Below are 230,686 nucleotides of genomic sequence, written 5' to 3' on the forward strand. Positions count from 1 at the left end.
AGAGGGGTATAAACGACGTAGCTCGCGAAGTGATAGAGCTTAAAAGGCTTCTTCCGGAAGCGGAGTTGCTGGTGAAAGGTCTCGGCCTGGGAAGAGTTCTCCGGGAAAACATAGGCGGCCCTGGTATCGGAGGAGACAATGACATAGTAGAGGGGATAGCGATTCTGGCCCACTAGGAGGCGATCACGCATCACGCCACAGATAATATGCTCCAGAGACTTAAATATCAAGCGATTGCAGGTCCAGTAATCCGAGTAGATGTGCGTGACATGGATACGCTCAAGGTCCTTCATCAACTCAGCCTCCTGGCGATTGAAGGTCTGCACCTGGGGCACGCCTTTATACTGGTAGACATCCTGGATCGAGTAAGCGTCAGCACGCTGCTCGACAGATGGCGCAGGCGGGTATCCCTGCACAACGCTCCTGGTCCCCAGGCAAAGCACGGCCACGAGCAAGAGAAGCAGGCTCAAACGGGCTAATGCGCTCACACTCAGAGAGAAACGAAGAAAGGACAGCCTCGTTTGCACGCGAGCGGTGGGTATCGAGAGCGAGGAAAGCACCGGGGGTGGGAGGGAGAAGAGCCAGCCCGCGCGCTCCAGACCACACCAGAGCGGCCAGAGCAACGCCGGAGTTGTCATCCAGAGAGCGGAGAGATAGCGCATATCCGCGACGGCGAAGAGCGCGGAATTGGGACTCAATAAGAAAGGGAGCGCCGTCAAAAGGGCATTAAGCAAGAGCGCGAAATGGCCCGCATGGCGAATCAACTCCTCACGCCGCCACGTGCTACCTGCCAGGCGTCCACGCACAAGGCGATAGATAGCCCAGATGCCCATCCCCAGGCTAACCAGCCACAGGAGACAGAGCGAGGCCGACCATCCACTTTGCGTCAGGGTGCAGCGGAGACCATGCAGATTCTCTGTACGTAAGAGATGGGTATCGGCAAGAGAGCAGAGCGGGAAAGAGCCCGTGGCCCCTGGCAAGCTCGTCAAGAATGTGCCCTTGATTTGCAGAGGGAAGAGCACGCCTTTAGGCGGGAGATCAACGCCATTGGCGCTCTGAACATAAAACAGATAGGAGAGCGTATCCTGACCGGGATTGGCGTGGTAGTTATAGAAAATATAAGGAAGCAGGCCAAAGCCAAGGCCCACAACCAGCGCCACCGCACCTCCCCAGATGAGCTCGCGCAGGCAGAAAATAAGCAGCAGCAGCCCCGCGGTCCCCAACAGAGGCAGGATGAGGGCATGGCTCCAAAAGCCGACGCCCGCCAGGACGCCCCAGAGAGCATAGATCAGGAGACGCCAACCATGCAGCATGCGTGAGCGGTCATACGTTCGGGCCAACCAGAGCGAGACCCAGAGCAGGCCAGTCGCACAGACCAGCATCTCAGGTATCCCGCCTACAGCCACCAGTTGCCGCGTTAGCACCGAGGCAGAACCCAGGCTCAAGAGAAGGAGCACAAAAATAGCCAAATTTCTGGTGTAAATTGTGCTGACGAGCAGGTACATACCCAGCAGAAAGAGAGCAAACAAAAAGATCAGGCCCAGACGGAGCGCAAAAAGCGTGGGGCCAAAGAGGGAGAAGAAGGCCGCGCCCAGGTAGGCTTCTAGAGCCCCCATATAACTCTGGCCATAGAAAAAGACCGGAAAATCCTGTCCACGCCAGATGTGGAGCGCCATGATGCCCATCGTGCCTTCATCGCTGTCCATCAGCGGCCAGCCCTGTGCTACCAGGTAGACACGCAAATAGACGGCCCAGCCAATGATCAGCAGGGCTAGCAGGGCGTGTTTCCTCTGCCACGCATATTTCATAGACGTAGCGAATAAACGCTTGCTCCAATGCTGCATACGTACTTTGTAACCCTATCATAAGAAAATTTGGTGCTGCATGCATAATACATACTTTCCCACCAACCAGGCAAGCAGCAGTAGTGCAGCGTCGGTCAACTCATCCGATCTAGTAATACTAGCGAATAGCTGGAAGGAGTAGCCACAGAATAGCCATTTCAGTGTGGGTAGTAATTTCTTTAAGAGGTGTTCTCAGCGTCTGCGACACTTCGCATGGGGAATGTGGTGTGAAATACCTCTGACATTTCACACCACATTCCCCATACTACAATTTATCAGGCGCTGGGGAGGCGCTCGATGTGGCCCTCGGTCACCTCACCGCGTGGATCGATGCGAAACACGCGTGCATAGGGAGGCTCGGGCTGGTATTGCAGCGAAAAAATAATGTAGAGATAGCCGCTACGTTTGGCCCACTCGCGGTCGCGAGCAGAGGGATAGGCCTCGCTGATAGGATGCGAGTGATAGTAGATCATCTCGCCATCATAAGCGTCAATATCGTTAAAGATGCGGACAATATCGCGCTCGCTGATGATCGAGAAGTCGTCGGGATGCTCAGCGACATTCTGGGTTGGGTAGTTCTTGACAACCGTCCCGTCGACGCTGCCAAGGGCGCCACAGGCCTCGTTGGGGTAGCCAGCGAGGACATGGGTCGCCATTTCCTGGTAAATGGTCTCGGGTACACATATGACAAAGCTGGTTGAGGAAGAATGTGTCTCTGCTACCATAGAACCTTCGACTCCAATTCCTCTTCGATGGAATCCAGGCTGCGCGTCCACAGGTCTTCGCTGAGATATTTCCAGCCGCCATCTGCGAGCAGCGTCACGACCTTGCCCTGCTCCATCTGTTCGGCGACGCGTATGGCCGCGTGGAGAGAAGCACCACACGAGGGGCCGGCAAAGATCCCCTCCTGATCTTTCAACTGACGCGTCCGCCGGATCGAATCGATGCTGGAGACGAGGATCTTGCCATCGAGTACGCTCTGATCAAGCACGGGAGGCACAAAGCCATCCGCCAGGCTGCGCAGGCCCTGCACACCTTCGCCCTGCATGGGTTCGGCGGCAATAACTTTGATGGCAGGATTATACTCCTTCAAGCGACGCGCAGTCCCAGTGAGGGTACCACCTGTTCCCAGGCCCGCTACAAAGGCGTCGATATCGGGCAGATCCTGAATGATCTCGACCGCGGTGCCATAGTAGTGGGCGCGGGGATTGCCCTCGTTACCATATTGGTAGAGCATGACGTAGCGCTCATCCTGGCTGGCAAGTTCTTTGGCGAGTTTGACCGCTCCGTTACTGCCAAGTTTTCCATCGGAGAAGATAATCTTTGCGCCATAGAGTTCGAGCAATTGAGCACGCTCCCTGGTAACGTTATCGGGTAGCACAGCGACAAACTGGTAGCCTTTGAGGCGCGCAATCATCGCCAGGGCAATACCGGTATTGCCGCTTGTCGGCTCCAGCAGGATAGCCCCTGGCTGGAGGCGGCCAGCGGCCTCAGCCTCCTCGATCATCCGTTTGGCGACGCGATCTTTGACACTCCCTGAAGGATTGGCTCCCTCAAGCTTGGCATAGATCTCCACACCCGGACGTGGGCTAAAGCTTTTCAATTCCACCAGGGGAGTATTGCCAATTGTCTCTAGTAGACTGCTATAGCGCATATCGTTCACCTGGCTCCTTATTTAGTTACCAACCCCCGGCCCCCGGCCATGGCGGGCAAGAGGATCACGGTATCGCTCGCGCCGACGACGGTCTCAAGACCCTGGAGATAACGAACGTCCTGGTCGTTGACATAGATATTGATAAAACGGCTCAGCTCACCACTGGGCTGGATCTGATCTTTAAGCGCGGGATAGTGCTGATAGAGGTCATTGAGTACCTCGCTCAGGGTGCTCCCCTGTGCGCTTACCTGTTTGGAGCCGCCAGCGCTAGGGCGAAGAACTGGTGCAAGTCGAACGGTTGCCATATTATAATTACTCCTTATGAGTTATATAGTTGGTATGGTTATGTGATAGGGCAAGGTCTGCGACCTTGCCCTATCACATAACCATTTTTATTTAAAGGGCGCAGACGTCGGCATAAGTGGGAAGGTTCTCGGGATTCCCGTTTTCGCCACAGGCCGCGCAGTGTGGATCGCGGAAGAGCTTCAGCTCGTTAAACTCGCCAGCCAGGGCATCGTAGGTCATAAGGCGCCCAACTAGAGGATCGCCAATGCCCAGCAGGAGCTTGATAGCCTCGGTCGCCTGCAAGAGACCAACGATACCGGGGAGCACACCCAGCACACCGGCCTCAGCGCAGCTAGGCGCCAGGGCAGGGGGTGGAGGCTCGGGATAGAGACAGCGATAGCATGGGCCATCATAGGGCTTAAAGACAGTCAACTGCCCCTCAAAACGGAAGACGCTGCCATGGATGACCGGCTTATTCGCCAGTAGAGCCGCGTCGTTGAGGAGATAACGCGTGGGGAAGTTATCGGTGCCATCGATGATTACATCATAGTCAGCGATAATGCGCCGCACGTTTTCTTCATCGAGGCGCTCGATATAGGTCACCACGTTGACATCGGGATTGAGCTTCTGGAGCGTCTCTTTCGCCGACTCAGCCTTGTACTGACCAACACGATCCGTGTTATGCAGAATCTGGCGTTGCAGGTTGCTCTCATCAACGACATCGGCATCAATAATGCCCAGCGTGCCGACGCCGGCCGCGGCGAGATAGTACGCCGAGGGGGAGCCGAGGCCACCCGCGCCGATGAGCAGTACCTTGGAATCAAGGAGTTTGAACTGACCCTGCTCACCCACCTCGGGCACCAGCAGGTGGCGGCTATAGCGGCGGGCCTGGGCATCGCTCATCAAACGAGGCATCTCAAATTCGAAGCCGCTGCCCTTCCATTGGCCGAAGCCACCAGCCATCGAGATGACATTGCGATACCCCATCTGCTGAAGCGTCTTGCCAGCCATTAATGAGCGTACACCACCAGCGCAGTAGAGCACGACGGTCTGGTCTTTATCGGGAATTGCTTCTTCAATTTGAAGCTCTAGAAAGCCACGTGGTACGTGGATAGCCCCTGGGATATGGCCTTCGTTCCATTCATGTTTCTCACGCACATCTACCAGGGCCACGTCCGGGGCTTGCTCCCCGTTCTCACGCTGCTCCGCAAGGCTCTGGCGTACCTGAGAGGCCGACCACTCCGGCACTTCCTGCCTTGCCTGGCGCATGATTTCACGAGATGCCTCGCCCATGTTCACACTCCTTATTGTTGATTAAGTCAATCAAGTTAGTTTTATGATTTCTTACAACAGCTTACAATTGCTCGCACGACTTGTCAAGGATAATTACAGGTTAGAAACGTAGGTTGCAATGGCGATTTCTTGAGGTACATTCGCTTTAATCATCAGAACAGCAAAAGAGGGGGATTTATTCCGGGAGAGTGCGTGCGCTACTGGCGTACGCGCCTACGCCTCCCCGCCTACGATGTAGCCTGAACGGGTAGGCGCGTACGCCAGTAGCACATCGTTTTTATGCAGTAAGCAGGTGGTCGGCGCGTAGTTGCACAAGTGCCTTGCTGGCCAGGGAAGAAACGGCAAGCGTATTCGCAACGCCGCTGAATGCCTCGACCACAGGTTTGAGATAGGGAGTGAGCTTGCTATCGCGCCGGTAGAGCTGGTGGAGAATATAGCAGGAGGTCTCGGCTTGCAGTTGGTTGGGGACACTACTCTCCAACTGGTGCAAGACTGGCTCGAGGCTGGCTTTGCCATAGAGTACCAGGCTCTTCGCGGCCATCCAGCAGACGCCGGTATCGGGATCACGCAGGCCCGCGATCAGGTAAGGGATGGCGCGGAAGTCCTGCATTTCGCCAAAGGCGCGCATACAATGCCAGCGGATCCAGGGAGAGGCGCTGTGCATCTCATGCACCACGGCAGGGATGGCGGGAGGGCCGATCTGAGCCAGGGAGGCAAATACCTGGTTTACCATCTGTTCATCGGCACCTTTAAGCGTTTCCAGTAAAGTTGGCACCACGGAGGGATCACGCAACTTGCCTAACGCGCGAGCGGCCTGCAAACGCACCTGGCGCGAAGGATCGTGAAGCGCCTGGAGCAAGAGCGGCTCCGCCACGCGGTCTCCCATCTTACCCAGGATGGTAATCGCGGTGCCGCGAACTTCCTGGTGGCGATCACGAAAGCCCGCGAAGAGGACACGTTCGGCGCGCTCTCGCGTCACTGGGCCTCCGGCCTGAAACAGGTTGCTCAAACGAATGCGTGCATAGGGCGAGCGCAGCTTGGGCGGAACCACAAATGGCTTCCCGGCCCAGGTTCCCAGGGCAATAAACTCAAGTAAGTGATGGGCCAGGCGATCATCTTCAAGGGAGGCCACCGCCTCTATCGCGCGGGGATCGTCGTCAATAATCCAGAGCATCAAGCGCCAGGCGGCCCCACGCCTTCCTTCTGCGGCATTAATCGCCAATTGTGCTGGAGGAATATCACCCAGAGGAGGGATTGCTTCGGCGTGCGTCGTAGTGGTCGTCGTCTGAGTTACACTGGGCTTCTTTGTCGTAAAGGGATCATCAAATTGAGGCATCGTCTTCTTGTCTCCTTGCGCCTGCGGCGCTCGCCTGGGCGGGTGGTGGTGTGGAGTGTGCTGGCAGCCGTAGGTTGCCAGCACACTCCACACCACCACCTACCTGAAAGAAGTTGCATATGGCATTACCTACTTTCAAGGTACACCTCCACAAAAAAGCAGGCCCTTCCATGTGGAAGAGCCTGCGAAGCGCAGAGATTACTGGATTGGATGCGTCGGTTATGCCTGGTTTGCCTCGTGCAGGGCGTTAAAGATGCGTTCGGGGGTCGCGGGAATCGTCGTCACACGAACGCCAAGCGCATCATGCAGGGCATTGGCGACAGCGGCGGCCACCGGCACCACTGGCGGCTCCCCAACGCCCTTCGCGCCGAAGGGGCCAAGGGCAGAGGGAATCTCTACCAGAATCGGGGTAATCTGTGGCACATCAAAGCTATGCGGCAGAGCATAGTCCATCAGCGTGGGAGTCAGGAGTTGGCCGTTCTCGTCGTACTCATAGCCTTCGAATAAGGCCCAGCCCAGTCCCTGAGTAACGCCACCACTGATCTGCCCTTCGACCTCAGCCGGGTTGATCGCGCGACCGACATCCTGTACAGCCACGTAGTCCAGCACCTTGACATCGCCGGTATCGGGATCGACAGCCAGCTTCACCAGGTGGGCGGCAAACATGGGAGAGGAGGTCGTAATGCCCGCGCGACCACGGCCATAGACCGGCTCAAAGCGCCGTGTGGACATCTTCGCCACCTCTTTGAGATCGACGCTCTTGTTGGGCACGCCACGCACAGCCACCTTGCCCTCGACAATCTCCAGGTCCGCCTCGGCGGCCTCCAGCATGTTGCTGGCAATGTTGAGAATCTGCTGACGTGCATCGCGAACGGCTGAGAGCACAGCAGGCCCCATCGAATAGGTCGTCTTACTCCCGCCTGTGCCACCACTATAGGGCATGGTATCGGTGCTATCATGCACCACATTCACCTGATCCAGTGAAACGCCCAGACCCTCAGCGGCAATTAAGGCCATCGAGGTATCGGAACCGGTCAGATCGACGGTGCCAAGCACCACCGAGAGCGTCCCGTCCGACTCCAGGCGACAAGCAGCAGCAGATGGCTCGGTACCGCCCGGCCAGCCACCGACTGAGATACCAATACCGACCTTCCAACCCTTCAGCTCGGTGGGAAGCTTGTGCTTCTCCTCGGCGCGGTTGACCCACAGAGGGTGCTTCTCCAGCTCATCAATACACTCCAACAGACCAATGCGCGGCCAGCTGCGGCGATCAATGGTGGGATCACCCTCCTTGAAGGCGTTGTGCTTGCGGAATGCCAGCAGATCCATCTCCAGCGCCTCACAGAGCTTGTTGACCGTTGTCTCCATGGCGAAAGTAGCCTGGGGCGCGTTGGGAGCGCGATAGGCGCCCACGCTAACCTTATTGGTCAGGACCTCGTAGCAGTGGAGATCGACATTGGGGCAACGATAGGTGCTTGCCAGCAGATAGCCACCCAGGCCTGCCGCGGCGCCGGGATAGGCACCAGAATCGAAGATAGCCTTGCCCTGGAGGGCCACCAGCGTCCCATCTTTCTTCGCGCCAAGCTTGAGGGTAATAACGGCCTGGGGGGCGGGATTGCCTGCCAGCAGATCTTCCTGGCGAGTAAAGGATAAGCGCACGGGTTTGCGTACCTTATAGGCCACCGCGGCCGCCAGGGGCTCGATCAAACCAAATTTGCCACCGAAGGCACCCCCAATAGGCACCGACTCAACACGAATCTGGCGCTCTGGCAAATTCAGCGCCTCGGAGATGTCCGAGCGCACACCGAGCATACCCTGAGCGCTAGGCCAGACAACGAGTTGATGACCCGAGGGGCTGGGCGAGACAAGGATAGACTGCGACTCCATATAAGACTGGTGGACCGGGCGCGTGCTCACCGTATGCTCGATCACGACCTCGGCCTCGCGCCAGCCAGCCTCGATATCGCCCAGCTTCATATGCGTCTTGCCGCTCACATTGGCGGAGAGCTCTTCCTGCTCCTCTTCTTCGGTATCACCCGAGCCAACGGCTGCGTGCGCACCGCCACCAGCGATCTCACCGCCTTCTTTAGAAGCATGCAAGCGTGTCAGAGGTGAGTCGGGGCGCATGGCCTCGACCGGGTCCAGCACGACGGGTAGGGGATCATAATCAACATCCACGAGGGCCACACCATCCTCAGCCGCGGCCTCGGTCTCGGCCACGACAATGGCCACAGGGTGGCCTGCCCAGCAAGCTTCACCACGGGCCAGGGGGGCCTGTGAGCGCGAAGTGGCATCGGGGTTGGCCATCTCAAGCGTCTCGCTGGTATAGACAGCAACCACACCAGGCACGTTAAGGGCCTCGCTGACATCAATGTTGTTGATGGTGGCATGGGCATAGGGGCTGAGCACGAGGCGCGCATGCAGCAAGCCTGGAGCAGATATATCACCGGCGAAGCGAGTCCGGCCCGTCAGCTTTTCCGGGGCGTCCTGCCTGCGTGTACGCTTGCCAACAAAATTCGTTTCTTGTGCAGTCTGATCTACAGTTTGTGTCATGCAGAGCTTATCTCCCACGATCTCTAGTGAAAAGGAACAACAAGAGGAATGTCGCCTGCACAGTGCTGGCAGGTTGACTGAAAAAAGATAGCCGTGCCTTGAGCACGGATAATATGAGGTAGCCGATTATCTCTATCTATATAAGTTTATCACAATTCTTCGCGTCGCTGTATGCAAGTAGCCGCGTACGCCAGGAGCGGGCCCGCTCCTGGCGTACGCGGCTACTAAGTGAGGCCGCATGGGAGCGAAGGCGTGAAAGTGCTCCGCCTCTAAAGAGTGCCGCGTAGGGCCTGGTCGAGGTCCCAGAGGATATCCTCGACGTTCTCGATGCCGATGGAGAGTCGGATCAGGTCTGGGGTCACGCCGCCCGCGAGCTGGTTCTCCTCGGAGAGCTGCTGATGAGTCGTGCTGGCGGGATGAATGACCAGGCTGCGCGCGTCGCCAACATTCGCCAGGTGCGAGAGAAGCTTCACGCTATTGATCAGCTTTTTGCCCGCCTCGTAGCCGCCTTTGACGCCAAAGGTGAAGATAGCACCCGCGCCACGCGGCAGGTACTTCTGCGCTAGATCATACGAGGGATCATCTTTCAGGCCAGGATAGCGCACCCAGTCCACGGCGGGATGCTCATGCAGGAACTCGGCCACGCGCTGGGCATTGGCACAATGGCGCTCCATGCGCAAAGAGAGCGTTTCGAGGCCCTGGAGCAGCAGGAAGGAGTTGAAGGGGCTAAGCGCGGCACCCGTATCACGCACCGTCTCCACGCGGAGCTTCATACAAAAGCAAAAATCGCCAAAAGTTTCGTAGAAGCGCACGCCGTGGTAACCGGGCGAGGGATCGACGATATGCGCAAACTTCCCGTTGTCCCAGGGGAACTTCCCCGACTCGACCACTACGCCCGCGATAGAGGTGCCATGGCCGCCAATAAACTTGGTGGCCGAATGCACGACGATATCCGCGCCATGCTCGAAGGGACGGCAGAGGTAGGGCGTCCCAAAGGTATTATCCACGACCAGGGGAACACCGACCTCGTGCGCGATAGCCGCCACGGCCTCTATGTCGAGCACATCTCCACGAGGATTGCCGATGGTCTCCCCATAAAAGGCACGTGTCCTGGGCGTAACAGCCCGGCGGAAGTTCTCGGGATCATTACTATCAACAAAGATGGTGTTGACGCCCCAGGCGCGTAGCGTGATATCAAACTGCGTATGCGTGCCGCCATAAAGGTAGCTGGAGGCCACGATTTCATCGCCGGGACGCAAGAGCGTCATCATTGTCGCCATCTGGGCCGCCATACCCGAGGCGGTCGCCACGGCGCCTGTTCCGCCTTCCAGGGAAGCGATACGCTCCTCAAACACAGCGGTCGTCGGATTCATGATACGGGTATAGATATTGCCGAAACGTTGCAGAGCAAAGAGATGCGCGGCATGGTCGGTATCGTCAAAGACATAGGACGTCGTCTGGTAAATGGGAACCGCGCGTGCGCCAGTCGTCGGATCGGGTCGCTGGCCCGCGTGCACGGAGAGGGTATCGAAACCAAAGACGTGATCGCCATCAATCTCAGGCATGAGAGAAACCTCCAATAAGATAGAGAAGCCAATACAATCGTTGTCTTATAGCTGTTCTTCACATCCTACAACTATGCCAGCAACATGAGCAAATCTTTTTCTGACACAAATGGCCATATTTTATACATGCGCTCTATTCTTGTCTAAAACGCTATAGCAGCAAAAACACGATTTCATGTTAAGGAGAAAAATAATGTCACTGGGTATATCCCTTTTCGCGGGTATTGTCGCGCTTATCTATGTTGTCTTTGGACTATTGCTCCTCGTCCTGGTTATTCTGGCGATTCTGGCTTTGCTTAAATATCTGCGCAGTTAATGGGGGTAGCTTGTGATCACTCGCTACGCGGGCTACAATAAGGAGGCGAGATCATACAAACTAGCAAACAGAGAGAGGAGAGGCAGCAGCATGAGCATGGCGCAATCCAGGGAGAACCCCGTTCCCATACCCGATATGTATGAGCGTCTACGCATTTTGCAGCAGTATAAGCATATTGCCATCGTGGGTGTTTCTGCAGATCCCTACCGCCCAAGCCATTTTGTGGCAATCTATATGCAGGCGGAGGGGTACGATATTATCCCCATCAATCCACGCTATGCGGGGAAGACCCTACTTGGCAAGCGCGTGTATGCCTCGTTGAAGGAGGCCAGGGAAGCCGGGGAAACGATTGAGATTGTAGATGTCTTCCGTAAGCCTGCCGACACCCCGCCCATTGCGCGTGAGGCGATTGAGATTGGGGCCAAAGTACTATGGCTCCAACTTGGAGTGCGCAATGATGAGGCGGGCGAGATCGCGCGAGCCGCGGGATTGACCTTTGTCCAGGATCGCTGTGTGAAGATCGAGCACGCACGCTTCTTTGGCGGACTGCATACAGTAGGATTAAACACGGGAGTCATTCTCTCACGCAAACTGGAGGAGCCGAAACAGGGCTAAAGGCCTCAGCCAGAGAGAGTCAGCAGGGATGCATGTTATGTCACGACCCTGAACCACAGAAGGGAGACCTACATGCAACTAGGATATAATAGCATCAGCTCAGTGGATGAGAAGATGATGGCAAGGACGCTGGCATATGCGAACGCCGCCCTGGATAAAGGGAGCGTAGGTATCGCGGCCCTGCTCAGTTGCGGAGACGAGATCCTGGACCTGGAGCATAACCAGTTTCAAGAGACCAGGGATGCGACCGACCACGCGGAGATGGTTGTCCTGCGCCGCATGGCACGCTACCTCTCACAGCTTAGCGAGGAGGGGAAACGCGAATTGACGCTCTATAGCTCGCTAGAGCCGTGCCTGATGTGCATGGCGGCTATCTCATTCGTGGGCCTCAAGCGCGTCGTCTTCTCGGCCTATAACGCCGATGGCACCGACGAGGTGACGGTAGCGCGTGGCTTGACTTCCGAGCAGGTCAACCAGGCGCTCACGCGAGGGCCACTAACCTTACTTGGCGGCGTCCAGCGCGAGGAAGGCAGAGAGATTCTGGCGCGGATGGGAAAACTGCGTGCCAGCGTCCCAGTCGACTAGCCAGTAGCAACGATCGGAGCAAAGGATATGGGCGCGGAACGCTTCTCTGCCGCAGACATGGCGCGTGAACGGCTGGCGCGCCAGGACCAGTTCGAGATCATGCTGCGCCGCCAGGGATGGCACCTCATCAGGCACAAGCCAGTATACACCGATCCACGCGTCATTCGCCTCTACCTCAATCAGGAGCTCGAACCCGACGAACGAGCCAGGCGCTTCTACGAGTCGTTTGGCGATAACACCTTTCGCAAACTATTGCGCCATATCTTCTTCCACAAAAGTAGCTCCTATGCTGACCTCAAACGCATGTGCGCGGGAGAGCAGAAGCTCGAACAAAACCTGGCGCGCTTGCTGGAGGATCACCTGATCATGCATGATGGGATGCTCTATCACAAAAGTCCAGCCTACAAGCACATTGATAATCTGGGGCCAACACTCGAATGGTATATCGCTGAATGGTTTCGCGATTGGCTCCAGGTACCAGCGCGGCATGGCGTCGCACTGAAAGGGGTAGCGGACGGAGGTGACCTGGACGTTGTGGCCTTTGTAGATAGCATCCGTGTAATGGTGGAATCTAAATCTGGTAGCCCCAACCAGATTACAGAGAACGAACTACGCCTGTTTCTACAGCGCGCCGCCGACTTTAATCCAGAGATCGCGGTGCTCTTGATCGACACAGAGAGCAATATCGACCGCCAGGTAGAGATACTTAACAAACTACGGGCAGGCGGTGACCCACTGACACCCCAGGACAACCACCACAGCCTCTTCTGGGGGGCGCGTCACATCTATGTTATCAATGCCCATCCTGGCCTTGGGGACGCGCTCTCGGCGGTGCTACGACTCTATTATTCGCGCATCCGCCACATGTCCTTTTTTCAATGAAGCATGAGAAAAGCCAGGGGTACCTGCCCTGGCTTCTCCCGTTATTTGCAGGATGAAGGAGTACTACAATGATGCATCCGGGTCAGACGAAGAGTCAGTCGGCCCTTGAGCCTGCTGTTCCTGTATCTGTTGAAGCGTCTCGCGATACGCACTAAGCAAATCCAGTAACCCCAAGGCCTCCTGTGCGCTGATATCAAAGGCGATGCCAGATATGTGCCTGAGGGTAACTCCCTGTTCCTGGACCTGAGCGCGATACCGTCCAATAATCGCTTCCATAAATCCTCCCATACTTCGCATAGAGCGAGCGGAGCACCTGCACCAGAAAGGGCCGCTCTTAAATCCAACTACAACAAACTCCCCACTCTATAAGACGAATAAAGTGGCGGAATTTAGCCATTTGATTTGATTAAAGTGTATTTTAATATTTCTGGCTTATAAACTTGCTTTAGATGCACAAGAAAAAGCTTGCGCTTTACTTCACAAGCTTAGTTCAGGGGCATGCTAGCAAAACGATTGGCTATAGGATGGGCCAATCGTGACCGGCTGACTCATAGATGGCCTCTATGGTAGCCATATTCTCCAGAGTCTCGCTCAGGCTGCGTACTGGCTCCTGGCCGTTGCGAATACAGTCGGCGAAGTGCTCGACCTCAATCTGGTATTGATCCACCATGGGGAATTTGCGCTCGTTCATCTGCCCATTCTTCATAGCGAAAACGATGCCCTCCATGTTGCGTGGCGTAAAGGGCACGGGAATGGTAATCGACCCCTCATCACCAATGATCTCCACCGACTGGCGCATGGGCAACTCAAAGCTGGAGTCAATCAGGCCGTAGCGCCCCTCACCAAAGTCGAGAATGGCGTTCATCGCCATATCCACACCACCAAATTTTTCGACATGGACGCGTGCCGCAACGGAGACGGGAGGCTGACCATAGACAGCACGACAGAGATTGACGGTATAGCAGCCTACATCCATGAGCGAGCCGCCAGCCAGTTCGGGCTGAATACGAATGTTCTCCACGCGCCCGCGAATATCAAAGGCAAAGGAGGCTCGCACCAGGCGCACCTGGCCAATCTCACCGGCCTGCACGCGCTCCAGCGTCCACTCAATCTGTGGATGGAAGCGATACATAAAGGCCTCCATGAGCAGACGATCATTGGCCTGAGCTGCCTCAACCATCTCGCGTGCCTCTTCCTCCGTCACGGCCAGAGGCTTCTCACACAGTACATGCTTCCCTGCCTCCAGCGCCTTGATGGTCCATTCAGCGTGCAGGCTATTGGGTAGAGGGATATAGACCGCCTCGATCTCTTCATCATCGAGAATATCCTGGTAGCTGCCATAGATGCGGGTCGTTGGCGAGAAGGCGTAGAGGTCCGCCGCGTGCCGAGGATCACGGCTCCCTACGGCGGCCAGGATGCCATTGCGCGAGGCCTGAATGGCGGGCGAAACGGCTTTCGCGCCGATGTTGGCGGCACTGATCACCCCCCAGCGAACGGGACGGGTGTTAGCAGGCGACTGAGCTTGCTGCATAGTAACGATCTATTCCTTTCAGGGAAACCTATACCTCGGCACCCACAACAAAGATGCGGTCGAGGGCATGGACGACTTCAACGGGAGCCTTATAGAGCTTGCTCAGGTTCTCGCTAGTAATCACCTCGCCAGGCGTCCCAATTAAGCTCTGCCCATTCGCGATATAGACAATGCGGTCCAGCACTGGCAGGAGCGGATTGACATCGTGAGCGACGAGCAGGACCGTAACGCCACGTGAGCGGCAGACGTTGCCCACGAGGGTAACAATATCTTGCTGGCGGGCGATATCAAGGCTGGCCAGGGGTTCGTCTAGAAGCAGGATACGAGGATTAGTTAACAGAGCCTGGGCGATCAAGAGGCGTTGCTGCTCGCCACCAGAGAGCTGGCCAACAGGGGCATTGGCATAGCGCAGGGCATCGACCTCTTCAAGCGCCTGGTCAATGATAGCGTCGCGCTTGCGGCTGGGCAGGCCAAAACCCCAGCGATTCCCGTCCAGGCCGAAGCCGACCAGGTCGCGGGCACGCAGGGCCAGGTCGCCCTCGACCGTGCGATGTTGAGGAGCATAACCGATCTCTTTATTGCCGCTACGAGGTGCACGACCCAGCACGCGAATCTCGCCAGCGGTGGGTTGAATAAGCCCCAGCAGCATCTTGAACAGGGTGCTCTTACCTGCCCCGTTCGGACCTAGCACGACAACAAACTCCCCCTGCTGGATAGCCATATTGGCATCTCGTAAAATAACACGCTTGCCAAAGGATAAAGCAACGTGCTGCAAAGTAATAACTGGCTCCGCTATCGTCACGTCTTATACTCCCGCACATAATTCTAACTGATACATTGTCTCTCTAGCCATAGTAACACATGGGCGGTGGAAGGTCAACAAACGGGGTTGTAGCCTTCGCGCAACAAGCCAAGGCAAGGCCCCAAAGGAATTTTGAAAGCCCCCGGCTGCGAGAAAGAGTTTAAGAAACTTGCGGTCATGCTGGATGTGTGTCTACAATAGATTAGTACCTAAACTACAATTAGAGGAGCTTAAGTAAACATGGCACAGACAAAATATGGCCATCAGATTCGTATCGGTGTGCAGATGCACCCGCAGCATACCAGCTACGAGGACTATGCAAATGGTGTACGCCGTTTCGACGAGATGGGTGTTGATAGTATCTTTAACTGGGACCATTTCTTCCCGCTCTATGGCGACCCACAGGGCAACCACTTTGAGGGCTGGACGCTGCTCACCGCCATGGCGACCCTGACCAGCCGCGCGAAGATCGGCTGCCTTGTGACCTGCAATACCTATCGTAATCCTGCTCTGCTGGCGAATATGGCCAAAACGGTAGACCATATCAGCAATGGGCGTGTCATTCTGGGACTGGGCGCGGGCTGGTTCGAGCGCGACTACAAAGAGTTTGGCTATGACTTTGGCACGGCTGGCAGCCGCCTCCAGGCGCTTGAAGAGGCCGTTCCCACCATTCTGCATCGCTGGGAAGTCGATGAGCCCAAGCCGATCCAGCAGCCCATTCCCCTGCTTATCGGCGGTGGCGGCGAGAAGAAGACGCTGCGTATCACCGCCAAATATGCCAATATCTGGCATGGCTTCGGCGACGCCGCGACCTTGCAGCATAAAATGGAGGTCCTGGACAACTGGTGTAAAGAAGTGGACCGCAACCCCAACGAGATCGAGCGCTCAAGTGCGGTCAGCGCTGACTTCAAAGAAGAGGACCTGGACGCTCTCGTAGAGACAGGTGTCACGCATCTCATCATGGGTATGCAGACTCCCTGGAACTATGAGGCAGTCGAGCGCCTCATTCGCTGGCGCGACAGCCGCCAGGGCCGCTAAAAAGCAGAAATCATAAATGAAGGGGTGGAAATGCCTGCGGCATTTCCACCCCTTCATTTATCCTTGAAGACGCCACAAGCGAGGCCTTCTTCGGCATACGGAGATAGATGCGCAAGAATAAGGCATTATGAGTTACTTTCCTCTGTTTGGGAACGTGTAGATAACGTGCTCAAAGAGTAGATCTTTGCTCTTCGCACTCATGTTGTTTTTTACAGGGCCTACGACAGTTCTCGAAAGAGAGGAGTTTATTATGGTCTGGACAACAAATCGTATTGTCGCACTTGCATTGGGCGTCGTCTTTACGCTTATCGGTATTGTCGGCTTCTTTATTCCAGCCGAGAATAGTACGGGTGTACAAGCCTTGTTTGGCATCTTCGACGTTGATACTGTTCACAACATTATTCACCTTGTGACTGGTGTGCTCGGCATTGCCGCGGCATTTACGGGACAGTCGCGGATCTTCAACCAGGTCTTTGGTATCGTCTATGCACTGCTTGGTCTGGTGGGCCTCATTCCGGCATTGTACCTGCCTGCAGGCTCATATGGACACGACAATGGCCTCTTCCTGGGTCTGACCCACATCAACGCCGCTGACCATATTCTGCACATTGTTGTTGGTGTCGTGGCCGCCGCAGTTGGCTTCTTTGTGAGAGATACAAGCACCTACACCACTCCAACCGATACAGTAGCCTCCTAAGCTTATGGAAAGCGAAAGAGCACGATAGCGAGAAGCGGTCCAGGTTCCCGAGGGAATCTGGGCCGCTTCTCGCCAGCATCAAGCAATCTAGAACAACCTATTTGACCGTTGGGACTGGAGACGGTTCAACCCCACAGAGGCGAGCGGCAAAATGCCCAAAAATGGGAATCTTGTAGTATTTTCCACTTGCCGCCATCACGATACAGACCAGCCAGCCCACAAAGGCCACGACATTGATGAGCAGGAAGGCCAGGAAGATTCCCAGGGCAAAGAAGCCATGGGCATAAGGGACATGGCTCCAGATGCGCAAGCCAAAGCCGCCAAACACAAACATAAAGAAGTCGGCAATGTTGAGAAAGCCGAAGAAGAGCAGGGATTGCAGGGCATGGAAGCGCACATATTTGTTCTCGAAGCCGAAGAAGAACAGCAACAGGCCCGAGAACCAGCCCCCTAGATAGCTGAGCACAGCCGCGAAACGCGAGCCACTGGACTCACCCACCTTTGTAAAGACCGGCTGCCAGCCATAGAGAACGTAGCCCTGTTGTCCCGCTGGCGGAGGCAATGGTTGCATCACCTGGGGACCATCAAACGCTGGACGTGGTGACTCATGCGAGGGAGGAAGGTCACGCATTGTCTGATTCATGGGTGGCACATGGCTCTGATAGATTGGCTCTGGCTGGAGATGCTCCGCTTCGCTCGCATAACCGCTTTCATACATATGCTGGGCTGACGCGCTTTCGCGATATGAGTTTTGTTCCCAAGACATACAATTTGCTCCTGATATTTATACTCACCTGATGTACAAGATTTTGGCTTGGCCACTTGCGCCTACGGCGCTCGCTCTGGTTCGTGGTGCGGGTTGGCAGCCTGCAGCTGCCAACCCGCACCACGAACCAGGTCATTAATGTCTGTCTGGTGCATTGGTGAAAGTATAGTCTGGGGATGTCTCAGGTCTATCGCGAAGATGTCGCAAAATTGTCGCAATGAACGACAAAAAGAGGTAAGTAATTAAAAACCCGAGATAGTGCTTTGACTACCCCGGGTTTCTTGGGGGTGACCGATGGGGCTTGAACCCACAACCGCTGGAGCCACAATCCAGAGCTCTGCCGATTGAGCTACGGCCACCATATTGTGTGCGTGTTTCTCAACACGTCGTCAGTATACTGGAGCACTTGCGAATTGTCAATAGGTTTGCCGCACTTTTTTTACGATATCGAGAGAGAGAGAGAAAATCTGCATCCCCTTGACAAGACCTGACTCCTGCCATACACTCAATTTCAAAGGAAGATCTATCAGAGTTGATAGCACAACCACACATAGCAGTGCCAGATATCGGCAAGCCAGTAGGCATTACAGAACAGGGCAAGAAAGATCTATCCCAAAAAGATTTATCCAGACAGAAAAGGATCAAAATGCTATGTCCCAGGGACCCAGAAGCTTATCGGAGGATACTAAGATAGGTCAGCAGCAGCTATACGAAACTGATTTGTCCCAGTTGCCACAATTGCCCCCAGGCATTGTTATTGCCGCCCCTCTCAGACACCGCGGAGGCGCACCGCCTGGCCTGATGATATTGATGTGATCTTCGAGAAGGATCCAGCCTGCCGTAACATTATCGAGGCATTGACCTACCCTGGTCTCTGGGCTATTTTTTATCATCGTATCGCCCATGCCCTCCACAAGGCACACATCCCCATCTTGCCACGCCTCATCTCGCAGTTTGCGCGCATAATTACGGGTGGTATCGAGATCCATCCTGGAGCCCAGATTGGCAAACGCTTTTTTATCGATCACGGCGCGGGTGTTGTCATCGGCGAGACGGCTGTCATCGGCGATAATGTGATGCTCTATCACCAGGTGACGCTGGGCGCGACCGGCTGGTGGAGACCCAGCCCCGGGCGTAAGCAGAAGCGCCACCCCTCCATTGAGGATGATGTCACGATTGGCGTAGGCGCGGCGGTCCTGGGTCCCATCACGATTGGACGCGGCAGCAAGATTGGCGCCATGGCGCTGGTACTCGAATCGGTCTCGCCGAATTCTGTAGTAGCCGCCAAACCAGCCGAGCTGCTGATGAAAGGGGGTGCTCCCCTTGAGAAGCACGAGGAGCTCACGCAAGGCTGGAACGGCGAAATGGATTATCAAATTTAATGTGTGAAGGGGACGCCCCTTTGACCCCGCTCTCCGGGGGACTTTTCGCGCCTGCGGCGCTCGCTTAAGAAGAGGTCAGATGAGGTTGCCTGGTGCTTTCAGCACCAGGCAACCTCATCTGACCTCTTATCAATTAAAGGGTAAAGGCGGTGTCGATGGTGATATTCCATCACTTCTTCTTATTGATTCACTCATAGGTAAGGATAGTGTTAATGGTGAGGTCCCAGAAGTGGGAGACGTTGAGGCTGTAGCCGACGCGGGCATTGGGTGGGAGTTGGATCTTACCGTAGACATCGCAGATGGTGCGGCCAGCGCTCCACTCCCCTCCAGTCTCAATCTCAACGCGGATATCGTGGCCTTCGATGATGGCTGGATCGATGACGGCGGCAACAGCACAGGGATCATGGACGGGGGCGCAGAGAAGCCGAAGACCTGCTCATAGGTATCCGCAAAGAAGGCCAGGAGATCGGCGGCGAAGTTGGCAACGCGGCGCCCGGAAGAGCGTAAGCGGCGCATGATCTCCTTCGTTGCCAGCGCCTGGTGCGTGACCTCCAGGGGAACCATGGTAATGGGGCGACCACACTGAAATACCTTCTGTGCCGCTTCGGGATCAAACCAGATATTAAACTCGGCGGCTGGGGTCACGTTGCCCAGGCCGATGGCTCCCCCCATAATAGAGATGGCTTTGATGTTGCGGGCAATGTGCGGCGAGCGCTCCAGGGCTGTGGCAATATTAGTTAAGGGGCCGGTTGCCACCAGGGTAATCGGCTCCTCTGCTCTGAGCAGCAGGTCGATAAGCAGGTCGACTGCGTGCATACGCACCAGCGACATAACAGGTTCGGGCATATCAGGACCATCCAGGCCCGTTTCACCATGAATATCGGCGGCAAAGCCGGGGGCGCGTACCAGGGGCTTCTCCATCCCTCTGGCGACTGGAATATGATGCAGGCCCGCCAGCGAACAGACTTTTAAGGCGTTACGCGAGGTCTTCTCGACCGCCTGGTTGCCCGCGACAGTCGTCACAGCCAGGAGTTCTAGCTGGGGATGATGGGCGGCCAGTAAGAGTGCGATTGCATCATCATGGCCAGGATCACAGTCAAGAATTATTTTCTCTTTCACGCGTATTTCCCCTTCTTGCTTAATGGGATCAATGTTTTTCTTTAAGAACGCACCGCAGGTTCCCTCTTTGAATACTAGCATACAAGCAGACAATAGCCCCATACAAAGCCTTTCACTCCTCCTCTAGCACCTGCCTCGGCTCGCTACGCACCTGTGCCCCTTACCCGAAGGGGCACAGGTGCGTAGGCGCTCCAAGTCCAGGAGCCTCATGCGACTTCACAGGGAGAGGGCTACAGGTGCGTAGGCGCTCTCAAGAAAGGAAATCTTCGCGCTCTCTGCCATGAAAGAGGCCATAGACTTAGACCTATCCCCTCGACGCTCGCCCCTGAACTTGTTATAATGGCCTTGCGAGAGGTGCTCAAGCAAGGCATTTCCTGAGTTTAAATGTAAGGTAATCTATTGGGGGTAAGCATTGGTTTCTGGCAATCTGCTTATTGGTCAATCGGGCGGCGCAACCGCCGTTATTAATGCGAGCCTCGTAGGCGCAGTCGAGGCGGCATTGGCAGACACGCGTATCGCTGACATCTATGGGATGCATTATGGGATCGCGGGTCTATTGCAAGAAGACTTTATTGATCTGCGTCAACAAGATGCGGGCCTCTGGCCTCAGCTCCTACATACACCATCTGCCGCGCTCGGCTCGTGTCGCTACAAGCTACAAGAACAAGATATTGAGCATGCTTTAGATATTTTTCGCCGTTACGATATTCGCTATCTCCTCTATATTGGTGGAAATGATTCCGCCGATACTGCGCATCGCCTGGCGCAGGCGGCCCACCATACCGGGTATGAGTTCTACGCCATCAGCATCCCAAAGACCATCGATAATGATCTCCCTTTTACCGATCACTGTCCCGGCTATGGGAGTGCCGCGCGCTTCATCGCAGCGGCAACGCAAGACTCAACCATGAACACCCTCTCCATGCCAGGGCATTATCCCGTCAAGATCATCGAGACCATGGGACGCAATGCGGGTTGGCTGGCAGCGGCCTCAACGCTAGGCAAGCACGACGAGGCTGATGCGCCCCATATCGTGCTCATTCCCGAACAGGCCTTTCACGAGGAGCGCTTCCTGACCCAGGTTGAGGAGGCATATAGGCGTTACGGCTATGTCGTCATCGTGGCCTCGGAGGCGTTGCGTAATGAGAAAGGAGAGGCGCTGGGCGCGGCCGCGCAGGCGGGTGTTGACGCCTTTCAACATCCCTTGCTTAGCGGAACCGCACAAACTCTGGTAGAATTAATAAAGCAACAATTACATCTACGAGCGCGCTTCGACAAACCGGGCGATTTCCAGCGCATGTCTTCGCAGTACGTCTCGCCAACGGATCGGCAAGAGGCGTACCTTGTGGGACAGAAGGCGCTAGAGGCGGCATTGCATGGGGAGAGCGATAAAATGGTGACGCTGGTGCGGCATGATACGCCGGCCTATCACTGTACTACAGGTCTGGTTGAGCTTGGAGAGATCGCGAACGTGCAGCGCCTCATTCCTGATGCCTATTTTGATGCGAGTACAGCAATGGTTACGCGTGCATTTCACACCTACGCGCAGCCGCTCATCGGCGAGTCGCTACCGCGTTATGCACGCCTGGATACGGCAAAGGTGATTTCATTATGAGCATACTCAAACGAGCTGTCGTTATCGTCTTAGATGGTGTAGGAGCAGGAGCCAATTCAGATAGTGCAACCTATGGAGACGAGGGGGCCAGTTCACTGGAGCACTGCGCGCAGGCCATCGGTGGCCTGGAGCTACCCAACCTGGGGCGCATTGGACTGGGCAACATCACGCCTATCCAGGGCACACCACCCCAGGAAAAGGCCCTGGGCGCCTTTGGACGTCTGAACGAGACCGCCGCGGGCAAAGACAGCGTCGCGGGACACTGGGAGCTTATGGGAGCCGTTCTCCAGCGACCGCTACCCACCTATCCCCAAGGTTTTCCGGCTGAGCTTGTCGCTGCCTTTGAAGAGGCCAGTGGACACAAAGTCATTGGCAACAAGGTCGCCTCGGGTACCGAGATCATTAAAGAACTGGGCGAAGAGCATGTGCGTACTGGGCGGCCCATCCTCTATACCTCGGCAGATAGCGTCTTCCAGATCGCGGCCCACCAGGAGGTCATTCCCCTGGAGGAGCTTTATCGCATCTGCCAGGTTGGACGCGATATGCTGACAGGCGAGAACGCTGTGGGCCGGGTCATCGCGCGCCCCTTTATTGGCACATCCGGCAATTTCAAGCGGACCGAGCACAGGCGCGACTTCGCCCTGGAGCCAGTCGGCACCACCCTGCTTGACCTGCTTAAAGAAAGCGGGCGCGATGTGATTGGCATTGGCAAGATTGAAGACCTCTTCGCGGGCCGCGGCCTGACCGCGCGCGATCACACGGAGACGAATCAAGAAGGGATGGCCGCGACCCTGCGCTGGCTTGAGCGAGACTTTTATGGTCTACTCTTCGTGAATCTGGTAGAATTTGATATGTTATGGGGACACCGTCGCGATAGCCAGGGATACGCGCAAGCGCTACGCGATGTAGACGCATGGTTCGACAAGGTGCAGCAGGTACTGCGTCCCGAAGACGCCATCTTCTTCGCCGCCGACCATGGTGTCGATCCCACCTATCATGGTACCGACCATACCCGAGAATGTGTGCCCCTGCTCGCCTACGGCAAGCCAATTCGCGCCGGAGTAGACCTCGGAACCCGGTCCTCCATGGCCGACCTTGGGCAGACATTAGCCGAGAACTTTGGGGTTGACCCACTGGCGGCAGGAACCAGCTTTGCGCGTGAAATCGGGCTGATATAGCTCGCAAGCAGGGCATGGCCCGGCGCTGCTAAAGCACGCGTCTACATATGGGCCATGATATGTAGACGCGTGCTTTAGCAGCGTCGGTCGAGAGGAACTTCGGAGAAACCATGACAGAACTACAACGCGACAATCGAGTAAGCAGCACACCTATTCTGCATGGAGAACGCATTACACTACGCCCACCAATGATGCAGGATGCACGCAACGTCTTTCATTGGGAGCGCGACGACGAGGTATGGCGCTTTGACCCACACCGGCCCTACTCGCGCACCATGGCTGAATTTCTCCCTGTTTTTGAACGCAATTATGTGCGAGGAAATGGGCGGCAATTCTGGTTTATTATTGAAGATGAACAAAAGGCGCCTATTGGCACCATTACGTACTTCAATCTCGATTATCGAAGTGGCCAGGTAGAGGTCGGCCTGGGAATTGGCAATAAACAGAGTTGGGGCAAGGGATATGGGCGCGAGGCGATTTACACACTCGTCAATCATCTCTTTACCCTACCCTTCCTGGCACGCATCTATGCGGAGACGGCTCTTGCCAATCTTCCAGCACGAAAGGCCTTCACCCGTAGCTACTTTACCGAGGTCGGACAGATCTATGATCCGCGCAGTTCTGGCGATCCCTGGGTTCTTGTTGAAATCCTACGCCATGACTGGGAGCGTCTATATACGAAGCAACCCCCCAAATAAACCCAACACAGCGGAGAGTCCTGACATCCAGGCCAATATGCTCCGACGTGATAGATAGAGAAAGGAGACGTGCAGGGCAAATCCATACGACCTCCCTGCACGGCACAATTATGAGCACAAAGACTAATGTCAACCCCTCCATCTTCGGGGCCTATGACATCCGAGGCATCTATGGCGAGGCCCTCACCGATGAGGCCGTCTATGCAATCGGACGCGCGGCGGGCCAGTATCTAAATATTCCTGAAATCGCGGTCGGGCGCGACATGCGTCTCTCCTCACCACAACTGGCGGAGAACCTGATCCGTGGACTGACCGACCAGGGTGTCAATGTTATCGACCTGGGCATGGTGACGACGGACGCGCTCTATTTCGCCGTGGGTAAGTTTAATTATCCCGCAGGCGTCATGATCACTGCCTCGCACAATCCCGGCAAGTACAACGGCATGAAGTTCTGCCGCGCGATGGCTTATCCTATTAGCCGTGACACTGGACTAAGCGATATCCGCGACCTGGCCGTGAGCGGTGAGTTTGCCGAGCCTGCACACAAGGGCGAGGCCAGCCAGCGCGACATCATCGACGACTATGTCCAGCACGCCCTCTCCTTCATCGACGTGAAGAAGATTCGCCCACTCAAGATCGTCGCCGACGCGGGCAATGGCATGGCGGGCCTGGTGCTGCCACGCGTCTTCAAACACCTCCCCTGCGAGCTGGTTCCCCTCTACTTTGAGCTGGATGGCTCCTTCCCCCATCATCCCGCCAGCCCAATCGAGCCAGAGAACATGGTAGATGTGCAGCAAAAAGTACGCGAGACGCATGCCGACATGGGCGTGGCTTTCGATGGCGACGCCGACCGCATGTTCCCCGTCGATGAGCATGGCGACCTGGTCGATGGCTCCATGGTCACCCTGGCCGTGACTAACAGCCTGCTACATAAGTTTCCCGGCTCGACCATCCTCTACAACCTCGTCGTCTCCAAGGCGGTGCCAGAACTGGTCGAGAAACTGGGTGGAAAATCGGGTCGCACCCGCGTGGGGCACTCCTTCATCAAGGCCCAGATGCGCGAAGAGAACGCCATCTTCGGTGGCGAACACTCCGGACACTTCTACTTCCGCGACAACTGGTATGCCGACTCTGGCCTGATCGCCTTCCTGATCATGCTAGAGCTGGTCTCCGTCGAGAACAAACCGCTCTCCGAGAGCATCAAGCCCCTCGACGTCTACTACCGCAGTGGTGAGATCAACAGCACCGTCAGCGACGTCAAGGCCAAGATCGAGGAGGTCAAGGAAAACTTTAGCAAGCAGGCCCAGTCGTTTGACACCCTCGACGGTATCAGCGCTGACTACGGCGACTGGTGGTTTAGCGTGCGTGGCTCCAACACCGAGCCCCTGCTGCGCCTGAACCTTGAGGCAAAGACCCAGGCCCTCATGGAACAAAAACGCGACGAAGTCCTGGCTGTTATCCGGGGATAATTACCTACTCTCTGCATAAAAAAAGGCGCCGGGTGTTTACCCGGCGCCTTTTTTTATGCAGAGAGTAGTTTACTTACTTTCATTTCTCTTGTGGCGGAAGGTTTCATAACGCTGCTGGTGCCAGGCCAGCTCTTTCTCCAGGCGCTCAAGAGCTCCGCGAATGTGTTCAATATCGCGGCGACCACGCGCACAGGTATCGCGATAGGTATTGAGGAACATTTCATAGGCTAGCGCGCGATCCGAGAAACCCTCCCAATCGCGCAGAGATTCCATGGTGATATCGAGATCTTCGATATATTCGCTACAATCTTTTTGCAAGGAACGTGTCATAGGTTTGATCTCCTCTCTAAGAGGTGTTCTCGCCATTACGTGGCTTCCGGGGTTATGAGAGCTTTGTCTCAAGTATGAGAGAAAACGCGTACGATTGCTATGGACTGCCTCACACATTAGCGTGGGTATCACTACGGGGAAGAGAGTCGAGAGGGCATACAAGCGCTTGCAGGCGCAACCCATCCTTGACACCTTTTCTGTGAAGTGCTAGCATAAACTTCAGTTGCATCAACCTACTCCTTGTCTCTCTTCTCCAGGGAGGCAGTCAATATGTGGAAGCAAGCGTATTAAGGAGCAATTATTTTGAAGATCCACGAATATCAGGCCAAAGAAGTCCTGGCTCGTTACGGCATTCCGGTTCAGCCCGGCAAAGTCGCACACACGCCAGAAGAGGCCGAAACTATTGCCCGCGAACTTGACGGGCCCGTTGTCATCAAAGCCCAGGTCTACGTCGGTGGACGTGGTAAGGCGGGTGGCATTCAGTTTGGCGACACTCCAGAAGAGGCTCGCGCCTCCGCGGCACGCGTACTGGGCATGAACATTAAGGGATTGACCGTAGATAAGGTTCTTGTAACCTCCAAGATCGATATTAAAGAAGAGTACTACCTGGGTATCGTACATGACCGCAAGTCACAGACTCCCGTGGTCATGGTCTCGAAAGAGGGCGGTATCGATATCGAAGAGGTCGCTGCAACTCATCCCGAAAAAATTATTAAATATCCTATAGATATGCACTGGGGGCTGCGCCCCTTTGAGGCCCTCAACATCGTCACCGAGGCGGGACTCCCCACGAAGGCCCTCCGTCCCGCAGCCGCTATCCTCGCCAATCTCGCCAAGGCCTATATCGGTTCCGACGCGCAGCTGGCTGAGATCAACCCCCTGGCCCTGACCGCAGACGGCAAGGTCCTGGCCGCAGACGCGAAAATATTGATCGACGATAACGCGCTCTACCGCCAGAAAGAGATTGCCTCCTGGTCCGAGCCAGAAGACGCCAACCCCATTGAGTTCGAGGCCAAGCAGGCAGGCCTGACCTATGTCAAGCTGGATGGTGACGTCGGTATCATTGGTAACGGTGCAGGCCTGGTTATGACCACGCTCGACATGGTCGCCCGTTCCGGCGGCAAGCCCGCGAATTTCCTGGATATCGGTGGTGGCGCCAAGGCCGAGGTCATGTACAAGGCCCTGACCTTCGTCGCACGCGACCCCCAGGTCAAGGGCATCCTCGTCAACATCTTCGGCGGTATTACGCGTGGCGAAGAGGTAGCTCGTGGCGTGATTATGGCGCAGGGAGAGCTGCCCAAGGGTATGCCGATTGTCGTTCGCCTCTCCGGCACAGGCGCCGAAGAGGGTCGCGCCCTGCTGAAAGACGCGGGACTCGACTGGGGTCAGGATATGCGTGACTCCGCGCAGAAGATTGTCGCCGCCATTAACGGGCTTGACAAGTAGAGAAGGGTAGCAGCAATGAGCATTCTACTGGATAAAAGCACGCGCGTCATCGTGCAAGGCATTACCGGGCGTGAGGGTCAGTATCACACCCATAATATGATAGCGGCCGGCACGACCGTTGTTGGCGGCGTCACCCCTGGTAAAGGTGGCCAGGAGGTCGAGGGCGTTCCCGTTTTTGATACCGTGGCCCAGGCCAAGGCCCGGACCGATGCCAATGCCACCTGCATCTTCGTGCCACCCGCGGGCGCGGCTGACGCCATCGAAGAGGCAGCCTACGCAGGCATCGAACTGATCGTCTGCATCACCGAGGGCATTCCAGTTGTGGATATGACCCGCGCGATCCTGGCGGTACGCGAGAAGGGGGCGACCCTGATTGGCCCCAACTGCCCAGGACTCTGCACGCCAGGCCATGGTAAGATCGGTATCATCCCCTACGGCATGTTTACACCCGGACCCGTCGGCTTCATCTCGCGCTCTGGCACCCTGACTTATGAAGTGGTCTCGCTGCTCACCAACGAGGGCCTGGGTCAGTCGACCTGCATCGGCATCGGTGGTGACCCCATCATCGGCTCAACCTTCGCGGACTACCTCAAGCGCTTCGACGAGGATCCTCAGACTGAGGTCGTCGTCATGTGTGGCGAGATCGGTGGTAGCGACGAAGAGGATGCTGCCGAGTACATCAGAACCCAGATGAAGAAGCCCGTGGTGGCCTTCATTTCCGGGCGCACAGCCCCTCCAGGAAAACGCATGGGCCATGCGGGCGCGATTGTCTCGGGCAATACCGGGACCGCCCAGGGCAAGGTTGAGGCGCTTCAGGCCGCCGGTGTTCCCGTCGCGGACACCATCTTTGATGTGCCAGCCCTTGTCAAAAAGGTGCTGAGCAAGTAATATTCCTGAAGGATACTCTTTGCAAGGAGTATTCTATAAACAGAGAATAGCTAACACCATAATAGAACACGCACAAAGCATTCTGTGATGCCCACTATCAGGCGCGCATCACAGAATGCTTCGTCAATGAGGAATGGACTTTATCCTATGACCACGGCCTTTATTTATGATCCAATCTTTTTAGAGCACATTACGCCCGAGCAGCACCCAGAGCGCCCACAGCGCCTCGACGAGTCGATGCAGTTATTGCAGGCCCTCAAGTGGTTTGAGCGTGATGACCTGGTGCAACTCCAACCGCGTGCCGCAACGGTGGACGAGTTGGCGGCAGTGCACGAGCGGGAGTATATCCAGGAGGTGGAGGTGGCTAGCAAGAAAGCAGCGGAAATAGAGGCCTCCGGTGGTCGCAATACGCAATTCTTCGCAACCGATACCTATGTCTCCGCCAAAACCTATGAGGCCGCGCTGAAAGCGGCTGGTGCCCCTCTGACCGCCATCGACGCCCTACTCAAGGGCGAGATTAAAAACGCCTACTGCCTCGTACGCCCTCCGGGCCATCACGCGGTCGCGGAATCGGCGATGGGCTTCTGCATCTTCAATAATGTCGCGGTCGCCGCGCGCTACGCTCTGGAGAAGCATGGGCTGGAGCGCGTCATGATCATTGACTATGATGTGCATCACGGCAACGGCACCCAGGAGATGTTCTACAACGATCCCCGTGTGCTGTACTTCTCCGTCCACCAGGCCCCCTTCTATCCAGGGACCGGCGCCTCAACCGAGCTGGGCGAGGGCGAAGGCCTGGGCACAACGATTAATGTCCCCCTGCCAGCACGCACAGGCTTCCATGTCTATGACTCCATCTTCCGCCAGGTCATGGTCCCCGCCATGGATCGCTTTGATCCACAACTGATCCTTGTCTCGGCGGGCTTTGATGCGCACTGGGACGACCCGATTGGCGACATGTACCTCTCGACCGCGGCCTTCTACCAGTTGAACCGCGTCATTCTGGAATATGCCGAGAGGATCTGTGATGGACGCGTCATCATGGTCCAGGAGGGCGGCTATAGCATTAGCGCGCTTGAGAACTGTGTCACGACCTCCATCAATCAGCTCATGGGTGGCGAGGCCGCCATTGACGACCTGGGACCCGCCCCCGATATGACCTACCAGATCAATATCGATGTCTTGATCTCAGAACTCAGGCGCATCCATAACCTGACCGGCTATCGTGTACGCCGTAAGCCAAAGCCAGATATTGAGCGCCTGCGCCGCGAGGTTAAGGGGCCGTCCGCCGACGAAGAGAAAGCTTGAGGACGCATGTCAACCGACTCCAGGCATATTCGGCTCTTAACACCAGCCGATGTCCCGCAGGTTGAGCGCCTGATTCGCTCCTCCGAATACATCTATCAGCGCTTCACCCCAGAGGAGCTGCCACTCCTGATCGAGCGCTACCCGGCTGTGGGAGACCTGCACAACGCATCACTACATGGCTTTCTCATCTCGCAGATCACCAATCCGCCTATTGCCTGGATAGGCGGATTTGGCGTCAGTTGGAGCGAGAGCAAATACTATATCTCCATCCTCGATAACCTCATTGAAGACCTCAACACACATCTGCGGGCACGGGGAGCGCAGGCGCTGTATTATTCCGGCAATGATATGGAGCAGGACTGGCTCCGCCCCTCCTGCTGGCGCGCGGGTTTCAACCCTACTGCCAGCTCTATGCCTACGACAAGTATGACTATACGACGCCAACCTCCGGGAATACACGCGTCACCGTACGTTCGGTGCAGCTAGGAACTGGACTTGAGGATGATACAGCCGCCCTGCTCGCTATCGAGGAGCGCTGCTTTGATGAGCTCTGGCGCTATGACGCGACCGCCTTTCGCGATATCGCCAATTCGCATCCCTACTTTGTCGTCGCCGAGCAGAATGGGCAGGTCGTCGGCTACCAGTTTAATACCGTGGAGGCCGACTATGGCTACCTGGTACGCATCGCGGTCCACCCCGCCTTTGAACGCCAGGGGATAGGGGCACGCCTGATGGCCGAGGCGGTACGCTTTTTCGCCAGCGAACGCGTCACGCGCATCATGCTCAACACCGAGGAGCAGAACGCGCACGCCCACCGCCTGTATGAGTGGTTTGGTTTTATTCGCCTGGCTCAGCGTGGTTTTGTGCTGCGCCAGGCGCTTTAGTTCGCCAGGTACTCGCCAGAGTAACGAGAGATGCGTTGCCCGCTGCCAGCCGAAGGCTGGCAGCGGGCAACGCATCTCTCGTTACTCTCTATCTGTTTATAGGGGGCCGAGGAGGTAGCGCACGGTCAGGGGGGCGGCTTTGTTTTTGACGGAGAGCTGGAAGGGCTGACCGGTCCTCACGTAGGGATAGACCTGCTGGTACGTGGTATCGTTCAGCAAGATATCATTGTCGGAGACGTTATTCTGCAAGCGCGAAGCCACGTTGACGACGTCGCCAATCGCTGTATAGTTCTGCATGCGCTCCTGGGAGCCGATATTGCCCACCGTGGCCAGGCCCGTGTTGACGCCAATGCCAAAGGAGATAAAGCGCTCCTGGGGATGTGTCTGCTGGTAGCCCTGCACGGCCATGCGCATCTTCCAGGCAGCGCGTACCGCGCGCAGGGCATGCTGCTCCTGTGGCAGGGGCGCGTTGAAGATGGCCATGACGGCATCGCCGAGAAAGGCGGTAATCGTTCCTTCCTCCTCCCAGATGGCCTCGCACATGATCCGCATATAGCGGTTAATCATATCCATCACGGCCTCGGGTGGCATGCTCTCGCTCAGGCGGGTAAAACCGCGGATATCCGCGAAGAGGACCGAGATCTCTTTGGTCTCGCCACCCAGGTTCAGGGCATTCTTATCCCGAATAAGCTGCTTGACGACATTGGGATGGACATAGCGCTCAAAAATGCCGCGAATCTTCTTGGTCTCGGCCTCCGAGCGCTTGATCTCTGTGCGATCATCAATCACCAGAGCCGCCCCGATATGCGCTCCTTGCGTGTCGCGTAGTGACGAGACGTAGAGGTTCAGGCTGAAGGGGCCATTGAGGCGGTTGGGGATGATACAATTATCCACCGAGCTGGGAACGAAGGTTCCGTGGGCATGGAGTTCCGCGTGCTCCAGAGCGTTGCGTAAGAGGTCGACAACACCAATATGGGCATGTGAGGCAAAGGCCTCGGTATAGTGCCGGCCAATGGCCTGTGAATTATTTATTTGCAGAATCAGACCTGCGGAGGCATTAAATGTGGTCACATAGCCTCGAGAATCAATGGTCACAACGCCATTGGCAATAGAGGCAAAGATATTATCCATGTACTGCTTGTCATCTTGTACCTGTTGAATGGCACGGTTGAGATCTGCGAAGAGGCGAGCATTATCGATAGCGATAGCGGCCTGGTTACAGAAGGCGACAAGCAGCTCCAGGTGTTGCTGTCTAAAGAGATTCGCGTTAATGCGACTATCGACATAGACCGCGCCAATGCAGTGATCACGCACCACCAGTGGCGCGCACATCATGGAGCGGATGCCAAAGGTCATGATGCTCTCATGCCCATTAAGCGAGGCGTCGAGCTTGGCATCGTCGGAGACCAGCGGCTCCAGGGTAGTAATTGTGCGCTTAACCACGCCCCGACTGATCCCTGCGGTCGAGAACTCGCTCTCGGGAATGGTGCGAGCCTGCTTATCGCGCGCAATTTTGAACTCCAGGTCTTGTGTCTGCTGATCGACAAGCATGAGGAAGCCGCGTTCGGCGCTGACGAACTCAATGACGCGATCCATGACCAGGCGCAGGACCTCGTCGAACTCCAGGGTGGAATTCAGGGTGCGCGCGATATCGGCCAGGATCCCCTGTTCATCGCGTTGTTTCTTGAGGAAGGTGATATTGGACTGTAATTCAGCACGTTCGCGCTCAAAAACAGCACGCGTGGCGGCGGTATTCCCTTTACCGCTGCTTGTGGAGAGTTGCTGGGTAGTCAAACGTTTGAGGGCCTGGCTGTTGCGTCCCAGTTCCAGGTCGGCCTTACGCGCAACGATCAGAGCATCCATTAACAAGCTCACACGTGGATCACCAGTCTGACCAGCATAGGTTCCCTCGACCGCGACTTCAAGCTTATGGGTATGCTCATGCAGCAGACGTGAAATGCGCATGAGCGATTCGCTAATTTCGTGTATATTGCTCATGTCAAGCGCTTGTGTCACTCAGGTTCCTCCGTCTCTGCACAACCATGATCAGGTGAAATATGTATGCTTTCTGTAGAGAAGCTAATGGGAAAGGAATGCTACAACCTTGCTCGATGCAAAGGGCAGCCTAGACACAATTTACAGCTTGATTTACCAATAGCGAGGATCTTTTCCATTTCTTAGCAGTGCACAAAAAATGATGGGTATGTGTACCACAAGAGGTAGCATATGCCCATCATTATAACACATCAGCGGATGTGAACACGCGCTATTTTACAACACAGCCGCTTAAATTCCGTGCGTCTCCAGGTAGTTGCGAAAGGAGACGGGGGTAAAGCCAAAGTCGCGCTCGACGCTATTGATTGCCGTGGTATTGTCGAAAGAGAAAAGTGCCATGGCCGCACGCGTCAGGGGTGGCTTGGGCAAGACGGCCTCCATTACCGCCGCGCCAATACCGACCAGGGGCATGGGCGCGTAAACCTTGGGACGTGACTTTCCCATGGTCTTGAGCAGGAGATCAAACACCTCGCGAAACGAGTAGTACTCAGGGCCACCGATGGTATAGGTCTTGCCCTTTGTCTGCTCTGGCTCTTTGAGGACATACTCGATGACGCGCACAACGTCATCGACCAGGATGGGCTGAAACATGGTCTTGCCACCGCCAATGAGCGGTACCACGGGGGCGCTGGCGATCAGATCTGAGAGTCCTTTGATGAAAGGCGCTCCCTTGCCGAAGAGGACCGATGGCTGAATAATCGTCCAATCCAGTGTGCTCTCTTTCACCTCCTGCTCGGCCAGGTAACGCCCCTGCATATAGCTGCCAGGCTTATCTGGCTTCGTCCCCAGGCCACCAATCTCGATGATGCGTTTGACGCCCGCCTCCTGAGCAGCCTTGACCAGGTTACGCGTCCCCGTAACATTTGTCTCGTTGTAGTGGTTCTCCGCTGACTCTTTGCGATCAGCGGTCATAAAGGCCGCGTGCACAACTGTATCGATGCCCTGCAACGCCGCCTTGAGGGTCTCGGGGTGTATGGTCGAGCCTTCAACCAGTTCCACATTCGCGCCAGGCAGGCTCTTCTCCGCTTTTTTGCGATCACGCACCAGGCAACGAACCTGCTCTCCTTGCGCTGCCAGGCTCGTGACAAGGTGACTGCCAATGAATCCCGTGGCTCCAGTAACCAGTATCATATGTCCTCTCCTCGTGCCATGTTAACGCTCTCATCAATTGTAAGACGCGCATAGAGGCGTTTTCAGGTACGTCCTGGGCGCGAATCCTGGCGTGAAGGCCAGTTTGCCTGTCACATGGCTCCTCATATTCAGTATAGCGAGAAAAGGGACAACAAGGGAAGAGAGCCAGGCACTGGAATTATTCCTGAGTCTGGCAACCAGGAGAAACGTGAGCGTACTCAGCTACATGATAGAGAGCCTACCAGGCGCAAATGTGCTGGCGGGGAGGACGAGACGTACCGCGACGCCGTGAGATGGCTCACTCTGTATGGTCAGGCTCCCACCAACAATCGCCAGTAAGGCGCTGTGCGTCAGGAGACCGCCCCCGGTTCCCGTTGTTGTGTTGCTGGCGGAGAGGATGCCCACTCCATCGTCGGCCACAATCACTTCTAGATCAGGGTCGCAAGAGGCGCTGAGAGTCAACTTAAGCTTACGGTGGACGTCGGCACCACGCGCATGGCGAGCGGCATTGCGCAAGGCTTCCTGGACGGCGGCGAAAATAAGCTCAGCAATCGCGGGAGGAACCATGTCATCAATGGTACGCGCCGTCTCTTGGGGGACCTGCCACTCCACCTCGTCAAAGGACTGGCGAAAATCCTGCGTAATCAGCGTATGAATGGCCTGCATCATGCCATCCCGCTCCAGGCGGTGAGGAGCGCTGGTGACGGTGGCACGCATCATCGCCGCTAGCTGACGATGGGCGTCGCTAATGATCGTTACGGCATCGTTGAAGGACTGCTCGGCCTGGTGAGAGTTGATCACCTCCTGGCGTCCCATAATGAAGGGGCGCATGGTCTCCAGTTTGAGCAGGGCCAGGTGCATCTGGGGCAGAATCTCATCATGCAACACACGCCGCTGCTGTGCGCCCAGAAGTTTCACATCGACCGTGCGCCGCCGCAGGAGGCCCGCCACGGCCAGCATGGCCTCATGGTCACGCAGGGTATCGAGAATACGCTGCCCACAGGCATGGGCAAGATCCATATCTTCATCGGTAAAGCCCGCACCGTCTTCGCGCGGCCCCAGGTAGAGCTTCGCCACCAGGCCCAGGTCATCATAGATTGGTACGACCCAGCAGAGGGCCTCGCGCCCCTGCAAGCGCAGTTGAATGCGATAGGCTTGCACTCTATAGAGTTTGCGCAGGCGACTGGTACGCCTCTCGTTCGATACACTTACTGCTCGTTGTGGCGTGGTCTGTTGGCGTTCAAGCAAGGGTTTTTCCTGCGTCTCGCTCTCCTCTTCCTCGTGCCAGCGATAGCTAAAGCGACGCTTAATAGGCCCCGCCAGCACATCCAGGCGCGCGCACTCTACAGCCAGAACATCTTTACAGAGATGGAAGAAGAGATCCTCCATATTCTGCTCGGTCTTGCGCAGGTCCGTTTTAAGCCAGTGACTAAGCGTTGTGCTGCGCAGGAAGGGACGGAGCATGCTGATATAGCGGTCGTGGGCGGTATAGTTGCTCCAGGTGAAGAGGGCATAAGTACCGGTCGCAAGCGAAGTCAGAATCAAGAGACCGCTCACATTACTGCGCGTAATGGCCACAAAGCACGCAATACCCACAGCCACCACACAGGAAACGATCACGATACCACGCCACTGCTCAAAAAAGCCACGGCGCGCCAGCGGGCGTTCGATCAAGATCCCATGCCGCACAACAGAATAGCCAATCAGGAGTAGAATACAGGCCACACAGCCAACGGCCAGAATATCAATGATCATCAGATTGAGGGGCAACATCTCGGCCTGGTGCCCGCTGACAGGTAAAGAGGCGGGCTGTATTTTTCCATGCCTGAGCCAGTTGACCATGGACCAGACACCCAGACCCCCCAGACTCGTCGTTAAGGCCACCATCAGCAGCGCGGCCAGGAGCAAACCTGGACGGGCCTGGTGCCACGAGAGCACAGGCTCCTCCAGTTGTTCCGCCTCCATCTTATCCTCCCAGAACGCATCGACAATATTGTTTCCCAGTGAAACTTTGCGTAGGCGCGTGCGCTTTCCAATAAGGAAGAAGAGCAGCACTTTGAGCAGGCGTGCCACCCTGCCTGGCGTAAACCAGGGTCCAATGGCGCAGAACGTCACATAGACCAGAAACATGATGGGCAGCAGGACCAGGGGCGAGAAATAGCCCGTACTGGTGTCCTGGGGAATATCGTCATAGGCAAAGAGGCGGATCGACCTGGCGAAGGTAAAGGTCGCCTGGTTGAGTACAAGCAAGAGCAGGACACTGCCACCCAGCAGCGCGCTGCAGAGCAGCAACAGAGGGCGGCGCCGCTCCCATTTCACATTGATTAGCGAGGCATAGTGCAGCCCGATCATAAACCAGATGTAGGGAACGCCCAGCGCAGGTAGCCAGATCAGGCGCCAGAGGGTATCGGCAGTGACCAGCGAGGCCGATTGGGCGTAGGGACCCGAGATCAGCAGGGCATGGATAAAGAAGAAGAGCGCCGAAAGGATCAGCCCGACCACACCCACGCGCGCGATCATACTCCGCCGGTCGCCATTGAGCCAGACCGTGCAGGCCAGCCATAAGAAAGCCATCAGGTTAAAGATGGAGAGCGCCAGAGAAAATACATGTGTCAGTTGCATAATGTCAAAAAAACCGTTCGTGGTCATGGCTATACAGCTACTTGAAAAGTGGAACCCACTCGCCACGTCGATCCTGCACGAGGGGAGTGCCCTGCTCATCCCACATGATGAGCCGGTTCTGGAGGTAGATCAGGGTCGCCCGAGCGCGAGCTACCTTATCATCGACGGCATTCTCGCTCAGCCCCCAGGCGGCATAGATACGCCCATTGGTCCGGCTGACCGCGCGCTTATCATGCAGATTGAGGCGAGCGGCAATCTGCTCGTTGGTCATGCCCTGGGCCATCAGTTCAGCAACGCGGAGTTCGTTCGGCTCCAACAGGGCGAGTGGCGACTGCTCATCCAGGTCACGCACCTCCTGCACGCGGTCTTCGATCTCCGGGTCCACCAGGCTCCGTCCATTGACGGCATCCTTCAAAAGTGGCACCAGCATGCTGGGAAGCAGGTAATTACTCTTGCGGACATAGGCATAGTGCGTCAAGATGCCCGCGGCACGAAACTCACGATAGTATTCATCGTCATCCTGAATGGAGTAGAAGACCACTGGCATACGGGGTCGTTCACGGCGTATGGCCACGGCGGCGGCGACACCACTCATAGCGTTTCGCCCCACCTGGGGGTCCTGCAACTGCACATCCATCAAGATCACATCCATGTCGAGCTCAAGTGCCTTCGCGACCGCCTCACGACCAGTCGCGGCCTCCTCAACCACCTGGACGCTGCCAGTCGCCTCTAATCCCTCACGCAGCGCCTTGCGCAGCGGTCCATGATCATCAACCAGTAACACCTTTATGCTTGACATTGCTTCCTGCCTTACTCATCGCGCATCACACAAATCAATGCGTCACCAGTATAGCAAGTTTTGTGTCCCTCGCCCAGGGTTCGCGCGCAGCAAAATATGCACACAAGACACAGGGAGAGCGCGAACGCCAGTGAGATGGGACCTCTCTTTTGCGGTGAGATGGCATTCGCGCTCTTGACTAAGATAAGGCCTACAGGGTGTTCAAGCGGGGCTAATAGCCCAGAGTATCCTCAAAAGTTTGCGCGATGACCTGGTAACCCGCATCCTTTGAATGGATATCCTTGAATACACTACACATCCAGGTATAGGTACAGATGTTGGGATTGGGTGTGGTAGTACCCCCAAAGCGCGAAAAGACATCCGCTATTAGCCCATAGCCCGCCACATCCTGTGCCAGATGCTGGTTGACGAGCTGGGTATAGGGCACAGAGTTCGGGCAGATGTTTTGATAGGGATCGTAGTAGTTCATCAGCACAATATCCCCGGTCACGACCCCATTGACCGTCAGGGCAGCGCGGATCTTGGGCAGAATCACCTGTGTCAGGTTGGCATCCAGTTGGGCGAGTTCGGCATTAAAACTGGCAACATCCGTGGCACAGGTCGAGGTATTGAGGCTGCCTTTGATATCGTTGGCGCCAATATCCAGCGTCACCGGACTGACCTTGCCAGGATTGAGGTACAGGTAGAGCAGGGCCGCGTCAAGTTGATCGCCAACATAGGGATACTTGCGCAGGTAGGAATAGGGGCATCCCCCCTTGATCATCGTCGTACTCGTCTCCCCGGGGCAGGCAAAGTTCGCCAGTGACGTTGTCCCATGCCCCTTCAAGTTAGAGTAGAGATAGTCCGCATAGCCATGACTAAAATCCAGGTCGGGCTGGAAACCAAAGGCAAGTGAATCACCCACAGCAAGATAATGCTGTTTGGGTCCAACCAGGGTTACCTGCGCATGGGCAGAGGCAGCACCAACGGAGAATGTGAGGGACAATAACATGGTCAACAGCAAGGAGGTCGCCAGGCGGCGAAGAGGAAACTGTTTACGCAAAAAAGTCTTTTCAAGCACGTCCTTGTACTCCTGTCATATGGACAAGTAGAGAGCTTGTCGTCCGTTCCTTCGTACGTTAAACAGGAGAGAGGTATCCATCCTGAGGTAGAGTATACCTGGGAAGGGCGCGGATTTCAAGCAAGAAATCCGTCGCGATGCGTGCCACGCTGCTTATGGAGCACACGTAGAAGGTTGCTAAACTTCAATGTAGAGAATATACAGTTCTGGGGGTGCTTGGTTTTATAGCACTAATAAGCAGCATCAGGGGAGTTGTAATATATGCCTGTCTACGAATTTGCATGCCCAACATGTCGAACGCACTTCGACGAGTTACGAAGTTTTCTATTGAAAATTAATATAGTCTTACATGAGCATATACACAGATAGGTATAGGCGCCAGGAGTAGCGTTGCTTTCTTCCCCTGGCAACGAGTGCCGTGCATACCGCTTGCATTTGGGTCTAAAATTTCAGAATTCTTGAGATTTCGTCTCATTAGCTATTGACACTTCATCTCAATAAATGGTACCGTAGAGGCATATTGATATCTTGTATCAATAGCTAAAAAACACCGTGTGGCTTCTGGAAACCTTCGTCGAAGATACGTTTCTCAGACAGGGAACAGAAGCGCTTTTATAAGCCAGACAGGTATTTCTGATTACCTGTTGTCCATGGTGCATATTTCTGTTTCGTTCAAGGAGGAATTCTATGTCTCCCTCGCGTCGTGCAGCGTTTCCGTCTGCACTCATCAGTATGTTCTTCCTACTGGTCCTTGCGGCCTGTGGTGGAAGTAACGCTCAGGGGTCGTCTGCTGCAAATAGCAATTCTGGGAAGACGATTGAAGTGGTGGCCGCCGAAAACTTCTGGGGCAGTATCGCCTCCCAGGTAGGTGGGAGCCATGTCCATGTCACCAGCCTGATCGTCGATCCCAATGCCGATCCCCATGACTATGAACCAACCACGGCTAATGCGAGAGTGGTCGCTGACGCGCAGTATGTCATCTTCAATGGCGCAGGCTATGATCCCTGGATGGACAAGCTCTTGAAGGCCAATCCAGCAAGTGGGCGCAAAGAATTGAATGTGGGCGACTTTAATGGCAAACACGAAGGCGATAATCCCCACATGTGGTATAACCCCGATTACGTGACTGCCGTGGCCAATAAGATTCGTGATGACCTGAAGACTCTCGATCCGGGAGATACTGCCGCCTTTGATCAATCGGACCAGGCTTTTCTTACAGACGGGCTGAAGCAGTATCATACGCTGATCGCGGATATTAAAGCGAAGTATGGCGACACGCCGGTCGGGGCGACGGAGAGCATATTCTCCTATCTCGCGCCCGCTCTGGGACTGAAGTTGGTCACGCCGTATTCGTATCTCAAGGCTGTTTCTGAGGGGGAAGATATTTCTGCCGGCGATGAAGCGACCGTTGAGCAGCAGATCAAACAGAAACAGATCAAAGTCTTGATTTACAATTCGCAGAATACGCCCAATAATGTCCAGGCCTTGATCAACCTGGCGAAGGCCAATAACATTCCTGTTGCTACCATCACGGAGACGCTGACTCCGGCGACTGCTTCATTTGAAGCATGGCAATCAGCGCAACTCCAGGGCATCGAAACCACCCTCGCGCAAGCGACGGGCAAATAGCGCATTGGCGCGGCAAGCCAAAACTTGCCGCGCCAATGGAGGTACATAACACAATGGTTAATACATCCTCTTCTCCGTCACCTGTTCCCACTCCTGTCTCACTTACCCCTATTATCCAGGTGGAAGATGCGGCGGTCGTCCTTGGTGGGCGTATGATCTGGCAGCAGGTAAACCTGAGCGTCCAGCCAGGCGAATTTCTGGCGATCCTGGGACCTAATGGCGCGGGCAAGTCGACACTGCTCAAAGCCATGCTCGGGCTGCTTCCCCTTGCGGCAGGAAATATTATCGTCCTTGGGCATCCCGCCCAGCGGGGCCATGTCGCCATCGGCTATGTTCCCCAACGGCGTCATTTTGAGGCCGATGTGCGTGTACGAGGACGGAGTATTGTACGTCTTGGGCTGGATGGAGCTCACTGGGGATTACCCCTGCCTCTGCTTCAGCGCCGTAAGACACGTGAAACTGAGGCCTGCGTGCAGGAGGCCATTGATCGTGTTGGTGCGAGCACGTACGCGGATCGGCCCATTGGTGAGTTATCTGGCGGAGAGCAACAACGCCTGCTAATCGCTCAAGCCCTGGTCAAGCGTCCTCGTATCCTGGCCCTGGATGAACCTCTCGACAGTTTGGACCTGCGTAATCAGCAAGGTGTTGCGGGAGTGATCCGGCAGGTTAGCCGGGAAACGGAGGCAGCGGTGCTGCTGGTGGCGCATGATGTCAACCCCATTCTGTCGGCTGTTGATCGCGTGGTGTATGTCGCACACGGCCAGATTGCCGTCGGGAGACCAGAAGAGGTGATCACGACAGAGACGCTTTCGCGCCTCTACAATACGCCCATTGAGGTCCTGCACGCCAGCGATGGGCGTATTGTCGTGGTTGGGCAACCCGAAGAGGAGGCGAGCTATCATGCACATCGTCTTCGCTGATGCAAACCCCTTCTCCTGGGACCTCATCGCGGATCTCCAGCTTCTCCTGCACTATCACTTCATGCAAAACGCGTACCTCGCGGGTACGCTTGTCGCCATAGCGGCAGGCGTGATGGGCTATTTTATGGTGTTGCGCGACCAGAGCTTCGCGGGTCATAGCCTGGCGAACGTCGGCTTTGCTGGAGCGACGGGGGCCGCTCTCTTAGGGATTGCACCCGTCATTGGACTCTTTCTCGCGGGCCTGCTTGCGGCGGTGGGTATCCAGACGCTGAGTAGTACGGCTCGACAGCATCGCCAGAGCGACATTGCGGTTGGGGCCGTTTTCACTGCCTCACTGGCGCTGGGCTTCCTCTTTCTTCACCTCTCCACAGCCGAGTACGCGGGCGGCGTCTATACGGTTCTGTTTGGGAACGTACTCGGTATTAGCGACGCGGATGTAGGCATCATTGCCTATTCAACACTGCTCCTGCTCGCTGTTATGTTCTGCATCGCGCGTCCCCTCTTTTTTGCTTCTCTTGATCCCAATGTGGCGGCGGCGCACCGGGTTCCTGTTCGTGCGCTCTCCCTTGGATTCCTTGTGCTCCTGGCACTGGAGGTTGCCGTCGCCGTACAGGTCATTGGAGTCTTGCTCATCTTTGCTCTTCTGGTGACGCCAGCAGCGATTGCGCATGCTGTCACGACTCGTCCTGTTGTGGCTGTGCTTGTTGCGATGATCCTGGCGCTGCTCTTTACCTGGGTCGGACTCGCCATTGGCTATGCCACGCCCTATCCAGTCGGCTTTTTCATCACCACCTTTGCCTTTGGCACCTACGTCCTGGTACGCGGCGTACGCTTCATCCAAACGGCTCTTTTACGCCAATACGCTCGCCTACAGAGAGAAGAAATCATATGAGAATTACCATAGCAACTGCACTGCCCCCATTTACCCTCAATCTCTGGCAGGATCTCCAGGTAATGCTGAGTTACGACTTTATGCGCCAGGCCCTCCTTGCTGGAACGCTCTTGAGTATCGTTGCCGGGCTGGTTGGCTATTTTGTCGTCCTGCGCCACCAGGCGTTCGCGGGAGAGTCGCTTTCGGATGTTGCTTTTACTGGAGCGCTGGGTGGTGCGGCATTAGGCATCAACCCTATCCTCAGCCTGATCATTACAACCGTGGTTGTCGCCCTCGCGATGGGAGGATTTGGTGAGCGATTGCGAGGGCGGGATGTAGCCATTGGCACGGTCTTGTCCTGGGTGCTTGGATTAGGCGTCTTCTTTCTGAGCCTGTTTACAGCGCATATGAGCGGGACAGGAACGGGCTTTTCAGGGGTTACCGTGCTCTTTGGCAATATCCTGGGAGTATCGACAGATCAACTGCGAACGATTGTCCTTGTGAGTGGAGGAGTAATGGTTCTTCTCTTACTGTTTGCGAGGCCCCTGCTCTTCGCATCTCTTGACCCCGATGTCGCAGCAGCTCATGGCGTACCGGTGCGCGCACTTGGCCTGGGTTTTATGGTGCTGCTGGCCATCACAGTCAGTGAAGCGACTCTGTCTGTGGGAGCATTACTGGTGTTCGCGCTGCTGCTTTTGCCAGCGGCCATTGCATATCAGGTAGTCAGCCGTCCTCTGGCAGCTCTTGGTCTTGCCGCTATCCTCGCCGTCGCATGTACCTGGGTTGGCATAGCGATTGGCTTCTACACAGGATATCCAAGTAGTGTCTGTATCAGCCTGCTCGCTTTTGTCAGCTATGTTGTAGTTGTTGGAGGGAGTAGTCGCGTGGTACAGGTATGGAGAAAGAAAAAGATCATTCGCGCTTGAGAGTGTCGTATGGACTCATATTTTTCAACAAACCGCCGCAGGAGTCCCCTGTCGTTCACGCGTGGGGACTCCTGCGGCGTTCCTTCTTGGAGAGGAGGAGAGAGGCAAGTTCACACAAGTAATGCATTGACATATATCGGTGAAGATAGGACATTTGTTCGCATAAAATCCGAACACTACTCACCCAGGAACTTACAATCCAGGCAAAGCAGCAGTTAGGAGCCGGGTTCACATCGAGCGGGGAGGTTCACATCACCACCACAGCACAAGGGACAACGACCATACAGGCGACAGGGACAAGCGCATGGGTATATCAGTTCTCCCAAGCTGAGCAGGAGCGCATCAAGGCTAACATTGCAGGCAAGAGCCAAACCCAGGCCAAGAGCCTGTTATTAGCACACACAGGCGTACAATCTGTTTCTTTCTCCCATAATGCGGCCCTTCCAGATACTCAACATATTCGCTTGGTGTTCACTACCAATGAAGGGGATAAACGGTACCAGAAAAGATACAGATATGAGACGAAAAAGATGCGCCTCATTGAGCAGCATATGATTGACAGGCGTGATCCACGATATGCTATTATTGATGAAGCAGCCTTCAAATCAAAGAATCTATATAATACAGCTTTGTACGAGATCCGCCAATCCCTTATCCACAAAGGGAAGTATCTCAACTACAATGAGAAGCAACGGCGAATGCAGCCTCATGAGGCATACAAAGCGCTCCCGGCAAAGGTGAGCCAACAAATCCTGATGGTGCTTGATCACAAGGGGAATCCTATACAAAAGCCAGTTTGCTCGACCTGGACCTGCTGCCAGTGCGTGACCCGTATAATAAAAATGAGAAGCACACGTTTAGTGGGAAGCGGGTGATGCGTGGACTTTACCACGCATCCGATGGTCGCAAGATCAATGCCGACGTGAACGGTGCTGGCAACATCATACGCAAAGTAGCCCCTGACGCCTTTTGGGCAAAGGGGGTAGAGGATGGTAAAGGGATGCTTGCATCTCTGGTAGTCCATCCGGTGAGGATTGTCGTTCCCCTCACGAAACCAGAAAGCAAGCGGAAAGTAGCGAAAGCAAGCGATCAATAGAAAGCCCTCTTTCGTTACAAAACGCTATGTTTTTTTGGAACTATAGTTGAAATAAGGAGATTCACTTTTTCTCGTGACCTCCAGATCACGAGTATTGTGTTTCTACGACCAACAAGGTGAAAGCAAATGCCAACAGGGAGTAACAATCACATCTATTTCGGCCTTCTCCTGCATAATCACCAACCCGTCGGAAACTTCCCCTGGGTGTTTGAAAAGGTGTACCAGGAGGCCTATCTACCCATGCTCAAAGCCCTGGAACTTCATCCGGGGGTACGCGTCTCGCTACACTACACTGGCTCATTACTCGATTGGCTCTTGGAGGCACACCCCGAGTTTCTGCAACGCCTCTCGGAGTTAGTAAAGCGCGGGCAGGTGGAGATTGTCGGTGGCGGCTACTATGAACCAATCCTGCCCTCTATTCCCGACGCGGATAAGGTTGGGCAGATTCGGCATCTCAGCGAGAAGTTGCAGCAGGTCTTTGGCATAACGCCCAGCGGCATGTGGCTGGCCGAACGCGTCTGGGAGCCGGCACTGCCACGTTATCTGCACGAGGCCGGGATACAATGGACGGTTGTAGATGATGTCCACTTCAAGTATGTGGGGCAGGAAGATAGCGACCTCTACGGCTACTATGCCACCGAGGATCAGGGTCACATGCTCAAAGTCTACGCGACCAATAAGATGTTGCGCTACACCATCCCCTGGCGCCCCGTCGCGGAGACCATCGACACGCTCCGCTCGCTTGCCACCCCTGATGGCACCCGTATCCTGGTCATGGGCGATGATGGCGAGAAGTTTGGTAGCTGGCCGGAGACTGATCGCTATTGCTGGGGTACCCAAACAGAGCCAGGCTGGGTCGAGACCTTCTTTAGTGCGCTAGAAGAGCATAGTTCCTGGCTCCATACCATCCCCCTGGGGGAGTATGCTCAGAAGCAACCAGCCCTGGGGCGCATCTATCTCCCCACAGCTTCATATGTTGAGATGAGCGAGTGGGCGCTGCCTCCGCGCAAGGCCTATAGCTTTGGCAAGCTCCTGCATAAATACGAAGAGACACGCCAGGACGAGGCCTTGCAATTTATGCGCGGTGGCTTCTGGCGCAACTTTCTGGTACGCTACCCCGAAATCAATAACCAGCATAAAAAGATGCAGCACATCCATCATAAGGTCTATAAGGCGGGCGCAACCGACGAGCATGGACTCCATCATCTCTGGAAGGCTCAGGCCAACGATACTTACTGGCATGGCCTCTTTGGCGGCATCTACATGACGCATGTGCGCTCAGCCATCTATCATCACCTGATCAAAGCGGAGAACGCGGCTGATCGTGTGTTGCACGGTACCGCACCCTGGCAGCAGTATACGTTCACCGATTTTGACTTTGACACACGCGATGAACTGCTCGTCGAAAGCGATCAGCAGAACCTCTACTTCGATCCCCAGCGCGGCGGCACACTCTTTGAATGGGATATGCGCCGCAGCGCGCATAATGTCCTCAGCGTCATATCACGCCGTGAGGAGAGCTATCACCGCACCCTGCGCGAGCATGAACAGGAGCGCCGCAAGCAGTTGGCTCTGAGCGCGCAGGCCGAGAAGAAAAGCAGTGATGAGAAGAGCAATGTACAGGAGCCAGCCTCACCCCATACCGCGGTCCGCACTAAAGAGCATGACCTGGATCGCCATCTAACCGTTGATCGCTATCGACGCGCCAGCCTGGTTGACCATTTCTTGCCACCAGGACTCCCCATGAACTCCTTCGCGCACAACCGCTATGAAGAATATGGCGACTTCGTAGAGCGCCCATACCAGGCCGCTGTCAAGCAGGATGCCACCGGCACCGAGATCACTCTCTCACGCACCGGAAGCGTACGGCGAGCTGGCGCCCTGAATCCCTTACCGCTTCATCTCAGTAAAAAGATCGTGCTGCCACCGGGGGAAGAAGGCCTCAGTATTCGCTATGAACTGACCAATCAGGGCCAGGTCACCTTGCAGACGCGCTTCGCCTGTGAGTGGAACCTCAACTTCCTGGGTGGTGGCGCAAACGAGCAGGCCTATTATTACCTCAAGCAACGGGAGCCAGCCAGGGTACCTTTTGATGGCACAGAAGAGCTGCACGAGGTCCAGGAGCTGCATATGGGCAATGCCTGGCTGCAACAGGACCTGCGGCTGGAAGTCAGCAAACCTGCAACCCTCTGGCGTTTCTCACTGGACACGATTACCGGCTCAGAGGCCGGATTTGAGCGCACTCACCAGGGAAGCTGTATGGTGCTCACCTGGCCGCTCGAACTGGCACCTGGGGAGACCTGGAGCGTCGAGATGGCCTGGACGGGCCAGCCCGAACTCATGGCAGCCACTGAGTCCTTCTTCTCCAGCGTGGCACGCTAGTCGCGACTCACCGGGGCGGAGTCTCGTCCGACACTGCTAAAGCATGCGTCGGACGAGACTCCGCCCCATTAGTACTAATGCCTACGGGCATATCTGTAAAAAGACGTGATAGAATCATAGAAGCTCTTTATTAGCATAGGGAACGCCATGAGCACGTTCTTTCTGTTTGCTGGTAGTTGCCAGGATGCCACTACACCAACAACCGAGGCGAGCGCCGCAGGCGCGAGGAGTCAGGCCCGGCTGCGGCCCATAGCATCGAATAAATTCAATATAAAAAATAATGTGGCGCAAGGCCACCTGAAGGACTATATACGAATGAAACCAGTTCTGCTTTTACAACATGACAGTGAAGACCCACCTGGTTTCCTGGGAGAATTGCTCCAGGAGCACACTATAGCGTTTGAGGTATGCGACGTGACCCGCTCAAAGCAGTTGCCCACGCTGCATGACTATAGCGCGGTTGTCGCCCTGGGAGGCGCACAGCAAGCCTATGATGAGGTGAGCTACCCCTACTTTATAGAGGAAAAGACCTGGCTACGGGAGCTTGTAGCGCACGAGATCCCTTACCTGGGGCTTTGCCTGGGTGGGCAACTCCTGGCCTCGGCGCTGGGGGCAAAGGTTCGCCAGCACACCCAGGCTGAGATCGGGTTCTTTGATATTCCCCTGACTAAGGCAGGTAGGCAAGATCCACTTTTTGAGGGCCTTCCTGATTTTGAACGCGTCTTTCACTGGCATATGGATGTGTTCGATCTCCCCAGCAAAGGAAAACTCCTGGCAAGTAATACCTGCGCGCCCCATCAAGCCTTTCGTTATGGGCGGCACGCCTATGGCCTTCAGTACCATATCGAGGTCACGCCAGCCATCCTGGCAAGCTGGATGCGCTCGCTGGAGCCTGAAACCCCAACTGAGATCCGCGACCATCTCGCGGCGATCCAACACGATCCAGACGCCTACTTTCCAGCCTATCATGCACACTCACGCCAATTGTTTCGCAACTTCCTACGCTTAAGTGACTTAGTATGAGGTTTAACGATATACGCAGAAACTCTTTTCTTTTCTGCCCTCTTTCTGCTATACTTGCACTCATGACCTATTCTTAGTGCATCTTAGAGGTTTTCTATATGTAAACCAACAGTCGTAAATTGTACAATGCGCTGTCATTCCTGCTCACATAGCAACGCTGTAGAGAGGCTAGCATGCCTCTGTTTAGTACAGCATACATGATCGCTTCTTGCATAACGTAATAATTGATAGTCCTATTGATAGTCCTGTGAGATATACTAGAAAGTATCGCTAGCATCGGACAAGACTATGCATATATTGCTCGAAAGGCCGCATTCGACGAAGATGCCGCAGAATAAAATTCATACTAATCCTTCAATAAAAAATTTTTCTGGGTCTGCACTCCCACCTTTTACTTTTTCTCTTCGTACTATTGCCTGCGAACGACATCCAACGCGGAATGAAGATAGCGTACTCGTGGATGAGCGCACTGGGCTGGTCGCAGTCTTCGATGGCGTTGGAGGAAGTGCCGCTGGTGAGATTGCCTCCCAAACAGCCCACTATGCCGCTCTCCAACAATGGCGACGCCGCCTGCGCCAGTTCCAACCTGGACGCAAGGTTCTGACCATTCCAGAAGCCTCAGCCCAGGCTAATTTCTGCGAGCTATTAGAAGAACTCATCTATGATGCCGATGACCAGGTACGCACCGAAGGAGCACGCCGCGCTGGCACCGACGATCTCGCCACGACGGTCGCGCTGGCAGTAATCTCTCGCCAGGCCAGGGCAGGCCACTACACGCTCTACTATGCCCATGTAGGAGATAGCCGTATCTATCTAGCACGGGAGAAAGAGCCGATGCAGCGCCTCACCAAGGATGATGGTCTGCTGGCCAAACTCGTCGAAAACCGCATCATTGATGAAGAGAACGCGCTCCGTATAGATCAGGCCCAGACGGCTGGACAGCTCTCAGATACCGAACTCAGCTACTTCCGCCTGCGGGGAGGCATCACCCAGGCTCTGGGCGGCCCCTTGCCACCAACTATTCATATCGACGAAATCAGCATTCAACCAGGGGATCGCGTTCTGCTCTGCACTGACGGCGTTCATGATAATCTCACCGATGAAGAAATTGAGCATATTCTACGCAGCACACCCCGCGACACCACGGCACGCGAACTTGTACGCCACTCCCTCAATCGCTCACATGAGAGTCGCAGCGCCACCATTCGTGCCAAGCCCGACGATATGAGCGCAGTCGTCATCACCTGCCGCTTTTAACGCGCAATGCTCTATACTGACCAGGGATAGCTTTTCACGCCTTCCAGCAGACAAAAAGTACTATACCAGCGGCAAATGTATGCATTGATACTCGCAAATACGTTACCCTATAAGAGGCCACGTCTATGGACCGGGCGCGCCTCTTATTTGCGCTTTCGCTGTATGTCTTATTATTGCTGATCCTGGTCATCTATATCGCGAACAAGCAAACAAAAATATTTCATAAAGTCAGAGATTCTCTGGCAAGATTATCTTCGTATTGCGTGTCTTCTTAGGAGGGATAGGTAAGTATCTTGAGTAAGAATACGTCCTGGTTCGTGTTATGTGCTACGGCGTGCTGCCTCTTGTGGAGCAGCATTCTCCTGACCGCCTGTGGATCGCAGGCGCCAGAGGTCAGAGGGAAGAATACACCTCATACCATAGCGCGTGACAATATTGAAGAAAAACACGCCACCCCAACACCTGATACCCCCCTACAAGCTCAAGCCACGACACCCACGCCTACACCTACCCAGAAGCCAGCAGGGGCCGCAGGCGGACCTACCAATATTCCGGCTACCGGCTCGGGCGCCGCTCCATATGGCTCTCCTCCAGGGCTAACCGCGCTCGAACAACAGCTAACACAACAGCTTTTTAATCAGATCAACAGCGACCGGGCAGCGCGTGGACTCTACGCCTATCAGTGGAATACGACGCTGGCAGGGGAGCACGCCTACATAGCTGGAATATGTTCCATTGTGGCTTCAGCCATACCTGCCCCGATGGCCTGGACCAGTGTCAACGCATCGCTAACGAAGGTTTCGCAGGTTATAGCGACTGTGGCGAGAACATTGGCGAGGCGGGACCATCAAGCCCACCCTGGACGAATGTCTACGCCGTGCACATGAGCATGGTCAATGAGCCGCCTACGGGCTGGCACCGCATTCACCTTTTCAGTACAACGCTTCATCGCATAGGCATTGGCATCTACGTTGATCCCAGCGGCTGGGTCTGGTTTACCGAAGACATGGTAAGTTAAAGACGAGAAAAAGCAGCAGAACCGGGAAGCGCCGCTTCCCGGTTCTGCTGCTTTTTCTCACTAACATTAAGCATGTGGTTTTGCCCCTATCAGGGCTTCAAACTGTGCACGATCCAGGGTTTCTTCCTCCATCAGGGTAGCAGCCAGGTGTTGCAATTGCGCATGATGCTCAGTCAGGATGTGGGAGGCGACCGCGCGCCCCTCCGCGAGAATATTCAGTACTTCTGCATCCACAAGAGCATTCAAGCTCAGTCCAACACTCGCTGTGGCAGGCGAGGACTCGACGTTGGCCATGGGCAGTGCAGGCGGAAGGGCGCCTCCTTGTAGCACAGGCTCTCCGTGAGCGTTCAGGGCCAGGTCGCGAGAGTGCAGGTCCGCACGGCGACGCATATTCAGCCCATATGCCCCTTCTCCGGCTTGATAGTCGGCAAAGACCAATCCCAGTTGCTTGCTCATGCCCCAGCGCGTAACCATCTTTCGGGCCAGGTCCGTCACTACCTGAAAATCGTTCTCGGCCCCCGTGGTCACATGCTGCTCACCAAAGGTCAACTCCTCGGCGACTCGTCCACCCAGGCCAATGGCGATCTTCGCGATCAAGTACTCGCGACTATAGTTATAGCGGTCCTCTTCGCTCATGAAGTGTGTCACACCCAGGCTCTGGCCTCGCGGCAGAATGGTCACACGGTTCACCACATCGCCCTCAGGGAGGTAGTGCGCGACCAGGGCATGTCCGCCCTCGTGAATGGCAATGATGCGGCGCTCGCGCTCATTCATCACCAGAGGACGGAGTGCTCCAAGCTGTACACGCGCCAGGGCCTCCTCAAAACAGGGATAAGGAACGCTGGGAAGATTACGCCGAGCCGCACTTAGGGCCGCCTCATTGACCAGATTTGCCAGGTCTGCGCCAGTCATGCCCGTAGTGATGCGCGCGATCCGCTCAAGGCTCACGTCTGCGTCCAGAGGGGTGTTGCGCGTATGCACACGCAGAATCGCCTCGCGACCCACACGGTCGGGTGGCGAGACCATAATGCGCCGATCAAAGCGGCCTGGGCGTAGCAAGGCACTATCAAGAATATCGGCCCGGTTCGTTGCGGCCAGGACTACGACAGCATGGCGTGCATCAAAGCCATCCAGCTCTACGAGCAACTGGTTCAGGGTTTGATCGCGCTCATCGTTGCCGCTCATGCGCATGGAGCGCTTGCGCCCCACCGCGTCTATCTCGTCGATAAAGATGACGCTGGGAGACGCCTGCCGTGCCTGATTAAACAGGTCGCGTACCCGGCTGGCGCCCACACCTACAAACATCTCCACAAACTCCGAGGCACTCATAGAGAAGAAGGGAACCTGGGCCTCCCCGGCCACCGCCCGGGCCAAGAGGGTTTTGCCGGTTCCTGGAGGGCCAACAAGCAAGGCGCCGCGTGGAATACGCGCACCCAGGCGATTATAGCGCTCGGGGCGGCGTAAGAACTCGACGATCTCCTCCAGTTCACTGCGCACCTCGTCAATACCTGCAACGTCAGCGAAGGTGACACGGTTCACTTCAGTAAGGCGCGCCACACGCGCCTTCGCAACTGCCTCTCCACCAGTGACATTGACCGGGCCACGGATCTGCTCTTTGCGCGCCTCGCGTGGCTCATGGCCTGAGCGAGGAACCTCTTTCGCACGCTCAAAGCGGCGCACGCGGTTCTTGCCCATCTGCGTAATACGCTCATCAATCGTTTTCTCTAGGCTGGACCGGTTACGCATCATCGTGTAACCGAGTATGATCAGCGCGCCAATGAGAAAGGGGAGAAATCGCCATAGATACACTAACCAATCAGCCGTTTGTGCCACGGGAATCGTCCTCACCTGCACTTGCTTACTCAAAAGCAAGGCCATCAACTGCTCATCGCCATTTACTGGCATTTGTGTATGTACCGCACGCTCTGTATCAAGTATCTTCCCCCGGGCGAATTGCCAGTGCTGATATAGCGATTCCAGGCCTGTATATCCTGGCTCTTCTGTTCTACGGTCACCTTCGCCGTAGTCGGGGTAGCTGGCGATGTGCTCACCAAAAGTGGTTGATTCAGGAGCGCACTTATCTCATTGCCACGAATATTCACCGCCCAGACATGTCCCACCTCCACTTGCTTCACAAAATCACTATAAGAAAGCACTGTCTCGTTGGCAGGCGTGGTATTCGTGAGTGTCGGAGGTTGGAGCTGACTCGCCACGATATACAAAAGCCCCAGGAGCAACACGATCAATACACCTGTACATAGCACACTGCGTTCTTCAAGAAGCAGCCTTCGGAGCCTGCGCCCAAAGTGTTCAGTTCTTCTCTGCCACTGCCTGGTATTCTCAGACAGTTTGTTACGGCGACCCGCCTTGTCGTCCATTCATGCACCTCGTCGGAAAGACCACACAGCCGGATCTATATGATTGATCCTTCGTGTCCATACAGCACACATCAGCCCAGTTAGAGGGCCATACACACCTATTAACCGTTGAAACACACATCCATCCTGCCATAGAGCAGGAAATAGACCGTAAAAAAAGCATCTGGAAGTAAAAAAGTGTGCATTTGTGGACAATCAACAACAGTGTACTGCTTTCAGCGAGAAAAGCGGCAGGATCGGTACTTTCTTCTCAAAAGCATGAAAATTAATTAATACACCTCTATGTGTATCATTATAAATCAGCACCGAGAACTCAGCAGAATTGCTGACCTCTCTTTAGGGCGCAGCAAGCCATACATTTGAGTTATGAAGATTTTGGCTCTCGCATGCATGGTATAGTCTATACACGTTAGCAGAGACATCTCTTGATACATCTTGAGAGCCTAATTTTACTAGGAATGGGGTGTCGTAAAAAGGCCGCTGGCCTTTTTACGACACCCCATTCCTAGTAAATATCTTAACCTCCCAGGCCGAAGTCGAGGGGAATATGCAGGATATTGAGCAGGGCAACCAGCAAGGGGGCGATCAGCAAAGCTGGAAGCATGTTCGCGACTTTGATCCGCTCCGCCCACAGACTCTGCGACTGAATGCCGAGGATATTGAGCGCCAGGGCGATGAGAATTGTCCCACCTGCGGCGGAAAGCTCGATGACGCGTGGCTGCATTCCCAGCGCCAGGGCGGGATTCGAGATGAGTAGAGGCTTGATCAGGCCCGCCAGCAGTGAGATACCTCCCTGCACGATAAGCACCGTTGCCCCGGCAAAAAGCACGCCTCGTCCAAAGCTGCTGGCAAAAATAATCGCGGAAAAGCCATCCAGGATAGCTTTGATAGCCAGCAAGCGAAAGTCGCCCGTCAGGCCATCCTGTATCGAGCCGAGAACCGTCAAGGGTCCCACACAGAATTGCAGGCTCGCCACTACAAAAGCCGCGGTAAAGTGTTGCTCGCGACCTGTCTTATCGACCCGCCGCTTCAGCGAATCACCCAACCAGTTAATGCCGCCATCAATATTGAGAAGTTCCCCCACTACCACACCAATCACCAGGGCCAGAAGCGGAATCAAGGCGTTCTCCGTCTTCAAGGCACTACTCATCCCGATCACAATCGTCATAATACCAATCACAATAATGACGCCCTGCTTAATCCGCTCGGGGAGGCGATCTCCAATCAACAGGCCAATGATGCCTCCCAGCATGACCGTAGCAAAGTTTAAGAGTGTTCCACGCAGCGGCAAGGCTGCCATATCAGAGAGAAGTGTATTTGCTAGTAGCATTCCTCATAAGTTCCTTATTTTCAAAAGGCATACGCAATGTCAGATGCAAACTTCTGTTAGATTTCCTTAGCATAGCATGCGCTCAAGCATAGACGGTAATCAGTAGCCCAACGCTGCTAAAGCACGCGTCTACATATAACGATGATATGTAGACGCGTGCTTTAGCAGCGTTGGGCTGCAACCTGCACTGCGCGTATCGATAAGCACATGTATACTCTCCCTGGATACTGGCAATAGGAGATTCCCTCCTCCCATTCATCGACCCACGAGGAGCCTGCCACAAACCTGGCCCTCTTCAAAGGCTCCTCCCACTTCTTCATCGCAACCCTCCCCTCTAAGGAACTCAGCCACCATTTTGCTGTGTCTGTATACTGCTAACGAACAAGCAAACAACCTGCCGGCAACACCGGGGAAATGTCATCTCTGTGTCGAAAGGTTAAAGAATTTGACTATCTTCTGCGTGCTATTCCATCTCTATACTGGAACGCATGTGAGAAGGTGAGGAGGGAAACAAACACTTGTGAGCCTTACAACTCACAAGCCTGGCAGGCTGACACCCTGTACGTTGGTCAATCGAAGAGCACTCTTGCCGGCAACATAGTCAACCTCTGTGTATGCATATGGGAACAGAGGCGACCTCTAATCTCCTCTGGCATACCACTTCGAGGAGCTATGTGTACACCAACACAAGGAGTTTGCCTATCATGAGATACCAGACTATGCAATCGCACCAGGCAACTGGCAGCCTGCTTTACCGGGCCACAATCCCCCTGGTGATGCTTGCGCTTGCCTGTGCCTGCGTACTGGGCGTCCGCTCGGCCTCGGCCGCTTCACGCGACAATGACGCTCATGTGCGCATCGTGCATGCCTCGCCTAAGGCGGGTCCCGTCGATATATTCGTAGATGGAAAGAAGCTACTAAGTGACTTCTCGTTTGGCACGGTGACAGACTATAAAACGCTTACTCCTGGCAAGCATGAAATTAAGGTTGCTCCCGCGGGGAAAGGCGAGAACGCAGCGGTCATCACGGCCAATGCCAATGTCAAGCAGCATGGCTACTATACCATCGCGGCTACTGGTAGCAAGCAAGGCGACTTCTCAGTGAAGGGGTTTAAAGATGATAACACCGGCAGTACCAAAGATGCCAAGGTACGCGTCTATCATCTCTCGCCAGACCTGGGCACACTCAACGTCACGACCTCTGACAATAAAAAGGTGGTCAGCGATCTACACTATGAGCAGGCCAGCGATTATATAACCGTTCCCGCTGGAAGTTATACGCTGAATGCGACGGCAAGCAAAACTGATAAGAAACTCCCCATTAAAGCTGATGTAAAAGATGGCAAGGTCTATAGCTTCTTCGTACTCGGAGAACAGAATGGCCAGCCCCCACTGACCTATAAGGTACAGTCTGTCCCTGCGCAGAGCACGACGGCACAGCCAGGTCAGACACCCGCGGGGACCGCGACCAAAACCGTAGCGCCTGCGACGACCAAATCACCAACACGTTAACGATACGCGAACGCGGCTAGTCGTTCGCCACAAATTTGAACATGGAAAGGCTCGCCCTCCTGACGTATGCTCCGGCGGGCCTCTCCATGTTCTCTCCTTCGAGAACACACGTTACCCACAAACAGACGGCCGGCCAGGCGCATGCTTAAGCAGCGCCGGACCACACCCAGATCAGGCAACCGAGCTTATTTGCCAGCTGCGCCTTTTACGTGGGAGTCGAGGAAATCGGCGATGGCGGGATAGGCCTTGAGGCGATTATCGCGCTTGATCAGGCCATGTCCTTCATCCGCGAAGACGAGGTACTCAACAGGCACATTGCGCTGGCGCAGGGCATTCACCACCTGCTCAGCTTCGCCAAGGGGGACGCGTGGATCGTTGGCTCCATGCACGACGAAGAGCGGAGCCGTAATCTTATCTACCGCGTGAATGGGCGAGATCTGCTCCAGAAACGCCCGGTCCTGCTCCAGGCTGCCATATTCGGCCTCGCGCCATTTGCGGCGCCAGGGACCAGTGTTCTCCAGGAAGGTTACGAAGTTCGCGATACCCACGATATCGACGGCCGCCGCCCAGAGATCAGGATAGGTCGTCACAGCCGCAAGTACCATGAAGCCTCCATAGCTACCCCCATAGACAGCGATCCGCTCAGGATCGGCGATGCCGCTTTCGCGCAGCCATTCAACGGCGGCCTTGAGATCGGCCACTGAATCCATCCGCTTGCGCACATCGTCGAGGCTCTGGTAAGTATAGCCATAGCCCGTACTGCCACGGACATTGGGGGCGAGAACCGCGTAGCCACGCGCCACGAGATACTGGTAGATAGGGTTAAACCAGGGGCGCTCCTGGGACTCTGGTCCACCATGCACACTGATCACCACGGGCAGATTTTTCTGCGCGCCCGCAGGCTGATAGAGAAACGCGGGAATATCGCGCTCATCAAAGGAGGGGTAGCGCACCACTGCCGGAGCGACAAAGCTAGCGCGAGGGATGCCTCCAGTTGAACTCAAGGTAGCACGCTGGATATGTCCACCAGCCATGTCCCAGATCCAGATGTCGGTCGGTTCATCCGCTCCACTCAGAGTAATCGCCAGTTTCGCCCCATCCTGGGACCACGCGAGGTCAAGCACGACGCTCTTAGGAAACGTTGGAGCCAGCAAGACATGGCGCGGCTCCCAGCCTTGCGCAACATCAAAGAGTTCGAGACGCGAGATACCATCCTCATTGATCACCATAGCCAGAGATGCGCCATCCCTGGTGACGGCCAGCGCCTCCACATCCCAGGGAATATCGCTGAGATAACGAAGCTCGGTTGTGGCCAGGTCCAGGTAGGCCAGGGAGAGAAAATCGCGCTCCCGATTACAGAGCAAGTAGAGGCCCTTGCGATCCGCTGACCAGAAAGGAGTGGCGTGCAAGGCGGCCCCCTCGCCCAGGTCCGGCGTCAGGTCTCGTGCCTCGCCAGAATCAACATCTATCAATATAAGTGAATTGCGTGATAGCGACTCCACCCGTCTCACCAGCACGTGTTTGCCATCGGGAGAGTAGCGCACTGGCATGTTTGAGCCGTCCTGCTCCAGCAGCAAACGGCTTTCTCCGGTGTTTACCTGCATCTCATAAACATCAAAGAAGCGAGCGTCACGCTCATTGCTGCTATAGACGATACGCTCTCCATCAGGCGACCAGCCACCGAAGGAATGCATGACCTCGGGCTTCTCGGTCAACGCACGAAACTCGCTGCCATCGGCGCTCAAAAGGAAGAGCTGTGCCCGTTCATTGCCGCCGATATCCCCGCTTACCAACAGCGTATCGGCATGTGGCGCAAAGGTGGCGCTAGAGACGCGCTCCCCCCGGAACGTCAACTGCTGTGGCCAGGCTGGCTCCTGCAAATTGGGCTGGTCGATAGAGACGCTCCAGACTTCCGCCACTCCGGTAATATTGGTCAAGAAGCTAATATGCTGACCATCAGGCGAAAAACTGGCCCCTGTGGACGAGCGAACATTGAGATATCGTTCAAAACTATATATTTCTTTTGTCACGTTATAACCTCTCAAGGGCATCGCTATCAAGTTTCATCGTAGAGATGCCTCTATTATAGGACAACGAGGCCCGGCAAGGCCAACAGCAACGGGGCATTCGCGTCTGCGTCGCTCAAAGGGCGAAGGGGGTGTGCATGGAAAAGCGAGCATTGCTCGCTTTTCCATGCACACCCCCTTCCTCTGAAAGTTCGTTGCACGAGAAGGCACTATTGTTTAGCGTTGCGCATGCTAAGCTGGACGCGATTGCGCTTGAGGTCAATACTGAGTACGCGCACAGAGACGACCTGGCCCACTGCTACCACAGTCAGCGGATCCTTGACGAAGCGCTCAGCTAGCTCGGAGATATGCACCAGGCCATCCTGCTTAACGCCAATGTCGACGAAGGCGCCAAAGTCGACGACGTTGCGCACCGTTCCCTGAAGGATCATGCCTGGTTGCAAATCCTCCATCTTTAACACATCATGGCGCAGGATCGGCGCGGGCAGAGCATCACGAGGGTCAAGACCTGGCTTCTCCAGGTTTTCCAGGATGTCATGCAGCGTAGGCATACCCACCCCGATCTGTTTGGCGATGTTCTTCCAGGCCTCGGTTTCGTCACTTGCCTCGCCGCGTCCACGGCTGCTACGCCCAAAGGAGTGCTGCAACTTGATCAATTGCTTGAACTGGGCGATGCGCTCGCTTGGTTTCTGCTTCTGATCGCCTGGAAGCATATTCAGTAGCGCACGCGCCGCTTCGTAACTCTCAGGATGGATAAAGGTATTATCCAGGCTATCGACAGCATTCCCAATCTTGAGGAAGCCTGCCGCCTGGACGAAGGTCGCGGGTCCCAGGCCTGAGACCTTCTTCAACTCGTCACGCGACTTGAAGGGCCCATGAGCCTCGCGATGCTTAACGATGGCGTTGGCGACACGGGTATTGATGCCCGAGACGTGCTTGAGCAGAGCAGAGGAGGCAGAATTGACCTCGACGCCCGCGAAGTTTACGCATGAGACGACCACGCGATCCAGCATCTCAGCCAGTTCTTTCTGATCGACGTCATGCTGGTAGAGGCCGACACCCACCGCCTTGGGATCGATCTTGACCAGCTCAGCCAGGGGGTCTTGCAGGCGACGCGCAATAGAGATAGTACCGCGCTGGGTCGCGTCGAGGGTGGGGAACTCCTCGCGAGCCGCTTCAGAGGCTGAGTAGACCGAGGCACCGGCCTCGTTAACGAGTACATACCCAATCTCGCCATGCTGCCCTCGCTCCTCCTCAATCGTGCCAATCACGCTCGCGACCAGTTGCTCGGTCTCACGCGAGGCGGTACCATTCCCGATGGCCACGACTTTCACCTGGTGCTTAACAAGCATGTCATGCAGGACGCGTTTGGCTTTCTCTTCCTGGTGCAGGTAGACCGTATCTGAGAGAAGGTATTTGCCCGTTTCATCGACAAGCGTCACCTTACAGCCGGTGCGATAGCCAGGATCGAGGCCTAACACCATCTTGCCGCGCAGGGGTGGCTGGAGCAGGAGATTGCGCAGATTGGCGGCGAAGATATGAATGGCGTGCTCCTCCGCCTTCTTGGTCAATTCTACACGTACCTCGCGCTCCATAGCCGGCGCGAGCAAGCGTTTGTAGCCATCCTCCATCGCCTCTTCCAGGGTTCGCTGAAAGGGCGAGGTGGCTCTGGCGGGATAGTGGCGGGTAATCTCGCCTTTCGCCTGCTCATATGCCAGGTTCACGCCCACACGCAAGATTCCCTCCCGCTCTGCACGATTCAAGGCTAGCACGCGGTGAGGCACCAGTTTGGTGACATCCTCATTAAAATCGTAGTAGAGCTGGTAGACGCCCTGGGGGTCCTTGGCCTTCAGCTCTTCCTCGTCGAGCGCTTTGGCTTTGAGCGAGGACTGCTTGAAATACGCGGCGCGCACATCACCACGGACGGAGGCATCTTCAGCGATCATCTCGGCAACGATATCGGCTGCGCCCGCGAAGGCTTCAAGGCTTGTATCCACACCTTTTTCGGCATTCAGGAAAGGCGCGGCATGCTCTTCGAGGATCGCCTCCACATCACCTGAGATCTCAGGCTGCTGCAAAATAATCTCCGCCAGCGGCGCCAGGCCCTTCTCGCGTGCCACGCTCGCACGCGTTTTGCGCTTTTGCCGATAGGGGAGATAGAGGTCCTCAACCGCTTGCAGCGTGGTCGCCTCTTCGATGGCCGTAGCCAGTTCGGGCGTAAGCTTGCCCTGACCATCAATCAAGCGCCGTACATCCTGCTTGCGCTCATACAGTGCCCGCAGCGAGGCGGCCCTATCGGCAATGGTCTGAATCTGCACCTCGTCGAAGCTACCGGTCACTTCTTTACGATAACGGGCAATGAAGGGAATGGTATTGCCCTCATCTAACAGCCCAAGCGTGCGCTCAACCTGGCCACGCTGTAGATTCAATTCGGAGCTCAGTTGTGCGGCTATCTCCTGAGGAGACAACGTCGTCTCTTCCGGCTTCGCGGAATCTATCGTCACAGTCTCATGTTTATCTTCTGTCGTCAACGATTACTCCACCTTCTCTAACAGGTTTCTATCTCTCCTGATAGTACCATAAACATGCGTCTCTTGAGCGAAAATGACCCTTTCTTCTTGGCTCTCGGCTCAGGGTTGCTGGGGGTGCAGCCTGGCCCAGCGGGCCTTGAACTGCGAACGACCAAGCATACCACCGATCCAGCCCAGGGCAAAGGAGATGATCAGGCCACCGACGACGAAGAGTAAAAGGGGACTGGCCCCCTGCTGACCACTGGTCGAGGCCTGCGTCTGACGCTTGAGAAACTCAGGAAAGATTTCCTGCCAGACGCGCGCGGGCGCTCCGGGTGCCACTGAGCCTCTAAGATGCTGCGCCCACTGTACGACCAGGCCTACAAGCAAGACGCACCAGAAGGTAATGGTGCTAGTCACACCCGCCCAGAGGCCCGACCAGGCTCCGCGTAACGAGCGCCCACCGCGATGGGTGGTGATAAAGCCGGAAAAGACATAGAACATAAAGCCCATCAGGATGGCCAGGTAGAAGTACTCTTCGCGTGGATAAAAGAGAATCAAGAGCGCCGAGAGCACGCCCTGAATAATGCCCCAGAGACATCCCTGGCCAAAGGCACTGGGGGCGACTTGCGGTGCATAGGCGGCCTGGGGTGGCTGTATCTTTTGCCCCTGGGGAATAGCCTGTGGGGCACGCCCCTGTGGCTGAGGGGTACGTGGCCATTGTGGTGGCTGCCCCTGGCGTGGGGGTTGTTGCACCTGGTGCTGGGAACCGCGCTGACCAGCCTGGGCAGGCTGTGGTTTAGCCACCTGTGGGGGAGCAGGGAGCTTCAAGGGCTGCTGAGATGATTGTGAACCCGCCGGCCAGGCAGGCGCGGCCAGTGTCTTATCGGAATGCGCGGTCGCGAATTGGGGATCACGAATAGCGCTCGCGAAATCGGCCATATTGGCGAAACGATCTTCAGCGCGCACCGCGAGCGCTTTGAGGAGCACATTCTCTAGTGATTGAGAGAGCGCCGGATTCAACTGGCGGGGAGGGATCAGGTGATCCTGAAAGCTGCGATTGATCGCGGGCGGCGGCAAGCGATTGGTCAGGAGCAGGTACATCGTGGCTGCCATGGAGTAGATATCGGATTGGGGTCCTGTCTTGCCAGTATACTGTTCAAGTGGGCTAAAGCCGGCCGACACCGCCTTCACCAGCGTCTGCGTCTCCTCGTCTGGATGATAGAGCTTGGTCAGGCCGAAATCGACCAGGACCGTAGCCTGAGCTGGCGTCAGAATAATATTGCCAGGCTTAATATCACGATGAATAATAGCGGGCCTACGGCTATGCAGTTCGTGCAACACATCCATAATGGGGAGCAGCCAGTTTACAACCTCTTGCTCGCGACAGGGGCCGTTGCTGGCCTGGTGTGGCTCCTGCTCCCCCACGCGACCGCCGGGGACGCGACTTCGCAGCAATTCCAGCAGGTTCTTCCCCTCGATAAGCTGCATCACCAGGTAGAAACGGCCATTGGACTCGAAGGCGTCATATACCTCGGGCAGGTGCTTGCTACGCACAGTAAAGAGCACACTGGCCTCCATTAGCCCCTGTCGCCGCGCCATCGGGGTGATATCATATGTTTCTTTAATAGCGCAGGGCCGGTTGTTTTCGCTGGTATCGCTTCCACGATAAATGGCCCCAAAACCACCGCTATTGATCAGCGGCCCCACGACATAATGGCCCCCAACAACCGTTCCTTGCGCCAGTGCGAGTGGCAAGCTCATACCAGAGCTTTCTCCCTTTTCTATGACTATTGAACCAGGCGTATGCTCCGCCCTGTTCAGAAAGCAGGCTTTCTCAAAAAGAGAACGTTCCCTGTGGCAAGATCATCGTACAACATTTCCTCTCTATACCTAGAGACGTGCAAAATCTTCTACGATAGAAACAACCTCTCAGTTACATCTTAGCGCCAGGAAACTCTACCAAAAAATGTGCCCTTGTCGCTTGCAATAAGCCATACGTATGATACAATAAGCCATACTGATCTGATCTTACGTACATGTTGCAGGAAGAAGAGAGCAAACATTTGGAACGAAACGTGATGTTTGATGCTGATCATGACCGTGAAAAAACGGCAGACACGGAACGCGAAACCGTCCAGGAAACAGAGCTGAGCAGTCTGGCACAGAGTGACAGTCTCCGCCTCTACCTGCGCGAAATCTCGCGTATTCCTCTGCTCTCGGCCGTAAGCGAGTCCCGCCTTGCTGAACGCGCGGAGAATGGCGAAAAGGAAGCCAGGAACCACCTGATCGAGGCGAATCTGCGACTGGTAGTAAGTATCGCCAAAAAGTACGTTGGGCAGGGACTCTCCCTTGAAGATCTTATTGGCGAAGGGAATATTGGTCTCATTCGCGCAGTCACCAAATTTGACTATCGTAAGGGGTTTCGCTTCTCAACGTACGCAACCTGGTGGATTAAGCAGGCTATCACACGCGCCATCCTGGAGGGCACACGCGTTGTTCGTCTTCCTGTCTACATCATGGAAGAAGTCATGCGTGTCAAACGCACCACGCGCCAACTCTACCAGGAATTGGGACGCGAACCAACGCCTGAGATTATTGGTGAGCGCCTGGGCATGACCGCTGAGCGTGTCAGTGAACTCCTGATCTGGGCCGAGAAAGTCTTCTCCCTGGACGCCCCACTTTCAGAAGAGGAAGAAAATACCCTGGGAGACATCATCGAAGATGTACGCGAACGCGGACCCATGGAGATCACCGATCAACAGCTCCTGCGTGAAGAGATCCGCAAGGTACTTGGGCAGTTGACGGTACGTGAGCGCCAGGTGATTGAGCTTCGCTTTGGTTTGATCGATGATCATGACCATACCCTGGAGGAAGTCGGCAAAAAACTTAAGGTCACGCGCGAACGCGTCCGCCAGATTGAAGAGCGCGCCATTCGCAAACTCCGTCACCCACAGGCGAGCCGTATCCTGAAGGATTACCTCGACTAGAAATTACTTCGACTGTGTCTATATGCTTTTGTAGCGTCGTACTTCAAAGCAATATACCGCAACAAGGGGTAGAGCGCTTCTCAGGTGTAAGAAGTGCCCTACCCCTTGTTGCGTGCAAAAACACTGGCTTTTTTTGCTGGTACGCTCCTTCCAGAGAGATAAGTACCTTTTTCTCTATCCACCACATTTTTAACTTGCATACGTTTATTCTAATAGAGAACATATTATGCATTATCTATCCTTCGACGAAGAAACGGGTTGTAGCGCATGAATGAACTAGCTGGTCAGAGCCTGGGTGGGTTTCTGCTGGAAGAAGAGATTGGGCGAGGCTCCATGGGGGTCGTCTACCGGGGGCGACAGGTCGCTCTCGGGCGGGAAGTAGCTATCAAAGTATTACCCAAGGCGCTGGCACGTGACCCCTCATACATGGCACGCTTTATTCGCGAGGCTCAAATTATTGCCGGACTCAATCACCCCAATATTATTCACATCTACGACGCTGGCGAAGCCCATAAGCTCCTCTACTTCGCCATGGAGTATGTCCAGGGGCCAACGCTGGCCAATCTGCTGCATATGGATGGAGTGCTACCGCAACACCTGGCGGCTGAGTATGCCGCGCAGATCGCGGATGCGCTTGATGCCGCCTATAAAGAGCGTAACGTCATCCATCGTGATATCAAACCAGAGAATCTTATGCTTGATCGCTGGGGCAAAATCAAAGTCACCGATTTTGGCCTGGCACGCGCGCCTGGTCATCAGCAAATTACCGTCACCAAAACCCTGGTTGGCAGCATCTACTACGCCTCGCCAGAACAGGTCTGGGGGCACCAGTTAGATAACCGCAGCGACATCTACGCCCTTGGCGTGGTCCTCTACGAAATGGTCACCGGACACCGTCCCTTCATCGGACGCAACATGCCAGAACTGACGCAGACCATCGTGAAGGGTTCGCCGCCAGCGCCAGGGACCTATAACTCGGCTCTCTCCTCCGAGCTGGAACATATTATCCTCACAGCCCTCGCTCTTGACCGCGAACAGCGCTATTCTAGCGCGGGATTGCTGGCGGAGGCGCTACGTAGACTACAGCTCTCGGCCCCCCTGCCCCCTGTACCACGCATCCAGGCGCCACGCGCCCATATTTCCATCCAACCACCCAAGCGCCCAAGCGCCCAACAGCTAGGCTATACACCCAGTCCACAGCCTCAATTGAAGCCAATGGACACGCCGACGCAGCCAAGCCTGAGCATTCCTTTCACACCCTTGCCACAACCAACCACCGACAAGGTGGCTCAGGCGCGCACGGACCAGGACACATCTCAAAGGGGATAGAAGACCCATACCAGACACAACCAGAACTCCAATCGGAGCACGCAGAACAACGCCCCTGGTGGAACAAACTCTTCCGACCCCCACATCGCTCCTAGCGGCACAATAACTTGGCGCGCATCTGCTCCTGACGCCCTGCTAAAGATACTACGTGCAAGTCTATAGCTTGTGAGAATAGCTATAACTAAAACAGAGTACCACTCCCTTCGCACGAGGATGTCAGATAGCACCAATATGATTACAAAAAGCACACCAGACGATCAGATGCCTTCGGATGCACAGCGTCATGCGTTCCCTTATGACCAGGACAGCGTACCGGGGTCTGCCAGTTCGTCACATATTCTTGAAGAAGCGCTCAGGCTCTTGCTAGCGCCCAATACAGATTATCATGTGCGTGTGCAAGCGACACGGCGCCTGGCTCGCTGTGGTCCGTCCACCTTGCCCCTCGTGCTAACAACCCTGAGCAGCACACCGGAAATCCTGGTGCCCGCATGGCCCTGGTGGCCCCCTCAGTATGAGCATTGCAGTCGCCTGCTCGCTAACCTCTGCCAGAAGGCAGAGCTTAGATTGGATGAACTCTTGAAGCATCCCACACTAAGTGAGCCAGCGGGACCAGTGCTCTGGATCAGTACCATCGAGGCCACCACCCACCTGCCCGGAACCAACTATGAAGACCTGCTGTGTGCCGCGCTGGCCTCTCCCTGGAAGACAGTGCGCTATGCCTCGGCCATAACGCTGGCGACCCGCGCAGGCCGAACCACGCTTGCACCAGCCACTATCAGCGGGCTCTATGCCCGCCTGGATGAAGAAGAAGATTTTCCGGTCCGCCTGACCGCGGCCTATACGTTGCTTCATTGCCGGGAGTACATTGGGCTGGATATTTTATTGCAGTTGCTCAATCCCGAAGCCCCTTTTGAGGTGCGTAAGGCCGTCGCCTTCTTGCTTGCCACGGAACTGCCAGTCCATCTCTCGGTCGCTCAACGCGAGCAGTTAACGACCTGCCTGCTCTATGTCCTGGAAGACCCACTTACCGAGCCTGAGCTAGCCACCCAGGCCTCACATGCCCTGAGCAAGGTCGCACTCCCCTCCTTGCTTCCAACACTTATTGATCTGCTCCAGGCAGAGCGCCCGGCGTTGCAGATTCTGGCCCTCACGACACTTGAAGAGATAGCCGACTCATCCATGATGCGCAGAATGATGCGCCGCCATACACTGCATACTTATATCATGCCTCTCTTACGCTCTCCAGAGAGCGAGGTACGCCGGCAAGCTTGCTATACCCTTGCCTCCTGCGGCGGAGAATACGTTGCCGCTGTTTTTGGCACAATTGCCCTCAATAGGGAACACCCGGCACATATGGAAGCGCTCGAAGGTCTGCGCATGCTGCGAGGAGTCTTACGCGCCTCTATTCGCGAAAACACGGTCCGCTGGCTGCTCCACGCGCTCAAAGATGCCGATGAAGCGGTGCAAGTCACGGCACTAGACTCGCTATCCTATATCCTGGTCCAGGCTCGAACACAGGGGAAACGCCAGGCGCTCCAGGAGATCAGTGGGTTCATCGCGAATGATCCCTTGATCCTGCTCCTACTTAATGTACCAGGCGCCTGGGTCAGACAACGCACCATCGAACTCCTGGGCTTGCTCTGGAGTCCACACACCACCTTTATGCCTCCTCAGAATGAGATGCTGCGCCTCCTCACTGATAGCGATAGCGGCGTACGGGCCTGCGCGGCCTTCGTCTGTGGGCACATCGGCGCACGCTGGGCCGTGCCCGGCCTGATTCAAAGTCTGCTTGATGAGGACCCGCACGTAGCCCAAACCGCCTTTAACGCCCTCTGTCAATTGACGACGACTGCCGATCCAATTTTCTGCGCGGTCCTGCAAGAACTGGCACGCCTGGCGCAGGCCCCCCAGCCATACCCACTCGCGCAGCAGGCGCTACAGATTCTCCATAAAAGTCAGCGACAGAAGCCCTGATCTGCACTCACAATTTGCGCGTGGACACACAACCCTCTATACTATGTATAACTTTGGATAACTTGTATCATCTTTTTATACTCTGGAAGAGAGTTGCGATAGCGTCATGAGTCCTTCTAATTTAAGCATCGGCATCGCATTTATGGCGGGGCTAGTCTCGTTTCTTTCGCCGTGTGTCCTGCCGCTTGTCCCCATCTATCTAGGGCAACTGGTAGGGCAGAGCATCTATCAAGTGGCGGATGAGCAGGCAGGTATGCAACAGCGATTGAAGACTATGCTACATGCCAGCGCCTTTATCATTGGCTTTACCATTGCCTTTGTCGCACTAGGGGCTACCGCCAGCACGCTAGGAAGATTTCTTGTCAGCCAGTTGACACTCTTGCGGCACATCGGGGGAGTTATACTCTTTGTGATTGGCCTGCACCTGGCCGGGATCCTGAAGATCCCCTTCCTCTACTATCAGAAGCGTATTGATTACTTTCCATCACGCCCAAGCTACTGGGTCTCTATCCTCATGGGCATCGTTTTCGCCATCGCCTGGTCGCCTTGTGTAGGACCGATCCTGGCCTCGATTCTCTATATGGCTGCATTCGCCTCGACGCTTCAGCAAGGCGTGCTGCTCTTACTGGCCTATTCACTGGGACTGGGCATTCCCTTCCTGCTGCTGGGGCTGGGCTTGAATCAACTTAGCGCTCTGCTCAAGCGCCTCAAACCGCATCTGGGGAAAATTGAGATCGCGACAGGCATCTTTATGATGGCCGCTGGGGTGGTTGTGTTTTTCAACTTCTTAACGCTGTTCAATTCGTACTTTCGCTTGAGCTAAAGTTAATGTTCTGTAGGGATGTGGTGCGCGCTCGTAGCCTGCGGCTACGAGCGCGCACCACATCCCTACAGAACTTACACTAAGCGGGGAAATAGCATGCAATCGCGAATGGGGGGCAAGGCGGTAGGACTAAACAGGAGACACGGCATACTCTGGCGTATACTGCTCTTCAGCACACCTTATCTCTGCCTGTTCGTGCTCTGCTGGCTAATCCCTGGGCAGACGCTACTGGAGCGCTTGTGCTGGCTAGATAGTGGAATATGCGCGCACCTGCCCACCCACCTGCTCTACGCAGGAACCGAGGCCCTGCCACTGTGTGCGCGCGATACTGGCATCTATCTAGGACTCTGCGTCTCCTTTGCCGGACTCGTGCTGAGTGGCAGAGGGAGAGCGCAACAGTACCCTTCGCGTTGGCTACGCCTTTTCCTGGGTGGAGGTGTGCTCGCCCTGGTCATCGATGGCTGCAACTCGCTCGCGCTTGACCTGCATTTTCCCCATCTCTACACACCAAACAACCTGTTACGGCTGGGAACGGGCTTATTGACAGGATTGGCAATCGCCGTGTTCTTGCTACCAACGCTCAATCAGATGATCTGGAAATACTACCATGACTCACGCAGCCTGGCCTCCTGGCGCGCACTGCTTGGCATCTTTCTCCCCGTCCTGCTCCTATGCTTTGGCAGCATTGCTTTGCATATACCGCTTGCTAGCAACGTCATAGCCATTTTAAGCACACTGGGTCTGCTACTCGCGGTAGGCGGCCTGAACATGATGGGCATCCTCCTGGTGAGAAGACGCTATGAAACCTTTACGATATACCGCCAGTTGCTCCCCTTGCTGGGACCAGTCCTGCTCCTGACGGTGAGTGAACTCCTCCTGCTTGCGCAGGCCAAACTCTGGCTCTTGCAGGCCCTGGGGCTTCACATACACTGAGTCATGGCAAACATCCCTCGATGTCGCTCGCGATTTAACAGCCCCCCCAATCAGCTTTGATCTTCTTCGCTAGCTCGGGATCAATATCGACCTGCTCGCCATGAGCAATGCGCATCACCTTCTCGCGTAAATGCTGCGGTGCACGCTCAATAGCACAACAGTCATGAACCAGGCGCTTGACCCTCATGTCAAAATGAAAGCGACATTCGCAATGTGGGCAAGTCGTCAGATGCTGTTGCACAATTTCGATTTCCTGCGTATTGAGTTCCCGATCAATATAGAGATGAAGACGAGCTGTAATTTCATAACAGCTTAAGCAATCCAAATTTTCTCCCATAGAACTATTCTCCTGCTCCTAGCTCGCCATTGCATTGTACCTGTTCATTCTAACATAAAGAGAGGCCAGTTTCATTCCCTGTATGACTTCCTTAGGGAATTCCCTGCTCTTTAGCTCATTGGAGTAATGCGACTTTCGCGCCTGCGGCGCTCAAGGGTAAGAGGATGTCTGTGGGAAACGCGACAATGCCGCGTTTCCCACAGACATCCTCTTACCCTTGAAGACTCACACAACGAGCCGAGACAAGGACCTGGAAAAATGAGAAAACTTTGAGATAATTCGCCAGGGTCTTTTCATTCTAAACGTCCTTGAGATATACTGAGAGTACTTGCAAGAAGGTGCCCCTATTCTAGAGAGACAGGGGGGACCTTGCGCACTAGAGGAGAGCTTAATGTCAGAACTTGATCCGAAAGCGTTAGATGAACAGCAGACGGAACCGGAAATAGAAAACGATGATGACGATATGGGGGCACCAGTAGCGTCGGCAGAACATGCGGTTACAGAGGATTTTGAGGCGGGCGTGGTAGCACAACTTGATAGTCTGTACCGTACGGCATTGCGCCTGACGAATAATCCCCAGGAGGCCGAGGATCTGGTGCAGGAGACGATGCTGAAGGCGTTCCGCTTCGCGCATACCTATCACCCAGGTACCAATCTGCGCGCCTGGCTTTTCCGTATTCTGAATACGTCGGCCATCAATCGCTATCGTCGCCAGGCCACACACCCAACCCCGGCCTCACTGCCCGAGGGAGAAGAGTTTTATCTCTATAATCAAATTCGCGATATTAATGGGCAGGAGCTATCTCAGGGAGTTGAAGACGAGGTCTTAAATCAATACCTGGATGAGGATGTCTATAAAGCGCTCAATGATCTGCCATACAACTTTCGTATGCCCGTCATCCTGGCGGATATCGAGGGCTTGTCCTATAAAGAAATTGCCGAGTCGCTACAGATTCCCATTGGCACGGTCATGAGTCGCATCTCGCGCGCCCGACGCCAACTGCAAAAGTCGCTCTGGCAGTACGCGAAGGATCGAGGCTACGTCAGAACGCCGTAACGGTAGCCTTGATCGCTCTCCCGCTCCACCCCTGGATGACGACCGTAGCCACCAGGGGGTAGGCACGCTATATGTCGTCTTCTGTCACTTTTCGCACAATAAAAAGTGCGTGGGCCCGCTTCCTCTCCCCCCTTACCACATAGCCCAACCCAACCATGCCAGACTTACTTCGCTGAAGTGATGAACTCACTTAACTCTGCAATAGTGGCGGGCGCATCATACGGCCATTTGAGCCATAAAGATTGACGGATACCTCGAATCCCGGTAGAATCAAACCATATCTTCTGGAAAGGGTTGTTTATGGCGGACATCGAGACCTGGCATAACAGAGATAATCGCTACACACTTCCAGCACAGGATCAGCTAGGAGTATTGACCAGCACACGCGCGGTCGTTCTCCAGAGTACACATGTCAGAATCAACCCGGAACACATCGAGCACTTCTGCGCGCAATGGCAACAAGGCGCCGCGCTTCCTGGAGGGAGTCAAGCTCTTGACGAGGTACCATGGGACGTTGAGCATCACTTCTTTGAAGGAGGATTGCGTACTGTCAACTGGATGCTGCTCCTTGACGCGCTCAACTTTTGTTTCTGGGCCGAAAAGCAGCAGCCACGCTGGACCATTGAGTACAAAGGCCAGATGCTCAACGGCTACTGGGCGGAGGCTGCGGCCCTTACGCGCGCGGTCGAAGAGGGCCTGCCGCTCTGGGATGCCGCCTATCTGTGCGCCCTTGATGCCAAAACGCTTGCGCATATCTTTCGTGGTTCACAGCAAATTCCGCTCTTTGAGCAACGCCTACACAACGCGCACGAGGTTGGCCAGGTCCTGCAACAACGCTTCCAGGGCAACTTTTCCCAGGCTATCGAGCAAGCGCAAGGGAGCGCACCCAGGCTGGCACAACTCCTGGCAAGTTATTTTCCTTCTTTCAACGATATCACTACGTATCGGGGACGAGAGGTACGCTTCTTGAAGCGTGCCCAGATCTGTGTCTCCGACCTCTATAGCGCCTTTCATGGCCAGTCATGGGGAGCATTCTCAGACCTTGAGCAGCTCACCGCCTTTGCGGACTACAAAGTCCCCCAGGTTCTGCGCCATTTCCATATCCTTGAATATAGCGCCTCACTTGCACAGCACGTCGATGCCCAGGAACTCCTTCCCGCTGGTAGCGAAGAAGAGGTGGAGATTCGGGCCGCGACCATCTGGGCATGTGAGTTGATCCAACGCAGGATGCGTACCCTGGGGTACAACGTGACCCCAGCGGAGGTGGATCAGCGCCTCTGGCTTATAGGGCAAGACGCTGAGCAGATGCAACCCTATCATCGTACACGGACAATATTCTATTAACCTGACTGTTACAATAAAAACAACTCTACTATAGATTTGGCAAGGCTTATGCAACTGAAAAATTTACTTGCTGCCCTTGAGCAGCCTCCTACCCATATTTACGGCGCAAACACGCTCCCTGAGCAAGATACTATTCTGGGATTGGCCTACGACTCACGGAAGGCCGCGCCCGGCTATCTCTTTATCGCCGTCCCCGGTGTACACACCGACGGACGCCGGTATGTGGCGGATGCCGCGCAACGCGGGGCCGTTGTCGCGCTGGGTGCGCCACTTCCTTCAGCAACCGACCTACCTATTCCATACATTGAGGTCGAGGATGTCCGCACAGCGTTGGCCGATCTGGCCTGCGCCTTCTATGGCTTTCCCGCGCGCGAGCTCTGCACCATAGGCGTCACCGGCACCGACGGAAAGACAACCACATCGAATATTATTAGTACACTCTTTGACGCAGCTGGGCGACGCACGGGAATGATGACCACGGCGAACTTCAAGCTCAATGGGCAGGAATGGGCCAACGCAACGCGTCAGAGTACGCTAGAGGCCCTGGAGATCCAGGAATTTCTGCGCAAAATGGTTGAGATGCAGGCCACCCATGCTGTCATTGAATCCACCTCACATGGCCTGGAACTCCAGCGTGTGCGCGGCTGTGCCTTTGATGTCGGCGTGGTCACCAATATCACACATGAGCACCTGGATTTCCATAAGACGCTCGATGCCTATCGCAGAGCCAAGGCACGCCTCTTCGAAATGCTCGATCCAGAGCAAGACAAAGGGCAGGGATACCGCAAGGTAGCCATCCTCAACAAAGACGATTCCAGCTACGAAGTGCTCAAACCCTATTGCCGCGTCCCCATTCTCGACTATGGTATCGAGGCAGACGCAGCAGTACGCGCCGTCGACCTGCACCTACAGGCATCTCGTACAGCCTTCCGGCTCATTCTTCCCGACGCAGAGTGCCAGATCGAGACCCCCCTGATCGGACGCTTCAACGTCAGCAACTGCCTGGCGGCTATCGCGACCGCGTACAGCCAGGGCATCCCCCTCGATGTGATCACACAGACGCTGGCCACCATCAAAGGCGTTCCAGGACGTATGGAACATATTGATGAGAGACAAAACTTTAGCGTCATCGTCGACTATGCACACACCGCCGATAGTCTCCAAAAAGTACTAGCCATTTTGCGCCCCGTCACCACAGGAAAGCTCATGGTGGTCTTTGGTTCAGCGGGCGAACGTGATCGGCAGAAGCGCCCCGTCATGGGAAGTGTTGCCGCACAAATGAGTGACTTCTTCGTTATTACAGATGAAGACCCACGCGACGAAGATCGCGAAAGCATTTTGCGCGAGATTGCCGTGGGAGCCGAGCAGGCCGGGAAACAAGAGGGAAGCGATTTTCTCTGCATTGCAGATAGGCGCAAAGCCATCGCAACCGCCTTCTCGCGCGCACAGCCTGGAGACACAGTACTGCTCGCAGGCAAGGGACACGAGCAAAGTATTATCATAGGGAGAGACAAGCTCCCCTGGGATGATAGACAGGTTGCAAGAGAAGAGTTACGCAGCCATGTCCAGTAAATTGGCCTGTTGTACGATTGGTATTTGCATAAATTCAAAGAGGCAACGCGTGTCATTGCGGCGCGTTGAGACACTGGAGCGTCTCAGCCATCGTTTTGTTTTGGAGTACGTATGAATTTTATTCTCTGGTTATTAATAATATTCGCTGCGTGCGCGGTTGCGAGCCTGGCCCTCTGCGGTTTGGCAATGGTGCTCTTCCCCAAATTTCGCAGTGGAGAGCACAAACCAGGAACGCATCGTCCAGATATGCCCGCCGGGGGACGCGAAATCAAAACCATTGAGTTGCCCCTGGTTGGTGGCCCCGCGTTTACCCTGGCTATCGTTGGCATTGGCGTCTGGGCGGGATATGTCTTTCAACTAAATAAAGATCAATGGACAATGCTCTTGATCGGCCTGGGCGCTACATTTGGCTTTGCGCTGATCGGCTTTCTTGATGATTGGAATAAGGTCTATAGCAAAGAGGGGCTCTCGGAGCGCGCGAAATTTGGCGGCGTCTTCCTGGTCTCCGCCACCGCCGCCGTACTCTACTTTTTCCTGGTCTCAACCGGACAAGAATCGTATAGCTTTTACAAAGATTTACCTATCCTCAATACCCTTCTCTCTAATCCAGGTTGCGCGGCTGATACGACCTGTCGCGTGCATCCTGGACAGTTCGCATTCTATGGCTGGCTCATTTTCCTTGTGTTGATGACTGGTTTTGTCGGTAGCTTTACCTCGGTGGCCGTCGACTTTAGCGATGGCCTGGATGGCCTGGCTGGTGGCCTGGTCTTTAGCGCCTCGCTCGCCCTGGGCATTGTCGTGACTGGACTGATTGACCCCAGGCATCCGTTGGGCATCGTCTTTGAAATCCTCGCGCTCCTCTGCGCAGGCAGCACCCTGGGCTACCTCCCCTGGAACTGGCCCTCGTCCTGGGCGGCCAGGCACCGCACCGCTAAACGCAGCGCGAAGATCATCATGGGTGACTGCGGCGCCCTGGCCCTGGGCGGCATGATGGCCATTATCGCTATCTTTTCACGCAACGAGCTTCTGCTCTTACTCCTGGGTGGAGCATTTGTCCTGGAAGGCCTCTCGGCCCTCATTCAATCACGTGTGCTTACACGTTTCTTCCGTCGCTCCTTGACGACGCTCCGCTTCGCCAATACGGATGAGTTTGTGCCACATACTGAGTTTCCACTGCCCTTCCTGGCCACACCTCTGCATCATCACTTCGATCTGCTGGGATGGGATCGACGCCGCCTTGTCTATGGCGCATGGGCGCTGGGAGCCTGTTTCGCGGCCTTGGGTGTCATGTCGGGCCTATCGACCTTTACCTGGGAGCGCTACCTGGCACGTATCCTGGTGCTCATCCTGGCCCTGGCCATCTGGACGAGCGGCTCCTGGACCAAGTGCTACTTTGTGGGCAAGCACCCCGCCGAGCGCTCACGCAGCCGGCGCCTGGCCCTCTACTATGGCTATCCCTACCGCATCATGGGCGTTCGCCTCTATCATCTCGTCGAGGTTATCGAGGCCAGCGAGAATGTCATCGAAACTCCAGCTGAGGAGTTGGCCCTCTGGCAGCGTATGACCATCTACGATGCGCGCTCTATGCTGGGCCTCTACTGCTACCGTGCTGGCTACTATCCAGCCGCGCTCGCGCAGTGGACGCGCATCCCTGAGCGTAACCGCGTCCTGCGCCCAGAAGTGACGCGTCTGCTCTTCGAGGTCGACGAGCGCCTGGCCCTGGAGAAACAGGAGACGCAGCCCATGCGCCGCGACCAACTCATCCCGCAGGAGCCGATCCTCTCGGGGAATCTCCCGCCAGCCGATCTGCCCAACCCGCATGAGCCAATTCGCAGCGACGAGACGGCGGGGATACTAGCAGGCCCATGGGAGTCACTTAAGTCGACGCATTCGTACCCCATTAACAATGAGGAATTAGAGGACCTGGACGAGGACGACGAAGAGGCTCAGATCATAACCGCACCGCTCGGCTCCTCGACTCATAGAGAGAGTGAGCCCAACGGCCATAACGGGCAGAATGGTCAAAAAAGCCAAAACCTGAGCGATACAAGCGATGCCTCCCTCTCAGGCAATGGTACGCAGCAGACATCTACCCCCTCCAGGTGGTTCACCCGTCTCTTCCGCTCTTCATCAAAGTAGAAACCGGGTAAGAGTAAGGGCGTGCGGTGGGGGTGTGGCTGTGCCACACCCCCACCGCACGCCCTTACTCACATACCATCATGCAAGCGCATACTGGCTTTTGAGTTGACTATATTCATCGTCGAGGTGCTGCTCACGCACCAGCGTGTGAATACATTGCGCCAGCTCCTGGCGTACTGGATGCTCCTGGCGCTGATCGAGGACCAGGGCCTGTACCAGGTAGCGCAAGGCATCCTGATACTTCCCCTCAGCCTGGCGCAAAAGTCCCTGGCGACGCAGAACCGCGCACTGCATGGCGGGTAAAGCCAGGCGATCCGCAAACTGCCCAGACCGGGTATAATAGTGCTCGGCCTCGGAGAAACGTCGCCAGGCGCGCGCAATATCACCCAGCCCCCACAACGTTTGCGCCTCAATCAACAAGACATTCTGCTCCTGTACACGTGTCAGAGCCTGCTCATAGTAGGACTGCGCCTCCTGGTATTCACCACGCGTATAGGCAACAGCTCCCAGAGCATTCAAGACACGAGCCTCGTCCACACGGTCGCTTAGTGAGGCAAAGATCCGTAGCGCCTCGTTATAGTACAACTGCGCATGCTCTACATCGCCGCGCGCCCGCGCTACATTTCCCAGGAGACGTAAGCTCCAGCCCTCCCCACGCAACATGGATTGTGCCTGAAAGAGGCGCAGCGACTCTCGCCCCTGCTGTTGGGCCGCATCGAGCTTGCCCTGGTGTAGATAGATCTCTCCACGATCAGCAAGCACCCAGGCCTGAGCGCCGACCATATTGAGATTATCAAACGTACGCAGTGCCTCCTCATTATCGGTCAGAGCACGCGTATAGTAGCCCAAAGCGCCCTTTGTGGCTCCCAGGTCGCGTAATGCCCAGGCATACCCCTCCTGGTCTTTGAGCTGGCGCAGGCCTTTGACGGCCTGCTCAAAGAGTTCTAGCGCTGGCCGGTAGTTGCCATATCCGCGCTGTAGCTCACCACGTACAAGCGCGAGCCAGAGGCTCCCACGTTCATCCTGAGCCTGGACGAAGTTGACCTTCGCCTCTTCAAGATAAGCCTCGGCCTGGGCGAAGTTGGCCTCCTCACGCGAGAGGACCGCGAGTTCATAGAGCGCCCAGGCCGCGTCTTGCGCCTCCCCTTTCTGCTGGTGAAACGCCAGGCTACTACGCAGGCAGGCTTCAGCTTCCATATACCGTCCCAGGTGGCGCATAAGCGCCCCCATACAGCACTGTATCCTGCCCTCACCTGTCGTGTCATGCAACCGCACGGCATGTACACCCGCTCGCTGCAACATCGCGCGAAGCTCGGCTGTGTAACCGCGCCCATACAAGGCCCAGGAGGCCCGCACCGCCAGGCTCACCGCGTTCTGCAAATCTTGCGACTCACCCGCGCTCTCCAGGTGCTCAAAGGCGGCGAACCACTCCTCGGGGCTAGGCTGGGGCAGGTGCATATAGTAGGATGCGACGATGCGATGGACGCGCCTGCGCTCCTCCCCTGGCAGTTGTGAAACCGCGAAATGGCGTATCTGGGGATGGATGGTATAGACACGCCCATCAAACTGCACAAACGAGGATTGCACAAGCTCATCACGCGAGGCACGCCAGTTGCGCACAAGCATCTGTAAAGGAGAATCTGCCGCGGCGTCCTCCAGGGATGCAGATGCAAGCGTGGCAATCCCATCTGTGGTTCCAGCGACCATATCCTGAAAAAGCAGGGCAATCTGCTCGCGGCTAAAGGGAAGCTTAAAGGCCGAGAGATAGGCAAGAAGCAGGCGGGCCGAAGCGCTCAGGCGCCTGGAAGAAACCTCTAAGACGGTGAGGATGCCAGCCAGGGGAGAACTACGCAATTCATCGCGAACCTCCTCCAGGGAGCGGGTGGCGGCCTCTGGTGTGTACACCTGGCCCTCAATCGTGCGCGCTGTGCCAAAGATCAGCTCGGCCCCAAGGGGATAGCCATCCAGCAGAGAGCAGATCTCGCGTAAGATCTCCTGCTGATAGGGATCATCAAGGTGGATACGCTGGTCCAGCCCACTCGCCTGCGCCAACTCCATAAAGAGCTGCAACTGGTCGGCGTCGGTCATCTTCCCCACGCGATACTCATACCAGCGACAATGCGCATTCTCCAGAGCCAGCATATTTTCGGGATTCGACTGAGAGGTCACCAGGACTGTCACTTCAGCAGGGAGCGCACAGATGAATTGAAGCCAGGTCTCCAGTTCATTGCGATCGCGCACCTCTTCAAAGGCGTCCAGCAAAAGCAGGCAAGGAAGTTCGCGACTGGCAAGCGAACGCAGTGTGCCCATCACCAAGCGCGCACGATGCTCGCTATCCACGGTAGACTGCAAGCGCGTCGGGATGTGCAAATAATGAATAATCTCGATCAAGGCCTCATGAAAGGTCTTGCCGCCCTCAAGCGAGACACCGACCACGCCACCAGGGAATTTATCCTGGTGACGGCGCACCACCTCCAGGGCCAGGGCGCTCTTGCCAATGCCAGCCGAACCGGTAACCGCGATATGGTGCGGGTTATGGCGTTGACGCTGCGCGGTCCTGGCATTCGCTCCATTTGCCGAAACCGCCAGTAACAGGGCATCAAGCTCACGCAGCTCGCGCTCGCGTCCCACAAAAGTTGTGAACGATCCCAGGTGCGCCAGGGGGGCATCATGCTCCTCTGGCTGCTCCCGGCTGACAAGCAGAGGCACAGGAGCGACATCACTCTCGGTGACCCGGCGATAGAGTACAGGGATAAACCAGCTTTGCTGCAAGGGGAGCATGGCCTGGCGCGCCCGCGCCAGCGCCTCCTCCAGCGTTCGACCATCGGCGAGTGCCTCGTAAAAATGCGACATAAAGGTCGGACTCAGGTCATCCTGGAGCGAGAAAGGCATCGCGACCACCGCTGGTACCTGGGCCGAGACCAGGGCTGTCGCCAGCGATGCATCTACGGGATTGGCTCCGGGGCGCTTCTGACAGTGCGGTCCCTCCGCCGCCACCATAGCGGTCTCACAGGCCGAGAAAACCGCCAGACGCACATCGCTGCTGACAAAGAGATCACGCAGAGATTGAGCATCGATAAACTGATTGTAGCCTTCCTCATTACAGAAACAGAGGTAGGTCTGGGGATTCACCCGGCTCAGTGATTGCCCACAGTTCGTACAGCGGCGTACCTCAGCATCATTGACGGCCTTACATTCCTCATTGGGACAGAGGCGCCCATAGGCACCATGCCCATCGAAGTGGACAATATAGCAAGGAATTGAGGTATCACTATCATCAAAGACGCCCGCGCCACCATAGGAGCTTAAATAGCGCACAAGCTGATCAAAGGTCGGCGGCTCCAGGCGATCAAGGAAGACCTGGCCCGAGGCAATGAGGGGTGAGAAACCGCGTTCCAGGGCCTCAAAGCTAATTTCGGTCTCCAACGGAGCACAATCCAGGGGTGAGGACCCAATATAGAGCACGCGCATAGGTGGATGCACAGGCAGTTCGCAACCGCCCACATCATCGGCATCAATCAATGCACGCGTCAGCGTGAAGATACCCGAACCCAGCAGGAAGAGGTCGCCATTATGCAGTAGCTCCCAGGGATAGCGCACAAACTCATCACAGCCCACTCCAAAGGAGAAGGTAAGCGCCACTGTTCCACGGCGACGCAGCGTGCGCTGAATAACACCACGCAAAAGCGCCTGAACCGATTGCTCGGCCTCGTGAGGCCTGGCGTTCAACGGCAATGGTGAAGTAACATCCATACCACATAACGAGAGAAAGAGACGATAGCCAATCTCGCGCAAATTCTGCGTGTTATTGTTCTGTAGCGTGTTCAGTTTCTTCAGCAGGAGATTTAATTGCTTGGTGGTATAGGGCGGAATAAAATTTCCGCGTACGGTCCGTCCCGACCAGCTTTCCTTGACCTGTAGCTCAAAATGACCCTTGTCACGACTCTGAAATAGGAAATTAATGGTTTCACTCATAATGTGTAACCGGCGCCCTGGTCTTTCTTCCAAAATAGTAGAGCTTTACGCAGCACCTCTGCCAGGATGGCTAAAAAGACGCTCTCTCGCAGTTAGTATAGCACAATTCAGGAATAAGTGATTACATTCTACTTGGCGGTTAGCTTGCTCAACAGCCCCAGCCGCGTACAGCGAGGAGATTGTATTGTCTTTGACTAGAAAAAATGGGGCCTTTTTATCAAAGGCCCCACATATGCTTACTCGCCCCAGAAGAGTTCAACTTTTCCGAAGCGAACGACATCGCCCACCTGGACACCTGCGATCTCGAGGGCCTTCGTTACCCCCATTTTCTCCAGAGTCCGCTCCAGGCGATCCATACCCTCTTCGCTCTCGGTATCAGTCATACTGACCGCGCGCTCGACACGCTTACCGCGTACGACGTACACACCCTGGTCTTTGATGACCGAGAAGGCATCATCCGGCTGAGGACGCAACACGGGGGCGTTCTCAAGCGAAAGCACCTGGGCCGCGGCAAGCTCCTCTTCCTCGCGCTTGATTTCGCGCAAGCGGTCGCCTGCAAACTGCATGAGTTCTTGTGTCCCCTGGTGAGTAGCCGCGGAGATGGCGAAAACGGGATAGCCAGCAGCCTCGGCCTGAGCCTTGAGCGCGGGCCAGCGTTCCTGGGCCTCGGGCAGATCGATCTTATTCAGGACCACAATCTGTGGCCGCGCAGCCAGCTGTTCGTCGTAGTCACGCAGCTCCTGGTTGATCTTCGCGAAATCTTCCCAGGGATCGCGCTCTTCGACCAGGGACCCATCCAGCATATGAATGAGCAGACGTGTGCGCTTGACATGGCGCAGAAACTCGTGTCCCAGACCAACACCCTGGGCCGCGCCCTCGATCAAGCCAGGAATATCGGCCAGGACAAAGTCAAAGCCGTCACCCTGCCTGGCATGTCCAACCTCAACGACTCCCAGGTTGGGAACCAGGGTCGTAAAGGGGTAGTCAGCAATCTTCGGACGCGCAGCGGTTACGACGGAGAGTAATGTAGATTTACCTGCATTGGGGTAGCCCACCAGGCCAACATCAGCGATCAGGCGCAGCTCAAGCGTAATCCAGTGCTCCTCACCAGGCTCGCCTTTCTGCGCTTCACGTGGAGCCTGGTGCGTCGAGGTCGCGAAATGCACATTTCCCAGGCCACCACGGCCACCACGAGCTACCATTACCTGCTGCCCTGGCTCCACGAGGTCCGCGACCAATTCATTCGTCTCGGCATTCCGAATAATTGTGCCACAGGGCACCTTCAGGATAACATCGTTTCCTTTCGCACCATGCATCTTTTGACGCATGCCACTCTCGCCGGACTCCGCGCTAAAATTCTGTTTATAACGATAATCAATCAGCGTATTTAGCTGGTTGGTTGCTTCAAAGTAGACACTGCCACCTCGGCCACCATCGCCACCATCAGGTCCTCCATTGGGAGCAAACTTCTCACGGCGAAAATGCATTGAACCGTTGCCACCATCACCCGCCTTTACGAAAATCTTGGTATGGTCAAAAAACATGGCGTCTTCCCCACTCTATCCTTCTTTGCGTTCTTAAAAAACAATCTTTGTACAGCAGCGCAATAAAATATACCATAGAACGGCAGAGAACGCTATGGCATTAGTAGCTTTGTGAAAAGGAAGGGTATGGAATGGGAGCTGGCAGAGCCAGCTCCCATTCCATACCCTTAATACCGCAGGTGCCTAGAGAGCTACCTCTCTAGCCCTCTTCTTTGAAGCTAGCAAATGGAGTATCCACCAGGTGCTGGGAGATAAACCAGGTCTGCATCTCTTGCAAGGGCAGGACTTCCGAGGTGAGGATGTCGTTGGTCGTGTAGTCCTTGTTTTTATCACTTAACTCAATGCCCTCACGCACACCTTGAATGACGGTTGCATGTGCGCTCACGAGACGCGAGAGCATCGCAGGCACATCCTCAACCCCCTTTGGTGGCCGCTCGATCTTGGTCAGTTCTGCCACATCATGCGGCATGGCAATGGTGACACCACCCAGCTGCTGCACACGCTCCGCCAGCAGATCGATGGTCTTCTCAATCTGCTCTGCATGCTCGTCTAACAGCAGGTGTAACTGGTAGAAGGTCGGGCCAGTCATCTGCCAGTGATGCTTTTTATAGAGATTGTAGAGTGTGATCGAATCGGCAACCAGCTGATTCAGGCACTCAACATTCTGTTTGATCGCGCTTTCAGGCAGGCTAAGAGGCATAGCATGCAACTGTCCATACTGTTGGATCTCGTATGAACGCTGCTTAAAGCGGGGCTGAGCCTCGATGGTCTGTGTCCCCTGCTTCGACATAGTGTGAGTCTTGGTAGTCATCTATCGTTCACTCCTTTTATGTAGCAGATAGCGACGTCGTATTTTGTGTATCCAAAACTCAACACGCTCTTTGCAGAAGAGAGGTTACAACGTTAGCGCGGTGAGGCGTGCCAATCGCCGTAGCCACCGCTCTGGTTATCACAGCCATTATTGCGATAACTACAATAGGTTCCCGAGAGAGATTTATCGCCATTGACCTGGCCTTGAAAGTAGAGTGGCAACAGGCCCGCATAGCTTGCAACCAGGAAATGAAACTTGCGATCAGGCGTAATGGTCCCATTAAAATTGTTATTACCAACCAATCCCGGGCCAAAGGAGGCATAGCCAGTAAAGCTCTGGCCATTTTGCGCGATATTAGAGAGTGCAATCGTAGAATTGGTTGGCGGATCGGTGTATTTATCCGAAATCGTGCCACCATAGCCCTGAGCCAGTCGCGGTGGCGAGGCTGGCGGTTGTACCACTGGAGGGACTGGTGGGGCAGTTGGCGTAGCAGTGGGCGTTGTCCCCCTGGTCGGCGCCTGCGTCGCCCTGGCCGTTGGCTGGTGCACAGTCGATGATGTAGGTGTGACTTTGGCCTGCGTTGATACGCCAGCAAGCAAGCCACTATTAGCAGTCCAGATCAGTCCTCCCACCAGGAGAAACGCCAGGAGCAGCGCGGCTACCAACAGGAACAACCCTTTGCGCGAGCGGCGTTGACGCCGGGGTAGCTCCTGCACCACAACGCTTGGCGGTGGGAGTGGAGTAGGAGTCACCAGGGGCGGTTGTGGCGTCTCGACCTGGGGTCCTGGTGCCTCAATCTCCTCAGAGAGTACCTCATAGACCACAGGCTCGGTCTTCACCTCAGGCACATAGACTTTCAAAGCATCCCAAAACTCTTCTACGCTGCCATAGCGGTCCTCGGGATCAAGCGCCATAGCCTTTTGCAGGATATCGCTCACCTCCTGCGGCAGCTCCTCGACCAGGCTATGTGCGGAGACCAAGGGATCAGAACTTCCACTGCCCACACGTGTCAGGCGCGTAAGCGCATCGATGGGAACCTCACCCGTCAATAAGGTATAGAAAGTCGCGCCCAGCCCATAGATATCGCTGCGCAGGTTTGTACCGCGCATATAGTGCTCGGGCGAGCCATATCCGGGAGAGCAGTGCCGCACGGCTGAGGTCGTAGAGTCCAGGTCGTAGGTCTTGGCAATGCCAAAATCGACCAGGACGGCCCCCTCTCCTGAGGTAGGGATAATCATATTTGATGGCTTGATATCACGATGAATAATGGGCGGCTGCTGGTGATGCAGGTAGCTTACGGCCTCAATGATAGGCTTCATCATCACCATAACGCGAGCAAGGGTAAAGCGCCCCTCGGGCTGGCGCCGTCGCAAACGCTCCAGGTTCGGCCCATTAATGAAGTCCATGAGCATATACACGCTCTGCGCCTTCTCGTCCTCGAACACACGATACACACGCGGCAGGGCGTAATGATCCAGGTGTTCGAGGATACGGCTCTCGAAGGCGAAACGTTCGCGCTGCTGAGGATTAGGGTCTATCTGCTCTTTGAGGGCATAGACATTCCCACCACGGCGATCACGCACACGATATACCGCGCCAAAGCCGCCTGTCCCTAGTAGCTCTTGAATTTCATAGCGATCACGCACAACCTTCCCTTTCGGGAATTTTGTCTGCAAATCCCTCATTCACGCACCTCACGCATAAATTACAATTTCCTTATTATATGTATAAAGCGTAAGGCTAGCAAGATCAGCTACAACAATTCTTCGACCAGTTCCTTCTGTTGCGAATGAGACGGGCGGGGATAGGTAATCAGGCGCGCGCCGCGCTGGAAGGTCAAGTATGCCCATGCCCATTGAAAGATTACCAGTATCCGATTGCGGAACCCTATCAAGAAGAAGATGTGAACAGCTAGCCAGAGAAGCCAACCCAGAAAGCCCCAGATACGCACACGGCCAAAATCAGCTATGCCAAAGGAACGGCCCACGGTCGCCAGGTTTCCTTTATTCGTGTAATGAAACGCAGGTTCAGACGCTTGCGACCCTTTCACCTTTTGCACGATCAATGAGCCAATATAGTTTCCCTGCTGCATCGCAACGGGTGCCACACCTGGCAAAGGCTTGCCATTCTGCATGAGCGAGGATGTGTCACCAATCACAAACACATTTGGCAGCCTCGGAACGGAGAGATCAGGCTGCACTTTGACACGACCCGCGCGGTCAACCTCAGCTTGCAACCACTTGCCTGCGGGCGAGGCCGCTACACCAGCCGTCCAGATGACATTTCTCGCCGGAATTCGCTGTCCCGCGACGACCACGCCCTCACGATCGATATTTTCGACAGGTGAGTTCGTGCGCACCTCGACCCCCAGGTGATTCAGAGCTTTGCGCGCCTTCTGCGCCAGTTTCTCAGGGAAAGCGGGCAGGATGCGTGGCATGGCCTCAACCAGGATCACACGTGCCGAACGGGGATCAATATGGCGAAAATCACGCGCGAGCGCCTTATGAGCCAGCTCAGCAATCGCGCCGGACATTTCTACACCCGTGGGGCCAGCCCCCACCAGCACAAAGGTCATCAACTCCTGCTGGCGATCAGGGTCCGACTCCATCTCGGCTGCCTCAAAAGCGAGTAGCACCTGGCGCCGAATATGCGTGGCATCGGTGACAGTCTTCAAGCCCGGCGCGAAGTCGCTCCATTCGTCATGGCCAAAATAACTATGGGCCGCCCCAGTCGCGATCACCAGGTAGTCATAAGGGATCTCGCGCTCGGCGGTAAGCACAAGCTGGCGCTCGGTATCCACACCCGTTACCTCTGCCAGCAACACCGTGGTATTCTGCTGACTTTTTAAAATGGAGCGGATGGGAGCCGAGATGTCGGCAGGCGAAAGTCCTGCCGTCGCCACCTGGTAGAGTAAAGGCTGGAAGAGATGATGGTTATTCTTATCAATCACAGTTACCTGAACTGGAGCATCATGTAGAGATCTAGCCACGCGCAGGCCGCCAAAGCCAGCGCCAACAATCACGACACGAGGAAGCCCCGTCGTCACAGAGAAGCCATCCGACTGTTGTTTCTGCATCATATTGCGTATGTGTCTCCTTGTTTAGGAAGTCTGTCTCAACATAGAGACACGCTGCTACTATACACAGTGTACCAGCACACTTTATTGTGGCTCATTTACACGATCAATGGCAAGCCCCTACCTTGGACCGACGCTGCCAATGCATACATCGATCAATCACACTTCCCATAGAAATCTTCCAGCAGCGTCAGAACAATGGCCTCTTCGCGACTGAGTCCCTGAAAGCGTTTCTGTGCATGGTGCTGCTCAAAGCTGCTTACCGCCTGCCACAACGAGCCATCACTATAACTGGTGAACAATGCTGGATGCACATAACATTTACGACAGATGGCCTTGGTGTTGCCCAGGTAATTGGCGGCATGATCCACAGCCTCCCCGATGTTCTTTTTCTCCCGCGTTTTTGTTTCAGCACGGCCCAGTTCTATGAGAGCACCGACCGCAACAACGGTGCCCGTCCAGGTACGGAACTCTTTGGCGGTAAAAGCTTGTCCACACACAGCCTGGAGGTAGGCATTGACATCATCAGAGGAGAGGGTATGTCGCTCGCCAGCGCTGTCTACATATTGGAATAACTCCTGTCCCGGAAGCTCCCGGCATTTCTTCACAATACGCGCCAGTTGGCGATCCTCTACATCAATCGTCAGCACCTTGCCGCTCTTACCAATAAAACAGAAATGGATGGTTGAGCCTTCGATGTCGACATGACCCTCACGCATTGTGGTCAGACCAAAGGAGCCATTAGAGCGCATATACTCCTCGTTGCCAATGCGAATTGAGGCCACGTCCAGCAGGCGCACCAGCGTGGCCAGGATCTTCTCTCGTGTCAGACCCTGCCGCTGCAAATCTTGCTCAAGATGCTGGCGTAGCGCAGGCAGGCTATGTGCAAAGGCCACCAGGCTATCATACTTGGTCGCGTCACGCACCTCGCGCCATTGTGAGTGATAGCGGTATTGCTTACGCCCTTTGGCGTCACGGCCAGTGGCCTGTAAGTGTCCATTGGGACGCGTGCAGATCCAGACATCCTTCCAGGCAGGGGGAAGCACCAGCGAGCGAATACGAGCAAGCGTCTTCTCATCGCGCACAGGCTCTCCCTGCGCATCCAGGTAACGAAAATGCCTCCCTGCTCGCTTGCGCGTTATCCCTGGCATGCTATCGGTGACGTACCGTAACCCGGCCTCATGTGCCGACTCCACCGCCGTAGGCTGCTCAAAGCAGGCCTCCTGCCGCTGACGAGATTGCTGTTCTATGCTCATAGCTTAGCTCCATCCTCACCATTCATCCAGAGAGAAAGCCAACATTCTTCTGCGCGTACCTCATCGAGGCTATGGAGAAATATCTCTATGTATGTCACGCTAAGCTAAACTGCGGAGTAGACAACTATGATTATCGTCAGGAATGAAGCACGCAAAATGCGTTGCATGTGCCAATTATCAGCAAAAAAAAAGAGCGGACGATAGATAAATGCTATCGCTCCGCTCCGCTCGTTCAAATCCCTTTGAGGACGCCTGGTAAAAACTGAAAAAGTCTGTTTTTGGCGACTATACCAGGGCGCTCTTGGCGTCATCGACGCGCGCGACCAGGGTTTGCAAGAGCTGCTGAAGCTGTTCGCGCAGCTCAGCATCCACCAGGCGGCCCTCTACATCGATCTTAGCATGCCCTTCGCCTACGTAGAGCGAAGGCTCGTCCAGCAGATCACTCTTCTGTGCAGCCAGCAACTGGCGCAACTGGACGTGTGCGGGACCACTCTGACGACCAATCCCCATCAGTGCAACTGGCTTCTCGGCCAGGGCGGCATTCCCGCTGGCGACGATCCATTTCAGAGCATTCTTGAGCGCATTCGAAAGCAGACCTTTATATTCAGGGGTCGCGATCAAGAGTGCATCAGCCTGAGCAATACGCTCGCTGAACAGGCGAACACTTTCGGGAGTGTTATACGTTTCTGTAAAAGCGGGTAGATCAGAGAGTGAGAGAATTTCAAGCTCGGCCTGGGCGGGCAAAAGTTCCTGCGCCGCTCGCAAAGCCGCTTTATTATAGGACTCTTCGCGCAAGCTACCGGTAAAACCAACAATGCGAATGATAGACAAGGTAGAACTCCTTAGAAAAAGATGGCAAAAATCAACATTAACTTCTTAATACGAAAATTTTGTGAACAATACAGGCCCATTTACAGGCTGCTACATTCTCCCACCCTCAGCACATGTAGCGCTATTTTTCAGGGGCACGAATTACTAAACGCATATTTATCACTCGTAGCAACGAAAGTACTGAACTTATAGGCAAAAAGTCATCCCTTCACCATTCGTACGCAGCGCAATATACTAGCCAACTTGAGCAGTATGAGCTTTTAAAAACGGTTGGAAAGCGCAGCCAGCAAGGCTGCATTGATGACGACACAGATAACACCATCACAACACACACGCTACCTATTATCGACAGCCAGCAGCAAATGCTAAGGTTTTGCCGCCAGAGTGATTGCCTCTCTCCTCTCAAGAAAACATGCAGCACCTTCATTATATTCCCGCAGATCAAAGAGCACATCATAAAGAAGGGAATAAGCACAAAGCAAGGCCGCATGATGCGACAAGAATAGTGCATCATGCTGTAGATATGTCTCATTTTGTGAGCTACTTCACAGTGTATAAGGCGAAGAGAGCGTAAGATAAAGGCCATGAGAAACACATCACCCCGCTGGAAGGCGAGCTGATTACATCTCAGGACGAGAGAAACCCTTTGGAAATGTGAAAACACATTCTGAACTGCAAACCGACTTGAGAGCAGGCTTTACGGGCACAAAGCCTGCTTTTTTTGCGCCTATACTATGCACATGCAGATATGCCGCCCCAACTCTAGCGTTCTGATGGCCTTACACCTGGATGCGCAATGGCGACACCACCATGAATGAGCAGCGTATCACCAGGCGCGACATGCGGTAGCAGCGAAACATCGACACGCTCAATATGTTCTTGTGCCTCCACCAGGGCGAAACCCGTCTCCTCCTCATCCAGGCTGATAACCCTGGCTGCCTGGGGTTCATCACTACACGTGAGACAATGGCTTTCTGGCGACGTCCCCGCCGGCATCGGAGGCGTCTGCTCGCTCCATACACCATGCGAACGCACCACCGCGCTCTCTTCCCTCACAGGCAAGCTTGAGAGATGCTTAGTATTCTCAAAAAGGACATCCTGCGTATTAATATTCTCCTCAGAGTTCATGGGAAAGCCCTCCTCTTCCATCAGGAGCAGATAAACCCGACTGCAAATACTACAATTTCAATAAGAAGTAGCTACAAAACTATATTACCGCCATAAGCATAATGTAGCCCCCACGTCAGATTGACAGTACCATACAGCCATGTTAGATTGATGCCAATCGAAGAGTTAATGAAACAGATCTGAGCAGCAGATACAAGGATAGCAAGCACCTATGACCGATCTACGCAGACACTTGAAGAGTATCGTCGTCTGTCTCAAGAAGCAGGCAGGAACAGGGGCTGAGGGGAGAAGCCAATGTAAAGAAGAGCTGGCAAAACTTCTCCCAGCCAGCTACGGCGTAGGTGAAGGTTACCTGGTGAATGAGCAGGGCAAGCGCTCCCAGTGGCTGGATATTATCATTGTTGACAAAACGCTCCCATTGGAAGTAAGCCAACAAACAGAAACAGAGTTCGACGAGCGAACAGCATTACTGGTGGCACGCCTGGCAGATGAGGTGGATGAAGCGGGTTTAGTGGAGGCGGTAGAAGCTATCGCAAGCACCAAAGCTCTGCGCGACATTGGCAAACGCCAGGCGCAACAGGGAAAGGTCAAGCTCAAACATTTGCTTCCGCTGGGGGCAGTCTTCGTGCAACGGCTACAACTCGACAAAGGATACGAAGAAGGCTCGCATGAAGCATACAGCCAGGTTATGTATCGTGTGCTCCAGCGCCAACGCGAGGTAGAGAGGCCAGACTACCTGAGCCTCCTAGCGCCGGGGCTAAGCTATGTGAACCCATACCTGGAGGGTGAGAGCATTGACGCGATCACAATTGGGATCACACGCAAACCAGAGCTGTTACGCACACGCCTCTGCTACAGGTGCAAGCAACGTTTTACCCGACGACACTTCTTCTACGACCTGCTCTGCCTCCAGTGTGGCGATCTCAATTACCAGAAGCGGCAGAGCCAGGCAGATCTGCGTGGAAGATTGGCGCTTGTGACGGGTGCGCGCATTCATATCGGCTACGCGACGGTGCTACGCCTCCTACGGGCTGGGGCAATGGTCATCGCAACAACGCGCTTTCCCCATGACGCGGCCCAGCGCTACAGTGCGGAGCCTGATTTTGAACAGTGGCGTGAGCGCCTACATATCTATAGTCTCGACCTGCGCCACCTGTCCTTGATAGAATACTTTATTGCGCACATAAAAGAGCACTATGGCGCGCTCGATATCCTGATCAACAACGCTGCCCAGACCGTCAAGCGCGCATATGCCTACTATGCGCCGCTCCTCGCCGACGAACAGAGAGCGCCAGAAACGCTGCCAGCAGCGCAGCAGGAGCTAGTCGCGCGTTCCCATGCCTTCATGCCTCCAGTCTCCTTTATAGCTGAGGTCTCTAACGCGCTGGCCCTACCTATCCCCACACAAGCTGTCGCTGGAGCTGAAGAGCAGCAATGTGTAAGCCAGGTGAGCAACGCGGCAGAGGAAACGCAGCTTGATTTGCGGAGAGAGAATAGCTGGAGCCAGCGCATCGAAGAGATTGACCTGACCGAGTTTCTGGAGGTCCAGGTCATCAACGTTACCGCGCCATTTCTGCTGGTGAAGGGTCTGAGCGACCTCCTGCGAAATAGCCCATTTCCCCAGCGCTTTATTATCAATGTCTCCGCTGTAGAGGGTCGCTTCACCCAGAACAAACTGGGCACACACGTACACACCAATATGGCCAAGGCCGCACTGAATATGCTTACGCATACGGCCGCCGCCGACCTAGCGCAGGACAATATCTACATGAACAGCGTTGATCCAGGCTGGGTGACGCGCCAGGCCCCCGCGACCCAAGAGGCAATCTGGCAGCGAGCGCAGGAGAGCATGCCACTGGATATGCAGGACGCCGCAGCACGCATATGCGACCCCATCTGGAGCGCCATCAACGATGGGCAGCTAGAACATGGCCGCTTCTACAAAGACTATACGCCTTCTGACTGGTAGGCAGGCTGATTGCTCTATTGACAGCGAAACGCTTCTCTACTATAGTGAGCACACTGAGTAATCGGTCGATATGGGGATGTAGTGCAGCGGTCAGCATGCAGCGCACTCATAAGGCGCACAGCAGACGCCAGGTTCGACTCCTGGCCGCTCCATATTGTTTTCGGAGGTGTGGTGCAGCGTCAGCATGCGCCGTCTTCGCAAGGCGGATGGCAGACACTAGGTTCAACTCCTGGTCACCTCCTTTTTCCCTTCACCTACTCATTTCGCGTCTTCTCTGAGTATGCCCTCTTTCGAGAGATTGAATCCGCTAAATAGCACGTGAAAGAGCACATCCACCATGAGGCACCGCAGAAAGAAACATCCATATGCCAATGAGGCCGCCAATCCCGAAACCACACCTGTACGCCTGGCTGAACTGGCACAAGAACGCGAACTTAAACCCATCATCGCTGCGAATCCCAACACACCCTCAAACCTACTCCAAGCCTTCGCCCTGGACCCAAATGGTGCGGTGCGACGCGCCACAGCCCAGAATCCCAACACGCCACTTCCCCAACTGCTAAAGTTGATAGAAGAGTTTCCTCATGAGTTTCTGCGGAACCCTATCCTGCCACTGCTCAATCTGGCACAACCAGACTTTATCAAAAAGGCTCAGCCAAAGGCCTGGCTCCAGCTTCTACGTTGTGAAGAGATTCCGCAGCATTGGATTCAATGGTTTCAGCAGGATTCCTTTGTGAGCAGATCAAACATCAAAGAGTACCTCATCAGATCGTGTAAGGCTCATATTCGCGTAGCAGGTGAACTAGAGAACACACAAGATCCACAAACTATCCGTCTCGACCTCCTCTTGCCAAGAGAGCAACTTGGCAACAGTTCATATGGCGCTGGGCATTTCCTTATAGGCAATGTTCTCCCTGATTTGGTCAACCACTGGTTACGCCAGGGGGAATTTCATACCAATCCAGACACCATAGTATCGCTTATACATAGCTGCCCGAATATTGACGAAGACATATTAAGAGACCTGGCTCAACATCAGCAAGCCAAAGTTCGCGAGGCCGTCGCGCGTCATCTCAACACTCCAGAGGAGGTGCTCCAACAGCTACTGCAAGACCAGGAACCGCAGGTACAATATAGCTTGGCCAGTCGCAGAAAACTACCACAGGCACTCCTCAAGCATCTTATCTCAAGTAACAATCCCCGCTTGAGACGGGCGGCGGCTCTCCATCCACAGCTTGAGATACCTGTGCTGGAGGCGCTCGCACAAGATCCTGATGTAACAGTGCGCAGAGCGACTGCGAGCAGACATGGGCTTGCAGAGCATATTTACAGCCTACTCGCTCACGATAGCGATAAGATTGTGCGCCAAACAGTAGCAGGTAGACATGGGATTGCAGAACATATCTATAGTCTGCTCGCCCAGGATACTAAGATGATCATACGCAAAATAGTCGCGGCCAGACATGGGCTTTCTACTGAGCTGTATAGCCGACTCGCGCAAGATGGCTCTCATCAAGTACGGATGGCGCTGGCATGTAATGTCAAAGCACCTCAACATATTCTGCTCTCCCTGGCCAGGGATGAAAAAGCAATTGTACGTCAGACCGTAGCACACAATCCAACACTACCTCAAGAAGCCTTTTTTCTCCTGGCCGAAGAGGCAAATAGCGATATTCAGGTCCAGCTTGCAGGCAACTCACAGCTACCCAGAGAGCTATTCGAACGCTTCATGCACCATTCAGAACCATTTGTGCTTGAAAAGCTGGCAGGAAATCCTCGCATTCCACTGGACATCCTTGAACACATTAGGATAATCAATCCACACATTCCCCCAACACATCCCAGGCGATCTCCACAGACATCTCTGGAGCTTTTAGATGCCATTATCAACCAAGATAATGTAAGGGGAAGATTCTATCGAGGACTACAACCGTATCAGATACAGGATATATTACAGAAGTCTGTTGTATCTAAACAAAAACGCATCCAGGTACTACACGATTATTTCTTACATATACTTCAATTCAGTATTAACGACCCACTGCGCATGAAACTGCTAGGTTATGAGAAATTACCCATCCAATTTTTATACGGATTCGCACGTTCGCCTATTCCTGTCGAGCGTTACCAGAGCGCACAGCATCCCAATGCCTCGATGGCATTGCTCAAGGAACTGGCACAGGACGCCAATCGCTATGTACGCGCAGCTGCTCGCCAACAGCTAGCCCTACGTGATGAGAAAAAGTAAGGAATGATCATGACACCGGAAGCCCTCTCGCACTTTCTCCATACCCTGGTCGAGCGACGCCTGATGCTCAGCACAATGCTCTGGGGACCACCAGGCATTGGCAAATCGAGCATCGTGGCCCAGACAGCACAGGCCCATGGCATTGACCTCATCGACGTGCGCCTCTCGCAGCTTGCACCCACCGACCTGCGCGGCCTGCCCGTCGCCGAAAACGGCATTTCGCGCTGGTATCCGCCGGAGTTCCTGCCACGTGAGGGCGAGGGCATTCTCTTCCTGGACGAACTCAATATGGCCCCTCCGGCGATGCAGGGAATGGCGCAGCAGCTTATCCTCGACCGCAAGGTTGGCTCATATACTGTGCCTGAGGGCTGGTTCATCTGGGCGGCGGGCAACCGCAAAGAGGATCGCGCCTCGGTCTTTGAGATGCCCACGCCCCTGGCGAACCGCTTTGTCCACCTGGTGGTTGAACCACATTTCGAGAGCTTTAAGACCTACGCCATGGCCCATGAACTGCATGAGCGCCTACTTGCGTTTCTCTCCTTCCGGCCTGGACTTCTGCACCGAGTTGATCCCCAACAGCCAGCCTGGCCCTCGCCTCGCTCGTGGATGATGGCCTCACAGCTCTATCACGCGGAACTACCAATTGATCCAGTAATTGGACAGGCAGCGGCGGCTGAATTCCAGGCCTTCTGCGCTATTTATAACCAGCTTCCAGATGTAGCCTCGATTCTCAAGGGGAATGGACAAAAAATAGCCTTTCCCCAAGAGCCATCGTTACGCTATGCGCTCACCACGGCGCTTACACTGCGCGCGGCGAATATGCAGGAGATCTATAGTGCCTTCCAGTGGATCAGCGAGAAGGCGAGTGCCGAGTGGATACAATTCTTTGCGACCGACCTCTTCAAGCTGGTCCAGGCACGCAACGAACTGGGGAAATTGGCCAGACTGGTGCAGCAAGATAAGCGTCTCCAGCAGATGTTCAGCGATTATATGTCCTTGTTGGGGTAACAGACCATGGAGCAGAACCCAGAGCTACAACGGCAGATCAGCGCGACCATCTTACAACTGCGCCTGCGCGCGCCGTTCTTCGCCACACTGACCCTCTTCGCTCAGATCGAGATCACAGCGCGCATCCCCACCGCGGCCACCGATGGTAAAAACATCTTTATCAATTCGAGCTTCTGGCACACGCTGACACCTAAGCAGCGACTGGGATTGATGGCACATGAAGCGCTGCACGCGGCCCTACTACACGTTCCCAGATGTGGCACACGCGAACCACTCATGTGGAATATCGCGGCGGATATTGTGGTCAATGGTATGGTGCTCGCTCAAGAGGGCCTCGAACTACCACCAGGGCATATACGCGACACAAAACTGGAGCACCTGAGCGTCGAAGAGATCTATCATATTCTTCAAACGCAAGCCAGGAAATATACGCTGCATGTAGGAGATCTGCTACCCATGGATGGCCCAGGTCAGCCAACCTATGCCGAGCTTGAGCAGCACTGGCGCCAGGCGTTACAGCATGCAAAGGCGCTCGCGGAGATGCTGGGACAGGGAAACCTTCCGCGTGGGATGGAGCGTGAGCTGTCGCACCTCAACCCGGCTCAACTGGACTGGCGCAGCTACCTCTGGCGCTTCCTGGTCCAGACACCCAACGACTTTCAGGGCTTTGACCGGCGCTTTGTAGGACGCGGCCTCTACCTGGAAACGCTTCAGGGGGAGTCAGTACGCGTCTATATCGCCGTTGACACCAGTGGCTCCATCGACAACAAGCTACTCTCCCTCTTTTTGAGCGAGGTTCGAGGCATCCTCCAGGCCTATCCACATCTGGAGGCCTACTTATATTATGTCGACGCGAGTTGCTATGGTCCCTATGAGCTAACGAGTCAGGACCCGTCGCACCTGCCCAGGCCAGTCGGTGGAGGTGGTACCAGCTTTCGTCCCTTCTTTGAAACCATTGAGAAAGAGCATGATCCCAATCAGGCAGGCGTGTGTGTCTACCTGACCGACGGATATGGGACATTTCCAGAGCAAGAGGGATCGCTGCCAGTCCTGTGGGTCCTGACGCCAGGAGGAATCGCGCTACAAGCCATTCCCTTTGGCGAAGCGGTAAGACTAATGTGAAGATAAAACTGGGGTGTGATAAACGTTTCCAAGAAATGATGCCAGATATTGACAACTGGAGACATCTCTGGTAGAGTTACTTTAGAAAGAATGTTCTTGCATAAACTCCGAAGAGAGCAGTTTGCCGACACGAAGGACGTGTGGTTGGAAAGGGAGGAGGCACAAGGTGCAGTTAGTCGAACGACATCTCATTCGTCATCAGGATGCAAGCTTTGCCGTCATTGATCGGGTAGCTTTTGCCTCCAAAAACCTCTATAATCAGGCCAATTACCACGTCCGGCAAGCCTTCATTCACGAGGGAACCTACCTGCCCTACGCTGCCATCTTCCATCGCTTGAAACACCACGAGGCCTATTGTGCCCTCCCTCGCAAAGTCAGTAATGCCATCCTCATTCAGCTCCACCACAACTGGGTCAGCTTTTTTGAAGGGATGGAGGCCTATCGCGAAGATCCCTCCATCTTCACGGGACGCCCCAAGATCCCTGGCTATCAAGACAAGACCAAAGGCCGTTTTCTGCTCATCTACGAGAAAAAAGCCCTGGGCAAGAGGGTATTCAAGCGCACAGGCAAGCTGGTCCCATCAGGACTTCCCATTGAGATCGCGACTCAGATCACCTGGGAAGCCATCCGGCAGGTTCGCATCGTTCCACGCGCTGATGGCTACATGGTCGAAGTCGTCTATGAGCAGGAGATCCAACCGGCTGCGGTCAACCCACAGCTTCGGGCAGCCATGGATGTAGGTGTCAACGTGCTCGCAGCCATCACCAGCGACAAACCTGGTTTTGTGCCTCGTCTGGTGAGTGGCAAACCCCTCAAAAGCCTCAATCAGTGCTACAACAAAGAGCGCGCCAAGCAGCAGCAACGCCTCGCGCATGAGAACCGATACACCTCGCGCCAGTTGGATCGTGTGACGACGAAGCGCAATCGCCGTGTGGATGCGTATCTGCACACGGCCAGCCGTCGCATCATTGATCTGCTGGTGGGCGGAGGCATCGGAACGCTGGTGATTGGCAAGAACCCCTTGTGGAAACAAGAGGTGACCATGGGGCGCAGGAACAACCAGCAGTTTGTGCAGCTTCCCCATGCTCGTTTCATTGAGCAGTTGACCTACAAAGCGCACCTGGTTGGGATCAGGGTTATCCTTCAAGAAGAAAGCTACACCAGCAAGGCCAGTTTTCTGGACGACGACCCCATCCCAACCTATGAAGCCAACACGGCTGAGAAGCCAGTGTTCTCAGGCAAGCGTGTGGCTCGCAGTTGGTATCGTGCCAGGGATGGACACCTCATTCATGCCGATATCAACGGATCGTACAACATCTTACGCAAAAGTAACTCCGACCCTTTGCAAGTGGGGCGAGGAGTAGCGGGAGCCGCAGTTCTCCCCAGACGGCTAGCCGTCTGAACGGATGACTTATAGGCATATTCGTCATCATTTTAAGAGTGCGCCGTTTCACGGCATTCACGTATCGCTGGCTGCGCCAGCTAGAACTGTAGAAGTTAGTCGCACCATCACTCCTCTGGCTCACAACGAGCAGCTTTTTACGGACTCTGGCAAACAAACGCCGGAGTTCTCTCAAGAAGGTTGCTCAGAACCTGAAAAGAGGGCCAAACCAATATGTGGTTACTCTCAGTGAAGAGGGAAAACCCATCAAGGAGTATGAACTTGTCTCATCCACGAGGCAACTCATGAAAGAAAAAGTGGCGCGGCGTGACCCGGATCTTCTCCCAAACACGCATCCGTATACAAGCCGAACTGAATTAGGAAAGCGCCTCCTTGCACACACATGCGAGTGGTGCGGCACCTCAAGAGGGCAAATGGAAGTACACCATGTACGGAAACTAGGAAATCTCAAAGGAAAAGAAGCCTGGGAACGCCAGATGATAGAGCGACGCCGGAAAACCATGATCCTCTGTGTTGAGTGTCATGACGAACTGCACGCAGGCAAGTTAAGCGAAAAGAAGCACTTAGAGAAAACCGGAGAGCTAACTACACGGAAACGTGTACGGTTAGTTCGGGGGGAGCGCAGTGAAACCTACTCCAGTCATGGAGCAAGGCGCACGGCGCTTACCCTACTACTGTTTGTAGACATAAATAATCGGGGGCATCGCTCATGTGATGCGCCCCGATAAGGGCCAACTGGTACTACTGGCAGTCTGGAGCAAGGAGAGGCTAGCGATTTTTTTCGCCACGCTCGCGCTTGTTGGTCTCCTCTTGCACCTGCTTGGCATAACCAGATTTCTCAGCGGCCTCGCGGATCTCCTCAATAGCCTGCTCTTTCGACTCTACAGGAATATCCTCATCATTGACCACCTGAGACTGATCCGTATCTTTCTCTTTGCGATTGGTCTTCTGCTGCTTCTCATTCTCATGCTCAGACTTGCGACTCATTGAGATACTCCTTTTCGGTAGCGCGCATGTCAGTGATTGTGCGCAGAAATCTTACATGCTGACACAGTGAGAGGACAACAACGTGGGTGTTGCAACCTCGTTTTCATTGTACCGAGAAGAACATAGCCCAGGTATCGCACGCGAATTGGCAAGCCAATAACCTTACAGGAGTGCTATTCAGGCCAGCGACTCCACATAGGCACGCTGGGGATTGGCCACGCCACGGAAGAAAATTTTTCCTACGTATTGCACCAGTTCCTCAGGAGTTACCGTCTCCTCCAAAAGCAAGCGTTTAAAGGGATAGGAGGCAAGGAGGCTGGAGAAGGTATGCAGCATAATCGTGGTGGGAATGGCGGGATCGAACTCACCGGAAGCTTTCCCCTCATTGAGCAAAACTTCAAGGCTGCTTAAAAGCTGATCGAGCAGGGCATGGTGGCGGGATCGCAAGAGAGGTCGAAGTTCAACGGCACCGAAAAGCGCATAAAAGAGACGCCCATGCTCACCTTTTAAACGCATATAGCTCGTCGCAAGTAGCGTTTCCAGGCGCGAACGCACCGAGCCAGGCGCGGATACCGCCTCCTGCACATTCAGCAAGATAGCTTGCATCTGCAACTCGAGTAGGGCCAGAACCAGGTCTTCTTTGCGGGAAAAATGCAGGTAGAGGGTTCCTTTGGCAATACCCACACGTGCAGCCACCTCGTCCATACACATCTCATGATAGCCCTTCTCCAGCAGAATTTCCTCCGAGGCATGGAGAATAAGCTGCTCACGTTGCTGACGTTGACGTTCTTTGAGCGAAAGGGTGGATTCGCGCATATGGCTCCCTCCAAATGTTCTTCAGATATCGGCGACGTCGATTACTTCAGCATATTTCATCGATTGCCAGAGGAGTCGTCTGTGTACGTTCTAGAAGAAGAAACTACCAGAAAGCACGAGAATTGTCAAGCAGAAAATAAGGCTTCTCATATATTTGAGAGACCCTGTGCGTCCCTGGAATCCCTATTGACTATTCAATTGAAATATGTTATCCCTAATACATAGTTTATCTTGATGGGGCTGATACTATACGTGCCAGCGCTCTGATACAGGTATCACTGATGATACATCTTGTTGTATATTCTCCCTCGTAGTAACGTCCGACATTCAAGGAAGAATGCGGGTGACCTATGCCAACCACTGCTATCCGCGATGCACGCCGCAAGGATATTATCACTGCCGCGCGTGACCTCTTCAGCCGCAAGGGCTACCATGGGACGACTATGCCAGATATCGCCCGGGCCGCCGGGATCAGTACTGGCCTTATCTACTATATTTTTCCCAGCAAAGAAGAGATCCTACTGGCCTGCTGTGAGGACGCCGTCACGATTTACCGCGACGTCCTTGAGCGGGCTAATACAATCGCTAATCCCCTGGAGCGCTTTGATGCGCTTGTACGAGAGCTCTACACGCTACTCGATAGCACATCCAAACGGCTCCTGATCATGTATCGTGACCTCTCAACGCTCAAACGCGAGACACGGCAACGCATTCTAGGGCCTATTCATCGCCTCGATGATTATTTCGTCGCCCTCTTCCAAGAGGGGCAGCAAGCTGGCGTCTTCAGGCCAGATATGCCACAACCGCGTATTCTGGCCGCCAATGTCCTGGGGCTGGGACATCTCTGGGCCTTGCAGAAGACCTGGCACTTCGCGTCTAACAACATTGACCTGGAAACCTATATTTCCACTCAACTCGCCTACTTCCATGCACAGCTCTTACATCCACCTGTAGAGCAGGCATAACCATTTTCGCTTACGCAGGTGTGCCGAGCGCTTACGCGCCTTCATGCTTCCTGCTACTACGTCATTACACAATTAGGAGGAACGACCACCATGGATTTCCGCTTAACCGATGAACAGAAAATGGTCAGAGACACGGTTCGCGCCTTCGTGCAAAAAGAGTTGCTCCCACTGGAGGGCGATGTTCTACGCAATGAGCGTGAGGGGCGTGTAGGCATCGAACGCGAGCAGCTACGCCAGCTTCAGCAGAAGGCCAAAGAGCTGGGCTTCTGGGGCATTAATACGCCTGAGGAGTATGGCGGGGCCAACCTGGGATCAGTGATGACGGCGATTATCATTATGGAGCTCTCACATACCTTTGTCCCCTTCGCCTTTGGCGGCTCCGCCGATAATATCCTCTATCACTGCAATGAGGAGCAGAAGCAGCGCTACCTCATCCCCACCATCAATGGCGAGCGACGCTCCTGCTTTGCCCTGACCGAGCCAGGCGCGGGCTCGGATGCCGCCAATATCAAGATGTCGGCGGTCAAGGATGGGAAGCACTGGGTGCTCAATGGAGAGAAGGTCTTTATCACCAATGGTAATGAGGCCGACTTTACGATGGTCTTCGCCGTTACCGATAAGGAGCGTGGCGCGCGTGGTGTGACCTGCTTCCTCGTCGATCGCGAGATGGGCTGGCGCTCAAACTATATCCATACCATGGGCGAGTGGGGACCGGCCTCGCTCTATTTCGAGAATGTGCGTGTGCCTGAAGAGAATATTCTGGGCGAGCTCAACCAGGGCTTCACTTTGGGCATGCAATGGATCGGTGCGGGGCGCTGGAACATCGCCGCCCGGGCCGTGGGAGCTGCCGAACGCCTGCTCCAGATGGGTATCGACTACGCCAAGACGCGCTCCACCTTTGGCAAGCCCATCGCGGAACGTCAGGCCATCCAGTGGATGATCGCTGACTCACGTGTGGAGATTGAGGCGACGCGCTGGCTAGCGCTGCATGCCGCCTGGATGGCTGAAGAGGGTCTGGATACGCGGCACGCGGCCTCGATCGCCAAGCTCTATGGCTCCAATATGGCCAACCAGGTCGCCGACCGTGTCATGCAGATTCACGGCGGCATGGGCTACACCAAGGAGCTCCCCATCGAGCGCTGGTACCGCGAGATGCGCGTCTGGCGTATCTTTGAGGGTACCGACGAGATCCAGCGCTTTATCATTTCGCGCGATCTTTTGCGTGGCTATGTCAGGCTTGGTGAGGAGCTTGTATGAGCTCGTCACCCAAAGCCGCTATCGTTGGCGTGGCCGAATCAGATCTCGGGAGCACGCCTGATAAGACCGTGCTACAACTCCAGGCCCAGGCGGCCAGGGCCGCCCTGGAGGACGCGGGACTGGGCTTGCAAGATGTGGAGGCCCTCTTCTGCGCTGGCAACTGGGCCTGGTCCCCCAACCTGATGCTGGCCGAGTACCTGGGTATCCAGCCCAGGTACACCGACACAACCAATATCGGGGGCTCCTCCTTTGAGGCCCATATCGGCCACGCGCTCGCGGGTATCGAGGCCGGCCTCTTCGAGGTCGCCCTCATTACCTATGGGAGCACGCAACGCTCGGACCGGGCTCGCGGGCGCGGGCAGCCCTATTATCGCCTCACAGAGCAATATGAAGGACCCTTCGGTCTGCCAGCACCCGTGGGAGCCTATGCCCTGGCGGCGAGCCGGCATATGTTTGAGTATGGCACGACCAGCGAGCAACTGGCCGAGGTCGCGGTCGCAACGCGTAAATGGGCCACGCTGAATGAAAAAGCGATGAAGCGCGAGCCCATCAGCATTGAGGATGTGCTTAACTCACGCTGGATCGCCGAGCCACTGCACCTGCTTGATTGCTGCCTGGTGACCGATGGTGGGGGGGCGGTGGTCGTCGCCTCCGCATCACGCGCCCGGCAGATGCGTAAAGCGCCGGTCTGGGTTCTGGGGCATGGGGAGGCTCATACCCACAACACGATCACCAATATGCCCAACCTGGCGAGCCACCAGGCGGCTGCAGCCTCTGGGCGAGACGCCTTCGCCCGAGCAGGATTGACCCCTGCCGAGATCGATGTCGCGGAGATCTATGATTCGTTTACGATCACGGTCCTGCTCACCCTGGAGGCCCTGGGATTCTGCGGGAAGGGCGAGGGCGGGGCCTTTGTCAGCGGACAGCGAACCGCGCCAGGCGGCACCTTCCCCATGAACACGAATGGCGGTGGACTCTCGTACTGTCATCCAGGGATGTATGGCATCTTTCTGCTCATTGAGGCCACGCGCCAGTTGCGAGGAGAGTGTGGTCCGCGCCAGGTCGAGGGCGCGCACATTGCCCTGGCTCACGGCACGGGCGGCGTCCTCTCGTCGGCGGCCACGGTTCTGCTTGGAAAGGATTGACGCTTATGACAGCCCAGCCTCCTCAACCCTTGATCGACAGCGACTCGCAACCCTACTGGGAGGGTCTCGCACATGGTGAGTTGCGCATCCAGCGCTGCCAGGCGTGTGCGCGAGCAGTGTTCTATCCACGCGCGCTCTGTCCACATTGCTTTTCGGACCAGCTAACCTGGATCACCGCCTCGGGCAGGGGGACACTCTATGCCTTTACGGTTGTCCACCAGGCCTTTGGTCCCTATGCGGCGGAGGCTCCTTTCATCGTCGGTATCATAGAGCTAGAAGAAGGCGTTCGTATGATGTCGCGTATCACTGATGCTACGCGTGAGCAGGTCACCATCGGTGCCGCGGTCGAGGTAACGTTTCTCGCCGCCGAAGATGGTGTGACGCTCCCCTATTTTCGCCTGGCAGCATAGCTGTAGAGTCCATGCTGGCGTAGACTCCTCTCGCTGGAGGATGCGCTCAGTTTGCAAGCATAAGTCCATGCCAGCATAGACCCTACAGCTATCAGGTAACCTATGAGAGGTATACGAGCATGCCTGAGAGATATCATATATCACCTGAACGGCTCCACACCTTTTTTCGCCCCCAGAGCATTGCCCTGGTTGGGGCGACCGATAACTCGCGCTGGTCACTCTGCACATTTGAGAATCTCAAGCGCTTCGAATTTCCCGGCCCGGTCTACCTGATCAATCCCTTTCGCGAGACCGCGCACGGGGAGCGCACCTACAAATCCTTACGGGATCTGCCCGAGCCGGTAGACCTGGCCTTTATTATGGTCCCCACCCACAGCGTCTTCCCTACCGTGCAGGAAGCCGCCGCGGCGGGAACGCGGCATTTCGTCGTGCTTACCTCCGGCTATAGCGAGGTAGGGGCGGAAGGGGCGCGCATGGAGCGCGAACTCCTCGCCTTCGCCAGGGAACATGACCTGGTGTTGCTTGGTCCCAACGGTAACGGCTTTATCAATGTGACGAGCCGGGTCACGCCCTATGGCCTGCCAATCTCACCGCCGCTTGCCGCCGGGCCAGTAGGAGTTGTACTTCAGAGCGGAGCACTTGCCAGCGCGGTCCTCGCTTTCGCCCAGGCGCACGCCATTGGTTTGAGCCTGCTCGTCTCCATGGGCAATGAGAGCATGATCTCGGTCACGGATGTGGTTGACTACCTGCTGGAGGATGAGTCGACATGCTCAATCGCGCTCTTCCTTGAGAGCATTCGCCATCCAGATGAGCTACGTCGCATCGCCGCCAAGGCACGCGCACGTGGCAAACCCATCGTGGCCCTCAAAATTGGACGTAGCGAGACCAGCGCTCGCACGGCGCTCTCCCACACTGGGGCCATAGTAGGCGACGATAAGGTGAACGATGCCATCTTTCGCCAGCTCGGGATCATGCGCGTACACTCGCTGGAGGATCTGCTCATCACAGCAGGACTTGCAGGCAATATTCACCCCCTGCCAGGGCGACGCATGGGCATCGTGACCCCTTCGGGTGGCGCGTGCGATATTCTCTCTGACCTGGCCCAGGATGAAGGGATTACGCTCCCGGACTTCGCGCCCGAGACGCTCGCACAGCTCCAAAGCATTCTACCGCCCTTCTCCACGCCACATAATCCCCTGGATGTCACAGGCTATATCGTCGTGGATGGGACCCTGCAATCACGGGCGCTTGAGGTCGTGGTTCGGGACCCCAACATCGACTTCATTTTTAACCTGGTAAGCATTGAGGGGAATCGTCCGCTCGATCCTGTTGCTCTAGAGAACCATGTCGCACTCTATCAACATCTCGCGGAGATTGTGCGTGGCTCGCCCCACCCGGTTGTTCTCGTCTCTAACACCTGCCTGGATCTGACCAATACGGCTCGCACGCTCGTTGAGCGCACGGGGCTACACTTTGTCGCGGGCCTCGAACATGGCATGCGCGCCATCGGTCGGCTCCTCTGGTGGGCTGAAGCGCACCGAACCTCACCAGGCGAATCCTTTACGCAGGAGCCAATCGCCATATCATCCCACTCCGCTCCCCTCCGGGGAACATGGTCAGAGGCGCGAGCACGCGTGCTCTTGCAGCAGGCAGGCATTCCTGTTGTTCCGGGGAGGCTGGTGACAACGCTCGATGAGGCGCTGCAAGCCGCGCAGGAGCTTGGCTTTCCCCTGGCCCTCAAGGTTCAATCGGCCGAGATTGCGCACAAGAGTGATGTGGGCGGTGTGGCGCTCAACATCAACAGCGAGGAGGCGCTTCGCCAGAGCTACGACACGATGCACGAGCGCGTCCGCTCGACGCTTCCCCGAGCAGAGCTAGAAGGCTTCCTGATTAGCCCGATGCGTTCGGCTGGCCTGGAACTCCTGGTCGGCGTCATCCGCGATCCCCTCTGGGGGCTGGTGCTCTCGCTGGGACTGGGTGGCATCTGGACCGAGGCGCTTCAGGATACCAGTGTGCGCGTGCTCCCCGTGAACCAGGAAGAGATTCATAGCATGCTCAATGAGCTACGTGGAGCCGTCCTGCTACGTGGTAGTCGTGGCCACCACGCTGTTAATCTGGATGCGTTAAGCCAGGTCATCTACCACATCTCGCTCCTGGCACAGGGTCTAGGACCAGAGCTTGCCGCCCTGGAGATCAATCCACTGCTGGTTGATGCAACCACTATCGAGGCACTCGATGTTTTACTGACCTGGCAAGAGCCATAGGTGGCTTGTTGGAAAGCAAGCACCACACGATGCGATCTTACTGTTACTGACTATATGAATGGAGAAAGAGACACATGGGTAAACTTGATGGACGTGTAGCCTTTGTCACCGGAGCTGGGCGCGGCATTGGGGCCGCAACGGCACTGCGCCTGGCCGAAGATGGCGCGAGCGTCATTCTCGCGGATATCGATACCGAGGGCTGCCAGCAGGTGCTGGCCGATATCGAGCGCATTGATGCGAAGGGACTGATTGTGCAGTGCAACGTCGCAGATAAAGCCATGGTCGAGTCTGCCTTCCAGCAAGGTGTGGAACACTTTGGACGCCTCGATATCCTGGTGAATAACGCTGGCGTTTTACGCGATAATCTGCTCTTCAAGATGAGCGATGATGACTGGGAGACAGTCATGAATGTCCATCTGCGGGGCGCCTTCCTCTGTAGCCGGGCCGCCCAGGCCTATATGGTCAAACAGCGTTATGGACGTATCGTCTCGCTCTCCTCGACCTCGGCTCTGGGCAACCGCGGCCAGGCCAACTACTCAACGGCGAAGGCGGGCCTACAAGGCCTCACACGCACGCTTGCTATAGAGTTAGGCCCCTTTGGCATCACCACCAATGCCGTCGCACCCGGCTTTATCGATACCGAGATGACGCGCGCCACGGCCCGCAGGATGGGCTTCGATCCCCAAGAACGCATTGAAGCCGCCTCCAAGGTCATTCCCGTCAGGCGTGTTGGACAGCCACGCGACGTGGCTAACGTTATTTGCTTCCTGGCCTCAGAAGAGTCAAGCTACGTCAATGGACAGATCATCTATGTCTCCGGCGGCCCACACTAAGCAAGGAGAAAACTATGTTCGATACAAGCAAGATCGGTCATCGCTTTGCTCCCTTCAAGACCGAGGTACACCGGCAAAAGATCCACGAGTTGACCACTGCCATTGGGGACGACAACCCGGTCTATCATAGTCGGGAAGCGGCCCAGGCGCAGGGCTTTCCCGATGTGCCCATCTCGCCTACCACGCCAACCATGTTTAGCTTCTGGGGCGCCCGCCAGCGCGGAAACGACCTGGGTAGCCTGGGCATTAACGTCAAAGGTATTCTGCATGGTGAGGAGGAGTATGAGTACCTGGCGCCCATCTATCCCGGCGAAACCCTGACAGGGGTGACGACAGTTGCTGATGGTAAGACACGCCAGGGACGCGATGGCCTCTCCATGGATATCATCACGACGGAGACAGAGTACACCAATCAGCAGCAGCAACCTGTGCTCAAAACGCGCAGCACCATCGTCATTCGCGAGCAATCCTCTCCAGCAAGCAAGGAGGCCAACGCATGACCACATCAAACCACACATGGCTTTATGCCGAGGATGCTCACGAAGGCGATTCCCTTCCTCCCTTGACAACGCAGCCCGTGACGCACCTACAACTGGTGCGCTACGCGGGCGCCTCGGGCGATTTCAATCCCTTACATACTGATCCCGCCGTGGGCCAGGCTATAGGAACGGGTGGCATCATCGCGCATGGCATGCTCATCATGGGCTTCGTAGGCCAGATGCTCAGCGATGCCTTTGGCCCGCTCGCGCTACGCAAGTTTGGTGTCCGCTTCAAGGGGATGACGCGCATTGGTGACGTGATCACCTGCACCGGCAAGATCACCGAGATCAATGATGTGGAGGGCGAGACGCGCGCGACAGGCTCGGTGCAGGCGGTAGACCAGAACGGGGATATCAAGGTCAGCGGCACCTTTAGCGCCGCCCTACCGAGACGTCAGCCCTAAACCAGTCCTTTAGCTGATGACAACGCAAGACCCCTCTCTCGCCGCCTGGGGCGTTTTCTCGCTTCAGGTGGTGAGGATGATCACTCTTTGATCGCTCGTAGTACCGTTCATTCGTACGCGTTTCACAATCATGCTCGTACATTGTTGTACAAGCAAGTGGGTATCAGGAGGTTTGAGATGAGCACTTTTCGCATCGCAACCGGGCAGCGCAGCCTTGAACACTATCCCACCAACGCGCAACGCATCTGGTATCTAGCGCTTGCCGTCATCGCAACCATCATCCTGTATTATGAATCGTATGTCCTCCCCTCGGTCGCACCGTTGGTCCTGCATACGTTTGGCCTCTCGGTCGCCGACTACTCGCGTTTCTTGCTAGTAAGCAATCTCCTTGGAGCACTCTCGGCCATCTTTGGCAGTCTCTCCGACCGCATCGGACGCAGCACCCTGATCATTTATGGTCTGCTGGTCACCGCCATTGGAACCCTGATAATCGCGTTAGCCAGTTCCCTCTGGCTCTTCCTGCTCCTCATCTGGGTCGTTGGCTTCATCGAGGGCATTATCCTGGTCGTTACCCCAGCGCTGGTGCGCGACTTCTCGCCTCGCTTTGGCCGCGCCCTGGCTATGGGCTTCTGGACAGTAGGGCCCGTGGGCGGCAGCGTCCTGGCAACCGGCGTTGCCAGTCAGACGCTCTCCTCGTATGGCTCCTGGCAATCGCAGTACGTCATCGCCGGGATCGTTGGCTTTATCGTCTTCCTGATTTGCTTCTTCTTCCTACGCGAGCTCTCGCCCCGGTTACGCGACCAGGTCATGAATTCTATGCAAGAGAAAGAACTTGTCGAGGCCCGTGCGCGCAACATCGATCCCGAAGAGGCAACCAGACATCCCTGGCGGCAAATGCTTAATCCTCGCCTGGTCGTTAGCGCGCTGGGCATCAGCCTCTACTTGCTTATGTACTTTGCCGCTGTCGGCTTCTTCCCCCTCTACCTGAGCAGCATTTTCAAGTTCACGGTCGCCCAGGCCAACGGGCTGGTTAGTATATTCTGGCTCGTCAATGTAGCCGCCGCGATCATTATTGGTTTCATCTCTGATCGTACTCTGGTACGCAAGCCCTATATGCTCTTTGGCGCCATCGCCACTATTATCGTGACCCTACTCTTTATTAGCCGCATTGGTGTTCCCACAGATGCAGCGCTGATGGCCGTCTTCCTCAGCCTCTTCGGTATTACGCTGGCCATCGGCTATGTCACCTGGATGGCGGCCTATACGGAGACCATTGAGGACATTAATCCTGCCCTGGTCGCCACTGGCATGGCGGTCGAGGGCTTTATTCTACGCATGGTCGTGGTCCTCTCGACCCTGGCCTTCTCCTTCGTGGTCAGAAATCAGCTTGATGGACAGCAATGGGCGACCTGGTGGTGGGTCTGTATTGCAGGCCTGATCGTTTTTGTCCCCACCATCTTTGTCGTCTCTGGCTACTGGCGACCAGCCAGCGTTCGAACCGCCATACGCCAGCGCGAACCAGAAAGTCCGCTGAGTCCTGAAACTGCATAAGTCGCGCCACCGTTACACATAAAAGCAGCAGGATGAATCTGCATAAGGTTCATCCTGCTGCTTGCTTCTGCTCATTGAGAGAAGAGCCAGATCAGAAACCAGTGTGGACGCGGACATCTGTATGCTGAACGGCTCTCAAGGCCAGGGCAATGGCTCCATACAGCGATGCGTCATCTAGAAACTTTGCCGGGACGAGTTCCGGTGGGAAGGGCACCGCAAACGCCAGGCGGGATGCCAGAGCACGCAAGATAAGCGCTCCCGAGTTCATCAAGCCTCCACCAACAGCTACACGTGCCGGATCAAGGAGAATCGAGACATTGGCGATGTGAAACGCCAATTCAGCTAGCGTTTCTTGCACTAGATCCTGGACGCGAGCATCTGGATGAGCGAACGCCTCGGCCGCGCTAAGTGGCTCGCCTAGCAGATCGCTCGCGCGCTCACCTATAAAACGCCCACCCACAAACTCTTCCAGCGGTGCTCGTCCTTGTGCTGCTCCGAAATGATCAGACACACTACGCAAATTGTAGCCAATCTCCCCAGCGGCTCCATGCGCCCCAGAAAGTACGCGTCCATCAACCACAATCGCGGCGGCGACCCCGGTCCCCAGGCTAAGGAAAAGCGCAGGATTCGCCCCCTGGAGCGCGCCCCAATGCACTTCCGCCAGAGCAGCAGCTTTGACATCGTTCTCCACCGCCACCACCGGGATCTTCAGACCCATACGCATGGTTTCGCAGAGCGCAACCTGCTCCCATCCCGGAATATTTGGCGACAACAATATTTCCTTTTCACGAACAACCCCAGGTGTTGCGACACCAACAGAAACACATTGTCCCCCTCTTACCATCATGGTTTGGGCGATGAGCGCCTGAGCGTTCATCAGTGTTCGCTCAAGGATTTGCTGCGCGCCTAGCACGGCCCTGGTCTCAAGCCGCGCCTGCTCCAGGATCTGCCCCTCAGAGTCAGCGGTTGCAATCGCAATTTTTGTGCCTCCAAAATCGATGGCAAGCACAAAATCTTGCGTGGTTACGTTCTGCGAAGTATGGTTCATCCAGGTCTTTCCTCTATCTATCAGAAGTCGCTTGCTATTGCGCCGCCTCTGTTATGCCAGGCTGCTGCGCAGCCTGCTCCTCGACATATACCTCACGGATCTCCTTGGGGCCAAACGGCCAGGTATGCTCGACGCGCGCCCAGATAAGGTAGGCGACGACGCCAATAACTAGCCAGCCCAGTGAGAGGCCAACAGAGGTCCAACCAGAGGCATAGTACACATACGCCCAGCCAGCCACAGCGATCAAGCCCGGCAAAGGATAAAGCCACATCCGATAAGGGCGCTTGAGCTCAGGCTGTCTCATGCGCAGGACGATCAGCGCAACCACCTGCCCAACACCTTGAATGAGAACAATTACCGCGATCAGCATGCTAATGACAGTTCCCAGATCAAAGAAGGAACCAATAGCGGTCAGCAGGCCCATCACAAGCAGAGCAATATGAGGAAAGTGGTAGCGAGGATGCAATTTCGCAAATGGGCGGAGAAAGACCCCGTCACGCGCCGCGTTATAAGGCACACGTGAACCGCCGAGCAAGCCGGTAAACACCGAGGCGAACGCAGTGATGATGATCAAACCCGTTACCACGCTGGAGACACCTTTGCCCCAGATACGCTCCAGCACCAGTGAGGCAATCGATGAAGACTTCGCGACCTCTTGCCAGGGAACCACACCCATCACACCAATGTTCAGAGCCAGGTAGAGGAGCATGATACCCAGGATAGAGATAATAATGGACCAGGGGATAACACGGCCAGGCGAGCGCATTTCATCGCCCATGTATGAGGTTGTATTATAGCCCAGGTAGTCATAGACCCCGACCAGCAAGCCAGCTCCTAAGCCGGCAAAGAACTGGCCATTGAGGGTGAAAGCGTTCGCAGGAAAGGTAAACGCGAGTTGTGGATTAAAGCGCGTAAAAGATGCGACGATGACAAGGCCAATGGACACCAACATGACCACAAAGAGGATATTGGTCAGGAAGCCGACCGATTCAATGCGCCGGTAGAGTGCAAAAACGACCACGGCAACAACCAGCAGGGAGACAAGATGAACCTCCCACCAATTCATGCCTGGCCAGAGATAGCCCAGGTACTGTACCAGGCCAATGACGCCAGTCGACATAATCAGGGGAATAGCCAGAATCGCGGTCCAGATGAAGAGAAACGGCATCAATCTCCCTGTACGGTACTGGAAGGCCTCGCGTAGATAAATATACGTGCCGCCGGCTCCAGGCATGGCCGCACCCAGTTCAGCCCAAATCAATCCATCCGCCAGGGCCAGAATCGCCCCTGCAATCCAACCAATGATCGCCTGCGGCCCACCAAAGGTCGCAACCATGATCGGGATGGTGATGAATGGCCCAATACCACACATCTGAGTCATATTGATCGCCGTCGCGGTCAACAATCCAACGCTGCGTACAAATCCGTTTGTCGTTCGCTCAGCAACGGTGCCTTGCGTTGTGCCTGTGGGAATCACCTCTGACTCCCGGTTGATGTCTGAAGAACTCACGGGGGACCTCCTCGTGTTACGCCTGCCTCTGCAACAGGCTTAAACTATGCTTCATACGTTCTCGTGGTACATATAGTTAGTATAGTTTCCTAACCAACGTCTGTCAATATCAATTCAAGGAAAAGTAGGAGAGCTTCAAAGAGAATTACATATTTGTTCTCTATCGCACAAATATGGGCATCCTTTACCCCTTTCTAAGTTGGTAAAGATCATTTACAATGAGGAAGCCATCTATCTCTTGTGGCAAAGGAGTGGACAATGTCAGTGGGCAATTCACATCAACCAGAATATCAAGCGGGTACGCCATCTCTGCTACGAGCGATCAATGAACGCTCCCTGCTAGAATATTTACGCAGCCATGGTCCCACATCACGTGCGCAGCTCGCGCGCGTGGTTGGTCTATCTAAGCCTACGGTGTCACAGGCCCTCGCCAGCCTTGAGCAGGCTCAACTTGTGCGGGCCGTTGGACAATCTGTCTCCAATAAAGGAGGGCGAATCGCGACGTTGTACGAGCCTAATCCAGAGGCCGGCTACGTCATTGGTGTCGATGTTGGCCGAGGCTGGGTACGGGCCGCCGTTTCCAACCTGGCGGGACACATTGTAGCGCGGCGGGATGTGCCAAACACGACGCAGAGTGCCGCGTCCCTGGTTGCATTGATCAATCACCTGGCGCGTGAGCTTACTGCTGAAGCTCGGCTATCCTGGGAACAGGTGGTTCACACCGTTATTGGCACGCCAGGAGTCTTCGATGAAGAGAGTAAACGCGTCCGTTTCGCGTCCAACCTCCCTGAATGGGGCCGCCATGGTTTGCTGACAGAGTTACAGGAAGCATTAGGGCTGAGTATCTCACTTGAAAACGACGCCAACCTGGCGGCCCTGGGCGAGCGCAGATTTGGTTGGGGGAACGAGACTCAGACATTTGTATATATCCTGATCGGAACTGGCGTCGGCATGGGTATCGTCCTCAATGGTTCCCTCTACCGAGGGGCAAATGGCGCAGCGGGAGAGATTGGTTTTCTGCCCTTCGGGGCAACACAGTCCCTGGACCTGGAAGATACAGTCGAGCCAAATGAGGGCTACCTGGGAATGTTTGAAGAGGCCACCTCGGCGCAGGGCATTATACATATGGCTCAGGCACAGGGCCTATCCGAGCCTTTATCAGCCAAACAAATTTTTGCCGCTGCACTCCAGGGAGAGGCAAAGGCGCTTGCCGTCGTCGAACAAGAGGGGCAACGCCTGGCTCTTGCGATCTCGGCCATCGTTGCGATACTGGATCCTGAACTTATCGTTCTGGGTGGTGGCATAGGACAACGCACCGACTTACTCCTTCAACCCTTAGAACAAACACTGCGTCGGCTTCTGCCAACGCGACCACGTATTATCGCCACCAGGCTGGGCAATGAGAGCGTGCTTCTCGGCGCAGTAGCCACTGCGCTAGAGTTTGCGCACCATCTTGTCTTCCAACGCTATTTTAATGGCTAACTATTCAGTTTACTTCAAAGGAGTTTATATATATGACCATTGATGCAGCCTTTACACATTTCCCCACGCTTACCACAGAACGTTTGCAGCTTCGCGAAATCCAGAGCGGTGATATTGAGGCGCTCTTCGCCACCTTCTCAGATGAAGAGGTTATGCGCTATTATGGCAAACTTCCACATCAGTCAATTGCTGAGACGCAGACCTGGTTTCAGCAACTCCAGGAGCGCTACACCCGGCGCGAAGCCATCCGCTGGGGCATAGCGCTTAAAGGGGAGGAGAGCATCATAGGCACATGCAGCTTTCACCACTTCGGTCCGGACTACCATTACACAGAAACGGGCTATGATCTCAATCGCGCCTACTGGGGCCGGGGCATCATGACCGAAGCCATGTCGGCTGTCCTGTCCTATGGCTTTCACGAACTTGCCTTTCACCGCATAGAGGCCATCATCGATTTTGCCAATGAAGGATCAAAAAACCTGCTGCTCAGGCTCGGCTTTACCTATGAAGGGATGCTACGCCAGCGCTTCTACTTCAATGGCCAATTCGAGGATGAATACTATTTCAGCCTGCTCAAGGATGAGTGGCGGGGCGAGAAAATTTCTAGCCTCGCCATTAGTGACTAGCGCTCCAGGACCTTAAAGGCCAGGTGCCGACTCTTGCCCTGGCCAAAGACCAGCGCGAACCAGAGTCCAGCGGCAGCATCAACCAGGCCGACCTTATCAGGACCACCAAGGTAAACGCCACGTAAACCGACATCCCCAATTAAGCCCTCGACGGTAGAACGTGCTTCACCCTCTGGACCACAGTAAAAGAGGTCGGCCTGGATACCATCAAAGTAGGGATCAGCGAAATTTTCCCAGCCAAGCGTATTAAAAGCTCGGAAGACCTGGGCCTGGGGGGCATGCTTCTCAAATACTTCCAGGCTATGCATGGTTGTCTCACCCACACGATTGGTCGCGTCGATGATAATGCGCTTATCCAGTTGTGCAGCATAAGTCGCTAACACCTCATCCACCGCCTTGCCAGGGATGGCCAGAACAACCACGTCAGGATTCTTCGCCAGCACGTCAGCAATTGAACTAATCACAACAGTATCGCCAAGGTCACTGCGCACCGCCTGAACCTTTGGGCTCTCTGGATTATTGACACCAAAGGCCACCTGGTGCCCGGCGGCATGCCACTTCTTCCCCAGGGTTCCACCGATGTTGCCAGCACCAAGAATAGCTATAGTAAGGGTATGTGTCGACATAGGATCTCCTTTTCTACATACGCAGGCTAGCTGTAAGGCATATGCTTAAATTATGCCCTACAGCTAGCTAGAACAATCTATGACGATAAAAATTCCCGCTTACATATATTGATGCTAGCGTGGGCTGAGGCGCTCCGCCAGGTATTTCAGGCTGAGTGGATAGCGATATTCAATGGCTGAGTGAGTACCATCGAAGAGTTCGAAGAAGATGTCGGTAACACCAATCTTCTCCAGCTCTCTTCTAAAGGCTTCCGCGCCCAGGTCGAGGTAGAACTGGTCGCGCCTCCCAGCGTCAATGTAGATGGCCTTAAGTGAGCGCAGTGCCTCGGCATGGCGCACCACCATTCGCACGGGGTCCCAGCGCAGCCAGCGCTCCCAGATATCAGGTCTCAGCTCGCCCGTCCGCAGGTCATACGGCAGGTGAACCGTTCCATCCTCGTCCGCAGAGTAGCAAGCCGCCATGCACCAGTCATTGAGCAAGGGCATATCGCTCTCCCTGGTCAGGGCCGGGCGGCTGCGAAAAGATTCCCAGAACCTGTCAAATGAACCATCATATTGATCGCGCAATGCACGCACCGAGGCTGGAAATTCTAGCAGATAGCACGTCTCAAATAGCGCGTCACCCGCATGCGTGGCCAAGCCACCCCAGAGATCCGGACGTAGCATGGGGGTAATCATGGCACCATAGCCACCACTCGATTTACCTGCAATACCACGATGCTCGCGCCGCGCAAGGGTCCGGTAATGCGCATCGATCCAGGGAACGACTTCATCACAGAGATAAGTGTGGTACGCTCCTGTCCCTGGGGAGTCGAGAAACTGGCTGCCACCATACGAGGTCCAGCAATCTACCCACACCACGATACAGGGTGGTGCCTCCTTCTGCGCGAAGAGTTCATCCACCAGCTCAGGAAAATTCTTGCGAAAAGCCATGCGATTGCGCCACATATCCAACTGGCCCGTCATGCCCTGGATCTGATATACCGTTGGATAGCGTCGCTCCGACTCAGCGTCATAACCTGGCGGGAGATATACCCACAGTGGGCGAGCGGAGGGATCACCCAACGGATTGCCCTTGAGAACCTCGCTCTGAAATACATGTTCTTCAAAGCGTCCACTTAACTGTACAGACCAGGGTCGCATACAATAAACCTCCGAATAGAACTATTCCTAAACAACACTTCTCCTTATTATACGCGATCCTGAGCAAGAGCCTTTCCACACCTTCCACTACAAACAAACAGGAAAGAGCCCGAGGGGCGCTTTCCCCTCGGGCTCTGACAAAAAGACTCTCATCTTGCTTCTTACGTTGGCCTGCTATTAATCGCTATCGTCGCTGTCTGAGCCATTAAACTGGCTAGGAAGGCTGTTGTAGACGGCTCGCCAATCAGTAGCAATTTTGATCTGTGCATCTCGCAGCGACATCTTGCCCTTGCACACCTGGTCATGCAGCCAGTTCTCAACGCGATCCTTCTCGTGAAAGCCCGGTTTCGGCTCAGCCAACTCGGGCCAGAGATTGGCGATATCATTCGATCCGCCCAGTTGCAAGCTAACCAGGTGATCCACCTCATATTGCCCCGGACGGCGCTTCTTGATGCCATAGGCGGCATAGACCTTGCTTTTCAGGCTCACCGATACATTGCGCACCGAGCTGGCATAGCCAGGCACACAAATTTTTGTTTTGGTGGCATCGGAGAATATCGCCCCCGGCGTACAGGCCTTATCTTGCAAACCATTACTGGCCTGGCAACCACTGGTTTTGGTTCGCACGCCCCATTGAGGCTCAGCCGAGGCAGGGGCTGCCGTCACTGTTGGTATTGTTGGGCTTGTGCCTGGTGGAGTCGTTACGACGGTGCCACACCCACTCACCACAAACAGCAGGGCCAGCAAGAGCCAGGCCCTACGACCAGGATAGGTTATCACAGTTATTTTCCCCTTCTTGCAGCATATGTTATCGTATGAAGAGGAACTCAGTATATTCTAGTCCGCCTGCAAGATCAACCAGGTATTCTCGAAACGCTGCGCGCGTAAATCCTCAGCCGTGATCGTATAATAGAGCATACCCGTGCTCGACCAGCGCATGCCCAGGCGCTCGTCTGTATCAACCTGGAAAAGGAGCTGCCACGCCTTCACCCCCACCTCCAACTGCTTCTGGCGCGGATCATTATCATCGGTGACTCCGTGCGAGATAAGCTGGCTCTGCTCACGCAGATCATCCTGAATAAGATCAGGATTCCCAAGCAAACGATGACGAAAGGCTCGTTTCTCCTGTGGCAACAAATTGGCAAGGAGATCATCGTACTTCTGCTGTTCGTCATCACTCCAATCGTATTTGGCGATCTCCAGGTTGGGTACCTGGGATAGCGTCAGTTCACGTGTGAATTGAACAGAACCTGCCTTAAAAAGGCTTGACTTAGGGAGTTTTGCAGGCACAGTCGCGCGCTTCAGCCTCTGGGCATCCTTTTGATAGATAACGCTCCATCCTCCCCGGTTCGCGGGATCATCGCCATATGTCTCCTGCTGCGCATCATAAAAAAACCAGAGCATTCCCTGGACAGGTAGCACACCAGCGGCATCATAAGGACGAACATCTTGTAAGCGAAACTGCGCGATAAATGATTGCGGCAGACGCTGCCAGGTAGGCCAGGAGACATCCGCAGGTAAATCAGGCAGACCACCAAATTTGGAGACTCCCGGCTGAAGCGTAGCTTCTTCAGCCGGTGTGACCTCCAGGCGAATCGAGGGCTTGACCAGGGCATCAAGGTCCTTCGTAAGACGCCCTAACCCGGCCGAGATAAACAGCTTCTGTACCTCACTTGTATCCATTAACGACCTCTTTTCCATAGTCTGTATAGGAGCATATTCTCATTATGCACAAGGTCAACATCTGCCCCACATAGATATACTACACAGACACTATCATGGCTTGAAGCTCATCAATATCAAAGGGCTTGCTAATGAAGCCTTTAATACCAAAGAGGTCGATCTGCTGCTTCGTTAAGACATCACCACTCATCACAATGATAGAGAACGTATTGCTTACTCCTCGCCGGTGCAGTTCATACAGCAGGCTATAACCACTCATGCTTGGAGTCATCAGGTCGAGCAGCAAGATATCGGGCTGAAGCCCCTGCTCCAGTAATTCAAGAGCCACCAGCCCATTCTCAGCGCTCGTTACCTCATAATCTGAGTTTTCTAACAGCGTTCGCACAGCCGTCTGGATATCGGCTTCATCTTCAACAACCAACACACGTTTTGGCATATCTTCCACGCTCCCTCTCCTTGTATCTCGGTTACGCTGTATCGTGTTCCCCAACAGGAGACAAGACACAGATCCAGGGGCCTACCCTGGGAACAGATAAACGGGTTATATATGACACGTATGTCGCACCCAAAGCGTTTGCGTGGTTGATATAAACAGAAAGAGGAGAGGTTAGCGTGGCCATGTCAGGGGCAGAGATGCGCCTTGCAGCTTTAAAGGCATCGTCTGAATCACTGTCCTGGCTCGCCGTTTGGCCTCTTCGGCCCTTGGCCCCGCGAATGCGCCATCAATCGTTTGGGAGAACAACTCAAACCAGCGCGCAAAGTGCTGGGAACGTAGCGGCTCCTTCTGATGCAACAGGATATGCTTATACATCATGCCGCCACGATAGTTGCCCGTCTGAAAGAGCAGATTCTCCCAGAAGTTATACATCACTGGCAGGTGCGCCTCCAGGTCAATGGCGGCCACGTCCGTAAAGAAAAAGCCAATGAGCGGGTCTTGCGTGGCCTTGCGGTAAAACGTACTGACCATGTAGACAATATCGTCCCGATTCTCAATATCTCGTTTTTGTTCCATCTATTTGTCTCTTCTCATGTTTATTGGTATGCGGCGACTATTTGAGCTTATGAGTCTTTGTACTATATATGACAACCCTCTCCAGCATGCTGCTATTCCCAGATATTTCCAAGATCATCTCAGCTCTTAAGAACACCAGTCAAGTAATTGAGAGAAAGGTTGACAGAGCTGTGCTCAGAAAACCAATGAGGGACAAGAGCGAGATGGTACCTTTATTGAGGGAGTAGAAGCGGGAATCCGAAGGAAGTGACGAGTTCCGGCCTAAGAAATGCCGTCACCTCGGCGACCTGTCGCAGATCGCGCCGCGAAGCATCGAGGGTGACGACTTGTATCGCGAACGCTCGATAGGATCGTGTTGCTTCATCAGCTCGATACACCACAAATGCAGGCTGACCATTGGCGCGCGTCGGAGATAAACGCCACCGATTCTGCACGCCAGATGGGAATAAGACAGCCAGGAGAATCGTGCGAATCGCTTCTCGTCCCTGATACCACGAAGGGACCGGTGGCATGGAGAGCGTCGCGTCTTCTGTCAGAAGCGCCACAAGCCCATCCACATCGTCTGTTTCCCATGCCTGGAGATAGCGGGCGAGCAACGTGTTCGTGGCTGCATCAGCATGGTGAACCTGCGCCATCTCTCTCTGAGAGCTCGGATAGTTTTTCTCCAACGTCACCCGAGCACGGTGCAAGGCGCTGTTCACCGCTCCTACCGAGATCTCAAGTAACCGTGCGATCTCGACGGCACGCCAGTCCAGCACATCCGAGAGGAGCAAGATGGCCCGCTGGCGAGGTGGGAGTAACTGGAGGGCAGTGAGGAAGGCCAAGGAAACGCTCTCGTGCCTGGTATAGCGCACTTCTGGGTTCTCCGTCGCCTCCGCCAACCAACTGTCAGGGAAAGGCTCAAGCCAGAGCGCCTCAGCCCCCCTGGGCGCAACCGGCCTTTGCGGGTTCCACGCAGGAGAGGCTGCGGTCGGCAGCGTGCGCGGCGAGCGTTTCTTGAGTGCGTCGAGGCTGGTGTTGGTCGCAATCGTGTAAAGCCAGGTGCGCAGCGATCCCGGACCCTTCTGAGTGAACGTGTCAAAATGCCGCCAGGCACGCAGCATGGCTTCCTGCACCGCGTCCTCGGCATCGTGCAATGACCCCAGCAGGCGGTAACAGTGCAGAAGCAACTCCCTGCGATAGGGTTCGATCAAGGGACTGATATCAGATGAGCCAGGAGTCAGCCGTGTCGTGACCCGTACCTCCTCAACACGATCTTTCTTGCTCGATAGGTTGTCTGTCTTCCTTTGTTCAGATGGCATCAAGCGCACCTTTCTCCTCGCCGCCTTGCCCTGGCTCATCACACGTTGCGACCGCGCCGCAAGTCGTGATCCTTTTGTTCCAAACACTTTTATTCTACCGCACGGCGCAGGCTTTTTGCCACAGGTCCGAGCATTCTGAACCGTTCGTACCACCTGTCATAGTGCCGAGAAAATCTCCCTCACCAGACCGCACAGTTTTGCTCTTCCCAACAGTTTAATAAGTGTCTCTCCAACTGGGCACGCTTCGGCAGAGAGGCATGTCCAGAGAAGCATACTCGGGGATATCCGGGTATAAAGATAGCACACAAGAAACGTGCTATGAGTATTCAATTCAAAAGCGTATTCAATTCACTATCAGGAGGCTGCTATGCACTTCGCTATTTCCATACCTCAACGCGTTCCTGACGGCACGTTCGATCCGGCCAAGCTGCGCGACTATCTGACCAGGGCTGAGTCTCTCGGCTTTCATAGTGTCTGGACGCAAGAAGTAGTGCTTGGCTCCGCACCGGCCCTGGCTCCACTCGAACTCAGGAGTGGAACGAAAAAAATAGAATTTGGCTCCGTCCCGACCCTGTCTCCGCTCGAACTCATGACCTTCGCCGCAGCTTGCACTACGCGACTGCGTCTGGGATGCGCCGTCTTCGTCAGCCCCTTGCACAATCCTATCCATCTCGCCAAAAGTATCAGCACGCTGGATCAGCTCAGCCGTGGGCGCATCGAGGTCGGTGTTGGCAGTGGCGGAGGAGGGAGAATGTTCTCCGCATTCGAGGTTGACCCTGCCAGTCTGATTGCTCGCTTCACTGAGGGACTGCGGCTGATGAAGGCCTGCTGGACCGAGCCGCGCATTAACTTCAGCGGCCGTTTCTGGCAGCTCGATGGCGCGTCTATGGAGCCCAAACCCTTCCAGAAGCCTTACCCGCCGCTCTGGATCGGTGCCAATCACCCGGCAGCGGTGCGTCGTGCGCTCCGCTACGGCAACGGCTTCTTTGGTGCCGGAAGCTCTACCACAGCGCAGTTCGCTCAGCAGGTCCACGTGCTTCGCGAGGCGCTGGCAGAATCAAAACAGGATCCTTCATTTCAGATCGCCAAACGCGTCTATATTGCCGTCGATGACAATGTCACCCGAGCACGCGAGCGGGTTGACACCGGGCTCAAGCAGATCTACGGATCTTCTGGCATGACCGCAGTTGCCGTCTACGGGCCGCCCTCAACCTGCATCAAAGGTCTGCGCGAGGTCGCGGATGCGGGAGCCGAACTCATCCAGCTCCACCCACTCTTTGACGAGGGCGAGCAGATGGAACGCTTGGCCGCCGAAGTCATCGGCGAAGTACAGAACAATTGAGCCTGCCCTTCTGTAGTGTTGCCCATCCAGAAAGGAAACATCGGAATCACCAGGACGCTGCTTGATTTCTTAACCTGCGTTGCTCTCACCTTGTCTTCACATTATTAATGACAGATATTGACATCTGTCATTTGATGGGTTATACTTTCATCAACACGCACAAATGCGAACACCATATCCACAGAGGATTTCCATAGGAGCAAACAGAATGAAGACAAGAACATTGGGTACAACTGGCCCCCAGGTCTCTCTACTCGGTCTGGGCTGCATGGGTATGTCAGACCTGTATGGGCCTGCCGACGAAAATGAGAGCATCGCTACCATTCATGCCGCGCTGGAGGCTGGCATTACCCTGCTGGACACTGGCGATTTCTACGGCATGGGACATAATGAACTCTTGCTCCGGCAGGCGCTCCAGGGTCGTAAACGCGAGCAAGCCATCATCAGCGTCAAGTTTGGGGCGCTGCGTGATCCCGCTGGCGGCTGGTCTGGCAACGATGGACGTCCCGCCGCCGTCAAAAACTTCCTCGCCTATACGCTACGCCGCCTTGGCACAGATTACATCGATATCTATCGCCCGGCGCGCGTCGATCCCACTGTGCCTATTGAAGAGACCATTGGCGCCATCGCAGACATGGTGAAGGCAGGTTATGTACGGCACATCGGCCTCTCAGAGGCAAGCGCCCAGACCATCCATCGCGCCGCCACAGTTCATCCCATCTCTGACTTGCAGATCGAGTACTCTCTGCTCTCACGCTCGCTTGAAGAGAATATTCTTCCGACCTGCCGTGAGCTAGGCATAGGCATCACCGCCTATGGTGTGCTCTCACGTGGCCTCCTCAGCGGCCACTGGTCTAAAGAACGCGACATGGCGGCTGGCGACTTCCGCGGCTTCAGTCCTCGCTTTATGGGCGAGAATCTCGATCATAACCTCGCGCTCGTGGAGGCCCTGCGCTCCATTGCCGAGGTCAGGGGCGTCACTGTAGCCCAGATCGCCATTGCCTGGGTGCTCTCGCGCGGAAGCGACATCGTCCCCCTGATCGGGGCGCGTCGTCGTGAACGGCTCACTGAGGCCCTGGGCGCGCTTGATCTCCAGTTAACGACTGAAGACCTTGCTCAAATCGAACGGGCTGTGCCAGCAGGCGCCGCCGCTGGCTCGCGTTACGACGAGTCACAGATGCACCACCTCGATAGCGAGCGCGGATAAAGCTACTCTTCCAGGGGAAGCCTCTGTTGTTTCAACAAGAAAAGGCGGCGCAGGGCCGCGCCGCCTTTTTGCCTCTTCCTCTCTATAGTTGGTATAGTTTCTAAAAAGTGAGGCTACTTTATGACTTTTCCTTCTTTCTCTCAACCACTTTCGTCCCACGAAGCAACCTTTGCCGTTCAAGCCTCTCCAAGTTCTCTAGCAACAGTTATGTCCTCAACGGTATGTACACAATTAGCCAACGCCACAATAGATCAAGGTGAAAGTCAACCTCGCAAGACGCAGATCACATTGCACCTTGCCTCAGACATCAGTATCGGTCTCACTCCAGCTAACGCGCACATCCTTGACCAGAGTTTACAATCGGCGATAGGACAGCTAGAAGTGTTCACAAGCGCCTATAGCGAATTTCTTGAGTTTCGCTTTAACCGCCTCTCAAGCACTGGCGAAGAGTACCCAACGCGGCTGCTTCTGCATGGGGTGGTGTTCTAGAGAACAGAATAACAAGTATTGACCACTGCTAACCACGCGCATATACTTGTTCATAACTCGAATATAACTCGCTCATTTGCATATCAGAGGAGAACTAAAAAATGCTTAAAAGCTTCCCATGCCTGAACGCTCAAGGCAGAGTAATAGACAGTTCGGAGGGGCAGCACCCAGGCCAGGCGATAGAGCCTGGCTTGAGCCATCGCTATCTCCAGGCTGGTGTGCGATGAGCGATGAGATTTTAACCCGTGAGCGCATTCTCAATGTGGCTGAAGAGGTATTGCGCCGCTATGGTCCAGCGAAGACAACCGTCATTGATGTTGCCCGCGCGCTCAATGTCAGCCATGGCAGCGTCTACCGCCACTTTCCCAGTAAGGCAGCACTACGTGACGCGGTCACCGAGCGCTGGCTCGTCGAGGTCTCAGCACCTCTGCAAGCTGTCGTAACGGAGGATACGCCTGCTCCTGAACGGCTACGGCGCTGGCTCAAGCTCCTCATCAGTACAAAACACCGCCGGGCGTTTAACGATCCAGAACTCTTCGCCACGTATATGGAGTTGGTAAAGGAAGCCAGAACTGTCGTCAAGGCCCATGTTGAACTCCTCGCCGAACAGGCCGCATATATCATCAGTGATGGGGTCAGGCGCGGCGAGTTCGAAACCGATGATCCCATCAGCGCGGGACAGGCCGTGATTGACGCGACCACACGCTATCATAACCCCACTCACGCCTCCGAATGGTCCGACCCGGACATTGATGCCGCTTTTGAGCGCGTCTGGCACCTCATCCTCTGCGGTCTTGGTAAGCGCAATACTCAAGCCTGATACCCAGACCACGTATTCCACGTGCGCTAACGTATCAGGCCTGATACTCCAACCCTAATTTGGCCTGAGGAGAGAAACTAACCCAGGACACCTCCCACCAGGGCACACCAGGTTCCCTTCTCGACAGTGCCATCAGCGGTCAGTCCACGACTGCTCTGGTAGCTCTTAACGGCGCTGGCCGTTGCGCTGCCATAATAGCCAGTCACACTCACGCTATAGCCCCGCGCGCTCAAGAGATTCTGCACCGCGCTTACGGCGGCACTTGAGCTACCAGAAGTCACCGTGGTAATGAGCGCCTCCCAGGTCTGCTGGGCCACAATTCCATCAACACTCAGGCCCTTAGCCGACTGAAAACTCTGCACACTGCTCACCGTGCTTGGACCAAAAGTGCCATCAACCGCGACGCTATAGCCGCGCACCTGCAACAAACGCTGAATGGTTCTGACGTTATTTCCACTGGTGCGGCTCTTGAGCGTTGGCCAGGTGTAGGCAGGCAAAGGCTTGTTAAGACGCGAGGCAACCGCGCGTCGCAGCGCGGGCAGGCGCCCATAAAACTGTGTGCCTGGACACTCTGTATCGTAGAAGTCCCGATGACCGAAGATATTATTGGCGTTCAGACCATACTGCTGGCAGATATAAGTACATAGATCTACAAGCGAGTTCCAGAGCGCATCTGGTGGCAGGACAGAAGTGTACGTCCCTTCATCCTCAATACCGATTGCCGAATCGTTCATCACTGGACAATGCGTCCCCTGGACAAAGGAGGTCCCTCCCTGTAGCGTTGCCAGGCTGCGATGCCGTCCCTCCAGAACATATCCTCCACGCGTCACCGTGAAATGTTGACCAGTATCGATCCAGCCGTTATTCAAATGCGACGTCTGAATCGAACGCGCCAGTTGATAGGCCTGATTTAAAGAATAGTCAGTCGTATTGGGACTGGCAGTGTGATGAATGAGAATCGCGGTTGGCTTGCGATTAAATACCGTAATCGTATCAGTGGCTGCCCTGGCTCCCCAGGTTGCGTCTCCGATAATAGAGGGAGCGGCATGAGCAGTAGAAGACGTCAGGACAACTTCAAATCCGCCCAACCCGGCAAGAGCCATAGCTCCCGCTCCCAATTTCAAGACTGTCCGGCGGTTATGGGACTCCTTCGACGGCAAAGGCTTCTTCTGAGGGGGGTTATGGTGATCACACATGGCATACTCCATCATTCATATACATCAATGCAACGAACAAATTCGCATTTTTGCGCGGGATCATGAGTGGAGTCCCTTCCGTCCTACTTATGGCAGAGCATACCTAATTCTAACCAGAGAAGCAAGGCTCCAAGCATAAGCAAGAACGAGAAATAGGAATATTGGTATAACAACAGGAACAAGAACAGGTAGAGGTATGCTTCATGTATCGGAGTGTATTTTTCTAATTCATAGTTAGCTTGCAAGTTCGCCTTGAGATAGCGAGGAGTGGCGTGGTGTGCGGGTTCCGGCCCGCACACCACGCCACTCCTCGTTACTTCTGAGCACCGTAGGCGCGAAAGCTGCTGCTAGTTTAGGGCCACATCATCAACGTAGAAGTTGGTTGGGTTCTTTGACCCATTGGTCGCGACAAAGGCGACCTGAATGGTCTGCCCCTTGTAGGCGCTGACGTTGTAGGATGCGCTTACCCATTGCTGGACGGTGCTGCCATCGCTTATGGTTTGTAGCGTTGTCAGCACGCTTCCACTACTGCTACGAATCTGCACCTTAAGAAAATCATAGGAATGCGTCGTCTCAGTAGTTGTTACATACCAGTAATAGCTCAAGGTTGCCGTGGTACTTGTCGAGGGAATAGTCACGCTCTGGTAGATACTATCCTGACAGTTATTGTACCCACAGAGGTAGGCTTCAGAGCTTCCCGTGTGGGGATTAGACGAGTCCACGATTTCATATCCACCACTGGAACGCTCCACCCAGGGCGAGCTTCCCTGCTCAAAGCCCCCATTCACGATCATATTACCCGTCGCTGGCGTAGAAGTCGGTGTTGGCGTATTTGTGGGCGTAGAGGTTGGAGTTGACGTACGCGTGGGAGTGGGCGTTGGACTCCCCGCTGACCCACCAGCCAACCATTCCGTTCCGTTCGGAAACAGGATTGCGTCCTGGGCGGCGCTATCATTCCACCCATCGTAACAGGTATTTCCAGAAGCGCAGGTACCATCATCAATGGCCGAGCTATCGCCCTGGGCCAGCACACGCCCGGAACCATAGGTACTACCAGCCACGAAGACACCCGTTGTACCCGTATTAGAGACACTATTCCGATAGATGATTCCATGCGCATTTGGGTTATCGGTACGTGAGATGGTCTCAGTGGTACCATTACGAATAATGCTGCCATGAGCCGTCCCAAACGGTCCGCTGAGGACAGGGTCCCCATTGGGAGTGTCATTGCTGGGGTTCTCATTAGCTATATTTGCCACATCGAACTGAATGCCAAAGACATCGTTGCCAACGCCATTGTTATTCATCAGATCATTCAAGATTTGTAGCGAGTCATGACCATCATTGTTGCGGTCGCTACCAGTGTGATCGGCGATCATAAACAAACCACCACCATTATGGACAAAGTTCAAGATGGCCGTCTTCTCGCTACTGGTGAAGAGTGTGTTAGGCTCAGGCAGCACCAGGACCTGAAAGTGGCTGAGATCCAGGGCATTGCCACTGTTACCATAGGTCAAGGCACTGGTATTCGTCTTCAAGCTATAGCGCCCCGTTTTCTGCAAGGTCACGCCCCAGGCGCTAATGCCACCCGTCCAATCGCTCTCAACCTGGGGATTTGCATTCTGTGCCAGGGGGTCAGGCTGGCTGGCGCTGATAACCCAGTCGGCATTCCCTGCCGTCTCAGCGTGGGCATTATCAAAGAGGACATTATACGGAGTCTGGGCGCGTGTTGACTGCGAGTGGAGATAGAAAACAGCGACCAGGCCACTCACCACAAATAGCAACACACAGGCAAAACGAAAAACAAAACGCATCCTTGCCATAGCTCATTCCTTTACTAGCACCCTTACCGGTGCATCCGACAAATGATGGAGATTTGTAGGGGCCATGCTGGCATGGCCTCATAACAGATACCTCTTAAAGAATATAACATGTAATATGGGATAATTCTGTTAAGAAAACTTAAAGCACAGATAAAAATTTGCTGAAAGAGGCTCTACACCCCCTTCTGAGCGAAACCGTTCCTGGGAGTACGTACGTATTCTAACCAGGAATTGTGAATTCGAATATACTCGCAAAAACACTCAAGAGAGATGATATTAGGAGGAAATAAATCATGGTAGTCGCAACAGTTCTCGCAGCTTCACTCAATCCCGGTGGCATTATTGCCTGGCTCGTCGTTGGCCTGATCGCGGGCTTCCTGGCCGGTCGTGTCATGCGTGGCGCTGGCTATGGCATCGTTGGCGATATCGTTGTGGGTATCATTGGTGCCTTCCTCGGTGGCCTGGTCTCCAACCTGCTGATTCCTGATGCCAACTTCGGTTTCTGGGGCAGCATCGTTGTTTCCTTCATCGGTGCCTGTATCCTGATCGCCATCCTGCGCGCAGTCTCAGGTGGACGCCGCGCCCTCTAACAAACAAACATACAGAAGCAAACAGCAAGAGGCCGATAACCTTGAAGGTTATCGGCCTCTTGCTGTTTCAATGTCAAATAAATGGGCCCAGCTGGGATCGAACCAGCGACCTACCAGTTATGAGCCGGCAGCTCTAACCGCTGAGCTATGGGCCCGGTTGCAAAACGTAGTATAGCATATCTCACGCCTCTTGAAAAGGGGTAAATAAGCCAATCAAACGGTTTTTCCGCCTTCTTCACAATTTATGCTGGTGCACAAACAAACTCTGCATTTTTAGCAAAACCTCAACTTTGGCCTGGAATTCGCCTCCGCGGCGCTCGTAGGGAGAGGAGGGTAGGCATGGAGGATGAGACAGACCTCTATCCTCACATCTACCCTCCCTGACTCAGAGGGCCAGCCTGAGAAGCCAATTCAAAAACATGAATACCCCCAATGAGAACTCGATTAAACTCATCCTTTCGAGATGGCATCGGCTCTAAAGTGTGCTATAATAGCATCAGTCGTAAGTGTGTTTTGTACAATCACTCTACGACTGGCGTATGTTTGTGAATTGTCGAGAATGCACAAGAACAGACAGGAAACGCATATTGAAAGTTTGCGGGCTGCTTGGCTTCACTGCTGCTTGAGGGTTGATGGAAGCAACAGTACCCTTTTTGCTCAGTATGTATGTTTATAAATGGCGCAAACGCCTCCTGTGGCCACTCTCCCCATCAGGCGACAGCCCCCACTTTCCCGTATTTACTGTGTCTAAAGCACTATGACAATACACCCAATTATTGCCGCGCTACCTACATTCCGGGTGCGGTTCCACGTTTTGCTGAGGAGAAATCAGTGAAGAACGAAGTTACCATCCGAATAGGCGGCGAGTCGGGCGAGGGTACCATTTCAGGCGGTGATATTCTTGCGCTGGCAGCTGCCCGCTGGGGATATCACGTCTACACATTTCGGACCTTCCCTGCCGAGATTCTCGGCGGCCCGTGTATGTTCCAGGTTCGCATTAGCGACCAGCCCGTAAAATCTATGGGGGACTACGCGGACGTACTCATCTGCCTAAATAAGGAGGCGTTCGATCGCAACGTCAGCGATCTACGACATGGCGGCGTCCTGATTTATGATCCGTCCGACTTTACTCCTGAAACTGGCGACTTTATCACGTATGCGATTCCCTTTAACGAGATCGCGCGTAAAGAGGTACAGCTCTTCCAGACCAAAAATATGGTCATGCTTGGCGCTATCACTGGACTCTTCGGCCCGCCCATAGAGGCCATTACCCAGGTTGTGCAATCCAAGCTCTCCAAGTCACGCAAGGCTAACGCCACGCTGATGGAGAAGAATATGCTGGCCCTTGAGGTCGCCCGCAATTATGTCGTTGAAAAATTATCCAAACATGATCCCTATGTTCTCGGTCCCGTGGAGAAAGCAGATCGCGTTGTGCTCAATGGCAACCAGGCAGTCGTAGCAGGTGCCCTGGCCGCGCAATGCCGCTTCTTCGCTGGCTATCCCATTACGCCTGCGAGCGACATCATGGAAGGTCTGGCCAAGGAACTCCCCAACGTCGGTGGCACGTTCCTCCAGGCTGAAGATGAGATGGCGGCCCTGGCCGCGGTCCTGGGCGCTTCATTCGGTGGCAAGCGAGCGATGACGGCGACTTCTGGCCCTGGCTTCTCGCTGATGACGGAGCTGATTGGCCTTTCATCTATGGCTGAATTGCCCGCGGTCATTGTCGATGCCCAGCGTGCTGGCCCCAGCACGGGTATGCCTACCAAAATGGAGCAGTCCGATCTGAGCTTCGCGCTCTACGCCGGGCACGGCGATACGCCTCGTATGATCGTGGCGCCAGCCAATGTGGCTGATTGTTACGAGCTGATACAACTCGCGTTCAATATGGCCGAGCGCTATCAGATGCCAGTCCTCTTCCTGACCGATCAATCACTCACCGCGCGTGTGGAGAGCGTTGATCGCCACATCTTTAAGCAGGGCGAGGTCCAGGCACGCCTGCAACCCGAGTCAGTAGCTAGCGATGAGAAAGAGGCAGTTGGCGTCGGCGCAACAGCAGCACACGACTATGCACGCTTTGCGTATACCGCTAGCGGCATCTCGCCCATGACCAGCCCGGGAGCCGGTGCAACTCCCTATGTGGCGACAGGTCTTGAGCATAATGAGTACGGGCATCCCGACTACGAGCCAGAAGACCATATCGCGATGATGGAAAAGCGCTTCCGCAAGCTGTATACGGCTGCCGAGGAACTCCCACAACCCCAGCGCTATGGCGATGCCGAGGCCACCATCGGGCTTATCAGCTGGGGATCAACCGAGGGAACCATTCAAGAGGCGATTGACCGCGCCCGCGAAAAGGGATACAAGGTAGCCGCACTCCACTTGAAGATTCTCTCACCATTGCCTGATCGCAAGATTCAAGAGTTTATCCATTCGGTGCAAAAGGTTATCGTCCCTGAGTGCAACTACTCGGGTCAGTTAGCTAACCTGCTGGGCGCGAAATATGGATTGCAAGCGATCCGTGTGAATAAGTATGGCGGCATTCCGTTCACAGCGGGCGAGATTCTCCGGGCTATTGAGGAGGTCAGTTAATCCGATGACACAGACAATCATTAATCCAACCCCTAAAGACTATAAAAGCGAAGTAAAGCCTACCTGGTGCCCTGGTTGCGGTGACTTCGGTGTACTCAACGCAACCTTGCGAGGTCTCTCTGGAATGAAGCTCGCGCCCGATCAGACGGTCGTGGTCTCGGGTATTGGCTGTTCAAGCCGCTTCCCGCACTTTATGAAGACCTTTGGCTTCCATAGTGTGCATGGTCGCGCCCTTCCTGTTGCCCAGGGACTCAAGATATCACGCCCGGATCTCACCGTTGTGGCCGTGGGCGGCGATGGTGACTTCTTCAGCATTGGGGCAGGCCACCTGGTCCATGCCGCGCTGCGCAATATTGATATTACGGTCGTCGTGATGGATAACGAGATCTATGGTCTGACCAAGGGTCAGACCTCGCCCACCTCGCCTCATGGGCATGTGACCAAGTCCACACCCTATGGCTTGATGGCCTCCCAATTCAATCCAATTGCGACCGCGCTCTCGCTCAACGTCAGCTTCGTTGCCCGTGGCTATTCGGCCAAACCGAAGGATCTGGCGGCGCTCATCGAGCAGGGAATCCAGCATAAAGGCTTCTCCTTTATTCACGCGCTAAGCCCCTGCCCAACCTTCTATCACACATTTGACGCCTGGGATGCCTCAGTCACGCCCATCTCGCCTGAGCACGATATTGCTGACCGTGGCCAGGCCATGACCCTGGCGCTCGATACGGAGAAGCAATTTACCGGTGTCTTCTTCCGCCAAGAGCGTGAGACGATGGACCAGGCCGCGCAAAAGCTGGCTGAACGCGCCAAGCCCTTTGATATCGAACAGTATATTCAGCGCTACGCGTAAACATCCATTTGACTAACGAGAAAGAGGGTCTGCCCAATTCTGGGCAGACCCTCTTTCTCGTTAGTCTCTCTTGTCTGCGTTCCAGTCTGAAGCCGGTTGTCCCCTGGACGATTATACGAGTATGATGGGTAGCAGGCCCGCTCGGATAGGTACAGGTCGGTAACACGAAGCGCGAACGTTTGCTAGTAAAAATTGAGAGTGGAAGGGGAGTTAAAACAGTTCGTAACCAGAAACATTTGTCATTGCAGCAACATTAATCGAATTCACCACGGCCTGGGAAAACTTCTCGCCACAAGCGCGGCAGAAGAGGCCACCTTCGTTATGATAGGTTCCTCCAATTGCGGTCAACTGGCGCTCTGCGGGCTTTCCACACCACTCACAGGCGCTGCCACGGGGGCAAAGTCAACAGAAACTGGTCGGCGAAACTCATTGCTCGTCATGAGGGTATCCTCCTATCCTGTGCTGATCAGGTAATTTACATCGCTTAAGAGGGTTACAGCACACTGGGGGAATCTGTATCTAGTGGTCAATAGCTCTATGAGCAGCCACGACGATACTGCATCCACGAGTTCGCGCATCATCGCTTTAGAGCCACGCTGCTCCGGCTTCAGGTCAAATGGTAGATAACGCAGGGGTATACGGTGTTACCTAGTAAACCAACTATACCATACTTTTCTCCAAAGTACTAGCCTTTGGTCAAAGTTTCGTCATATTCATTCTTGGGGAGGGGGAGCATCGGCCTGCGAAGGTGCCGTCTCTTCCTCAAGTGCCGGGAAACGGCTCGACATACGGTCTCCGATGATCCATCCAATCGTGCCTAGCACCACAATAAAAATGAGCCAGCTCCAGAGGATAACACTTAAATTTATGTTGAAGACAGCGGCCATGACACCCGCCAGAATAATGCCTACGGTTAAGCCTGTGGTAACGCCAATCAAGCAGCCCGGGTGCTTCAGGTTACGCCCACGAAGTTTGTTCATCATAATTGTGCAATACACCTTTAGAGAAAATATTGTTTGCTTTGATTGTTTGCTTTGTATACCGATGATAGCGTTTACAGCCCTCATCGTCAAGAGATTGCATCTTTTCTGCCTATTCCATACAATGAAGAGGAAGATCCCAGAAGAACATGTATATTGTAGAGTAATCTCGAACAAAACATCAAGGGAGATGCACCATATGAAAGCAGTCGTTTTTCACGAGCATGGTGACACACGGGTATTGCGCGTTGAGGACCTACCCCAGCCCACGCCAGGCCCTACCGAGGTTGTCCTCAAAGTTCATGCCTGTGGTATCAATCGCCTGGATATTTATTCACGTGCCGGTCGCACAAAAATCGCGCCTATGCCGCATATCTCTGGCTCTGAGGTCGCGGGCGAGATCGTCGCGGTGGGTGATACAGTACGTGGTCTGACTGTTGGACAGGCGGTCGCGGTAGCCCCCTATCTTTTCTGCGGTCAGTGCGAATTTTGCCGTTCAGGTGAGGAGGCCATCTGCCTCAAAGGGGATATTGTTGGCCTGGGCAGCCAGGGTGGCTACGCCGAGTATATGCTCGCGCCAGCCTCCAGCATTGTACCCCTTCCCGAAGGCGTCGACGCTGGGTCCGCCGCGGCTGTTGGCCTGGCGGCAATTACGGCCTGGCATATGTTGACGAAGAAAGCGCCCCTCCAGCCAGGCCAGGATATCCTGATTCAAGCTGGTGGCAGTGGAGTCGGTAGCGCGGCCATCCAGATCGCCAAGCTGGCCGGGGCACGTGTAATTACGACGGTCGGAAACGAGGAGAAACGCGCAAAGGCGCTTGAGCTTGGCGCCGACGACGTCATTAATTACCGCGAACACGACTTCTTTCAAGAGGTTCGTCGCCTGACCAATAAGCGAGGCGTAGATGTCGTCTTTGAGCATATTGGACCAGAAACCTGGGAGAAGAGCGTCGCGTGCCTCGCGCGTGGGGGTCGCCTAGTCACCTGTGGCGCCACAACCGGTAACGAGAGCAAAGTCAATATCTGGAACCTCTTCGCCAAAGAACAAACGCTGCTTGGTTCGTATGGTGGCACGCGCCAGGACCTGGCAGATGTCCTCAAGCTGGTCGCGCGGCTCAAGTTCCTGCCGGTGGTGGATAGCACCTATCCGCTTGAGCGTGTTGGCGAGGCACAGCAGCGCCTGGAACGCCGCGAGAGCTTTGGCAAATTGATTGTGACCCCATCTGTATAATGAAACTGTCGAGGTATCGTTCAGGTACCGGGCGGTATTTCGTTTATGACTATCAAGGTCTTATTCCGAAATCCAACGCCACTACCGTGGCTAGTGCTTCGCACTCAGGTTTTCGGATAAGAAGACACCAGTAAACGAAAGGATGACAGTTTTCATGGCAACAGTTGTGAAAGAGTCGCGCCCATCTTCCAACCATCACAAGGTTGAGGTTATTGATGTTCCCGAGCAGTCATCAAATCGCAGAGGATGGACGATCAGCCTGATCGTTACAGGTATCCTCGCTGTAATCGGTACAACGACCTTTTTTGTGTGGCGCCGCCTCTCCGCTGACGAGGAATAACCTCAAAGGGGACAAAGCGCTAACCTATTTTTGAGAGGCCTTGCTCAGGTGCCTTTCAAAGCAAGAGAATGGCTGATTCAGTGTATGCCTGAATCAGCCATTCTCTCTTGCTTATCAGCCTCTCTTCTTTTCAGCCCCATTTCAGCAAGATCAGGTAATCATATAATGATAGAGAATATTCAACCTGATAGAAGCGAGCAGCAAAGTAATGCAACCGCCAACATTCACAAATGCGCACATCCTGATCGTTGATGATGAGACGCGTGTGACCAGCGCCCTACGGCGCAGCCTGGCCTATGAAGGCTACCAGGTATCGAGCGCCAGCAATGGGGAGACCGCCCTTGAGCTAGCGCGCACCAGGCGACCAGATGTGGTTATTCTCGATATCATGCTGCCGGACATGAATGGGCTAGAGGTCTGCCGTTATCTCCATCAAACTCAGGCAACGCCCGCGATTCTCATGCTGACTGCCCGTGACACAGTCGCAGATCGCGTCACGGGACTGGAGATGGGGGCCGACGATTACCTGGTCAAACCCTTTGCCCTGGAAGAACTGCTTGCCCGCGTTAAGGCCCTCCTACGCCGCAAACAGCCTACAGAGGTCCATGGAGAGCTTCTCTGCTTCGCAGATCTAGAGCTTGATACCGCGACACGCCAGGCACATCGTGGTCAACGCATGATTGACCTGAGCACAACAGAATACGAATTACTGACGCTCTTTTTGCGCAATCCACGCGTAGTCCTCACACGCGGCCTGCTCATGGAACGTATCTGGGGCAACGACTTTGAGGGCAGTCCCAATGTGCTGGAAGTCTACATCGGACACTTGCGCAACAAACTGGAGCGCGAGGGCGAACAACGCCTGCTCCAAACCATACGCGGCACTGGCTATGTCCTGCGCTTACCTGACTAATACATTCAGCACATGTGGAGAAAGATCAGTATGTCCACACTCTCTCAGCGAACTATTGCTCCCAGAGACCATAGTAGAACCCGGCGAGGGCTATATATCCCTCTGCATCTACGGCTCGCCTGCTTTTATACACTTCTCCTTATTGGGATCTTTGCCTTCTTTGGCATCTATGTATATCAGCAAGCTCGCCAGCAAGCCTATCAAGAATTGGACAATGCCCTCAGTACGCGTGCGGCCAGTATCCAGCTTGGCAAGGACCTCTCGCCATCATATATGAGTAGCGAGGGCACGAAATATCCCCTGCTCTTGCCCGGCGACAATGGCATAGGTATTGGTGGTATCTCCATTGAGATCCTCAGCACAAAGCTCCAATTGTTAGCCACCACGACGGGCGCACTGGAAGGCGGCACAACCATCGACCACCAGTCTGCGCCCGCTCCCTGGGATGAAAAGGCCGCCCAGACCGCGCTTCGCGGACACGGATGCCACGAGAGCGCCGTCGCCAGCGCGTGCCTCTTTAGCACTATCACCTACAAAGGGTGGGCTATTCGCGTATACACACTGTTTAATGGTAATCCTTACCCCACGCCCCATATCATCCAGACCGCACGTAGTACCGATGATATAGAGCAATCTCTGGCCCACTTACGCCAACTCATTCTTGAGGTAACGCTCCTGGCCTTATTGCTCGCACTTATTGGAGGATGGCTTATCGCACGCGGAGTCTTGGGCGCCGTTCGTCGCCTGACCCTGGCAGCGCAAACGATTAGCGTCTCAAGCGACTTTAGCAAACGTGTCTACCTTCCCAACAGCTTCTGGCGCGCACGTGATGAACTGAGCATACTCAGCGAGACATTTAACCAGATGCTTACAAACCTTGAAGAGGCGTACCTGCGCCAGCAACGCTTTGTGGCCGACGCCTCACATGAGTTACGCGCGCCCATTACCTCAATCCGCTGCAATCTCGACTTGCTCAATAAAGCCCCCGACCTGCCAGGCGAAGAGATAAGCGCAGCTCTCACCGACACCCAGGCCGAGGCCGAACGGCTCGGACGCCTGGTTAATGACCTGTTGACTCTGGCACGCGCCGATAGCACGCAGCAACTGCTACGTGAAGCTCCCCTCACGCTTTATCATACACGTATCGACCTGGATAGTCTCCTGCTGGATACCCTCCGCCTCTTTCGCCATCGAAGCGAGCAGACATCCATATATCCACGCCTGCTTCTTCAGCATACGGAACCAATTCAAATCTATGGGGATGCCGACCAGTTCAAGCAGGTCCTGGTGGCCCTGGTGGATAATGCCTTCAAATACACACCCCCGGAAGGCACCATCATGCTCTCACTACGCAGCCATGAACACAGGCAAGCCTGCATCGTTATTAGCGATACCGGCATAGGCATTCCAGCTGAGGATCTTCCGCACATCTTTGAGCGCTTCTACCGGGCAGATCCAGCCCGCTCGCGTGATCGTGGCGGTAGCGGCCTGGGACTTGCAATTGTGAAACGTATCGTTGAGAACCATCAAGGCAACATCCAGGTAGAGAGCACACCAGGCGCCGGCAGCAACTTTAAGCTCTGCTTTCCCTCAGTACCAATTACTCCAGGTGAACAAGCATAAGTCCAAGCCAGCTTGGACCCTACAACTTACTGGATGTATCTCCATCCCGCGCCTGAATTTGCGTAGATCTCCGAAAGCATGCTATCATCACACTTAAAGCAGCCCGTTTCCTGATGGAAAAATGCCAGTGTCATAACACACAGAGAGGTGAGAGTATCGGTACATTTACGCTACCTTCAGACGACAATGTAAAGATTCAACTGCATGTTCCACGAGCAGATAAGAAGCAGCTTGAGAAACTTCCCTGGCACGCTCAGCTCGAAGAATGGGAGCAACTGGGCGTCCCCCTCCTGATCATTCGTCGTGGTGCGTCTCGCCACCCGGTGGTCTTCGTTGAGAGCGAGGGCGCGCGCTACGCGATCAAGGAGACGACGCCACACATGGCCGAGCGCGAGATTCGCAACTTGCGCGAGATCGAGCGGCGCGGTATTCCTGCCCTCAGTCCCATCGGCACTGCGCATGTGTCGGCCCCTCCCATTCCGATAGAGGTACCCGGCGTCCCTGGCATGCGGCAATATATCAATAACGACCGTGGCTATACCATCACGCGCCTCGCTCCACGCGTTATTCCTCATGTCCTGCTCTATCGCCTCCCATTGAAGAAACGCTCCAAGCACAGCCTGCTCTCGGCGGTAGCGGTCTTAATGGTTGAGCTACACGAGCATGGTATCTACTGGGGTGATCCCTCTCTCGCCAATGCATTGATTCGCATTGATGGGAAACGTGTGCTGGGTATCATGGCCGATGCGGAGACAGTTGAGATCTTTCCGCAAGCCGTCAGTGAGGGACTGCGCCAGCAGGACCTAGCCCACTTTGGCGAGTCGCTGGCCTGGCAGGCCGAAGATTTACGCCAGGCGCGGGGACTGCCTGAAGAAGAACAGGTCCTTGATGATAGCGATTTTCGCTATTTTGAGCGTCGCTATCGCTGGCTCAGGCGCGAACACGCGCGCCTGGCGGATGAGCAGCACTTCGATACGCTCTTCCAGGCGCAAAAATTCCTGCACTCGCTCAATCGCTGGGGCTTCTCGCTGCTGGATATGACCGGGCGTGCAGTACAGCAGTTTACGACAGTGCTACCGGGCTGGTATCAGCGCCGCATCTATGAGCTCATTCATATCTCCATCCCTCGGCCCTACGCACGTCGCTTCTATAACCTGATCCTGGGACACCAGGCCATTCTCAGCGAACAGGTCCATCGCCCCGTCAAACTAGAGGTCGCGGCCCGCGACTGGTACCGCCGCTACCACCTGCCCACGATTCTCTTACTGCGCCAAACCCTCACACAAGAACAGGACCCGATGCAGGCCTACTTTGCCATCATGGATCACAAGTGGAATCTCAGCCTGAAGGCGGGACACGAAATTCCGCTTGAGGATGCAATCACCGACTGGCATATGGAGGAGGCCAATACCGGCGAGTTGGGCGCGGTCGACCCGGCAAAGATGGCGACCTGGTGGCGTGAGCGCACGCCAGTCCCAGAGGCCCTGGCTCCGCCTTCTATTGAAAGCGAAGAGCTTGAGCCACTGCTGGCGACCGCCGAGCGCCCCCTCGTTCGCCTACAACAGCCAGAACTTGAGCAGAAACTGCCTAATATCCTGGAGGATAGCCAGAGGCCGAGGAAGATTACCACCTCTGACCTGGAACAAAACTGAGAGGTATGGTGCGCCCCTGGTAGCCGCAGGCTACCAGGGGCGCACCATACCTCTTACCAATGAATCTGGCTTTACACGAGGGGAGGAGCTACTCCTCACCCTCGGTCGCAGCGATCTCTTCCTCGGTCTCCTCTTCTTCGACCCCTTCGATCTCGCCACCACGGAAGGTGTTCATGTTGTTGCGGATCTGGTCGTCGATAGCCTGAGCCACGTCGGTGTTCTGACGCAGGAACTCTTTGGCGTTCTCACGACCCTGGCCCAGGCGAATATCGCCAACCGTGAACCAGGCACCGCTCTTCTTCACCAGGCCCATCTCCAGACCAATATCCAGCAGGCCACCCTCGCGAGAAATACCCTCGCTGTACATGATATCGAACTCAGCGGACTTGAAGGGAGGCGCGACCTTGTTTTTGACGACGCGTACGCGAGTGCGGTTACCAACCACGTCCTGGCCCAACTTGATGGAGTCAGTACGGCGGATATCCAGGCGCACCGAGGCGTAAAACTTCAGCGCCTTACCACCGGCCGTGGTCTCTGGATTGCCGAACATGACACCGATCTTTTCACGCAACTGATTGGTAAAGATAACCGAGCAGTTCGAGCTGCTGATCGCGCCCGTCAGTTTACGCAGGGCCTGGCTCATCAGACGCGCCTGCAAGCCTACGTGCGAATCGCCCATCTCGCCCTCGATCTCGGCGCGTGGCACCAGGGCCGCAACCGAGTCGACCACGACCACATCGACGGCATTGCTGCGCACCAGGGAGTCGACGATCTCAAGCGCCTGCTCACCGGTATCAGGCTGAGAGATCAGCAGGCTATTGGTGTCAATACCGCAGCGTGAGGCATAGACACGGTCAAAGGCATGCTCAGCATCGATGAAGGCCGCGTATCCGCCCATCTTCTGTACATTGGCGATAACGTGCTGACAGAGCGTCGTTTTACCAGACGATTCAGGGCCATAGATCTCTGTAATACGCCCACGGGGCAAGCCACCAATACCCAGCGCCAGGTCCAGGGCAACAGAGCCGGTGGATATGGCCTCAACCTGGACCTTCGCTGTATCGCCAAGCTTCATGATCGCGCCCTTGCCAAAGCGGCGCTCGATCTGCTGTAAGGCTTGCTCAATGGCTCGTTCTCTCTCGGTTGTAGCGCCGGAGCTGCTGGTGCTATTGCGGTCTACTGTGGATTTTTCTTTCTTCGTACTCATCAGCGATTTCTTCACACACAGGGTGCTAGGAGTAGAGATAGATGGGTCCATCATCCCCTTGCCCCGCGTGCTCCTCCTTTTTTCAATCCTCTCAAAAGCCTGTTAAAGTCGTTGAACCGCCCCGCAACGCTCCTGGGACATCAGCGCGCAGAGGTTGGTGATCACCACATGCTTCCTCGCATTCGCCTGCCTCTCCCGACACAGAACGGCGATGATTTGGGTGACACTTATTCTATTCTCTGGTGGGGGTCAAAAACCGGAAATAGATTTCTCCCTATACGCACTATGATCTTATTCCGAACCCCAACCCCCATTCGGGGGCGCAGCGCCACTGGCGTGTCTAGCGCTTCGCGCTCAGGGTGTCCGGATCAGAAGTATGTACGTATGCGCTCCCAATAGTGGTCGCCAGAAATTAGAACAAGAGTACCATAATCCCAACTACCTGTCAAGCAATATCGCCTCTCCGCACAACAAACACGCTTTACACACATGAATAGCCTGAGAAAAGAAAAATGTCAGAATACAGCGATGCTGTATTCTGACGATTATTACAATTCGCGCCGTCCCTCAATGGCTCGTCCAAGCGTATCTTGATCGGCATACTCCAGGTCGCCGCCTATAGGAAGGCCGCGTGCCAGGGAGGTCATATGCAAATCGGGCAGGTTCAGCTCATTTTTGATATAGAGCTTAATAGAGCCGGCGGTATAATCTCCCTCAAAGCCTGGATTGGTAGCAAAAATGACTTCACGAATATGCTCATGGTCCAGGCGTTTGAGCAATTCATCGATCCGCAGCTCTTTACGACCGATACCATTCATTGGCGAGAGCGCTCCATGCAGAACATGGTAGAGTCCCTTATACGCACCGGTCTTTTCGAGTGCCAGCACATCCAGCGGCTCCTCGACGACGCAGACCACATCCTGCTCCCGACTTGGATTACTGCAAATCGGGCATGGATCGGTCTCCGTAATATTGAAACAGCGCGAGCAGTAGACAATGCTCTCTTTGACCCGTATGATGGCCTCGGCCAGGCGCCGGGCATGGTCATTAGGGCTACGTAGAATAAAGAACGTGAGACGCTGCGCCGTTTTGACGCCTATCCCTGGCAGCTTCGCGAATTCTTCGACCAGTGCTGCAACTGGCGGGGCAATATCGCTCATAGTTCCCTTTTATTTGCAATGGCACTAGAACAGCCCGGGGATGCGCATACCTCCCGTGGCATTGTTGACGAGTTTCTGCTGAGCATCGGTCACCTTATCAAAGGCATCCTTCGCCGCGGCCTTCACCATCACCTCAAGTTCCTCGATGTCCTCGGCATTAAAAGCCTCGGGATCGATCTTGACACCCGTTACTTCATACTTGCCGCTCATCTGAATCGTGACCGCGCCACCGCCAGCAGTTCCAGTAAACTGGTTCTTCTCCAGGTCTTCCTGCATTTTCACGAGACGCTGCTGCATCTTCTGAAGTTCCCGCATATTCATGACTATTGTTGCTCCTTATTTCAAATGTATGTCTTTTACTTCGGCTTTAAACATCCGCATGACCTCCCGCACCACTGGATCGCTCGAAGCCTTATCCTTGACCACGTCCAGGCGCGAAGCGCTTGAGCTCGCCAGCACATCAGCAGAAGGTTTCTCTGGTATATTCTCTCGCACCGCTTGCATTCTGGCAAGGGGGACCGCAGAGACCTGAGACACGGGTGGTCTCGTCACGGTTGTAGAGGCCACTGGCGCGGCTGGTGAGATATCGGCGACGGGAGCCACCTGGCGCACAGGCTCTGACCGTGGTGGAACCGCTGGCACTTGCTGAATAGGGGGCATGGCTTGCAGAGGTGGTCGCGTTGTCAGCAGAGAGCGCTCTACATGAGCCGAGGCCGATTGCAAGCCAGCCATCAGCGTATTGAGAGTGCTACTCATGTCTCCCCCGCCATTACGCCCATTTCCAGCCTGGCCACCCAGGGGAGGCAGGCCCACACCTCCAGCCTGGCCGGGGATACTGGCCCCAGGCGCGAGCGTCCGCAGGCGGCATTCCACACCCAGCTCTACCTTAAGCGCCCATTCAATCGCGCTCTGTGGCTCCTGTGACTGCAACGCTTTATAATGTACATCATAATTGGCCTGAATAACGACAATAGGTACGCCATGCGCTTGCTGCACATCAACCAGGGCATAACCATTGAGGAAAGCCGCGATACGCGCGCCATTCTTCCGCGTCTTCACACGCTTCTTAATATACTCCCATTTCTCACGCACGTCATTGATGGAGAGCGATGGCACTTCAGAGGGAGCGCCATCCGTAATCTCCTGCGGCGTAATGGGCGTCGCAGTTGTGATCTCCTGCGATCCTGCGGGCGTTTCGTCGGCACGATCCTGCTGCGAGAACGGAGCAGAGACCTCTGGCTGGGGCAGCCCCTCAACGATCTCTGGCGGCTCTGGCTGAGTAGTCACGAACTCGGGGCGCTGCATCGCAGGCTCCCGTGTGACAATAGGCGGTGCGGGCGTGAATTTATATTCAGGCTGAGGCTGGGGGGTCGCGGGTCGCGGCTGCGGCAGGCTAATTGATCCACCCATAGGCGACTGAATAGAGGCCGTAGGAGGCGCGACAGGACGAGGCTGAGGTGTAGCAGCATGTGATTGGGGCGCGGGCGCCGCTACGGGCAACTCTGTAGAGAGCACTGACTCGCCTCCCTGCGCCCGGCGATGCAACTCAACACAGCTTAAGAACGCCAGTTCCAGGCCCAGTTGGGGTGTGCCCTGGCTCTTCTGCACCAGCTCATTCTGCGCAAAAATACGCGCGCACTCAATCAGCTCTTCGAGGCGGAAGAGCCTGGCCGCTTCCCTGATTTCGTTGATCTCTTCGTCGGTGCTATCCGTGATCTCCGCGATATTAGCACCCGCACGAGCCAGCATCATCGCCCGCCAGAACTCGGCCACCTGCGAGTTCAACTGGCGCAGATCCGCGCCCGACTCCATCAGTTCCGCGATCAGGTGCAGCCCTGCCGGGCTGTCGAGGTTGGCAATAGCGGAGATAATCTTCTGAATGGCGCGAGGATCGGCCACACCTAGCATCGTCTGCACCTGAGTAAGCGAGATCGTATTCCCCGCGTAGGCAATTGCCTGGTCAAGCAGACTCAAGGCATCGCGCATACCACCGGCGGCAGCGCGCGCGATCAATTCCGCCGCACCACCCTCAAGCTGCACCTGCTCCTGCTGGGCCACACGACTCAAATGCTCAATGAGCTGGCGCATGGTGAAGCGTTTAAAATCATAGCGCTGGCAGCGCGAGAGCACGGTTGGCAGCATCTTATGCACATCAGTGGTTGCCATAACAAAAATAGCATGTGGTGGTGGCTCCTCCAACGTCTTCAAGAGTGCGTTGAAGGCTTCCACTGTGAGCATATGGGCCTCGTCAAGGATATACACCTTATACTTCCCACCCGTTGGGGGGACCATTACCTTCTCGCGCAGCTCGCGGATACTGTCGATACCACGGTTGGAGGCGGCATCAATCTCGATCACATTGAATGAGTTACCAGCCGTAATTTCACGACACTGCTGACACTCATTACAGGGTTCGCCATTGTGTGGATTCAGACAGTTGATAGTCTTCGCGAGGAGGCGCGCGGTAGTGGTTTTGCCGGTGCCACGAGGACCAGTAAAGAGATACGCATGAGCGAGAGTCCCGCTCTTGAGCGCATTGCGAAGGGTTTGTATAACGGCTTCTTGACCAACAACTTCAGAGAAGGTCTGCGAACGCCATTTACGGTAGAGAGACTGTGAGGCCATCTAAAAACTCCCGCCTGGACTGCTTCATGACGGGCCACGAACCGACCCGTTATCGAGAACCTATCTAAATATGGAAACACCACATTCAGTGTCTCGTTCCTGCTTCGTCGAGGACTGCCCAGTTTCCCAGGTCTTACATTCTCTCCGCAGGCGTAAATTCCCGTGTAACTCACGGTACTGCTGTTCTTAGGCTAAAGCTGCCAGATTAAGTGCTGCATTATAATCGCGGTCCAACACACTGCCGCAAACCTCACAGGTAAACACACGATCTGAAAGCGTTAAGTCCTCTTTTCGCCACCCACAGCAAGAGCAGGTTTTTGAGGAAGGTTCCCATCGTGAGGCAAACACTACTTTGACGCCTGCGAAACACGCCTTGTATTCGATCTGCCGTCGGAACTCATACAAGCCTACATCAACTATCGATCTTCTGAGCTTGCGATTCTTGAGCATACCCAATACATGCAAGTCTTCCAGCACAATCGCACGAGGGCGTTGACAATCAGGCTTGGTTTTCGCCACAATTGCACTTGTCGCCTTGTGCAGGGCATCGCGTCGAATATTAGCAATGCTTGCATGTTGCTTAGCAAGTTTGCGCTTTGCCTTATTGCGGTTGTTGCTCCCCTTTTGCTTACGACTATGAGCACGTGATGCTCGTTTGAGAGCATTAAGATGTCTTCGATAGGCTTTGGGGTTCTCGAAAGTGCGTCCATCGGAAAGAGTGGCAAGCATCTTAATGCCAAGATCAACACCAATAGCTTCGCCAGTCGCAGGAGTGGGCTCCTCCTGCTCTCCATGGGCACAAATCGAAATATACCAGCGTCCCGCTTTTTCACTGATAGTGGCACTGCCAATCTTCATGTTCACCGGCAAATACCCATGCTCCTTGAGGCGAAGCAAGCCCAGACGTGGCAACTGGATAGCATCATAGTAAACATGGATTACGCCAGTAAAGCGAGCACTACCAATCGACTTTTTACGTGATTTAAAGCGAGGATAGCCGCATTTCCCCTTCCACCTACCCTCTTTCTTGAGTTTACATTTGCGAAAAAAGTGGCGAAAGGCGTTGTCGAGGTCTCGCAATGCCTCTTGCAAAGCGCATTTACTGACTTCATACGCCCAAGGAATTTCTGTCTGTTTGAGCGCATTGATCTCGCGATGCAAATCTTGTGCATATGGCATCTTCTCGCCTGCTTTGTAGGCTTCCTGCTTACGCTTGAGACCATAATTATAGGCAAAGCGTACCGCAATGTTTGAGGCATAATGTCGCCTCCTCATTATTGAGGTCTAATTCTACCCGATAGCCACGTTTGACAATCATGCTACTCATCCTCACCCTACACACATACTAAACACACTGGTTGAGTCACTTTATATGCCATCTACACTATTGTCGAAGCGGCCCAGGTATCATTGAGAGGCGGCCAGCCAGCCATTCGAGAGCAGAAAATGTTGCAATAGACAGAGAAAACCGACTTTCGCCCGGTCCTGCCGGTCAGCGCAATCGGGTAACCCTGCGTCACCCAGAGAGGTCCACTTATCGCTGCTTCCTCACGGACCTGACGAGATTCATAGACATCTGCCGCGCAGGCCCCAATTACGCCGACCGACAGGACCCGAAGAAAATCGGCCTGTCCCATCGATCATGTTCTTTCCGTTCACGGGACGTTGCCTATTGTACTCCCCTCCCCCCTATTTGTCAAGCACTTCCAGAGGCAAAAACCCAGACGTCTAAACACCCTCCATTCCCATCTTTCCTGGCTCGCAAGCTCGCTGGAGGGGTAAGGTGTATGTCGTGGACTGGCTGGAGCCAGCCCACGACATACACCTTACCCCTCCAGCGCCGCAGGCGCGAAGACACACTACACAGCTCGGTCTGCTAGGAGAGATACTTCTCGATAAGCAGGCTATACTTCTCTTTGACTTCGGCGGGGATACGTGAGGGATCAGTCATGATCGCGCTTGACAGGGCGGTCCCACACTGACAGGCTGCATCTTCGCGCCCGAACGCAACCTTTTGCGCTACGGCACGCAGGATACGCTGGGCGTTGGCGACGTTGGCGCTTAGATTGGCGACAACCATCTCGACTGTGACCGCGTCATGGGTATCATGCCAGCAATCATAGTCGGTCACGCAGGCGATCATGCCATAGCATAGCTCGGCTTCGCGGGCCAATTTGGCCTCGGGCAAGGCGGTCATACCGATCAAGTCGAAGCCAAGTTTACGATTGGTATTAGATTCGGCCTTCGTTGAGAAGAGTGGGCCTTCCATGCAGACATAGGTACCGCCCTCATGCACAGTCACATCGCCCAGTTCTTGCGCGCTCTGAAGCAGCAGGGTGCTCAGGTCGGGACAGAAAGGGTCGGCAAAGGGACAGTGAACGACAATCCCGCCTTCAAAGAAGCTATTCACGCGACTCTTCGTGCGATCAAAGAGTTGATCGGGAATCACCAGGTCGCGCGGAGCATAGTCCTCACGCAGGCTACCTACGGCGCTCACCGAGACCACGTACTGAACGCCCAGGCTCTTCAAGGCCCAGATATTCGCACGCACGGGCACCTCGCTCGGACTCAGGCGATGCCCGCGCCCATGGCGTGGTAAAAAGGCCATGGGCACACCCTCAACCTTGCCGACTGTAATCACATCGCTGGGCGCGCCAAAAGGTGTCTCGACCTGGATCTCCTCAACTTCGCTCATTCCCTCCATCTGGTAGAGTCCACTGCCGCCAATTACGCCAATTACCGCCTCTGGCATATCTCACTATTCTCCTCATCACATAGAGCACGCAAGTGTGCGCCATATGTTGACTAGCATCAATGCAATTCACGAAAAAAGAAGGGAGAGCGCGCTCGCGTGCCCTTCCTTCTTGAGCTTGCTCAGACCGTCAGGCGCAGGTACTGACGCTTACCCACTTTGAGGATCGCTCCAGGCGCCACCGGGACGACAAACTCGCCATCGGTGATGCGCGTGGCCTCGCCGCTCTCGCCCTGCAAGAAGATCGAGACGCCTCCCTGCTTGATCAGCTCGCGCGCCTTGTTATTACTGGCTGCCAGCCCTGCGGCAACCATCAGCGCTACGATATTGGTAGGCTCGCTCACGATATATGAGGGAATATCCGTTGGCAACTTGCGCTCGGAGAACTGGCGAATAAAGGCCTCTTCCGCCTCCTGGGCTTCGGACAGCGTATGGAACTCGGTCACAATCTCGCGGGCCATGCGTCGCTTCACGTCGCGAGGATTCAGCGTGCCCTCCTGAATCTTGCGCTCAAACTCATTCAACTCCTCGGTCGAGACATCGGTCAGAGCCTCGAAGTAGGTGCGCATAGCATGGTCGGGCAGCGACATGAGTTTGCCATACATATCATTGGCGGGCGCGGTAATAGCAATATAATTATCCAGCGACTTGCCCATCTTCTTGACGCCGTCCAGGCCGACAATTAAGTTGACCGTCAGGATCTGCTGCGACTTCTGACCAAAGGTTGGCTGCAATTCGCGACCCACCAGGAGGTTAAAGGTCTGATCGGTACCACCCAGCTCGACATCGGCCCGCAGCGCCACGGAGTCATAGCCCTGGAGCAGCGGATACATAAACTCGGCCAGGTAGATCTCAATCCCGCTCTTATAGCGCTTGGAGAAGTCATCGCGCTCAAGCATCTGGGCTACCGTCTTATATCCGAGCAGCTTGATCGCATCTCCCAGGGAGAAGGAATTGAACCACTCGCTCTGGCGCCGTACCTCGGTCTTTTCGCGATCCACGATGCGGAAGAACTGGTCGAGATAGGTGGCGGCATTGGCGTTTACCTGCTCTTCGGTCAGGGGTTTACGCGCCTCTACACGCCCACTGGGATCACCCAGGCGCGCTGTCCAGTCGCCGATAACCACGACCGGCTTATGCCCCAGTTGTTGGAACTGGCGCAGCTTGCGGAACACGACGGCATGGCCAATCGTGAGGTCGTAGTGCGTGGGATCAACACCCAGTTTGATGCGTAGCGGCTCTCCGTTATTGCCTTCCAGCAGCAGACGACGCAGGTCTGCCTCTTTTTCCACCTGCGCGACACCACGTGTCAGCACATAGTCAATTAGTTGCGTCATTGGTTTCTCTTGTACAGACACCTCAACAAACCTCTCAGCGTTCAAATTTGCGCATGCTATAGCTCTTTTTCACGCATTCTGCGAAAAATTAATCAAGCGCATTGTAGCAAAATAGCTCACTCTCGTCGAGTAGGGCAACTTGATAACAAGACTATCAAGTTTTCTAACAATTCTCTTATATACCTTTTACGTTCTTCTAACACTCCCCGAAGTATACTATCGGCAGTGAACGAGAGAGATACACAAACAAACAGGCGGGCGAGAGCCATATACACTCCGTCCGCACCTATACAAAATACTTTCTTAGTAATAAGGAGGACTATACAATGGCTAACCTTACTCGCTACAACCCTTTCAATGAGTTCGTTTCTCTGCGCGAAGCGATGGATCGCCTCTTTGAGGACAGCGTGATTACGCCACGCACCACTGGCGCCTTCTTCAATCGCGCGCTGCCAGCCAACCTGTATGAGACGGCTGAGGACTTTACGCTCCAGGTACCGATGCCCGGTGTCAAGCCTGAGAACGTCGAGATCAACGTCCAGCAGGATGTGGTGAACCTGAAGTGGCAGACAGGTGTAGAGATTCCTGAGAATGCGACAGTGCATTATCATGGCTTCCAGAAGGGCGAGTACCAGCAGAGCTTTACTGTTCCTTCGCCCATCAACTCCGAGCGCGCCGAGGCAAGCTACAAGGATGGTATTCTGACCCTGCGCCTACCCAAAGCGGAGCATGCTCGCGCTCGCACCATCAAGGTCAACGCTGCCAACAGCTAAGCGAGACAATCTCAACAAAGGGGCTTTCGACACCGAAGGTTGCCTGATACGATAAGGATAAGGAAGAACTGGGAGGCTCATATCCCCCGGCTCTTCCTTATCCTTTAGCCCATAATGCGCTCTTGCAAACCAGCTTCTCCCGTAGTATACTAGTACCATTCGCTGCTGGACGATAGCGGATCAGTATGTTATGTGCTTGAAACCATGAGCAGGTATCTTACCGCTCAGGTTAACGGGCAAACGTGATGCATAACGGAACGTCATTCAATATTCACTCATCACCGAAGAGGAGGTTCGGCCTATTAACAGGGACTTTCGTGGCAACGACAACAGACCACGTGAGACACGTACCAACGAACGCGTCCGTGCTCGTGAGGTACGCGTTATCGATGAAAATGGCGAGATGTTGGGAGTGATGCCCCCAATGCGTGCTCTTGATATCGCACGCGAACGTGACCTTGACCTGGTCGAGGTATCTCCAAATGTAGTTCCACCCGTATGTAAACTGATGGACTACGGTCGCTTCAAATACGATCAGAACAAAAAAGAGAACGAGGCCCGCAAAAAGCAGAAGATTGTTACCGTCAAAGAGATTCGCCTGCGCCCTCGTACCGATGACCATGATATCGAGGTCAAGACACGCAAAATCCAACAGTTCCTTGCTGAAGGCGACAGAGTCAAGGTTAGTGTCCAGTTTCGTGGGGCAGAGATGCGCCACCCTGAAATTGGCCGCCGCTTGCTCGACGACATTGCCGAAGTCTTGAAAGGGACCGTGACCATTGAGCGTACTCCTTCAATGGAAGGACGTATGATGTCAATGATCCTTTCTCGTGCCCCCGGCTGGGAACCGCCCAAGAAACAAACTCCCCCTCCCTCTGACAAGCAAAAGGCTAGCGATACTCCCGCTGAAGAAATGCCTCAAAGCAGCGATGCAAAGGACGCGACACCATAAGCGCTACTCTGCGCCCGGTCGCTCTTTTCTGTCTGTCTGTCCTCTTTACGATCGTTCCGTAGAAAAGGAAAACAGCATGGCAGAAGAAGTCACTATCAGGCCACAAAAAAGAGAGCATAGGTTATAAGCTATGCTCTCTTTTTTTATGGTCTCCAGACGATTTTCCTTTTTAGGAACTTTTTCGCTATGCTCACCCTGGAGTTAGGCAGCAAGCAGAAAAGAATTGAAAATCCTACATTTCCTCTTTCAAGAATTGACTTTTGCGCATAACACAACTAAGATAGAATCACATTTCACAACAGATACATAAGTAACAATATACTCCTTTGGAGAGTTCTACCGTTTCCCGTACACACAACATAACGCCACATGGAGGCTTCTCGGTGAGTAGATATGATGACCCCCGCTGGTACGAAGAGCAGCATGGCAATTCCATGCCCCCTCAACCTCCAGCATATGATGATCTGAACCAGCTACCCCCTCCCCCTGCACAACCTGGAGGAATGCCTGGCTACCCTTACGCTCCCGCCCCCTATAATCCCTACCAGCCCTACCAGCAACAGCCTGGAGTGCCGCAAGCCGGGCATCAGCGCCCCAAACGGCGCAATCTTGGCCGCATCTTCGCCCAGGCTCTGACCCTGGTCGCACTCGTCGTGCTTGCCTTCTTTGGCGGCTGGTTCGCGCACCAGCTTTTCGGCAATTCATTTTCCACTCCCAGCAGCACTGATTCGCGAGCTTATTCGAACCTCATTCAGCAAGCCTGGACCGTTATCGACCAGCATTATGTTGATCGCAAGGCCGTCGATTACAAGAACATGTCCTACTCCGCGATTCGCAGCATGGTTGATTCCTTGAAGGATCGAGGACATACGCGTTTTATGACGCCTGAAGAGGTCCAGTCTGAGAATCAGCAGTTGAGCGGCAAATTCATCGGAATCGGTATCTACCTGCACCAGGATCCAAAAACCAAGGATCTCTCCATTGCGAGCACCATTCCTGGCGCTCCTGCTGAGGGTGCGGGGCTGAAGCGCGGCGATATCCTGCTCTCGGTCAATGGACAGGACGTGCGTGGCAAGGATACAACAGCGGTCAGCCAGCTGATCAAGGGAGAAGCCGGGACAAGCGTCACCATTAAGGTTCAGCGCCCGGGACAGAATCAGCCGCTCACCTTTAAGATCGAACGCAAGGAGATCAACGTTCCCAATGTAATTCTGCACTATATCCCTGAAGAGCATGTCGCGCACATCCAGATCGTGCAGTTTACCAATGGCGTCTCCGACCAGTTGCGTGACGCCCTCCAACAGGCCAAAGATAAGGGCGCGAAGAAATATATCCTTGACCTGCGCGATAATCCAGGCGGCTACCTCAACGAGGCCACTCAGATCGCCAGCATGTTCGTCAAGAGCGGCAACGTGCTGATTGAGAAAGATAGCAGCGGACGGGAAACGCCGGTACCCGTTACTGGCAGTACGATTGATACCCAGAGCACGCTCGTTGTCCTGATCAATACCAACTCTGCCAGCGCAGCAGAGATCGTTACCGCGGCCCTCAAAGACAATAATCGTGCCTTCGTCATCGGTGATCCACATACCTTTGGCACCGGAACGGTTCTACAGCAATACTCCCTCTCGGATGGCTCGGCAATCCTGCTTGGCGTCCAGGAATGGCTTACACCAAAAGGAAAGTTCATCCGCGACAATGGCGTTGAACCTAACCAGGTCGTCAAATTGCCAGACAGTAGCGCGCCACTTACCCCCGCTGATGAGAATAGCGGCAACTACTCACTCCAAAAGATACTGAGCAGCGGCGACACCCAGTTGATCGCAGCCCTCAAGTATCTGCAAAATCACTAAGCTAGCATCTCGCCCAGGTAGACTGTAATACGCCCTGACAGCCTTCAGCTGTCAGGGCGTATTACAGTCTACCTGGGCGAGCCACCGCAAGTGCAAGGGCATCTCGCATACATCAAGAAGATAGCGTTAATTACAGGCAGACATGGCAGCCTGGTAATACTTGCTTGTAGGGGTATGACCAAGGAAGGGGGCGATGGTACGCGTTGCCGCGACGAGCTTCTCCAGGTTCACACCTGTCTCAATCCCCATGCCATTGAGCATATACACCAGGTCCTCGGTCGCCAGGTTTCCAGCCGCGCCAGGCGCGTAGGGACACCCACCCAGGCCACCCGCTGAGGAATCCACAGTCGTAATCCCCATCTGTAAGGCCGCCAGGACATTGGCCAGCGCCGTGCCACGCGTGTCATGAAAATGAACCGCTAGCTGGCTCGCTGGGATGCTGTGGTGGGAGAGCAGAAGATCCAGTACTTCGATCACCTGCTTTGGCGTCGCAACTCCAATCGTGTCCCCCAGGGAGAGTTCGCTTACCCCCAGGGAGAGCAAGGCCAGCGCCACATCCGCCACTTTTTCGGGGGCGACCTGGCCCTCATAGGGACAGCCAAATACTGTTGAGATATAGCCGCGCACCGAGACACCTTCCTGGCGCGCTAGCTCTATAACCGGGCGAAAGTTCTCCAGGCTCTGTGCAATGGTCGCGTTAATATTATGGCGGGTAAACTCCTCGCTGGCCGCAGTAAATACGGCAATAGCACGCACGCCTGCCACTAGGGCACGCTCCATACCCTTGCTGTTGGGGACCAGGACAGGGTACTCGACGCTCTCCAGGTGTTTGATGCTTTGCATCACCTCGCTGGCATCGCTCAACTGTGGAATGGCTCGTGGGCTGACAAAAGAGGTGGCCTCGACAACTGGCAGCCCCGCCTTGCTCAGAAGGTCAATGAAGCGAATCTTCTCCGCTGTTGGAACCAGTGCCTTCTCGTTCTGCAAGCCATCGCGTGGCCCAACCTCGACCACGCGCACACGCTCAGGCCAGGAGACGCTCATGCGACACCTCCAGATTGCTCATGGTAGCTAAAGGCCGCCTCTGGCGTGGGAGTATAGATCTGTTCGGTCTCACCCTTTTTCTCACGCTCCTGCTGTGAGGGAAGGACCAGTACCTCTCCCTGTTCCTGCTCGGGCTGTGACTTCTCCTCCGGCTTGCGCTCAACGCGAATCGTCAGAATACGGCGCCCCTTGGTACCCAGCACAGTAAAGGTCAACCCCTGATAGCGCACGGTGTCGCCAACCGAGGGGATCTTATCCAGTTGTGCATACACAAAGCCACCCAGCGTGCCATAGTCTTCGTCCTCAAGCTTCATATCCATGATCTCGTTAAACTCATAGATACCAACCTTGGCGTCAAAGACGTATTCGTCATCGCTCACCTTCTCATACAGGTTCTCTTCGCGGTCATACTCGTCTTTGATGTCGCCCACAATCTCTTCCATTAAATCTTCGATAGTGGCCAGGCCCGTCACAGAGCCATATTCATCGACAACAATGACCATGTGGACGCGTTTCTGGCGGATCTCGCGCAGGAGGCCATCAAGCTTCTTAGTTTCAGGGACAAAGTAGGCGGGGCGCACCAGGTCACGAATCAGCAAGTGATCATGCCCCTCGCGCAACTCTTTGAGCATATCTTTAGTATAGAGGACGCCAATAATATCATCAATCCCTTTCTCAGCATCATAGACCGGGATACGCGAGAAGCCACCCTGCATGGCAACATCCACCGCCTCAGTGACGGTCGCGTCACTGGCAAGGGTGATCATATCGATGCGCGGCACCATTACCTCGCGGGCCGTGGTATCGCCGAACTCGAAGATGCTGTGGATCATCTCGGTTTCTGCCTCTTCGAGGATTCCCTCTTCTTCGCCCACGGTTACCAGCATACGCAGCTCCTCCTCCGTGACGAAGGGACCTTTGCGCTTCACATGCCCGCCCAGCAGGCGAACCAGGGCCGTAGTCATGACGCTCAGGAGGGAGACCAGCGGACGCAGAACCCAGGCCGCCGCCAGGACGGGACCAACCAGGGTACGCGCCCAGCGCATAGGATTCTGCACTGCCGCGGTCTTGGGGGTAATTTCACAAAAGATAAGCACCACAGCGGAGGTAATCACCGAAGAAAGCAGCTCACCCCACGATGAGGAGAAACGCAGCGCCAGAACCGTCGCCAGGCTGGAGGCCACAATGACGGCCACACTGTTGACGATGAGAATAGTCGAGAGAAAGGTATTTGGCTCTGCGAGGAGACGCTCAATCTCGATGGCGGGCTTATCGCCCTCGTCAATGAGATTTTTGAGCTTGATACGACTGACAGAAGTTAACGCTGTCTCAGCAGCGGAGGCCACACCACAGAGGATGAGCATGAGCAGCAGAATAGTAATCTGCAACCACGCCTGCCCATCCAGACTTGGTATGTGAAAATCGATTGCGGCTGCTAAACTACCTAGTTCAGGGCCGTCCATAGTTTTGTAACTGCCTTTCAAAATGTGTTCGTGCCTGATACACCTTATACGAAGTTTATAAAGTTCGGTTACACGAAGACACTTTATTGTTTTTCACCTGCGGGTGCGCTTACATCCTCTTCCTGCTTCAAAGAACGCAGAAAACGGGCAGGAACGCCAGCCACAAGTGTATCGTCGGGAACATCTCTGGTTACGACCGCGCCGGCACCCGTATACGCACGATTTCCAATCGTGACAGGAGCCACCAGCGTGGTATCACAACCAATAAAAGCACCCTCTCCTATAATTGTACGATGTTTTTCTTTGCCATCAAAATTTGATGTAATGGAACCGGCGGCAATATTGGTGCCGCTACCAATGGTCGCATCGCCCATGTAGCTAAAGTGATGCATCTGGGTCTGGGGACCAAGATAAGAGTTTTTCACCTCGGCATAGTTCCCCAGGTATACACCACGCGCCAGGTGGGCGCCAGGGCGGCAGTGACTAAAGGGTCCCACACGTACCTCGGCCTCAAGCGTCGCTTCCTCCAACACAGACTGGCGAATGATACAGCGCTCGCCAACTGTAGAATGCTCAATCGTCGTGCCCGGACCGATGGTACAGTCGGCACCAATGACCGTTCTGCCCATAAGCATAGTATTTGGCAGCAGCACGGTATCAGGCCCAATTTCAACCTCGTCATCAATATACGTCGTCGCCGGGTCGAGAATCGTTACCCCGGCATACATGTGACGCTCAAGAATACGCCTCCGTAACAGCTGCTCAGCCTGGGCAAGCTGCACCCGATTATTGATGCCCACGGTGTCATCCAGCGTCCCCTGTACCGTCGCGATCTCACGCCCCTGCTGACTGGCGATCTCAATTAAATCTGTCAAGTAGTACTCGCCACCCGGATTGCGTGGCAGGGCCTCTAACGTGGGCCAGAGCCAGGAGCGCTCAAAGCAATACACGCCCGAGTTGATCTCGTCAATGCGCAACTGCTCCGGCGTGGCGCGCTTAACCTCGACAATGCCCTGCACGCGTCCAGAACCATCACGCACAATGCGCCCAAAGTCAGAGGGACCTTCGCTACGCGCGGTCAGGAAGGTAATAGTCGCCTGCTTTGTAATATGCTCAGTAACGATCTGCGCCAATATCTCGGCCCGCACCAATGGAGTGTCGCCATAGCAGACCAGCACCAGGTCAGGTAGGGGAGAGAGGGCATCAACGGCCTCTTTCGCCGCCAGCACGGCATGCCCTGTGCCAAGCTGTTCTTCCTGCAAGGCATAATGGCAGCGCTCACCAAAGGCGGCTTCGACCTCCTCGGCATCATGGCCAAGCACGACGACGGGACGATGAGTGGAGACGGTGTCATGAAATGGGGCGAAGACTGACGTAGAAGGAATGGCTTCAACGGCCTTAAGCACATGATCAAGAAGAGGTGACCCGGCAAGCCGGTGTAATACCTTGTGTAGACGTGAACGCATCCGTGTTCCCTTGCCAGCGGCAAGCACCACGGTCGCATAAGTATGCATATATGTTTTGCGGCGTGAGACCCCTGTCAGGCGTAGTAGGCAACGCCGCGTCTCCTTTCAGGTTCTCGCGATGGCGAAAAGTGGCAAGTGTGCAGCTTCCCCGTTACTAACGCTGGCAAAAGCCGTAATTAGCAAATCAGACATTAGCATGCTAATGTCTGAGAGGAATGGTGTTATCCATTGTTGTAAAAGTGGCTCGGGTGCCAGGATTCGAACCTGGGAATAACGGATCCAAAGACCGTCGCCTTACCGCTTGGCCACACCCGAACGCAGATATACTGCCCGGTGAGGATCATATCTAATCACCTCACACGCCTGTATAGTACACGATCTCAAGCCATTTGTCAACAGTATTTTCGAGTAGAAGTCAGCGTGTGCGATAAGGGTGCATGCACCCTTATCGCACACGCTGACTTCTACTTAATTTTCCTTGACGCTGTTTCTGTGCGGTGCTATCCTGCATTTGGGGCGTGTTCTCAAAATCGCGCTTCTCGCGCCTCTGTTTTGAAAGAAGGTAGCAATGAGGCTAGCTTCAGGTTCCCACATCACTGCTGAGAGGAACAACACTACTATGGCTATTCTTGACTCACGTATAGATACGACCAGCTCCGAGTATCAGGAGAATACACAGGCCTTCCAACAACTGCTTGAGCAATTGCAACAATCAGTTCAGGCCGTACAGCAGGGCGGTGGCGAGGACGCGGTGGCCAAGCACCGCAAGCGCAAGAAACTCCTCCCTCGCGAGCGCATCGAACTCCTCTGTGATCCCGATACCCCTTTTCTTGAGTTCAGCCCCCTGGCGGCCTGGGATATGTATGAGAACGAGGCTCCATCTGCAGGCATCGTTACAGGCATTGGCGTGGTTGAAGGACAGGAATGCGTCATCGTCGCCAATGACGCCACGGTCAAGGGCGGCACCTATTTTCCCATGACGGTGAAGAAGCACCTGCGCGCCCAGGAGATCGCCGAACAGAATCACCTGCCCTGTATCTACCTGGTTGACTCGGGTGGAGCTTATCTCCCCTTGCAGGCCGAGGTCTTTCCCGACCGTGACCACTTCGGGCGCATCTTCTATAACCAGGCACGCATGTCGAGCCAGCGCATCCCACAGATCGCGGTGGTCATGGGTTCCTGTACCGCTGGCGGGGCCTACGTCCCGGCTATGAGCGATGAGACCATCATTGTGCGTGGCAATGGTACGATCTTTCTGGGAGGCCCTCCCCTGGTCAAGGCGGCGACCGGCGAAGAGGTCAGCGCGGAAGACCTGGGCGGTGCAGATGTCCATTGTCGCACCTCGGGCGTGACCGATCACTATGCCATGAATGATGAACACGCCCTGGCCATCTGCCGTAGCATCGTCTCGCACCTCAATCAGCGCAGGTATCTCCCCTGGGAGGTTCGCCCACCTCGCCCACCTCGCTATGACGCTAATGAGCTCCTAGGGCTGGTGCCACGTGATCCACGCAAGAGCTATGATGTACGCGAAGTCATTGCCCGCCTGGTCGATGACAGCGATTTTCACGAGTTTAAAGAGCTCTACGGTACGACGCTGGTGTGTGGCTTCGCGCGCCTGATGGGCTATCCGGTGGGCATCATCGCCAATAACGGCATCCTCTTCTCCGAGAGCGCCCTCAAGGGCACGCACTTTATTGAGCTATGCGCGCAGCGCCAGACGCCGCTAATCTTCCTGCAAAACATTACTGGCTTTATGGTTGGGCGCCAGTATGAGAACGGCGGCATCGCTAAAGATGGCGCCAAGATGGTTATGGCGGTCGCCAACGCACCCGTCCCACGCTTTACGGTGATTATTGGTGGCTCGTTTGGTGCCGGCAACTATGGGATGAGTGGGCGTGCCTATTCCCCTCGCCAGCTCTGGATGTGGCCCAATGCACGCATTTCGGTTATGGGTGGTTTGCAGGCCGCGACTGTGCTGGCAACAGTACGCAAAGAGGGTCTCGCGGCACGCGGCAAGAGTATGACGTCCGAGGAAGAGGCAGCCTTTATGCAGCCCATTCTCGATAAATACGAGGAAGAGGGTAATCCCTACTACAGTACGGCGCGCCTCTGGGACGATGGCATCATCGATCCTCGCGACACGCGCAAGGTGCTGGCGCTTGGAATCGCAGCCTCGCTCAATGCGCCACTACCCGAGACACCCTTCGGCGTCTTCCGCATGTAGCCAGATGACAACGCGTAGCGAGCTAGCGCCCCTGATCTGGCGGGTTGTGCCTGCCCCTGAGAGATGACATATAGAACAAAAGGACGGCTCCCTCGACGTCCTGGCGTTCTTATGTGTATCATTTCTGTAGCGCTTTCACGCCTATCAAGGCAGGCCAACACCCAAACAGGAAAGGATTATCCATGATCCGAGGCACATATTGCGATAAAAAGCAGCAGACCTTCCATTCCATTACTGACCTCAATGAGCTGAGCCAATTCAAAGACAATGATGACATCTTCCTCTGGGTTGACTTGCAGGACCCCACAAAGGAGGAATTGGCTAAACTGGGAGTGGAGTTCCAACTCCACCCACTCGCGCTTGAGGATGCCACTCATGAGCACCAGCGGCCAAAAATTGAGGAATACGATAACTTCTACTTCGTCGTCTTTTACGCGGCCCATCTTGAGGCAGAGACAGGCGAGCTTGACTTGCGCGAGATCGATATCTTTCTGAACAAGCATTACCTGCTTACGGTACACGAAAAACCTATTGAGGATCTCAAAGAGATTCAATTGCGCTGGACACGCAACGTGCAACAATTACACTGGGGAACGGGTATTCTCCTCTACTCTTTTCTCGATACCCTGGTCGATGACTATTTCCCGGTTGTTGATGCCCTGGTTGACCAGACAGAGGAAATTGAAGATCAGCTCTATATCCAGCGAGGCCAGTTACGCGAACGCGATACAGCCCTCAAGCTCTTGACGCTGCGCAAGAAATTCCTGGCACTGCGACGCGTGGTCACACCTCAGCGAGATATTCTTAATGTGTTGACGAATCACGATAGTTCGATCTTCGATGAACGCATCAACATCTATTTTCGCGATATCTACGACCATATCACGCGCCTGGCCGATACAGTTGATCTGTATCGTGATCAGTTAAGCAGCACGATGGATGCCAATCTGACCGTGGCCTCAAATGAACTAAATAAAGTCATGCGCACCATGACGGCTGCCTCGATCATTTTGATGGTAGATGCCCTGATCCCTGGCATCTACGGCATGAACTTTGAGAACATCCCTGAGTTAAAATGGGAGTATGGCTACTTTGCCGTCCTTTTTCTTATGCTTGGACTCACTATTGGACTGATCGTTGTCTTTCGCCGACTCAGGTGGTTCTAACGCAGGAGAGACTATGCTAGACTATCAACATCTGACGATTACCTATACTCATCAGGATCGCGTAGCTCGGGTGGCGCTCAATCGGCCAGAGGTTCGTAATGCCTTCAATACGCAGACGATGCAAGAGCTGGTGCGAGCCTTCCAGACCCTGGGAATGGATGATCGCCTGCACGCTATCGTGCTTACAGGCTCGGGCAGCGTCTTCTGCGCTGGCGCGGATGTCAGCATGATGCAGCAGAGCGTTCATTATACCGAGGAGCAAAATCTGGAGGAAGCGCTCTTTCTCTCAGACCTCTTACATACTATCAATACATGTCCCTGCACCGTCATCGGGCGCGTCAATGGCGCCGCGATGGGGGGTGGAGTGGGCCTCATCGCGGTCTGCGATATTGTTATCGCCACGCAGACCGCCCGCTTTGGCCTAAGCGAGGTCAAGCTGGGCATCGCGCCCGCGGCCATCTCGCCCTATGTCATGCGCAAAATCGGCGAGAGCCAGGCCCGCGCCCTCTTCATGACTGGTGAGCGCTTTGACGCCGAGCGCGCACAACGTATCGGCCTGGTACATACCATAGCGCCCACCGAGGAGTTAGACGAGGCGCTGGAGAAAACCCTCGCTGAGCTCTTAACCAGCGCCCCTCAGGCGGCGCGCGTCTGTAAAATGCTGGCGCTGAGCGTGGGTACAATGCCACATGATGAGGCGCGCCGCTTGACGGCGGCAACTATCGCCAAGCTACGCGTCAGCCCCGAGGGGCAGGAGGGTCTGCGCTCCTTCCTGGAGAAACGTCGACCCAACTGGATTACCTCCGCCAACTAAAACCTTGTCATACATGCACTACAACGACGTGGGAAAAGCATATGTTTAAGAAGATTCTCATCGCCAACCGTGGCGAGATCGCCGTTCGCATCCAGGCTACCTGCCGCGAGATGGGTATCCGCACTGTTGCTATCTACTCTGATGTCGACCGCCAGGCTCGCCATGTCCGTGAGGCTGATGAGGCCTATCGCCTGGGTCCCGCCCCCGCGAGCGAGAGCTATCTGCGCGGAGATATCATCCTGGAGATCGCGCGCCAATGTGGCGCCGAGGCCATCCATCCCGGGTACGGCTTCCTTTCAGAGAATGCCGATTTCGCCGAAGCATGCGAGCAAACCGGGATTGTCTTTATTGGTCCGCCAGCCTCCGCTATGCGCCTGATGGGCTCAAAAATCGCAGCCAAACAGATCGCTGAGCGTGTTGGAGCGCCTGTAGTTCCAGGCTATAACGGAGAACGCCAGGATGCAGACGCCCTCCTGGCGGAGGCCGAGCGCATCGGTTTTCCGCTGCTCATCAAGGCTTCGGCAGGCGGTGGTGGCAAAGGCATGCGCGTGGTAAACTCCCTCCAGGAGCTGCCAGAACAACTGGCGGGCGCCCAACGCGAGGCCGGGGCAGCCTTCGGCGATGACACCGTCTTCCTGGAACGCCTGATACTGCACCCCCGCCACGTTGAAATCCAGGTCCTGGGCGATAAATATGGCACCCTGATCTATCTGGGTGAGCGCGAATGCTCTATTCAGCGCCGCCACCAGAAGATTGTCGAGGAGAGCCCGTCAGTAGCACTTACCCCCAGACTACGTGCCGAGATGGGGGAGGCCGCCGTGCGCATCGCCTCGGCCGCGGGCTATGTCAACGCGGGCACGCTGGAGTTTATGCTCGACGACGATGGCAACTTCTACTTCCTGGAGATGAATACGCGCCTACAAGTCGAGCACCCGGTTACAGAACTGGTAACGGGGCTAGACCTGGTGCGCCACCAGCTCCTAATCGCCTCTGGCGAGCCACTCGCCTTTACGCAAGAGCAGATTACGACTCGGGGACATGCCATCGAGGTCCGCCTCTACGCGGAAGACCCACAGCAACAATTCCTGCCCTCAACCGGCACTGTGGAGTTCTTTGCTCCCCCGCAGGGGCCAGGTATCCGCGTTGATAGCGGAGTGGAGCCTGGCGATGAGGTTACCCAGTACTACGATCCTATGCTGGCCAAGCTCATCGTCTATGGCGAACATCGCCTCGCCACCCTGGAGCGCCTGAGTAGTGCCCTTGAGCAGACAGCCCTCCTGGGTGTGACTACTAATCTGTCGCTGCTGCAAAAGATCAGTACCAATACCGCCTTTCGCGAGGGGCAGACGCATACCAGCTTCCTCGATGAGCAAGACATGCTTGCCCCTACGGTCCCGGAGCCACTCCCAGCCGAAGTTCTGATCATAGCCGCGCTTGCCGATCTTGCGCCCGCGCTCTCCTCAACGCCCACTCTTACGGGCACATCCCCATGGCAGAGCCTGGGTCCCTGGCGCATGCCAGGTGGCAGCTATACACGGACCTACCTTTCTACAGAGCAGCGTCATACCATCACACTAACTCCGCTTTGGGATACAATAGAGGGCAGGCATACTTTCGCCCAGTCGCAGAACTGGCGGGTAAGTATCGATGACGACCCACAGGAGCACATCAGTTGCCTGACACTCTCGGCTCATAGCTATCTGCTCACACGCGCGGGACAACAAAGTAAACTCGCGGCCCTGCGCAAAGGAGAGGAGACGCTGATCGCTTATCGCGGAGAGAGCTACATGCTTGAAGGGCGGCGCGCTCCCGATATTGCCACCACGGCCCAAGGCAGTGGACAGGGGAATGCGCAAAAGACCCTGAAAGCTCCCATGGCAGGAACCCTGGTCAAAATCCAGGTGCATTCAGGCGAGCAAGTAGAGGCCCACCAGGTGCTGGCGGTCTTAAGCGCGATGAAGATGGAACACTCGATTATCGCCCCCTACGCCGGTCGCGTACAACGCATCAATTACCAGGAGGGCGCGGTTGTGCCAGGAGGAGCCGTCATTATTGAAATTGAATAAAGCGCAGGAAGGAATAGACGCTATGCAAGTCGGCTTCATTGGTATCGGTGTCATGGGGCGCCCCATGGTCCTCAATCTTCTCAAAAACGGGCACGAGGTGACCATTTTCGCGCGCCATCCTGAGAAAGCAGATGTCCAGGAGGCTTTGCAGGCCGGAGCCAAACAGGCCCCCTCACCGCGAGCCGTAGCCATGGCCTCCGAGATCGTCATTACAATGGTCACCAACTCCCCCGATGTCGAGGCGGTTGTCGCCGGTCCCCAGGGCGTGTTCGAAGGGGCGCGTAAGGGATTAATCGTGATTGATATGAGCACCATCTCACCCAGCATGACACGCAAATTGCATGCCCAGGCTGGTGAGCGAGGAGTTCACTTCCTCGATGCACCGGTCAGCGGTGGATCCCAGGGCGCGGTCAATGGTACGCTCTCGATCATGGTAGGTGGCGAAGAGGAGATCTTTGAGAAGGCGCGCCCGGTTCTTGAGGCCATGGGCAAGAAGGAGAATATTTTCTATGTCGGCCCCAGTGGCGCGGGCGAGATAGTGAAGATCGTCAACAATATCCTTTGTGGTACCATTGCCGCCTCTATCGCCGAGGCCTTTGTCCTGGGTGTCAAAGCTGGCGCAGATGTCGATATGATGGCAAAGGTCGTTGGCGTCAGCAGTGGCGCGAGCTGGCAGCTCGCAAACCAGTTCCCCATGCGCGCCTTCAACGGCAGCTTCCAGCCCGGCTTTATGACCGACCTGCTGCATAAAGACCTGGGCCTGGCACTCGACCTGGCCTCTGAGAATCAGACACCCGTGGCCATGACCGCGATTGCGCGCCAGCTCTACGAAATGACCCGCGCCTCCGGGCATGGACGCGATGATTATACCGCGCTCATGCAGGTCCTGGAAGAGATGGCCGGCGTCGAGGTTCGTAGTAAACAATAGTTAACATAGTGGGAGATAGTGTGGCCCCTGGCAGCCTGAGGCTGCCAGGGGCCACACTATCTCCCACTATGTTAATTCACAACAAGCATGCCCTGAGCGATTGACATGCCCAGGAAGAGCACCGCCGCGAGGCCAAAGTAGAGCACAGAGATGAGGATGCGCGTCGATATCGGGACCGTATAGAACGCCTTCATCTGTGGGCTATTGGAGCGAAAACGCGCAGAAAAGAGCTGGGAGCCTGCTATTATCAGGATCAAGACTAGCCAGAGCGAGAAGTTCCCGTGCATCCACTCCCAGACCTCGAAGCCCAGCAAGAGAATAAAGCCCGCAATCCAGATGCGACGGTCGACCGCACCCAGGATACGCCCTCCATCAAAGGGCACCACCGGGATCAAGTTGAGCAGGTTGATAAAGAAACCAAAGTAGGCCAGGGCCATCCAGATGTTACGCGGATCGGGCTGTATCTCAGCAATAGCCAGGCAGACGCCCGCCGAGATCGCGCCCGCGATGGGACCACCAATGCTGATCTCAGCATCGTCCTTGGCATTCGTCGGCAGGCGTTGCAGAAGCGTCATCGCGCCAAAGAACGGCACAAAGACAATTCCGCCCACCGGCATGCCTTTGAGCTTGAGAATCAAGGCATGTCCAAGCTCATGAATAAACAAAAGCGCCACGATGCCCACCGCGAACTGCCAGCCAAAAACGATAGAGTACAGGCCAATGGTGATGAGGGCCGAGAAGCCTGCCCAACCGAACTTGAGCAATATCGCCAGACCCTTGAACTTGAGTAACCAGGAAAACAGCGCCACAATACCTGTGCCGATGCCAGCCAGGCCACCTCGCTTCTTTTTTCCACCCTCGGCACTGCCACGCCTAGCCGCCTCTTGTTGCTCTACGCCCACATCCGTGGTGTATCCCTCCAGGCTCTGTGGCCCCCGGTACGCACCTGTGACTTCAGGCTGGACAGAAACAAGTTGCTGTTCCTTCGCGGCATAGGGGTTATAAACCTGGTAAGGACTATAAGACGATGTGGAGGCGCTAGCAGCCTGCTCGGGATAGATCTTGTCGGCCTCTTCCCTGGGAGATGGCGCATAAAAACCAGGCTGCATATACTGTTTCGGCTCCTGCTCCTCCTCGTTCTCCTGGCCGCCAAACTCCCTGTAAGTATATTCAAAGGGATTATTTCTGTCTTCGTTCACGCAATGGCCTCGATTCTGCGCTGCATCGCGCATACACACATCTCATACTATAGATAACAACGTCCAATTTCTCTCTGCTATTCCAGAAAGTGGCCTCTACACCGGACTTAACCGGAAAAAGCTGGAAGGATATAATTTGTGGTCAGCCAGAGTATGACTAAAAGCGAGATCAGAATAACGGTCGCCCAGGAGATGATATTAAACACCACCCCATTGACACGTCGCCCCATCAATCGTCGCTTGTTGACTAACAGGATAATAAACACCAGGAGGATCGGCAGCATGGCCGCGTTCAATCCCTGCAAGAAGACCAGTACCTGGATGATGGGAAGGCCCGGGATCAGCGTTACCAGTACCCCCAGGATAATCAGACCTGTAAAGATGCTTTGAAAGACGGGCGCCTCGTTAAAGCTCCGCGAGACGCCTCGCTCAAAACCAAAGGCTTCACAGATACCGTAGGCGGTCGAGAGCGGTAGGACCGCTGCGGCAAGCAGGGAGGCACCAAAGAGGCCAATGCCAAAGAGGAGCGTCGCGTAGGGGCCGGCAAAAGCCTTCAGGGCCAGGGCCGCATCCAGCGCTGTCTCAACTGATTGATGGTGCGGATAGAGGGTCGCGCCGGTCACGACAACCACAAAGATCGCGATGAGGACCGCGAAAATAGTCCCACTATAGACATCCAATTGCTCATAGAAGTACTCGCCCGCATGTATCCCTTTATCTGCGACCGAGGCCTGGACAAAAAACTGCATATAAGGGCTAATCGTCGTACCCACCAGGGCCACTGCGGCCAGGAGGTATTTCTGATTACCAGTAATTGAAGGGAAAACAATCTGCCTTCCAACCTCGCTCCAGTCTGGATGGGCAGCGAACGCAGCCGGGATGTAGGCCAGAAATCCGAGGGACATAAACAAAAAGATAATTTCAACGCGGCGATAGGACCCCTTGATCACCAGCCACCAGAGCACCAGGGCGGTTAACGGCACAACGATATACACCAGGGGGGTATGCACATCACCCGTGAATACCTGGACGCTCATCGCGATACCCATAAATTCGGAGATGGTGACGCCCGTATTCGCCACCAGCAGAGCCAGCATGGCCAGGGCCGCCCACCTGACCCCAAACTGCTCACGTATCAGGTCCGCCAAACCCTTGCCCGTGACAGCCCCCATACGCGCACACATTTCCTGCACAATCGCCAGGCAAAAGCCCGCTATGACGAGTGCCCAGAGTAGTCCATAGCCAAAGTCGGCGCCCGCAGTCGAAAAGGTCGCGATACCACCGGCATCGTTTCCTGCGTTCGCGGCGATGAGTCCTGGCCCCAGGACGGTAAAAAGCTTTAGGAGCGGCGATGTGCGGCTGATACGAAACCGTGAACGTCGCTTCGGCTCACCGCGCTCCCGCACGGCTATTTTTGTCTTTTGGCGCTTTGTATCCATAGGCCCATACCCAGGGGGAGCAAGATGGACACTTGCTCCCCTGACCTTTCCCGATCCTTATTCTTTCATGGCTCTGATCATAGCATGCAGGATATGCTCTTACAAGAGACGTATGCTGCATGCCAGTAGCCCAATGGTAATAATCTATTTTGGCTCTACACGTCCCTCTAGATAGAGCCTGAGTAGATTTAATGCTGTATTGACGGCATGGCGTTTGTTGTCACTGCGACTGGATCTCCATCCCGGTCCCATCCCTGTGACCACCCCATTGGGGCCTGCTACCGCGATATGCATTGTTCCCGCGGGCTTCCCATCAAGTTCATCTGGACCCGCCACCCCCGTCACACTAATACCAAAATCAGTCCCTATCTCCATACGCACCGCCTTCGCCATCGCGATAGCTGTCTCCTCGCTTACCACGCCATAGCGCTCAATCGTCTCACGTGGCACGCCAAACTGCGCTTTAAGATCAGTGCTATAGGAAACGATACCGCCGATGAAGTGGCTGGAACTGGTCTTGAAATCCGTAATGGTGCTGGCAAGCAGGCCGCCTGTTAGCGACTCCATGACGGAAAGCGTCTGATGACGCGCTTGGAGCAGGCTTCCGGTAACGCTGGCGAGCGTATCCCTATCGGTGCCAAAGATCAGCGCACCCAGGATCTCACGTGCCTGCACTTCTGCCTCCGAGACCAGTTTCTCAGCCTCTTCGCTTGTGGCAGACTTGGCGCTGATACGCACATCGACGGCATCTGGTTTGGCGTAGGTCGCCACAGTTGGATTACTGTTATGAATCAATTCACCCAGGCGCTCCTCGACGGTCGATTCACCCATGCCATACACCCGCAGGATACGCGTAAAGATCGTTCCGCCCAGGTAGGGAGCCAGGCGCGGGACCGCCTCCTCTTCCCACATGCGGTACATCTCACGAGGGACACCTGGCATAGCCACGATGATCTTCTGATCTTTCTGCACAAACCAGCCGGGCGCGGATCCACGCGGATTGGGCAGAGACTGCGCCGAGGGAATCAAGGTCGCCTGTTTGAGATTGCGCTCGGGCATGTCTCGTCCTGAAAAACGCGCACGTAACTCCTGCTCCAGGACTGGATCAACACGCATCTCCTCGCCCATGAGTATACTAATTGACTCACGTGTCAGGTCGTCCTCAGTCGGCCCAATACCCCCCGTCATGATGACGAGATCTGAGCGTTCCAGGGCACGGCGCAGCGTCTCCACGACACGCTCCTGATTATCACCCACCTGCGAGACATGATATAAATCAACGCCCAGGCTCGCCAGGCTCTGCGCCAGGAACGTGGCGTTGGTATCTGAGATGTGTCCTAACAACAGCTCGGTTCCACACGAAATAATTTCTGCCCTCATAAATCCTCCCTGCATATGGCCTCAGGTGGCCTTACACTTGCCTTTCTGCGCGTACCTACCAGGTGCTTTTACGCGTTTCCTCATCATATCACAAAAGCCACTGGCACAACATATTGTGTTAAAATTTATTAATCAACACAATATGTTGTGCCAGTGGGGTTGTTTTTGGTCGCCATTGCGAGTATACTGGATAGCGTAGAATATATTTTCGATAGCGAAACATGAGGATACACCCAAAGGGCTCTCAGCCGCATGTGTCTCACGTATCCATACAGCACCCACACAATTGACATGGTCCATGTCTCCATCGTTTTCAGCGCTGTCTTCTCGCATCCATATTCTTTTGTATTGCACATAAAGCGACCTGGATGGCCGCAAAACAGTATCTAGCTCATACTTGATTTGACGCCCAGAGTACAAGGAAAAGGAGCAAGCCTTTATGGTAGAACAACAGAAGCCACCACGACAGTCTGACTCCACGATACAGTCTGCACCTACCTCCGACATAGCCTCGCCCACCCAGTTAGAAGGCATTCGCCAGAAGGTGTTCATGGATAGATACTCTCTCAAGGATGCCACCGGACAACCTCTGGAGTTCTACCCTGAAGATATGTGGAAACGCGTCGCCCGTGGCATCGCCTCTGTCGAGCAAGGCGAGGAGAAGCAGGCCTTCTGGGAGGAGCGCTTCTACGACGCTCTCTCCAACTTCCAGTTTGTTCCCGGTGGACGCATCCTCGCGGGCGCCGGAACCGGTCACCAGGTTACATTTTATAACTGTTTTGTAGTGCCAAGCCCGGAAGACAGCCGGCAGGGTATTCTGGAGAATTTGAAGGTCATGACCGAGATCATGGCGCGTGGCGGCGGCGTCGGGATCAATCTCTCCACACTCCGCCCACGTGGCTCTTATATCAAAACGGTCAATGGCACGGCCTCTGGTCCCTGCTCCTGGGCGCAACTCTATTCGGTCGCAACCGGCGATGTCATCCAGCAAGGTGGTTCCCGGAGGGGGGCTTTAATGCTTATGCTGGATGACAACCATCCAGACATCGAAGAGTTTATCACGGTGAAGAAAAAGGCGGGCATGATCGAGCACGCCAACCTCTCGGTCTGCGTCTCCGATGCCTTTATGCAGGCCGTCAAGGACGATGCCGACTGGAACCTGGTCTGGCAGGACGAGGTCAAAAAGACTATCAAGGCGCGCCACCTCTGGGACCTGATCTGCACCTCGGCCTGGGAATCCGCCGAACCAGGTGTCGTCTTCATGGATCGCTGCAACAAAGAATCAAACACATGGTATTACGAAACGATACGTTGCGTAAATCCATGTGGAGAGCAACCGCTTCCAGAGTGGGGAGTGTGCAACCTGGGTGCACTTAATGTCGCGGCCTTTGTCTCGGATGGAGCCATGGATTGGCAGCGATTGGCAGAGATAAGCAAGGTCTCCATGCGTTTCCTGGATAACGTCATTGATGCAACCGACTACTTCTTTGAGGAGAACCGCGAGGCCCAGCTCGGCACGCGCCGCACAGGCCTGGGAACTATGGGTCTCGCCGATGCCTTGATCAAGATGAAGGTCGCCTATGGTAGCGAGGCCTCGATCCCGGTGATTGAGCGCATCTACTCGACGATCCGCGACTCGGCCTACGAGGCCTCAACGGAGATCGCCGCCGAGAAGGGACCCTTCCCACGCTTCGAACGCGACAAATACCTCCAGGGCAAGTTCATCAAGCGCCTGCCCAAATCGCTGCAAGAGAAGATCAAGAAGCACGGCACACGTAACGCAGTCCTGCTTACCCAGGCACCCACCGGCACAACCAGCCTGCTTTCAGGCGTCAGCTCGGGTATTGAGCCAGTCTTTGACTTCGCCATGATCCGGCGCGACCGCACGGGTGAGCATATTCTCTATCATCCCCTGCTCCAGGCCTGGCGCGACGCGCATCCCAACGCATCAACACCTCACTACTTTGTCTCCTCAAAGGACCTCTCACCCGAGGAGCATATACGTGTACAGGCGACCGTCCAGCGCTACACCGATGCCAGCATCAGCAAGACAGTGAACGCGCCTAACAACCATACCGTCGACCAGGTCGAGACACTCTATCGCCTGGCCTATGAGATGGGCTGTAAGGGCGTGACCTACTACCGCGATGGCTCGCGTGACGCGGTACTGACTCGTATCGAGGATGAGAAGAAGCAGAAACAGGCCACAGGCGATGCGAACGAGACCCAGGGCCTTATGATGGAGCCTGTGACCTCGATCCGCCAGGGCATCAAAGAGCGACCCGCTGTTGTCCACGGCTATACACGCCAGGTGCGCGCCCCCGAGGGCAAGATCAACATCACTATCAATAGTGACGAGCAGGGTCCCCTGGAGGTCTTTGTGACCCTGGGTAAGGCCGGTAGCGATATCGCGGCCCTCTCCGAGGCTCTGGGGCGCCTGATCTCGTTGAACCTGCAACTGCTCAGTCCGCTCTCGCAGATGGATCGCGCCAAGGTCATCACCGAACAGCTACGCGGCATCGGCGGCAGCCGCTCGGTTGGTTTCGGCGTGCAGCAGGTGCGCTCACTGCCCGATGGCGTAGCCCGCGCGCTGGAACTGCATATCGAGTCACAGCTCGCAAGCGAGAAAGAAAAGGAGGACGCCGCCTCTGAACAGGACGATCCCCCTGTTGAGCAGAAGCACAATGGAACGAATGGCACCTATCATGAGCATGGCGACCTTAGCACACTCAACCTGACGGGCAACCTCTGCCCCCAGTGCGACTGCAACACCATGGTCTACGAGGAAGGCTGCCGCAAATGCTATAACTGCGGCTATAGCGAATGCTAGCCTCGTGCCTACGGCGCTAGCCTCGGTAGGTAATAGAGTGAGCCCTGGCAGCTATAAGTTGCCAGGGCTCACTCTATTACCTACCAGAAAGAAGTTACACACAATATACTAACGCTCGCTCTTATTTTCGCATTCCTCCTCATCAGAAGAGCAACGTCACCAGATCCTGAGCATATTTTTAGACCCGCCTTCCACATTTTGAGCCAAACTTTATTCCTTTTCCTCTATACTAATAACACAGACACCTGCTATTTGCTCAGTAACACCAGTGACTCATCAATAAGAATGGAAACGCTTATGCAGTATTTACTCCTGCCTTTTACACACAGTATCGATAGAGAAGCAATCGATCAGGCTCTGGTCATGGCAGAGAACCTCTCTGCCTGCCTGGTATGTGTGGCCTTCATTCCTTGCTCGCCCGACAAACACAAAGGAATTCGCCTGGAACGTATTCAACAAGCCAAAGACTTTCTGGAATATATGTACTACCGGGCCAGGCAGACAGGCGTAACGCTACAGCGTATGGAACTTTATGTCCCCAACCTTGAGGAGAGTATCTTACGCCTCTCGCAGGAGATGGATAATGCACCCATCCTGCTCTTCACGCGCCACGAACGCGGCATCCTGCTTGACCTCTCAACTATTCGCAACGTGATAGAGGATGAGCGCAGTCGCTACTACCTGCTCCTGCTGGCTCAGCATCATGGTAGCATCGCGCTCCCCCAGTTCCTCCAACCGCTCCTGCAAAAATATCAGGGGACGGCGAAGGCACCTGCTCTGCGCTTCCTTGGTCCCCATCGCGCCGATCCCGAATCCATGCTGCTCGGCTCACATCGTCTTTTGGATATAAGAAATGGGAGCCAACCATTTCTCAGAAGCAATTTCTAGGCGCTTTCAGCCACTCTCCATTTGACATTCATCTTTGCGAGGGAATATTCTATAATCGCACACTTCAGAAAGTAAAGTGTGACTATTGATACAGTTGGGGAGTGATTTTCATGAGCTTGGAAGCTACGCAACCCAAGAAAGTAAACATGCACGTTGATCCACTCTGCCCGCTGGCGTGGCGCACCGCCCTCTGGATGCGCAATGTACGCCAGGAGCGTCCAGTGGACATTACCTGGAAACTCTTTAGCCTCGAAGTGGTTAACCGCCAGGAGGGTGTACAGCCCGACTATGTGAACGGTCGCGGCTGGACCGCGCTTCGCACCCTGGCCCTCGCTCGTCGCCAGAAAGGGAATGAGTCCCTGGAGAAACTCTACGTTGCGCTGGGAAATGCCGCCCACGGACGCAAAGAGAATATCAGCGAGCGCTCAGTCGTCGAGGCAGCTGCACAGGAAGCGGGACTCGGCAGCAACTTTGTCGCCCAGGCCCTCGCCGATGAGTCGACGGTCCAGGAGGTACTCAACGACCATAAAGAGGCCGTTGATCGCTACGCGGCCTTTGGCGTACCCACCATCGCCTTTGAGGGTTCGACCGTAGGCTTCTATGGCCCGGTCATCCATAGTGTACCTGAGGGCGAAGAGGCTGCGATCCTCTGGGATCATACCGCCTACTTCCTGACCCAGCCCAATGTCTTTGAGTTGAAACGCGACCGCGCCCAGGCTCCATCCTGGGAACCTGTTTCCGCCAAATAATACAATTGGTCAATGATGTAGTGCACCGCGACAGCCGCAGGCTGTCGCGGTGCACTACATCATTGACCAAAGCGAGCACCGCAGGCGCGAGAAGTCAAACAGATGACGCGCTACCTGGCGTGCTTCTGCAAGAAGCGCTCGATGCGCACCAGGGCCTCTTCCAATTTCTCATAGGAGGTGCAGTAGGCGCAGCGCACATAATTGCGTCCCGCCTCACCAAACGAGCTACCAGGAACGACGGCAACCTTCTCTTCAAAGAGCAATTTCTCCGCGAATTCCTCGTCGTTCATCCCCGTATGGCCAATAAAGGGGAAGGCATAAAATGCGCCTCGTGGCTCACAACAGGCCAGACCCAGCTTATTAAGGCCCGCCACAAACATCTGGCCCCGGCGCTCATACTCATCATGCATCTGCTTAACGTCGTCATCGCCGTAGCGCAACGCCTGTAAAGCGGCCTCCTGAGGCGCAGTCCCGGCGCACATAATGGTATACTGGTGGATCTTGAGCATGGCCTCAAGGATCTCGGTGGAGGCCGCGACGTAGCCCACGCGCCAGCCGGTCATGGCATATGACTTGGAGAAGCCATCCATCAAAATGGTGCGCTCCTTCATCCCGGGTAGCGAGGCGATGCTAAAGTGATCAACACCATAGGTCAGACGGCTATATACCTCGTCGGAGAGCACAATCAAATCATGCTCGACAGCCAAGGCAGCAATCTTCTCAAGCTCCTCACGGGGAATCACCGCACCTGTGGGATTATTGGGATTGCCCAGCAGAAGCATCTTGGTGCGCGGGGTAATCGCCGCGGCTATCTCCTCTGCGCGTACAGCGAAGTCATACTGCGCGTATGTTGGCACCGGAACCGCTACACCCCCGGCGAAAATGATGTCCGCCTCATAGGCCACATATCCCGGATCGGGCGCGATCACCTCGTCACCGGGATCAATGATAGTACGCATAGCCAGGTCGACACCTTCGCTTACCCCGACCGTGACCAGGATCTGCTTAGCGGGATCATACTCTAAGCCATAGAGCGCCTGCAATTTCTTGGCGATCTCCTGGCGTAGCTCAATCATGCCATAGTTAGAGGTGTACTGCGTATGTCCTTCTTCAATTGAGCGAATGCCAGCGCGCCGAATATGTTCTGGCGTGACGAAGTCGGGCTCTCCCACTCCCAATGAAATAACCTCTGGCATGGTATTAATAATATCAAAGAACTTACGAATGCCAGAGGGCCTCACCTGCCGCACCCGCTGCGACAACGTTTCACGTTTTAACGTATCCATCCCCTAAAACCATTCCTTTCATCCGATATCTGGAGGCTTCGTTGAGAACGCTCTACAACGACCTGGCGCTACAATAGTCGCTACGCTCCTGCGTACAACTTGCAAGGACATATAGTGGCAGCACCGCCAACACCCTCCCGGTACATTCAATGTAACATAAAAACATTCATCCTTACAATAAGCCAATTGCCCATATTATGGCTGAGCAAAAGCCAATTCCAGCCTGGCCTTTGCGTGCCGGCGGTGCTCCCACACGAAACAAAAGAAGAGAGGCCATACTAACGCATATGCCTCTCTTCTACCTATACTTTTCGGCTATAAGCCCAGGGTCCGCACCTTCTCTACCACTCCAGGCAGGAGCGTGATGACTCGCTCAACCTCTTCCTCGGTATTCTCCTTACCGAGCGTCAGGCGCAAGCTCCCATGCGACCACTCCGACGGATAGCCCATGGCCTCCAGGACATGTGAGGGATCAATCGAGCCTGAGGTACAGGCCGAACCGGTCGAGGCTGCGATCCCCAGCATATCCAGGTGAATCAGGATCGACTCTCCCTCCACCCCCTCAAAACAGAAGCTCGCGTTATTGGGCAGGCGTTGCACTGGATGGCCTGTTAGGCGACTCCTGGGAATGGTCAGGATGCCCTCGATCAGGCGATCGCGCAGTTTGCGAATACGTGGCGTCACAGTCTCTAGCTCTTCCTGGGCCAGCCGGAAGGCCTCGGCCGTCCCGACGATGCCCGCGACATTCTCGGTACCGGCCCGCCTACCACGCTCCTGCGATCCCCCCTGCAACTGTGGCAGGATGCGCTTCCCTTGCTTGACATAGAGAATACCCATCCCCTTTGGTCCATAAAATTTATGCGCCGAGAGCGAGAGCAAGTCCACATTTAACGCGACCACATCGATGGGGAGTGCGCCACCCGCCTGTACCGCATCCACGTGGAAGGGGACCTTGCGCGCACGACAGATCTTGCCAATCTCGGCTATAGGTTCGATGGTTCCGACCTCATTATTAGCAAACATGATCGAGACCAGCACGGTTTTATCGGTAATGGCCCGCCCAACCGCGTCTGGATCGATCAACGCGTTCTCGTCAACTGGGAGATAGGTCGTCTCAAAGCCAAAACGCTCCAGGTAGTTACAGGTGTGCAGGACCGCGTGGTGCTCAATCGAACTGGTAATCAGGCGGTTACCCTTCTTTTGCGAGGCAAAGGCCATGCCCTTGATCGCCAGGTTATCGCTTTCAGAACCACAACCTACAAAGGCGATCTCAGCGGGCTGGCAATTGAGCAACGCCGCCACCTCTTCACGCGCATGCGAAATGGTCTGCATGGCCTGCCGGCCCAGCGCATAGATACTGCTGGCATTGCCGTACTGCTCGGTCAGGTGCGGCATCATACTCTCAAGAACACGTGGGTCAAGCGCGGTGGTGGCCGCGTGGTCCATATAGATAAGGCGCTGCGCACGCTCGGGCGCCTCTGACTGTAAAACATGCTCTGGCATAATTACTATTTCCTGCTTATGGCAAAACCCTATCACTTCTTACTTGGTGTGCATAGAACACTTAGCTAAACAGATTATACCATAGCCGGGATAGCTACAGAAAATAGCGACACATCAGCACCTACGGTGCTTCGTATGGGTAGGGGTGTGTTGGCGGCACGCTGGCTTTGCCAGCGTGCCGCCAACACACCCCTACCCGGCGAGCCATACAATGGTGAGTAGTCACTGCCAACACAAACAACTAATTCGCTAGCCGCTTAAGCGATCATGCAAGACAATATCATTAATAAACGAAGCGCAGAGAAAACAGAGTTGTTCTTGCTCAAGATCTGTCATCACAAAATGGCCGCTCCGCTCCAGCCAGTGCAGCGATTTGGGGGCATACACGGCCTTGCGATACAACTCGGAGGCGCTCTCAGGCGGGTTAAGCGCATCCTGCTTTCCCTGAATAATCAGTAAGGGTGTCACCAGTTCCTGCAAACGCACGCGCAGTTCCCGCACCAGTGCGGTCATCTGGCGCCAAAGCGCGCCGGGGTAACGCGCTTCCTTAAGTGCAATCTCCAGTATCTCGTCTTCACTCAGTTCCTCAACTCCTTTGGGGTCAAGGAGACGTATACTCGTGAGAATATCATGGCGCACACAGGGATCCTCCAGCGCATATCCAGCCAGAGGCTGCCGGTGCTTCGCAAAATAGTCGCCAAAGGGAAAGCTCAACTCCTGAAACAGGCGCATAGGCGTTGACATAGCAATGACGCCCGCAATCTGCTGACCAAAGTCCAGGGCCGATAATATCGCCAGGACCGACCCCACGGAGAAACCACCCAAAAAAACATATGGGTAGTCTTCTAGCTCCATTACCTCCTGAGCGATGGTCTTCAACCACGCCTCTCGCTCAACCTGGGCCAGGTGCTCTAAGTCGCCATCGTGGCCTGCTAGCGAGATGCCACGCACTCGGATGCCCTGTTGCGCCAGGTACTCGCCCAGACCCCTCATCTCTAAAGGACTCCCGCCAACATTATGCACCAGTACACAGGCCCTATCCGTATTCTGTGGCCCCAGGGAAAAGGAGACCGCGTTTCGTTGTAGTTTCATCAGATCCTCCGCCTCTGGATACCCCTGCCTGTAGGCATAGGGAGGAAAGAGGCTCCATGCCTCTTAAGAGTTCCTTACACAGGATGTTAGTGCTATACAAAACACACTTCTCTCCCCCTTATGCCCACGCTCCTCCGCTTAAAAATCTATACGTTTCTATCCTATCTAACGTTCGTTTGTCTAAAAATATATCACTCCCGCAGACAAGAAATAAATACACAAAATAGATACGCACATACATATCTACGTTGGCACAACGCAGAATTTCACCCTTTTTCTCGACAAAAAACCTATATGCTTGCTTTCGCTGCCACAAAATACATCTATACGTTCTACAAAACTGGCCTCGTGACAGTATCCAGGCACATGCCCAGTTACCACCTCGAGGCTAGTTCTCTACATTCGCAATGCACGCATGCGACCTACTCAGCGGCTGTAGTCTTCTTCTTCTTGAAGAAAGACTCATTCATGCTGCCCGTGCGGTACCCTAACAAATCGACTGTTACATAGGAATAGCCAATCTTACGCAGAGCATCGGTCACCTTGCGGCTCATCTCTTCTTCTACCAGGCGAGGGATCTCTGAGCGCTCCACCTCGATACGGGCGATTTTATCATGGTGGCGCACACGCAACTGGCGAAACCCCTGCTCGCGCAAAAACTTCTCCGCTTTATAGACCATCTGCAAAGAGGCCACATCCACTCGGCTCCCATAGGGAATACGCGAAGAGAAACAGGCCATCGCGGGCTTATCCCAGACCGGCATACCCAGCATTTTCGCGATGGCACGGATCTCTTTCTTACCCATCTCCGCCTCTTTGAGCGGCCCCCGCACACCAAACTCACGCGCCGCCTTCTGCCCAGGACGAAAATCTCCATCATCGTCCTTGTTGACGCCATAAGCGATATGACGTAAATTGTGCTCCTTCGCTACTGGCTCCAGACTTGTGAAGAGCTCGGTCTTGCAGAAGTAGCAGCGCTGGACGGTATTGGATGCGTACCGTTCATCCTCCAGCTCATGGGTCTCCAGCGTCACAAGGGGCAGGCTCATCTGCGTGGCAACCTCGATCGCTTCTTGCGTCTCTTCAGGAGCATAGGCCGCCGATGAGGCAATCGCGCCTAGCGCCCGGTCACCCAGGACGTCGTGTGCTACTTTAAGCAGAAGCGCGCTGTCGACCCCACCTGAATAGGCAACCAGCACCGACTCCATCTCGCGCAAAATCTCTTGCAAACGCTCATATTTCGCCTGCGTCTGGGCATCCAACGGCTCTACGTGTTCTTGTATTGTGTGGGGGGAATTTAGCATTCTTCTTTACTCCTGGTAGGCTACGAGCTTCTCGACTTGCATTCCTCTTCATATTCTCTAATCTATTCGAACTGAACGTCATTATAGCACCGCTGGCAACCCGCTTTATACACAGGCACGGAAGAGCAGCACTTCATTCAGGCGTGTATACTTCACCATCCTCCAGGTGATATAACAAAGAGGAATCTGCCTCTCTATTCCATCAGATCTCTTCTGCAAAATACATTTTATTGCTATAGGAAAGGTCTAGCACGTATGAGTGAGCGCACCACTGCCGCGATTATTCTTGCCGCGGGGACCTCCAGTCGCATCGGTGAAGACCGTCACAAGCTCTTGCTGCCCCTGGGAGATCGTCCCGTTATCGCGCATGTCCTCGATGCGGTCCTGGCCTCACAAGCACAACCAGTCCTGCTCGTGCTTGGGCATCGCTCCGCGCAGTTGCGTGCCGTGCTCGCCCCCTATCTCGCGCATCTAGAGGTCCATCCTGTCTATAACCCACTTTACCAACAAGGGATGAGTACCTCCATTCACGCGGGCATCACGGAGCTGACACACCTGGTACCAGACTGCGACTCCGCGCTGATCATTCTGGGCGACCAGCCCTTGCTCTCCGCCGCCATTCTCGATACACTTATGGAGGCCCGGCATACGACACATAGCCGTATCGTCGCGCCTCTCTACCAGGGACAACGCGGGAACCCGGTGCTCTTTGAGCGCAATCTCTTTCCCGAACTGCAAGAGGTACAGGGAGACGAGGGTGGACGCGCTGTGCTTACACGCCATCGAACCGAGATTACAAGTATAGAGTTGGGGTCTACACACGCTAACTACGATGTCGATACCTGGGATGCCTATGAAGCCGTCGTCAAAGAGTGGCACAAACAGCATCCTTCAGATGAATAGAGGAGTCGCTCACAACCATGTCTACACAAGAGCAACAGGCCGCCTTCTGGCTTCAATATAGTCAACAACTCTCGAACTCCATCCGCTATACCGAGGCCCTGGCCGCAGCGGAGAAAGCGGTCGCGCTCAACCCCGCTAACCCAGAAACCTGGTACACCCGTGGAACTTGTTTCGCCATGCTCGCCCGCTACCAGGAGGCCCTGGCAGACTTCGAGCAGTCCCTGACCCTCCAGGACCACGACGCCGCGGCCTGGGATGCCAAGGCCTGGGTCCTGGGTATCCTGGGGCACAAACAGGAGGCCCTGGCCGCCGTCAATCGCGCCCTGGAGATCGATCCGAACTACCTCGAAGCCCAACGCCGCAAAGAGCGCCTGGAAGTGCTCTAAGGCACCCTTTATTTCACCCGCATCCTCAGCGTTGAGACCCAAAACAAAGGAGGAAAAGTTTTGAAGATTGTTATTCCTGATGACTACCAGGATGCTATACGGCAGCTCGATTGCTTCGCGCAGCTCAAAGGACACGATGTCACCATCTATAATGATAGCGTCACCGATATTGAGGCCCTTGCCAGCCGCTTTCGCGAGGCCGATGCCCTGGTACTTATCCGCGAGCGCACAAAGATCAGCGAGGCCCTCCTGGAACGCCTGCCCAACCTCAAGTTGATTAGCCAGACCGGCAGGGGCTACCCCCATATCGATGTAGAGGCCTGCACACGCCATGGAATCGTCATCGCGGCGGGTGGCGGGACCTCTTACTCCACCGCTGAAGTGACCTGGGGCCTGATCCTGGCCGCGACACGGCATATTCCCCAGGAGATCGTGTCGATGAAGGCTGGCCGCTGGCAGACGACACTTGGTACCGGTCTGCGCAATCGCACTCTGGGCATCTTTGGCTATGGTAGGATCGGTAGTCTGGTCGCGGGCTACGGTCGCGCCTTTGGTATGAAGGTACTCGTGTGGGGACGCGAAGGTTCACTAGCTCGTGCCCAGGCCGATGGCTTTGAGACCGCCAGCAGCCAGCAGATGCTTTTCGAGCGCGCCGATATCCTTACCCTTCACGTCAAAATGGCAGAGGCTACACGTGGGATCGTGACCGCCACTGACCTGACGGCGATGAAGCCATCCGCCCTTCTGGTCAACACCAGCCGCGCAGGCCTGATTGCTCCTGGCGTGCTGGAGGAGGCACTACGCGCTGGACGCCCAGGCTCAGCCGCCGTGGATGTCTATGAGAGCGAGCCAGTCACCGACCACCCTCTGCTACATATGGAGAATGTCATTTGCACACCCCATATCGGGTATGTGGAGAAAGATAGCTATGAATCCTTCTTTGGCGCGGCCTTCGAGCAGGTAGTTGCATTCCAGGCTGGCCACCCCATCAATGTCGTCAATCCCGAAGTCCTTGGTAAACAGCCAGATGCGTAATCGTGTCTCACTCAGACACTGCTAGAAACGAGAATGCTTCTTTGAACGCAGATATAATACTGGATCTCTTGCTCAATGAGCTCCGCGACACTCCTGGCCTATCTGGCATTGTGCTTGGTGGGTCGCGTGGCCGAGGAGCAGCCACGTCAACCTCAGACATTGATCTGGGACTCTACTATGATTCCGAAAATCCCATTGACCTGCGCCACTTACGTGCCGTCGCAGCCAGGGTCGATGACGAACACCGCCAGGATGTGCTCACCGATTTCGGCGGCTGGGGACCACGCATCAATGGCGGTGGCTGGCTGGTGGTGCAGGGGATGCATGTCGACTTCCTCTACCGCGATCTGCGCGCGGTCGCACATTCCATTACCGAGAGTCGCGCTGGACGCGTGAGCATTGACTACCAGCCAGGCCATCCACATGGCTTTACGACCGCTATGTATATGTCGGAAATCGCGCTCTGCCGCGTGCTCTGGGACCCGGCGGGCGAGGTCCAGCGCCTAAAAACCCTGACCACACCCTACCCTCGTCAATTGCAGGAGGGGATCGTCCGAAGCTTCTTCTGGGAGATCGATTTCGCCATCCAGAATGCGGCCAAAGCGGCCAGGCGCGGTGATGTTTCCTATGTCGCGGGCTGCTGCTTTCGCGCGGTTTCCTGCCTGCTCCAGGTCCTCTTCGCGCTCAACACCTGCTACTGGATGAACGAGAAGGGCGCCGTGGCGCTCGCCAACGCCTTCCCGCTCGTACCTACCCACTTCGCCGAGCGCATTGGCGAGGCCTATACGCTCCTCACGCCCGAGAGCGCAAACCTCAAGGCTGCGCTCGAGCAACTTGAGGCACTCCACAAAGAGACGCAAGCCCTACTGACAGCCCAGGGCTTGCCGGCATAAGCAAACGGGGTGCTGATAATCTCAGCATCCCGTTCATCCTGGCTCTTATCTTATGCACGCGCCGCCAGGAGCCGCTCAACGTGACCCTGGATCTCGCGCTGAATGACTTCAGGAGTACGCGAGGCATCAAGCACTTTGATACGCTGTGGATACCTGCGGGCTAGCGTGAGAAAGGCCTCGCGCAAGGTCCGATGAAAGGTCTCCGTTTCGCGATCAAAATGGCTCTGCTCAGTACGCATACCACTCTGGTCCACGGCCAGGTTGGTGCGTTGCTGCACCTTCTCAGGTGGCAAATCCAGCATGATAGTTAGATTGGGCTGATGTCCCTGTGTCGCCAACAGTGAGAGATCCTCCACCAGTTGCTCACCAACACCACGCGCCGCTCCTTGATAGGCAATGCTGGAATCAAAGCAGCGATCCGAGACGATTACTTTCCCCTCGTCAAGCGCGGGCAGGATCACCTCGGCAAAATGCTGGGCGCGGTCAGCCTGGAAGAGCAGGGCTTCGGCCAGGGGAGAGATATGCAGGTCGGGGCGGTTCAGCAGGAGGCGCCGGATCTCCACCCCTAGGGGAGAGCCACCCGGCTCACGTGTGCGCAGATATGACACCCCCTGGCTCTGTAGCCACTCCTCTAGCAGGTTCATCTGTGTGGTCTTGCCCGCCCCATCGAGACCCTCAAACGAAATCAGTACGCCACGTTCCACGCCCTACTTGCCTCCCTTATCGGTGCGATAGACATCGTAGTCCCAGTCAAAGTAGGGCTTGGGGAGCATATCCTCTGGACGCCAGGATTCCGCACGCTTGCCGTACTTGCCGTGATACTCCTTGAGCGTCTCGCCAATAAATTCAAAGGTCAACTGGCAGATGCGGAAGCCCACGGGGACGTAGATGGTCGTCTGCGTATGATTGCTAATCTCCATGGTCCAGCGGCTAATATAACCGACATCACCCACACCGGCACAGCGGCAGACCGAGAGGCCCGAGCGCGCGACCGTGCTACGCGAATACATCTTTGCCAGGTAGCCGTTATGACCACCAATGATCTCCTGTGTATGCGCCAGAATCGTCGTGCCGGGGCGAATCGCGATCTTTCCCTCGCTTGCCTGGCGGGGCATTCCCCAGTAGCGACGAATCTCCTCCGGGTTGTCCAGGTGCATAGCCTCTATATTGGCGTCCCCCTGGAAATACCACTCGCCCAGGCGGCAGTCATATGAGTTGGTTCCCAGGTGACGCATATCAAAGGGTTCAATAACGATATTGCCCTGCTCTAGTTCTTCAAGGATACGTTTATCGGATAATAACATGCTGTTTCGGTCTCCAATGAAAAGAAAAAATACGATACACGCGCACTTCTACCTACTCTTCCAGCGGCAAGAGTGGTTCGGCACCGATATGCTGCCAGATCTGTGCGAACAACGCCTCCTGCTCCTCCTCGCTTGCCAGGGCAGATGAAAATGGGAAGAAGGCCCGGTCTTCACTATGATGATGAATCCAACGACTGATAATATTAATTTGATCGACTTCGGCCTGACCCACAATATCAGGCGGGCGCCCTAAGTCACGCGCCTGAACCAGCAAAGTACGCAGGGCCAGCTTTGTCTCTGGCTCATTATGGGCCACGCGCTGCTGGGCAATCAAGCGACCATGTCTGACCAGAAAGAGTTCATTGTGGTCAAGCTCGGATGAGGGATAGACAATAAACAAATTGTTGGCCTCAACGGCGCCCGTGATCAACTGCTGACCGATCAGGACCTCGTCGGCGCTGCGCAGTGCGTCACGTAGCCAGGCGGCTCGCTCAAAGTTGAGCTGTTGCGCCGCCTCAAACATCTGTCGGCGCAGGCGATCAAAGAGGTCCTCTCGCTCACCACCCAGGAAGGCACAAACCTGTTCGATAATTTTACGATACTCATCCTCATCTACGCCACCCCGACAGGGAGCGGGACAGCGCCCCAGATGGTGACGCAAACAGGGATCAGAAGCCTTCGCTGCTGGTGGCAGGCCGCGTGTACAGGTGCGCACCGGAAAGATCTTCTGCATCAATTCAATGGTCGCATCCACAACCCTGCGGCTGCGGAAGGGACCAAAGTAGCGCGCACCATCCGCCGCGATCTCGCGCGTGGCGTAGATCCTGGGAAAGGCATGCTGTACATCGATCTTGATAAAGGGATAGAGTTCATAGTTGCGCAATTGCACATTATACATCGGCTGCAACTCTTTGATCAGCCGCGACTCCACCAGCAACGCCTCCAGCTCCGAACCCAGCACCCTCGTCTCAATCTGGCGTACGTTCTGCAAGAGGCCATCCATCTTGCGCGTGTATCCCAGCGGCTGGCTATAATAGGAACCCAGCCTGTCCTTCAGGCATTTCGCCTTGCCAACATAGATCACCTGCCCATGCTCGTCCCGCATGAGATAGACACCGGGCTTCTCAGGGAAGTTGCGCCGCCAGGCAGGATTGAGCAGGAGGCTCCCGTTCGGTCGCGTCGCCACGCCCGAAAGCTTCTCGTCGGCCCGGCCACGCGCCGCCACCTTCGCATCTACCTGGGTGATATCCCCACTCCAGGCCACAGACAACTGCTGGCGCAGGCGTAGATGTCCCAGCGTATGTATCCCCTGTACTTTTGCGCGTTCAATCAAGCGAGCAAAGACATCGGCCGTCACCCGGGCATCACCCAGGGCGCGGTGCCGGTCATGCGTCCTGATCTGTAAATATTGCGCCACCATGTCCAGCTTGAAGCGCTTCAGACCTGGCAACAGACGACGCGAGAGCAAAATTGTATCCAGGCCCTCAACAGGAAAGGGCAGGCCCAACAACTGGGCTTCGTGCGTGAGAAAATTGACATCAAAGCTCAGATTATGTCCAACCAGGGTTGCGCCCTCAATAAAACGCAGGAAATCTGGCATGATATCGCGCGCCTTGGGCGCATCAGCTAGCATCTCTGGAGAAATACCTGTAAAGCGCACAATAAAGGGAGGAATGCGCCGCTCTGGATGCACCAGGCTCTGAAAGGTATCCAGGATCTCGCCATTACGCATACGCACGCCCGCTACCTCAATCACACGGTCCGGCCCGGGCCGTAGCCCGGTCGTCTCGGTATCCACCACCACAAACTCTACCTCTTCAAGCGCAAGCTGAGTACGCTTCCACGCGGTTAAACCCCACAGCCGTTCTTGACCACCCATCTCGTCTTCATCACCAACTGAGAGAGCGTCAAAGAGAGGAGAGCCGCGCAACGTCTGCCGCAATAATATTGTCCAGAAGCCATTGGAGTTGCCACCGCCCGTCACCCCAAAGAGATATTCGATTAACTGCTCTTCTGCGACCGGTTGCCCGACCTGCTCAAGCAGTTCATGTGCCCTGCGCAGTAATGTCCCTCGCTGCGGCACACTATTCTCATCCACCTGCGCCATGCCATAACTCCACTTCGCCAAATAAATCGCTGTCAATTAGATCATATGTGCGAGAATAGCACGCCCCGCCCCTTTTGACAAGTACATAGTCCTGAGCACCGCAGGTGTGAAGGAAAGAACAGTCAAGAGGGCTATAAAATGAGCAAATATATTACCGCCAATCTCACTTCCTGCTACAATAGGAACAATCAGCGTCTCCAAAGATGTCAGTCGAAACGTTTACCAAGCATAAAGTACAATAAGCAAAGCTGGCAAATACGGCAACATTAAGCGCACCCTGTCGAAAGGAAAGAGGATGCCCACAAGCAAGCTAGAGACAACCATTATTGCCTTCCATACCTATATTGCAGATCAGGGATGGCGTATTCTTAGCGAGAAGGCGGTACAGAGTGGGCACCAATTCGTGGTCAGCGATGGCAAGATCAGCGTGCCAGTCACGCTCTATACCACCGGGCGCATTAATGTACAGGGGCAGGCCAGTGCGCTCCAGAACGCGCTCAAAGCCTGGAATAGCTCCTCAATAGCACCACAGGTAGCAACAACGGCTTCCGTACTCAAGAGTCAATCAGGAGGAGAGCGACCACGCGCCACAGGCCTGGCACGCATTGGGTGCGACGAATCGGGCAAAGGAGATTACTATGGTCCCCTGGTCATGGCCGCGCTCTACGTGGATAATCACACAGAGGAGCAACTTCTCGCCCTGGGGGTACGCGACAGCAAACGCCTCACCGATGCCGTTATGTTGGAGATGGCCAGCGAGATAGAACGCATCTGCCGTGGGCAGGGCCTGTTACGCATCTATGATCCCGAGCGCTATAATCGTCTCTACCAGGCGACACCAAACCTTAACTTGCTGCTCGCGCAGGCACACGCCCATACTATTACGCGCCTCCAACCTACCGTGGCAGCGTCGCTGGCTATTGTTGACCAATTTGGTGCAGAGCGCCTCTTACTTGACGCCTTGAGGCAAACGGGGTGCTCGATTACACTGGAGCAGAGGCCTCGGGCCGAAGATGATACCGCGGTGGCCGCAGCCTCCATTATGGCACGCGCCGCCTTTGTTCGTGAGCTGGCAGAGCTTTCACGAAGCGTAGGGATTGAGCTTCCCAAGGGGGCCTCTAACCCACAGATTGTTACCATTGGACGAGAACTGGTTGCACAACATGGGGCAGATATACTACGCAAAGTAGCCAAGCTCCACTTCAAAACGACTGATATGATTGTTGTATCATAGAACAATATTCCTGATTGTATTCATACCCTAAATGTTATTGCTTCATTTGGCATCATAGAGAAAATAGAGAGAACCTGCTCGGAGAAAGGATTTGAGAGGCCAATATGGTGTTTTGTGGTCAATGTGGCTTGCTTATACCACCCGGCTCGACGAAGTGCCCCCGCTGTGGCGCCCCGGTCGATGAGAACCTGGTAGGCCAGCAAGCGCCTACTACCAATGACATAAATAACGAGACGCAGGTCTCAATGCAGGCGATGCCGCAGCATCAGCCTGGCCAGCCAGGTGATGCCTATTCAGCGCGCACGCAACAGGATCAGAGAGGCTATGAAACCTATAGCAACAACAACGCGCCCACGAGTGCCGTGCCGTCCTCTACACGGCCAACACCTGCTTATCCAGCGCCTCCTCCTCATACCTCTAATCCCTACAATCCAGTATCTCCATCCCCATATCCCTATAGGCAACAACAAGAGGGCTACACTCCCCCTCAGCCCGCTCCATACTATCAGCCCCAGCCCCCCAGGCGCGGCAATGGGCTACTCACAACACTCGTCATACTCGCCGTTCTGATTGTCCTTGTGACTGGGGGCATCTTACTCGCTGGCTCGGGCAGACTCTTCCCGAACACGGCCAATAATGCCACAGCGACGACTGCTCCTCAGGCTACTCCGACAACCGCCAACCAACCCACAGACACGACAACGGCCCAACCAACTGACACACCGGAGGCCACCGCAACTCCAACCCAGACCACTCCGACGCCAACAGTGACCTCAGCGCAGGCCGAGAGCGTAGTTTACAAGTACTACAGCTACATCAATGCCAAACAATATCAACAAGCCTATGATCTCTGGGCCCACATCAATCAAACCTATGATGACTTTAAAAATGGCTTTGCTACGACTGACAAAGACACCATCCAAACGATCCGTAGCAGCGATGACCCCCAGGGGCAAAAGGTCTCCCTCACCTTGCAAGCCCTCTCCACCGATGGGCAGACCACGATGTATAGCGGCTACTATATCGTTGGCCAACAGGCGGATGGATCGCTCAAATTCGTAGATGGACAGATGAACCAGGCCTGATGGCGCCAGCATCTCACCTGGAAGGAGCGTAAGAACAGCAATCGAAAATGTGCGCGACGATGGTCGAAGGTGCGCTTATTGTACACCTTTGGAGGCGTTGACAGAGAGACGATATCATGGTATGCTACACGCACGAAATAAGAAAAAGTGTTCCAATTCATGTATCTGTCGTTTCTCGCGAAAGAGGCGACGTCGATCTTTCCGTGTGGTGTTGAAAGGGAAGGGGTCTTCATGCTCCTCTGCAAAAAAATGAAACTGAACATGAGCGAGCGAGATGCAGCTACCCTTGAGCTCATGCAAGGGAAATGCAGAGGGCTCTACAATTGGTGGGTCATGAAACTGCGAGACGGAGAGAAGTGGCGATTCAACGCATGCAAGAAAACCCTGGCCCAGAGTCGTGCCCATGATCCTGAACTCAATCAGGTGTATGGCAAGCTGCTTGCCGACGTCTACTATCGCCTGGATGCAGCCATGCGAGCCTTCTTTCGCCGCGTCGCCAATGGAGAAACCCCAGGCTTTCCCCGCGTGCGGCCTCGTCATTGCTTCTTTACCCTCTGTTATCCCGCGATGTATCTCACGCGTGAGGGAAACACCCTCATCCTGCCCACTGGAGGCAAGGGCAAGCACAAACGCTTCCCTGCCATCCGTGCCGTCCTCACCGAAGAGCCTCCAGAAGGCTTTGGAGAGGTGGCCATCAGTCGCGATGGCAGAGGCAACTACTACGCCTCCTTCAGCTATCGAGAGGACGAGGAAGCCACACGCGATGGCGGCACCGTGGCCTTCGATCTGGGGATCAAGACACTGGCAACGGGCGTCACGCAAGAGGGCCGCATCTATCACATTGGCGGGTTCAAAGGCTCGCGTTGGTACAACAAACAGTTGGATCGTCTTCGCTCGAAATGCAGCAAATGTAAGAAGAAATCCCGTCGTTACCTTCATCTGAGCAGGGTCTACAAGCGCGTGTCGCAGAAGAAGCGCAACAAACAACGCGATAGCCTGCACAAGGCCTCGCATCTCATTGCACGACGATTGGTTGAGAGAACTGTCGTCGTCGGAGATCTTTCTCAACGGCAAATGGTCATCAAAGAGCATCAAGAGCGCAAGAAGACACTCAACAGAGCCGTCTACAACGACTGGGGCTTGTACGCCTTTGTGCAGATGCTCACCTATAAATGCCAGTTGTATGGGAAAGAGCTTCAGTTCGTAGATGAGCGCAACACGTCCAAGCAGTGCAGTGGCTGTGGGAATCTGCAAGCCATGCCATTGTGGAAGAGGACCTATCAGTGCGCGGAATGTGGACTCAGCATGGATCGAGACGACAATAGCGCCGTCAACATCTTGATGAGGTTCCTTGCCCGGCGAGGGCCACACACTTCCTCTGGGGAGTGCGGTGTGCTGCAGGTGACCCAAAGCGGCGGAGAAGTCATGGAGGCTTCTCCCGCAGGCGGCTTGCCGCCTGCATGGGACTTACGCTGTGAGGGGCACGTGCAGCAATTAAATCTATTCGAGGGTGTGTGAGCACATTTGAGTAGATTTAGAATGGCAGTGCATGGTCTGCACAAGGCAAAAAGGACATAACAAGGGAATATCAAACACGGCACACACTTTCATAGCAGGAAGGGTAGAATGGCGCAGGACTCACTCTCGATACACTATAAGCTCTCGCCAAGCCAAGAGACGATCTCTATTCGACCCGTTCGGGCCAGTGATGCAGAAGCATGCCTGGCCCTCATGCGGCAACTTGATCAAGAGACAACATTTATGCTGCTTGAGCCAGAGGAGCGCAAAAATAATCCTGATGAGCTGCTTAAACACTTTGCGCACCAGCAAGAAGACATGACCTCAGACATCCTCTTTGTGGCCGAACATGGTGAGCGTCTGATTGGTTGCCTGGGAGCAGAGCGAGGCCGGGTACGACGCACCGCTCATAGTGCGCATATCTTCATTGGCATCCTGCAAGCCTATACCGGCAAGGGCATCGGCACCCAGCTCTTTCTGGCCGTTGAAAACTGGGCGCGCTCCCTGCATCTGCACCGCCTCGCGCTCGACGTGCATACGCATAATAAGGCCGGAATCGCGCTCTATACCAGGCGTGGCTTTGTCATCGAGGGGACGCTGAAAGATGCCTATTATGTGCGGGGGCAGTTTGTTGACGCCTATACGATGGCCAAAATTCTCGCTGATACATAGACAGGCACAGATCGCTCACAAGCAGGCATTTTGTGAGAGAAGTTGGAACAAATGGGCAACCTCAAACGTTGTTACATACAATATGTGCGTGCAATATCGATAAAGACGTTGCCCGGAAGTCCTTCTTCGTGGCATTTGAGGGTACTTCACCGTTGAAATATAAGGATTGTGCCCGTTCCCAATGGGCCGACCATGGGGTATACTATCACACGAACAGCCTCGCGTCTCGGCGATGTTTGAGCGGGGTCTGAAAGGAGTTTTCATGGTTTTCTGTGGTCAATGCGGTCTGCAAATGGCCCCCGGTACCACCCGTTGCCCACGGTGTGGTGCAGCTGTTGAAAACGGCCAATCCGGCCAGAATTATGATGTCACAGGATCGAACGACCAGACGGTTGAGTCACAGTCGTTCTTTGCGCCTCAACCACAACAGGCAGCTCGTCCCTATTCTGGTGGCTCGACGGCTAACTTTGGCGGTCACCCCTCGCAGGGTGGACCCCAACCGATCATGCTGCGCGGAGCAGACCAGAACTATGGCACACAAAATGCCTATGACGCGACCAGCATGATGGACGCACATACGAATATGGGAGGCAATCCTGCCACCATGCAGCCTCAGGGCAACGCCTATGCTCAAGGGGGAGGCTATCCCATCTCTCAGCCAGGCCTCTCCGGTATGCAGCAGCCTATGGGCAGAGGCTACCCGGCTTCACAGTCTTCGTTCTCGAACGCGCCCCAGAGCGGTGGACAGTACTCATATCCAGGCTTTGCGCAACCTCAGGGAAGCTTTACCCCCCAGGGGAACATGGCCTACCAGCAAGGGCAATCCGCCGAGAATTCTGCCACGACGAGTGTGACCTCACGTGGCCGCACAACAGCTCTGGTCACCATTCTGGTGGGCATGCTCTTTATTCTTGTCGCGATGGTCCTCTTTATTATGCAATTCAATCATATGCTCGGTTAGAGGCCCGGTATCATATTTAGACTCATCATTCTTGCTTTTGTGAAGCGTGCATCTCCGCGATAAGCACTTCACAAGAGTCAGGAGGGTGTCGTGCTCATTGCATAATGAGCACGACACCCTCCTGATTTTCTATGAGTTGCTAGAGAGCCGCATCTACTCGTTTCCCTGGCTATAATGATCTATTTCGCTTGTCACCCTCTTTAGACTAGAAAGTGGAGGTATTGACGGAAAGAGGAGGGGAAGAGCCAGGTTGCACAACGCACAGAGACTCCCTACCAGGGGAACACGCCTCCCACACACAACCTACCATCCACGTCCGCTTACCATGGTCATTGCGCTTATCGCCCTCTGTATCCTGGCCAGCTACCTATTTCTCCGCTCTATTCAGTCCTTCGCCTCCCCGACAGAAAACTGCGCGAACCTTCTGCGTCAGGCGGACTACCAACAGATTCTTGCAGCGACTACTGAACAACAACTACCACCAGTGACGCAAATTACTAGTGACCTCATACCTGGCCAGCTAAGCACCTTTGTCCAGGTGAGTCATCCCGATGATCCACGCCACCTGCTCGACGTCTATGTCTACACCTGCTCTCAACAAGGCCGGGACTCGCAGCCAACCCTTATACCAGTCTTCCAACTTCACGACTTGATTCAGGGTACAGCCAGCATCACCCATGCCCATTCGCTCAGCATCGGCCAGCTTGATACCACGCTTCCCGTTGATAATGATCTCTTGATGCAACCAGATCAGCAAACGATGTACCGCGAATATCGCTGGCAGAATGGCGCCTTCATACAGGTACCATTCCCCGCGCTCTTCCCAGTCTTAAGCCGCGCCGAGGCGCAACAGTTGCAAGCACAAGCCAATGCCGGAACAATCCTGCCCTGGACCGACCCTCTCAAAACGGCGGCATCTCTAGCACAAAATCTGCTACACTGGTCCGCAGATAGCACGCATATTCACCTGGTCCACCAATCAGCAAGCGAGGCCGAGTTGACACTCACCGAGGAGAGCCCATCCTGCGAGCTTGATGTGACCCTGCAACGCCTGATACAAACGGACGAGCATGGACTCTGGTTTGTCACCTCCGCCTCCTCGCCAGGCCTGACACTGCAACACAACAATCTGGATATGGCAACGAGTTCACCCCTCACCCTCAGTGGCACCCTTGATCAAGCAGGAGCTCCCGCAGCACACCAGTCCACTCCCACTGCCCTCCTCTTTGACCATACCCTGACCCACCTAGCGGTGCTCAACACCGAAGCCATCACTATCCAATCCAATGGAGGCTTTACCGGCACCCTACATTTTACGAATGACCTGCCTGGCCAACCCTCACTCCTGCTCCTCGCCTTCACCACATCCAGCGCAGGTCAGCAGACCACTCGGCTCCTGCTCACCAATGTCCTGCTCAGCTAAGATATGGCTGAACAGAATTTAACGATGGCGAATCTTCTCAGCAGCATCCATAAAGTTTTTTTCCTTGTTCCTGGCAGTCTCAACATTATATTGATGCAATGATTCGTTTTGCTGGTAGCGCTCCTCAAGCGAGAGAGCCTTGTGGCGTCTCTTGGTGAAGAGGAGCACGAAGAAAATACATACAGGAATGAGGAAGGCACCTATCAGCGCTGCGTTTCCATTCCCAAACGGGATAAAGCTCCCAACAATGGCTCCAAAAACAAGTCCCAGCACAAGCATTCCAATCTCAACAAGCTTCATGGGGTCCTCCAGATGCACTCAATTTTTCGTGTCGTTTCTTTCACGCTATATTACACTTTGCTATATATTACAACGCAGAAAGATTGGTTACCAACAAATACACTTGTAGCTGGACAAGAAATGCCCTGAAAAGTGGGTCTGACTCAAAGCTCCAGATGGGCATCAAGGTGTCTCCGCGCACTTTACGCTTCTGATTCGTTTTCATAGTACAGATCACAGATGCGATGGGCAAATCCAATCCACATGGCCTGAATCGTTTGCTCGTTGTAGTTATCTCCCGTTTGAACGAGCCAGGTGTCAAAGAGGTGGCGAGCCTGAGCGAAAGCAAAGCCCTGTGGAAAGAGTCCATGGAGCTTAACTGGTGAAAAGTCAACCAGCAGAGCATGCTCTCCCAAAAGATAGGCGTCCCGGTCGGAGATGATCTGCTTTCCCTCCTGCGCTTGGAAGGATGAGGAGTACTCTTCTATGAGTGTAGCCTGACCCGGAGCTACGCGCTTCCGGATTCCCTTTGCTCGATCCAGGGACTCACCTCTGTCGCCAAGAGACGCGCTACGGTGCAAGATAGCCCCTTGCAATTCAGGACCGTTCAAACGAGCGGTACTCAAATCAGCTCCTTGCAAATCGGCTCCTCGAAGCACAGCACCTCGCAGATCGGTCCCGTTCAGATCAGCATATTGCAAGTCAAGTTCCGCCAGATTGAATTCACGCAGGTTAAGTTCTCTGAGGGTCGCGTAGCTCAGCTTCGCGCCGTGAAGTTTCACACGGTTAGCTTCGGTATCACCCAGGTATGCCCAACTCAGATCTGCCCCGTCGAGGTCCGCCTCGCTGAGGTTGGCTCCTTGCAGATTCGCCTCACGGAGATTGGTGCCTCGAAGATTGGCTCCTTGCAAGTTTGCGCCTTGCAAATCCATGTAGGAGAGATCAATATCTTGCAGATTTTGAAGGTGGAGATCGAGTTGAGCAGCACTCTGGACGGTACTTCGGAGTTGTTCAATATCTGCCCTCGTCAAAGGGAAAGCCGATTTTCCTGTTCCAATGGGTTTCTCAGCAGTCACGATCATGCTCCCTTCCAGTGTGTTCATGTTGAGTCTCGCAATAGTATACTTCATGGACTCGGAGGAAGCACTCGGCAAGATACCTTTTTCCCGTCGCATGAATAGTCGCCGCGAGCTGATCATTGGCATCTCTTGCCAACGCACTGCCTCAGATCCTGAAAGTCCCTGCGTCCCTGGTCCGCCATAGGAAATGCGTGAGTGCACCAAATGTAGGCCAAATTCCAGCTTTGTACCAGCCTGGAATGGTTAAATATTTGCCTCTACACCCGCGCGCCATGATATGCTACAATACTCACCATGAGTGAAATGACCCAACAAATTGAACGTTTACAAAGACGCGTCGAAAAAACTATGGTGCGTCTTTGACCTGGCTACCAAAGCAGTCCAGGTAACACAACTTGAAGAAGAGAGCATGCAGCCAGACTTCTGGTCTGATAACCGCAAAGCACAGGCCCATATGCAACAACTCAATGCCCTGCGCGAAGAGGTTACGACCTGGGAGCAGCTCGCCACGCAACTTAAAGACCTGCAAGAACTTGCCTTGATGCTGGAAGAGGAGCCAGATGATGATATGCAGGCCGAAGTGGCGCAGTCCATTCCCCAATTGAGGAACAGATCGAGAAGTTAGAGTTTGCCTTAATGCTCAGTGGCGAACACGACGAGAAAAACGCCATCCTCAGTATCCACGCCGGTAGCGGCGGCGTCGATGCCCAGGATTGGGCAGAGATGCTTCTGCGTATGTACCTGCGTTGGGCGGACCAACATCGTTTCCGCACCCAGATCTATGACTATAGTGAAGGTGAAGAGGCTGGCATCAAGAGTGCGACCGTTGAGATCGAGGGGCGCTTTGCCTATGGGTATCTGCGGTCGGAAGCAGGTACACATCGCCTCATTCGTCTCTCGCCCTTTGACGCAGCACACCGTCGCCAGACCTCGTTTGCGAAAGTTGAGCTCATGCCCGATATCGAAAACACGATCGAGATTTCGATTCGACCTGAAGATATCGAGGTAGATACCTACCGCTCAACGGGCGCGGGTGGACAGCACGTCAACAAAACTGACTCCGCTGTGCGGATGCGCCACATTCCGAGTGGTATCGTCGTGACCTGTCAGAACGAGCGCTCACAGATTCAGAACCGGGAAGTCGCGCTCAAGCTTCTCAAGGCCCGCCTCTTTGAAATGGAGCAGAAGAAGCACGACGAGGAGGCGGCCCGCTTAAAAGGCGAGCATGTCCAGGCCGACTTCGGGACGCAGATTCGCTCGGTGATTGTGCATCCCTATAACATTGCCAAGGATCATCGCACCAACCACGAGACCAGTGACACTACCGCGTACCTGGCTGGCAATGTTGATCCCTTCATTCACGCCTACTTACAGGAGCAGGCATCTGGCGTTGCAAGTCCCGCCGCGGTCGCGGAAGACTAGCGCGCTCAAGATGTGGAACCAGTAGCACACAGTTTTTTTAATCAGACACAAAGAGGCCCGGACGTTTCTCCCGTCCGGGTCATTTCTTATTCTCCTTGCTATACACGCGCCAGGTCGCGCAGACCCTCATAGCGCTCCGGGTAGCGCAGTTTGCGCAGAGCCTTCACCTCAATCTGGCGAATACGCTCACGCGTCAGGTGGAAGAGCACGCTGACCTCGTCGAGCGAGAGGGAATGTCCGTCTTTTAACCCGTAACGCATCTCAATGATCGTGCGCTCGCGAGGATTGAGGACGGTCATGGCTTGCTCGATATGCTCACGCTGCAACTGCTGCGAGACCACATCAATCGTGGGCGCCATGCTGGTATCTTCGAGCATATCTGAGAGATGGTACTCCTCATCATCGGCCATCGGCGCGTCCAGCGAGATGGGCTGCTCCGAGACATTGAGGAGTTCGACGACGCGCTCACGCGGCAGGCCCAGTTCAGCCGCTACCTGCTCCGGTAATGGCTCAACGCCTTGCTCCTGATACAAGCGACGTGTGATACGCTTGATCTTGTAAATAAGTTCTACGACGTGGACAGGAATATGAATGCTGCGAGAATGCTCGGCGATGGCCCGGCTGATAGCCTGGCGAATCCACCATGTGGCATAGGTGCTAAAGCGGAAGCCACGCTTGTAATCAAACTTCTGTGTCGCGCGCATCAGACCAATATTGCCCTCCTGAATCAGGTCGAGCAACGGTAACCCCTGGTTGGAATAGCGCTTCGCGATACTGACGACCAGGCGCAAGTTAGCCTCGATCAAGCGCTGCCGGGCATACTGATCGCCCCGCGCTACGCGCTCTGCCAGTTGAAGCTCCTGCTCGGCGGTGAGCAGTGGATACATACCAATCTCTTTCAGGTACTGTTTTACAGAATCGTCGACCGCCCCACGCTGGTCCTCTTCCCCATCTACCTCCTCCTCGCAGGCATAGATGAAATCCTTTTCACTTTCTATCTCCACGCCATCGTCCATCAGGTCTTTGGTGTGCTTTCTCTTGCTCAACGTGACTGTCACTTCGGTATCCACACTCTGGGATGCTCTTTTTCCTCTTGCTCCCACGACATCTACTCCTTTTTCCATACTACCTTCACAGACAGACGCAAACGAGAAACTCAAAACGGACCTCTAGGTAATGCGATGCAGTCGGGTGCGCTTACCAGTTCTCTGGCACTGTTATATGACTCTGTCTAGAAACGCCATCTCTCCCGGCTGTGTTTTTTCTAACGTGTCGTCCGCGATATGCTCTCCCACTTTTCTATTAGTGCAAGAAACGTGCCAAACTCTAGTCCCCATTGACATAGTTCACTCCTTTCACTCCTCGTAAGCTGGTAGAAAGCTGTAACAGTAATACTATCGGCAAGCAAACACACTTTTATAGGGAAAATTGACCCCAAATTTCAGTCTACATAAAATTTGGCATATCATACGTGCTCAAGCACGACATCCAGCACGCCTTCCTGGCTGCTCACTGCTATAGAGCAAAGTAGACCTCTTCCATGAAGAGTTTTCCATGTTTGAGGATTTTTGCCCAGCCCTTGCGCGCAATAACATGAATAGATAGCAATGCTTGACTAGAGTTGTTTCACCTGTTATGCTGGAAGTAAGAAGCAAAAGAACGCGGGTGTTCCGAGCGTTGTCCTCGCAATTTCACGCTCAGTAGGGAAGGCGTAGCCAGGGATGTCTGTTCTCTTGTTTCACCTCTCTTCTATGTGCCTGGTTGGTGAAGCGCTCTTGCTCCTCCCCCAGGAACATGAATATTTCTTCACATACTTGCTGACATTGGGATGGAGTTGTGGTATGATAGGAGAGGCATGGATTAGACCTGCTGTGGGGATGCGGATGCAGCGGCGGAGGCTCCCCCCTCGGCTTACTTTTTTGTTAAGCCTCGCTTGAACCTGGTTAGGCAAGCGAATATACCCTCCAGAGAGAAGGAAGGAGGCGATTTCGTGGAAAACGCATTTCCTCGGTGTCGCAAATGTAGTGAAGGTGATCTGGTTCCGCTTTCGGATTTCGGTAGCCAGGGAGCTTCCATCGAGTACAAGGCATGGGTCTGCACCAACCCCTCCTGCTTGTACAATATAAAAATCCGTAACGGCGACATCATCATTAACGAACCTATCAGTGACGGCTCACTCCACTCATATCGTAGCGGTCGCCAATAGGGCTGAGATGTTGTTTCGCTTTGCACGTCTTTGGGTGGTTTCAACCGCTCACTGACGTGTATTGCATTTTAGCAGGGTTTCTCCTGCTAAAATGCTGTTCTGCACGATGAGCATTTTCGGCCCTCTTGTCCTGTTCCGCGCCACAATGTTATACTCTGTGGGGACTGGAGTTCCCGCTGTAGGATATCAAGGCGTGGAGATCGACTCCTAGAAGCTCTCGGGCACAACCGAGGGAGATGTCGCTCTCTTTCGCTTCTCTGCTAAAGAGAGGGTCACTCACTTTTATCCAGGTGAGCATAGTGATCTATTTTTCCTTTCGCCTGGTAAAGGGACTGCTTTTATACATAACGCACTTATACGTTCAGCATAGAGATACATAAGGAGTCAACACAACGTGTTCAATCGCTTCTTTGGGCAGAAACCACAAGAAGATCCCGACGACAAGAATCAGGGTCCTGCTCAGGAACGAGCAGGAGATGCTCCTTCCCGTCCAGAACAACAATCACCACAACGCTTCGGCTTTCTCAACCGCACACGTCAGCTCTTTAGTCGCATGAGTGAGGTCGTAGAAGAGACCGATCTGATCACGGATGAGATGTGGGACGATCTCGAAGAGTCGCTGCTGGCCGCAGATGTCGGTCCCAGCACCACCATCTGGCTAATTGAACGCCTGCGCCGGCGTGCCGAAGACGAGCATATGCGCACCGGCGCCCAGGTGCAACGCGCCTTACGAGAAGAACTGGTCATGCTGCTTGGCGATCCCTCCCCACTGCGCCTCTCGCAACGCTCTCCCCTGACAGTCATTCTTGTCATCGGAGTCAATGGCTCTGGGAAGACGACCTCCATTGCGAAAATGGCCCACCGTCTCTCGCGCGAAGGGCGCCAGGTCATGCTGGCCGCGGCCGACACCTTCCGCGCTGCCGCGATTGATCAACTCAAAGAATGGGGGCAGCGCATCTCCGTTCCCGTTATCAGTCAACAACCAAACGCTGACCCGGGCGCGGTCGTCTATGACGCCATCCAGGCCGCTCAATCGCGTGGCAGCGATGTCTTGATCGTTGATACCGCTGGTCGCTTGCATACCAAGTATAATCTTATGGAGGAGCTTAAAAAGATCAACAAGGTCATTCAGAAGTTTATCCCTGATGGCCCACATGAACTGCTCATTGTCATCGATGCGACGACCGGACAGAACGCGCTCTTGCAGGCGCGTAAGTTCGCGGAAGACATTGGCCTGACAGGCGTCATTATTAGCAAATTGGATAGCACCGCCAAGGGTGGGTTCGCGTTTGCCGTTGCCGACGACCTGGGTGTGCCCATTAAATTCATTGCGACAGGTGAGAAGGTCGAAAACTTGATTCCCTTTGATCCACAGAGCTTCGTTGCGGCTCTCTTCACACAAGAATAACCAGGAGGACCTAGTATGGTGAAAGAAGCGGCTGCTCCATCGAACAGTTCCACCTTCTCGGCAGCACGCGCGCAGTCTTCGCTCACTGCGATGGGCAATATTGTTGTCAAATGCCCAAAATGCAAAGAGATTTTATATGGACGCGACTGGGAGAAGAATCAAAAAGTCTGCTCACGCTGTAACCATCATTTTCGCTTGACGGCACGCGAACGTATTACGCTGCTCGTCGATTCCAATAGCTTTGAAGAGACGGATGCTACCATGATTCCAGGCGATCCGCTCAAATTCACCGCCCGTCCCGCCAATATGGCCAATCAGCCTGACTACGCCAATAAGCTCATCGAGGAACGGCAGAAAGCCGGCCAGAATGAGGCAGTCGTCAGCGGCATTGCCACCGTCGATGGCCAGCCCCTGGCCCTGGCCGTGATGGACTTCCACTTCATGGGTGGCAGCATGGGATCCGTCGTGGGAGAGAAGATTACGCGCACAATTGAGTTGGCCATTGAGCGCCAACTGCCAGTGCTGGTCGTCTCCACTTCGGGCGGTGCACGCATGCAGGAAGGCATCTTCTCCCTCATGCAAATGGCCAAGACCTCGGCCGCGCTCGCCAAGCTTGGTGAGGCTGGACTCCCTTATTTTAGCCTGCTTACCGATCCCACCACAGGCGGCGTCTCAGCCAGTTTCGCCTTCCTGGGCGATGTGATCCTGGCCGAACCCGGTGCGCTTGTCTGCTTCACCGGCCCTCGTGTGATTGAAGGCTTTATGCACATTAAGCTGCCCGAAGGAACCATTAATTCCAACTTTGCCCTGGAACACGGCATGATCGACACAGTCGTTCACCGCCACGAACTACGCCAGACGCTCTCGCGCCTACTCACCATGTATGCGCCCTCAACCAAATAGGGAAGGGGAGTCTGCTTGCGTCCATCTTGTGTTCTGGTATCTCATTTAGATAGAGGATTAGCCAAGTAGAGGAAGATACATACGATGCCTTATGATCTAGACTTTGAAAAGCCGCTCGCGGAGTTGGAAAAGAAAATCAATGGACTTCAGCGCAAGGGCGAGCGCTTAAAACCAGATGAAACCAAACAGCTACAAAGCCTGGAAAATGATCTGCGTAAACGCACCGAGGAGATCTACAGCAACCTGACCGCCTGGCAAACAGTGCAGGTCGCGCGCCATAAAAACCGCCCCTACACCCTCGACTACATCAAGCATATTTGTGATGACTTCTTTGAACTGCACGGCGATCGCTCCTTTGCCGACGATCACGCCATTGTCGCTGGCACCGCCCGCCTGGGAGAGCAGACCGTCATGCTCATCGGGCATCAAAAGGGACGCGATATGAAAGAGCAACAGTATCGCAACCTGGGCATGCCCCATCCTGAAGGCTATCGCAAAGCCTATCGCATGATGCAGCAGGCCGAGAAGTTCGGCTTCCCCATCATCAACCTCATCGATACCTCGGGCGCCTCCCCCGCCCTGGTGGACGAAGAGCGAGGCCAGTCCGAAGCCATCGCCTCCTGCCTCTATCTCATGCCACGCCTGCGTGTGCCCATCCTCGCCATCGTCATTGGTGAGGGCAACAGCGGTGGTGCACTCGCCATCAGCATCGCTGACCGCATCCTCATGTTTGAGCACAGCTACTACACCGTCGCGGCCCCCGAGGCGGCGGCCAACATCATCTGGCGTGACGCGGGCCAGGCGCCCTTGGCAGCCGAGGGACAGCGCATTCGCGCCAAGGACCTGCTCACCTTCAAGATCGTCGATGAGGTCATTCCCGAGCCACTGGGGGGCGCGCACCGTAACCACCACCTGGCAGCCGAAGCGTTGAAAGTCTCTCTCCTGCGCAACCTTGAAGAGCTCAAGCAGCTTCCCACTGACGAGCTGTTGGCCAAGCGCTACGAGAAGTTCCGCGCCATCGGTCAATTCGACCACGAGGTGCTCGAAACAAACTCAGAAATTGGGGTCTGATCCCCTTGACTTCTGTTCGTGAATGCGCTATTATAGGCATCGCAAGTGATGAATATGCCTTGCATCACGAACACCTGCCGGTGTGGCGGAACGGTATACGCGTCTGTCTCAAAAACAGATCCCGCAAGGGTTGAGGGTTCGAATCTCTCCACCGGCACCTCCCTCTTGTAGGATGACGCCCTCAGGACCATTCTAGACGTTCCTGAGGGCGTTTTGTTTTTGGCAAAACCAGAGCTTAGTACAGCTTTAGTACAGCCTCTCACAAAGAGAAGCGTTTTTACTCCTCCTCCTCATCCGTTCCCTGGTCAGGACTCAAAGCCTGGTTTAAAAGCTCAATCGCGTCACGTTGCATATTTGGTAAAACGTGAGAATATATATCAAGCGTCATGCTAATCTGACTATGGCCCAGCAACTCTTGCACAACCTTTGGATGCACGCCCAGGCTCAGCAAAAGTGTTGCAGCACTGTGCCGCAGATCATGAAATCGGATATCCGGCAAACCCGCCTTCTGAAGCAAGCCTTTAAGCTCATCAAGTATGTCTCGCGTGGGGTTTAAGTGAGTCCCTATAGAAGTACAGAAGACATAATCATGTTCCTGCCAGGCGGCACCAGCCTTTGACTTCGCCTCTAATTGCAATTCACGATGGCACTTTAAAGCCTCTAAAGCAAAAGAAGCGACAACAATACTACGCCGACTACGCTGTGTTTTTGGGTCAGCCTCTTTATACCCCAGCCCTTCTATCTTTGAAGGGGTTCGAGACAACACACGACGCACCTGCAAAACCCCCTTCTGAAAATCAATGTCTTGCCATTTAAGACCCATTATCTCACCACGCCGGAGACCAGTTGCGAGAGCCAGCTTAAAAAGGGCCTCCATACGATGCCCTTCACTGGCGGCTAAAAGTGCGTGAATCTGTTCAAGCGTCAATGACTGTACTTCATATCGCTTCTTCTGAGGAGGATCAACAAACTTACAAACATTGCGGGAAATTAAGCCCCACCTCATTGCAGTCGAGAGCGCCTTGTGCAAAACGTTATGGATCGTCCTCACTGTCGTCGGTGAGAACCCTTCATCGAGCTTCTTTGTATAAAGGGACTGCACATGCTGGGCTGATAATTTCTGTAGCTGTACACGGCCAACGACAGGGACTATATGAAGCCGTACAATCTCTTCATATCTTTCAAAGGTACGCTCACGAACACTCTGCTTCTGCGAAAGTTCTAGCCAGTCCCTCAAAAACTGCTCCATTGTTTTGATTAGGGCCAGTAACCAAGGAGCCTTGTTGCTTCTCTAAAAGCGCTTGGTTTAGCTTTTCACGTACCTTTGTTTTCGTCTTACCATAGAAGTATTTTCTTTTTCCATCAGCGCCAGTAACGTAAGCAGCGTATAAGCCCTCTCGCTGCTTATAAATTGATCCCTCACCATTGCCACGTTTTCCCATAGGCCACCTCCTTCTATAGCTCTCGCTGTCGCTGTTCTAACCACGCATTTAAAGCAGGAAGGTACACGCGAACAGCGCGCCCAAACCTTTGTACTGGCAACCCTTCATTATTAATGAGATCATAAATCTTGTTACGCTTTAAGTTCATACATGCCATCACCTGAGGTATTGTCAGCAGGAGAGTCGGGACCTCTGAAGACTGCTGCTTCACTTCCATACTCACAGCCATAAGCCACCTCCAATCCGTTAATAACTTGCTATAGGCAACCTCCTAATCGTCTATCACCATGACCATTAAACAGACCGACACTTTAGCCAGCCAGGCGCAGCATCTTACGGTGGTAGTCCCACACGCTTAACACCCGGCGACAGAACGGACGCCCTTCCGCTATTGCCTCTTGTAACACCCTCCTCTCTAGCTCTCGATACACCCCACGTACCGCTAGACGCGCCTCACGTGCGATTCTCGCCGCTATCTCTCGTTTGTGTTCCTGGTAAGCTTCCCCGTCCTCCTGGCCTACCTCCTCTAGCTGCTGCGCAACCTCTGCATACCGCCGCTTATACTCCTCCATGTCTATCACCTCGTCTAGCTCTCGCTCGATCAAGGTCCAGCCGGACCCCTCCTCTTGCCCCTGCTCCTCAGCGTCGATAACAGGCTCGTCAGCTTCCCCTTGTATCTCATGCTCCACACCCGCAAAGAGACGCTTGCGCATCTCAGCCACCGACTCAGGGAAGAACTGGCGCGAGTAACAAATACGATGCGCCTTACTGGCGACACGCTCAGTAACAACCTCCTTCTCTAGATATGCCATGCCATCCTCACCACGTACCAGTACCTCACGCTCACGCTTGACTTCCTTGGTTCCCTGCTCGCCTACTGAGAGGGCTTTCATCAGGTACTTGGTCACATACCCGATCGCCTTGACGTTGCGTATCTTCTCGATCCAGCCGTAGCGCTGAAAGTGCAGCTCCTCATCCTCTTGCATAGCCTGGGCTACTTCCTCATCCGTGTAGCCATAATCGCGCATGAGCATCTCTGCTTCGCTTCGCTTGCCTTTAATCGCTGAGGTCCAGAGCGGGACGATCACCTCCTTGTAGGGAATGTGTTCAACACCTTTCATGAGGATATGCCAGTGAAAGCCGTTGCGCTCGAAGTCGCTATGCCGCTCTAACACGGCAAAGTACTCCACAGGGTACGCCTCACGCGCCCCTTTATGGTTTGGTCCTCTCCCCTTGGAGCCACGCCGCAAGGCTTGCATAAACGTGGTAAGCGCTCGACGCGCCTCTGCTACGGTTTTCCCCGCCTTCGTCAGCGTCAAGAAAAGCGTTGGTTCTGCTTGCCTAACCAGTTGACGCCAAAGCACCACCTTCCTTGGCCCGCAATGCTGACACTCCCAACGGTTACACCTTGCCCGTTGCATCTCTCCTGTATGCTTGTTTACCCAACGATGACGCAACGCCCACGGGTCCTTACAGTAGTACAGCGCATCAAGCCCGTACTGTTCCGCTATGAGTGTCTTTTCCTCTAGCGTTGGCTCATACCATCCCTGGTGTGTCTCGACCCCTACTATCTCTCCCATAGACTCCCTCCTTCTCTTCCACCATTGACGCTTGCATTTGTCGCTGAGTAAGTGTGTGATATATTCCTTTCAGGGTCAAGGAAAGGACCCGGAGCGGTTGTACGTCGTGCGGCGGGGACCCCTACCCCACCGCCGCGTACAACCGCCGCCCCCCAGGCCCGCCACTCACCCACCCCACCCTCGCGCTTGAGCATTGTAGCCGCCGAGTGGGGAGGCGATGCCGCCCATTGCGGGGGCGATGAGCACTTCGTGCCGAGAGCGACCGGGTACTGCATTGAGTGCGTCACCGCAGGCCGGTCGCTCTCGCTCTGCGAGTCTATCACCCCCGCAATGGGTCGGGCCTGGCTGCATCGCTTGCTCTCCCCACTCGGCACGCTTCAGCCTGGTCGCAGGGCGAGGTATGCCTCAAGGCTCCCAAGGATGCTTGAGTGCCTCCGGCAGCCCACCGTAGCCACCCCACCGAGCGTTACGGCTAGCCATTAAACCACCAATGACGAAGAAATGAGCAACGATTCCCACACAGAAAGGCCGATCAGAGATGTTTGACGGTCTATCAGCGCCAACGCCGAGAGCCACCCAAGAGCATAGCCCGCACGACTAGCAACCGACTCCATATGGTCAGGGAGAACAACATCTACGACCAACTGCACCACCTCGGCCTCACTATACGACTGTTCGGCGAGAACGAGCTGGGCCGGATCCTCACTCTCGCAATACATGCTCTCAAAGTAGCCATCAAAGCCCCATTCACACACTTTCTGGAACTCAGAATCACCCACAATCCAGGTGTCCAACCGTGTTGACAAGAGGAAAGCAGAGGAGTATTCAGTGCTCACAAAATCCTTGAATGTTGCTTGTACGCGCATTATGCGGCCTCCTTCCATGACTGCTCCTGGTAGTGCGTCACTAACATGACAAGCAAAGAGAGGCCACGCAGAGCCTCGTTATTCTGAACCAAAACTAAGGCCGAGAGCCAGCCAAGCACCATAGCCGCACAAAAAGGAAGAGGCGTTTGTTGATACTCGTAGGCAATAGCAACATTTTCTACTACAAAGGCCTCCACTTCACGCCACTCATAATAGCGATCAACAAGGAAACAGTTCCCCTGCTCATCGCACAGTTCCATATCATCGGCATAGGACTGAAAGCCCCATTGACAACCAGAGGCAAAGTCTGGGCTATCAGTGATTGAGGCATCAAAGTGACCATCAAGGAGAAGCGCAGGAGAATACGGCAAGCCAATAACATCAGTTGGTTTCAAAGCAGAAGCCGTTATGGTGGCCTGGGCCAAGTCTCGCATCATAGGTTCACCTCCCTGTGTTGACAAGCCAGGCCCCCACCATGCATACTGAAAAGTGAGATCCTAGCAACGTTCAAGAGCGTCTAGTGACTCATCGCTGGTTGGGTATCGCGAGTACCCTTCCAGCACTCCCCCCACCTTACATCCCCTACTTAATGGCAAGCGATTGAACCTTTTACTCTCTAGTAAGAGCGTCTAAAAGTTTCAAAAGTTGAAATTGTTTACAAAGGTAATATAGCATAAAGAAGCATTTGTTGTCAAAGATGAAGGATTGTATAAAGTTGAAAAAGCTGATATCATATCAATGTGCCAAGTAATCACTTATAAACTTTAAGGGACGGTGGGCGTATGAAGAACTTTTACACAGCAAGCGAGGCTCAAAAACGTCTCGGTATGGATAAGAACAGCTTTTACTACTTGGTTAGAAAAGGAACGCTCAAAGGCATCACACCACCAGGCAAAAAGCACAGTTTGTACCCAAAATCCGAAATAGATAAGTTTGCAGCATCCATAAAGACGTTAATGGATCAGTACGGACGAGAAACAAGCGTTTTTGAGAAGGCAACAACCGAAGACCTGCAAGCAGAGGTGGATATAGATTTGAGCCTCTATGGAAATAAAGGAACTACTCCTTTGGAGGCAAGGTTAGCAAGGTTAAATGCCAATTCCGAAGGAAACTTTGTTCTGAGAAACGAAGGCGACATTGTAGGCCATGTCAGTTTCTATCCGGTTGAGTCAGAGACACTTCGAGAAGCTATATCAGGCGAAAGGCACGGTATCCCAATCGATAAGATCCTGCCATTTGAACCTGGAAAGCCCTTAGACATGCTCATCTTCATAATAAGCGTCAAACCTGGCTTTCCTCCTGACGTTTCAAATTATTATGGACAGAGACTTATAGCTGGAACGGTACATAAACTTAGAGAGCTAGGCGAGCGTGGAGTAGAGATCGAAAACATATACGCAACAAGCCGTACCGCAGCAGGCATCAAACTATGCCGTAAGTTGGGTATGACAGAGGAGCCTATCTCTGGCGAGAGAGGTCGTTACCGCTACTCCTTGCACATACCAACATCGTACTCAATATTAGTACAAGAGTATAAGCAGGGGTTAGAAGAGTATAAAAGGTCATCGACAAAATAAAATGGCAGCTATAAAAGCCATCTCAGATCAGGTTAGAAGCTAAGATGGCTTTTATAGCTGCCATAAGGCTCCTAAGGACCTACGCCAGCATAACTAGTACAGCATTTAGTACAGCGACACACACAAATTTAGGCAGGGGAACACCAACACCCACAAACAAAGAAGTCTGGTTTTAAGCTCCATAAGGACAACATAAACACCCATAAATAAACCGGATAGATCCCGGCCATCGGCACCAATGGCAAGCTGTAAACTGCCCATGAAGCTCAAAATCGCTAACAATTGAGAGCAAAACCCACATCCCTTCATCAAGGATATCAGCCCTTGTAACTATATGGTGGTGCCTGACACTTGGGACCATTATATTTATGTGTTTTGATTTCATTATTATTATAAATAACAGTGGGATGGATCAGAGAAAAGGTTTTGTTGTGCATCTGTCGTAAAAAGAACTTTAGTAGCGTTTCTTTATAGTACGGGAGTATCACACAGAGTAAGGAAAATAGGAAGGGGGAACGCAGTGAGGCATTCTACCATTAAGATGAACGTTTGTCCCGTCATACTGACTAGTGGGATAGCATTGCTGTTCGCGGTTGGTACAATGATTGGCACAACGGCACCAGTGTCAGCCGCGAGTACAAAGGGAACAGGAGCGGTCACCAGCATAAAGACGGTAAGGGTAACCGCATACAACTACAGCGAGTGCGGCTCGTATTCAAGTGACGTTGGCAATATGCAGTACTGGTATTGCTGGGACGCCCCAGCAGACGATAACACAGCGTATCAATACGATCAGTGGCAGCAGCTTGTTGATACGCCGTGTTGGACCCGTTCCACGGGTTTTGCACAAGGAGGTACGGGGCCGGCGTACCAGTCCCTGAATATTGAGAGTGGTCCTCCCACGCCTGAATGTTAAAACAAACGGCCATCGGAAAACTGGCTTAGTGTCCTTGACATTGACCGAGCCAAGAGCTAACGAAGGCAGGAGTCAGTCAATCTCATAAACGTCACGTTGAGCTTCAGCACTTCCTATCAAAAAGTTGATGGGAAGCGCTGAAGCATGTGGAGATAGAGATGAGGATATACGTCGTTACAGATCAGATGCGCTATTTTTTATTTACTGTGACTCTCTGTCCATCGGTAGTCTCGTGCCAGAACCATATGCGTGTCTCCTTAAACGGTATGATTTAAGCACTTACGCGACCAGCTTACCATTTTTGAAAACCTCAATAACCCTCGTGCTTGGAGTGGACACGTACGCAGCGCTCCCGCCAAGTGGGAAACTTCAGACGGAGAAGTTATTGTCGCTGCACTCAAAGAAGCTCAACAAAATCCAGTTAGTAGAAATAACCACGGTTGACTTTGTTTGGGGTGATAAGTTGGTACTATCGCAATGGTCAGAGCACTGTAGTGAGTGTCCACAAGACAGTTAAGACAAGTTTCTGGGCTCCACGCGGAATTAGTATCAAAAATGAGAGGAGGGAGGCTATAACAGGACTATAGGACAAAAGGACAACATGTTTGTGTGCAGTGCTGCTCTAAGAGCATTTTTAGTAAGTGGTTCTAGTGTGCGCCAGGTAATGCAAAAGAGATAAGAGTAGATCTATTCCCCAGAAAGGGAGTACGTTTTATGCATAACAAGCTACGCGTCATCCTGTTTGGAGCACTGCTCCTTAGCGCTTTTGCGTTCTCTCTTGTTGGTACGACTCTGCCTGCCTTCTCCCAAAGCTTGGGCAGATCCCAGGTTACCATTCCACAACCGCGCACTCCCTATATGAACGGCTATCGTATGGGATACAGGGATGCGGTGACCGACTGTGAGACGTCCCCCGGGTATGGGCATGCCTACAGACCAACCCCTAAAGAAGAGGGCTATATGGATGGTTATAACTATGCCCGTGCTAACGATCCGTCATGCACCTAGTAGAGATAGAACATCTACACTTTCATAAAAAGATTTCAGCCTCTCGCCGTAAATTGGCTGCTTTTGAGATGAGGGCGTCTGTGCATGAGGAAGGCCCAGGATCTATCCGGGGTCTTCCCCATCCAGGTACAACAGCTTATTTTTGGCAAGATTTGTAATCAGCCTGGTACCCGTCACGCTCGCCGTCTGCATAATCACGATAGTATTCATCTTTTGGGTATCGCTATGGTTAATTATGTAATAATACCTAAAATCCTTATAAGGCTGTTCTAGTCATACAAAGCTATATCTTTGCTCAAACTACAGGGAAAATAGATGGTAAAGGGAAACCCGATGGAGATAAAGGTTAAACATTACAGAACTGACCATCAAAAACCACCTTTTTTATCCCCTGCAATAGCAGCAATACAAAGTTTATAAAACCGCCCTAGAAGCCAAAACGGCTATAAGAGGGACTTAAAATTTCCTGGCTTAAGAAATAAACAGCAAGCCATAAGTTTATAAGCATCTACACTGTTATAGCCAGTACAGCGTTTAGTACAGCCACATCCACCAACTTACACACGAAACCACAAATACCAACAAACAAGATATCGAGATTTTAAGCACTAGGAGGACAACCACCAACAATCACAAATAAACCGACTAGAATCTTTCCATCGGCCTCAATGGCAAGCCATAGATCCACAGCAAATACAAAACTTAAGAAATAAGGTATAATAGAACTGATCAATGTATGTCGAGTGGCTAGTGAAAGGAGATCTTTATGGCAACATCAGAAGAGAGGCTCACCACGTTAGAGCGAACGGTTACTGGATATAAACCAGTTTTACAGGAAATTGCATACGAATTAACAATGGTGAAAGGGCTAACCGTCGACCAGATCAGAGTCACCCAAGAATTAAAAAGCGACATAGATGGTGTGAAACAAGACATCGGCACTATCAATGAGCGTCTTTCGCAGATGGACGAGAAACTCAACACCATCCTCTCACTCTTAAAGCCATCCTGATTTAATAAATGGCAAGCCAACTGCTACACAGAAAAATAAGCTTTCAATGACGACATAAGACGACAGACTCACGCCTTATCGTTAAGACCAATGAAAACCATAACAGTAAGGTTTCTTTCTTTGCTCTCCTCACATTATTCAAGAAGGTTGAAATGGATTCAGATCATCAATATGATCATCTTCTCACCTGTATTCGCGCATATTGGCGGCAATCTACCTTTCCACCAGCTACAGAAGAACAAATTCAAGAAACTGAGCAGCAGTTGGGCTTCCCATTGCCACCGTTGCTGCGACTCCTCTACACAAAGATCGCCAATGGCGGCTTTGGTCCTGGTTTAGGCATTATAGGGGCGCCAGGCGGCTTTCGCATGACCACTCGCTGGTTGTTTGATAGACCAAAACTTGATATTGTGCAATCGTACCAGCAAGAGATTTCTGAAGCGCAAATGCTTATTCACCTGGAAGATTATGAAAAGATTCCATGTACATTGAATGTTTGGTACAAACTAGACAATGCCTATGAGGAGAGAGAGATCCAAAGTTATCGCTATGAACTACCAGACCATGCTTGGCCTGAATATATGCTCCCACTCTGCTACCATGGTTGTACATGCTTTACCTATATTGATGTAATGAGTGGTCGGCTATTTAATGAGAGAATTGAATGTGTAGCAGCATCATTGGAAGAGTGGTTTGAGAATGGGCTGGCCGGTGAGTGTATGTAATTTTTCTGTCACTGCAACATTCTACAGCCATAACCTTACTCGTATAGTAAAGCCATAAAACCGCCCATGAAGCTCAAAACCGCAAACAAGTGAGAGCAAAAGTGAGAGCAAAACCGCTCAACACACATCATAAAAGTTAGACAAGAATAGACAACAATAATCCTATAAACTGGCTCAAGAAGCCCATAGATGACCCATGGAAGCCACGCCAAAAACTCATCAAAAGGAGTTCAACTCTCCCCGAACAAAAAGATATAATAGAGCATCACATATTTCTAGAATAGGAGCTGAAGGGGTCTTTCAAACTATGAGTGCTGGAGTAGGACTCTACAGTAGCCACGACATCACAGAAGAAGAGCTGGCTGAAGTTATCCTTCAGGCCGGTGGAATGCTGACACCAGACTCGCCAGCAGGGTACTTCGGAGGTCTCATTGAAGGCGAAGCTTATGTATGGGTGTTTCGTATTCCCTGTTATGATGGGGTCTTTGATAATGAAGGTAACCCTCTCGATGAGGACGAAATCGTGTTACTCGACCAGGCCAAAGTGTTGCTTGGTGGTGAGTTTCAAACCTGGATCTATATCCATCTTGGCAGAGAGCCAGGCAGTCAGCGGCTGGCTGTCCGCTTTGCCTATACCTGCTGTCAGCGTTGGCCATGCATCGTTGATAGCGACGAGAAGAAAGGGAGGGTATTTTCGAGCCAAGAGATCGAGCAACTGTACAAGGAAGATGGAGCATTTACTGGGTACGGATTGTGAAGAGCAGGCCTAAAAGCTGTATCTTCGTGAGAGGTCAGAAGAGCAATGACAAAAATGGCAGAACTGGCAGGAGTCGCTCATAATATCGCGCATCATTCTGCAAGTGGTTTGAGCTTTCTCTATCCACATTTGGCTCAAGCTCTTCGAGCAGTTGGGGAAGAAACAACAGCCATTGAATTGCTTGTCCAGGATCCGTATCCCCCGAAGGCTGCGGAGGTACAGCCGCTCCGATTGTCTCTTGCTTCGCTCAAAGGAACGGTCCAAAGGATGCTTCAAAAACACGGCTTCCATCAAAATGATGTTCTCTCGATTGTTTTGCACGTCAATCCCGACCCTCGGGATAGCACCGGCTCTGTGCTACATACGAGGGCTGTTATCACTGCCAAAAATGGTCGCGTGTATGACTCTGGCTGGTTGCGACCGAAATGAATGGCAAGCCATAAGCTTTATAAGCATCTACACTGTTATAGCCAGTACAGCGTTTAGTACAGCCACACCCACCAACTTACACAAGAAACCACAAATACCAACAAACAAGATATCGAGATTTTAAGCACTGGGAGGACAACCACCAATAGTCACAAATAAACTGACTAGAATCTCTCCACCGGCACCTCCCTCGTATGAGGACGACGCTCTCAGGCCCATTCTAGACGTTCCTGAGGGCGTTTCCCTTTTTGGCGAAACGCATCGTTGACAGCAAAAGTGACAGCAAAATGCCTTCTAGCTCCCCGGGGCATCGTCAGGTAGCCTCATCGCCTCCCGCTGCATCGTCGAGTCATACATATTTTAATACCTGAATCGCCACATTTGAGCTATGCTCTCCCGGTTGCCTAAGCGACGGGGTCGCTTAGGCAACCACTCCTGGCCCGAAAACATGCTCGCTCTTCACGCTTTTTCCTACGTACTTCGCGTTAGATAGCTATGCGCCCTCCATCAACGTGGAGCGTCATCCCATGCACAAAGTTTGCCTCATTGCTGGCCAAATAGACGGCAGCGTCCGCAATCTCAGAGGGACTCGCCACTCTCCTTGCTGGTGCTTGTTGGGCAAGCTGATCCAGAGCCTCTCCCAGGAATTCGGTACCGGGAGTACGGGTTGGACCAGGCGAAATAGCATTGACATTGACACCGCTGGGACCAAACTCCGCCGCTCAGGACTTGGTAAGCAGTGTGAGTGCCGCCTTCGTTGCCCCATAGGTAGCAAATCCAGATTGCCCAATATGAGCAAACATAGTCGTAATATTGACAACTTTTCCTAACTTTCGTTCAACCGTAAGAGGAGCCAGGGCTGCTGTGAGATAAAACGGACATTTCAGATTCGTTGCAGCAACTGTATCGAAGGCGGCCTCGTCCGTTTGTACGATTGGGCCAACGATTCCGGTTCCCGCATTGTTCACCAGAATATCGATAGGACCGAACACTTCACTTGCCTTCCTGGCAAGACGGTCGGATTCTGCCTTGGTGATGAGATCTGCTCGGACGTATGCAGCCGTTCCTCCAATGTTCCTCATCGATCTTCATTGCCAGGGAACCCACTCGACATCACTGAACGAAGGTCTGCATGGCGGCTAGGCACGTCTGGGAAGTTGCTGAAATGACCAGCGATTGCCATCAGGATCGCTAAAGTGGGCGAAATCTCCCCAAGGCTGCACATCAATCTCACTGATATCCACGCCCCGTTTCACCAGTTCTTCTCGGACAGCTCTCACATCCTCGACCACCAGGAGGCCACCTTCGAGTGATCCAGGCTGCATTTTGGTAATACCCACGCCGAATGCGATAGAGCAGGCCGAACCAGGAGGGGTCAATTGAACAAAACGCAGATTCTCGTTGACCTGGTGGTCATGGTCTGCGTGAAAGCCGATCTTCTCGGTATAAAAAGCCTTTGCGCGATCAACGTCTGTGACGGGTACGATAGCCAATTCGAGTTTCATTTGCATAGTCATAGTTTTCTCCTCTTCATTCGTGCTTAACCGTTTCTTCTGTTCTCAGTATACGCTGAAAGGAGGGCAAAAACGATCCTCATTTTCCCGAGTTCCACAATCTTCTTACGCATTACCTGAGATAATGGTACTCTAGACCCATCCACAGGTTCTCTCACCCCGACAGAAAAGGTGTTCAAAGAGAGAGAGGTCCACAGGCTCCGCGGGTTCCCTTAGTTACATACGTAGTCATCCAATCACAAAAACAAGAAGGATACTTAAACTATGCGTGAGCAACTGCATATTCCAGAGGAATGCCTTCGAGCCATCCTACAGGAAGAGTATGGTGACCGCCGTCACATTCGCTCTTCTTCCCCAGCGACTCGATTTCAACGCGTTTGTGTATTGCGTGGTGAGCAACGATGGAACCCGCTATCTGCTCAAACTTACATCCAGATTATAAATAGTGCCATCAGGTTTGGGGCGAGATAGATATCCTTATCAATTCCTTATCAATTATATGGAGAAAAATTTGTCAAGTGGTAGAAGGAATGGTCAATTTCTTTCCTGAGGCAAGGAGGCTCTTTATCGCAGAGGATAAACCATATTTGTGGCTCCTTTGGCTGTCAACAGATTGACCATCTCGCACAGATGATCACTTGAACCTGCACTAGCCACCATCCGCACCAGCCGGCAGCGCTCCTGCGGTGTCGACTCCCGGCACGACATCGACACCGAGCACGATCACCGTGAGGTGGCCGCCGCGCTGCACGCCACCGCCGCGTCGATGCTGATCAAAAAGCTCACGGCTGGTTTTGGCAGTCGTGTGGGGCGGTGGCGGTGGCCTTGGTGCCCAGGTCGTCGGAGCGTCCAGCCGCCAGCCGGGACCATTGGGCAGTGGGACGTCCGTCCGTGCGGAACTGTTCGCCGGCGTTTTCCCACCGTTGCGGCCAGCCAGTGGGCGAGTCTTCCCAGGTTTCCTGCCGTCCATACACGGTCATATCCAACAGCCCGTAGCTGGGGGCCATCGCCTCCACGCCGCGGCCGCTGGTCCAGTAGGTTTCGAACACGTGGTCGCCGCGCCGCAGGTAGCACACCAGCATGCCGAACCAGCGCCCGGCGAGCAGGGCGTCGGCGGAGTCTTGCGCCGAGTACCACGGGACGTCCCACCCCATGAAGTCGCGATAACGAACGCTCTCCTCGTACGGACCTTGGCAGAACGTGGTATAAGTGACGTCGCGAGAATGAAGGTAGGACAGCTCGCGAACATGGCCATTGAAGAAGGTGCAGCCCTCACACTGGGCCCCGGAGGGTTGACCGGTGTGCCACATGTGAAAGTAGGTGATCAGCTGTCGACGGCCCTCGAAGACCTCCAGCAACGTGACCGGTCCGTGCGGACCGATCAGCGTGATGGTGGGGTCCACCTCCACCATCGGCAGAAGCCTTCGAGCCGCCGCGATCTCATCCCCTTGGCGGGTGTGCGCCTTTTCCCGAACCAGCAGCGTGTCCAGTTCCGCCTGCCAGATGGCCCGGTCGACCACCACAGGCAGCGCAGAGGTGTCACTGCCTGTGATGAAATTGTGCTGATCAGATGTATTCATAGGTGTTTCCTTCTTTCATCTCCCTCTTGCATTCATGATGACTGATGGGGAGAATAGATCTCCTTGCAATTCGCAAGTACATCTATTCTACTGGCAGAGAAAGAAAAAAACTTCTCCCATCTTGCTCAAATCCTCGTTCCGCTACCGAAAGCCTAGCAAGTGTGCGGTCTACTCGCCTTAAGCTGATCAACACGCTCCCTCGCCTCTTTTTCACCAGAAAAAAGCATGCTCTCTCAGCATACTTTTTTCTGCTCCTTTCCCCAGGAGGTCGATGGGCCCGTCTTCTCTCTCTACCACTTTAGCATTTTCTGCCAATTGGCTACCTCACCATCTTAGCGACAACATCGGGCCCATTTTATGAGTGAAGCACATGTGCCAGTTGATGAACGCCAGCCTGAATCTCCTGCTCATTCACTGCCCCATAGCCGAGAACGAGACCGCCTCGTTGAGGTAAACCCAGCGCCAACTTGGAAAGAGGCACTACTTCGAGTCCACGTGCTCCTGCCCGTTGTGACATCCGCTGTTCATCCATTTCTGGTGGTAACCAGCACAGAAGATGCAAGCCTGCCTGCGGCGGCTGTACTTCCACCAGGTCTCCAAGTTCCCGCTGAAGCAATTCGATGAGTATGGCTCTTCTGGCTGCATAGATCTCTCGCATATGCCGGATGTGATGCAGAAAATACCTTTTGGCGATAAACGCTTCCAGGATCAGCTGCTCAAGAATAGGCACATGGGTGTGCGTACAACTGCACAGATTGGCAAAAGGTGATATAAGCTGAAGCGGCACGATCAGATACCCTATGCGTAATGCCGGAAAAAGAACTTTGCTGAATGTTCCAATGTAGATGACGCGCTGAGCGGTATCGAGTCCCTGTAAGGCATCGAGCGGTCGACCACTGAAGCGGTAATCACTGTCATAGTCATCTTCGAGAATCCAGGCATTGGTCTGGTTCGCCCATTGGAGGAGGGCAAATCGTTGCGACAGATGCATGGTGACACTCGAAGGAAATTGATGCGATGGAGTGACGTAGGCCAGGCGAGCTTGTGGGTAGCGCTTTTGTCCGACTTCGACATTCATCCCTTCCGACGTCACAGGGATAGGAGCCAGTTGTGCACCAGCATTACGTAGGGCTTGTTGCGCTCCTGGATATCCTGGATCTTCAATCCAGGCAAGCTCCCCTGGATTGAGGAGGAGGCGAGCTGCCATATCTAACGCTGATTGCGCGCCTGGCACAAGAAGAACTTGCTCTGCCAGGCAATGCACGCCTCGTGTGATGCTCACATGAGAGGCGATTGCTTCGCGCAATGGATAGTAACCTACAACCTCTTGATAATCGGCCACGCTTCTGAGCGTCGATCGTGCGCAGTGGGCAGCAATCTGGCTCCACTGCTGAAAGGGAAATGCGCGTAGCTCCGGGACGCCCTCGCGAAAAGCGCGTGGAGCATTGGGTCGAGGATAGGTCAGCGGAGAGCGGACAGGTGCCTGGCGCGTCAAATCCTCTCCCAGGAGAGATAAGGAGAAGGGAACGTGTGTGCTCTCGTCAGGAGATGTTTTCCCCTGGGGAGCTGCGCTTGGAATGAAAAAGGTCTCAGGAAGGTCACATGCCACCCTGGTCCCCTGGCCAACCTTCCTCTCAAGATATCCTTCCGCACAGAGTTGTTCATAGGCATTACTTGCTGTATTACGAGAAATACCTAACTCACTCGCGAGAACCCGTGTTGATGGGAGGCGTTGACCTGGCTGTAATTGACCACTGAGGATAGCATGACGTAGTCGGTCGTACAACTGGCGGTGCAATGGCATCGTTAATGCGCGATTGAGTGTGATGTCTGCTGTATTTTGAAGTGTGTGTTGTCTTTTCGACATGGGTGAAAAGGAAATCTCTACGAAATGGCTCCATCATGTTTGTAAAAATGACCCTTGAAAGGGCTCTCTTTCTAGACTATGCTTCTCTCACAAGCTACAGGCTACGACTGATCTTCTTTGAGAAAACTCATCTAAAAAATACACAAGCGGCGCTTCTCTTCGTCCTGAATAGGGCATTTGACAGGCCGCCTACAAACGATCCAGTCGCCTTCTATCGCCAGGTACAGCAACACTGGGACAGCCGTGCGAAGGAGAAGCACAAGATGGCTGGACAGTCCAAGCTGGCTTGGACTGTCCCCGACGAGGAGTCCGGCGTGGTCTAGAAAACCGAAGAAAAAAAGTACTCAGCGTCGTTCGTAGCATGGCAGATTTCCATCATGAAAGAGATGGGCCGTTAAAGAAGACAGAGGAAGATCAAAGATATGGAACCTCTCCCCTGCCGTTATCACACCTTTGGATCTGTTGAAAGCGATCGTCAAGAAGTGCAGCGTTTGCAACAAGCGCAGCTGGAATATGGGGTCTATGCATGTATTCCCGGAACCCAGCACACCTATGAAGAGGTGATCCAATCGCTTGTCGGGCTCGATTTACGCCGGCAGTACGAAGAACGCAGGCAAAGAAACCACGCGTACGAACCAAAGCGGCACATAACCATCAAGATGAAAAGGAGGAACCAAAAGGAGACTCCTGATAAAACAAGAGAACGAGCCATACAGCGGGACCTCTGGACCCACAACCATGGGGCTCAAGAAGACCATCGCTGAGAAGAAAAAATGCAAAAACGGACAATAACAGATGCATACAGCAATATGAGATAAAACGGGAGGAACCATGAACACAAAAAAACACGTGCAGGCAATCGTTGGGCAATTGGGATTGATTGCTCTAGGAGAGGCTCAATTCTACTGGGGAAAGGAGAGAAAACAGATGACGACCATGCAAGAAGTGCAAGAAATCGTCGAGCAATTGGGATTGATTGATCTAGGAGAGGCTCAATTCTACTGGGGAAAGGAAACAATGGAGAAAGACGTGAACGACAACAAGCGAAAACAACGCCTTGACGCGAAGGCGCCTATCGAGAGCCATTCTCTCTCTTTGCCGACCATGTCATGACTCCCCAACGGATTCGGCTTGCCCCCAGGGGAAAGCTGTCGGCTCCTCAGCAATGTGGATCATCTCCGTTATTGGTTCGGGCTTCCTGTTGAAGGAAGGCTTGATCTCCAAACTCTCATGATGAGCCTTGATCTCATCCTCATGCGTTTCGAGAGAGGCATTGATAGCTTCTTTGCGACCACCCACCAATTTCTGGATAGCGAGGGTCGTAATATACCAGCGCTCTGCTCTAACGGACGGTGCGTCTCATTCCATTGCATCAGCGTATACACGGCACGTCGATAGCGCTCATTACCCGCTTCAGGGGCCTTCATCCATGCTCCCTGGTTTCAGACGCTTGCTCGGTGGTTTGCACAAAGGCCTTGTCACGCCTGCCAGGCAGCACCAAGCCAGAGATGGCCCCCATGAGAGCGAGAGCAGAGGCGACGCTGATAGCCGAGGCGAAGCCGTTGCTGAACGCCTGGGCGGAGCTGAAGTTTCCGACCCCGGCAAACACCGCAGCCAGGATTGCGACCCCGAACACCCCGCTGAGCTGGCGCAGCATGCTGAACGTGCCGGACGCCTTGCCAATCTCGTGAACTGCGACCGAGTTGATGACCGCGTTTTGGGTCGCAGGGATTGCCATCGAGGCACCACAGCCAGCAATGATCAGCGGCGCAACGAGTTCAGGGTAGGGAAGGTCGGGCATGGCGATCAGTGCGATCCAGATCATTCCGGCTGCTTCTGCAAGCAGCCCAACGACAATAAGTACACGCTCACCCACCCGGTTGACCAGGGCTCCTGCGATCGGGGCGGCCACGAACAGGGTGGCCGTCCAGGGGAGCAGGCGCAGCCCGGAAGCAAGGGGCCCGTAGCCCTGCGCGGTCTGCAAGAACTGCGCCATAAAGAACACGGCACCGTTCATTGACGCGAAGAGCAAGAAGTTCGCCGCGTTGCCCGAGGAGAAGGCGCGTGAACGGAAAAAGCGCATCGGCACCATCGGCACGTGGACGCGTAGCTCCCAGGCCACTAAGGTCACCACAAGCCCTGTCCCGGCCAAGAGCGTTGCGACGACCTCAAAGCTCCCCCAGCCCGCCCGGTTTCCACGCACCAGCCCCCACGCCAACCCCAGGGCCGCGCCGCTCACCAGCAGCAAGCCACCGAGGTCGAGTACTGTGCGTGGGCCCCTGCTCTCCGGGACGCGAAGAGACACGAGGACAATGACCAGCAGGCCGATGGGAACATTGAGCCAGAAAATCCACTGCCAGGCAAGACCTCCGGCGATGGCGCCCCCCACTACTGGGCCAGCAATGAGGGCCAGCCCGGTCACGCTCCCGAAGATCCCCAGGGCTCGCCCTCGCTGCGCAGGCTCGAACGCCGCCGAGAGCAGCGTCAGGGCCAGCGGCAGCATCAGCGCCGCGCCACACCCCTGAACCGCGCGCGCGGTGATCAGGGCGCCGATGGTGGGTGCGAGCGCACAGGCTGCCGAGGCTGCCACGAACAGCAAGAGGCCTGCAACGAACAGGCACCGACGCCCAAAGCGGTCGCCCAGGGCCGTGCCCGTCAACAGGAGTACCGCGAACGTCAGGATGTAAGCGTTCACCATCCACTCCAGCTCCTCGATGGAGGCCCCCAATTGCAGACGGATCGTGGAAAGCGCAGTCGAGACGACCTGTACGTCGAGCGAGATCATAAATGATGCCACCGATGTGAGCGCCAGAGCCCAGATGCTCGCCGCTTTTTTGCTTTTTTCTTTCATCAATTTCCTCTTTTCAACTTCATACAAAGACTCCCCTTAGATGTCGAACACAGGAGTAATTAAGACAAGGCCATCATCAGAGAAGGTCAAAGGCTCGCGCCAGACCAAAGGAAGGTTGGTACCGCCATCGCAGCACGCGCAGCGATGACTTGCTTCTCAATCGAGATAGACACTGGTGAGACTGTGAGGAAGAGCAAAACTGTGCGGCATGATTGGGGAGAATTGCGGCTTTGCTCACACTGGGAGAGAGCAGAGAGAGGCGCACCGGTCGATCTTCGATACAATGGGTGAGTACTGAAATCATCAGATGCAGAAAACTCCTCGGTGAGGCCGCACAGTTTTGCTCTTCACTCCAGTCTCATAAGTAGACATCCAGGCGGAGGCGACACGACAAGGTTGGGTGATCTGACACTTATCCTGCGTCTGCATCATCCAAGCAATCAGGTCGGGCTGATCAGAGGAGGGCCATGCTAAAGAACTTTGCCCTCAAACATCCCGCCTTCGTCGGTCGATCAGTCCGTGACGTAAAAGCCGAAGCCGACTTCTACGAGAAGACATGCAGGCGCAATCCTGCAAACATACTATGGAAGCATCCATGTATGATAGAATCGAGAACAGGCATGTGGTGTTCCAGACACGCCCCTGACTGATCACGCTTATGATCAGGGAAGGATCAAGACAGAGATGAGGGAAGCAGTGTGACATCTGAACAGAGGAAGAGAGAGAGCCTCTCTGGCAAGGCAAACCGCGTGGATGAAGCCCTGGTCACGGGTCTGGTGACTCAGAGCCCATCTGACATCAGCTCCCTGATTGAACCCTATCGCCGGGAACTGCACCTGCACTGTTACCGTCTCCTGGGGTCCCTGCACGATGCCGAGGATGCGGTGCAGGAAACCATGCTGAGTGCCTGGCGGCACTTTGACACCTTCAAGGGCTCTGCCTCGCTACGCACCTGGCTCTACACAATTGCGACCAACGCTAGCCTCGATGCCCTCAAGAAACGCTCGCGGCGCACGCTGCCAACCGCAGCCTCTCCTGCCTCCGACCCGTTGACTCCAGTTGCGCCCAGGAGTGCCGAGACGCTCTAGCTTGAGCCCTTCCCTGACAGTTGGCTGGCATCGGTGGAGGAGCAGGCGGAGAACCCAGAAGCACGCTATACCAGATCCGAGAGCGTCTCGCTGGCCTTCCTCACCGCCCTTCAGTTGCTCCCACCCCGCCAGCGGGCCATCTTGATCCTCTCGGATGTGCTGGACTGGCGTGCTGTCGAGATTGCGCACTTGCTAGAGCTCTCGGTGTCAGCCATCAACAGTGCCTTGCACCGCGCCCGGGTGACCCTTGCGAAAAACTATCATCCCGGTAAACGAGAGCAGGTGCGGGTTCATCAGGCTGATACGGAGACGAACGCGCTGCTCTCTCGCTATCTGCAGGCATGGGAGACAGATGACGTCGCCGGACTCGTGGCGCTCCTGAAAGAAGACGCCATATTGAGTATGCCACCGATCCCTTCGTGGTATCAGGGGCGAGAAGCGATTCGCGTCTTTCTTCTTGCGAGATTTGGAGTGCAGAACCGGTGGCGGATGGTAGCGACGCATGCCAATACACAGCCAGCATTTGTCTTGTATCGAGCTGACGAAGCGAAGAGTCTCTACCAAGCTTTCGGGATCCGAGTCGTCACCCTCGATGGTTCGCGACTGAAGAAGCAGATCGCCGAGGTGACGATCTTTCGTAGCCCAGCGCTCGTGACTGCTTTCGGATTCCCTCTTCAACTTCCTCAAGAAAGTTGATCTCCCGCGCTCGCAGCCCTTCCCCCAACCTCCAGGTCTCTCAAGTTGACACATGAAGATTATTAGTATTCGTGCATATAGCATATATTGCATTATTATTTATCAATCACTGTAAAATTAAATAAAGAGCGTATTATTTATTACAAGGAAAATGAGCATATGTTGATACACAAGCATGTGGCTGCGCAGCTTTTTCTATGTGCGGCGCTTCTAATGCTGCTTGCCGGACAATCGGCTTTGACATACGCCAAAGTGGCACGTCCATGGCGTTCTGACACGCCTCCCAACTGGCCCCTGGTGCTAAATGAAAAGCAAACGCTTGACCAGGCTCTGGCCAGGGGATTACAGATCTCGACGGAGACCCTGAGTACGGCTGACGGGTCTCAGCATGCCAGTCTGTTGAACGTCGATCTCTCCGATCCTTATCTACGCCTGGGGGTCATGCAGGCCCAGGATCAACTGTTGAGTCGGGGCGAGACGGTTGGCTCGATGGCGAGCCGCTCGCAGGCGATAGCTGGCATCAATGGCGACTTCTTCGAGATCAACACGACGGGCGCTCCGATCAATATGGTGATGATCGATGGCGAACTCTGGCAGAGTCCAACCCCGCCATCACGCAATGCCAACGATTTCGCCGTCTTTGGCATCAATAGCGATGGGAATATGATCATCGATCACGAACAGTTCAGTGGGACCGTCAGCGCTGGCAGCGCCGACCACCCCCTGAACGCAGTCAACCGCTACGCAGTCCCCAGAGATGGCGGCATGCTGCTGGTAACCTCCCGCCTCGGCGCTATGAGTGTGAGCGGATACACAGTAGCGCTCCTCAAGCCGGTTGATGGCTCTCGATACACTGTTACCTCGCTCCAAACGAATATGACAACGCTGAACAAGCTTACGGGCGATCAGCAGGCCCTGGTAGGTGGCGGTGAGTCGGGCCGGTGGCTCCAGGCCAATATCCACCAGGGAGAGACACTGAACATCACCCAGCAGCTTATGCCCAATAGCGATCTGCGATACGCCTTGGGTGGGGGTCCACAATTGGTCAAAGATGGGCAGATCCCCAATGTCAGCGAGCTTGGAGATAGCGCCGCCGTCAATCCGTTGACCGCTGTGGGCATCTCGCGAGATGGCAGGCACGCCTTCTTCGTTGTCTTCGATGGGCGCGAGGCGGGAGCAGACCACAGCCACGGCCTGACACGTTCACAGATGGCAGGCTACCTGCTAGAGCATGGAGCCTACCAGGCCCTCCTCTTTGATGGTGGTGGTTCTGCCGAGATGGTCGCGCGCCTGCCGGGACAGGACAGGGTATCAGTCATCAATACGCCTTCGGACGGTCATGAGCGCCTGGTCGCCAATAGTCTGCTGATCTATAAAACAGAGCAGCAGGCCAGACATCAACACTCCGCTACCGTTGACACTTCCCCAGATAAATCCCTGTCACTTCTACACATGTAACAATGGCAAATGGGAAGCAGCACCAGATGCGGAACGGGAAGCTTGAGCTTTTCTATCTCTATCTGTCAGCTCTTCTTTCCAAGACAGTTTCTTTAGCCACGTTGCAAAATCACGTTGTCACTTCGAGTGGGAGTGGTCTGTACCTGACTGCTCTTCTCGAGGTGAAAGATATTCTTCCCTGGTCGCGCCTTCGGCTTTCAGCTGCTCCGATGGGCAGATCCATAAAGAGAGCGAGGTTGGCTGTATAGCCTCTTGCACCACGGCCAGCAACTGCTCGCAGAGCTGATCCAGGTTCACCTCTTGGCGCAGATTCGCACTAAAGGCTTCTACCGTCCTGGCAGCATCATATCTGCTGCGATAGAAGCGCCGGTCGATGTTCCGTTGAATGCCATGGCGCAGCGGTTGGAAGAGGATGAAAATGATGAGAGTCGAGCCGACCAGAATGAGTGGAGACTGCGCTGCCTGCGGGCTGAAGGACGCGAACGCAAACTGTGAGCCGAGGATCAGGCCCACATACACCGCAGCCAGAGTGGCGGTGAGCAGCGTATAGACCAGCGTACGCCTGACAAAGACATCGATGTCGAAGGCATTGGCGTACAAGACAGCCATCAGGAACCCCGCAATATTGATGCCACAGCCAAAGAACCCCGCGATATTGATAATGAGCAAGGCGGGCGCGTCAGCTGGGGCGAAAGCAGGGACAAGGAAAAAAAACAGGAGAAGGAAGAGGATGAAGAAGCTCAAACTCGCAATAATCCACTTGGTAGCAGCTTGCTCACGGGCGGTCAAGAGGCGACGGGAGCGATAGATCAGGATTCCCACCAGAAGAGGAAAGCTGAGCATGGTGAACACCGTGTTGATCAAGGCAAAAACCGGATTTGTGAGGAAGGCAGAGAGCACGACGACCAGGCAGTTGATCAGATAAAACCCGAGCACCCAACGAGAGCCAAATCGGCCATTGGGAAAGGTGACGAGCGCATACATGCCGAGCAGGCCCATTCCCAGACCGATCAAGAATTGCGTGGGTGTATACAGGACAGGATAAGCAGCAGCAAGGGCTGGATAGTCGGCTCCCTCATAGGCCGATAAACCGACGAGAAAAGCGCTCATGCCCAATGGGACCCATTGGCCAGGCTTCTTGAAGACGATGAGCAGCGCGATCCCTACACTGACCAGGATATAGAGCACCTGGATCACTGTATAGAGAGTAGCATAGGACGGGATGGAGAGGCCCAACTGCTCCAGGGCGCGCATATTGCCGGGGGTGAGCGCACACCCATCGAGGCAAACTGTGTGCAAGTAGGCGTAGCCCAGCGGGAATCCAATGAGATGGCCAGCCAGGATGAGCAGTGTATAGATGAGAAAGCCAATCGTCATGAACCGAACTGTGCCTGGACGATGGGGGGTATCTAATACCTTGCGCACAGAGCTATCGAGTGTAGCCGTCATAATCATCTCCTGTTGAACACGGCTATGGCTAGCAATCGCTCTATCCAGCCGAACATAGACGGTAACTGCTTTGAGTATAGCATGGCATCGTCTGAAAAACGTTACGATCGCTTGGATGCATAAGAGCCACGATATCCTTCACAGAGTCATTTTGAGTCGATGCGCAGCATTCTCGCTGTGTGCGCTCGCGAGCCGCGTGGGAAAGCAGCCAAGCGCTTGCTCTATGAACCATGTGATATTCATGTGTAGCATATGTTGGTCACGAAAAGCAGAGGCAGGAGCGTCGAAAGTTTCTCAAGAGACAAGACACGACGAGCCTCTTTCGTATTGAGCCGCTTCAGGCCACGAATAGTCCAGGTGAGACAAGAATGTTCTTTCCCCTACTGTCCAATACAATGGGAGGCTGATGTCTAGGATGGTCTACAAGGACAATTCATGAACCATACAGGTTGGGGTAGCGCTCCCTCAACTCACATCATGCTGGCAAAAGGCACTTCTTGCGCCAAACCTGAGGAAGGCCCATGATACGTGTAAAAAACCTATCACTAGTTTTACACGTATCATGGGCCTTCCTTAACGAAAGGATTGGTAGACCTGACGGAGCCCTTTGTTTCCCTTCTAAGTGTTGATGAGTGGCCTTCCTTTCCCATCAGAGGCGTAGATCTATGGTAAGACCTTTGACAGGCTGCCTCAATCGAGGTAGAATGGGTTTAAAGATAAATAAAGGGTAAGGCACCCCTGGCTCTGTCCCGCGTGCTTCACGAAAGCTCACGAAAGACGTACCGGAGGTGTTATGCTACCACAACTCTCAAGACTCTTACAACTATCAGGAATCCCCAGGATACGAGGGCGCGAGGCCCTTGTTCTTGCATTTCTCATAGATGCGCTCGGCACCGGACTCTACCAGCCCTTCTCGCTGCTGTACTTCCAGAAGATTGTCCAACTCGACCTTCCGGCCATCGGGGTCGCGCTCACCGTCGCCACCATCCTGACCTTGCCGATGAACCCAATCACCGGCAGCCTTGTTGACCGCTTTGGGGCCAGGCAGTTCGTTGTGATAAGCCAGCTTCTTCAGGCGATAGGCTTCCTGGGCTACCTCTTCGTTCGCACCATCCCCCTGCTATTTGCAATGGCATTTCTTGTCACTGCTGGCAATCGCATCTTCTACGCGGCCGCCACGACGCTGATCGCCGAAGTCGCGGGCCACGATGAGCGAGACCGCTGGTTTGGATTTGTAGGGGCAACACAGAACATCGGGCTGATTGTGGGCGGCCTGCTGGCGGGCCTCATTGTGACGTTTGGCGGCTCCAATGGCTATCGGGCGCTCATCCTGGCGAACGTATGTAGCTTCCTCCTGATGGCTCTTGCGCTCTGCTGGCGTAGAGATGCCCATCAATCCAACAACCAGGTTGAAGACCTGCCCAGGGATCGGGTTGAGGGTCTGCCCGATGATTCGCTTCGTGGGAGTGCTCTCGCTGACGAGCGGATTGGATATCGCGCCGTCCTGGCGGATCGTCCGTTCCTTGTGCTGGTTGCGTGCAACGTCGTCTTCGCACTCTGCTCCCTGATGATGTCACTTGGGCTGCCAATCTACGCGACGGAGACCCTGAAGCTTTCAACGGCGACGGTGGGTGCACTGTTCGCCTTCAACAGCCTGCTGGTGATCTGCACGCAGACGGTGACGGTGCGGTTCCTGGAGTCCTTTCGTCGCACACGCTCTCTGCTCGTTGCCTGCCTGCTATGGATCGCAGGCTGCATGTTATTTGCGCTGGCCCCGCTGATACCAAGCATTCTACTCATCCCCTATCTATTTGGCACGGTCGCCATCTATACCTTCGCAGGTATGATCGCTGGCACCATATCGGCGGCTCTGGCAGCAGCCAGCAGCCCCGCGCATACGCTGGGGCGTTACATGGCTCTCTTTGAGCTTGCGTGGGGAATCGCCGGTGCCATCGCTCCGGCAATGTTCGCGTGGCTCAACGTCGCCGGCCCATCGCGCACGTGGATAGCGCTGATAGGACCGATGCTTATCGTCGGCCCGCTTCTGCTCTGGCTCGAAGCGCATCTTTCGGTGCGTGCTCTCTATGTTCGCCGTTCGGTCGAGATGCGTTCCGGCAAGCAAGTCGCCCGGCGCACGCTCCGAGCGCCGAGGTGAAGCCCGCCAAAAAACACAAGCAGGCCCAGGCCCTCTATCAAAGGGATCAAGAAAATTCCAGTAACTCAGGCTTAGCGGGTAAAACGGGAAAATGTCGTTACCAGTAAATAATGCGAATCTGCAACGATTTTAAGTTGAACCTGGGAGAATCAGCGCAAATTGTAGGAATTGACCTTCTCTCAAGAGGCCAATCCGCACCAGAAGGGCTGTCATACACACGTCTCTTGTAAATGAGTAGTGGGACAGACAGTGATTTTTTGCTCTTTCGGGTACCAGTCAATGCGAAAAATGTTCCTGCAACCAGGCCGATCCATTGACCTTTTTGGACTGTTTCCTCGCGCATTTGTGAAGCAGGGCTTCCCTGTATTTACAAAAACAGTGCGAAACAACCCGCCTCTGGAGTGGTTTCTCCAGAGGCTATATGGTGAATTCCTACAATTCGCGCTGATTATCTCACATTCACCTTAAAATCGTTGCAGATTTCGCCTTATTTACTACCCTCGGTTTGATGATCATGCGGAGTGGTGTGCTGAAAGCGTATGACGTTTCAAAATTAGGGATGACTCATAGATACAAAAATGTCACGCCCGAGCCGCGCTCGCCTGGCGCATAATTTCACGCAATTGATCAAGGTGGTCTGCATCGTGGTACAGACCCAGGATAAAGCGGCCAACGGCGTTGAGTTCGCCAGCTTGCGGGAAAGGTGAATAGGTGATATCCAGGTGAGGATCATCAGGCCACGCATCGAGCATGGCTTGACGCATCCGACGGCTCTCCTCAAGACGCTGGTGCACCTGGGCGATACTTGTCACGCTCTCCCATGGCGTCTCGTAACGCGAACGGCCCTCAACCGGCAGGCCACGAGCCAGTACGAGAGCCAGCGCAGCTGCCTCTTCGGACGAAGCGGTGGCATGAACCACCACGTGGCCCAGAGTCCACGCCAGGGTGGACTCTTCGGGTTTACCAAAGGTATCGTTCGCGTTGGGGTCTACCGGCACGAATGCCACGTCCGCGTCAACTGCGTCAATGACGATCCCCTGCATTACATCGATCATTTCATTGGTAAGTTGATAAAGATCAGCCTTTGTCAGACCAGCAGCCACGTCTGCAAAGCTCTGAGAGCCGCTTTTTACTGCACTGAAATCGAGCATAGGGGTTTTCTCCTTAAATGACATTTGTTGGAAAATAAAAGAATCTTAGGTCTTATCCTAGCCTGTTTTTTTGAGCAAGCTGAGATTGTTCATCTCTCTACAAAACACTTTGTCAAAGCAGCCTATTCCATCCAGAATGGGGTCTCAAGGAGATGGTGAGCACATATGAGGGTAGATACTGACCGCTTTTGGTGGTAGCATGTCGAGAAAAGAAGCAGAAAGGAACACATGTTATGGCTGAACAACCGATGGAGACGACGTTGCGTACCGCTCTGTGGTGGCAGTTCGGCGCGGCTATCGATATGCTTGAAAATGCCCTGGTAGCCTGCCCTGCCTCGCTGTGGAAAGAGCGTCTCTGGAGCGCACCCTCGGACCACTCCCTCCCGCCGTGGCTCCCACCGGAGTTCGCTCATTTCTGGTATATCGTGTATCATACGCTCTTCTGGCTCGACTTGTATCTCTCGGGCTTCCGAGAGGAGGACTTCGCTCCCCCCGCTCCCTTTATCTGGACTGAGGGCAACCCCGCCGTGTCGCCCGAACAGCCCTATACGAAGGAGGAACTGCTCGTCTACCTGGTGCAGATACGCCAGAAGTGCCAGACAACGATTGCTGATTTGTCAGACGAGAAAGCGCATCAACAGGTCGATTACCCTTGGGCCGATGGAAAGCTGGTGAGCTATTTAGAACTCCTGTTATACACCATGCGCCATGTCCAGGAACATGCGGCCCAACTGAGCCTCTTTCTCGGACAACACGGCATCCCGGACGAGGCACTCGACTCGGTCGCGCGAGCGAAGGATGCACCTAGCAGCTGAGGCACGCGAGGCGAGAGTGGGCGTGGTCGTCGGGACGACACGCGCAATCCCAAACACACATCTTCCAACGGAGAAGACAGGAATGGTTTGATGATTTCAACAGAAGGAGTCAGGAACAGAAAGCAAACAGAGAGAAGTATAGGGATACATATCAATTTTTTGCAAGCACAGCCATTCATCTATACCGGAGGCGCGCCTCCGGTATAGATGAATGGCTGTGCAAAGACATGACGCACACCCGAAGTATGGTGGAGATAGTGATCAGTGCTTTCTCGCCACGATCTCTGTAACAGAAGCATAACTACACCTGTTCGCGCCAGGAATATTTGGGATTGTAGCCTAGTAGTTTGCGGGCTTTGTCGATCGAGAGCAGTGTCTCATGCTCGCCGACTCCCTCACGTAGTGGCACGCTGGGATAGACTTCGGCCATTAACTCGCTGTTGGTCTGATTCTGTGTAGTATCCGCAGCGGCAATAATAAAGGTTTCAGCGCCAGTGATATCGGCTTCGAGACCCAGGCGGCAACTCTGTGCGACATCACGGGCGTCGACGTATCCCCACAAATTCCATTTGCGCGTCAGTACGTCCTCTGAAAACGATGGAAAGCGAGCGTAGTCGTGTGGCTCCATGATATTAGAGAAGCGCAAACCTACAAAAGGGATGCCACTCCAGCGGTTGAATTGCCGGGCCATCTCTTCACTGATGACTTTGGAGAGCGCATAGCTGGACTCTGGATAGAGAGGATGCTGTTCATCGATAGGAGCATAACTGGGTTTCTCACGGTCGAAAGGCAGGCCCAGTGTGGTCTCACTTGATGCCCATACAACGCGCTTCAGGCCTAATGAAACAGCTGCGCTAAAAATATTGTATGTACTGAGCGTATTATTGCGAAAGGTTGTGCCCTCTGTCTGCCTGCCAGGTGCCGGGATTGCGCCGAGATGCACGACGCCACAGGCTCCTTGAAGCACCTCGATGGTCTGCCCCAAATCTGTCAGGTCAACTTTAAGGAATGGTGAAATCTCTTCACGAGGTGGCACCAGATCGACATTGAGTACTTCATAATTATGATCTATGAGCTCGCGAATCACGGCTCTCCCGGCCTTGCCACTACCGCCGGTAACAACAATCTTTTTCATCAGACCTCCCGCTTCTGGATACCCCTGCCTAGAGGCATGGGAAGGAAAGAAGCGTTCCTTCCTCGGGGAGAGGAGTAACGTTGCCGGTTGCTCCGTATGCCCTCAACGCAACAAATGTCGTCCGCCTTTGGGAAGAACCGACCCGCCTCCTTGCCTCAGTGGATCGGCGTATCGGGCAAGACCGCTGATAATCACCAGAGTGGGTCGTGCCATCTCCCAAACAGGCCACATGATCATGCACTAGGAACCGGCAAAGGGGTTCGCTCGACGAACTGGCGCTGATGCCAGTATGGATAGATGCCCACGGATCTCTCCTCCGGTACCTCCCTCTTATGAGGATGAGACTCTTAGGAACATTATGGTGGTACTGGTAAATTGTGCCAAACTTGAGTCTGGCACACATTTGGTGATTCGACGTTCCCAACGCTCTCCTCTTTCAGGCCAGCGGATGCAAGATCACCACAGGAATCTTGCGGGTGGTGCGTCTGGCATACGCTTCCCATGAGGGATTCTGGGCAATCAGCCGCGGCCACAACTGGGCGTACTCCTCCGGTCCGGCCACGGTGGCCAGCGCGGCCTGCCGGCGGCGTCCAATTTGGATGCGCACGTGAGGATTGCTGAGTACGTTGTGATACCAGCCTGGATGACGATCTTGACCATTATTACTGGCCACGATCACATAATTGGCTCCATCAGGCATATACTGCAAGGTGTGACTACGCTTCTCGCCGCTTTTGCGCCCGGTTGTATGGAGTACTAACATTCCCATTTTCCCCAAGCGACTTCCCAGCCGCCCATCGCTCTTTTCATAGACCCAGGTCATCGTGCGATCAACCAGGGTCACCACAAAGTGAGAGAAAGCCATCAGAATAAAAACCTTCCTTCCCAGTCGAAACTCAGGCTTACTATAGCACATGGCTGCTCATTTCAGCATGGCATGGGACCCTGACCAGGGACTGCGGAGATCATTTTCAGAACCCTGAATCGAATCACCAAATGTGATACTGCTGGCGAACCTTAAAGAGAGTGATGAGATAGCCAAGCAACAGAGACACTGTGACCAGATCAGATCAACGAAGACGTATGAACCAGGCAAATGGGCAGCAAAAGATGCATATGTTGATCTCTGATACATGATGCTGAAGATCCAAGGGCCTTCAGTGTGATTGAAATCCAGACGCGCTTTTTACGATGCCTTCCTGATGCGGTAGGGAGGGATTCGCCAGCAGTGAGTCGTGCCAGAACCAAATTTTACCCAATTTACCAGTACAGTACCACAAGAGGGAACGTCCTACGCGTGAGCAACACGGCGAATCGCCTCGAACTCATCCTGGCTCAGTCTGATCTTGGCAGCCTCGACGTTCTCTTCAAGGTGCTTGACCGAAGCAGTGCCGGGGATGGGCAGGATCGTTGGTGAGCGTTTCAGCAACCATGCCAGGGCAATCTGGCTAGATTGTGCGTTGTAGCGCCTGGAAATCTGATCCAGGACACTCCCTGGACGTGCCAAGTCACCGACCGACCGAGGATGCCAGGGAATAAAGCCGATGTTCTCTCGTGCGCACAGATCGATCAATGCTGCGGTTTGCTGGATATCTATTCCCACAGCCTGTGGTTGCTCCAGATTGTAGTGGTTTTGCACCGTTACAATGGGTACAATCTTCTGCGCCGCCGTAAGCTGATCAATGGTCACATTGGAGAGACCGACATGGCGGATCTTGCCCTCAGCTTTCATCTTAGCGATCTCGCCTACAGAGTCTTCAAACGGGACCCTCGGATCAGGATAATGCAATTGATACACGTCGATCTGATCAACGCGCAGACGTCGCAAGCTGCCTTCCAGATCCTGGCGCAGGCGCAGTGGACGTCCATCCAGTCGAAATTGGTTAGGGCCAGTACGTAGCAAACCACCCTTAGTGGCAATAACCAGGCCCTTTGGATAGGGGTAGAGAGCTTCGGCAATCAAGGACTCACTGATATCGGGTCCATATGCTTCGGCGGTATCAATGAGGGTGATCCCCAGGTCCCATGCGCGCTTCAAGACAGCGATTGCCGCATCCTTATCCTTTGGCGGTCCCCAGATGCCCTCACCAGTGAGGCGCATTGCCCCAAAGCCGAGACGAGAGACCGGCAAATCACCACCAATCGCAAAGACACCGCTTGCTGCCTCGATTTGCTCGTTTCTGTTCTCCATCATATTCTTTTCCCTTTCTGGAAATAGAATTACATCGTGACAACTCCCCACGGCTCAAGCCGGGGGCTTCTCAGGAGGCTTTCACTTCCTGAAGGCTCCGTCCAAGCCAAAGATTTTTGATATTTATCGCGGCGTTATGATCTCGATCCAGTTCACAGCCACACTCACAGGAATGCCAACGTTCTGAGAGTGTTTTCTTGCGAACTGTACCACACCCGCTACACACTTGGCTGGTATACTTTGGATCAACTTTCACTACCTGGACAGTACCAGCCTCTTCCGCTTTATACTGACAGAAGGTGATGAGCATTGACCAACCAGCATCGACAATACTTTTATTCAAGCCTGATTTGGCATTTGCGCCATTGGGAAGATATTTCCCATCTTCATCCTGTTTGGGTTTAGCCCGTCTGGACAGATTGGAAGGTGCAATATCTTCAAACACAATCGTTTCATAGGTGTTGACTAAGCGGCGTGACCACTGATGCAAGTAGTCATTGCGTTGACTTCTCACCTTGCGATGGAGACGTGCCACGCGCTGAACTGCTTTCTTGCGTCGATTACTGCCACGCTTCTTCCTTGACAAGGCTTGTTGAGCTTTTGCAAGCTTCTTCTCTGCTTTACGATAGGGCCTGGGGTTCTCAATCACATCGCCAGTCGAGAGGGTTGCCAGCTTGGACACACCAAGATCAATCCCTACAGCCTCATCAGTATAGGGTGTTCGCTTAAACGTCTCCACCTCACAGGCGAAACAGACATACCAACATTCGCCCTCTCGTTTGATCGTACATGTTTTGACCCATCCCTGGATAGGGCGATGCAAGTTAATCTTGACATGCCCTATCTTGGAAAGAGCAAGTTTTCCTTGCTCAAGGGAAAATCCTGACTGTGGATAGCAAAAGCTATCATAGTGGTTCCCCTGGAATCGAGGATAGCCAGGGGTTTCCCCATTTTTCACACGCCGGAAGAAGTCTTTGAACGCTTTGTCTACCCGCCTCAACACATCCTGCAACACCTGAGAATGAATCTCCTTGTATTCCTCTCGTATTTCCTTGATTTCTGGGAGTTGGTTGGCTTGTGCGTTGTAATTCGTACCTTTTCCCGTATACGTATAGATTTCTCGACGTTCTTGTAACGCCGCGTTGTAAAGCTCTTTGCAACGTCGTAAGGTCCATTCAAGCGCCTCAGCTTGTTTCCTGGTTGGAAGGAGGCGATACTTAAGCGTCTTGAGTGGCACGTTTCTTCCCTTCCTTTCGTTTGCGTGCAACATATTCGCGTACCGCCTGCACTACCGACCAATTGAGCGAGCGTTCTTCGGACTCGGCAATAGGTTTCAGCTCCTCAACAAGAGAGGAGGGAAACCGAATAGTGATACGTGTTTCTTGTTCTTTTGCCATACCACCATTATATCACCATGCTGTCACCATAACAAGCCTTCCCTATCACCCTATCCACCAAACAAGGAACGCGCCTTCTATCCCCATGTCTAAAGACAGGGGTTTTACGGCGCGTGTAGATAAAAACGTGCATAGTAGTCGAAAAAGGCAAATCCGATGCACATCTGTCACACAACAGACGACGCGTCTGACTGGCTGCGTTCCTTCTACACATGTTCATAGATCGAAGCCTACACCTTTGAGCGCACTCTTAGTCAAGGGGTCTGGCGCTCTTGCTTGCCTACGTTAAGAGAGAAAAAACTCCACTTTCCTCTTGACTGAGAGTGCACTCAAAGGTGTATGTTTAATGCAGACAGTATTGCGTCTTCCTCTTTGAAGAGATCAAAAGTGGCAGCAGGAAAGGGAAAACAATGGAACAGCAGGTTGCGGAGAAAGCCTTGACCATCCAGCAAATGGCACAGGCAACCCGGGCTAAGTGCCCATACCTTGCGGTATTACGAACGCGCCGGATTAATGATCCAGCACGTTGGGCGAGATGAGAGGAATGGCTATCGCTTCTATAGCCAAGAGGATGTGGCCTGGATTGAGTTCCTCAAGCGTCTACGAGCGACGGGGATGCCTATTCGCGATATCCAACGGTATACCGCGCTCCTCCATCAAGGTGAGCAAACCATGCCCGAACGTCTGCAACTGCTCAAACAGCACCAAAGCCGGGTAGAAGAACATTTGAAGGAAGTAAAGCATCATCTTGAAGTGATCACCTTTAAGATTGTCTGCTATGAACAACTGCATACCCAAGAATAGCACAAGAATTCTATGGAAGACAAAAACATTCTCAAATGGAAACCTTCTCAAGAACAATAGCAGTTTGCGCTTCACACTTGCCAATAACCATGGCAATTCGACCCCAGTTAGGGTCTGCGCAAAAAATGGCTGTCTTGACCAACGGGAAATTGACGACAACTTTCGCGACACGTTTCGCCTGCGCAAATGATTCGGCGTCCGCAACCGTTACTTTGACTGTACATCGTCGGAGCCTCTCGCACAAAAGATCTCTTAAAATATGCACTAAGAGCCGACAAGCTACCTTGCTACACAAGTGGATCAACCTCTTTATCGAGAAAGAACAGAAGTTGGTATACATGGTCTTCTCGTGGAACCACAGTCAGAGATATTCGCATAATGGCTATCTCATTCCAACTCATAATGGCTCTTTTTCACAAGCCACTTTCATGATAAAGTCTCCCTTAAACGATACGATAGAGACAGCGAAGGAAAGTTAGAAATGAAGATATTACTTGTGGGTGCTGCAGGAGTTATTGGGCGCAGGCTCATCCCTTTACTGGTCGAGTCAGGCCATGAAGTGATCGGAACAACACGCGCAATCGAGAAGAGAGAGATGCTTCAGAAACTAGGCGCGTTTCCCGTAGTTGTTAACGTGTTTGATCGCGAGGAACTCTTCAAAACTATGCGCGAGGTGCGGCCGGATGTGGTCATCCACCAACTTACAGATCTTGGTGTGCGGGATCTCGCAGCAAATGCCCGTATACGCCGGGAAGGGACGCGGAACCTGGTTGACGCTGCCCATGAGGCGGGAGTGCGCCATCTCATCGCACAAAGTATCGCCTGGGCTTACGCGCCCGGCAAGGGGCCAGCTGATGAGGATGTTCCCCTAGACATCGAAGCCCCGGAACCGCGCTGCACAACTGTTGAAGGGGTCCAGGCGCTTGAACAGGCGGTTGGCGAGATGGAGCGAGGTATCGTGCTGCGCTACGGACTACTCTACGGGCCTGGAACATGGTATGCTCCTGACGGCTCTATTGCAGAGCAGGTAAGACAGGGCCAGGTGACCGCCGATGAGGGTATAACCTCCTTCCTCCACGTCGATGACGCCGCACGTGCCACCCTGCTCGCTTTGGGCTGGCCTGGGGGCGTCTTCAATATCGTGGATGATGTGCCAGCCCCCGGCACTGCCTGGCTCCCAATCTACGCAGCGACCCTTCATGCCCCACCTCCGCCCATAAGCACAACCCAACCCCGTGCTGCTCGTGGAGCGACAAACGCCAAAGCCCGCCGCCTCTGCAACTGGCAACCCTCCTATCCGGACTGGCACGAAGGCTTTACTCGCGCCGCGCAGAAGTAATGCGGCAACAGACAGAGCCAACCTGAATGAAAGGATACAACACACAAACTATTTTTCGCGAAGCAATGTTGCCTGTTCTTGCGTCCAGGTCAGTGCCGCCTGGACAAACAACCTTGTCCGATTTGATATACCCACTTGCCCCACCGTTGGAAAATCCTAGTCTCAGTCTGTTTGCGTTATTACCTAAACATGGTTCCTGTGCTATACTTTTCCCCAAAGTGATGGTTTTAGGTAATACATTCACCACTCTTTCTCACGAAGGACTGTTCATGCCCAAACGAGTGATATATCTTGTCCATTGGTCTCAGGAGGCACAAACCTATGAACTTTCTGATGGCAATAGCACTCTTCTCCATGACCTCACTGCTGAGCGTCCTACCTGGTTGGCGTGGTTAGAGGACATCTCTTCCTTTGCCTTCCGTAGTCGATCGGGGGTCCACTATACAGTGCGTAAAGAGCGTGTCCAGAGGAACGGACCCTACTGGTATGGCTATCGTTCTTTGCAGAGGCGAACCGTCAAGCGTTACCTGGGTCGAACGACAGATCTCTCTCCTGCGCATTTAGAGGACGTGGCGCAACGTTTCACACAAGCGATCTCTTCTCACAGTGCTGATTCCACGCAACCTTCGTCCACCCTGTCGTCTTCTCCCTTGCTCATGTCCAGATTCCACCCTCCTCGCCTTCCGCTTGCGCTTGTAGAGCGCTCGCACCTGTTTGCAAAACTTGATGCCTGGCGCTCGCATCAACTCACACTCGTCTGGGCACCCGCCGGTTTTGGCAAAACGACCCTGGTCAATTCCTGGCTGGCTGAGCGTCAGGCACACCGCGCCATTGCTCGTACGGCCTGGATCTCCCTGGAGAAAAACGATAATGACCCCATTCATTTCTGGTGTTCTCTCATTCGTGCCTGCCAGACGTGGCACAAGGAGATCGGGGAGACGGCGCTCGCGCACCTGCGCTCCACACTCCAACCGCCTTTTGCCTCGGTCCCCCTACGCACCATACTGACCACATTCCTCAATGATCTCGCCACCCAGGAAGGCCCCGGCATCCTGGTTCTGGATGAGTATCACGTCATTACCGACTCCCGTCTTCACGAGGCTATGGCCTTTTTTCTTGAGCACCTTCCGCCCCAGTTACATGTGGTGATCCTGACGCGGAGCGAGCCGCCTTTCCCTCTCGCTCGCTGGCGCGCGCAGGGGAGCATGCAAGAGTTTTCTCCAGCTGACCTGCGTTTCTCAACGCTGGAAACGGCGACCTTTCTGCAACACATTACCAGCACCGCCCCCTCAGAGCAAACAATCGCCCACCTTGAGACGCTTTTGCAAGGGTGGCCAGCCGGGCTCCGCTTGCTCAGCCTGACTGGTCACATGATGCCTGAGCACATGGAACGGTACCTCACCACGCTGCATGGATGGCAGTACCTCGACTCCTACCGTCGCCAATTGCTCGACTACTTTGTCGGTGAAATCCTAACGACCCAACCTGAGCCACTTCAACGCTTTTTGCTCCAAACAAGCGGACTTCCCCTCCTGACCGCCTCGCTGTGTGATGCCGTCACAGGCAGACAAAATAGTGCCGTGCTGCTGGAAACGCTTGAACGTGCTGGCCTCTTCCTGGAAGCACTGGGCGAAACAGAACCATGGTATCGCTATCACTCCCTGTGGGCTTCAGCTATGCGCCTTGAAGCCAGGCGACGTCTGGGAGAGGAGGCGTTGCACACCGTGGCACAGCAGGCAAGTCACTGGTATGAGCAACATGCCCGGCCTGGAGAGGCTATTGAAGCCGCTTTGTGCTCCCAGGATACTGAACGTGCGGCACAGCTGATCGAACGTTTTGGTGCCAGCGGCCAACGATATGAATTACACACGCTAAGAGGTTGGTTAGAACAGATCCCGGACGCAGTCGTGAAGGCACGTCCAACACTCTGCCTCTACGCCGCTCTCACCCTCCAGTTCCAGGACGGGCAAATTCCTCCTTCCAACAAGGAGAAGGAACACATCGAGGCTTTGCTCCAAAGAGCAGAGGATGCCTGGCGCCAACTTGGAAAGCAGTCCTGGGTTGGTATGATTTTCGCCTTTCGGGCGCTCAACGCGTCACTTCATCCTTCTTCCCAACAGGAGGCCGTGGAGCATGCCACAACGGCCCTGGGGTTCTTCGCAGATGGTGACTCAGATAATGATGATGGGCGAGCAGGCATGTGGGAGTGGCGCACCATCTGCCTGGGAATTGTTGGATCGGACGCCTTACATCAAGGACGCTTTGAAGAGGCCCAGCGGCTCCTGAAAGAAGCACTTACCATCAGTCAGGAGCGCGCCAGCAGCCAGTTCCTGAGCGAGATCTACCTGAGGATGGGAGCCGTCAGTACGGCCTTAGGTGAACTCCATCAAGCGCATGCGTATTACCGAGAGGCCCTCTCCTCAGGACACTCACAGGAGAACAGCGAAGACTGCGTACGGGCGTTACTTGGTCTGGCGCAGCTCTCTCTTGAATGGAACGACCTGAAAGCCGCAGAACAGCGAATCAGCGAAGCATTGGAGTGTACACAAAAGTTGGGGCAGAAAGACAACGAGAGAATCACGTATTTCCTTGCGCTCCTTTCTGCCGCACGCGGTCAGGAGGACGCAGCCTCGCTTCGGCTCGCTACGCTCCTTGCGCGACTGCACATCGCCTCGACCCAGGAAGCAGAGGACCTGCTCCCTGAGGCTCTGGCCTTGCAGACCCATCTCCAACTGGCCACAGGTGATCATCTCGTGGCCCAACGCACGGTAACGACGCTGGCAAACACAGCAGGGACATCATATTCCTTTCTCCAACGCATGATGGTGAACATCCTCCAGGCACGCCTTCAGCTTGCGCAGGGCGAGACCAAGACTGCTGTGTGTCTGCTTGAGCAGCTCCTGCTGATGGCCCAGGAAAAACGGTATGTACACGGACAACTAGAGATCCAGGTGCTTCTGGCTCTGGCGCAGATGGCCTGTAAGCAGCAAGACGAGGCTCAGAAGTGGCTCCGGCAAGCCCTCTCCCAGGCACACAACGAAGGATTTCTCCGCGTCTTCCTCGCCGAAGGGGCGCCCCTGGCCCGCTTGCTCCGTTCACTGCTGCCTGGCATTCGTGAAAAAGCGCCGCGTTCCTTTGGACAGATGCTCTTGCGCGCTTTGACAATCCCTGGAGGGGAACGCACCCTCTCGCCCTCTCCCTTCGAGCAGCAGCCATTCGAGCCGCTTTCTCCGCAGGAACAGCGTGTCTTGCAGTTCCTGGTCGCCGGACACACCAACCAGGAGATCGCCAAAGAACTGGTCATCTCGGTCAATACCGTGAAGGACCACGTCAAACATCTCTATCGCAAGCTGGGCGTCAGCAATCGCCTGCAAGCCTATGAGGCAGCGCTCCACCTGAAACAGCTCTAACGAGACGCCCCCGTTCTTAGAAGCCCCCATAAAACCACCCGGCTGGAGGATGTCGATCTACCTGCCTATCCTCTATACTTCCAGCAGTCGCTTGAGAAAAGCGCAAGCGAGTAGCGAACAAGAATGGAAGGAAGAGCGTATATGAATCAGGATAACCGATTTAACGAGCGAGCAACTGGAAGAGATGAACGCATCAGACAACATTCCCCATTTGGTATTGTGCGAGGTCCGCTCTATGGTCATATGGGAGTCAGGGCAGATGTGTTCATGCCACAGGTTCACCAATTGGGAGCACGCCTGGTCAGGCTCTTTCTTTTCTGGAACCAGATAGAACCTGAGCGAGGGCGCTTCGTCTGGGATGCCGTTGATGCCTTGCTGGAGCAACTAGGGCCGTCCGATGATGCGTGGATCACGCTCCAATCTAGTTCATCGTGGGCCACGCGGCATGCCACCAATTTTCAGCCACCCTCCCCGGCGCGTCATCCAGAGGAGTATGATCATTTTGTGCGTACGCTGGTCTCACACTGCAAGGGGCGGGTCCGTTACTGGCAATGCGAAAATGAGCCGACGAACCCTCTGCTCTGGGAAGGAACAGCGCAAGACTATGTGAACCACCTCAAGGTCTTCTCACGTGCCGTCAAAGAGGTTGATCCAGAGGCCATGGTGATCCTTGCCGGCGCCGTTGACGCATTTTACCCATCCGCTGACGCTCAGCATCCTGATCTGCAAGCGGAGCAAGACTTCTTTGATTACCTACTACGGGAAAGTGCTAGCGACTTCGATGTTTTCGATCTCCATCTCTATGGCGACCTCGATGCCATCACGGCAAACATCAATGCGGTCAGGCAGAAAATGGCCGCCCTGGGATATCAGAAGCCGATCTTCTGCGGTGAATACAATGGCCCGAGTTTCTTCAATTTTGTGGAGAATCTGCCCATTCTGCAAAACATTTTCACGAAGATGATGGAAACCCCACAGGGCGAGACCCTGGCACAGGCCACGCAACGAGATGCTATTGCTGAGCTGTATGAGCAGAGGGAGATGTTGCCACCACAGGCACAGATGTTCATGCAAGGTTGTTCCCCCGAACTGGAACAGAAACGCCATCGTATCAACTGCCGTGAAATCGTCACGCGTTGCATGCTTGCACTTTCAGCGGGCGTCCAGAAAATGCTCTGCTGGAATCTGGCCAATGAGAACGTTGATCGCGCGAACCTGATGCACCTGCTCTTTGACAAGCATAAGCTGTTCGACTATGAGGATGGAATGTTCAAGCAGCCCTATCCAGCGGCAGAGACATATCGCAGAATGACGGATGCGCTTCACGACGTTGAGCACATTCA

The 230,686-nt window shown here is 54.6% G+C and carries 197 protein-coding genes, 5 tRNA genes, 1 other RNA gene and 3 pseudogenes (1 of these 206 cut by a window edge); 110 read left to right on the top strand and 96 right to left on the bottom strand.

Translation table 11 applies throughout. From position 1 onward, the window contains the following. From JMJ04_RS00005 to JMJ04_RS00040, 8 genes are all read right to left on the bottom strand, one after another. The coding region (locus tag JMJ04_RS00005; protein WP_201368524.1) for a hypothetical protein at nt 1-1,844 on the bottom strand (1,844 nt) is incomplete at its 3' end. Nucleotides 1,845-2,119: 275 nt separating this feature from the next. Then, complete coding sequence (locus tag JMJ04_RS00010) at nt 2,120-2,569, bottom strand: M67 family metallopeptidase (protein ID WP_201368525.1); 450 nt, start codon at nt 2,567-2,569, stop codon at nt 2,120-2,122. Beyond that, nucleotides 2,563-3,498 (bottom strand): PLP-dependent cysteine synthase family protein, encoded by a 936-nt coding sequence (locus JMJ04_RS00015; protein WP_201368526.1) that lies wholly within the window; start codon nt 3,496-3,498, stop codon nt 2,563-2,565. Before JMJ04_RS00015 ends, JMJ04_RS00010 begins: the two co-directional genes overlap by 7 nt. A gap of 17 nt (nt 3,499-3,515) precedes the next feature. Next, the gene (locus JMJ04_RS00020) at nt 3,516-3,803 is read right to left on the bottom strand and encodes a MoaD/ThiS family protein (protein ID WP_201368527.1); all 288 of its coding nucleotides are present in this window, start codon (nt 3,801-3,803) and stop codon (nt 3,516-3,518) included. A gap of 91 nt (nt 3,804-3,894) precedes the next feature. Beyond that, on the bottom strand, nt 3,895-5,076 hold the full coding sequence (gene moeB / locus JMJ04_RS00025; RefSeq protein WP_201368528.1) for a molybdopterin-synthase adenylyltransferase MoeB: 1,182 nt from the start codon (nt 5,074-5,076) through the stop codon (nt 3,895-3,897). A gap of 277 nt (nt 5,077-5,353) precedes the next feature. Next, a complete protein-coding gene (locus JMJ04_RS00030; protein ID WP_201368529.1) occupies nt 5,354-6,412 on the bottom strand; it encodes a HEAT repeat domain-containing protein in 1,059 nt (352 codons plus the stop codon). 219 nt (nt 6,413-6,631) lie between these two features. Then, on the bottom strand, nt 6,632-8,965 hold the full coding sequence (locus JMJ04_RS00035; protein WP_201368530.1) for a xanthine dehydrogenase family protein molybdopterin-binding subunit: 2,334 nt from the start codon (nt 8,963-8,965) through the stop codon (nt 6,632-6,634). Nucleotides 8,966-9,234: 269 nt separating this feature from the next. Next, a complete protein-coding gene (locus tag JMJ04_RS00040) occupies nt 9,235-10,530 on the bottom strand; it encodes an O-acetylhomoserine aminocarboxypropyltransferase/cysteine synthase family protein (RefSeq protein WP_201368531.1) in 1,296 nt (431 codons plus the stop codon). 193 nt (nt 10,531-10,723) lie between these two features. Between JMJ04_RS00040 and JMJ04_RS47900 the strand changes: the two genes are divergently transcribed. From JMJ04_RS47900 to JMJ04_RS00055, 4 genes are all read left to right on the top strand, one after another. Further along, a complete protein-coding gene (locus JMJ04_RS47900) occupies nt 10,724-10,846 on the top strand; it encodes a hypothetical protein (RefSeq protein ID WP_255552942.1) in 123 nt (40 codons plus the stop codon). Between the two features lie 90 nt (nt 10,847-10,936). Beyond that, on the top strand, nt 10,937-11,461 hold the full coding sequence (locus JMJ04_RS00045; RefSeq protein ID WP_201368532.1) for a CoA-binding protein: 525 nt from the start codon (nt 10,937-10,939) through the stop codon (nt 11,459-11,461). Nucleotides 11,462-11,533: 72 nt separating this feature from the next. Next, complete coding sequence (locus JMJ04_RS00050; protein WP_201368533.1) at nt 11,534-12,046, top strand: nucleoside deaminase; 513 nt, start codon at nt 11,534-11,536, stop codon at nt 12,044-12,046. A 27-nt stretch (nt 12,047-12,073) separates the two neighbouring features. After that, a complete protein-coding gene (locus JMJ04_RS00055) occupies nt 12,074-12,928 on the top strand; it encodes a hypothetical protein (protein ID WP_201368534.1) in 855 nt (284 codons plus the stop codon). Between the two features lie 63 nt (nt 12,929-12,991). Here JMJ04_RS00055 and JMJ04_RS00060 read toward each other — a convergent pair whose 3' ends face one another. The 3 genes from JMJ04_RS00060 to JMJ04_RS00070 form a co-directional block, all read right to left on the bottom strand. Next, entirely contained in the window at nt 12,992-13,204 is a 213-nt protein-coding gene (locus JMJ04_RS00060; protein ID WP_201368535.1) for a hypothetical protein, read from the bottom strand. A gap of 241 nt (nt 13,205-13,445) precedes the next feature. Further along, on the bottom strand, nt 13,446-14,459 hold the full coding sequence (locus JMJ04_RS00065) for a Gfo/Idh/MocA family protein (RefSeq protein WP_201368536.1): 1,014 nt from the start codon (nt 14,457-14,459) through the stop codon (nt 13,446-13,448). Between the two features lie 28 nt (nt 14,460-14,487). After that, entirely contained in the window at nt 14,488-15,261 is a 774-nt protein-coding gene (locus tag JMJ04_RS00070; protein WP_201368537.1) for a metal ABC transporter ATP-binding protein, read from the bottom strand. Between the two features lie 240 nt (nt 15,262-15,501). Here JMJ04_RS00070 and JMJ04_RS00075 point away from each other — a divergent pair, with 240 nt between their 5' ends. Together JMJ04_RS00075 and JMJ04_RS00080 are read left to right on the top strand one after the other, a co-directional pair. Next, on the top strand, nt 15,502-16,299 hold the full coding sequence (locus JMJ04_RS00075; RefSeq protein WP_201368538.1) for an LLM class F420-dependent oxidoreductase: 798 nt from the start codon (nt 15,502-15,504) through the stop codon (nt 16,297-16,299). A gap of 250 nt (nt 16,300-16,549) precedes the next feature. Further along, nucleotides 16,550-16,996: a DUF4383 domain-containing protein gene (locus tag JMJ04_RS00080; protein ID WP_201368539.1), complete on the top strand. Its 447-nt coding sequence runs from the start codon at nt 16,550-16,552 to the stop codon at nt 16,994-16,996. Nucleotides 16,997-17,093: 97 nt separating this feature from the next. On the opposite strand, the gene JMJ04_RS00085 is transcribed toward JMJ04_RS00080, so the two are convergent. Further along, on the bottom strand, nt 17,094-17,762 hold the full coding sequence (locus JMJ04_RS00085; protein ID WP_201368540.1) for a DUF4870 domain-containing protein: 669 nt from the start codon (nt 17,760-17,762) through the stop codon (nt 17,094-17,096). A 282-nt stretch (nt 17,763-18,044) separates the two neighbouring features. Next, a tRNA-His gene (locus tag JMJ04_RS00090) sits at nt 18,045-18,122 on the bottom strand. A gap of 452 nt (nt 18,123-18,574) precedes the next feature. Here JMJ04_RS00090 and epsC point away from each other — a divergent pair. Further along, a complete protein-coding gene (epsC, locus tag JMJ04_RS00095) occupies nt 18,575-19,144 on the top strand; it encodes a serine O-acetyltransferase EpsC (protein WP_420799448.1) in 570 nt (189 codons plus the stop codon). A gap of 129 nt (nt 19,145-19,273) precedes the next feature. Here the strand turns inward: epsC and JMJ04_RS00100 are convergent, their stop codons facing one another. Beyond that, a complete protein-coding gene (locus JMJ04_RS00100) occupies nt 19,274-20,263 on the bottom strand; it encodes a nucleoside hydrolase (protein ID WP_236037842.1) in 990 nt (329 codons plus the stop codon). A gap of 412 nt (nt 20,264-20,675) precedes the next feature. Between JMJ04_RS00100 and JMJ04_RS00105 the strand changes: the two genes are divergently transcribed. The 4 genes from JMJ04_RS00105 to JMJ04_RS00120 all read left to right on the top strand — a co-directional run bounded on the left by JMJ04_RS00105 (nt 20,676) and on the right by JMJ04_RS00120 (nt 25,223). After that, nucleotides 20,676-21,878 (top strand): 6-phosphofructokinase, encoded by a 1,203-nt coding sequence (locus JMJ04_RS00105; RefSeq protein ID WP_201368541.1) that lies wholly within the window; start codon nt 20,676-20,678, stop codon nt 21,876-21,878. A 2-nt stretch (nt 21,879-21,880) separates the two neighbouring features. Then, nucleotides 21,881-23,056, top strand: coding sequence for a phosphopentomutase (locus JMJ04_RS00110; RefSeq protein WP_420799472.1), 1,176 nt, complete (start codon nt 21,881-21,883; stop codon nt 23,054-23,056). A gap of 110 nt (nt 23,057-23,166) precedes the next feature. Further along, on the top strand, nt 23,167-23,754 hold the full coding sequence (locus tag JMJ04_RS00115) for a GNAT family N-acetyltransferase (protein ID WP_201368543.1): 588 nt from the start codon (nt 23,167-23,169) through the stop codon (nt 23,752-23,754). Nucleotides 23,755-23,864: 110 nt separating this feature from the next. Next, on the top strand, nt 23,865-25,223 hold the full coding sequence (locus JMJ04_RS00120; protein ID WP_201368544.1) for a phosphohexomutase domain-containing protein: 1,359 nt from the start codon (nt 23,865-23,867) through the stop codon (nt 25,221-25,223). Between the two features lie 69 nt (nt 25,224-25,292). Here JMJ04_RS00120 and JMJ04_RS00125 read toward each other — a convergent pair whose 3' ends face one another. Then, nucleotides 25,293-25,553, bottom strand: coding sequence for a hypothetical protein (locus tag JMJ04_RS00125; RefSeq protein WP_201368545.1), 261 nt, complete (start codon nt 25,551-25,553; stop codon nt 25,293-25,295). A 303-nt stretch (nt 25,554-25,856) separates the two neighbouring features. On the opposite strand from JMJ04_RS00125, the gene sucC reads away from it, so the two are divergent. The 5 genes from sucC to JMJ04_RS00150 all read left to right on the top strand — a co-directional run bounded on the left by sucC (nt 25,857) and on the right by JMJ04_RS00150 (nt 30,079). Continuing rightward, nucleotides 25,857-26,999 (top strand): ADP-forming succinate--CoA ligase subunit beta, encoded by a 1,143-nt coding sequence (sucC, locus tag JMJ04_RS00130; protein WP_201368546.1) that lies wholly within the window; start codon nt 25,857-25,859, stop codon nt 26,997-26,999. A 15-nt stretch (nt 27,000-27,014) separates the two neighbouring features. Further along, nucleotides 27,015-27,887, top strand: coding sequence for a succinate--CoA ligase subunit alpha (sucD, locus tag JMJ04_RS00135; protein WP_201368547.1), 873 nt, complete (start codon nt 27,015-27,017; stop codon nt 27,885-27,887). 147 nt (nt 27,888-28,034) lie between these two features. Further along, entirely contained in the window at nt 28,035-29,195 is a 1,161-nt protein-coding gene (locus JMJ04_RS00140) for a histone deacetylase family protein (RefSeq protein WP_201368548.1), read from the top strand. 6 nt (nt 29,196-29,201) lie between these two features. Continuing rightward, complete coding sequence (locus tag JMJ04_RS00145; protein WP_201368549.1) at nt 29,202-29,681, top strand: hypothetical protein; 480 nt, start codon at nt 29,202-29,204, stop codon at nt 29,679-29,681. Continuing rightward, entirely contained in the window at nt 29,672-30,079 is a 408-nt protein-coding gene (locus JMJ04_RS00150) for a GNAT family N-acetyltransferase (protein ID WP_201368552.1), read from the top strand. The genes JMJ04_RS00145 and JMJ04_RS00150 overlap by 10 nt, the downstream gene beginning before the upstream one ends. Nucleotides 30,080-30,175: 96 nt before the next feature. Here JMJ04_RS00150 and JMJ04_RS00155 read toward each other — a convergent pair whose 3' ends face one another. From JMJ04_RS00155 to JMJ04_RS00175, 5 genes are all read right to left on the bottom strand, one after another. Further along, complete coding sequence (locus JMJ04_RS00155) at nt 30,176-32,077, bottom strand: adenylate/guanylate cyclase domain-containing protein (RefSeq protein WP_201368554.1); 1,902 nt, start codon at nt 32,075-32,077, stop codon at nt 30,176-30,178. A 288-nt stretch (nt 32,078-32,365) separates the two neighbouring features. Then, nucleotides 32,366-33,265 (bottom strand): complex I NDUFA9 subunit family protein, encoded by a 900-nt coding sequence (locus JMJ04_RS00160; RefSeq protein WP_201368555.1) that lies wholly within the window; start codon nt 33,263-33,265, stop codon nt 32,366-32,368. Between the two features lie 222 nt (nt 33,266-33,487). Beyond that, a complete protein-coding gene (locus JMJ04_RS00165; RefSeq protein ID WP_201368556.1) occupies nt 33,488-35,914 on the bottom strand; it encodes a sensor histidine kinase in 2,427 nt (808 codons plus the stop codon). Nucleotides 35,915-35,924: 10 nt separating this feature from the next. Beyond that, on the bottom strand, nt 35,925-36,686 hold the full coding sequence (locus JMJ04_RS00170; protein ID WP_007909040.1) for a response regulator transcription factor: 762 nt from the start codon (nt 36,684-36,686) through the stop codon (nt 35,925-35,927). A 211-nt stretch (nt 36,687-36,897) separates the two neighbouring features. Next, on the bottom strand, nt 36,898-37,746 hold the full coding sequence (locus JMJ04_RS00175) for an SGNH/GDSL hydrolase family protein (RefSeq protein ID WP_201368557.1): 849 nt from the start codon (nt 37,744-37,746) through the stop codon (nt 36,898-36,900). 687 nt (nt 37,747-38,433) lie between these two features. Between JMJ04_RS00175 and JMJ04_RS00180 the strand changes: the two genes are divergently transcribed. The 4 genes from JMJ04_RS00180 to JMJ04_RS00195 are packed head-to-tail and all read left to right on the top strand — an operon-like array spanning nt 38,434 to nt 42,092. Continuing rightward, the gene (locus JMJ04_RS00180) at nt 38,434-39,375 is read left to right on the top strand and encodes a metal ABC transporter solute-binding protein, Zn/Mn family (protein WP_201368558.1); all 942 of its coding nucleotides are present in this window, start codon (nt 38,434-38,436) and stop codon (nt 39,373-39,375) included. 53 nt (nt 39,376-39,428) lie between these two features. Next, nucleotides 39,429-40,295 carry a metal ABC transporter ATP-binding protein gene (locus JMJ04_RS00185; protein ID WP_201368559.1) on the top strand — a complete coding sequence of 289 codons (867 nt, stop codon included), beginning with the start codon at nt 39,429-39,431 and terminating at the stop codon, nt 40,293-40,295. After that, complete coding sequence (locus JMJ04_RS00190; RefSeq protein WP_201368560.1) at nt 40,276-41,187, top strand: metal ABC transporter permease; 912 nt, start codon at nt 40,276-40,278, stop codon at nt 41,185-41,187. The genes JMJ04_RS00185 and JMJ04_RS00190 overlap by 20 nt, the downstream gene beginning before the upstream one ends. Continuing rightward, nucleotides 41,184-42,092, top strand: a complete 909-nt coding sequence (locus JMJ04_RS00195; protein WP_201368561.1) for a metal ABC transporter permease — start codon at nt 41,184-41,186, stop codon at nt 42,090-42,092. Before JMJ04_RS00190 ends, JMJ04_RS00195 begins: the two co-directional genes overlap by 4 nt. 766 nt (nt 42,093-42,858) lie before the next feature. Here the strand turns inward: JMJ04_RS00195 and JMJ04_RS00200 are convergent. Continuing rightward, nucleotides 42,859-43,185, bottom strand: coding sequence for a hypothetical protein (locus JMJ04_RS00200; protein WP_201368562.1), 327 nt, complete (start codon nt 43,183-43,185; stop codon nt 42,859-42,861). 129 nt (nt 43,186-43,314) lie between these two features. Between JMJ04_RS00200 and JMJ04_RS00205 the strand changes: the two genes are divergently transcribed. The 5 genes from JMJ04_RS00205 (at nt 43,315) to JMJ04_RS00225 (ending at nt 48,868) form a co-directional block, all read left to right on the top strand. Next, entirely contained in the window at nt 43,315-45,570 is a 2,256-nt protein-coding gene (locus JMJ04_RS00205) for an alpha-amylase/4-alpha-glucanotransferase domain-containing protein (RefSeq protein ID WP_201368563.1), read from the top strand. A gap of 147 nt (nt 45,571-45,717) precedes the next feature. Continuing rightward, on the top strand, nt 45,718-46,593 hold the full coding sequence (locus JMJ04_RS00210; RefSeq protein WP_201368564.1) for a type 1 glutamine amidotransferase: 876 nt from the start codon (nt 45,718-45,720) through the stop codon (nt 46,591-46,593). Between the two features lie 324 nt (nt 46,594-46,917). Continuing rightward, nucleotides 46,918-47,850, top strand: a complete 933-nt coding sequence (locus JMJ04_RS00215; protein WP_268887317.1) for a PP2C family protein-serine/threonine phosphatase — start codon at nt 46,918-46,920, stop codon at nt 47,848-47,850. A gap of 293 nt (nt 47,851-48,143) precedes the next feature. Then, nucleotides 48,144-48,737: a spore germination YkwD domain-containing protein gene (locus JMJ04_RS00220; protein ID WP_201368566.1), complete on the top strand. Its 594-nt coding sequence runs from the start codon at nt 48,144-48,146 to the stop codon at nt 48,735-48,737. Further along, on the top strand, nt 48,728-48,868 hold the full coding sequence (locus tag JMJ04_RS00225) for a spore germination YkwD domain-containing protein (RefSeq protein WP_201368567.1): 141 nt from the start codon (nt 48,728-48,730) through the stop codon (nt 48,866-48,868). Before JMJ04_RS00220 ends, JMJ04_RS00225 begins: the two co-directional genes overlap by 10 nt. 66 nt (nt 48,869-48,934) lie before the next feature. On the opposite strand, the gene ftsH is transcribed toward JMJ04_RS00225, so the two are convergent. The 3 genes from ftsH to JMJ04_RS00240 form a co-directional block, all read right to left on the bottom strand. Then, on the bottom strand, nt 48,935-50,773 hold the full coding sequence (ftsH, locus tag JMJ04_RS46315; RefSeq protein WP_201368568.1) for an ATP-dependent zinc metalloprotease FtsH: 1,839 nt from the start codon (nt 50,771-50,773) through the stop codon (nt 48,935-48,937). Continuing rightward, nucleotides 50,764-51,246, bottom strand: a complete 483-nt coding sequence (locus JMJ04_RS00235) for an ATP-dependent metallopeptidase FtsH/Yme1/Tma family protein (RefSeq protein ID WP_201368569.1) — start codon at nt 51,244-51,246, stop codon at nt 50,764-50,766. The genes ftsH and JMJ04_RS00235 overlap by 10 nt, the downstream gene beginning before the upstream one ends. Nucleotides 51,247-51,763: 517 nt before the next feature. Next, complete coding sequence (locus JMJ04_RS00240; RefSeq protein WP_201368570.1) at nt 51,764-52,576, bottom strand: DUF554 domain-containing protein; 813 nt, start codon at nt 52,574-52,576, stop codon at nt 51,764-51,766. Between the two features lie 704 nt (nt 52,577-53,280). Here JMJ04_RS00240 and JMJ04_RS00245 point away from each other — a divergent pair. After that, nucleotides 53,281-54,087, top strand: coding sequence for a DUF4397 domain-containing protein (locus tag JMJ04_RS00245; protein WP_201368571.1), 807 nt, complete (start codon nt 53,281-53,283; stop codon nt 54,085-54,087). 185 nt (nt 54,088-54,272) lie between these two features. On the opposite strand, the gene JMJ04_RS00250 is transcribed toward JMJ04_RS00245, so the two are convergent. From JMJ04_RS00250 to JMJ04_RS00260, 3 genes are all read right to left on the bottom strand, one after another. After that, a complete protein-coding gene (locus tag JMJ04_RS00250; RefSeq protein ID WP_201368572.1) occupies nt 54,273-56,117 on the bottom strand; it encodes a S9 family peptidase in 1,845 nt (614 codons plus the stop codon). Between the two features lie 206 nt (nt 56,118-56,323). Beyond that, nucleotides 56,324-58,645, bottom strand: coding sequence for a Tex family protein (locus tag JMJ04_RS00255; RefSeq protein WP_201368573.1), 2,322 nt, complete (start codon nt 58,643-58,645; stop codon nt 56,324-56,326). A 99-nt stretch (nt 58,646-58,744) separates the two neighbouring features. After that, nucleotides 58,745-60,388, bottom strand: a complete 1,644-nt coding sequence (locus JMJ04_RS00260) for a protein kinase domain-containing protein (RefSeq protein WP_201368574.1) — start codon at nt 60,386-60,388, stop codon at nt 58,745-58,747. A 302-nt stretch (nt 60,389-60,690) separates the two neighbouring features. On the opposite strand from JMJ04_RS00260, the gene JMJ04_RS00265 reads away from it, so the two are divergent. The 5 genes from JMJ04_RS00265 to JMJ04_RS00285 all read left to right on the top strand — a co-directional run bounded on the left by JMJ04_RS00265 (nt 60,691) and on the right by JMJ04_RS00285 (nt 66,673). After that, nucleotides 60,691-61,614: a sigma-70 family RNA polymerase sigma factor gene (locus JMJ04_RS00265; RefSeq protein ID WP_157506736.1), complete on the top strand. Its 924-nt coding sequence runs from the start codon at nt 60,691-60,693 to the stop codon at nt 61,612-61,614. A gap of 267 nt (nt 61,615-61,881) precedes the next feature. Then, nucleotides 61,882-62,943 (top strand): serine/threonine-protein kinase, encoded by a 1,062-nt coding sequence (locus JMJ04_RS00270; protein WP_201368575.1) that lies wholly within the window; start codon nt 61,882-61,884, stop codon nt 62,941-62,943. A 231-nt stretch (nt 62,944-63,174) separates the two neighbouring features. Then, nucleotides 63,175-64,917, top strand: a complete 1,743-nt coding sequence (locus JMJ04_RS00275; protein WP_201368576.1) for a HEAT repeat domain-containing protein — start codon at nt 63,175-63,177, stop codon at nt 64,915-64,917. Nucleotides 64,918-65,023: 106 nt separating this feature from the next. Further along, nucleotides 65,024-65,740: a cytochrome c biogenesis CcdA family protein gene (locus tag JMJ04_RS00280; RefSeq protein WP_201368577.1), complete on the top strand. Its 717-nt coding sequence runs from the start codon at nt 65,024-65,026 to the stop codon at nt 65,738-65,740. Nucleotides 65,741-65,836: 96 nt separating this feature from the next. Further along, nucleotides 65,837-66,673, top strand: a complete 837-nt coding sequence (locus JMJ04_RS00285) for a DUF2085 domain-containing protein (protein WP_201368578.1) — start codon at nt 65,837-65,839, stop codon at nt 66,671-66,673. Between the two features lie 34 nt (nt 66,674-66,707). Here the strand turns inward: JMJ04_RS00285 and rsrA are convergent, their stop codons facing one another. Then, nucleotides 66,708-67,010 carry a mycothiol system anti-sigma-R factor gene (rsrA, locus tag JMJ04_RS00290; RefSeq protein WP_201368579.1) on the bottom strand — a complete coding sequence of 101 codons (303 nt, stop codon included), beginning with the start codon at nt 67,008-67,010 and terminating at the stop codon, nt 66,708-66,710. Nucleotides 67,011-67,401: 391 nt separating this feature from the next. Between rsrA and JMJ04_RS00295 the strand changes: the two genes are divergently transcribed. The 4 genes from JMJ04_RS00295 (at nt 67,402) to JMJ04_RS00310 (ending at nt 73,122) form a co-directional block, all read left to right on the top strand. Continuing rightward, nucleotides 67,402-68,067: a sigma-70 family RNA polymerase sigma factor gene (locus JMJ04_RS00295; RefSeq protein ID WP_201368580.1), complete on the top strand. Its 666-nt coding sequence runs from the start codon at nt 67,402-67,404 to the stop codon at nt 68,065-68,067. A 300-nt stretch (nt 68,068-68,367) separates the two neighbouring features. After that, complete coding sequence (locus tag JMJ04_RS00300; RefSeq protein ID WP_201368581.1) at nt 68,368-69,411, top strand: queuosine 5'-phosphate N-glycosylase/hydrolase; 1,044 nt, start codon at nt 68,368-68,370, stop codon at nt 69,409-69,411. Nucleotides 69,412-69,459: 48 nt separating this feature from the next. Further along, nucleotides 69,460-70,983: a UDP-N-acetylmuramoyl-L-alanyl-D-glutamate--2,6-diaminopimelate ligase gene (locus tag JMJ04_RS00305; RefSeq protein WP_201368582.1), complete on the top strand. Its 1,524-nt coding sequence runs from the start codon at nt 69,460-69,462 to the stop codon at nt 70,981-70,983. Between the two features lie 111 nt (nt 70,984-71,094). Beyond that, complete coding sequence (locus tag JMJ04_RS00310) at nt 71,095-73,122, top strand: MraY family glycosyltransferase (protein WP_201368583.1); 2,028 nt, start codon at nt 71,095-71,097, stop codon at nt 73,120-73,122. A 78-nt stretch (nt 73,123-73,200) separates the two neighbouring features. Here JMJ04_RS00310 and JMJ04_RS00315 read toward each other — a convergent pair whose 3' ends face one another. From JMJ04_RS00315 to JMJ04_RS00350, 8 genes are all read right to left on the bottom strand, one after another. Next, nucleotides 73,201-77,097: a tetratricopeptide repeat protein gene (locus JMJ04_RS00315; RefSeq protein WP_201368584.1), complete on the bottom strand. Its 3,897-nt coding sequence runs from the start codon at nt 77,095-77,097 to the stop codon at nt 73,201-73,203. A 236-nt stretch (nt 77,098-77,333) separates the two neighbouring features. Beyond that, nucleotides 77,334-78,641, bottom strand: a complete 1,308-nt coding sequence (gene obgE, locus JMJ04_RS00320; protein WP_201368585.1) for a GTPase ObgE — start codon at nt 78,639-78,641, stop codon at nt 77,334-77,336. 199 nt (nt 78,642-78,840) lie between these two features. After that, a complete protein-coding gene (locus tag JMJ04_RS00325) occupies nt 78,841-79,452 on the bottom strand; it encodes a Dps family protein (protein ID WP_201368586.1) in 612 nt (203 codons plus the stop codon). A gap of 92 nt (nt 79,453-79,544) precedes the next feature. Next, the gene (locus tag JMJ04_RS00330; RefSeq protein ID WP_201368587.1) at nt 79,545-81,128 is read right to left on the bottom strand and encodes a serine/threonine protein kinase; all 1,584 of its coding nucleotides are present in this window, start codon (nt 81,126-81,128) and stop codon (nt 79,545-79,547) included. A 77-nt stretch (nt 81,129-81,205) separates the two neighbouring features. Beyond that, nucleotides 81,206-82,531 carry an NAD(P)/FAD-dependent oxidoreductase gene (locus JMJ04_RS00335; RefSeq protein WP_201368588.1) on the bottom strand — a complete coding sequence of 442 codons (1,326 nt, stop codon included), beginning with the start codon at nt 82,529-82,531 and terminating at the stop codon, nt 81,206-81,208. 152 nt (nt 82,532-82,683) lie between these two features. After that, on the bottom strand, nt 82,684-83,784 hold the full coding sequence (locus JMJ04_RS00340) for a DNA topoisomerase IB (protein ID WP_201368589.1): 1,101 nt from the start codon (nt 83,782-83,784) through the stop codon (nt 82,684-82,686). A 285-nt stretch (nt 83,785-84,069) separates the two neighbouring features. Next, the gene (locus JMJ04_RS00345) at nt 84,070-84,615 is read right to left on the bottom strand and encodes an NADPH-dependent FMN reductase (protein WP_201368590.1); all 546 of its coding nucleotides are present in this window, start codon (nt 84,613-84,615) and stop codon (nt 84,070-84,072) included. Nucleotides 84,616-85,377: 762 nt separating this feature from the next. Beyond that, complete coding sequence (locus JMJ04_RS00350) at nt 85,378-85,743, bottom strand: HypC/HybG/HupF family hydrogenase formation chaperone (RefSeq protein WP_201368591.1); 366 nt, start codon at nt 85,741-85,743, stop codon at nt 85,378-85,380. A gap of 211 nt (nt 85,744-85,954) precedes the next feature. Here JMJ04_RS00350 and JMJ04_RS00355 point away from each other — a divergent pair, with 211 nt between their 5' ends. The 7 genes from JMJ04_RS00355 to JMJ04_RS48545 all read left to right on the top strand — a co-directional run bounded on the left by JMJ04_RS00355 (nt 85,955) and on the right by JMJ04_RS48545 (nt 94,220). Then, nucleotides 85,955-87,712 (top strand): SDR family NAD(P)-dependent oxidoreductase, encoded by a 1,758-nt coding sequence (locus JMJ04_RS00355; protein WP_201368592.1) that lies wholly within the window; start codon nt 85,955-85,957, stop codon nt 87,710-87,712. A 162-nt stretch (nt 87,713-87,874) separates the two neighbouring features. Continuing rightward, nucleotides 87,875-87,954 (top strand) — tRNA-Ala (locus JMJ04_RS00360). Nucleotides 87,955-88,049: 95 nt separating this feature from the next. Then, nucleotides 88,050-89,960, top strand: a complete 1,911-nt coding sequence (locus JMJ04_RS00365) for a HEAT repeat domain-containing protein (protein WP_201368593.1) — start codon at nt 88,050-88,052, stop codon at nt 89,958-89,960. A 9-nt stretch (nt 89,961-89,969) separates the two neighbouring features. Then, on the top strand, nt 89,970-90,968 hold the full coding sequence (locus JMJ04_RS00370; RefSeq protein ID WP_201368594.1) for an ATP-binding protein: 999 nt from the start codon (nt 89,970-89,972) through the stop codon (nt 90,966-90,968). A gap of 6 nt (nt 90,969-90,974) precedes the next feature. Beyond that, a complete protein-coding gene (locus JMJ04_RS00375; RefSeq protein ID WP_201368595.1) occupies nt 90,975-92,090 on the top strand; it encodes a vWA domain-containing protein in 1,116 nt (371 codons plus the stop codon). 166 nt (nt 92,091-92,256) lie between these two features. Then, nucleotides 92,257-93,492 carry an RNA-guided endonuclease InsQ/TnpB family protein gene (locus JMJ04_RS00380; RefSeq protein WP_201368596.1) on the top strand — a complete coding sequence of 412 codons (1,236 nt, stop codon included), beginning with the start codon at nt 92,257-92,259 and terminating at the stop codon, nt 93,490-93,492. Nucleotides 93,493-93,776: 284 nt separating this feature from the next. Then, nucleotides 93,777-94,220 carry an HNH endonuclease gene (locus tag JMJ04_RS48545; protein WP_420799450.1) on the top strand — a complete coding sequence of 148 codons (444 nt, stop codon included), beginning with the start codon at nt 93,777-93,779 and terminating at the stop codon, nt 94,218-94,220. A gap of 40 nt (nt 94,221-94,260) precedes the next feature. On the opposite strand, the gene JMJ04_RS00385 is transcribed toward JMJ04_RS48545, so the two are convergent. Together JMJ04_RS00385 and JMJ04_RS00390 are read right to left on the bottom strand one after the other, a co-directional pair. Further along, nucleotides 94,261-94,479, bottom strand: a complete 219-nt coding sequence (locus JMJ04_RS00385) for a hypothetical protein (RefSeq protein WP_201368597.1) — start codon at nt 94,477-94,479, stop codon at nt 94,261-94,263. A gap of 177 nt (nt 94,480-94,656) precedes the next feature. Beyond that, nucleotides 94,657-95,295 (bottom strand): TetR/AcrR family transcriptional regulator, encoded by a 639-nt coding sequence (locus JMJ04_RS00390; protein WP_201368598.1) that lies wholly within the window; start codon nt 95,293-95,295, stop codon nt 94,657-94,659. A 350-nt stretch (nt 95,296-95,645) separates the two neighbouring features. Between JMJ04_RS00390 and JMJ04_RS00395 the strand changes: the two genes are divergently transcribed. The 9 genes from JMJ04_RS00395 (at nt 95,646) to JMJ04_RS00435 (ending at nt 104,663) form a co-directional block, all read left to right on the top strand. After that, the gene (locus JMJ04_RS00395; RefSeq protein WP_201368599.1) at nt 95,646-96,260 is read left to right on the top strand and encodes a TetR/AcrR family transcriptional regulator; all 615 of its coding nucleotides are present in this window, start codon (nt 95,646-95,648) and stop codon (nt 96,258-96,260) included. 90 nt (nt 96,261-96,350) lie between these two features. Then, nucleotides 96,351-97,517, top strand: coding sequence for an acyl-CoA dehydrogenase family protein (locus JMJ04_RS00400; RefSeq protein ID WP_201368600.1), 1,167 nt, complete (start codon nt 96,351-96,353; stop codon nt 97,515-97,517). Further along, nucleotides 97,514-98,662 (top strand): acetyl-CoA acetyltransferase, encoded by a 1,149-nt coding sequence (locus JMJ04_RS00405; protein WP_201368601.1) that lies wholly within the window; start codon nt 97,514-97,516, stop codon nt 98,660-98,662. The genes JMJ04_RS00400 and JMJ04_RS00405 overlap by 4 nt, the downstream gene beginning before the upstream one ends. A 5-nt stretch (nt 98,663-98,667) precedes the next feature. After that, nucleotides 98,668-99,072, top strand: coding sequence for a Zn-ribbon domain-containing OB-fold protein (locus JMJ04_RS00410; RefSeq protein ID WP_201368602.1), 405 nt, complete (start codon nt 98,668-98,670; stop codon nt 99,070-99,072). A 119-nt stretch (nt 99,073-99,191) separates the two neighbouring features. After that, on the top strand, nt 99,192-101,336 hold the full coding sequence (locus tag JMJ04_RS00415; RefSeq protein ID WP_201368603.1) for an acetate--CoA ligase family protein: 2,145 nt from the start codon (nt 99,192-99,194) through the stop codon (nt 101,334-101,336). A 74-nt stretch (nt 101,337-101,410) separates the two neighbouring features. Beyond that, a complete protein-coding gene (locus JMJ04_RS00420) occupies nt 101,411-102,169 on the top strand; it encodes an SDR family NAD(P)-dependent oxidoreductase (RefSeq protein WP_201368604.1) in 759 nt (252 codons plus the stop codon). 14 nt (nt 102,170-102,183) lie between these two features. Continuing rightward, nucleotides 102,184-102,669, top strand: coding sequence for an FAS1-like dehydratase domain-containing protein (locus JMJ04_RS00425; RefSeq protein ID WP_201368605.1), 486 nt, complete (start codon nt 102,184-102,186; stop codon nt 102,667-102,669). Beyond that, entirely contained in the window at nt 102,666-103,112 is a 447-nt protein-coding gene (locus JMJ04_RS00430) for a MaoC/PaaZ C-terminal domain-containing protein (protein WP_201368606.1), read from the top strand. The genes JMJ04_RS00425 and JMJ04_RS00430 overlap by 4 nt, the downstream gene beginning before the upstream one ends. Before the next feature lie 177 nt (nt 103,113-103,289). Next, nucleotides 103,290-104,663 carry an MFS transporter gene (locus tag JMJ04_RS00435; protein WP_201368607.1) on the top strand — a complete coding sequence of 458 codons (1,374 nt, stop codon included), beginning with the start codon at nt 103,290-103,292 and terminating at the stop codon, nt 104,661-104,663. Between the two features lie 91 nt (nt 104,664-104,754). On the opposite strand, the gene JMJ04_RS00440 is transcribed toward JMJ04_RS00435, so the two are convergent. Further along, nucleotides 104,755-105,711 (bottom strand): ROK family protein, encoded by a 957-nt coding sequence (locus tag JMJ04_RS00440; protein WP_201368608.1) that lies wholly within the window; start codon nt 105,709-105,711, stop codon nt 104,755-104,757. A 34-nt stretch (nt 105,712-105,745) separates the two neighbouring features. Further along, on the bottom strand, nt 105,746-107,221 hold the full coding sequence (locus JMJ04_RS00445) for an APC family permease (protein WP_201368609.1): 1,476 nt from the start codon (nt 107,219-107,221) through the stop codon (nt 105,746-105,748). Between the two features lie 258 nt (nt 107,222-107,479). Between JMJ04_RS00445 and JMJ04_RS00450 the strand changes: the two genes are divergently transcribed. Both JMJ04_RS00450 and JMJ04_RS00455 read left to right on the top strand, forming a co-directional pair. Further along, the gene (locus JMJ04_RS00450; RefSeq protein WP_201368610.1) at nt 107,480-108,703 is read left to right on the top strand and encodes an ROK family transcriptional regulator; all 1,224 of its coding nucleotides are present in this window, start codon (nt 107,480-107,482) and stop codon (nt 108,701-108,703) included. Between the two features lie 32 nt (nt 108,704-108,735). Next, the gene (locus tag JMJ04_RS00455; RefSeq protein ID WP_201368611.1) at nt 108,736-109,329 is read left to right on the top strand and encodes a GNAT family N-acetyltransferase; all 594 of its coding nucleotides are present in this window, start codon (nt 108,736-108,738) and stop codon (nt 109,327-109,329) included. On the opposite strand, the gene JMJ04_RS00460 is transcribed toward JMJ04_RS00455, so the two are convergent. The 7 genes from JMJ04_RS00460 to JMJ04_RS00490 all read right to left on the bottom strand — a co-directional run bounded on the left by JMJ04_RS00460 (nt 109,326) and on the right by JMJ04_RS00490 (nt 115,094). Then, nucleotides 109,326-109,955 carry an NADPH-dependent F420 reductase gene (locus JMJ04_RS00460; RefSeq protein WP_201368612.1) on the bottom strand — a complete coding sequence of 210 codons (630 nt, stop codon included), beginning with the start codon at nt 109,953-109,955 and terminating at the stop codon, nt 109,326-109,328. The genes JMJ04_RS00455 and JMJ04_RS00460 overlap by 4 nt on opposite strands. 114 nt (nt 109,956-110,069) lie before the next feature. Beyond that, on the bottom strand, nt 110,070-111,098 hold the full coding sequence (locus tag JMJ04_RS00465) for an alpha/beta hydrolase (protein WP_201368613.1): 1,029 nt from the start codon (nt 111,096-111,098) through the stop codon (nt 110,070-110,072). Between the two features lie 177 nt (nt 111,099-111,275). After that, the gene (locus JMJ04_RS00470) at nt 111,276-111,878 is read right to left on the bottom strand and encodes an HNH endonuclease (RefSeq protein ID WP_201368614.1); all 603 of its coding nucleotides are present in this window, start codon (nt 111,876-111,878) and stop codon (nt 111,276-111,278) included. A 57-nt stretch (nt 111,879-111,935) separates the two neighbouring features. Beyond that, complete coding sequence (locus JMJ04_RS00475) at nt 111,936-112,781, bottom strand: YwqG family protein (protein WP_201368615.1); 846 nt, start codon at nt 112,779-112,781, stop codon at nt 111,936-111,938. A 79-nt stretch (nt 112,782-112,860) separates the two neighbouring features. Further along, nucleotides 112,861-113,217, bottom strand: coding sequence for a response regulator (locus JMJ04_RS00480; RefSeq protein ID WP_236038106.1), 357 nt, complete (start codon nt 113,215-113,217; stop codon nt 112,861-112,863). 171 nt (nt 113,218-113,388) lie between these two features. Beyond that, nucleotides 113,389-113,793 carry a group III truncated hemoglobin gene (locus JMJ04_RS00485; protein WP_201368617.1) on the bottom strand — a complete coding sequence of 135 codons (405 nt, stop codon included), beginning with the start codon at nt 113,791-113,793 and terminating at the stop codon, nt 113,389-113,391. Between the two features lie 212 nt (nt 113,794-114,005). Next, nucleotides 114,006-115,094, bottom strand: coding sequence for a sigma-70 family RNA polymerase sigma factor (locus JMJ04_RS00490; protein ID WP_236037844.1), 1,089 nt, complete (start codon nt 115,092-115,094; stop codon nt 114,006-114,008). A gap of 367 nt (nt 115,095-115,461) precedes the next feature. Between JMJ04_RS00490 and JMJ04_RS00495 the strand changes: the two genes are divergently transcribed. From JMJ04_RS00495 to JMJ04_RS00510, 4 genes are all read left to right on the top strand, one after another. Then, on the top strand, nt 115,462-116,436 hold the full coding sequence (locus JMJ04_RS00495; RefSeq protein WP_201368619.1) for an LLM class flavin-dependent oxidoreductase: 975 nt from the start codon (nt 115,462-115,464) through the stop codon (nt 116,434-116,436). Between the two features lie 208 nt (nt 116,437-116,644). Continuing rightward, nucleotides 116,645-117,643: an aldo/keto reductase gene (locus tag JMJ04_RS00500; protein ID WP_201368620.1), complete on the top strand. Its 999-nt coding sequence runs from the start codon at nt 116,645-116,647 to the stop codon at nt 117,641-117,643. Between the two features lie 207 nt (nt 117,644-117,850). Continuing rightward, complete coding sequence (locus tag JMJ04_RS00505; protein WP_201368621.1) at nt 117,851-118,132, top strand: hypothetical protein; 282 nt, start codon at nt 117,851-117,853, stop codon at nt 118,130-118,132. Between the two features lie 223 nt (nt 118,133-118,355). Then, complete coding sequence (locus JMJ04_RS00510; protein ID WP_201368622.1) at nt 118,356-118,952, top strand: TetR/AcrR family transcriptional regulator; 597 nt, start codon at nt 118,356-118,358, stop codon at nt 118,950-118,952. Nucleotides 118,953-119,029: 77 nt separating this feature from the next. Here JMJ04_RS00510 and JMJ04_RS00515 read toward each other — a convergent pair whose 3' ends face one another. Next, nucleotides 119,030-120,148 carry a peptidoglycan recognition protein family protein gene (locus JMJ04_RS00515; RefSeq protein ID WP_201368623.1) on the bottom strand — a complete coding sequence of 373 codons (1,119 nt, stop codon included), beginning with the start codon at nt 120,146-120,148 and terminating at the stop codon, nt 119,030-119,032. Nucleotides 120,149-120,495: 347 nt separating this feature from the next. Beyond that, entirely contained in the window at nt 120,496-121,971 is a 1,476-nt protein-coding gene (locus JMJ04_RS00520) for a M6 family metallopeptidase (protein ID WP_201368624.1), read from the bottom strand. 293 nt (nt 121,972-122,264) lie between these two features. On the opposite strand from JMJ04_RS00520, the gene JMJ04_RS00525 reads away from it, so the two are divergent. Further along, entirely contained in the window at nt 122,265-122,561 is a 297-nt protein-coding gene (locus JMJ04_RS00525) for a GlsB/YeaQ/YmgE family stress response membrane protein (protein ID WP_201368625.1), read from the top strand. An 82-nt stretch (nt 122,562-122,643) separates the two neighbouring features. Here the strand turns inward: JMJ04_RS00525 and JMJ04_RS00530 are convergent. Further along, nucleotides 122,644-122,716, bottom strand: a tRNA-Ile gene (locus JMJ04_RS00530). A 676-nt stretch (nt 122,717-123,392) separates the two neighbouring features. On the opposite strand from JMJ04_RS00530, the gene JMJ04_RS00535 reads away from it, so the two are divergent. Next, nucleotides 123,393-125,150: a 2-oxoacid:acceptor oxidoreductase subunit alpha gene (locus tag JMJ04_RS00535; protein WP_201368626.1), complete on the top strand. Its 1,758-nt coding sequence runs from the start codon at nt 123,393-123,395 to the stop codon at nt 125,148-125,150. A 4-nt stretch (nt 125,151-125,154) separates the two neighbouring features. After that, nucleotides 125,155-126,000: a 2-oxoacid:ferredoxin oxidoreductase subunit beta gene (locus JMJ04_RS00540; RefSeq protein WP_201368627.1), complete on the top strand. Its 846-nt coding sequence runs from the start codon at nt 125,155-125,157 to the stop codon at nt 125,998-126,000. A gap of 713 nt (nt 126,001-126,713) precedes the next feature. Here the strand turns inward: JMJ04_RS00540 and JMJ04_RS00545 are convergent. Beyond that, a complete protein-coding gene (locus JMJ04_RS00545; protein WP_201368628.1) occupies nt 126,714-126,983 on the bottom strand; it encodes a hypothetical protein in 270 nt (89 codons plus the stop codon). A gap of 196 nt (nt 126,984-127,179) precedes the next feature. Between JMJ04_RS00545 and JMJ04_RS00550 the strand changes: the two genes are divergently transcribed. From JMJ04_RS00550 to JMJ04_RS00570, 5 genes are all read left to right on the top strand, one after another. Beyond that, complete coding sequence (locus JMJ04_RS00550) at nt 127,180-128,211, top strand: zinc-binding dehydrogenase (RefSeq protein ID WP_201368629.1); 1,032 nt, start codon at nt 127,180-127,182, stop codon at nt 128,209-128,211. A gap of 154 nt (nt 128,212-128,365) precedes the next feature. Then, the gene (locus JMJ04_RS00555) at nt 128,366-128,551 is read left to right on the top strand and encodes a hypothetical protein (RefSeq protein ID WP_201368630.1); all 186 of its coding nucleotides are present in this window, start codon (nt 128,366-128,368) and stop codon (nt 128,549-128,551) included. A 208-nt stretch (nt 128,552-128,759) separates the two neighbouring features. Beyond that, the gene (locus tag JMJ04_RS00560) at nt 128,760-129,464 is read left to right on the top strand and encodes a response regulator transcription factor (protein ID WP_201368631.1); all 705 of its coding nucleotides are present in this window, start codon (nt 128,760-128,762) and stop codon (nt 129,462-129,464) included. Between the two features lie 30 nt (nt 129,465-129,494). Next, a complete protein-coding gene (locus JMJ04_RS00565) occupies nt 129,495-131,087 on the top strand; it encodes a sensor histidine kinase (protein WP_201368632.1) in 1,593 nt (530 codons plus the stop codon). Nucleotides 131,088-131,200: 113 nt separating this feature from the next. Beyond that, nucleotides 131,201-132,739, top strand: a complete 1,539-nt coding sequence (locus JMJ04_RS00570; protein WP_201368633.1) for a DUF4032 domain-containing protein — start codon at nt 131,201-131,203, stop codon at nt 132,737-132,739. An 88-nt stretch (nt 132,740-132,827) separates the two neighbouring features. Here the strand turns inward: JMJ04_RS00570 and recA are convergent, their stop codons facing one another. The 8 genes from recA to tyrS form a co-directional block, all read right to left on the bottom strand. Then, complete coding sequence (recA, locus tag JMJ04_RS00575) at nt 132,828-133,946, bottom strand: recombinase RecA (protein ID WP_268887318.1); 1,119 nt, start codon at nt 133,944-133,946, stop codon at nt 132,828-132,830. 548 nt (nt 133,947-134,494) lie between these two features. Further along, nucleotides 134,495-135,106 (bottom strand): recombination mediator RecR, encoded by a 612-nt coding sequence (gene recR, locus JMJ04_RS00580; RefSeq protein WP_201368634.1) that lies wholly within the window; start codon nt 135,104-135,106, stop codon nt 134,495-134,497. Between the two features lie 24 nt (nt 135,107-135,130). Beyond that, nucleotides 135,131-135,427: a YbaB/EbfC family nucleoid-associated protein gene (locus JMJ04_RS00585; protein WP_201368635.1), complete on the bottom strand. Its 297-nt coding sequence runs from the start codon at nt 135,425-135,427 to the stop codon at nt 135,131-135,133. 15 nt (nt 135,428-135,442) lie between these two features. After that, nucleotides 135,443-137,731, bottom strand: a complete 2,289-nt coding sequence (gene dnaX / locus JMJ04_RS00590; RefSeq protein ID WP_201368636.1) for a DNA polymerase III subunit gamma/tau — start codon at nt 137,729-137,731, stop codon at nt 135,443-135,445. Between the two features lie 186 nt (nt 137,732-137,917). Then, a complete protein-coding gene (locus JMJ04_RS00595) occupies nt 137,918-139,006 on the bottom strand; it encodes an RNA-guided endonuclease InsQ/TnpB family protein (protein ID WP_201368637.1) in 1,089 nt (362 codons plus the stop codon). 179 nt (nt 139,007-139,185) lie between these two features. Further along, an RNA gene (gene ffs / locus JMJ04_RS49440) (signal recognition particle sRNA large type) lies at nt 139,186-139,404 on the bottom strand. A 203-nt stretch (nt 139,405-139,607) separates the two neighbouring features. Continuing rightward, nucleotides 139,608-140,483 (bottom strand): S-methyl-5'-thioadenosine phosphorylase, encoded by an 876-nt coding sequence (mtnP, locus tag JMJ04_RS00605; RefSeq protein WP_201368638.1) that lies wholly within the window; start codon nt 140,481-140,483, stop codon nt 139,608-139,610. Between the two features lie 122 nt (nt 140,484-140,605). Continuing rightward, nucleotides 140,606-141,820 carry a tyrosine--tRNA ligase gene (tyrS, locus tag JMJ04_RS00610; RefSeq protein WP_201368639.1) on the bottom strand — a complete coding sequence of 405 codons (1,215 nt, stop codon included), beginning with the start codon at nt 141,818-141,820 and terminating at the stop codon, nt 140,606-140,608. Between the two features lie 326 nt (nt 141,821-142,146). Here tyrS and JMJ04_RS00615 point away from each other — a divergent pair, with 326 nt between their 5' ends. The 3 genes from JMJ04_RS00615 (at nt 142,147) to JMJ04_RS00625 (ending at nt 145,398) form a co-directional block, all read left to right on the top strand. Further along, the gene (locus JMJ04_RS00615) at nt 142,147-142,593 is read left to right on the top strand and encodes an Hsp20/alpha crystallin family protein (protein WP_201368640.1); all 447 of its coding nucleotides are present in this window, start codon (nt 142,147-142,149) and stop codon (nt 142,591-142,593) included. 301 nt (nt 142,594-142,894) lie between these two features. Then, nucleotides 142,895-143,545, top strand: coding sequence for a translation initiation factor IF-3 (gene infC, locus JMJ04_RS00620; protein WP_201372300.1), 651 nt, complete (start codon nt 142,895-142,897; stop codon nt 143,543-143,545). Nucleotides 143,546-143,928: 383 nt separating this feature from the next. Beyond that, the gene (locus JMJ04_RS00625; RefSeq protein ID WP_201368641.1) at nt 143,929-145,398 is read left to right on the top strand and encodes a S41 family peptidase; all 1,470 of its coding nucleotides are present in this window, start codon (nt 143,929-143,931) and stop codon (nt 145,396-145,398) included. 126 nt (nt 145,399-145,524) lie between these two features. Here the strand turns inward: JMJ04_RS00625 and JMJ04_RS00630 are convergent, their stop codons facing one another. The 4 genes from JMJ04_RS00630 to JMJ04_RS00650 all read right to left on the bottom strand — a co-directional run bounded on the left by JMJ04_RS00630 (nt 145,525) and on the right by JMJ04_RS00650 (nt 149,686). Then, nucleotides 145,525-146,442 carry a hydroxymethylglutaryl-CoA lyase gene (locus tag JMJ04_RS00630; protein WP_201368642.1) on the bottom strand — a complete coding sequence of 306 codons (918 nt, stop codon included), beginning with the start codon at nt 146,440-146,442 and terminating at the stop codon, nt 145,525-145,527. Continuing rightward, nucleotides 146,439-147,905, bottom strand: coding sequence for a hemolysin family protein (locus tag JMJ04_RS00635; protein ID WP_201368643.1), 1,467 nt, complete (start codon nt 147,903-147,905; stop codon nt 146,439-146,441). Before JMJ04_RS00635 ends, JMJ04_RS00630 begins: the two co-directional genes overlap by 4 nt. 83 nt (nt 147,906-147,988) lie before the next feature. Beyond that, nucleotides 147,989-149,419: a bifunctional UDP-N-acetylglucosamine diphosphorylase/glucosamine-1-phosphate N-acetyltransferase GlmU gene (glmU, locus tag JMJ04_RS00640; RefSeq protein WP_201368644.1), complete on the bottom strand. Its 1,431-nt coding sequence runs from the start codon at nt 149,417-149,419 to the stop codon at nt 147,989-147,991. A 192-nt stretch (nt 149,420-149,611) separates the two neighbouring features. Continuing rightward, a tRNA-Gln gene (locus tag JMJ04_RS00650) sits at nt 149,612-149,686 on the bottom strand. Between the two features lie 304 nt (nt 149,687-149,990). Here JMJ04_RS00650 and JMJ04_RS00655 point away from each other — a divergent pair. From JMJ04_RS00655 to JMJ04_RS00675, 5 genes are all read left to right on the top strand, one after another. After that, entirely contained in the window at nt 149,991-151,598 is a 1,608-nt protein-coding gene (locus JMJ04_RS00655; RefSeq protein ID WP_201368646.1) for a carboxyl transferase domain-containing protein, read from the top strand. A 182-nt stretch (nt 151,599-151,780) separates the two neighbouring features. Beyond that, the gene (gene corA, locus JMJ04_RS00660; protein WP_201368647.1) at nt 151,781-152,764 is read left to right on the top strand and encodes a magnesium/cobalt transporter CorA; all 984 of its coding nucleotides are present in this window, start codon (nt 151,781-151,783) and stop codon (nt 152,762-152,764) included. Between the two features lie 13 nt (nt 152,765-152,777). Further along, a complete protein-coding gene (locus JMJ04_RS00665) occupies nt 152,778-153,578 on the top strand; it encodes an enoyl-CoA hydratase-related protein (protein WP_201368648.1) in 801 nt (266 codons plus the stop codon). Between the two features lie 41 nt (nt 153,579-153,619). Then, on the top strand, nt 153,620-155,644 hold the full coding sequence (locus JMJ04_RS00670; RefSeq protein WP_201368649.1) for an acetyl/propionyl/methylcrotonyl-CoA carboxylase subunit alpha: 2,025 nt from the start codon (nt 153,620-153,622) through the stop codon (nt 155,642-155,644). Nucleotides 155,645-155,666: 22 nt separating this feature from the next. Beyond that, complete coding sequence (locus JMJ04_RS00675; protein WP_201368650.1) at nt 155,667-156,572, top strand: NAD(P)-dependent oxidoreductase; 906 nt, start codon at nt 155,667-155,669, stop codon at nt 156,570-156,572. Nucleotides 156,573-156,643: 71 nt separating this feature from the next. Here the strand turns inward: JMJ04_RS00675 and JMJ04_RS00680 are convergent, their stop codons facing one another. The 3 genes from JMJ04_RS00680 to JMJ04_RS00690 form a co-directional block, all read right to left on the bottom strand. After that, nucleotides 156,644-157,771: a site-2 protease family protein gene (locus tag JMJ04_RS00680; RefSeq protein ID WP_201368651.1), complete on the bottom strand. Its 1,128-nt coding sequence runs from the start codon at nt 157,769-157,771 to the stop codon at nt 156,644-156,646. 107 nt (nt 157,772-157,878) lie between these two features. After that, the gene (locus JMJ04_RS00685) at nt 157,879-159,210 is read right to left on the bottom strand and encodes an Nramp family divalent metal transporter (protein ID WP_201368652.1); all 1,332 of its coding nucleotides are present in this window, start codon (nt 159,208-159,210) and stop codon (nt 157,879-157,881) included. A 144-nt stretch (nt 159,211-159,354) separates the two neighbouring features. After that, nucleotides 159,355-160,590 (bottom strand): competence/damage-inducible protein A, encoded by a 1,236-nt coding sequence (locus tag JMJ04_RS00690; RefSeq protein WP_201368653.1) that lies wholly within the window; start codon nt 160,588-160,590, stop codon nt 159,355-159,357. Between the two features lie 439 nt (nt 160,591-161,029). Between JMJ04_RS00690 and JMJ04_RS00695 the strand changes: the two genes are divergently transcribed. The 3 genes from JMJ04_RS00695 (at nt 161,030) to JMJ04_RS00705 (ending at nt 165,057) form a co-directional block, all read left to right on the top strand. After that, a complete protein-coding gene (locus JMJ04_RS00695; RefSeq protein WP_201368654.1) occupies nt 161,030-163,420 on the top strand; it encodes an adenosylcobalamin-dependent ribonucleoside-diphosphate reductase in 2,391 nt (796 codons plus the stop codon). 297 nt (nt 163,421-163,717) lie between these two features. Continuing rightward, a complete protein-coding gene (locus JMJ04_RS00700) occupies nt 163,718-164,308 on the top strand; it encodes a hypothetical protein (protein ID WP_201368655.1) in 591 nt (196 codons plus the stop codon). A gap of 110 nt (nt 164,309-164,418) precedes the next feature. Beyond that, nucleotides 164,419-165,057 (top strand): DsbA family oxidoreductase, encoded by a 639-nt coding sequence (locus JMJ04_RS00705; protein ID WP_201368656.1) that lies wholly within the window; start codon nt 164,419-164,421, stop codon nt 165,055-165,057. Nucleotides 165,058-165,167: 110 nt separating this feature from the next. On the opposite strand, the gene JMJ04_RS00710 is transcribed toward JMJ04_RS00705, so the two are convergent. From JMJ04_RS00710 to larE, 4 genes are all read right to left on the bottom strand, one after another. Then, nucleotides 165,168-166,343 (bottom strand): aminotransferase class I/II-fold pyridoxal phosphate-dependent enzyme, encoded by a 1,176-nt coding sequence (locus JMJ04_RS00710; protein WP_201368657.1) that lies wholly within the window; start codon nt 166,341-166,343, stop codon nt 165,168-165,170. A 315-nt stretch (nt 166,344-166,658) separates the two neighbouring features. After that, nucleotides 166,659-167,846, bottom strand: a complete 1,188-nt coding sequence (gene nifS, locus JMJ04_RS00715) for a cysteine desulfurase NifS (RefSeq protein ID WP_201368658.1) — start codon at nt 167,844-167,846, stop codon at nt 166,659-166,661. 249 nt (nt 167,847-168,095) lie between these two features. Beyond that, nucleotides 168,096-168,938 carry an alpha/beta hydrolase gene (locus tag JMJ04_RS00720; RefSeq protein WP_201368659.1) on the bottom strand — a complete coding sequence of 281 codons (843 nt, stop codon included), beginning with the start codon at nt 168,936-168,938 and terminating at the stop codon, nt 168,096-168,098. Nucleotides 168,939-169,360: 422 nt separating this feature from the next. Further along, nucleotides 169,361-170,242, bottom strand: coding sequence for an ATP-dependent sacrificial sulfur transferase LarE (gene larE / locus JMJ04_RS00725; protein ID WP_201368660.1), 882 nt, complete (start codon nt 170,240-170,242; stop codon nt 169,361-169,363). A 255-nt stretch (nt 170,243-170,497) separates the two neighbouring features. On the opposite strand from larE, the gene JMJ04_RS00730 reads away from it, so the two are divergent. Genes JMJ04_RS00730 through JMJ04_RS00745 form a run of 4 tightly spaced genes read left to right on the top strand, consistent with a single transcriptional unit; the run spans nt 170,498 to nt 173,459 of the window. Further along, complete coding sequence (locus JMJ04_RS00730; protein ID WP_201368661.1) at nt 170,498-171,145, top strand: nucleotidyltransferase family protein; 648 nt, start codon at nt 170,498-170,500, stop codon at nt 171,143-171,145. Nucleotides 171,146-171,162: 17 nt separating this feature from the next. Then, complete coding sequence (locus JMJ04_RS00735) at nt 171,163-171,531, top strand: tetratricopeptide repeat protein (protein WP_201368662.1); 369 nt, start codon at nt 171,163-171,165, stop codon at nt 171,529-171,531. A gap of 60 nt (nt 171,532-171,591) precedes the next feature. Beyond that, entirely contained in the window at nt 171,592-172,566 is a 975-nt protein-coding gene (locus JMJ04_RS00740; protein ID WP_201368663.1) for a D-2-hydroxyacid dehydrogenase family protein, read from the top strand. A gap of 41 nt (nt 172,567-172,607) precedes the next feature. Beyond that, nucleotides 172,608-173,459, top strand: a complete 852-nt coding sequence (locus tag JMJ04_RS00745; RefSeq protein ID WP_201368664.1) for a nucleotidyltransferase domain-containing protein — start codon at nt 172,608-172,610, stop codon at nt 173,457-173,459. 50 nt (nt 173,460-173,509) lie between these two features. Here JMJ04_RS00745 and tmk read toward each other — a convergent pair whose 3' ends face one another. Genes tmk through JMJ04_RS00760 form a run of 3 tightly spaced genes read right to left on the bottom strand, consistent with a single transcriptional unit; the run spans nt 173,510 to nt 176,870 of the window. Next, nucleotides 173,510-174,163: a dTMP kinase gene (tmk, locus tag JMJ04_RS00750; RefSeq protein ID WP_201368665.1), complete on the bottom strand. Its 654-nt coding sequence runs from the start codon at nt 174,161-174,163 to the stop codon at nt 173,510-173,512. A 3-nt stretch (nt 174,164-174,166) separates the two neighbouring features. Next, nucleotides 174,167-174,763, bottom strand: coding sequence for a dCTP deaminase (locus JMJ04_RS00755; RefSeq protein ID WP_201368666.1), 597 nt, complete (start codon nt 174,761-174,763; stop codon nt 174,167-174,169). Between the two features lie 52 nt (nt 174,764-174,815). Next, nucleotides 174,816-176,870, bottom strand: a complete 2,055-nt coding sequence (locus tag JMJ04_RS00760; protein WP_201368667.1) for an exonuclease domain-containing protein — start codon at nt 176,868-176,870, stop codon at nt 174,816-174,818. A 295-nt stretch (nt 176,871-177,165) separates the two neighbouring features. On the opposite strand from JMJ04_RS00760, the gene rnhC reads away from it, so the two are divergent. From rnhC to JMJ04_RS00790, 6 genes are all read left to right on the top strand, one after another. Beyond that, complete coding sequence (gene rnhC, locus JMJ04_RS00765) at nt 177,166-178,104, top strand: ribonuclease HIII (RefSeq protein ID WP_201368668.1); 939 nt, start codon at nt 177,166-177,168, stop codon at nt 178,102-178,104. A gap of 104 nt (nt 178,105-178,208) precedes the next feature. Further along, nucleotides 178,209-179,189 carry a zinc ribbon domain-containing protein gene (locus tag JMJ04_RS00770; protein ID WP_201368669.1) on the top strand — a complete coding sequence of 327 codons (981 nt, stop codon included), beginning with the start codon at nt 178,209-178,211 and terminating at the stop codon, nt 179,187-179,189. Between the two features lie 231 nt (nt 179,190-179,420). Beyond that, nucleotides 179,421-180,707 carry an RNA-guided endonuclease InsQ/TnpB family protein gene (locus JMJ04_RS00775; protein WP_201368670.1) on the top strand — a complete coding sequence of 429 codons (1,287 nt, stop codon included), beginning with the start codon at nt 179,421-179,423 and terminating at the stop codon, nt 180,705-180,707. A 108-nt stretch (nt 180,708-180,815) separates the two neighbouring features. Further along, nucleotides 180,816-181,379, top strand: coding sequence for a GNAT family N-acetyltransferase (locus JMJ04_RS00780; RefSeq protein ID WP_201368671.1), 564 nt, complete (start codon nt 180,816-180,818; stop codon nt 181,377-181,379). 262 nt (nt 181,380-181,641) lie between these two features. Then, nucleotides 181,642-182,340, top strand: a complete 699-nt coding sequence (locus tag JMJ04_RS00785) for a hypothetical protein (RefSeq protein ID WP_201368672.1) — start codon at nt 181,642-181,644, stop codon at nt 182,338-182,340. A 250-nt stretch (nt 182,341-182,590) separates the two neighbouring features. Continuing rightward, entirely contained in the window at nt 182,591-183,763 is a 1,173-nt protein-coding gene (locus tag JMJ04_RS00790; RefSeq protein ID WP_201368673.1) for a hypothetical protein, read from the top strand. Between the two features lie 18 nt (nt 183,764-183,781). Here the strand turns inward: JMJ04_RS00790 and JMJ04_RS00795 are convergent, their stop codons facing one another. Further along, a complete protein-coding gene (locus JMJ04_RS00795; RefSeq protein ID WP_201368674.1) occupies nt 183,782-184,063 on the bottom strand; it encodes a hypothetical protein in 282 nt (93 codons plus the stop codon). A gap of 182 nt (nt 184,064-184,245) precedes the next feature. Next, on the bottom strand, nt 184,246-185,118 hold the full coding sequence (locus JMJ04_RS00800) for a pentapeptide repeat-containing protein (RefSeq protein ID WP_201368675.1): 873 nt from the start codon (nt 185,116-185,118) through the stop codon (nt 184,246-184,248). A gap of 297 nt (nt 185,119-185,415) precedes the next feature. Here JMJ04_RS00800 and prfB point away from each other — a divergent pair. Next, nucleotides 185,416-186,543: pseudogene (prfB, locus tag JMJ04_RS00805) on the top strand (peptide chain release factor 2). A 98-nt stretch (nt 186,544-186,641) separates the two neighbouring features. Here prfB and JMJ04_RS00810 read toward each other — a convergent pair. Continuing rightward, a complete protein-coding gene (locus JMJ04_RS00810) occupies nt 186,642-187,646 on the bottom strand; it encodes a sigma-70 family RNA polymerase sigma factor (protein WP_007909295.1) in 1,005 nt (334 codons plus the stop codon). 1,497 nt (nt 187,647-189,143) lie between these two features. Between JMJ04_RS00810 and ftsY the strand changes: the two genes are divergently transcribed. From ftsY to JMJ04_RS00830, 4 genes are all read left to right on the top strand, one after another. After that, entirely contained in the window at nt 189,144-190,157 is a 1,014-nt protein-coding gene (gene ftsY / locus JMJ04_RS00815) for a signal recognition particle-docking protein FtsY (RefSeq protein WP_201368676.1), read from the top strand. A 15-nt stretch (nt 190,158-190,172) separates the two neighbouring features. Then, the gene (accD, locus tag JMJ04_RS00820) at nt 190,173-191,060 is read left to right on the top strand and encodes an acetyl-CoA carboxylase, carboxyltransferase subunit beta (protein ID WP_201368677.1); all 888 of its coding nucleotides are present in this window, start codon (nt 190,173-190,175) and stop codon (nt 191,058-191,060) included. Between the two features lie 84 nt (nt 191,061-191,144). Beyond that, nucleotides 191,145-192,131 (top strand): acetyl-CoA carboxylase carboxyltransferase subunit alpha, encoded by a 987-nt coding sequence (locus JMJ04_RS00825; RefSeq protein WP_201368678.1) that lies wholly within the window; start codon nt 191,145-191,147, stop codon nt 192,129-192,131. A 76-nt stretch (nt 192,132-192,207) separates the two neighbouring features. Further along, nucleotides 192,208-192,288, top strand: a tRNA-Leu gene (locus JMJ04_RS00830). A 120-nt stretch (nt 192,289-192,408) separates the two neighbouring features. Here the strand turns inward: JMJ04_RS00830 and JMJ04_RS00835 are convergent. From JMJ04_RS00835 to JMJ04_RS00865, 7 genes are all read right to left on the bottom strand, one after another. Further along, nucleotides 192,409-193,368, bottom strand: a complete 960-nt coding sequence (locus JMJ04_RS00835) for a tyrosine-type recombinase/integrase (RefSeq protein ID WP_201368679.1) — start codon at nt 193,366-193,368, stop codon at nt 192,409-192,411. Continuing rightward, a complete protein-coding gene (locus tag JMJ04_RS00840) occupies nt 193,325-193,573 on the bottom strand; it encodes a hypothetical protein (protein WP_201368680.1) in 249 nt (82 codons plus the stop codon). Before JMJ04_RS00840 ends, JMJ04_RS00835 begins: the two co-directional genes overlap by 44 nt. Nucleotides 193,574-193,586: 13 nt before the next feature. Further along, a complete protein-coding gene (locus JMJ04_RS48550) occupies nt 193,587-193,802 on the bottom strand; it encodes a helix-turn-helix domain-containing protein (protein ID WP_201368681.1) in 216 nt (71 codons plus the stop codon). Between the two features lie 82 nt (nt 193,803-193,884). Then, nucleotides 193,885-195,153 (bottom strand): rolling circle replication-associated protein, encoded by a 1,269-nt coding sequence (locus tag JMJ04_RS00850; protein ID WP_201368682.1) that lies wholly within the window; start codon nt 195,151-195,153, stop codon nt 193,885-193,887. Between the two features lie 165 nt (nt 195,154-195,318). Further along, the gene (locus JMJ04_RS46320; RefSeq protein WP_236037848.1) at nt 195,319-195,504 is read right to left on the bottom strand and encodes a hypothetical protein; all 186 of its coding nucleotides are present in this window, start codon (nt 195,502-195,504) and stop codon (nt 195,319-195,321) included. Nucleotides 195,505-195,632: 128 nt separating this feature from the next. After that, nucleotides 195,633-196,019 (bottom strand): hypothetical protein, encoded by a 387-nt coding sequence (locus tag JMJ04_RS00860; RefSeq protein ID WP_201368684.1) that lies wholly within the window; start codon nt 196,017-196,019, stop codon nt 195,633-195,635. Then, a complete protein-coding gene (locus JMJ04_RS00865) occupies nt 196,019-196,456 on the bottom strand; it encodes a hypothetical protein (protein ID WP_201368685.1) in 438 nt (145 codons plus the stop codon). The genes JMJ04_RS00860 and JMJ04_RS00865 overlap by 1 nt, the downstream gene beginning before the upstream one ends. Before the next feature lie 345 nt (nt 196,457-196,801). On the opposite strand from JMJ04_RS00865, the gene JMJ04_RS00870 reads away from it, so the two are divergent. From JMJ04_RS00870 to JMJ04_RS00900, 7 genes are all read left to right on the top strand, one after another. After that, on the top strand, nt 196,802-197,596 hold the full coding sequence (locus JMJ04_RS00870) for a helix-turn-helix domain-containing protein (protein ID WP_201368686.1): 795 nt from the start codon (nt 196,802-196,804) through the stop codon (nt 197,594-197,596). Between the two features lie 520 nt (nt 197,597-198,116). Further along, entirely contained in the window at nt 198,117-198,512 is a 396-nt protein-coding gene (locus JMJ04_RS00875; RefSeq protein WP_201368687.1) for a hypothetical protein, read from the top strand. A gap of 714 nt (nt 198,513-199,226) precedes the next feature. Then, nucleotides 199,227-199,520, top strand: a complete 294-nt coding sequence (locus tag JMJ04_RS00880) for a hypothetical protein (protein WP_201368688.1) — start codon at nt 199,227-199,229, stop codon at nt 199,518-199,520. A 766-nt stretch (nt 199,521-200,286) separates the two neighbouring features. Then, nucleotides 200,287-200,532, top strand: a complete 246-nt coding sequence (locus JMJ04_RS00885; protein ID WP_201368689.1) for a hypothetical protein — start codon at nt 200,287-200,289, stop codon at nt 200,530-200,532. A 152-nt stretch (nt 200,533-200,684) separates the two neighbouring features. Continuing rightward, on the top strand, nt 200,685-201,257 hold the full coding sequence (locus JMJ04_RS00890) for an SMI1/KNR4 family protein (RefSeq protein WP_201368690.1): 573 nt from the start codon (nt 200,685-200,687) through the stop codon (nt 201,255-201,257). 307 nt (nt 201,258-201,564) lie between these two features. After that, nucleotides 201,565-202,014 carry a hypothetical protein gene (locus JMJ04_RS00895; RefSeq protein WP_201368691.1) on the top strand — a complete coding sequence of 150 codons (450 nt, stop codon included), beginning with the start codon at nt 201,565-201,567 and terminating at the stop codon, nt 202,012-202,014. 54 nt (nt 202,015-202,068) lie between these two features. Continuing rightward, nucleotides 202,069-202,443 (top strand): hypothetical protein, encoded by a 375-nt coding sequence (locus tag JMJ04_RS00900; protein WP_201368692.1) that lies wholly within the window; start codon nt 202,069-202,071, stop codon nt 202,441-202,443. A 485-nt stretch (nt 202,444-202,928) separates the two neighbouring features. Here the strand turns inward: JMJ04_RS00900 and JMJ04_RS00905 are convergent. The 4 genes and pseudogenes from JMJ04_RS00905 to pdxR form a co-directional block, all read right to left on the bottom strand. After that, nucleotides 202,929-203,525, bottom strand: a pseudogene (locus JMJ04_RS00905) (SDR family NAD(P)-dependent oxidoreductase). Nucleotides 203,526-203,582: 57 nt separating this feature from the next. Then, nucleotides 203,583-203,954, bottom strand: a complete 372-nt coding sequence (locus JMJ04_RS00910; protein ID WP_149402685.1) for a glyoxalase superfamily protein — start codon at nt 203,952-203,954, stop codon at nt 203,583-203,585. Nucleotides 203,955-204,739: 785 nt separating this feature from the next. Then, complete coding sequence (locus JMJ04_RS00915) at nt 204,740-205,537, bottom strand: DUF899 family protein (protein WP_201368693.1); 798 nt, start codon at nt 205,535-205,537, stop codon at nt 204,740-204,742. 355 nt (nt 205,538-205,892) lie between these two features. Next, the gene (pdxR, locus tag JMJ04_RS00920; RefSeq protein WP_201368694.1) at nt 205,893-207,404 is read right to left on the bottom strand and encodes a MocR-like pyridoxine biosynthesis transcription factor PdxR; all 1,512 of its coding nucleotides are present in this window, start codon (nt 207,402-207,404) and stop codon (nt 205,893-205,895) included. Nucleotides 207,405-207,439: 35 nt separating this feature from the next. Here pdxR and JMJ04_RS00925 point away from each other — a divergent pair, with 35 nt between their 5' ends. The 3 genes from JMJ04_RS00925 (at nt 207,440) to JMJ04_RS00935 (ending at nt 208,517) form a co-directional block, all read left to right on the top strand. Continuing rightward, the gene (locus JMJ04_RS00925) at nt 207,440-207,727 is read left to right on the top strand and encodes a hypothetical protein (protein WP_201368695.1); all 288 of its coding nucleotides are present in this window, start codon (nt 207,440-207,442) and stop codon (nt 207,725-207,727) included. 99 nt (nt 207,728-207,826) lie between these two features. Further along, on the top strand, nt 207,827-208,168 hold the full coding sequence (locus tag JMJ04_RS00930; RefSeq protein ID WP_201368696.1) for a hypothetical protein: 342 nt from the start codon (nt 207,827-207,829) through the stop codon (nt 208,166-208,168). A gap of 67 nt (nt 208,169-208,235) precedes the next feature. After that, a complete protein-coding gene (locus JMJ04_RS00935; RefSeq protein ID WP_201368697.1) occupies nt 208,236-208,517 on the top strand; it encodes a hypothetical protein in 282 nt (93 codons plus the stop codon). Between the two features lie 310 nt (nt 208,518-208,827). Here JMJ04_RS00935 and JMJ04_RS00940 read toward each other — a convergent pair whose 3' ends face one another. Further along, nucleotides 208,828-210,255, bottom strand: a complete 1,428-nt coding sequence (locus tag JMJ04_RS00940) for a DHA2 family efflux MFS transporter permease subunit (protein WP_420799473.1) — start codon at nt 210,253-210,255, stop codon at nt 208,828-208,830. A gap of 698 nt (nt 210,256-210,953) precedes the next feature. Between JMJ04_RS00940 and JMJ04_RS46325 the strand changes: the two genes are divergently transcribed. From JMJ04_RS46325 to JMJ04_RS00950, 3 genes are all read left to right on the top strand, one after another. Next, entirely contained in the window at nt 210,954-211,343 is a 390-nt protein-coding gene (locus JMJ04_RS46325) for a sigma-70 family RNA polymerase sigma factor (RefSeq protein ID WP_236037850.1), read from the top strand. Between the two features lie 33 nt (nt 211,344-211,376). After that, the gene (locus JMJ04_RS46330; RefSeq protein ID WP_236037852.1) at nt 211,377-212,039 is read left to right on the top strand and encodes a sigma factor-like helix-turn-helix DNA-binding protein; all 663 of its coding nucleotides are present in this window, start codon (nt 211,377-211,379) and stop codon (nt 212,037-212,039) included. A 159-nt stretch (nt 212,040-212,198) separates the two neighbouring features. Beyond that, nucleotides 212,199-213,497, top strand: coding sequence for a phosphodiester glycosidase family protein (locus JMJ04_RS00950; RefSeq protein ID WP_201368699.1), 1,299 nt, complete (start codon nt 212,199-212,201; stop codon nt 213,495-213,497). 117 nt (nt 213,498-213,614) lie between these two features. Here JMJ04_RS00950 and JMJ04_RS00955 read toward each other — a convergent pair whose 3' ends face one another. Beyond that, the gene (locus JMJ04_RS00955; RefSeq protein WP_201368700.1) at nt 213,615-214,946 is read right to left on the bottom strand and encodes a hypothetical protein; all 1,332 of its coding nucleotides are present in this window, start codon (nt 214,944-214,946) and stop codon (nt 213,615-213,617) included. Nucleotides 214,947-215,739: 793 nt separating this feature from the next. Between JMJ04_RS00955 and JMJ04_RS00960 the strand changes: the two genes are divergently transcribed. Then, the gene (locus tag JMJ04_RS00960; protein ID WP_236037854.1) at nt 215,740-217,101 is read left to right on the top strand and encodes an MFS transporter; all 1,362 of its coding nucleotides are present in this window, start codon (nt 215,740-215,742) and stop codon (nt 217,099-217,101) included. A gap of 581 nt (nt 217,102-217,682) precedes the next feature. On the opposite strand, the gene JMJ04_RS00965 is transcribed toward JMJ04_RS00960, so the two are convergent. Then, entirely contained in the window at nt 217,683-218,252 is a 570-nt protein-coding gene (locus JMJ04_RS00965) for a DinB family protein (RefSeq protein ID WP_201368701.1), read from the bottom strand. 233 nt (nt 218,253-218,485) lie between these two features. Between JMJ04_RS00965 and JMJ04_RS00970 the strand changes: the two genes are divergently transcribed. Beyond that, complete coding sequence (locus tag JMJ04_RS00970) at nt 218,486-219,067, top strand: DinB family protein (RefSeq protein WP_201368702.1); 582 nt, start codon at nt 218,486-218,488, stop codon at nt 219,065-219,067. A 301-nt stretch (nt 219,068-219,368) separates the two neighbouring features. Here the strand turns inward: JMJ04_RS00970 and JMJ04_RS00975 are convergent, their stop codons facing one another. The 5 genes from JMJ04_RS00975 to JMJ04_RS00995 form a co-directional block, all read right to left on the bottom strand. Beyond that, on the bottom strand, nt 219,369-220,202 hold the full coding sequence (locus JMJ04_RS00975; RefSeq protein WP_201368703.1) for an NAD-dependent epimerase/dehydratase family protein: 834 nt from the start codon (nt 220,200-220,202) through the stop codon (nt 219,369-219,371). Between the two features lie 436 nt (nt 220,203-220,638). Beyond that, nucleotides 220,639-221,067: a nitroreductase family deazaflavin-dependent oxidoreductase gene (locus tag JMJ04_RS00980; RefSeq protein WP_201368704.1), complete on the bottom strand. Its 429-nt coding sequence runs from the start codon at nt 221,065-221,067 to the stop codon at nt 220,639-220,641. 426 nt (nt 221,068-221,493) lie between these two features. Next, nucleotides 221,494-222,396 carry an aldo/keto reductase gene (locus JMJ04_RS00985; RefSeq protein ID WP_236037856.1) on the bottom strand — a complete coding sequence of 301 codons (903 nt, stop codon included), beginning with the start codon at nt 222,394-222,396 and terminating at the stop codon, nt 221,494-221,496. Nucleotides 222,397-222,463: 67 nt separating this feature from the next. Continuing rightward, nucleotides 222,464-223,630 carry an RNA-guided endonuclease InsQ/TnpB family protein gene (locus JMJ04_RS00990; RefSeq protein WP_236037858.1) on the bottom strand — a complete coding sequence of 389 codons (1,167 nt, stop codon included), beginning with the start codon at nt 223,628-223,630 and terminating at the stop codon, nt 222,464-222,466. Next, nucleotides 223,611-223,790 carry a YlcI/YnfO family protein gene (locus JMJ04_RS00995; protein WP_201368706.1) on the bottom strand — a complete coding sequence of 60 codons (180 nt, stop codon included), beginning with the start codon at nt 223,788-223,790 and terminating at the stop codon, nt 223,611-223,613. The genes JMJ04_RS00990 and JMJ04_RS00995 overlap by 20 nt, the downstream gene beginning before the upstream one ends. A gap of 486 nt (nt 223,791-224,276) precedes the next feature. On the opposite strand from JMJ04_RS00995, the gene JMJ04_RS01000 reads away from it, so the two are divergent. After that, nucleotides 224,277-224,594, top strand: coding sequence for a MerR family transcriptional regulator (locus JMJ04_RS01000; protein WP_201368707.1), 318 nt, complete (start codon nt 224,277-224,279; stop codon nt 224,592-224,594). A 34-nt stretch (nt 224,595-224,628) separates the two neighbouring features. On the opposite strand, the pseudogene JMJ04_RS48555 reads toward JMJ04_RS01000, so the two are convergent. Next, a pseudogene (locus JMJ04_RS48555) lies at nt 224,629-224,811 on the bottom strand (bifunctional ornithine acetyltransferase/N-acetylglutamate synthase); the annotation flags it as partial. A gap of 264 nt (nt 224,812-225,075) precedes the next feature. Here JMJ04_RS48555 and JMJ04_RS01010 point away from each other — a divergent pair. The 3 genes from JMJ04_RS01010 to JMJ04_RS01020 form a co-directional block, all read left to right on the top strand. Next, complete coding sequence (locus JMJ04_RS01010; RefSeq protein WP_201368708.1) at nt 225,076-225,933, top strand: NAD-dependent epimerase/dehydratase family protein; 858 nt, start codon at nt 225,076-225,078, stop codon at nt 225,931-225,933. 269 nt (nt 225,934-226,202) lie between these two features. Next, the gene (locus JMJ04_RS01015; protein WP_201368709.1) at nt 226,203-229,343 is read left to right on the top strand and encodes a winged helix-turn-helix domain-containing protein; all 3,141 of its coding nucleotides are present in this window, start codon (nt 226,203-226,205) and stop codon (nt 229,341-229,343) included. 141 nt (nt 229,344-229,484) lie between these two features. Beyond that, nucleotides 229,485-230,686, top strand: the 5' portion of a protein-coding gene (locus JMJ04_RS01020) for a glycoside hydrolase family protein (RefSeq protein ID WP_201368710.1). Its footprint extends 256 nt past the window's final position; the window shows 1,202 of its 1,458 coding nt (coding positions 1-1,202); its start codon is at nt 229,485-229,487; its stop codon lies off the right edge, out of view.

Source organism: Ktedonobacter robiniae (assembly GCF_016587375.1).
Classification (GTDB): Bacteria; Chloroflexota; Ktedonobacteria; order Ktedonobacterales; family Ktedonobacteraceae; genus Ktedonobacter; species Ktedonobacter robiniae.

Excerpts from the sequence above, each read along its gene's own strand:
- JMJ04_RS00010 (WP_201368525.1), bottom strand. The coding sequence starts at position 2,569 with ATGGTAGCAGAGACACATTCTTCCTCAACCAGCTTTGTCATATGTGTA.
- JMJ04_RS00015 (WP_201368526.1), bottom strand. The coding sequence starts at position 3,498 with ATGCGCTATAGCAGTCTACTAGAGACAATTGGCAATACTCCCCTGGTG.
- JMJ04_RS00020 (WP_201368527.1), bottom strand. The coding sequence starts at position 3,803 with ATGGCAACCGTTCGACTTGCACCAGTTCTTCGCCCTAGCGCTGGCGGC.
- moeB (WP_201368528.1), bottom strand. The coding sequence starts at position 5,076 with ATGGGCGAGGCATCTCGTGAAATCATGCGCCAGGCAAGGCAGGAAGTG.
- JMJ04_RS00030 (WP_201368529.1), bottom strand. The coding sequence starts at position 6,412 with ATGCCTCAATTTGATGATCCCTTTACGACAAAGAAGCCCAGTGTAACT.
- JMJ04_RS00035 (WP_201368530.1), bottom strand. The coding sequence starts at position 8,965 with ATGACACAAACTGTAGATCAGACTGCACAAGAAACGAATTTTGTTGGC.
- JMJ04_RS00040 (WP_201368531.1), bottom strand. The coding sequence starts at position 10,530 with ATGCCTGAGATTGATGGCGATCACGTCTTTGGTTTCGATACCCTCTCC.
- JMJ04_RS47900 (WP_255552942.1), top strand. The coding sequence starts at position 10,724 with ATGTCACTGGGTATATCCCTTTTCGCGGGTATTGTCGCGCTTATCTAT.
- JMJ04_RS00045 (WP_201368532.1), top strand. The coding sequence starts at position 10,937 with ATGAGCATGGCGCAATCCAGGGAGAACCCCGTTCCCATACCCGATATG.
- JMJ04_RS00050 (WP_201368533.1), top strand. The coding sequence starts at position 11,534 with ATGCAACTAGGATATAATAGCATCAGCTCAGTGGATGAGAAGATGATG.
- JMJ04_RS00055 (WP_201368534.1), top strand. The coding sequence starts at position 12,074 with ATGGGCGCGGAACGCTTCTCTGCCGCAGACATGGCGCGTGAACGGCTG.
- JMJ04_RS00060 (WP_201368535.1), bottom strand. The coding sequence starts at position 13,204 with ATGGAAGCGATTATTGGACGGTATCGCGCTCAGGTCCAGGAACAGGGA.
- JMJ04_RS00065 (WP_201368536.1), bottom strand. The coding sequence starts at position 14,459 with ATGCAGCAAGCTCAGTCGCCTGCTAACACCCGTCCCGTTCGCTGGGGG.
- JMJ04_RS00075 (WP_201368538.1), top strand. The coding sequence starts at position 15,502 with ATGGCACAGACAAAATATGGCCATCAGATTCGTATCGGTGTGCAGATG.
- JMJ04_RS00080 (WP_201368539.1), top strand. The coding sequence starts at position 16,550 with ATGGTCTGGACAACAAATCGTATTGTCGCACTTGCATTGGGCGTCGTC.
- JMJ04_RS00085 (WP_201368540.1), bottom strand. The coding sequence starts at position 17,762 with ATGTCTTGGGAACAAAACTCATATCGCGAAAGCGCGTCAGCCCAGCAT.
- JMJ04_RS00115 (WP_201368543.1), top strand. The coding sequence starts at position 23,167 with ATGACAGAACTACAACGCGACAATCGAGTAAGCAGCACACCTATTCTG.
- JMJ04_RS00120 (WP_201368544.1), top strand. The coding sequence starts at position 23,865 with ATGAGCACAAAGACTAATGTCAACCCCTCCATCTTCGGGGCCTATGAC.
- JMJ04_RS00125 (WP_201368545.1), bottom strand. The coding sequence starts at position 25,553 with ATGACACGTTCCTTGCAAAAAGATTGTAGCGAATATATCGAAGATCTC.
- sucD (WP_201368547.1), top strand. The coding sequence starts at position 27,015 with ATGAGCATTCTACTGGATAAAAGCACGCGCGTCATCGTGCAAGGCATT.
- JMJ04_RS00140 (WP_201368548.1), top strand. The coding sequence starts at position 28,035 with ATGACCACGGCCTTTATTTATGATCCAATCTTTTTAGAGCACATTACG.
- JMJ04_RS00145 (WP_201368549.1), top strand. The coding sequence starts at position 29,202 with ATGTCAACCGACTCCAGGCATATTCGGCTCTTAACACCAGCCGATGTC.
- JMJ04_RS00155 (WP_201368554.1), bottom strand. The coding sequence starts at position 32,077 with ATGAGCAATATACACGAAATTAGCGAATCGCTCATGCGCATTTCACGT.
- JMJ04_RS00160 (WP_201368555.1), bottom strand. The coding sequence starts at position 33,265 with ATGATACTGGTTACTGGAGCCACGGGATTCATTGGCAGTCACCTTGTC.
- JMJ04_RS00165 (WP_201368556.1), bottom strand. The coding sequence starts at position 35,914 with ATGACCACGAACGGTTTTTTTGACATTATGCAACTGACACATGTATTT.
- JMJ04_RS00170 (WP_007909040.1), bottom strand. The coding sequence starts at position 36,686 with ATGTCAAGCATAAAGGTGTTACTGGTTGATGATCATGGACCGCTGCGC.
- JMJ04_RS00180 (WP_201368558.1), top strand. The coding sequence starts at position 38,434 with ATGTCTCCCTCGCGTCGTGCAGCGTTTCCGTCTGCACTCATCAGTATG.
- JMJ04_RS00185 (WP_201368559.1), top strand. The coding sequence starts at position 39,429 with ATGGTTAATACATCCTCTTCTCCGTCACCTGTTCCCACTCCTGTCTCA.
- JMJ04_RS00190 (WP_201368560.1), top strand. The coding sequence starts at position 40,276 with ATGCACATCGTCTTCGCTGATGCAAACCCCTTCTCCTGGGACCTCATC.
- JMJ04_RS00195 (WP_201368561.1), top strand. The coding sequence starts at position 41,184 with ATGAGAATTACCATAGCAACTGCACTGCCCCCATTTACCCTCAATCTC.
- JMJ04_RS00205 (WP_201368563.1), top strand. The coding sequence starts at position 43,315 with ATGCCAACAGGGAGTAACAATCACATCTATTTCGGCCTTCTCCTGCAT.
- JMJ04_RS00210 (WP_201368564.1), top strand. The coding sequence starts at position 45,718 with ATGAGCACGTTCTTTCTGTTTGCTGGTAGTTGCCAGGATGCCACTACA.
- JMJ04_RS00215 (WP_268887317.1), top strand. The coding sequence starts at position 46,918 with ATGCCGCAGAATAAAATTCATACTAATCCTTCAATAAAAAATTTTTCT.
- ftsH (WP_201368568.1), bottom strand. The coding sequence starts at position 50,773 with ATGCCAGTAAATGGCGATGAGCAGTTGATGGCCTTGCTTTTGAGTAAG.
- JMJ04_RS00235 (WP_201368569.1), bottom strand. The coding sequence starts at position 51,246 with ATGGACGACAAGGCGGGTCGCCGTAACAAACTGTCTGAGAATACCAGG.
- JMJ04_RS00240 (WP_201368570.1), bottom strand. The coding sequence starts at position 52,576 with ATGCTACTAGCAAATACACTTCTCTCTGATATGGCAGCCTTGCCGCTG.
- JMJ04_RS00245 (WP_201368571.1), top strand. The coding sequence starts at position 53,281 with ATGAGATACCAGACTATGCAATCGCACCAGGCAACTGGCAGCCTGCTT.
- JMJ04_RS00260 (WP_201368574.1), bottom strand. The coding sequence starts at position 60,388 with ATGAGCTTGCCACTCGCACTGGCGCAAGGAACGGTTGTTGGGGGCCAT.
- JMJ04_RS00270 (WP_201368575.1), top strand. The coding sequence starts at position 61,882 with ATGAATGAACTAGCTGGTCAGAGCCTGGGTGGGTTTCTGCTGGAAGAA.
- JMJ04_RS00275 (WP_201368576.1), top strand. The coding sequence starts at position 63,175 with ATGATTACAAAAAGCACACCAGACGATCAGATGCCTTCGGATGCACAG.
- JMJ04_RS00280 (WP_201368577.1), top strand. The coding sequence starts at position 65,024 with ATGAGTCCTTCTAATTTAAGCATCGGCATCGCATTTATGGCGGGGCTA.
- JMJ04_RS00285 (WP_201368578.1), top strand. The coding sequence starts at position 65,837 with ATGCAATCGCGAATGGGGGGCAAGGCGGTAGGACTAAACAGGAGACAC.
- rsrA (WP_201368579.1), bottom strand. The coding sequence starts at position 67,010 with ATGGGAGAAAATTTGGATTGCTTAAGCTGTTATGAAATTACAGCTCGT.
- JMJ04_RS00295 (WP_201368580.1), top strand. The coding sequence starts at position 67,402 with ATGTCAGAACTTGATCCGAAAGCGTTAGATGAACAGCAGACGGAACCG.
- JMJ04_RS00300 (WP_201368581.1), top strand. The coding sequence starts at position 68,368 with ATGGCGGACATCGAGACCTGGCATAACAGAGATAATCGCTACACACTT.
- JMJ04_RS00305 (WP_201368582.1), top strand. The coding sequence starts at position 69,460 with ATGCAACTGAAAAATTTACTTGCTGCCCTTGAGCAGCCTCCTACCCAT.
- JMJ04_RS00310 (WP_201368583.1), top strand. The coding sequence starts at position 71,095 with ATGAATTTTATTCTCTGGTTATTAATAATATTCGCTGCGTGCGCGGTT.
- JMJ04_RS00315 (WP_201368584.1), bottom strand. The coding sequence starts at position 77,097 with ATGAGTGAAACCATTAATTTCCTATTTCAGAGTCGTGACAAGGGTCAT.
- obgE (WP_201368585.1), bottom strand. The coding sequence starts at position 78,641 with ATGTTTTTTGACCATACCAAGATTTTCGTAAAGGCGGGTGATGGTGGC.
- JMJ04_RS00325 (WP_201368586.1), bottom strand. The coding sequence starts at position 79,452 with ATGACTACCAAGACTCACACTATGTCGAAGCAGGGGACACAGACCATC.
- JMJ04_RS00335 (WP_201368588.1), bottom strand. The coding sequence starts at position 82,531 with ATGATGCAGAAACAACAGTCGGATGGCTTCTCTGTGACGACGGGGCTT.
- JMJ04_RS00340 (WP_201368589.1), bottom strand. The coding sequence starts at position 83,784 with ATGAGCATAGAACAGCAATCTCGTCAGCGGCAGGAGGCCTGCTTTGAG.
- JMJ04_RS00350 (WP_201368591.1), bottom strand. The coding sequence starts at position 85,743 with ATGAACTCTGAGGAGAATATTAATACGCAGGATGTCCTTTTTGAGAAT.
- JMJ04_RS00355 (WP_201368592.1), top strand. The coding sequence starts at position 85,955 with ATGACCGATCTACGCAGACACTTGAAGAGTATCGTCGTCTGTCTCAAG.
- JMJ04_RS00365 (WP_201368593.1), top strand. The coding sequence starts at position 88,050 with ATGAGGCACCGCAGAAAGAAACATCCATATGCCAATGAGGCCGCCAAT.
- JMJ04_RS00370 (WP_201368594.1), top strand. The coding sequence starts at position 89,970 with ATGACACCGGAAGCCCTCTCGCACTTTCTCCATACCCTGGTCGAGCGA.
- JMJ04_RS00375 (WP_201368595.1), top strand. The coding sequence starts at position 90,975 with ATGGAGCAGAACCCAGAGCTACAACGGCAGATCAGCGCGACCATCTTA.
- JMJ04_RS48545 (WP_420799450.1), top strand. The coding sequence starts at position 93,777 with ATGAAAGAAAAAGTGGCGCGGCGTGACCCGGATCTTCTCCCAAACACG.
- JMJ04_RS00385 (WP_201368597.1), bottom strand. The coding sequence starts at position 94,479 with ATGAGTCGCAAGTCTGAGCATGAGAATGAGAAGCAGCAGAAGACCAAT.
- JMJ04_RS00390 (WP_201368598.1), bottom strand. The coding sequence starts at position 95,295 with ATGCGCGAATCCACCCTTTCGCTCAAAGAACGTCAACGTCAGCAACGT.
- JMJ04_RS00395 (WP_201368599.1), top strand. The coding sequence starts at position 95,646 with ATGCCAACCACTGCTATCCGCGATGCACGCCGCAAGGATATTATCACT.
- JMJ04_RS00400 (WP_201368600.1), top strand. The coding sequence starts at position 96,351 with ATGGATTTCCGCTTAACCGATGAACAGAAAATGGTCAGAGACACGGTT.
- JMJ04_RS00405 (WP_201368601.1), top strand. The coding sequence starts at position 97,514 with ATGAGCTCGTCACCCAAAGCCGCTATCGTTGGCGTGGCCGAATCAGAT.
- JMJ04_RS00410 (WP_201368602.1), top strand. The coding sequence starts at position 98,668 with ATGACAGCCCAGCCTCCTCAACCCTTGATCGACAGCGACTCGCAACCC.
- JMJ04_RS00415 (WP_201368603.1), top strand. The coding sequence starts at position 99,192 with ATGCCTGAGAGATATCATATATCACCTGAACGGCTCCACACCTTTTTT.
- JMJ04_RS00420 (WP_201368604.1), top strand. The coding sequence starts at position 101,411 with ATGGGTAAACTTGATGGACGTGTAGCCTTTGTCACCGGAGCTGGGCGC.
- JMJ04_RS00425 (WP_201368605.1), top strand. The coding sequence starts at position 102,184 with ATGTTCGATACAAGCAAGATCGGTCATCGCTTTGCTCCCTTCAAGACC.
- JMJ04_RS00430 (WP_201368606.1), top strand. The coding sequence starts at position 102,666 with ATGACCACATCAAACCACACATGGCTTTATGCCGAGGATGCTCACGAA.
- JMJ04_RS00435 (WP_201368607.1), top strand. The coding sequence starts at position 103,290 with ATGAGCACTTTTCGCATCGCAACCGGGCAGCGCAGCCTTGAACACTAT.
- JMJ04_RS00440 (WP_201368608.1), bottom strand. The coding sequence starts at position 105,711 with ATGAACCATACTTCGCAGAACGTAACCACGCAAGATTTTGTGCTTGCC.
- JMJ04_RS00450 (WP_201368610.1), top strand. The coding sequence starts at position 107,480 with ATGTCAGTGGGCAATTCACATCAACCAGAATATCAAGCGGGTACGCCA.
- JMJ04_RS00455 (WP_201368611.1), top strand. The coding sequence starts at position 108,736 with ATGACCATTGATGCAGCCTTTACACATTTCCCCACGCTTACCACAGAA.
- JMJ04_RS00460 (WP_201368612.1), bottom strand. The coding sequence starts at position 109,955 with ATGTCGACACATACCCTTACTATAGCTATTCTTGGTGCTGGCAACATC.
- JMJ04_RS00465 (WP_201368613.1), bottom strand. The coding sequence starts at position 111,098 with ATGCGACCCTGGTCTGTACAGTTAAGTGGACGCTTTGAAGAACATGTA.
- JMJ04_RS00475 (WP_201368615.1), bottom strand. The coding sequence starts at position 112,781 with ATGGATACAAGTGAGGTACAGAAGCTGTTTATCTCGGCCGGGTTAGGG.
- JMJ04_RS00480 (WP_236038106.1), bottom strand. The coding sequence starts at position 113,217 with ATGCCAAAACGTGTGTTGGTTGTTGAAGATGAAGCCGATATCCAGACG.
- JMJ04_RS00485 (WP_201368617.1), bottom strand. The coding sequence starts at position 113,793 with ATGGAACAAAAACGAGATATTGAGAATCGGGACGATATTGTCTACATG.
- JMJ04_RS00490 (WP_236037844.1), bottom strand. The coding sequence starts at position 115,094 with ATGCCATCTGAACAAAGGAAGACAGACAACCTATCGAGCAAGAAAGAT.
- JMJ04_RS00495 (WP_201368619.1), top strand. The coding sequence starts at position 115,462 with ATGCACTTCGCTATTTCCATACCTCAACGCGTTCCTGACGGCACGTTC.
- JMJ04_RS00500 (WP_201368620.1), top strand. The coding sequence starts at position 116,645 with ATGAAGACAAGAACATTGGGTACAACTGGCCCCCAGGTCTCTCTACTC.
- JMJ04_RS00505 (WP_201368621.1), top strand. The coding sequence starts at position 117,851 with ATGTCCTCAACGGTATGTACACAATTAGCCAACGCCACAATAGATCAA.
- JMJ04_RS00510 (WP_201368622.1), top strand. The coding sequence starts at position 118,356 with ATGAGCGATGAGATTTTAACCCGTGAGCGCATTCTCAATGTGGCTGAA.
- JMJ04_RS00515 (WP_201368623.1), bottom strand. The coding sequence starts at position 120,148 with ATGTGTGATCACCATAACCCCCCTCAGAAGAAGCCTTTGCCGTCGAAG.
- JMJ04_RS00520 (WP_201368624.1), bottom strand. The coding sequence starts at position 121,971 with ATGGCAAGGATGCGTTTTGTTTTTCGTTTTGCCTGTGTGTTGCTATTT.
- JMJ04_RS00525 (WP_201368625.1), top strand. The coding sequence starts at position 122,265 with ATGGTAGTCGCAACAGTTCTCGCAGCTTCACTCAATCCCGGTGGCATT.
- JMJ04_RS00540 (WP_201368627.1), top strand. The coding sequence starts at position 125,155 with ATGACACAGACAATCATTAATCCAACCCCTAAAGACTATAAAAGCGAA.
- JMJ04_RS00545 (WP_201368628.1), bottom strand. The coding sequence starts at position 126,983 with ATGATGAACAAACTTCGTGGGCGTAACCTGAAGCACCCGGGCTGCTTG.
- JMJ04_RS00550 (WP_201368629.1), top strand. The coding sequence starts at position 127,180 with ATGAAAGCAGTCGTTTTTCACGAGCATGGTGACACACGGGTATTGCGC.
- JMJ04_RS00555 (WP_201368630.1), top strand. The coding sequence starts at position 128,366 with ATGGCAACAGTTGTGAAAGAGTCGCGCCCATCTTCCAACCATCACAAG.
- JMJ04_RS00560 (WP_201368631.1), top strand. The coding sequence starts at position 128,760 with ATGCAACCGCCAACATTCACAAATGCGCACATCCTGATCGTTGATGAT.
- JMJ04_RS00565 (WP_201368632.1), top strand. The coding sequence starts at position 129,495 with ATGTCCACACTCTCTCAGCGAACTATTGCTCCCAGAGACCATAGTAGA.
- JMJ04_RS00570 (WP_201368633.1), top strand. The coding sequence starts at position 131,201 with ATGGAAAAATGCCAGTGTCATAACACACAGAGAGGTGAGAGTATCGGT.
- recA (WP_268887318.1), bottom strand. The coding sequence starts at position 133,946 with ATGAGTACGAAGAAAGAAAAATCCACAGTAGACCGCAATAGCACCAGC.
- recR (WP_201368634.1), bottom strand. The coding sequence starts at position 135,106 with ATGAGCGATATTGCCCCGCCAGTTGCAGCACTGGTCGAAGAATTCGCG.
- JMJ04_RS00585 (WP_201368635.1), bottom strand. The coding sequence starts at position 135,427 with ATGAATATGCGGGAACTTCAGAAGATGCAGCAGCGTCTCGTGAAAATG.
- dnaX (WP_201368636.1), bottom strand. The coding sequence starts at position 137,731 with ATGGCCTCACAGTCTCTCTACCGTAAATGGCGTTCGCAGACCTTCTCT.
- JMJ04_RS00595 (WP_201368637.1), bottom strand. The coding sequence starts at position 139,006 with ATGAGGAGGCGACATTATGCCTCAAACATTGCGGTACGCTTTGCCTAT.
- mtnP (WP_201368638.1), bottom strand. The coding sequence starts at position 140,483 with ATGCCAGAGGCGGTAATTGGCGTAATTGGCGGCAGTGGACTCTACCAG.
- tyrS (WP_201368639.1), bottom strand. The coding sequence starts at position 141,820 with ATGACGCAACTAATTGACTATGTGCTGACACGTGGTGTCGCGCAGGTG.
- JMJ04_RS00615 (WP_201368640.1), top strand. The coding sequence starts at position 142,147 with ATGGCTAACCTTACTCGCTACAACCCTTTCAATGAGTTCGTTTCTCTG.
- JMJ04_RS00630 (WP_201368642.1), bottom strand. The coding sequence starts at position 146,442 with ATGAGCGTCTCCTGGCCTGAGCGTGTGCGCGTGGTCGAGGTTGGGCCA.
- JMJ04_RS00635 (WP_201368643.1), bottom strand. The coding sequence starts at position 147,905 with ATGGACGGCCCTGAACTAGGTAGTTTAGCAGCCGCAATCGATTTTCAC.
- glmU (WP_201368644.1), bottom strand. The coding sequence starts at position 149,419 with ATGCATACTTATGCGACCGTGGTGCTTGCCGCTGGCAAGGGAACACGG.
- JMJ04_RS00655 (WP_201368646.1), top strand. The coding sequence starts at position 149,991 with ATGGCTATTCTTGACTCACGTATAGATACGACCAGCTCCGAGTATCAG.
- corA (WP_201368647.1), top strand. The coding sequence starts at position 151,781 with ATGATCCGAGGCACATATTGCGATAAAAAGCAGCAGACCTTCCATTCC.
- JMJ04_RS00665 (WP_201368648.1), top strand. The coding sequence starts at position 152,778 with ATGCTAGACTATCAACATCTGACGATTACCTATACTCATCAGGATCGC.
- JMJ04_RS00670 (WP_201368649.1), top strand. The coding sequence starts at position 153,620 with ATGTTTAAGAAGATTCTCATCGCCAACCGTGGCGAGATCGCCGTTCGC.
- JMJ04_RS00675 (WP_201368650.1), top strand. The coding sequence starts at position 155,667 with ATGCAAGTCGGCTTCATTGGTATCGGTGTCATGGGGCGCCCCATGGTC.
- JMJ04_RS00685 (WP_201368652.1), bottom strand. The coding sequence starts at position 159,210 with ATGGATACAAAGCGCCAAAAGACAAAAATAGCCGTGCGGGAGCGCGGT.
- JMJ04_RS00690 (WP_201368653.1), bottom strand. The coding sequence starts at position 160,590 with ATGAGGGCAGAAATTATTTCGTGTGGAACCGAGCTGTTGTTAGGACAC.
- JMJ04_RS00695 (WP_201368654.1), top strand. The coding sequence starts at position 161,030 with ATGGTAGAACAACAGAAGCCACCACGACAGTCTGACTCCACGATACAG.
- JMJ04_RS00700 (WP_201368655.1), top strand. The coding sequence starts at position 163,718 with ATGCAGTATTTACTCCTGCCTTTTACACACAGTATCGATAGAGAAGCA.
- JMJ04_RS00705 (WP_201368656.1), top strand. The coding sequence starts at position 164,419 with ATGAGCTTGGAAGCTACGCAACCCAAGAAAGTAAACATGCACGTTGAT.
- JMJ04_RS00710 (WP_201368657.1), bottom strand. The coding sequence starts at position 166,343 with ATGGATACGTTAAAACGTGAAACGTTGTCGCAGCGGGTGCGGCAGGTG.
- nifS (WP_201368658.1), bottom strand. The coding sequence starts at position 167,846 with ATGCCAGAGCATGTTTTACAGTCAGAGGCGCCCGAGCGTGCGCAGCGC.
- JMJ04_RS00720 (WP_201368659.1), bottom strand. The coding sequence starts at position 168,938 with ATGAAACTACAACGAAACGCGGTCTCCTTTTCCCTGGGGCCACAGAAT.
- larE (WP_201368660.1), bottom strand. The coding sequence starts at position 170,242 with ATGCTAAATTCCCCCCACACAATACAAGAACACGTAGAGCCGTTGGAT.
- JMJ04_RS00730 (WP_201368661.1), top strand. The coding sequence starts at position 170,498 with ATGAGTGAGCGCACCACTGCCGCGATTATTCTTGCCGCGGGGACCTCC.
- JMJ04_RS00735 (WP_201368662.1), top strand. The coding sequence starts at position 171,163 with ATGTCTACACAAGAGCAACAGGCCGCCTTCTGGCTTCAATATAGTCAA.
- JMJ04_RS00755 (WP_201368666.1), bottom strand. The coding sequence starts at position 174,763 with ATGTTATTATCCGATAAACGTATCCTTGAAGAACTAGAGCAGGGCAAT.
- JMJ04_RS00760 (WP_201368667.1), bottom strand. The coding sequence starts at position 176,870 with ATGGCGCAGGTGGATGAGAATAGTGTGCCGCAGCGAGGGACATTACTG.
- rnhC (WP_201368668.1), top strand. The coding sequence starts at position 177,166 with ATGCCCACAAGCAAGCTAGAGACAACCATTATTGCCTTCCATACCTAT.
- JMJ04_RS00770 (WP_201368669.1), top strand. The coding sequence starts at position 178,209 with ATGGTGTTTTGTGGTCAATGTGGCTTGCTTATACCACCCGGCTCGACG.
- JMJ04_RS00775 (WP_201368670.1), top strand. The coding sequence starts at position 179,421 with ATGCTCCTCTGCAAAAAAATGAAACTGAACATGAGCGAGCGAGATGCA.
- JMJ04_RS00780 (WP_201368671.1), top strand. The coding sequence starts at position 180,816 with ATGGCGCAGGACTCACTCTCGATACACTATAAGCTCTCGCCAAGCCAA.
- JMJ04_RS00785 (WP_201368672.1), top strand. The coding sequence starts at position 181,642 with ATGGTTTTCTGTGGTCAATGCGGTCTGCAAATGGCCCCCGGTACCACC.
- JMJ04_RS00795 (WP_201368674.1), bottom strand. The coding sequence starts at position 184,063 with ATGAAGCTTGTTGAGATTGGAATGCTTGTGCTGGGACTTGTTTTTGGA.
- accD (WP_201368677.1), top strand. The coding sequence starts at position 190,173 with ATGGTGAAAGAAGCGGCTGCTCCATCGAACAGTTCCACCTTCTCGGCA.
- JMJ04_RS00825 (WP_201368678.1), top strand. The coding sequence starts at position 191,145 with ATGCCTTATGATCTAGACTTTGAAAAGCCGCTCGCGGAGTTGGAAAAG.
- JMJ04_RS00840 (WP_201368680.1), bottom strand. The coding sequence starts at position 193,573 with ATGGGAAAACGTGGCAATGGTGAGGGATCAATTTATAAGCAGCGAGAG.
- JMJ04_RS48550 (WP_201368681.1), bottom strand. The coding sequence starts at position 193,802 with ATGGCTGTGAGTATGGAAGTGAAGCAGCAGTCTTCAGAGGTCCCGACT.
- JMJ04_RS00850 (WP_201368682.1), bottom strand. The coding sequence starts at position 195,153 with ATGGGAGAGATAGTAGGGGTCGAGACACACCAGGGATGGTATGAGCCA.
- JMJ04_RS46320 (WP_236037848.1), bottom strand. The coding sequence starts at position 195,504 with ATGCAGCCAGGCCCGACCCATTGCGGGGGTGATAGACTCGCAGAGCGA.
- JMJ04_RS00860 (WP_201368684.1), bottom strand. The coding sequence starts at position 196,019 with ATGCGCGTACAAGCAACATTCAAGGATTTTGTGAGCACTGAATACTCC.
- JMJ04_RS00865 (WP_201368685.1), bottom strand. The coding sequence starts at position 196,456 with ATGATGCGAGACTTGGCCCAGGCCACCATAACGGCTTCTGCTTTGAAA.
- JMJ04_RS00870 (WP_201368686.1), top strand. The coding sequence starts at position 196,802 with ATGAAGAACTTTTACACAGCAAGCGAGGCTCAAAAACGTCTCGGTATG.
- JMJ04_RS00880 (WP_201368688.1), top strand. The coding sequence starts at position 199,227 with ATGCATAACAAGCTACGCGTCATCCTGTTTGGAGCACTGCTCCTTAGC.
- JMJ04_RS00885 (WP_201368689.1), top strand. The coding sequence starts at position 200,287 with ATGGCAACATCAGAAGAGAGGCTCACCACGTTAGAGCGAACGGTTACT.
- JMJ04_RS00890 (WP_201368690.1), top strand. The coding sequence starts at position 200,685 with ATGGATTCAGATCATCAATATGATCATCTTCTCACCTGTATTCGCGCA.
- JMJ04_RS00895 (WP_201368691.1), top strand. The coding sequence starts at position 201,565 with ATGAGTGCTGGAGTAGGACTCTACAGTAGCCACGACATCACAGAAGAA.
- JMJ04_RS00900 (WP_201368692.1), top strand. The coding sequence starts at position 202,069 with ATGGCAGAACTGGCAGGAGTCGCTCATAATATCGCGCATCATTCTGCA.
- JMJ04_RS00910 (WP_149402685.1), bottom strand. The coding sequence starts at position 203,954 with ATGCAAATGAAACTCGAATTGGCTATCGTACCCGTCACAGACGTTGAT.
- JMJ04_RS00915 (WP_201368693.1), bottom strand. The coding sequence starts at position 205,537 with ATGAATACATCTGATCAGCACAATTTCATCACAGGCAGTGACACCTCT.
- pdxR (WP_201368694.1), bottom strand. The coding sequence starts at position 207,404 with ATGTCGAAAAGACAACACACACTTCAAAATACAGCAGACATCACACTC.
- JMJ04_RS00925 (WP_201368695.1), top strand. The coding sequence starts at position 207,440 with ATGTTTGTAAAAATGACCCTTGAAAGGGCTCTCTTTCTAGACTATGCT.
- JMJ04_RS00930 (WP_201368696.1), top strand. The coding sequence starts at position 207,827 with ATGGAACCTCTCCCCTGCCGTTATCACACCTTTGGATCTGTTGAAAGC.
- JMJ04_RS00935 (WP_201368697.1), top strand. The coding sequence starts at position 208,236 with ATGAACACAAAAAAACACGTGCAGGCAATCGTTGGGCAATTGGGATTG.
- JMJ04_RS00940 (WP_420799473.1), bottom strand. The coding sequence starts at position 210,255 with ATGAAAGAAAAAAGCAAAAAAGCGGCGAGCATCTGGGCTCTGGCGCTC.
- JMJ04_RS00950 (WP_201368699.1), top strand. The coding sequence starts at position 212,199 with ATGTTGATACACAAGCATGTGGCTGCGCAGCTTTTTCTATGTGCGGCG.
- JMJ04_RS00955 (WP_201368700.1), bottom strand. The coding sequence starts at position 214,946 with ATGACGGCTACACTCGATAGCTCTGTGCGCAAGGTATTAGATACCCCC.
- JMJ04_RS00960 (WP_236037854.1), top strand. The coding sequence starts at position 215,740 with ATGCTACCACAACTCTCAAGACTCTTACAACTATCAGGAATCCCCAGG.
- JMJ04_RS00965 (WP_201368701.1), bottom strand. The coding sequence starts at position 218,252 with ATGCTCGATTTCAGTGCAGTAAAAAGCGGCTCTCAGAGCTTTGCAGAC.
- JMJ04_RS00970 (WP_201368702.1), top strand. The coding sequence starts at position 218,486 with ATGGCTGAACAACCGATGGAGACGACGTTGCGTACCGCTCTGTGGTGG.
- JMJ04_RS00975 (WP_201368703.1), bottom strand. The coding sequence starts at position 220,202 with ATGAAAAAGATTGTTGTTACCGGCGGTAGTGGCAAGGCCGGGAGAGCC.
- JMJ04_RS00980 (WP_201368704.1), bottom strand. The coding sequence starts at position 221,067 with ATGGCTTTCTCTCACTTTGTGGTGACCCTGGTTGATCGCACGATGACC.
- JMJ04_RS00985 (WP_236037856.1), bottom strand. The coding sequence starts at position 222,396 with ATGATGGAGAACAGAAACGAGCAAATCGAGGCAGCAAGCGGTGTCTTT.
- JMJ04_RS00995 (WP_201368706.1), bottom strand. The coding sequence starts at position 223,790 with ATGGCAAAAGAACAAGAAACACGTATCACTATTCGGTTTCCCTCCTCT.
- JMJ04_RS01010 (WP_201368708.1), top strand. The coding sequence starts at position 225,076 with ATGAAGATATTACTTGTGGGTGCTGCAGGAGTTATTGGGCGCAGGCTC.
- JMJ04_RS01015 (WP_201368709.1), top strand. The coding sequence starts at position 226,203 with ATGCCCAAACGAGTGATATATCTTGTCCATTGGTCTCAGGAGGCACAA.